At 65.4% G+C, this 178,323-nt stretch carries 168 protein-coding genes, 2 tRNA genes and 1 pseudogene; 101 read left to right on the top strand and 70 right to left on the bottom strand.

The annotated features are described in order from the left end of the window. Positions 1-65 precede the first annotated feature (65 nt). Both IIB36_06140 and IIB36_06135 read left to right on the top strand, forming a co-directional pair. On the top strand, positions 66-1,055 hold the full coding sequence (locus IIB36_06140) for a hypothetical protein (protein MCH7531332.1): 990 nt from the start codon (positions 66-68) through the stop codon (positions 1,053-1,055). 19 nt (positions 1,056-1,074) lie between these two features. Further along, on the top strand, positions 1,075-1,605 hold the full coding sequence (locus tag IIB36_06135) for a nuclear transport factor 2 family protein (protein MCH7531331.1): 531 nt from the start codon (positions 1,075-1,077) through the stop codon (positions 1,603-1,605). Between the two features lie 7 nt (positions 1,606-1,612). Here the strand turns inward: IIB36_06135 and IIB36_06130 are convergent, their stop codons facing one another. Then, on the bottom strand, positions 1,613-2,464 hold the full coding sequence (locus IIB36_06130; protein ID MCH7531330.1) for a DUF1080 domain-containing protein: 852 nt from the start codon (positions 2,462-2,464) through the stop codon (positions 1,613-1,615). Between the two features lie 129 nt (positions 2,465-2,593). Between IIB36_06130 and IIB36_06125 the strand changes: the two genes are divergently transcribed. From IIB36_06125 to IIB36_06100, 6 genes are all read left to right on the top strand, one after another. Next, a complete protein-coding gene (locus tag IIB36_06125; protein ID MCH7531329.1) occupies positions 2,594-3,403 on the top strand; it encodes a hypothetical protein in 810 nt (269 codons plus the stop codon). 46 nt (positions 3,404-3,449) lie between these two features. Next, entirely contained in the window at positions 3,450-3,857 is a 408-nt protein-coding gene (locus tag IIB36_06120; GenBank protein MCH7531328.1) for a response regulator, read from the top strand. Positions 3,858-4,119: 262 nt separating this feature from the next. Continuing rightward, on the top strand, positions 4,120-5,211 hold the full coding sequence (locus IIB36_06115; protein MCH7531327.1) for an ATP-dependent 6-phosphofructokinase: 1,092 nt from the start codon (positions 4,120-4,122) through the stop codon (positions 5,209-5,211). A gap of 17 nt (positions 5,212-5,228) precedes the next feature. Next, positions 5,229-7,310 carry a DPP IV N-terminal domain-containing protein gene (locus IIB36_06110; protein MCH7531326.1) on the top strand — a complete coding sequence of 694 codons (2,082 nt, stop codon included), beginning with the start codon at positions 5,229-5,231 and terminating at the stop codon, positions 7,308-7,310. Then, the gene (locus IIB36_06105) at positions 7,253-7,693 is read left to right on the top strand and encodes a prolyl oligopeptidase family serine peptidase (GenBank protein MCH7531325.1); all 441 of its coding nucleotides are present in this window, start codon (positions 7,253-7,255) and stop codon (positions 7,691-7,693) included. The genes IIB36_06110 and IIB36_06105 overlap by 58 nt, the downstream gene beginning before the upstream one ends. Positions 7,694-7,770: 77 nt before the next feature. After that, a complete protein-coding gene (locus IIB36_06100; protein MCH7531324.1) occupies positions 7,771-9,549 on the top strand; it encodes a tetratricopeptide repeat protein in 1,779 nt (592 codons plus the stop codon). 12 nt (positions 9,550-9,561) lie between these two features. On the opposite strand, the gene IIB36_06095 is transcribed toward IIB36_06100, so the two are convergent. The 3 genes from IIB36_06095 to IIB36_06085 all read right to left on the bottom strand — a co-directional run bounded on the left by IIB36_06095 (position 9,562) and on the right by IIB36_06085 (position 12,878). Beyond that, positions 9,562-12,126 carry an ABC transporter permease gene (locus tag IIB36_06095; GenBank protein MCH7531323.1) on the bottom strand — a complete coding sequence of 855 codons (2,565 nt, stop codon included), beginning with the start codon at positions 12,124-12,126 and terminating at the stop codon, positions 9,562-9,564. Between the two features lie 86 nt (positions 12,127-12,212). Beyond that, a complete protein-coding gene (locus tag IIB36_06090) occupies positions 12,213-12,515 on the bottom strand; it encodes a helix-turn-helix transcriptional regulator (protein MCH7531322.1) in 303 nt (100 codons plus the stop codon). A gap of 141 nt (positions 12,516-12,656) precedes the next feature. Continuing rightward, the gene (locus IIB36_06085) at positions 12,657-12,878 is read right to left on the bottom strand and encodes a hypothetical protein (GenBank protein MCH7531321.1); all 222 of its coding nucleotides are present in this window, start codon (positions 12,876-12,878) and stop codon (positions 12,657-12,659) included. A gap of 184 nt (positions 12,879-13,062) precedes the next feature. Here IIB36_06085 and IIB36_06080 point away from each other — a divergent pair, with 184 nt between their 5' ends. Beyond that, a complete protein-coding gene (locus IIB36_06080) occupies positions 13,063-14,751 on the top strand; it encodes a sodium:solute symporter (GenBank protein ID MCH7531320.1) in 1,689 nt (562 codons plus the stop codon). Positions 14,752-14,788: 37 nt separating this feature from the next. Here the strand turns inward: IIB36_06080 and IIB36_06075 are convergent, their stop codons facing one another. Next, the gene (locus tag IIB36_06075; protein ID MCH7531319.1) at positions 14,789-17,467 is read right to left on the bottom strand and encodes a PIG-L family deacetylase; all 2,679 of its coding nucleotides are present in this window, start codon (positions 17,465-17,467) and stop codon (positions 14,789-14,791) included. Positions 17,468-17,534: 67 nt separating this feature from the next. Between IIB36_06075 and IIB36_06070 the strand changes: the two genes are divergently transcribed. Together IIB36_06070 and IIB36_06065 are read left to right on the top strand one after the other, a co-directional pair. Next, positions 17,535-19,721 (top strand): protein kinase, encoded by a 2,187-nt coding sequence (locus tag IIB36_06070; protein ID MCH7531318.1) that lies wholly within the window; start codon positions 17,535-17,537, stop codon positions 19,719-19,721. Positions 19,722-19,726: 5 nt separating this feature from the next. Beyond that, entirely contained in the window at positions 19,727-19,948 is a 222-nt protein-coding gene (locus IIB36_06065) for a hypothetical protein (protein ID MCH7531317.1), read from the top strand. 37 nt (positions 19,949-19,985) lie between these two features. Here the strand turns inward: IIB36_06065 and IIB36_06060 are convergent, their stop codons facing one another. Genes IIB36_06060 through IIB36_06045 form a run of 4 tightly spaced genes read right to left on the bottom strand, consistent with a single transcriptional unit; the run spans position 19,986 to position 24,465 of the window. Then, the gene (locus IIB36_06060; protein MCH7531316.1) at positions 19,986-20,915 is read right to left on the bottom strand and encodes an ABC transporter permease; all 930 of its coding nucleotides are present in this window, start codon (positions 20,913-20,915) and stop codon (positions 19,986-19,988) included. Then, positions 20,908-21,930 (bottom strand): ABC transporter permease, encoded by a 1,023-nt coding sequence (locus IIB36_06055; GenBank protein MCH7531315.1) that lies wholly within the window; start codon positions 21,928-21,930, stop codon positions 20,908-20,910. Before IIB36_06055 ends, IIB36_06060 begins: the two co-directional genes overlap by 8 nt. A 1-nt stretch (position 21,931) precedes the next feature. After that, complete coding sequence (locus tag IIB36_06050; protein ID MCH7531314.1) at positions 21,932-23,434, bottom strand: ABC transporter ATP-binding protein; 1,503 nt, start codon at positions 23,432-23,434, stop codon at positions 21,932-21,934. Next, on the bottom strand, positions 23,431-24,465 hold the full coding sequence (locus tag IIB36_06045; GenBank protein ID MCH7531313.1) for a BMP family protein: 1,035 nt from the start codon (positions 24,463-24,465) through the stop codon (positions 23,431-23,433). The genes IIB36_06050 and IIB36_06045 overlap by 4 nt, the downstream gene beginning before the upstream one ends. A gap of 195 nt (positions 24,466-24,660) precedes the next feature. Here IIB36_06045 and IIB36_06040 point away from each other — a divergent pair, with 195 nt between their 5' ends. The 6 genes from IIB36_06040 (at position 24,661) to IIB36_06015 (ending at position 31,913) form a co-directional block, all read left to right on the top strand. Next, positions 24,661-26,076, top strand: a complete 1,416-nt coding sequence (locus IIB36_06040; protein ID MCH7531312.1) for a sodium-dependent transporter — start codon at positions 24,661-24,663, stop codon at positions 26,074-26,076. 153 nt (positions 26,077-26,229) lie between these two features. Further along, a complete protein-coding gene (locus IIB36_06035) occupies positions 26,230-28,323 on the top strand; it encodes a 3-isopropylmalate dehydratase (GenBank protein ID MCH7531311.1) in 2,094 nt (697 codons plus the stop codon). 129 nt (positions 28,324-28,452) lie between these two features. Then, entirely contained in the window at positions 28,453-28,968 is a 516-nt protein-coding gene (locus IIB36_06030) for a prepilin-type N-terminal cleavage/methylation domain-containing protein (protein MCH7531310.1), read from the top strand. Next, positions 28,969-31,086: an HD domain-containing protein gene (locus IIB36_06025; protein MCH7531309.1), complete on the top strand. Its 2,118-nt coding sequence runs from the start codon at positions 28,969-28,971 to the stop codon at positions 31,084-31,086. It abuts the gene before it with no gap. After that, entirely contained in the window at positions 31,079-31,522 is a 444-nt protein-coding gene (locus tag IIB36_06020) for a hypothetical protein (protein MCH7531308.1), read from the top strand. Before IIB36_06025 ends, IIB36_06020 begins: the two co-directional genes overlap by 8 nt. A gap of 25 nt (positions 31,523-31,547) precedes the next feature. After that, positions 31,548-31,913 carry a hypothetical protein gene (locus tag IIB36_06015; protein ID MCH7531307.1) on the top strand — a complete coding sequence of 122 codons (366 nt, stop codon included), beginning with the start codon at positions 31,548-31,550 and terminating at the stop codon, positions 31,911-31,913. Positions 31,914-31,960: 47 nt separating this feature from the next. On the opposite strand, the gene IIB36_06010 is transcribed toward IIB36_06015, so the two are convergent. Next, positions 31,961-33,268 carry an MFS transporter gene (locus IIB36_06010; protein ID MCH7531306.1) on the bottom strand — a complete coding sequence of 436 codons (1,308 nt, stop codon included), beginning with the start codon at positions 33,266-33,268 and terminating at the stop codon, positions 31,961-31,963. Next, positions 33,268-34,470 carry a BamA/TamA family outer membrane protein gene (locus IIB36_06005; protein ID MCH7531305.1) on the bottom strand — a complete coding sequence of 401 codons (1,203 nt, stop codon included), beginning with the start codon at positions 34,468-34,470 and terminating at the stop codon, positions 33,268-33,270. The genes IIB36_06010 and IIB36_06005 overlap by 1 nt, the downstream gene beginning before the upstream one ends. Positions 34,471-34,649: 179 nt before the next feature. Here IIB36_06005 and IIB36_06000 point away from each other — a divergent pair, with 179 nt between their 5' ends. After that, a complete protein-coding gene (locus IIB36_06000; GenBank protein MCH7531304.1) occupies positions 34,650-35,543 on the top strand; it encodes an alpha/beta fold hydrolase in 894 nt (297 codons plus the stop codon). 27 nt (positions 35,544-35,570) lie between these two features. On the opposite strand, the gene IIB36_05995 is transcribed toward IIB36_06000, so the two are convergent. Beyond that, positions 35,571-35,643, bottom strand: a tRNA-Val gene (locus tag IIB36_05995). An 8-nt stretch (positions 35,644-35,651) separates the two neighbouring features. After that, positions 35,652-35,724, bottom strand: a tRNA-Glu gene (locus IIB36_05990). A gap of 195 nt (positions 35,725-35,919) precedes the next feature. On the opposite strand from IIB36_05990, the gene IIB36_05985 reads away from it, so the two are divergent. Further along, on the top strand, positions 35,920-36,210 hold the full coding sequence (locus tag IIB36_05985) for a 4a-hydroxytetrahydrobiopterin dehydratase (protein MCH7531303.1): 291 nt from the start codon (positions 35,920-35,922) through the stop codon (positions 36,208-36,210). Between the two features lie 30 nt (positions 36,211-36,240). Here IIB36_05985 and IIB36_05980 read toward each other — a convergent pair whose 3' ends face one another. From IIB36_05980 to ligA, 6 genes are all read right to left on the bottom strand, one after another. Next, positions 36,241-36,906: an HAD-IA family hydrolase gene (locus IIB36_05980; GenBank protein MCH7531302.1), complete on the bottom strand. Its 666-nt coding sequence runs from the start codon at positions 36,904-36,906 to the stop codon at positions 36,241-36,243. 16 nt (positions 36,907-36,922) lie between these two features. Further along, the gene (locus IIB36_05975) at positions 36,923-38,266 is read right to left on the bottom strand and encodes an aspartate aminotransferase family protein (protein ID MCH7531301.1); all 1,344 of its coding nucleotides are present in this window, start codon (positions 38,264-38,266) and stop codon (positions 36,923-36,925) included. 15 nt (positions 38,267-38,281) lie between these two features. Further along, positions 38,282-39,181: an enoyl-[acyl-carrier-protein] reductase gene (locus IIB36_05970; GenBank protein MCH7531300.1), complete on the bottom strand. Its 900-nt coding sequence runs from the start codon at positions 39,179-39,181 to the stop codon at positions 38,282-38,284. Between the two features lie 132 nt (positions 39,182-39,313). Next, complete coding sequence (locus IIB36_05965) at positions 39,314-40,267, bottom strand: calcium/sodium antiporter (GenBank protein MCH7531299.1); 954 nt, start codon at positions 40,265-40,267, stop codon at positions 39,314-39,316. A 19-nt stretch (positions 40,268-40,286) separates the two neighbouring features. After that, the gene (gene polX, locus IIB36_05960) at positions 40,287-42,050 is read right to left on the bottom strand and encodes a DNA polymerase/3'-5' exonuclease PolX (protein ID MCH7531298.1); all 1,764 of its coding nucleotides are present in this window, start codon (positions 42,048-42,050) and stop codon (positions 40,287-40,289) included. Between the two features lie 31 nt (positions 42,051-42,081). Continuing rightward, positions 42,082-44,142, bottom strand: coding sequence for an NAD-dependent DNA ligase LigA (gene ligA / locus IIB36_05955; GenBank protein ID MCH7531297.1), 2,061 nt, complete (start codon positions 44,140-44,142; stop codon positions 42,082-42,084). A gap of 299 nt (positions 44,143-44,441) precedes the next feature. Between ligA and IIB36_05950 the strand changes: the two genes are divergently transcribed. The 9 genes from IIB36_05950 to IIB36_05910 all read left to right on the top strand — a co-directional run bounded on the left by IIB36_05950 (position 44,442) and on the right by IIB36_05910 (position 55,698). Then, positions 44,442-46,076, top strand: a complete 1,635-nt coding sequence (locus tag IIB36_05950; GenBank protein ID MCH7531296.1) for an amidohydrolase family protein — start codon at positions 44,442-44,444, stop codon at positions 46,074-46,076. Positions 46,077-46,204: 128 nt separating this feature from the next. Next, positions 46,205-47,311, top strand: a complete 1,107-nt coding sequence (locus IIB36_05945; protein MCH7531295.1) for an aminotransferase class V-fold PLP-dependent enzyme — start codon at positions 46,205-46,207, stop codon at positions 47,309-47,311. A gap of 87 nt (positions 47,312-47,398) precedes the next feature. Beyond that, positions 47,399-47,965 carry a sigma-70 family RNA polymerase sigma factor gene (locus IIB36_05940; GenBank protein MCH7531294.1) on the top strand — a complete coding sequence of 189 codons (567 nt, stop codon included), beginning with the start codon at positions 47,399-47,401 and terminating at the stop codon, positions 47,963-47,965. Between the two features lie 5 nt (positions 47,966-47,970). Next, positions 47,971-48,396, top strand: coding sequence for a hypothetical protein (locus tag IIB36_05935; GenBank protein ID MCH7531293.1), 426 nt, complete (start codon positions 47,971-47,973; stop codon positions 48,394-48,396). Further along, positions 48,393-48,716, top strand: a complete 324-nt coding sequence (locus IIB36_05930; protein ID MCH7531292.1) for a YbjQ family protein — start codon at positions 48,393-48,395, stop codon at positions 48,714-48,716. The genes IIB36_05935 and IIB36_05930 overlap by 4 nt, the downstream gene beginning before the upstream one ends. 160 nt (positions 48,717-48,876) lie before the next feature. After that, positions 48,877-51,093, top strand: a complete 2,217-nt coding sequence (gene dacB / locus IIB36_05925; protein ID MCH7531291.1) for a D-alanyl-D-alanine carboxypeptidase/D-alanyl-D-alanine-endopeptidase — start codon at positions 48,877-48,879, stop codon at positions 51,091-51,093. Positions 51,094-51,100: 7 nt separating this feature from the next. Further along, on the top strand, positions 51,101-54,007 hold the full coding sequence (locus IIB36_05920) for a M20/M25/M40 family metallo-hydrolase (protein ID MCH7531290.1): 2,907 nt from the start codon (positions 51,101-51,103) through the stop codon (positions 54,005-54,007). Next, the gene (locus IIB36_05915) at positions 54,004-55,020 is read left to right on the top strand and encodes a PHP domain-containing protein (GenBank protein ID MCH7531289.1); all 1,017 of its coding nucleotides are present in this window, start codon (positions 54,004-54,006) and stop codon (positions 55,018-55,020) included. Before IIB36_05920 ends, IIB36_05915 begins: the two co-directional genes overlap by 4 nt. 3 nt (positions 55,021-55,023) lie before the next feature. Further along, the gene (locus tag IIB36_05910; GenBank protein MCH7531288.1) at positions 55,024-55,698 is read left to right on the top strand and encodes a hypothetical protein; all 675 of its coding nucleotides are present in this window, start codon (positions 55,024-55,026) and stop codon (positions 55,696-55,698) included. Between the two features lie 534 nt (positions 55,699-56,232). Here the strand turns inward: IIB36_05910 and amt are convergent. After that, positions 56,233-57,855, bottom strand: a complete 1,623-nt coding sequence (gene amt / locus IIB36_05905; GenBank protein MCH7531287.1) for an ammonium transporter — start codon at positions 57,853-57,855, stop codon at positions 56,233-56,235. 82 nt (positions 57,856-57,937) lie between these two features. Further along, the gene (locus IIB36_05900; protein ID MCH7531286.1) at positions 57,938-59,938 is read right to left on the bottom strand and encodes a glutamine synthetase III; all 2,001 of its coding nucleotides are present in this window, start codon (positions 59,936-59,938) and stop codon (positions 57,938-57,940) included. A 154-nt stretch (positions 59,939-60,092) separates the two neighbouring features. On the opposite strand from IIB36_05900, the gene IIB36_05895 reads away from it, so the two are divergent. The 9 genes from IIB36_05895 to IIB36_05855 all read left to right on the top strand — a co-directional run bounded on the left by IIB36_05895 (position 60,093) and on the right by IIB36_05855 (position 68,594). Beyond that, complete coding sequence (locus IIB36_05895) at positions 60,093-60,734, top strand: hypothetical protein (protein MCH7531285.1); 642 nt, start codon at positions 60,093-60,095, stop codon at positions 60,732-60,734. Further along, positions 60,731-61,003, top strand: coding sequence for a hypothetical protein (locus IIB36_05890; GenBank protein ID MCH7531284.1), 273 nt, complete (start codon positions 60,731-60,733; stop codon positions 61,001-61,003). Before IIB36_05895 ends, IIB36_05890 begins: the two co-directional genes overlap by 4 nt. Continuing rightward, positions 60,888-61,160, top strand: a complete 273-nt coding sequence (locus tag IIB36_05885) for an ATP-binding protein (protein ID MCH7531283.1) — start codon at positions 60,888-60,890, stop codon at positions 61,158-61,160. Before IIB36_05890 ends, IIB36_05885 begins: the two co-directional genes overlap by 116 nt. After that, positions 61,124-61,507 (top strand): ATP-binding protein, encoded by a 384-nt coding sequence (locus IIB36_05880; protein MCH7531282.1) that lies wholly within the window; start codon positions 61,124-61,126, stop codon positions 61,505-61,507. The genes IIB36_05885 and IIB36_05880 overlap by 37 nt, the downstream gene beginning before the upstream one ends. A 209-nt stretch (positions 61,508-61,716) precedes the next feature. Further along, positions 61,717-63,519, top strand: a complete 1,803-nt coding sequence (locus tag IIB36_05875) for a M28 family peptidase (protein ID MCH7531281.1) — start codon at positions 61,717-61,719, stop codon at positions 63,517-63,519. Continuing rightward, complete coding sequence (locus tag IIB36_05870) at positions 63,516-65,450, top strand: pyrroloquinoline quinone-dependent dehydrogenase (GenBank protein MCH7531280.1); 1,935 nt, start codon at positions 63,516-63,518, stop codon at positions 65,448-65,450. The genes IIB36_05875 and IIB36_05870 overlap by 4 nt, the downstream gene beginning before the upstream one ends. 34 nt (positions 65,451-65,484) lie before the next feature. Beyond that, on the top strand, positions 65,485-66,066 hold the full coding sequence (locus tag IIB36_05865; GenBank protein MCH7531279.1) for a twin-arginine translocation signal domain-containing protein: 582 nt from the start codon (positions 65,485-65,487) through the stop codon (positions 66,064-66,066). Then, positions 66,063-67,679, top strand: coding sequence for a GMC family oxidoreductase (locus tag IIB36_05860; GenBank protein MCH7531278.1), 1,617 nt, complete (start codon positions 66,063-66,065; stop codon positions 67,677-67,679). The genes IIB36_05865 and IIB36_05860 overlap by 4 nt, the downstream gene beginning before the upstream one ends. A gap of 114 nt (positions 67,680-67,793) precedes the next feature. Then, on the top strand, positions 67,794-68,594 hold the full coding sequence (locus IIB36_05855; GenBank protein MCH7531277.1) for a hypothetical protein: 801 nt from the start codon (positions 67,794-67,796) through the stop codon (positions 68,592-68,594). 98 nt (positions 68,595-68,692) lie between these two features. Here IIB36_05855 and IIB36_05850 read toward each other — a convergent pair whose 3' ends face one another. From IIB36_05850 to IIB36_05840, 3 genes are all read right to left on the bottom strand, one after another. After that, the gene (locus IIB36_05850) at positions 68,693-69,886 is read right to left on the bottom strand and encodes an Ig-like domain-containing protein (protein MCH7531276.1); all 1,194 of its coding nucleotides are present in this window, start codon (positions 69,884-69,886) and stop codon (positions 68,693-68,695) included. Positions 69,887-69,988: 102 nt separating this feature from the next. Then, positions 69,989-70,399, bottom strand: a complete 411-nt coding sequence (locus IIB36_05845; protein ID MCH7531275.1) for a type II toxin-antitoxin system HicB family antitoxin — start codon at positions 70,397-70,399, stop codon at positions 69,989-69,991. Next, a complete protein-coding gene (locus IIB36_05840) occupies positions 70,396-70,650 on the bottom strand; it encodes a type II toxin-antitoxin system HicA family toxin (protein MCH7531274.1) in 255 nt (84 codons plus the stop codon). Before IIB36_05840 ends, IIB36_05845 begins: the two co-directional genes overlap by 4 nt. Positions 70,651-70,924: 274 nt before the next feature. On the opposite strand from IIB36_05840, the gene IIB36_05835 reads away from it, so the two are divergent. The 15 genes from IIB36_05835 to IIB36_05765 all read left to right on the top strand — a co-directional run bounded on the left by IIB36_05835 (position 70,925) and on the right by IIB36_05765 (position 86,940). After that, the gene (locus IIB36_05835) at positions 70,925-71,827 is read left to right on the top strand and encodes a carboxypeptidase regulatory-like domain-containing protein (GenBank protein MCH7531273.1); all 903 of its coding nucleotides are present in this window, start codon (positions 70,925-70,927) and stop codon (positions 71,825-71,827) included. Positions 71,828-72,248: 421 nt separating this feature from the next. After that, on the top strand, positions 72,249-72,827 hold the full coding sequence (locus IIB36_05830) for a hypothetical protein (GenBank protein ID MCH7531272.1): 579 nt from the start codon (positions 72,249-72,251) through the stop codon (positions 72,825-72,827). A 403-nt stretch (positions 72,828-73,230) separates the two neighbouring features. Beyond that, positions 73,231-74,907 carry a dihydroxy-acid dehydratase gene (gene ilvD, locus IIB36_05825; protein MCH7531271.1) on the top strand — a complete coding sequence of 559 codons (1,677 nt, stop codon included), beginning with the start codon at positions 73,231-73,233 and terminating at the stop codon, positions 74,905-74,907. A 2-nt stretch (positions 74,908-74,909) separates the two neighbouring features. Then, complete coding sequence (locus IIB36_05820; protein ID MCH7531270.1) at positions 74,910-76,082, top strand: hypothetical protein; 1,173 nt, start codon at positions 74,910-74,912, stop codon at positions 76,080-76,082. A gap of 46 nt (positions 76,083-76,128) precedes the next feature. After that, complete coding sequence (locus tag IIB36_05815; protein ID MCH7531269.1) at positions 76,129-78,654, top strand: zinc-dependent metalloprotease; 2,526 nt, start codon at positions 76,129-76,131, stop codon at positions 78,652-78,654. A gap of 272 nt (positions 78,655-78,926) precedes the next feature. Then, entirely contained in the window at positions 78,927-79,814 is an 888-nt protein-coding gene (locus tag IIB36_05810; GenBank protein MCH7531268.1) for a fatty acid desaturase, read from the top strand. A gap of 40 nt (positions 79,815-79,854) precedes the next feature. After that, entirely contained in the window at positions 79,855-80,247 is a 393-nt protein-coding gene (locus tag IIB36_05805) for a VOC family protein (GenBank protein MCH7531267.1), read from the top strand. A 49-nt stretch (positions 80,248-80,296) separates the two neighbouring features. Then, complete coding sequence (locus IIB36_05800; protein MCH7531266.1) at positions 80,297-81,010, top strand: (Fe-S)-binding protein; 714 nt, start codon at positions 80,297-80,299, stop codon at positions 81,008-81,010. Next, a complete protein-coding gene (locus tag IIB36_05795) occupies positions 81,007-82,401 on the top strand; it encodes an iron-sulfur cluster-binding protein (protein ID MCH7531265.1) in 1,395 nt (464 codons plus the stop codon). Before IIB36_05800 ends, IIB36_05795 begins: the two co-directional genes overlap by 4 nt. Further along, entirely contained in the window at positions 82,398-82,985 is a 588-nt protein-coding gene (locus IIB36_05790; GenBank protein ID MCH7531264.1) for an LUD domain-containing protein, read from the top strand. The genes IIB36_05795 and IIB36_05790 overlap by 4 nt, the downstream gene beginning before the upstream one ends. A gap of 64 nt (positions 82,986-83,049) precedes the next feature. Next, entirely contained in the window at positions 83,050-83,664 is a 615-nt protein-coding gene (locus IIB36_05785; protein ID MCH7531263.1) for a peptidylprolyl isomerase, read from the top strand. Between the two features lie 98 nt (positions 83,665-83,762). Beyond that, positions 83,763-85,115: an amino acid permease gene (locus tag IIB36_05780; protein MCH7531262.1), complete on the top strand. Its 1,353-nt coding sequence runs from the start codon at positions 83,763-83,765 to the stop codon at positions 85,113-85,115. Between the two features lie 2 nt (positions 85,116-85,117). Continuing rightward, the gene (locus tag IIB36_05775; GenBank protein ID MCH7531261.1) at positions 85,118-85,657 is read left to right on the top strand and encodes a hypothetical protein; all 540 of its coding nucleotides are present in this window, start codon (positions 85,118-85,120) and stop codon (positions 85,655-85,657) included. 30 nt (positions 85,658-85,687) lie between these two features. Then, on the top strand, positions 85,688-86,287 hold the full coding sequence (locus IIB36_05770; GenBank protein MCH7531260.1) for a thiamine pyrophosphate-binding protein: 600 nt from the start codon (positions 85,688-85,690) through the stop codon (positions 86,285-86,287). A gap of 101 nt (positions 86,288-86,388) precedes the next feature. Next, complete coding sequence (locus IIB36_05765) at positions 86,389-86,940, top strand: Spy/CpxP family protein refolding chaperone (protein ID MCH7531259.1); 552 nt, start codon at positions 86,389-86,391, stop codon at positions 86,938-86,940. An 88-nt stretch (positions 86,941-87,028) separates the two neighbouring features. Here the strand turns inward: IIB36_05765 and IIB36_05760 are convergent, their stop codons facing one another. The 4 genes from IIB36_05760 to IIB36_05745 all read right to left on the bottom strand — a co-directional run bounded on the left by IIB36_05760 (position 87,029) and on the right by IIB36_05745 (position 92,286). Next, on the bottom strand, positions 87,029-88,696 hold the full coding sequence (locus tag IIB36_05760) for an immune inhibitor A (protein MCH7531258.1): 1,668 nt from the start codon (positions 88,694-88,696) through the stop codon (positions 87,029-87,031). Then, positions 88,693-89,064, bottom strand: a complete 372-nt coding sequence (locus IIB36_05755; GenBank protein MCH7531257.1) for a hypothetical protein — start codon at positions 89,062-89,064, stop codon at positions 88,693-88,695. Before IIB36_05755 ends, IIB36_05760 begins: the two co-directional genes overlap by 4 nt. 145 nt (positions 89,065-89,209) lie before the next feature. Next, the gene (locus IIB36_05750) at positions 89,210-91,228 is read right to left on the bottom strand and encodes an Ig-like domain-containing protein (protein ID MCH7531256.1); all 2,019 of its coding nucleotides are present in this window, start codon (positions 91,226-91,228) and stop codon (positions 89,210-89,212) included. Between the two features lie 188 nt (positions 91,229-91,416). Next, complete coding sequence (locus tag IIB36_05745) at positions 91,417-92,286, bottom strand: patatin-like phospholipase family protein (GenBank protein MCH7531255.1); 870 nt, start codon at positions 92,284-92,286, stop codon at positions 91,417-91,419. Between the two features lie 97 nt (positions 92,287-92,383). On the opposite strand from IIB36_05745, the gene sufC reads away from it, so the two are divergent. The 8 genes from sufC to IIB36_05705 all read left to right on the top strand — a co-directional run bounded on the left by sufC (position 92,384) and on the right by IIB36_05705 (position 99,355). Continuing rightward, positions 92,384-93,169 carry a Fe-S cluster assembly ATPase SufC gene (gene sufC, locus IIB36_05740; GenBank protein ID MCH7531254.1) on the top strand — a complete coding sequence of 262 codons (786 nt, stop codon included), beginning with the start codon at positions 92,384-92,386 and terminating at the stop codon, positions 93,167-93,169. 19 nt (positions 93,170-93,188) lie between these two features. After that, positions 93,189-94,604, top strand: coding sequence for a Fe-S cluster assembly protein SufB (sufB, locus tag IIB36_05735; GenBank protein ID MCH7531253.1), 1,416 nt, complete (start codon positions 93,189-93,191; stop codon positions 94,602-94,604). Further along, positions 94,601-95,944, top strand: coding sequence for a Fe-S cluster assembly protein SufD (sufD, locus tag IIB36_05730; GenBank protein MCH7531252.1), 1,344 nt, complete (start codon positions 94,601-94,603; stop codon positions 95,942-95,944). Before sufB ends, sufD begins: the two co-directional genes overlap by 4 nt. Before the next feature lie 29 nt (positions 95,945-95,973). Further along, on the top strand, positions 95,974-96,285 hold the full coding sequence (locus IIB36_05725) for a non-heme iron oxygenase ferredoxin subunit (GenBank protein ID MCH7531251.1): 312 nt from the start codon (positions 95,974-95,976) through the stop codon (positions 96,283-96,285). Between the two features lie 21 nt (positions 96,286-96,306). Further along, a complete protein-coding gene (locus IIB36_05720) occupies positions 96,307-97,536 on the top strand; it encodes a cysteine desulfurase (GenBank protein MCH7531250.1) in 1,230 nt (409 codons plus the stop codon). 92 nt (positions 97,537-97,628) lie between these two features. Continuing rightward, a complete protein-coding gene (locus tag IIB36_05715; protein ID MCH7531249.1) occupies positions 97,629-98,081 on the top strand; it encodes an SUF system NifU family Fe-S cluster assembly protein in 453 nt (150 codons plus the stop codon). 56 nt (positions 98,082-98,137) lie between these two features. Further along, positions 98,138-98,626: a methylated-DNA--[protein]-cysteine S-methyltransferase gene (locus tag IIB36_05710; protein MCH7531248.1), complete on the top strand. Its 489-nt coding sequence runs from the start codon at positions 98,138-98,140 to the stop codon at positions 98,624-98,626. 51 nt (positions 98,627-98,677) lie between these two features. Continuing rightward, the gene (locus tag IIB36_05705) at positions 98,678-99,355 is read left to right on the top strand and encodes a hypothetical protein (protein MCH7531247.1); all 678 of its coding nucleotides are present in this window, start codon (positions 98,678-98,680) and stop codon (positions 99,353-99,355) included. 40 nt (positions 99,356-99,395) lie between these two features. On the opposite strand, the gene IIB36_05700 is transcribed toward IIB36_05705, so the two are convergent. The 4 genes from IIB36_05700 to IIB36_05685 all read right to left on the bottom strand — a co-directional run bounded on the left by IIB36_05700 (position 99,396) and on the right by IIB36_05685 (position 103,609). Further along, positions 99,396-100,733, bottom strand: a complete 1,338-nt coding sequence (locus IIB36_05700; protein MCH7531246.1) for an adenylate/guanylate cyclase domain-containing protein — start codon at positions 100,731-100,733, stop codon at positions 99,396-99,398. Positions 100,734-100,847: 114 nt separating this feature from the next. Next, on the bottom strand, positions 100,848-102,101 hold the full coding sequence (locus tag IIB36_05695; GenBank protein ID MCH7531245.1) for an FAD-dependent oxidoreductase: 1,254 nt from the start codon (positions 102,099-102,101) through the stop codon (positions 100,848-100,850). After that, entirely contained in the window at positions 102,098-103,354 is a 1,257-nt protein-coding gene (locus IIB36_05690) for an alcohol dehydrogenase catalytic domain-containing protein (protein ID MCH7531244.1), read from the bottom strand. Before IIB36_05690 ends, IIB36_05695 begins: the two co-directional genes overlap by 4 nt. 3 nt (positions 103,355-103,357) lie before the next feature. Then, positions 103,358-103,609 (bottom strand): DUF2007 domain-containing protein, encoded by a 252-nt coding sequence (locus tag IIB36_05685; GenBank protein MCH7531243.1) that lies wholly within the window; start codon positions 103,607-103,609, stop codon positions 103,358-103,360. Positions 103,610-103,809: 200 nt separating this feature from the next. Here IIB36_05685 and IIB36_05680 point away from each other — a divergent pair, with 200 nt between their 5' ends. Then, positions 103,810-105,018: a serine hydrolase gene (locus IIB36_05680; protein MCH7531242.1), complete on the top strand. Its 1,209-nt coding sequence runs from the start codon at positions 103,810-103,812 to the stop codon at positions 105,016-105,018. A gap of 36 nt (positions 105,019-105,054) precedes the next feature. Next, positions 105,055-106,329: an acetyl-CoA C-acyltransferase FadI gene (gene fadI, locus IIB36_05675; GenBank protein ID MCH7531241.1), complete on the top strand. Its 1,275-nt coding sequence runs from the start codon at positions 105,055-105,057 to the stop codon at positions 106,327-106,329. A 12-nt stretch (positions 106,330-106,341) separates the two neighbouring features. Here fadI and IIB36_05670 read toward each other — a convergent pair whose 3' ends face one another. Next, positions 106,342-106,776 (bottom strand): acyl-CoA thioesterase, encoded by a 435-nt coding sequence (locus tag IIB36_05670; GenBank protein MCH7531240.1) that lies wholly within the window; start codon positions 106,774-106,776, stop codon positions 106,342-106,344. 61 nt (positions 106,777-106,837) lie between these two features. Between IIB36_05670 and IIB36_05665 the strand changes: the two genes are divergently transcribed. The 6 genes from IIB36_05665 to IIB36_05640 all read left to right on the top strand — a co-directional run bounded on the left by IIB36_05665 (position 106,838) and on the right by IIB36_05640 (position 113,499). Beyond that, a complete protein-coding gene (locus IIB36_05665) occupies positions 106,838-108,439 on the top strand; it encodes a DASS family sodium-coupled anion symporter (GenBank protein MCH7531239.1) in 1,602 nt (533 codons plus the stop codon). Between the two features lie 68 nt (positions 108,440-108,507). Beyond that, positions 108,508-108,987, top strand: a complete 480-nt coding sequence (locus IIB36_05660) for a nuclear transport factor 2 family protein (GenBank protein ID MCH7531238.1) — start codon at positions 108,508-108,510, stop codon at positions 108,985-108,987. Positions 108,988-109,327: 340 nt separating this feature from the next. Then, positions 109,328-109,576: a transposase gene (locus IIB36_05655; GenBank protein ID MCH7531237.1), complete on the top strand. Its 249-nt coding sequence runs from the start codon at positions 109,328-109,330 to the stop codon at positions 109,574-109,576. Between the two features lie 73 nt (positions 109,577-109,649). Next, a complete protein-coding gene (locus IIB36_05650) occupies positions 109,650-110,174 on the top strand; it encodes an ankyrin repeat domain-containing protein (GenBank protein ID MCH7531236.1) in 525 nt (174 codons plus the stop codon). A gap of 168 nt (positions 110,175-110,342) precedes the next feature. Beyond that, positions 110,343-112,343 carry a hypothetical protein gene (locus tag IIB36_05645; protein MCH7531235.1) on the top strand — a complete coding sequence of 667 codons (2,001 nt, stop codon included), beginning with the start codon at positions 110,343-110,345 and terminating at the stop codon, positions 112,341-112,343. A gap of 979 nt (positions 112,344-113,322) precedes the next feature. Continuing rightward, positions 113,323-113,499 carry a squalene--hopene cyclase gene (locus IIB36_05640; protein MCH7531234.1) on the top strand — a complete coding sequence of 59 codons (177 nt, stop codon included), beginning with the start codon at positions 113,323-113,325 and terminating at the stop codon, positions 113,497-113,499. Positions 113,500-113,513: 14 nt separating this feature from the next. Here the strand turns inward: IIB36_05640 and IIB36_05635 are convergent, their stop codons facing one another. Further along, complete coding sequence (locus tag IIB36_05635; protein ID MCH7531233.1) at positions 113,514-114,275, bottom strand: CDP-alcohol phosphatidyltransferase family protein; 762 nt, start codon at positions 114,273-114,275, stop codon at positions 113,514-113,516. 49 nt (positions 114,276-114,324) lie between these two features. Between IIB36_05635 and IIB36_05630 the strand changes: the two genes are divergently transcribed. The 5 genes from IIB36_05630 to IIB36_05610 are packed head-to-tail and all read left to right on the top strand — an operon-like array spanning position 114,325 to position 118,600. Then, positions 114,325-115,317: a zinc-binding alcohol dehydrogenase gene (locus IIB36_05630; protein MCH7531232.1), complete on the top strand. Its 993-nt coding sequence runs from the start codon at positions 114,325-114,327 to the stop codon at positions 115,315-115,317. Positions 115,318-115,349: 32 nt separating this feature from the next. Continuing rightward, the gene (locus IIB36_05625) at positions 115,350-115,748 is read left to right on the top strand and encodes a 6-carboxytetrahydropterin synthase (protein MCH7531231.1); all 399 of its coding nucleotides are present in this window, start codon (positions 115,350-115,352) and stop codon (positions 115,746-115,748) included. Beyond that, positions 115,745-116,818, top strand: a complete 1,074-nt coding sequence (locus IIB36_05620; GenBank protein MCH7531230.1) for a glycosyltransferase family 4 protein — start codon at positions 115,745-115,747, stop codon at positions 116,816-116,818. The genes IIB36_05625 and IIB36_05620 overlap by 4 nt, the downstream gene beginning before the upstream one ends. Beyond that, a complete protein-coding gene (locus IIB36_05615) occupies positions 116,811-117,629 on the top strand; it encodes a class I SAM-dependent methyltransferase (protein ID MCH7531229.1) in 819 nt (272 codons plus the stop codon). The genes IIB36_05620 and IIB36_05615 overlap by 8 nt, the downstream gene beginning before the upstream one ends. Next, positions 117,626-118,600 (top strand): flippase-like domain-containing protein, encoded by a 975-nt coding sequence (locus tag IIB36_05610; protein MCH7531228.1) that lies wholly within the window; start codon positions 117,626-117,628, stop codon positions 118,598-118,600. Before IIB36_05615 ends, IIB36_05610 begins: the two co-directional genes overlap by 4 nt. Here IIB36_05610 and IIB36_05605 read toward each other — a convergent pair. The 4 genes from IIB36_05605 to IIB36_05590 form a co-directional block, all read right to left on the bottom strand. Continuing rightward, the gene (locus IIB36_05605; GenBank protein ID MCH7531227.1) at positions 118,500-119,327 is read right to left on the bottom strand and encodes a dihydrofolate reductase family protein; all 828 of its coding nucleotides are present in this window, start codon (positions 119,325-119,327) and stop codon (positions 118,500-118,502) included. The two genes, IIB36_05610 and IIB36_05605, sit on opposite strands and share 101 nt — an antisense overlap. A 123-nt stretch (positions 119,328-119,450) precedes the next feature. Continuing rightward, positions 119,451-120,287 (bottom strand): creatininase family protein, encoded by an 837-nt coding sequence (locus IIB36_05600; protein MCH7531226.1) that lies wholly within the window; start codon positions 120,285-120,287, stop codon positions 119,451-119,453. Continuing rightward, on the bottom strand, positions 120,280-121,068 hold the full coding sequence (locus tag IIB36_05595; GenBank protein MCH7531225.1) for an FkbM family methyltransferase: 789 nt from the start codon (positions 121,066-121,068) through the stop codon (positions 120,280-120,282). The genes IIB36_05600 and IIB36_05595 overlap by 8 nt, the downstream gene beginning before the upstream one ends. A gap of 28 nt (positions 121,069-121,096) precedes the next feature. After that, complete coding sequence (locus tag IIB36_05590) at positions 121,097-121,684, bottom strand: cytochrome b/b6 domain-containing protein (protein ID MCH7531224.1); 588 nt, start codon at positions 121,682-121,684, stop codon at positions 121,097-121,099. Between the two features lie 186 nt (positions 121,685-121,870). Between IIB36_05590 and IIB36_05585 the strand changes: the two genes are divergently transcribed. After that, positions 121,871-122,998, top strand: coding sequence for a GTP cyclohydrolase II (locus tag IIB36_05585; GenBank protein MCH7531223.1), 1,128 nt, complete (start codon positions 121,871-121,873; stop codon positions 122,996-122,998). A 261-nt stretch (positions 122,999-123,259) separates the two neighbouring features. Here IIB36_05585 and IIB36_05580 read toward each other — a convergent pair whose 3' ends face one another. Continuing rightward, the gene (locus IIB36_05580) at positions 123,260-124,897 is read right to left on the bottom strand and encodes a hypothetical protein (protein MCH7531222.1); all 1,638 of its coding nucleotides are present in this window, start codon (positions 124,895-124,897) and stop codon (positions 123,260-123,262) included. Positions 124,898-125,008: 111 nt separating this feature from the next. Here IIB36_05580 and IIB36_05575 point away from each other — a divergent pair, with 111 nt between their 5' ends. Beyond that, positions 125,009-126,655, top strand: a complete 1,647-nt coding sequence (locus tag IIB36_05575) for a glucan biosynthesis protein (protein ID MCH7531221.1) — start codon at positions 125,009-125,011, stop codon at positions 126,653-126,655. Further along, positions 126,645-128,582 carry a glucans biosynthesis glucosyltransferase MdoH gene (mdoH, locus tag IIB36_05570; GenBank protein ID MCH7531220.1) on the top strand — a complete coding sequence of 646 codons (1,938 nt, stop codon included), beginning with the start codon at positions 126,645-126,647 and terminating at the stop codon, positions 128,580-128,582. The genes IIB36_05575 and mdoH overlap by 11 nt, the downstream gene beginning before the upstream one ends. A 34-nt stretch (positions 128,583-128,616) precedes the next feature. On the opposite strand, the gene IIB36_05565 is transcribed toward mdoH, so the two are convergent. Further along, complete coding sequence (locus IIB36_05565; protein ID MCH7531219.1) at positions 128,617-128,814, bottom strand: hypothetical protein; 198 nt, start codon at positions 128,812-128,814, stop codon at positions 128,617-128,619. A 333-nt stretch (positions 128,815-129,147) separates the two neighbouring features. On the opposite strand from IIB36_05565, the gene IIB36_05560 reads away from it, so the two are divergent. Continuing rightward, positions 129,148-130,182, top strand: coding sequence for an IS21 family transposase (locus tag IIB36_05560; GenBank protein MCH7531218.1), 1,035 nt, complete (start codon positions 129,148-129,150; stop codon positions 130,180-130,182). Between the two features lie 169 nt (positions 130,183-130,351). Here the strand turns inward: IIB36_05560 and IIB36_05555 are convergent, their stop codons facing one another. Genes IIB36_05555 through IIB36_05540 form a run of 4 tightly spaced genes read right to left on the bottom strand, consistent with a single transcriptional unit; the run spans position 130,352 to position 135,315 of the window. Further along, entirely contained in the window at positions 130,352-131,338 is a 987-nt protein-coding gene (locus IIB36_05555; GenBank protein MCH7531217.1) for an FAD binding domain-containing protein, read from the bottom strand. 1 nt (position 131,339) lies between these two features. Then, the gene (locus tag IIB36_05550; protein MCH7531216.1) at positions 131,340-132,338 is read right to left on the bottom strand and encodes a DUF1460 domain-containing protein; all 999 of its coding nucleotides are present in this window, start codon (positions 132,336-132,338) and stop codon (positions 131,340-131,342) included. A gap of 20 nt (positions 132,339-132,358) precedes the next feature. Beyond that, complete coding sequence (locus IIB36_05545) at positions 132,359-134,806, bottom strand: molybdopterin-dependent oxidoreductase (GenBank protein MCH7531215.1); 2,448 nt, start codon at positions 134,804-134,806, stop codon at positions 132,359-132,361. Positions 134,807-134,808: 2 nt separating this feature from the next. After that, positions 134,809-135,315, bottom strand: a complete 507-nt coding sequence (locus IIB36_05540) for a (2Fe-2S)-binding protein (protein MCH7531214.1) — start codon at positions 135,313-135,315, stop codon at positions 134,809-134,811. A gap of 150 nt (positions 135,316-135,465) precedes the next feature. On the opposite strand from IIB36_05540, the gene IIB36_05535 reads away from it, so the two are divergent. Then, on the top strand, positions 135,466-135,882 hold the full coding sequence (locus tag IIB36_05535; GenBank protein ID MCH7531213.1) for a BrxA/BrxB family bacilliredoxin: 417 nt from the start codon (positions 135,466-135,468) through the stop codon (positions 135,880-135,882). A gap of 869 nt (positions 135,883-136,751) precedes the next feature. Here IIB36_05535 and IIB36_05530 read toward each other — a convergent pair. Next, complete coding sequence (locus tag IIB36_05530; protein ID MCH7531212.1) at positions 136,752-137,078, bottom strand: cupin domain-containing protein; 327 nt, start codon at positions 137,076-137,078, stop codon at positions 136,752-136,754. Beyond that, positions 137,078-138,520 (bottom strand): M20/M25/M40 family metallo-hydrolase, encoded by a 1,443-nt coding sequence (locus IIB36_05525; GenBank protein MCH7531211.1) that lies wholly within the window; start codon positions 138,518-138,520, stop codon positions 137,078-137,080. The genes IIB36_05530 and IIB36_05525 overlap by 1 nt, the downstream gene beginning before the upstream one ends. A gap of 201 nt (positions 138,521-138,721) precedes the next feature. On the opposite strand from IIB36_05525, the gene IIB36_05520 reads away from it, so the two are divergent. The 3 genes from IIB36_05520 to IIB36_05510 are packed head-to-tail and all read left to right on the top strand — an operon-like array spanning position 138,722 to position 141,475. After that, the gene (locus IIB36_05520) at positions 138,722-140,086 is read left to right on the top strand and encodes a Gfo/Idh/MocA family oxidoreductase (GenBank protein MCH7531210.1); all 1,365 of its coding nucleotides are present in this window, start codon (positions 138,722-138,724) and stop codon (positions 140,084-140,086) included. Continuing rightward, complete coding sequence (locus IIB36_05515) at positions 140,083-140,859, top strand: DUF1080 domain-containing protein (GenBank protein MCH7531209.1); 777 nt, start codon at positions 140,083-140,085, stop codon at positions 140,857-140,859. The genes IIB36_05520 and IIB36_05515 overlap by 4 nt, the downstream gene beginning before the upstream one ends. Position 140,860: 1 nt before the next feature. Then, on the top strand, positions 140,861-141,475 hold the full coding sequence (locus IIB36_05510; protein MCH7531208.1) for a DUF1080 domain-containing protein: 615 nt from the start codon (positions 140,861-140,863) through the stop codon (positions 141,473-141,475). Between the two features lie 34 nt (positions 141,476-141,509). Here the strand turns inward: IIB36_05510 and IIB36_05505 are convergent. Further along, positions 141,510-142,648 (bottom strand): annotated as a pseudogene (locus IIB36_05505) (amidohydrolase family protein). Between the two features lie 58 nt (positions 142,649-142,706). Further along, positions 142,707-144,350, bottom strand: a complete 1,644-nt coding sequence (locus tag IIB36_05500) for a M1 family metallopeptidase (protein MCH7531207.1) — start codon at positions 144,348-144,350, stop codon at positions 142,707-142,709. 200 nt (positions 144,351-144,550) lie between these two features. Between IIB36_05500 and IIB36_05495 the strand changes: the two genes are divergently transcribed. Both IIB36_05495 and IIB36_05490 read left to right on the top strand, forming a co-directional pair. Then, positions 144,551-146,977, top strand: a complete 2,427-nt coding sequence (locus tag IIB36_05495; GenBank protein MCH7531206.1) for an ABC transporter permease — start codon at positions 144,551-144,553, stop codon at positions 146,975-146,977. 530 nt (positions 146,978-147,507) lie between these two features. Further along, a complete protein-coding gene (locus tag IIB36_05490; protein MCH7531205.1) occupies positions 147,508-148,170 on the top strand; it encodes a sugar transferase in 663 nt (220 codons plus the stop codon). Here the strand turns inward: IIB36_05490 and IIB36_05485 are convergent. Continuing rightward, positions 148,083-148,433, bottom strand: a complete 351-nt coding sequence (locus IIB36_05485; GenBank protein MCH7531204.1) for an NmrA family NAD(P)-binding protein — start codon at positions 148,431-148,433, stop codon at positions 148,083-148,085. The genes IIB36_05490 and IIB36_05485 overlap by 88 nt on opposite strands. Before the next feature lie 27 nt (positions 148,434-148,460). Here IIB36_05485 and IIB36_05480 point away from each other — a divergent pair, with 27 nt between their 5' ends. Next, positions 148,461-149,336: a dienelactone hydrolase family protein gene (locus IIB36_05480; protein ID MCH7531203.1), complete on the top strand. Its 876-nt coding sequence runs from the start codon at positions 148,461-148,463 to the stop codon at positions 149,334-149,336. Between the two features lie 43 nt (positions 149,337-149,379). Here the strand turns inward: IIB36_05480 and IIB36_05475 are convergent, their stop codons facing one another. Genes IIB36_05475 through IIB36_05465 form a run of 3 tightly spaced genes read right to left on the bottom strand, consistent with a single transcriptional unit; the run spans position 149,380 to position 151,430 of the window. Then, positions 149,380-149,793: a DoxX family protein gene (locus IIB36_05475; GenBank protein MCH7531202.1), complete on the bottom strand. Its 414-nt coding sequence runs from the start codon at positions 149,791-149,793 to the stop codon at positions 149,380-149,382. Continuing rightward, positions 149,783-150,742 carry an arginase gene (gene rocF / locus IIB36_05470; GenBank protein MCH7531201.1) on the bottom strand — a complete coding sequence of 320 codons (960 nt, stop codon included), beginning with the start codon at positions 150,740-150,742 and terminating at the stop codon, positions 149,783-149,785. The genes IIB36_05475 and rocF overlap by 11 nt, the downstream gene beginning before the upstream one ends. Further along, complete coding sequence (locus IIB36_05465; protein MCH7531200.1) at positions 150,735-151,430, bottom strand: DUF1707 and DUF2154 domain-containing protein; 696 nt, start codon at positions 151,428-151,430, stop codon at positions 150,735-150,737. The genes rocF and IIB36_05465 overlap by 8 nt, the downstream gene beginning before the upstream one ends. A 223-nt stretch (positions 151,431-151,653) precedes the next feature. Between IIB36_05465 and IIB36_05460 the strand changes: the two genes are divergently transcribed. Beyond that, positions 151,654-152,055, top strand: a complete 402-nt coding sequence (locus IIB36_05460) for a hypothetical protein (GenBank protein ID MCH7531199.1) — start codon at positions 151,654-151,656, stop codon at positions 152,053-152,055. Positions 152,056-152,060: 5 nt separating this feature from the next. On the opposite strand, the gene IIB36_05455 is transcribed toward IIB36_05460, so the two are convergent. Then, positions 152,061-153,236: a M20/M25/M40 family metallo-hydrolase gene (locus tag IIB36_05455; protein ID MCH7531198.1), complete on the bottom strand. Its 1,176-nt coding sequence runs from the start codon at positions 153,234-153,236 to the stop codon at positions 152,061-152,063. Positions 153,237-153,425: 189 nt separating this feature from the next. On the opposite strand from IIB36_05455, the gene IIB36_05450 reads away from it, so the two are divergent. Then, complete coding sequence (locus tag IIB36_05450; GenBank protein ID MCH7531197.1) at positions 153,426-153,593, top strand: hypothetical protein; 168 nt, start codon at positions 153,426-153,428, stop codon at positions 153,591-153,593. A gap of 81 nt (positions 153,594-153,674) precedes the next feature. Here IIB36_05450 and IIB36_05445 read toward each other — a convergent pair whose 3' ends face one another. The 6 genes from IIB36_05445 to IIB36_05420 form a co-directional block, all read right to left on the bottom strand. Then, positions 153,675-153,929 (bottom strand): ferredoxin family protein, encoded by a 255-nt coding sequence (locus IIB36_05445; protein MCH7531196.1) that lies wholly within the window; start codon positions 153,927-153,929, stop codon positions 153,675-153,677. Positions 153,930-154,009: 80 nt separating this feature from the next. Further along, a complete protein-coding gene (locus IIB36_05440; protein ID MCH7531195.1) occupies positions 154,010-154,558 on the bottom strand; it encodes a hypothetical protein in 549 nt (182 codons plus the stop codon). A gap of 61 nt (positions 154,559-154,619) precedes the next feature. Then, positions 154,620-155,459 (bottom strand): alpha/beta fold hydrolase, encoded by an 840-nt coding sequence (locus IIB36_05435; GenBank protein ID MCH7531194.1) that lies wholly within the window; start codon positions 155,457-155,459, stop codon positions 154,620-154,622. After that, entirely contained in the window at positions 155,456-156,034 is a 579-nt protein-coding gene (locus IIB36_05430) for a cob(I)yrinic acid a,c-diamide adenosyltransferase (protein MCH7531193.1), read from the bottom strand. Before IIB36_05430 ends, IIB36_05435 begins: the two co-directional genes overlap by 4 nt. Further along, entirely contained in the window at positions 156,031-156,273 is a 243-nt protein-coding gene (locus IIB36_05425; protein ID MCH7531192.1) for a hypothetical protein, read from the bottom strand. The genes IIB36_05430 and IIB36_05425 overlap by 4 nt, the downstream gene beginning before the upstream one ends. Positions 156,274-156,300: 27 nt before the next feature. Continuing rightward, positions 156,301-156,942, bottom strand: a complete 642-nt coding sequence (locus tag IIB36_05420; GenBank protein ID MCH7531191.1) for an alpha/beta hydrolase — start codon at positions 156,940-156,942, stop codon at positions 156,301-156,303. Between the two features lie 127 nt (positions 156,943-157,069). Between IIB36_05420 and IIB36_05415 the strand changes: the two genes are divergently transcribed. The 8 genes from IIB36_05415 to IIB36_05380 all read left to right on the top strand — a co-directional run bounded on the left by IIB36_05415 (position 157,070) and on the right by IIB36_05380 (position 164,100). Then, entirely contained in the window at positions 157,070-157,513 is a 444-nt protein-coding gene (locus IIB36_05415; GenBank protein MCH7531190.1) for a hypothetical protein, read from the top strand. Continuing rightward, a complete protein-coding gene (locus IIB36_05410; protein MCH7531189.1) occupies positions 157,452-157,805 on the top strand; it encodes a hypothetical protein in 354 nt (117 codons plus the stop codon). The genes IIB36_05415 and IIB36_05410 overlap by 62 nt, the downstream gene beginning before the upstream one ends. 86 nt (positions 157,806-157,891) lie before the next feature. Further along, positions 157,892-158,656 carry an HD domain-containing protein gene (locus tag IIB36_05405; protein ID MCH7531188.1) on the top strand — a complete coding sequence of 255 codons (765 nt, stop codon included), beginning with the start codon at positions 157,892-157,894 and terminating at the stop codon, positions 158,654-158,656. A 24-nt stretch (positions 158,657-158,680) separates the two neighbouring features. After that, positions 158,681-159,424 (top strand): sulfite exporter TauE/SafE family protein, encoded by a 744-nt coding sequence (locus IIB36_05400; protein ID MCH7531187.1) that lies wholly within the window; start codon positions 158,681-158,683, stop codon positions 159,422-159,424. After that, positions 159,421-160,167 carry a thioredoxin domain-containing protein gene (locus IIB36_05395; protein MCH7531186.1) on the top strand — a complete coding sequence of 249 codons (747 nt, stop codon included), beginning with the start codon at positions 159,421-159,423 and terminating at the stop codon, positions 160,165-160,167. The genes IIB36_05400 and IIB36_05395 overlap by 4 nt, the downstream gene beginning before the upstream one ends. Before the next feature lie 98 nt (positions 160,168-160,265). Then, positions 160,266-161,075 carry a hypothetical protein gene (locus tag IIB36_05390; protein MCH7531185.1) on the top strand — a complete coding sequence of 270 codons (810 nt, stop codon included), beginning with the start codon at positions 160,266-160,268 and terminating at the stop codon, positions 161,073-161,075. Beyond that, positions 161,054-161,293, top strand: a complete 240-nt coding sequence (locus tag IIB36_05385; protein ID MCH7531184.1) for a type II toxin-antitoxin system prevent-host-death family antitoxin — start codon at positions 161,054-161,056, stop codon at positions 161,291-161,293. The genes IIB36_05390 and IIB36_05385 overlap by 22 nt, the downstream gene beginning before the upstream one ends. Positions 161,294-161,325: 32 nt before the next feature. Further along, positions 161,326-164,100 carry an ABC transporter permease gene (locus IIB36_05380; GenBank protein ID MCH7531183.1) on the top strand — a complete coding sequence of 925 codons (2,775 nt, stop codon included), beginning with the start codon at positions 161,326-161,328 and terminating at the stop codon, positions 164,098-164,100. A 16-nt stretch (positions 164,101-164,116) separates the two neighbouring features. On the opposite strand, the gene IIB36_05375 is transcribed toward IIB36_05380, so the two are convergent. The 4 genes from IIB36_05375 to IIB36_05360 are packed head-to-tail and all read right to left on the bottom strand — an operon-like array spanning position 164,117 to position 169,369. After that, positions 164,117-166,054, bottom strand: a complete 1,938-nt coding sequence (locus IIB36_05375; protein ID MCH7531182.1) for a tripartite tricarboxylate transporter permease — start codon at positions 166,052-166,054, stop codon at positions 164,117-164,119. Then, on the bottom strand, positions 166,051-166,638 hold the full coding sequence (locus IIB36_05370) for a tripartite tricarboxylate transporter TctB family protein (GenBank protein ID MCH7531181.1): 588 nt from the start codon (positions 166,636-166,638) through the stop codon (positions 166,051-166,053). The genes IIB36_05375 and IIB36_05370 overlap by 4 nt, the downstream gene beginning before the upstream one ends. After that, a complete protein-coding gene (locus IIB36_05365) occupies positions 166,635-168,326 on the bottom strand; it encodes a thiamine pyrophosphate-binding protein (GenBank protein ID MCH7531180.1) in 1,692 nt (563 codons plus the stop codon). Before IIB36_05365 ends, IIB36_05370 begins: the two co-directional genes overlap by 4 nt. Then, the gene (locus tag IIB36_05360; protein ID MCH7531179.1) at positions 168,323-169,369 is read right to left on the bottom strand and encodes a tripartite tricarboxylate transporter substrate binding protein; all 1,047 of its coding nucleotides are present in this window, start codon (positions 169,367-169,369) and stop codon (positions 168,323-168,325) included. Before IIB36_05360 ends, IIB36_05365 begins: the two co-directional genes overlap by 4 nt. Positions 169,370-169,489: 120 nt before the next feature. Between IIB36_05360 and IIB36_05355 the strand changes: the two genes are divergently transcribed. Beyond that, entirely contained in the window at positions 169,490-170,362 is an 873-nt protein-coding gene (locus tag IIB36_05355; GenBank protein MCH7531178.1) for an SDR family oxidoreductase, read from the top strand. Between the two features lie 12 nt (positions 170,363-170,374). On the opposite strand, the gene IIB36_05350 is transcribed toward IIB36_05355, so the two are convergent. Then, a complete protein-coding gene (locus tag IIB36_05350; GenBank protein MCH7531177.1) occupies positions 170,375-170,806 on the bottom strand; it encodes a PIN domain-containing protein in 432 nt (143 codons plus the stop codon). A 255-nt stretch (positions 170,807-171,061) separates the two neighbouring features. Here IIB36_05350 and rfaD point away from each other — a divergent pair, with 255 nt between their 5' ends. Beyond that, positions 171,062-172,048, top strand: coding sequence for an ADP-glyceromanno-heptose 6-epimerase (gene rfaD / locus IIB36_05345; protein ID MCH7531176.1), 987 nt, complete (start codon positions 171,062-171,064; stop codon positions 172,046-172,048). 42 nt (positions 172,049-172,090) lie between these two features. Here the strand turns inward: rfaD and mazF are convergent, their stop codons facing one another. From mazF to IIB36_05325, 4 genes are all read right to left on the bottom strand, one after another. Further along, complete coding sequence (mazF, locus tag IIB36_05340; protein MCH7531175.1) at positions 172,091-172,432, bottom strand: endoribonuclease MazF; 342 nt, start codon at positions 172,430-172,432, stop codon at positions 172,091-172,093. After that, on the bottom strand, positions 172,426-172,668 hold the full coding sequence (locus IIB36_05335) for an AbrB/MazE/SpoVT family DNA-binding domain-containing protein (protein ID MCH7531174.1): 243 nt from the start codon (positions 172,666-172,668) through the stop codon (positions 172,426-172,428). The genes mazF and IIB36_05335 overlap by 7 nt, the downstream gene beginning before the upstream one ends. Positions 172,669-172,819: 151 nt before the next feature. Continuing rightward, positions 172,820-173,215 carry a type II toxin-antitoxin system VapC family toxin gene (locus tag IIB36_05330; GenBank protein MCH7531173.1) on the bottom strand — a complete coding sequence of 132 codons (396 nt, stop codon included), beginning with the start codon at positions 173,213-173,215 and terminating at the stop codon, positions 172,820-172,822. Continuing rightward, positions 173,212-173,496, bottom strand: a complete 285-nt coding sequence (locus IIB36_05325; GenBank protein MCH7531172.1) for a ribbon-helix-helix protein, CopG family — start codon at positions 173,494-173,496, stop codon at positions 173,212-173,214. The genes IIB36_05330 and IIB36_05325 overlap by 4 nt, the downstream gene beginning before the upstream one ends. Positions 173,497-173,662: 166 nt before the next feature. Here IIB36_05325 and IIB36_05320 point away from each other — a divergent pair, with 166 nt between their 5' ends. From IIB36_05320 to IIB36_05300, 5 genes are all read left to right on the top strand, one after another. Next, positions 173,663-173,854: a hypothetical protein gene (locus IIB36_05320; protein ID MCH7531171.1), complete on the top strand. Its 192-nt coding sequence runs from the start codon at positions 173,663-173,665 to the stop codon at positions 173,852-173,854. Then, positions 173,851-174,360: a sulfopyruvate decarboxylase gene (locus IIB36_05315; protein ID MCH7531170.1), complete on the top strand. Its 510-nt coding sequence runs from the start codon at positions 173,851-173,853 to the stop codon at positions 174,358-174,360. The genes IIB36_05320 and IIB36_05315 overlap by 4 nt, the downstream gene beginning before the upstream one ends. Then, positions 174,360-174,938, top strand: coding sequence for a thiamine pyrophosphate-binding protein (locus IIB36_05310; protein MCH7531169.1), 579 nt, complete (start codon positions 174,360-174,362; stop codon positions 174,936-174,938). The genes IIB36_05315 and IIB36_05310 overlap by 1 nt, the downstream gene beginning before the upstream one ends. Positions 174,939-174,969: 31 nt before the next feature. After that, positions 174,970-175,509 (top strand): MarR family transcriptional regulator, encoded by a 540-nt coding sequence (locus tag IIB36_05305; protein MCH7531168.1) that lies wholly within the window; start codon positions 174,970-174,972, stop codon positions 175,507-175,509. A 258-nt stretch (positions 175,510-175,767) separates the two neighbouring features. Continuing rightward, positions 175,768-176,604, top strand: a complete 837-nt coding sequence (locus IIB36_05300; GenBank protein ID MCH7531167.1) for a site-specific integrase — start codon at positions 175,768-175,770, stop codon at positions 176,602-176,604. Here the strand turns inward: IIB36_05300 and IIB36_05295 are convergent. Both IIB36_05295 and IIB36_05290 read right to left on the bottom strand, forming a co-directional pair. Further along, positions 176,531-177,526: a tyrosine-type recombinase/integrase gene (locus tag IIB36_05295; GenBank protein ID MCH7531166.1), complete on the bottom strand. Its 996-nt coding sequence runs from the start codon at positions 177,524-177,526 to the stop codon at positions 176,531-176,533. The two genes, IIB36_05300 and IIB36_05295, sit on opposite strands and share 74 nt — an antisense overlap. Continuing rightward, on the bottom strand, positions 177,523-178,323 hold an 801-nt coding region (locus tag IIB36_05290), incomplete at its 5' end, for a tyrosine-type recombinase/integrase (protein ID MCH7531165.1). The genes IIB36_05295 and IIB36_05290, both read right to left, overlap by 4 nt.

Below are 178,323 nucleotides of genomic sequence, written 5' to 3'. Positions count from 1 at the left end.
TCGCGGCGATGGGCCCAGCTCTCGCCGCCTACGTCCCCCAGCTCCGGCAGCTCGAGACCTGGCCGATGAGCGCTCCCGCGCTTCACACGCAGGCCGAAAGAATCCGGACGCAGGGCGACTCCGCGCACCGGCAGCTCGCCCGACTGGCGAAGCTGGTCGACACCGTGGACAGTCGGCGCAACCTCATTTATGTGGGTCTCGCGCCCATCCTGCTCCTGGACGTTCATCTGGGAGTGCGCCTGGACCGTTGGCGGCGTTCGAGCGGCGCCGTCGCCCACGGCTGGATCGAAGCGCTGGGCGAGATCGAGGCGCTGAGTGGACTGGGGAGCCTGGCACACGACCACCCGGACTGGGTGTTCCCGACGTGGCACGAGTCCGACACGGTGACGGGCATCAACGCGCCCGGAGTGGGGCACCCGCTGCTAACCGACGACGAGTGCATTCGCAACGACGTAGAGGTCGGCCCGCCCGGGTCCTTCCTCCTCGTGACCGGATCGAACATGTCGGGGAAGAGCACGTTGCTTCGCGCGATAGGCGCGAACTGCATTCTCGCCGGAGTCGGAGCGCCAGTGTGCGCGGCCAAGCTCGAGATGCCCCGTGTACGCATTTTCACCAGCATGAGCATCGAGGACTCGCTCTCGCAGGGCGTCTCGCTCTTCATGGCGCAGCTGCTTCGCGTTCGTAGCATCGTCGAGGCCGCCCGAATGCAGGCGGGAGACGAGGGGCCAGTCCTATACCTGCTCGACGAGATGTTGCACGGGACGAACAGCTCCGAGCGGCAGATCGCGGCGCGCGCGGTCCTCAGGCACCTGCTTGAACAGGTCGCGATCGGTGTGGTCAGCACGCACGACCTCGCGCTCGCCGACGCGCCCGATCTCGCCGAAGTGGCAACCTGCGTCCACTTCCGTGAGACCGTGCATCGTGAAGGAGGGACGACGCGACTCGAGTTCGACTACCTGATGCGGCCCGGGCTCGCACAGACGAGCAACGCTCTCGCACTACTCGAGGCCGTGGGATTAGACTCCCTGGTCGACGAGGCCGATCACCCAAAGTGAGAAGCTCATGAAATGCGCCGTGTCCCTGATAGCGACTCTTCTGATTTGCACCGCCTGCGGCTCGACCGATGGGGGCGACGACGCCCCGAGCACACGCATCCAGGCCGCGGAAATGGCAGCACACATGCCGACCGTCGCAGAGCGCGCCGACATCCTCGCGGTTCTCCAGGCGTTCTTCGACGGTCTGGCCGGCGATCCCGACCTCATTGCGAACGCCGTGGATCCGAACATCACGATGGAATCCACGGACGCTCGGAGCGGCACCACCGTCTTCGGCCGCTCGACGCTCGCCGGTCTTCTTCAACGCGTCGAGACCGGCGAAGAGGTGATGACCGAGCGGATGTGGGACGCTGAGGTGCGCGTGGCCGGCGCCATCGCGACCATCTGGACCCCCTACGACTTCTATATCGGCTCGGAATTCAGCCACTGCGGCATCGACGTCGCCACGCTGATGCGGCGCGACGGCGGATGGAAGATCATCAACCTCAACTGGACCCGGGACGTACCGCCCAACTGCGCGCTGCACCCTGACGGTCCACCGAGCAGCTAGGTCGTCCTCAACGCCCTCCTGCCAACGGCCGCAGAAGCACCTGCCGGAACTGGACGGGGTGACTCTCGCTCTGTAGCGCGATGTAGCCCCCCGTGAGCAACTCACCATCATGCTTGGCGGCCTCGTCGTAGCCGTTCACCACCCCACCGCCAACGACGGGCCGTTCGTACGCCAGCACGGTATCGCCACCGATCACGTGCGCAATCGAGGTACCTCCGCGCACGACGAGATCGACCGTCACCCACTCTTCCCCGTGATAGGTGGGTGCCCGCGCGCTCGTGCAGTGTCGCTCGATGAGCTCGCCCTCCATGACGACGTGAGTGCCGGGCGTGCACAAGTTGGCGGTGGGACGCTCATCGAATCCGTTACCGCCGAGCAACTGAGCCTCCAGCGAGATCGGGAAGTCCTGATCGCGGGCCATGGATTCCGGGCTTTGGGAATGGAACATCACGCCGCTGTTCTTGACGGCCCAGTCGGGCCCTCCCTCGACCTGCTCTCCGATGAATCGATACTCGATGCGCAGCACGTAGCTGGAGAACGGCTCGTCGTAGAAGAGGTGTGCGAACCGTTCGCCGAAGACGTCGTATCGCTCATAGCCCACCGTGAGCAGTCCGTCTTCGACGCGGAACGTGCCCAAGGGATCTTCACCGAGATCGTACCCGGTGACCTTCACGGTCCAACCGGAGAGGTCTTCTCCGTTGAAGAGCGGTCGCCACTCTTGCTCCTGTGGCGCCGTCGAGCCGAGCAGGAGTGACAGGATTCCAACGGCGGAAGCCTTTAGACGTCTGCCGAGCAGGTCGTCCGATACATCGTGAGTGTCCATCCTGGCAGTGTAGGCGCGAGGCGACCGAAGAGCCATCCCAGAGCTCCGATGAATTCGCGGCAGGTCCGACAGACTCGCTGTCCCGATCAGACGCCGGTGCGTACGATTAGGTGCAGCCCGTGCCGTGACACGCGCGGAACCACGTTTCCACCCCGAACCAGAACCGTGACTCGACCTGTCCAGCGTGGACGCCGAGGTCTGCTCACACTCGCGATCCTGACGGTAGCCGTTTTGGCGGACGCGACAGTGGCCGCCTCGACGACGGCCGCTCAGCAAAGACGGGTAGAGCCCCCACCCCCAACTCTCCGGGCCAAGCCCCATCAGACGAGCTACTGGGGCGTGCTCGAAGTCGTAGGGGCCGTGGACGGTCGCGAGCAGTACCGCATAGGGCCGGACACGATTCTGCTCGGCATCGACGTATACGAAGACGATGACGGCAACATGATCGCGGAATACACGCTCGACGTGGGCGAAGGAGACCCTTCGGTCGGGACGATGCCATTCTCGGAACTAGGGCTAGAAGCGGATCAGTGGCGCCCCACGCTCGAGGCGCTGACGCTCGTCTCCTTTCTACCGCTTCCCGTCGAGCCCCAAGAGGTGGGCGGGGAGTGGGCGAAGATATCCGGCTACACCCTCCCGGACCTCGACCTCGACTTTGCGGAAGCGACGAGGTTCTCGATCGAGTCGATCGAAGGTGAGGAGGTCACGATCAGCTACAGTGCCAAGGGCGGTGGTAGCACGGTGATCGATCAGCCGCATCTCGGGCCCGACGCCAAAATGCAAGTCACGCGAGAGAGCGCGCGGGAGGGCACGTTCGTCTTCCACGTCGGGGAGGGTCGGGTGCTCTCGGCGGAGCGGCTTGAAAGGATCGTGACGACTTCGGTCTTCTATCTCGGCGACGAAGAGCCGCGAACTGGGCCGGAGGAGTCTCAAACTGTGACCTTCCAACTTCTCCCGTCGAACGGCTCGCGCTAGAGAAACAAGACCCTTGCTCCCAGGGCACTTTGGTTCCATCAATTGAGTGCGAATCGAGGTCGGCGGATCTCTGCCCACACAGGACATGGCCCGAGTACTCATCGTTGATGACGACGAACAAGATCTCCTTCTGCAGCGCCACATTCTGCAGTCGGCCGGGCACGAGCTGTACTACGCGAAGAACGGCGCAGAGGCGATGCGTCTCTTCATTCAGAAGAACCCCGAAGTCGTCGTCACCGACCTCAAGATGCCAGGGGGCGATGGGATCGAGCTCATCGAAGCTTTGATTGGAATATTCGCCGACGTGCAAATCATCGCGTTAACGGGGACGACGACCGAGCTCCTCAGCACGGCAAAGAAGATGGGGGCGAGGACGACGCTGATGAAGCCCGTCAGTCGGCAGGCGCTGCTCGACGCTGTGGCTGAGGCGTCGGCAGCACACAACGCGTCCTAGCAACGCTGTCCCGGCGTAGCGGTGACCGATTCTACTCCCTAAATTTACTCAGGCCCCGGCGGCGACGCCGAAGATTTCTCTCCGCACCCCCCTTGTTTCGTATCGAGGCAGCCTGCTCCAGAGGAGCCTTGTATGAGCTTCCTGTACGGATCGATCTTCAACGGGGCCGGATACGGTATCCGCGTGATCTGGAGCTGAGTTCACCGGAACCGTACGGGAGGTGTTCTGACGATGCGGTAGGCTCGCCGTCCTCGGTCCCCCCATGAGCACTGATATTCGCCGCATCGCCGTGAACACGGGCGGCGGAGATGCCCCTGGCCTGAACGCCGTCATTCGAGCGGTGGTGCTGTCCGCCGAGCGGCTCGGATGGGAGGTGTTCGGCATTCGGGAAAGCTACGACGGGCTGTTCGACGGAGACGGCGTCGTCCCTCTCGACCGAGCTGCGGTGCGCGGTATCACCCATCAGGGCGGGACGATTCTGGGCACGACGAATCGGGGGAATCCCCTGCGATGGCCGGTAGAGGCAGAGGACGGCTCGGTGACCTACGTCGACCGATCACAAGACGTCATTGACGCGTTGGCGGAGCGGGGGATCGACGCGCTGATCGCGATCGGAGGCGATGGCTCACTCAAGATCGCGCACACGCTCTTCCAGAAGGGTCTCAAGGTGGTGGGCGTGCCCAAGACGATCGACAACGATCTCGCCGCCACCAACCTCACGTTCGGCTTCCTGACCGCAGTCGAGACCGCGACGGACGCCATCGATAAGCTCCATTCCACGGCAGAGGCGCACCAGCGGGTCATGGTCGTCGAGGTGATGGGGCGCCACGCGGGGTGGATCGCGCTCTTCTCCGGGGTCGCCGGTAGCGCCGATGTCATCTTGATCCCGGAAATCCCCTATGATCTCGACCGCGTCTGTGACAAGATCGAAGAACGCTACGTCGTCGAGCGCCGCGAGTTCGCGATCGTGGTGGTCGCCGAGGGTGCGTTCCCGGTGGGCGGCAAGCCGCTCTTCCAGCAGGCCGGCCGCGGCCAGGAGCGGTTGGGGGGCATGGCTCATAGAGTCGCGATGGACATCGAGGACCGTACGGGCCGCGAGAACCGCCACCTGGTGCTCGGCCACCTACAGCGGGGGGGTGGCCCGAATTCATACGACCGACTGCTGGCGCTTCGCTTCGGCGCCGCCGCCGTCAAACTGGTGCGAGACGGGCGCTTCGGATGTATGGTCGCGCTCGATCCACCTGATGTGCTGGCTGTCCCGCTCGGTCAGGCGATCGCAACAATCAAGACCGTGCCCTTGGACGGCGACATCATTCAGACCGCCAGGGCCTTGGGAACCTGCATGGGAGACTGACGGTGCCGCGGAGTGACATGATGAAGAGGCTGCCCTCGTTGGCCGCTTCGCTGATCGTTGGAGTGTTCGCTGGGGTGACCACCGCGACGGCACAGACCGTTGCCGATCACGTGCCCGAGCCCGTGCGTGGCCAACAATTCGAACTCTCGATCCGCAGCATCATGCGAGCGGAATCGAACGTGGGCGTGGCACCTAGAGAGATCCGGTGGACGGATGACTCCGAGTGGGTCTACTTCAGCTGGAGGCCTGGTGGACTAGACTGGGACGCCTCACGGTCTTCGTACCGTGTGTCGGCGCGCGGCGGCACGCCCGAAATGGTCGATGACGATACGATGCGACAGATGGCACCGCTTCTCGCCAACGGTGACCTCTCCGCCGACCGTCGCTGGAGGATCTCGTCCGTCCGGGGCGACCTCTACCTCGTCGACCGCCGCTCAATGCGCGTGCGGCGACTCACGCACACACAGGACGGCGAGGGGCAGCCGCTCTTCGGCTCCGATGGGGAGTCGATCCTGTTCCAGCGAGACGGCAATCTCTTCAGGCTGACGATCGAATCGGGCGAACTCACGCAGCTGACACGTATGGCCTCGGAACCCGAGCCGAGCGACCCCCCGGAAGCCGAGGGTCAGAGGGGCTTCCTCGAGAACCAGCAGCTCGAGCTGTTCGCGCACATCCGGCGCGACGTGGCGCAGAGCGAGCGTCGAGACTCTGTCCGGGAGGCAAATACCGCGCGTCTCCTGCCACAGATCCGGCTCGCGCCGGAGGAGCGCCTCCGGGCGCTCACGCCGACTCGCTCGGGCGAGTACGCTCTGATCCACGCGGGTCGGCCGTCGGAGGGCTCCAAGGAGACGATCGTACCCGACTGGATCACCGCGGATGGCTACACACGGGATCTGACGGTTCGCTCCAAGGTCGGGGACGCGCAGAGCAGCCGGCGCGTCGGCATCCTTACCACCGCGACCGGCGCAGTCAGTTGGATCGACCTCGTGCCTGAGGACTACGAGGGAGAGGGATCAGTGCGGGTCGGGCGGGGGTCCGGGCCCCCGGGCTCTTCGGTCTCCGGCGCAAACTGGAACGATGCCGGAACCAAGGCCTTCGTCTTCGCCGTGTCGTTCGACGACAAGGACCGATGGCTCTGGTCCGTCGACGCGGCAACTGGCGAGCGCACACTCGTCGACCACCTGCACGACGACGCTTGGGTCGCCGGGCCCTGCTTCACCGAATGCGTCGGCTTCGTTCCGGGGACCGACCGTATCTACTTCGTGAGCGAGGAGACGGGGTACGCGCATCTCTACTCCGTGAACGCTGACGGTTCAGACCGCCGAGCCCTCACGAGTGGCGAGTGGGAGGTGCTCTCGGTCAGCATGCCCGAAGACCGCTCCAGGTTTTTCCTGCGCACGAATGAGGGCTCGCCGTTCAGCGAGCACCTCTTCTGGATGGACTTCGACGGCTCCCACCGCGAGCGAATAACAGAGGGTGAAGGCCGCTTCAACGGTACGCTGTCACCCGACGGCAAGCGCCTCGCGATCGTGCACGACGTCGCCGACCGTCCCCTGGAGCTCTTCGTAGCGGATTCCGACGACGCAGCGGAGATGAGCCAGGTCACAGACTCGCCCACGGAGGAGTGGAAGTCTTTCCCCTGGATCAAGCCCGAGATCCTTCGTTTCGAGGCCGAAGACGGCACCATGGTCCCGGCGCGCATCTACCGGCCGGAGGACCTGGGCGCCGAGCCACACGGGGAGCGGTCATCTTCGTGCACGGAGCGGGATACCTGCACAACGTTCACAACTACTGGTCGTCGTACTACCGGGAGTACCAGTTCAACCAGTTCCTCGCGGCGAGCGGGTACACCGTACTCGACATCGACTATCGCGGCTCGGCCGGGTACGGCTCCGAGTGGCGCACCGGCATCTACCATTGGATGGGAGGCAAGGACCTGTCCGACCAGGTGGATGGCGCGCGCTACCTGGCGGCGAACGAGGGTATCGATGCGGAACGCATCGGGTTGTACGGCGGCTCATACGGTGGCTTCATCACGCTCATGGGGCTCTTCACAGCGGGGGAAACCTTCAAGTCCGGCGCGGCGCTCAGCTCCGTAACGGACTGGGCGCACTACAACCACGGCTATACGAGCTCCATTCTGAACCTCCCGCAGGATGACGAGCAGGCGTATGAGCAGTCCTCGCCGATTTACTTCGCCGAGAACTTCGGTCCGGATCAGCACCTCGTGATGCTGCACGGAATGGTGGACACCAACGTGCACTTTGCCGACGTGGTCCGTCTCGCCCAGCGGCTCATCGAGCTGGGTAAGGAGAATTGGGAACTGGCCGTCTACCCAGTCGAGAACCACGGATTCGTCGAGCCCGCCTCCTGGACCGACGAATACCGGAGGATCTACGAGATCTTCGAACGCACGCTACGGAAACCTGGCTGCACGGACGGCGGTGGCTTCTGCGCGGTGCGCGGGAGTGGGCCGTCCTGACGGGATTCGAGCACATACTCGAGCCGCGGCGGGCAGCTCTGCTCGCCGCCGCACTCGGCGTCGTAATCCATCTGGGTGTGCTGTTCAACGGCCTCGCCGGTGACAGCGTCTTCATCGTCGAGATCGACGAGGGCATCCATTCCCTCTCGAATCTGCCGACGCGCCTTCTCGAACCTTCGTGGCCAGGCCCCGCGGGTCGGGAGATGGGGGCCTGGCGTCCGATGCACACGGCCCTCGTCGCGCTGACCTGGGCCGCAGGGAGTGGACGCCCGGTAGCGTTCCACATCGTGAACCTCATGCTTCACGCAGCGGTGATCGTGCTCGTGCTATTCGTTCTCTTCGAGCTGCTCCCGCCCACGGCTGCCGCGGCCGGCGGCCTCATTTTCGCGATTCACCCCGTGCACATCGAGGTCGTCGTGGACGTCCCGGGCGCAGCAGAGATGCTCGCCGCCATTTTTGCCCTGTCGGCGGCCCTCCTGCACCTCAGAGCTCCCGAGCGGTATGGCCTTGGGCGGGCGCTCGGCGTGACCGGCCTCTACGTCTTCGCCGTGCTGTCGAAAGAGAGCGGCGCGGCGCTCCCACTTCTGCTCTTTCTGCTCGACGCCGCGCGGACGGACATGACGCCACGCCGCACGCTCGCTTACGCGCGCTCTCATGGTCCGCTATACGTACTGATGGCGGCTGCGCTGGCCACGGCTCTCCTGGTCCGCATGAACGTGCTCGGAGCCGTGGCATCGACACCGACGCCCTTCGGCATGCAGGCGCTCGAAGACATGCCGCGGGTGTGGACGGTGATGCAGGCCTGGGCACACTACGTTCGCCTGCTCATCTTCCCGCTCGATCTGTCCATCGATAATACCCCGCGAATACTTCCCGTCGCGTTCGGCTGGACTCCGCTCGCGATCACCGGCGTGTCGATGGTGCTGATGGCCTTCGCCGCGGCCTTGTGGAGCTGGCGGGTCGGCGATGTTCTCGATCCACGCCGTAGCTCCATTCGAGTCATTGGATTTGGTGTGCTCTGGGTGGCCGCAGCCCTGCTTCCGGTCGCCAACGTCTTCTACCTGGGCCCGGTCCTGGTGGCAGAGCGACACCTGTACCTGCCGTCGTTGGGCTTTGTCGCGATCATCGGGTGGCTCGTGACCCGTCTCGAAGCCCGGCGGACCCACGCGGGCATGGCAGTCGTCGCGGTCCTGATCCTCGCCGGTACGGTCCGCACCGTGACGCGGGTCCCCGATTGGCGCGACAACGACACGCTTTGGGGGGAATTGCTCGAGTCACACCCCGAATCCGGATCCGCGTGGGTCGCGTTCGCTGAACGCCTGTACAGGGAAGGGCGGCCGAGGGAGGGGCTCCGTGCGTACGGGGTTGCCGCCGGCCTCGTGGGGATCGGGCAAGGCCAAGCGGTGGTCTTGAGCGCTCACCTGTTGGAGATGAACCGGCCAGAGTCCGCGCGCTTCTTCCTACGGCGGGCGTGGCGCCAGCGGCCTGATTTGTACAACGCGCCCGCGCTTCTCTCGGAAGTCTCCCGCCGGCTGGGTCGCCTCGAAGAAGCTGCGGCGGCTGGGCGTGCTGCGACCATCCTCACTCCGTCGAACCCGTCGAACCATCACCTCCTGGGGCAGGCTCTCACCGCGCTGGGGCGCAACGCCGAGGCAATCGACGCGCGGGAGATGGCGCTGCGCAAGGGCTTTCCCAACGTCGCCCTCGAGTGGCTCTATATCTCCATCGACTACGCAGTCCTAACCGATACGACCGCGGCGCTCGCCGCACTCGACTCCGCATCCGTCCATGCGGTGACGGACGAGGTGCGCAGCGCTCTGGCGGCGGCGCGGGAGGCGCTCATCGCTGGGCGCTGATCGCGGTACTGGTCAGTGGTACCGAAGCGCCTCCACCGGATCCACGCTCGTGGCGCGGCGCGCCGGAAAAACCGCTGCGGCCATGCCAACGACGATGATCGCGCCGAACACGAGGCCGAAGACCAGCGGGTCTTGTGGATCGACGTTGAACATCAGGATCGTGATCAGGCGCGTCACGCCGAAGGCGAGCGCAAGCCCGATGCCGAGACCCACGGCGAGCTGGGCGGCGCCCTGACGGGCGACCAGTCGCACGACGTCCCCGGAACCCGCGCCGAGCGCCATGCGAATTCCCATCTCCTGGGTACGTCGGCTCACCGCGAACGAAAGCACGCCATACAGGCCCACCGACGCCATGAACAGCGCCGCGAGCCCGAATACGATGAAGACCGTCCCAAACACGCTGAAGAACCAGACCCCGCGATCGATGACCTCGGCCTCGGTCCTCACGTTGTAGATCGGCAGGTCGGCGTCCAGTCGGCGCACCGCGGAACGCACGTCCCCAGTGATGGACATGGCCGCGCCGGCGCGCGGCATGGCCGCAATGCTCATGAACGAAACGTCGTTTTGCCGAAGCGGGACGTAATACCCGGCCGGCTCGAATCCGGGGAAACCCGGGGGCAACGAACCCTGCACTTGAAGGTCCGGGACGACCCCGATGATGGTGAGCGCCGGAAGTGTGTCGGAGGCACCCTGGCGGAACTGCCGCCCGATCGGACTCTGCCCGTCGAAGTAGCGGTCGACCATCGGCTGGTTTACGATCGCCACGAGGTCGGAATCCAGGTCGTCCTGTAGAACGAAGTCCCGTCCGGTCGGTGCGATGCCCAAGGTCTCGAAGAAACCCGTCGAGGTGACGACGCGGTTCGGGGAAGGCATGTCCTGCGGATCGGCGTATTCAACCCCCTCGATCGCGATGCGACGCGTGCCCGCACCGCCGTGCGGCAGGGCGGTCGTAAGTGACGCCGAGGCGATCTGGGGCAGCGCGTTCAGCTCCGCCCGCAGATCCTCCCAAAGGCGTTGACGCGAGTCGCGATCCGGGTAGTCCGCATTGAAGAGTCCGACCCGAGCGGTGAACATCTCGTCGGTCGGATAGGCATACTCCTCCTGCCCGATGTTCACGATGCTCTTGGTCATGAGCCCAGCACCGACCAGGAGCGCGCAGGACAACGCCACCTCAGCGGTCACCAGGACACGAGTCAGCCTGCCCATGTGCAGGCTGGACGAGCCCCGGCCTTCGTCTTTCAGCACGGTGTTGACGTCGGTGCGGGACATCTGGAATGCGGGCGCGATGCCTGCGGCGAGCGCCGTCAGCACGGTCACGCCGATGACGAAGAGTAGAACCGGGCCGTCCACCATGAACTGCATGAAGTACGGACGACCTGTGCGCGACGGATCGGTAACGGTGTCGAACCATTCGACGCCTATGTAGGCGATGCCGATGCCGAGCACCGCCCCCACCGCAGAGAGCACGAGCGCTTCCGCGAAGAAGGGCAGCATGACCCGGAGGCGGCTGCCGCCCAGCGCCACGCGGATGCCCGCCTCGCGCGTGCGCATCGCGGCGCGTGCCAGGAGGAGGTTGGCGACGTTGGCACACGCGACCAACAGCACGCCGATCACGGCGACCATCATCGCGCCGAAGATGAGGTTCAGCTGCGGGTTCATGTTCGACTCCACGGGAGTCTCGACCCTGGCGCCGATCCCTTCGCTGATGTCCGGATACTCCTGCTCGAGCTGCCGTGCGATCGAGGCCACGTCGAGTTCCGCCTGCTCGCGGGTCGCCCCATCCTTGAGGCGACCGTACACGGTGGCGAAGCGACCCTGCCCGCGAGCCGTAGCGAGCGGATCGTCGCGGAACGGCACCCAGACCTCTTGGTTCTGGGGCCACTTGAATCCCTCCGGCATGACTCCGATGATCGTGCCGGGCTCCCCGTTCACCCGAACGTCCCGCCCGATCACGCTGCGGTCCAGGCCGTAGTCGTCCCTGAACGCCTCCCATCCGAGCACGACGTTCAGTGGGGCTCCCGGCGCATCCTCACCCTCCACGAAGCTCCGCTCGATCAGCGGGTGGACACCGAGGATGTCGAAGGTGTTCGAGGTCACGAATGCACCCTGGTAGCGAACCGGAGCCTCGCTCCCGGCGACGTTCACGGTGCCCGAGTAGAAGCCGAGCAGACCCTCGAACGACGTCTGGCGTTCACGGAAGTCCGCGAAATCCTGGATCGAGAGGCTCCGCTGGGTCTGGTTGAGCTCGACATTGGTCTCCCAGATGACCAGAAGTCGGTCCTCCTCGGGAAAGCCGAGCCCACGGAAGTAAAGCCCGTAGATGAGGCTGAACATGAACGAGCACAGCCCGATCCCCAGCGCCAGCACGGCAACCGAGATCGCGGCCGATCCCGGCATGCGTGTCAGTGAGCGGGCTCCGTATTTGAGATCCTTGAACATCGCTCCCATATCCCCAACCCCTCCCCCTTGGATCACATAACCACCCGCCAAACGCAGCGCGTGGAGCCAGTACCACAGTCCCGGGACCATCCCGCCTCCGCGCACGTACTCTGCGTACTCCTCACGTGCATCGCCCACGATGCTGTCGCCGACCACCCCTCTCGGCAGGATTCCGCGTAGGAGCCGCTCAGTGAGACGAGGTGGCACTGGAGCAGGCCCGGGAGTCACGCCGGACGTTCGCCCAGGACCGAATCGAGCCCGTCCCAGAGACGGAAGAGCGCCACGCGCGCCGCCTGCAGCACTTGGACGCCGACGGGCGTGACCGTGAAGAGCCGCCTCGGATGTCCACCCCGGTCCGGTGTGGACTCCTCCGTCGACCAACTCACGTACTCCTTGCCCTCGAGCCTGTCCAGCGTCTTGTAGAGCGCACCACGCGAGACCCTACGGCCCACTTCGCGATCGAGCTCCCGGATGATCGCGAGCGCGTACGCGCCGTCACCCAGGCGCAGGACCGACAGCAGCACCATCTGCTCGAATTCGCCTGGAAAGTCTCGACTCACTGTCTTCTCCGGTTCAATGCCTACAATGTCGACACCGATGTCGACATTCTACACACCGGTGCCGTACGGGGTCGGTTCGCTAGAGGTTTCGAACCTCGTCGCTACGCGCTACTCGCTTCGCAGGACGTGCGCGGGCCAGATGTCGTATCCGAGAAGCACCGTCTGCCCCACTTCATCGGCTCCGGGCACGCGGCCGAGCAAGGGCTCCACGCACAGCATCGGCAAGACCTCGGGCGTCAACGCAGCAGCCGAGACACGCGTCGCCGCGGTGCCCGCGTCTACCATCGTGCTGGAAAAGACACGACCGGCTTGCGTCGGCGGAGCGGGCACTCGAAGCTTGCGCGGTCAACCTCCTCTCCGAGAGAGATCACCCATGCCGAAGGAAGACCCCGCGACCTCTGAGCCACGCTCGACCTTCAAGACCACGCTGATCCGCGTGCTGGTCGTGCAGGTCGTTGCGCTCGCTCTGCTCGCCCTGCTCCAGCTCCGCTACCCCGGATAGGAGCGCGACCGCGTGCATTGGATCAACTGGCTGATCGTCGTCGTGTATCTGGCGTACGTGCTCATCGACGGGATCCGGAAGTCCAAGGACACCGACTCGGTCGAAGGGTACTTCCTAGCCAACAAGAGCCTGCCGTGGTGGGTGGTCGGGCTCTCCGTGATGGCGACACAGCTCTCCGCGATCACGATGATCGGCACCACGGGTCAGGGGGCCACCGACGGCCTCCGTTTCGTACAGCTCTACTTCGGGCTACCGCTCGCGATGGTGATCCTCGGCGTCACGCTCGTGCCGTTGCTGCACGGCTCCGGTGTCTTCACCGCATACGAGTACCTGGAGCGCCGCTTCGACGCGAGGACGCGCTCGTTCACGGCCTTCCTCTTTCTGCTGTCCCGGGGCATGTCCGTGGGTGTGATCATGGCCGCGCCCGGCGTGGTGCTCAGCGCGATCTTCGGCATCCCGCTCGTGTGGAGCGTCGCGCTCATCGGCGTTCCCACGGTGATCTACACGATGGTCGGCGGGGTTCAGGCGGTCGCCTGGGCCGACGTGAAGCAAATGGTGCTCATCGTCGTGGCGCTGCTGGCGATCGTCGTCGTGCTGCTTCTCAAGATGCCGGTGAGCCCCGACGACGCACTGCGTATCGCGGGGGCTACAGGCCGGCTCAAGACGTTCGACTTCAGCTTCGACCTGAATGAGACGTACACGTTCTGGTCGGGCATGATCGGCGGCACATTCTTGATGCTGTCGTACTTCGGGACCGACCAGAGCCAGGTTCAACGCTACCTCGCGGCCGAGTCGGTCGACGCCGCGCGCTCCTCCCTGCTCATGAGCGCGTACTGGAAAATCCCGCTGCAGGCACTCGTTCTGCTGGTCGGCGTGCTCGTCTTCATCTACTACCAGTTCACGACTCCCCCGTTACTCTTCAATCCGACGCACGAGTCCGCGGTGGTCGCCGAGCGCGGGGCCGCGTACGACGCGCTGCAACAAGAGTACGAGTCGATGTTCACGCTGCGTGAGCAGGCCGCTCGGGCCACCGCCGACGCGAGCGACGAGACCGGTGCCGCCGCGGCAATGGCGACGTTCCTCGCGCGTGAGGCCGACATCCAGGCGATCCGTGGCCGGGCGCTCACGATGGCCGAGGAGGTGACCGGCACGGAATCGGAGGACACGAACTACATCATCCCACGCTTCGTGCTCTCCGAGCTTCCCATCGGACTGGCCGGCCTCTTCATCGCGGGCGTTCTCGCAGCTGCCATGTCGAGCATCGCGGCCGAGCTCAACTCGCTTTCGACAACGAGCGTCATCGACTTCTACCGGCGCTGGGTGAAGGACGACGGAGACGACGCGCACTACCTGAAGGTCTCGAAGGGCGCGACCGCATTTTGGGGCGTATTCGCCTGCGTTGTCGCCACGTATGCGGCGACGCTGGGATCTCTCATCGAGGTAGTGAACCGCTTCGGATCGTTCTTCTACGGATCGATCCTGGGCGTCTTCCTACTCGCGATGATCCCGCGCGCCAACGGCCTCGGAGCGTTCGTCGGACTGCTCGCCGGCATGGGCGTGGTCGCGGCCGTCACGTTCGGGGCCCCCGACGTCTCGTTCCTCTGGCACAACGTGATCGGGGCCCTGACGGTCCTGGCAGTGGGCATGGCTCTCAGCCGATTCGGAGGCCACGAGGGCAAGCTCGAGCAGTATGGCGAATAGGCTATGTGTTGCGGTTGCTGCTGCTCATCCTGTGTGCTCATCGTCCTGCCGCGAAGGCGGCCCAGTCGCTCGCCTCCAGCGAGACCAGGTTGGCAAAGAGCCGGTATGCGCCGGGCACCCTGCCCGCCCACTGCCGGAAGAACGACAAGCCGGTATAGACGTACACGCCGTCCCCGACGGACGCGACCAGTAGCGACCCATGCCGAGGAGGCTCGCCCGGATCGTTCAGCTCGAGCATGGGCACGTATTCGTCACCCCACTCGCTCGCGAAGTAGAGGCCTCGCTCCTGCACCCATCCGTCGAAGTCGTCTTGGGTGATGCGATTCGGGGTCGTGAAGATCGGCGCGTCGGGCTCGAGAATCGTGATCGGCGCGGTCTCATCCGCCACCCGGGGGGCGGGCCGCCCGATCGTCAGATCGTAAGGAGCGTACCGACCGTTCGAGAACTGGTACTGGTTGTATTGATTGATGACCGTGCCCCCGGAGCGGGCGAAGTCGAGTATCTGAGCGTTCGAAGCTCGAACGTCGGGACGTATCTCGTAGGCGCGCACCCCCAACACGATGACGTCGTAGCCGGAGAACGCACCGTCTCGCACCTGCGCCTCGGTGAGCAGATCGACCGAGGCACCCATCTGACGAATCGCCGTTGGACCGTCGTCGCCGGTGCCCATGATGTACGCGACCCGTAGCCCGTCCCGGACCGCAACCGACACGACCGTGACCCGTGCCTCGGCGTCGGAGAACATGACCGAGCGCTCGATGTGCTCGTAGTCGATGAGCGCGAAGGCCTCACCGAACGCTTCGCCGTCCGCATGCGCGACCGCCTGGAAAACGTGCTCGCCATCGGTGACAGACGGTCCAGCCTGGATCTCGAACGCTACCGAGCGCTCGGCCCCTGCGGCAGTCAGCTCGAAGGGCTGCGACAGGGGAGAAACGGTCCACCCGTCCGGAGCCCGGAGTACCACATCGCCCGACACACGCACCTCGGCTTCCGAACGCAGGGAGACGGTGATCGTCCGAGCGTCGGACTGACCCTGAGGCCAAACCACTCCACCCGGCGTCACGGCAACCGAGACCGCCGGCACGATTAGGACCGGCTTCTCGAACCGGCCCTTGGCCTGATCGACTCCGACGTAGCGCATGGGCGCCGAACTCTCCGTGCGGGCGCCGATCGCGACGCCCTCGTGATACGGAATGAAGCGCAGGCCCGCTCGAGCGATTGGACCATCGCGGGGAAGCCCCCACAACCGGGACGCATCCGGCCATTCGTACATCGCCCCCCGCCGGGCCTCTCGCAGGAAATAGAGCCGCGAGAACTCTGCGCCTTCCGGAATCTTCAGCTCGTAGGTCCATGCAACGAGGCTCTCCGGAGCCACGCTCCCGTCATCGGCCAGCCCCTGGACGGAAAGCTGCGTGACCGGCCAGTCTGAATCCGCGCCGCCGAACAACTCGACTTCCGGGCTCCTCAGCCTGGCCTGACCACCGTTCCACAACTGCACTCGCACCTGAACGGTCTGCCCAGGCACGACGAGGTCGTCGGACGCACGGACATCGAAGTCGATGCCCGCCGCAGCCATGAAGGCGCGGGTCGCGACGAGCTTCTTCTGTTCGAGTGCTTCTCGGAACTCCGTGCCGCCACCGCGCACCCCCATGGCTCGGTCGAGATGGCCAAGCGCCTCGGCCAAGTCGCTTGCGATCGCAAACAGGTCGAGTCCAAACTCGTCCCGCGCGTGCGCAAGCGAGCTTCGGTAGGCCTCGAGGTGCGCTGTGGCCTCGGCGGCATTCGCGTCGCTCATGCCAGTGGTGAGTCCCACGAGCGTCGTGTCGATGCCCGAGAACATCTCGTTCTCGGCGCCCTCGACATGCGAGGCCACGAAAACGACTCCGGTCGTCCTCGGACCGGCCGGCTGCGGCGCGCCCATGTCCTGCGACCGATGCTGGCTGCGACTCTCCATGGAGAGTTGGAAGTGCGATCGCCCGATCAGCGGATCGTACGCCCCCGTCTCCACTACGATGTCGGGAGCATCACCCGGGGGTCTCGACCCACCGAAACGCAGGCGCGCCGACTGGTACAGCTTGGCCGGCGTCCATGCCTCGACACCCCTCTCGAGCTGCTCGGGGAACTGGTTGGGGTCGCCCGCCGCCTCGAAGACCTCACGAGCCATGATACCGGCGGCCTGATGCTGTCCGTGGCCGTCGCGAGGCGTGCCGCTGAACACGGAAACGATCACGTGTGGCCGGAAGGTGCGCACTACCCAGACCACGTCGTGCAGCAACTGCTCGCGAGGCCACAGAGTGAGGGCTTCATCCGCGCTCTTCGAGTACCCGAAGTCGAAGGCTCGGGTGAAGAACTGCCGACCGCCATCGAGCGCGCGAGCTGCCTCGAGCTCACCGGTGCGGATGACCCCGAGCCCCTCCCACAGCTCCGGACCGATGAGGTTCTGACCCCCGTCCCCCCGCGTGAGCGAGAGATACGCAGTCTGGGCGCCCCAACCCCGTGCGAGTGAGGTGAGAAGGCTCGTGTCCTCATCATCCGGGTGTGCCCCGATCATGAGGACGCGCTTCACGCCCTCCATCTGACGGAGGAGAAGTCCTGTCGGGACGAGGCCTGTGCCCTCCATCGACTGCGCTGCCAGACCACTCGAACCCATCGTCAGAAGCGTGGCCGCCTGGAGCGCACACCTGGTCCACACAAAACTGAATGATCCCATCGTCACACCGACCTCGGGCAGAGCGCATCGAACTACGACGACTCAACGAAAGATAGGGCGGAGTCTCGTTCCCATGACACCCGCACGAGGAAGTGTGCTCGCTCAAAAGTCGCTCTGGCCGAGGCTCGTAGCGCCCTACATCTTTTCGATCATGTCTGACGTCATCGACCGCCTAGCACGCGAACTGGAGGGTCGATACCGCGTCATACGGGAGCTCGGACGCGGTGGTATGGCCGTCGTCGCCCTCGCCGAGGACTTGAAACACCACCGCCGGGTCGCCATCAAGGTCCTGAAGCCCGATGTCGCCCATTCGCTGGGAGCGAAGCGATTCCTGCGCGAGATCGAGATCGCGGCGAACCTCTCGCATCCCAACATCCTCCCTCTGCACGATTCCGGTGAGGCCAATGGGCTTCTCTATTTCGTGATGCCGTACGTCGATGGGGATACGCTCCGCGATAGACTTGAGCGCGAGGGGCTAATGCCGCTCAAAGAGGCGGTCCGCATCACGTGCGAGGTTGGCGACGCGCTCGACTACGCGCACGCACAGGGGCTCATGCACCGCGACATCAAGCCTGAGAACATCCTGTTCCAGGCGGGTCACGCGGTCGTTGCCGACTTCGGGATCGCTCGGGCGATCACCAAGGCCGGCGGTACTTCGCTGACAGAGACGGGCCTGGCCGTCGGAACACTCACCTACATGAGCCCGGAGCAAGCCTCAGGAGACAGCGAGATCGACGCGCGTACCGACATCTACAGTCTCGGCTGCGTTCTCTTTGAGATGCTCGCCGGGAGGCCTCCGCATTGGGGCTCCAGCCCGCAGGCTATCCTTGCGCAGAAACTCGTCGGATCGGTCCCCGATTTCCGCTCGGTGCCAGCGGACGTGCCGGCCACGGTAAAGCACGTTGTCGGCACGGCTTTGGCCGTTGAACCGGCGGGCCGGTTCGACACACCGGCCCAACTCACGCAGGCACTCGAGGTGGCTGTCACTGCCCGGGCCATCGAGGAGGAGCTCGGGCAGCGACGCCGGGCTCAACGCGTGCGATTGATCGCGGGAGCAGCGGGAGTAACGCTGGTGGCGGGTCTCGCATGGACGCTGTCGAACATGCTGGGCGGCCCGGCGATGGAGCGGCTCGCGGTATTACCACTGTTTTCTACGAACGACTCGACCCAGGACTTCTTCGTCGCCGGCCTCCACCTCGACCTCATTCAGGAGCTGTCGCGGGCCGGCGTGCGGGTCATCGGCCCGACGTCCGTGCGGCAGTACCGGAACAGCAACAAGTCCGCCCGGGAGATCGCCGGAGAGCTGGGTGTCGACGGATTGATCGAGGGAACCCTGTTGCTGACCGGAGACCACGTCGAGATCGACTTGCGGCTCACCGACGGTGCCACGGAAGAGCTACTCTGGTTCGGCTCGTACCGCGCGGAACTGAGAAGCGTGCTGTCGCTGATCAACGACGTAACCCGGGCGATCGTCAACGAGATCGACCTGGATCTGAGCCCTGCATCCGAGGCTCGCCTGGCCGCTGCCCCCGACGTCGATCCTCAGGTGTTCGAAGCGCTTCTTCAGGCCCGCTTTCACGAGCAGAAACTCTCTCGCGAGGGACTGCAAACCGCTCTCGACTATTACGAGCTGGTCCTGGACAGGGACCCCGACAACGCCGAGGCGCATGCCGGGATCGCGAGCGTCTGGGGCGGGCGGGCGCAAATGGGCTTCGTTTCCGCCGCGGAGGCCGCACCTCGGCGGGCGGCGGCCATGGCCCGAGCGATGGAGATCGATAGTACGCTGGCGGCGGTGCAAAGCATGCTCTGGGGAAGTCGAGTCTGGGGGGATTGGGACTGGGTCGGGGGAGAGGCTGCCTTCCGCCGGGTGCTCGCGGCCAACCCCACTGATTCGCAATCGCGGGCGTACTACTCCCATCTCCTGCTGTACCTCGGGCGCGATGATGAAGCGGCGGCAGAGATCGCCCGCGCAGCGGAGGGAGATCCATTCAACCCCCAGATCCAGACGATCTACGGCATGACCCTCAACTCCATGCGCCGGTGGGGCGAAGCCGAAAGTGTGCTGCTCGAGACGTTGTCTCGGACGCCGGACTATGGCATGGCGCTCACGTCGTTGCGCACGACGTACCATCTGATGGGTCGGCACGATGAGGCCTTGGACATCTGGAGGGCCTCAAATGCGGGGGACGCGGAGATCCTCGCGGCACTCGACGACGGGAATGCGGCGGGGGGGGCTACTCCGGGGCGCTTCGGGCCGTAGCTGAGTTGTTCGTCGCGCGTTCGGACACGATGCACGTCACTCCGTGGCAGATCGGAACGCTCTATACGAGGGCGGGCGACAGAGAAGAGGCGCTCGAGTACCTGAAACTGGCCTACGAGGCGCACGACCAGAACATCCCTTACCTCAGCGTGGATCCGATCTTCGACTTCTTGCGCGACGATCCCCGTTTTCAGGAGTTCTTGCTCGCGTTGGGTTTGCCCGGTTGAGGCGGGTTCGTCTTTCGAGCCCTGTGCACTGCGACCACTACTCCTGCTTCGGCCAGGGCAGCGCGAGCGCCGCCGGCGCCCGAGACCGCCCGACGCCAAGCGCGAGCGCCGCGAGGGTCAGCAGGTACGGAAACGCCAGGAAGAGCTGGTACGGCACGTCGAGTCCAAACGCCTGGCCTTGGAACTGCAGTGCGTTCGCCGCCCCGAAGAAGAGTGCCGCCAACAGCACCAGAAGGGGATTCCACCGCCCGAGCACCACCACGGCGATCGCGATGAAGCCCCGGCCGGCACTCATGTTTTCGGCGAACGTGCCGGCGTGCGCGAGTACCAGGTGGGCACCCGCGATGCCCGCCATCGTCCCCCCGAATATGGTCGCCCAGAAGCGGGTCCACAGCACGCGCACCCCCGCAGCCTCCGCGGAGTCGGGGTCCTCGCCGACCGCTCGAAGCTCGAGGCCCCACTCGGTCCGGTAGAGGAAATACCAAAGCGCAGGCGCAAGCAGGTACGCTAGGTACGCCGTCGGTGCCTGAGCGAAGAGCGCCGTGCCGACCAGCGGAATATCGGAAAGCACGGGGATCGGTGTGGGAGCCAGCGTGGGTATCGAAAGCACCGCACCGGTCGCACCGAATCGCGCCTGGTAGATCGCACCGGTGAATCCGAGCCCTCCGAGCGTGATCGCGGTGCCGGTGATGATCTGGTCGGTGCCGAGGCCGATCGAGAACGCCGCGAATACGAACGCGCCGAAGGCCCCCGCGGCCGCGCCGACCAGGAGACCGCCGCCCGCCCCGCCGAAGGCCATCGCCCCCATCGCGCCCCCTAACGCACCGGCAATGAGCGAGCCCTCCAGTCCAATGTTGATCACGCCGCTGCGCTCGGTGATGGCCTCACCCATTGCCGCAAGCGCGAGCGGTACACCGAGGCGCACCGAAGCCTCGAGGAACGCGATGAACACCACGGCCTCAGGCATGCGAACGCCTCCTGACCTGGTCCACGGCGAGCACGCTGAGTATCACGAGCGCTTCGACCGCGGTGACCCACGACAAGGGGATCCCGGCCGAACGTTGCATCTCGGCGCCGCCGGCTTCGAGGGCACCGAAGAGCATACCGGTGCCGATGACCGCGATCGGGTGAAGACCGCCGAGCAGAGCGACCGCGATCGCCGTGTAGCCCCAACCGGGAGACAGCCCCTCGTAGAGCGCGAAGGTAACGCCTGCCACCTGCACGCCACCCGCGAGTCCCGCGATCGCCCCGGAGGCCAAGAAACTGATCAGCACGACCCGATCGACGCTGATCATCCCAGCGACTCGAGCCGCATTCGGTGCCGCCCCGACCGCCCGGATCTCGAAGCCGATGCGGGTCCATCGGAACGTTGCCCACATCGCCACTCCGAGCAGGAGCGCCAGCAGAAAGCCAACGTGCAGTCGGGTCCCCTCCACGAGCAGAGGCAGCCGAGCCGCTTCCGCGATCGCGTCCGTCTGATTGAAGACGCCGCGCGCCTCCTGCAGCGGGCCCACGACCATGAACGCCGCCAAGTAGATGCCGACGAAATTCATGAGGATGGTCGTGATGACTTCGCCGATCCCGAGCCGCACTCGCATGAGCGCGGGGAGCGCCGACCAGAGCGCACCGGCGACGCCCGAGGACGCGAGCACGAGAGGCACGAGAACGAACCAAGGCAGCCCGCCGCCGACGAGCCCCACCCATACCGCCGCGACGGCCCCTGCGTAGAGCTGCCCCTCCGCGCCGATGTTCCAGACACCCGCACGGAACGCCAGCGCCACGGCGAGACCGGTGAGGATGAGCGGCACGGCACGTACCATCGTGATCGACAGGATCGCGCTCGAGCTGCCGAACGCGCCTCGCATCATCGCGGCACCAGCCGAGAGCGGGTTGAAGCCGCCAAGCCAGAGGGAGCCCGCGGCGAGCGCCAGCGTGAGCAGCAGCGCCGCGGCAGCCGTCCAGACGGGACTGAGGCGCCTCATCTCACGCGCCGTGCCCGGAAGCGTCGAGCGCCGCAAGCATCAGGGCACCGACCCCGGCTCTCGTCCGCTGATCGGGAGGGACCTCGGTGAGGCGACCGCGCACCATCACGAGGAGCCTATCTGAGAGCGCGAGGACCTCGTCGAGATCCGTGGAGATTAGGACGACTGCCGCTCCGGGTCGCGCCGTCACCGCTTCGCGGATCTGTCGGCGCACAAAATCGGTGGCGACGACGTCGAGGCCACGAGTTGGGTTCTCGGCCACCAGCAGATCCGTGCACGCCGAGAGCTCCCGTCCCACTACGAGCCGTTGCTGGTTGCCGCCTGAGAGCGTTCCCGCGCGTACCGCGGTGTCCGCTGCCTGCACAGCGAACTCCGTGCGCAGCCGCTCAGCCCGCATCCTGATCTCACCCCACTTCAGCAAGAAGCCTGAACGGAAGTGCCCGTCACGATGGGCCGCCAGAGCGACGTTCTCGGCCAGGTCAAAGTCGAGCGCGAGCCCCTCGGACGTCCGGTCCTGCGGAATGAATCCCGTGCCGCTCGGGATCTGGACGTCTCCCGACGCCGGCTCGGCACGCCCCGCGAGCACGAGCGCCAACTCACGCTGGCCGTTGCCCTCCACTCCGGCGACACCGACGATCTCGCCGCGACGAAGCTCGAGGGAGACACCTCGCAGCGCAGCCAGACCCCGCGGCCCCGTTGCACTCACGTCGCGGAGGCGTGCGACGACCTCGCCGCCACCCGTGGCCGACCGTGGTGCTCGCCGCGAGTCGCTTGGCGGCTCGGCCCCGACCATGGCCCGTGTGAGCACCGCCGCGTCGACCTCGGAGCGTCCTGTGCTCAAGACCGTGCGGCCCTCGCGCAGCACAGTCACGTGATCAGAAACCGAGAGCGCCTCGTCGAGCTTGTGCGTCACGAGCACCACGGCCCGCCCGTCAGCCGCGAGACCTCTCAGCAGAGCCAAGAGCTTTTCGACCTCCGGCGGGCTGAGCACCGCGGTGGGCTCGTCGAGAATCAATAGCCTCGGCTCCCTGAGCAGCGCCTTCAGGATCTCGACGCGCTGCCGGTCGCCCACACCGAGCTCCTCGACCACGGCGTGCAAAGAGACGGTGAGACCCACCTGCGCCATCAGCTCATCCGCGCGTGCTCCGACCTCTCGCAATGGTAGTCGCCAGCCATGTGACGCAGTACGACGACCCAGAGCGAGGTTCTCGAGAACAGTGAGCCGCTGAACCAACTTGAAGTGCTGGTGCACTAGCCCGATACCGTTCGCCCAGGCATCCCGGGGGCTGCGCAGCGTCACGGGCGCCCCGCCCAACGTCAGCGTCCCGGCATCCGCGCGCAGCATTCCGCCGAGAATGCTCAGCAGAGTGGACTTCCCCGCTCCGTTCTCACCCAGGACCCCGTGCACTTCACCAGCGCGCAACTCGAGATTTGCGCCGTCGAGCGCGGTGACGCGCCCGAAGCGGCGGACGATGCCGTCGAGCCGGGCGAGTACCTCGCTCACGGCGCCCCGGGCTCGTCCTCGACGTAGGCCACGCGTGGCACCTGGAGCGCCCCTGAACGAATCAGGGCTCGTGCCCGATCGACGCGCGCAATGAGGTCGTCCGGCACACGGTCGGCGAGTCGCGGGTTGAGCACGAAGTCGACTACTTGCTCGTCGGAGCCGGCGTACAACGGCCCCCCACCGAGATCACCGGATTTCCAGGCCATCGCCGTCTGAAGGAACGCCTTCGGAATACGGATCACCGCGCTGCCCAGAATGATCTGGGGAGCGATGTCGTTCTGGTCCCCGTTCATGCCCAGCGCCCAAGCCGTCCTGCCCGCGTCGACGGCCTCCCGCACGGCCTGGAAGACCCCGAAGGACGCCCCATCCAGGTTGTGGATGATCACGTCCGCACCGCGTCGGAGCTGTGCCACGGCGGCCTCCTTCGCCGCCGCGACGTCATACCAGTTTCCGATGAACGCCTCGAGGACCTGAACGTCCGGGTCGACAGCTCTCGCGCCGGCCGCGAAGGCCACGAACGTTCCCTTCGCCGGAGGGATCTCGACTCCGCCCACCATACCCACCGTACCTGACTCGCTCATGCCCGCCGCGATCATTCCGGCCAGGTAGCTGGCTTCCTCCAACCGGAAGATCAGCGGCACCACGTTGCTGGAGTACCGGCCCCCTCCGCTGACGATGAACGTCGTGCCTGGAAACTGTTCGCCAGCCCGCATGGCCGCGTCCGTGTACTCGGAGCCGTGTGCAAAAATCAAGTCGTAACCCGTCGAAGCATAAGAGAGGAAGGCTTCGTCGAATTCGGCGGGGGTGCGGGTCTGTTGGTGGCTGACGTGGGCTCCGAGTGAGTCCCGCAACAGCATGAGCCCTTCGTACGCGCCCGCGTACCAACCGGCGTCGCTGACCGGACCCGCCGTGAGCAGCGCGGCGCGAATGTCCACCGAGGCTTCGCCTTGCGTGTCGCGCTGCTCACCGGCGCACGCCGAGACCGCTGCGGCCACGGCCAGCAGAGGAAGTCCGACGAATCGACGCATCATCGCGTCTCTCTGAATGAGGGTCACGGCCTGATCCGGCCTCACGCCGGCGCCCAGGCACAGTGTAAACCACTGCCTGTTGGGAGTTCAAAGCTGCCGGTATGTTGTCGCCCGTCCCAGACCCAGCAAGCGGCGACATGTCGCCGGACGGCTCTCCCAGAGGCCGAACGGCTCTACCAAAAGCCGGAGCGCACACGAATGGAAGAGCAGCAACGCGGTAATTGGAGCTCGAACATGGGCTTCGTGCTCGCGGCCACGGGCTCCGCCATCGGTCTCGGCAACCTGTGGAAATTCCCCTTCATCACGTGGGAGAATAACGGCGGCGCGTTCGTGCTGGTGTACCTCTTGTGCATCGCCGCGGTCGGACTCCCGATCATGATGGCAGAGCTGCTGATCGGACGCTCAACGCAAAAGAGTGCGGTCGGTGCACTGAAGGAAGCTGTCGGACCGGCCTGGGGTCTCGTGGGCCTGTGGGGTGTGCTGTGCGGCTTCATCCTGCTCAGCTACTACACGGTCATCGCTGGCTGGTCGCTCTTTTACTTCGCGAAGACGGTCGGATGGACCCTGAGCGGCTTTCCTACTGGGCTCGCCATGGGTGATCTCTTCGGCGAGCAGGCCGGGAACGGGGGGTTGCAGCTGATGCTCTCCCTGGGGTTCAGCGCAGCGACTGTCGGGGTCGTCTACTTCGGTGTCCAGAGGGGTATCGAGCGGATCGCGCGCCTCTTCCTCCCGGTCCTCTTCGGGATCCTGGTCCTGTTGCTCATCAGCGCACTCGGCATGAGTGGATCGGGCGAAGCTCTGGCGTTCATCTTCCGACCGAACTTCGCCGAGCTCGAGCCCACGGCCCTGCTGGAAGCGCTGGGCCACTCGTTCTTCACGCTGTCGCTCGGCATGGGCGCGATGATCACGTACGGCTCGTATATCTCGCGCGGCCAGTCGATTGTGAGAGCGTCCGCCGTCATAGTGGTGCTCGACACCCTGATCGCGCTGATCGCGACGGTCATCATGTTCTCGGTGATCTTCAGCGTCGAGGGCATGGCGGAGCAGGTGGGCGGATCGACGGTCGGAATGCTCTTCATCTCGCTGCCCGAGCTGTTCTACACCGAGATGCCGTTCGGAACGATCCTCGGCCCGCTCTTCTACGTGCTCGTGGCGCTCGCGGCGCTGACATCGACGATATCACTGCTCGAGGTCGTCGCGAGCTTCGTCATCGACGAGCACGGAGTGGCCCGTCACAAGGCGACGCTCATGTGCGGCGGCGCGGTCTTCCTCTTCACGGTCCTGGCGGCCGTCTCCTTCGGCGCCGTCCCGTTCGTGACCGACCTCGAGTTCGGAGGCTGGCTGGGACAAAAAGTGTTCGGAGGGAAGGTTGGTTGGTTCTCGATGGCCGATCACTTCGTCTCCAACTGGATGCTGCCCACGGGCGGTCTCGCCGTGACGCTGGCCGCCGGATGGTTCATGACCCGGGATGCCACCGAAGGGGAGCTCGCCGACGGTACCGAGCCGGCCTGGTTCCGGTACGGCGCGTGGCGCTTCTTCATCCGCTTCGTGGCGCCGGTCGCGGTGGCGTCGATCATCATCGCGGTGCTCTTCTTCGGCGTGGATTTCAGCTGATGTCGCCGTAGGATTCTCCCTCTCACGGTCGCTGCGACCGCGGGACGCACCGGAAAGCCCCTAGTTGACCACCGGCGGCAGTCTCCGCGTCCTGGCCGGGACACCTTTCGAGTCCCCCGAGTGTACCACGGGCCCAACCTCAACCCTCGGCGAATGATCAAGGACTTGCTGGATCGACCGATCGAGAAGCGTTCGACGACGCTGACGTTCGAGGGCCGCATCCTGTACTTGCTGGACGATGCAGAGCTCTTGAAGGCCCAGCTTTACGAGGGCACGGACATCGAACTCACGGACGCACTCGAGCAGCGACTGCGTGACCAGATTTCCACCGACGAGATCACGCCCGCATACATCTGCTTCTTCTATGACGAGACCCTGGGGGACTTTCCCTACCTGGGCCTCCGTGCGACGAACCAGACCACGGGTGAGACCGAATATCCCGTCGAGCGCAACGCCGTCCGCGACGGGGGCTTCGTATGCTCCGTGGCCGGGAAGCGCCGCGGCAAGGGCAGCAGTCGAGAAGCGAGCCCGTACGCCGAGCTGCACGCGGGCATCAAGGTCGTCGTCGCGGAGAGCATCGAGCGGATCTACAACGAAAACTGCCAGAACCTGGGAGTTCTGACGACGAGCGACTTCGACATCATCGACCGAATCAAGGCGGGAGAGGAGATTCAGCTCGCGGAGTTCACAGCCGGTAAGGACGAGATCACCCGTCAGATCATCGAGTACGGTGGACTCTTCGAGTTCAATGTGGCGCGGCTGCAAAACAAGGTGACGATCCCCGTCGCAGCCGCGCTCGAGGTCGGCGCGGCAAGCGAGCGCCCGATGACAGTCGCCGAAAAGATCCTCGCCAGGCACATGGTCACCGACGCGAGCAAGGGGGTGGCCGGCGTCCCGTGGGTGCAGCCGGGCGACGCGGGTTTCTTCCGGGCTGATATCCGCTTCAGCCACGAATACGTCACCCCTATGGCGTCGATCTTCTTCGAGGAAAAAGTCGGGAAAGACGCCAAGGTCGTGGATCCCGACTCGATCCTGTTCTTCCGCGACCACCTGACCTTCCTGTCCCAGGTGATGAGCCAGGAGCGCATCGAAGATGGGTTGCTCGACGCCGCCAACGAGCTCGAAGTGAAGCAGCGCGAGTTCAGCGAGAGGCAGGGCGTGAAGCTGTATGGCGAACAGATGGGCCAGCAGTTGGGCTCGCAAGCGATCTGCCACTCGAAGATCCTGGAGGAATATGCCGAGCCGGGCATGCTCATCATCGGCACGGACTCGCACACACCTCATGCGGGCGCGATCGGGGCGGTCGCTTTCGGCGTCGGCACGACCGCGATCTTCAACTCGTGGATCACGAAGGACGTGCGCGTGAGCGTGCCGCAGTCCTTCAAGGTCGTGATCTCGGGCGAACCGGCAGCGAACGTGACGGCGAAGGACTACATGCTCGAGATCCTCCGGCACCCGTACGTCCGGGACGGTCACGCGATCGGGCAGATCATCGAGTACGCCGGCCCGGCGATCGAGGCGCTGAGCGTCGACGAGCGCGCGACGATGACCAACATGGCTGCCGAAGTCGGCGCCTTCACCGGCATCATCGGCGCCGACGACAGGTCAGTGGAGTTCATGGTGAACGAGCGAGGCATGGACCCCGAGCGGGCGCTCGCGCTCACCGAGGGCATGCAGAGCGACGCCGGAGCCGAATACGTGAAGGTGATCGAGATCGACGCCTCCACGATCCGTCCGATGGCGGCGCTACCGAACGACCCCGGGAACGGCGTCTGCATTGACGAGCTCGGCGACGACCCGATCCGCATCGACATCGCGTACGCCGGTTCGTGCACCGCGGGAAAAAAGGAAGACATGGACATGTACGCAGCCGTCTTCGCCGAAGCGGACGCGCAGGGGCTCGCGGTGCACCCCGACGTGAAAGTCTTCATCCAGTGCGGTTCGACCGACGTGCGGGAGTACTGCCGTGAGAAGGGCTACCTCGACCTGTTCGAGCGCATGGGCGCCGAGTTCATCGAGCCGGGGTGCGGCGCGTGCATCGCTGCCGGACCGGGCGTGACCAGCTCACCCGACGAGGTTTCGATGTCGTCGCAGAATCGCAACTTCCCGGGCCGCTCCGGTCCCGGGCAGCTCTATCTGGGCTCGCCGTACTCGGTGGCCGCGAGCGCGGTCGCCGGCCACATCACGAGTTGGTCGCCGAACCAGAAGTTCAAACCCGTGCGCTCGAGGAAGCTGGAGATGGTCTGAGACGGGAGGGGTACTCTACCTGGGACTCGTGCGAGGGAAGGGGGACGGGGTGGCTCAAAAGCTTTGATCGACCGTTCGCCCCCTCCTACACTTGAATGGCAGGTAACCCGTTTTCGGGACGCAGCCGCGATGTCATCTGTCTCCCTGGTCGTGGAAAGTCTGAAGTCGGTGTTTCTAGCCCGTCGCTTCGCTACGGAGGAGCGGAGGGGCTTTACACTGATCGAGCTGTTGATCGTCACGGTCATCATCGGCAGCCTCGCATCTCTGGCGATGCCCAACTTCGCCCGCGTGGTGGAGAGGGCGCGCATCGTGCGGGCGATCGGGGACATCAAAGTGATCCAGCAGAGCATCACCGAGTTCGAGATCATCGAGAACCGCTACCCGGTCACGCTCAACGAGCTCGGTCTCGGTCCAAAGTTCGACCCCTGGGGCAACGCTTACGTGTACCTGTTACACGATCCGCCGCCGAAGAAGACGCCGGGCTCTCGCAAGGACCGCTTCCTCGTCCCTGTGAACTCGGACTACGATCTCTACAGCGTCGGAATAGATGGAGAAAGCGTGGCCGCGTTCACTGCGAAGGCCAGCTGGGATGACGTCGTACGGGCCAACGATGGCGGATTCGTGGGCCTCGCGGAGGATTTCTAGTTGAAGGGGATCCGGGTCGAGTTCCTGCGGACAAAGGTCGCTCGCCGGCTGTTTGGGCTCTTCGTCGCTGTCACCGTCATCCCGGTCACGGTCGTGGCGGTCGGGTCCTGGGTGTATCTGCTGTCCGAGCTCCGCACCCAGGCTCTAGACACGATGGCCGAGCAGAACGCGATCGCGGAGCAGATGATCATCGATCGCCTCCGGCGCTCGGAGCAGGACCTATTCACCGTGCGACGCTTGTGGAGTACGAGTGTCTCCCTCGACGCCCTGCCTCCGAGCATCGAGGGCGTGGCGATCGTGACCGCTGAGGGTGTGCAAGAGCAGAGAGGCCGCACGCTGAGCCCTCCCCCTCTCGACGCGATGCAAGAGCAGAGCCTCCGGAGCGGCAAGCCGGTCTTGATCGCGGAGGCGAGCACATCCGGCGGGAGGGTGTTGATGGCCATCCCCGCGGACAGCACCAACCCGGCTCGCGGCGTCCTTTGGAGTAGGCTGACCGTGGACTCATTGTTGGCTACCGCGATCGTCGCGGTGGACGGCTACAACACCGCGAACTTCTGCATCCTCGATTCCGAGTCTCGCCCGTTCGTCTGCACGTCGGAAAACGCGTCCGCGCTTCCGGCGATGGTTCCGCCGCACGGACACAGCCTCCGACGCCACACCGACGATATCGAGCTCGACTTCGGTGGGGAGGAGTACCTGGGCATGTATCGGGAGGTCTACCTCTCCACCATTTTCGCGGCGGACCCCTGGGCGGTCGCCATAAGCGAATCGACAGCGTCGATTTACGCGTCGCTCGAAATCTTCCGGACCAACTTTCCCTTTGGAATCTTGTTCGGACTGACGACCGCGGTCCTTCTGACGGTGGCCATGGTTCGGCGTACGATGGACCCGCTGGAGCAGTTGATCGACGGAACGCGGCGGATCTCAAGGCGTGACCACACCGTACGCGTGAGCGTCGAGTCGAACAACGAATTCGGTGAGCTCGCGGCGTCGTTCAACGAGATGGCGTCACGCATCGGCCGCCAATTCGATCAGCTCGAGGCCGGCCGTGAGATCGACCAGGCGGCGCTCAACGCACCGGACCAAGCCGACGCGGTGGGAGCGCTCCTCAAGGGTGTCGGCCAAGTTCTGTCGAGCAGCCGGAGGAGCGTGCTCATCCTCGAGCCCGGCGGTCACGACGCCCCGGAGATCTACTGGGCGGAGGGTGCTCCCGACGCGCCGATGCAGAGCTCGGTGCTCGTGGACGGGGGTACCGTCTGGCCGACAGGTGCAGCTTCGCACATCCTCGTCCAGGAGTGGGAAGATCTCCCGCAGGTCTTCCGGTCGAGCGGGTTTACTCGCGAGAGCCTGCCCGTTCTCGTGCTCCCCCTCGTCGTCCATGGAGAGCGCGTCGGTGAGGTCGCCGCAGGCGGCGACGCGGGCCGCGTGTTCACCGACGAGGACGTGGACCGCGCTCGCCAACTCGTTGACCAAGCGGCGGTCGCGCTCAACGACGTACGCCTCAGACGCGAGCTCGATGAGATGAGCTGGGAGGCGCTGCGCGCCCTGGCGAATACGATCGACGCCAAGTCACGTTGGACGTCGGGTCACTCACAGCGCGTAACCGACTTGGCGGTTCTTCTGGGCCAGGAGCTCGACCTCTCCGCGAAGGATCTCGACACCCTACATCGGGGGGGTCTGCTGCACGACATTGGCAAGATCGGCATTCCCGCGACCATCCTGGATTGGCCCGAAGCGCTCAGCGCCGAGCAGCGCGCCGTCGTGCAGTCCCACACGGTCATCGGCGCGCGCATCCTCGAGCCGGTCCGGGCCTTCCAGCCCATGATTCCGATCGTCCTGTACCACCACGAGCATTGGGACGGGAACGGCTACCCCGACGGCCTCGTCGGCGACGAGATTCACGAGCTGGCCCGGGTGTTGTCGGTGGCCGACGTGTTCGACGCGATGGTATCGGCGCGGCCGTATCGCCCTGCGATGGATCCCGACGAGGTTCATGACATCATCGTCGCCGAGTCCGGTACGCAGTTCGAGCCCAGGGTCGTGGAAGCGCTCCAGCGGCTGATAGCGGAAGGGTTCACGCCGAGTGAGAGTCAGGAGGCGTTGCTCGTCGATGTCTAGCTTCCGGGGAGAGGATCGGCGTAAACGCAAGGAGCGTCGAATCGACATCATCCGACGCGAGCGCCGGAGACGTTTCCTGAAACGGGCTGGAATCGCCCTAGTGGCACTCCTTGGGCTGCGCGCTTGGGTGAGCCGGCCTCCTCCCGCGATCGACGTGGCGCCGCCATCTCTGATCGGAACCTGGGTGACCGAGAACGAGCGCTACGCCGATCGGGCGTTCGTGATCAGCCAGGACGATATCGAGTTCCACGTTGGAGACGGCGCCGTTACGTATCATCCGATCCTGTCCGTCCAGGAGGTCGAGACGGCGGATCACTGGGCGTACCAGATCAGTTACGCGTCCCCGGACGGTGTGGCCGTGCTGGAGGTCTTTCTTCATGCCGACGGAATCCTTCGCATGAAGAATCCGAACTACGTGGTGTGGACCTTGCGGTGAGCCCCGTTCCTACCTGGAGGTCCGATTGAGACGGTATCGAAGGATGCTGGACGGAGCGCTCTCCGTGCTCGGCGTAGTCACGATCTTTACAGGCCTCCTGCTCGTCCCCCCCGACAGTGTGCAACTTCAGATCATGGTCGTTCTGGCCGGCATCATGGTCTTGGAGGCCGGGGTGTGGGGTCTGTCCCAACAGCTGCTGCCCAATGATCGACAGTTCCTGGATCTGAGGGTGGAGGGCGAGCACTTCATCGACCTCGTCCGCGATCTCAACGAGGCGGCAATCGCGGCGAATCGCGGCGGCGCCGACGCTGACACGCAGTTCAAGGAGGTCCTGGCGCTCATGCACGAGTCCGTCGACCGCTTGGGGGAAGTCGCCGGAAAGGAGGGCTGAGGACCGGTACCACGCCACCCAAGTTCGAAACCGAGCCCGAGGACGAGCTAGGAAGCTGTGGCCTGGGGCGCCACCCGATCCTCCGGCCCCCACTCACGCTCCTCATCGGACACGCCCCTTAGGATCAGCCACGAGATCACGATCCACAGCAAGAGGCTCCCCATCGCCGCAGGTCTGCCCCAGCCCAGCGTGACCGAGACCAGCGCGAACATCGCGGGGCCGAGGATCGCAGCGAAGCGGCCGACCATGCTGTAGAGGCCGTAGAACTCCCCGAGTCTCCGGGGTGGTGCCAGGATGAGCATGTAGGGACGGTCGGCGGTCCAGGTGCCGCCCAGCGCGATGCCGGCGACGCATGCGACCGGCCAGAACCAAACGGTCGGCAGTCCCAGCACGGGGACGGCGACCGCCCCAGAGAGGCTCACGACCCACAGGCCCAGCACGAAGTCGAGGGTTCGCTTGGGCCCGATGCGGTCCACGACGGAGCCGAGAGTCAAGCCTCCTACGACCGCGAACGCGATGGCAACCAGCATGAGGAGTTGGGCGCCCCTGACGTCGAAGCCGATTTCCTCGGTCGTATATATGCCAAGGAAGATGATCACGGTGTTCGCCGCGTCGGTATAGAACATGCGCCCGACCAGAAACCGTCCGAGCCCCCGGTACCGTGGAAGGTGCCGGAACGTGTCCCTGACCTGACCGAACGCACTGCGCACCGCCCTGAAATCGATCCTCACTTTGGCGCGGAGCTGCGGTTCCTTGACGAAGAGGAAGATCGGGACCGCGAAGATCGCGAAGATCAGAGCGGTCACCCGGAAGATGCCGACGTGCCCGATCCGGTCGAGGAGCAGCAACCCGCTCATGATTCCCAGGAAAGAGCCGAGGTACCCGACACCGATGCCGAAGCCCCCGATCACGCCCCTCGTGCGCTTCGTGCTCACGACCGACAGCGTCGCGTCGTAGAAGATCAGGCCCGACTGAAAGAAGTAGTTGGCGACGACGAAGACTCCGAGGGTGACCCACAGTCTTCCCAGGCCCAAGGCGGCGGTGCACACCACGCATACGATCGTACACGCCATCAGGAACGGGAGGCGGCGGCCCGCCTGGTCGGAGAGAGCACCGAGGATGGGAGCGCTTACGAAGACGAGCGCCATCGTCAGGCTGTTGGTGTAGCCCCAGGTCGCGTCCGTCCCACCCATGTCGATGACCCAGAGCCCCAGGTAGAACGACACGATGTTCATCGAGAAGACCGTGTTCGCCAGGTCGTACAGCGACCACGACAAGACCGGCCGGGTCAGGACGGTGCCCCAGTAGCCCCCGCTCGAGGGCGTCTTGGCCGGGATCTTCGCTTCCGGCGCCATCAGTAGAGATACCCGAGCCCGATGTATATCGGCATTCCAGCTTCCTCCGAGCGGCCCATGTCGACCGCGACGATGAAGTTCTCCCCCATGCCAAACCGAGCACCGCCCCCAAAGCCGCGGTGAAGGTCGGTCATCAGTTCGCCGAGCCGGATATTACCGTCCCACACCCGGCCCTGATCGAGGAAGGCCGAAAGCACCACGTGGAAGGACGTACCGAATAGGAGGAAGTCGGCGGCGCGCCATCGCAACTCGGCATTCCAAACGAGCATGCCCCGCCCTACGAACCGGTTCTTGAGGACGCCTCTTACGGTCTTGGCACCCCCGAGCCCCTCCTGCTGCTTGAACGACGTCTGCACCTGAAAGAGGTCGTGAACGGGCGCGCCCGCGCCGACGCCCTGAAGCAGGTAGCGGTGCGCGAAGACAATGCGCTCGCCGAGGGAGAAATAGCGGCGATCCGTAAACGTCCACCGCGTATAGCCCGCGTCCGCGCCGAAGCTCTCGTCTACACGTTGAATGAGTAGCTCGGTCCACACACCGCTGCGAGGTCCCGTCTCGCGGTCGCGGGAGTCCCACACGAGCCCAGTCCGTACGTAGTTGGACCAGGTCGTCTGGTCTGTCGAACTCACGTCCATCTCGTATAGTGTGCCTCCGTCGTTCTCGGGAACGGGAAGAACTGAGGTGCGCACCAGTCCGGCGCCGATGAGCCACCGAAGGGGGGTCTCGGCGACGTTCCGCTGCAGGTTGAACGTCGCGCTGCGCCGTGTGCGACCGAAGCGGTAGTAGAACGGGTCGGGGCCGTCGTCATCGTCGAGGGCCTCGTCGTAGGGCTTTGCGTTTCCGACGCCGTAGTACGGCGTGGCGATCTGCTTCTCGCTGCCGAGGTAGGCGTCCAGCCGCCACCCGGCCGCAAGCACATGCGGGGCATCGAAGAAGACCGTGAAGTCACGCCGCCCCCTGCTGGTCAGAAACACAGTGGGCCTTAAAGACCAGACATAGGGGAGTAGTCCACCTTGCCCGTACTGGTACAGTTCTACCAACGCACCGTACCCGACGCCTTCATCGGAGTCGAAGTTCAGCGCCGGCAAACCGCCGATTTCGAGGCCTGTCGGCCCTTGTTGGGCATCCCCCGTACTGGGGTAGGCGACTCCGACAGATACCGAGAGGGCGACGGCACACAACCAGCGGCTGTGAGGAGTGGTCATCGGAACTCCGTGCGGAAGTTGACCTCGGGCTCGAGACGCAAGCTGTGGGTCCAGTGTCGCCGCACCCATACGTATACCGACGTAGACCGATACGCACCCCCCCAGCCTCTTTCGTCACTTCTGGCGTTTCGGCATCGTAGGGCCGCCGAGCCCGACCTACTTCCGATGGAGCAGCCCCGTTGAGCCACGTACCACCGTTCACGCCCGACCGGAGACTCTTTCCGTTCGAGTCCAAGTGGTTCGACAGTAGTGCCGGGACGGTCCATTTCATCGACGAGGGGGTCGGCGATCCGATCCTGTTCTTGCATGGAAACCCCACGTGGAGCTTCCTCTATAGGGGCATCATAATTCGGCTGAAGAAGCGATTCCGCTGCATCGCCGTCGACTACCCCGGCTTCGGCCTGTCGGAGGCTCCGGACGACTACGGGTATACCCCGGCCGATCAGGCTGGCGTGGTGCGCGAGTTGGTCCAGCATCTTGGCTTGCAGCACCTCACGATCATGGGCCAAGACTGGGGCGGCCCGATCGGTCTGCGGGTGGCGCTGGACGAGATGCCCCGGTTGCGCGCACTGGTCATGGGAAACACGTGGTACTGGCCCATCACCTCGCTTACGGCGAAGGCCTTCGCGTACGTCATGTCGTCCGCCCCCATGCAGTCACAGATCCTCAGGAAGAACCTGCTCGTCGAGAAGATCATGCCGATGATGGTGAAGTATCCGCTCGCCGAGGAGGTCATGCACCACTACCGGGAGGCGCTCTCGACCCCGAAGCGGCGCGTGGGTGCAGCCGAGTTTCCGCGTCAGCTCATCGAGTCGAGCCTCTGGCTCGGTGACCTCGCGGACGAAGTGCAGGAGAGGCTCTCCAACGTGCCTGTCCTGCTCACTTGGGGTCTGCACGACCTCGCGTTCCCCCGGCCGTACATGGAGCGCTTCCGCGAGGACTTCAAGGTTAGCCAGGTCCAGCGGCTCGACGCGAAGCACTACATCCAAGAAGACGCGCCCGGTGAGATCGCTGAGGCGATCGAGGGTTTCCTGGACGCGCTGCCCCCCACGGGTGCTACGCCGTCGGCATGACTTTGCTCATCGTGGCAGCCGGGGGAATGGTCGCTGCAGGACTCGAACCTGCGACATCCACGATGTGAACGTGGCGCTCTACCAACTGAGCTAAGCGACCGGCGTCAGTACCCCCACGGGGAGTCGAACCCCGGTCTCCGCCGTGAGAGGGCGATATCCTAGGCCACTAGACGATGAGGGCATCGTTACTTCAGATACTTCCGAAGGGCTCAAAATTTCGAACGGGCCGCTCCAAGCGTCAACCCCTCAACGCCCAACCGCTCTCCAGTGTCATGGCTGATGGTGCGTGTGGGATTCCAGCGCGTTGCGGGAACTTCCTGCACATGACGGTAAGTTACTCTTCCACAAGGGATTAGGTGGCATGCGCGGGGCAACAATGGTGAGCAGGCTGGACCCCGAGTCGCTTCGTGGCTGGTTGAGGAGTCGACGGGGATGGAAGCGCCGCTCCAACAAGCTGGTCAAGGACTTCTCGTTCGGTTCCTTTCGGGATTCGATCGTTTTCGTGAACCGGGTCGCCACGTTGGCTGACGCTCACGATCACCATCCTGACATCGAAGTTCGCTACTGCACGGTAACCCTGACGCTGTCGACGCACGACGCACGGGGGATCACCGACAAGGATCTAGAGCTGGCCGAGCAGATCGACTTTGCAACGTCGTCGCACTAAGATGGCTGCCCGGAAAGGGCGGTGGCCCTTCTAGGGCCGCGACAGCGAGGTGTGGAGTACGCCTTCTAGACCAGTCAGGTAGAAGTCCGGTTCCTCTGCCGCGAGTACTTCGCGGCTGAACGGTCCCCAGAGCGCCGCGGCCGTGTGCGTGCCGGCCGCCCTGCCCGCGCGAAGATCGAACGGCGAGTCTCCGACGAACACTACCTCGTTCGCCTCGTCCGCGAGGCCGAGCCGTTTCAGCGCCAGCTGCACCGGTTCCGGGTCCGGCTTCGGGCGCTCGACTTCATCGGCGCACACGACTGCGTCGAGGCTTTCCCATAGTCCGCAGCACTCGAGAGTGCGGCGAGCCAGTCCGCTGTGCTTGCTCGTCACGACCGCCAGCCTAGTCCCGTTCTCCCGCAGCGTCGACAAGACGGAGGCCGCGCCCGGGAACGGCTCCACGAGGTCATCGTGGATCTCGCGTTGGTAGGCGACATAGGTAGAACGCATGCGCTCGGCCTCGGCAGCGTCACGGGCAAAGTCCCCGAGCTGCTTCGGCAATGGAATCCCGATGGTCGCGAGGAAGCGCTCGTCGGGCGGCGCTTCCCCGAGATGCGTCCGCATGGTGTGTCGATAGCTGCGCAAGATCAGCTCGATCGTGTCGGCGAGCGTACCGTCGAGGTCGAAGAGGACGCCCTTCCAGGCTCGGCTCGTCATAGTTCGGCCGTCACCGTCACACCGCCTTTCGAATCAAGCCACATAGCACGCCACATGCGTGTTTCGCCTGCATGTCACTCAGGCTTGCCGGGGGCGTCAGTTGGATCACCTGACCGCGGTCGCCGGCAGGCAGCAGGATCAGCCCCTCCCGAAGAGCCGCCTCCGCGACCCTGACGGCCTGTCCATCGCCGGCCAACTCGACGCCTATCAGCAGCCCGAGCCCACGGACGTCGACCACCCCCGGCACGGAGGCCAACTCGGGCTCCAGAAGCTCCAGGAGCCGAGCGCCGAGCACGCGGGCTCTGTCGGTGACGTGCTCGCGCTCGAGCGTCTCCAGGACCGCAAGCGCCGCGGCACACGCGAGGGGGTGTCCGAGAAACGTACTCGTATGGATCGCCTCCCCGCGGCTTTCGGGCCAAGCGTCCATCACCTCGCGGCGCGCGAGACAGGCCGAGATCGGGACCCCGCCGCCGAGGGCCTTTCCCAGGCACACGATGTCGGGCTCGAGGCCGACCCGGTGCGAGGCGAGCAGCGCGCCGCATCGGCCCAGACCCGTGAAAACCTCGTCCGCGATCACGAGCGCCCCCGACTCGGCCGCAACCTGCGACAAGGAAGACATGAATCCGTCCGGCGCGAGCCTCGCCCCCGCCCTGCCCTGCACGGGCTCCACGATCACCGCTCCGATGGGGTCGCCATTCGGCGCGCCGTTCTCGAGCGCGAGGCGAACCTCGGTGAGCGCGAGTTCGGCCGTGCCGTCCCCATCCAGCGCGACGTCGGGAAACGCGGCGAAGGCGACGCCCCCGTACAGCCTCGCCGAGAAGGGCGCCCGAAAGTGCTCGCGCTCCGTGGCGGCAAGCGAACCGAGCGTGAGTCCATGATAGCCCCCTCGGAAGGCGAGCACGCCCGGCCGGCCCGTCGCGAGCTGTGCGGTCTTCAGCGCGATTTCGACGGCCTCCGAGCCGGTAGACGCCAGCACGGCACGCGCCTCGTTCCACGGAGTCAGAGCACAGAGGCGCTCGAGCAGGTCCAGTTTCAGCCCGGAGGGGTGCACGTCGCCCATGCCGTGCAGGAGGGTCCCGGACTGTTCGCGCACGGCGGAGACAACCGCAGGGTGCGCGTGGCCCAACAGCGCCACACCGAACGCACTGCTCAGGTCGATGTACACGTTCCCGTCCACGTCGCGCACGTTGGCGCCACGGGCCTCCTTCCAGAAAATCGGCCAACCGTCGTCGATGTAGGTGATGTTGCGTGATTCCACCGCACGCAGACGCTCTGCCATCGCGCGGGATACCGTCGCAGGAGGCTGGACGCGAATGTCGGGGAGCAGCGCTCCGAAGCCGTCTTCGCTTCGGTCGTTCAAGGACCCTCCGAATGTCTATTCTGCGCTGAGCCGTGTGCCAGCCGGCATGCCCATCGCGTGATACCCCTTGTCCACATGCAGCGTCTCACCGGTGATCCCGGCCGCGAGTGGGGAACACAGGAAGGCGGCCGCGTTCCCAACGTCGTCCGGCTTGGTGGCCTCGGGCAGTGGAGCGTTGGCGGCACAATAGTCGACCATGAGCTCGATCGTACCGATCGCCTTCGCCGCTCGACTTGCCAGCGGTCCCGCGCTGATGGTGTTCACACGAATGCCGAACTTGCGGCCCGCCTCGAACGCCAAAGTACGCGTATCGCTCTCCAGTGCGGCCTTTGCCGAGCTCATGCCGCCACCATAGCCCGGGATGACGCGCTCGGCCGCCAGGTACGAGAGAGATACGAGGGCGCCTCTCTCGTTCATGAGCGGACCAAAACGCTGGATCATGCTCACCATGGAGTAGGCGCTCGTGCTCAGCGCTGCGAGGTACCCGTGCCGGCTCGTCTCGATGAGCGGGCTCCGCACCTCGGGACCATTGGCGAGCGAGTGCACGACGACGTCCAGGCACCGGTCCCCGAAGTCGGCGCACATCTTGTCGGCAACGCCCTGGATGGTGTAGCCCTCGAGCTCGGCATAGCGCTTGGACGAGCTCACATGCTCAGGCACGTCCTCGGGCGTGTCGTAGGCAGCGTCGAGCGGGTAGATCCTCTCGAACTCGATCTCACCGCCACCGGGAAGCGAGAGATCCAGCTTCCCACGCTCCAGGCTCTTCGTGAAAATCCTCAGGGTGGGGGGCCACGTGCCAACGCATACCGACGCGCCGGCCGCGGCGAGCGCGCGCGCGATGGCCCAGCCATATCCCCTATCGTCAGCGACACCAGCCACGAGCGCTCGTTTTCCGGACAGATCAATCGGAAGCATCGCGCGCAGCTCCTAGTGGACTTTGATGCCGTGAAGGCCCCGGAGGGAGGCTCCAAAGCTACCCGGGGCCGCGCCGACCGCCTACCCCGCCGGAACTTCACACGCCTCGGCTGGACCCCGAACCAGGAGGCACTACACGAGCCAGACGAGCGCGCCGACGTAGGATGTGAGCAACAGGGCCCCCTCCCAGCGTCGGATACGCCAACGGGAGCGCAGCACGGGAAAGAGCAACAGGGACATCGCTACGACCACCGGGAGCTCTCGCGTGAGCACATCCGGGGGGATGGCCAGCGGCCGCACGACCGACGCCGTGCCCAGGATCGCGGCTACGTTGAAGATGTTGGAGCCAATCACGTTACCGACAGCGATGTCCGCTTCGGAGCGTAGGGCCGCCACGAGCGAGGTCGCCAACTCGGGCAGGGACGTGCCCACCGCCACGACCGTCAGGCCGATGACCACCTCGGAGATGCCGAGCTCACCTGCGATCTGAACTGCTCCCTCGACGATGCAGATGCCACCCAGGACCAGGCATGCCGACCCTGCGATCACCCAGAGCACGTCGCTGCCCGAAACGAGCGATGTCGTGCGTTTGGACGCCTTCATGAACTCCTCGTACTCGCCGAGGATCTCGGGAGCCTCATCCTCTACGGAGTGGAACACGAAGATCAGGTACGCGACCAATGCGAACAGCAAGAGCACACCGTCACCCCGGCTCAATACGCCGTCCCACGCCAGCGGATAGAGCGAGAGCGTGACCAGTAGCATGAGCGGCATCTCGCGCCAGACGACGCGAGCGCGCACGTCGAGGGGACGCACGAGCGCGGTGAGCCCGAGGATCAAGCCGATGTTGGCCAAGTTCGATCCCATGACGTTCCCGATCGCGAGGTCGGGATTTCCTCCGAGCGCTGCGACTGTGCACACGACGAGCTCGGGGGCAGAAGTACCGAACGAGACGACGGTGAGTCCCACCACGATGGGGCTGACACCGAGCGAAGCTGCCAGGCGTGCTGCCCCGCGCACGAGCCACTCCGCCCCGTAGTAGAGAACCCCGATCCCGCACACGAGCAATACGACGTCGCCGATCATCCCCGGCACCCGCTTTCCGTCACGTCCCGCGTCTTCTCAGCCAGCCCGTTATCTCCTCCACGGAGCGCGTGTTCAACACGTCCCCGGCCTCCAGCCATCCCCGTCGTGCCTGGTCCACGCCGAAGCGCATGTCGGCAAGGCCCCGTGGCGAGTGCGCGTCCGTGCTGATCACTACAGGTACTGCGAGCTCTTTGGCTCGGCGCACGTGAACGTCACTGAGGTCCAGTCGGTTGGGGTTCGCATTGAGTTCGACCGCCAAACACAAATCCGCCGCGGCCTCGAGCACGGCCTCTATGTCGAGCTCGAAGGGTTCGCGGCGGCTGATTCTTCGTCCTGTTGGATGGGCCAATATATCAACAGAAGGGTGCTGCATGGCCCGGAGTACCCGTTCGGTCATCGTCTTCCTGTTCTGATCCATGAAGGAGTGGACGGAGATGACGACCAGGTCGAGCTGCTCCAGAACGTCGTCTGGCATGTCTAGAGAGCCATCCCGGAGGATGTCGACCTCGACACTCTTGAGAATCCGGATGCCTGGCACGAGTTCCTGAACTTCCTCGATCTCGGACCACTGCTCTCGCGCGCGCGCCGGGGTGAGTCCCTGAACCATCGCCATAGCCTGGCTGTGGTCCGTGAGCGCGAAGTACTCGTAGCCGCGCTCGAGGCACGCCCTCGCCATCTCCTCCACCGACGCCTTCCCGTCGCTCCACGTGGAGTGCATCTGGAGATCACCCCGCATGTCCGCCAGTGACACGAGCTCCGGCAACTCACCTCCGCATGCAGCCTCAACCTCACCGCGGTCCTCCCGGAGCTCCGGCGGAACCCACGACATGCCGAGCACCTCGTACACGCCCTGCTCGGTGTCTCCGGCGAGCCGCTCTCCGTCTTCCTTGCCGAGGGGCTCGTCGTCCTCGCTCTCCGGCACGCGGAAGACACCCCATTCGTTCACGCGCAGCCCTTGGCGGACCGCGCGCGCGCGCACTGCGACGTTGTGCTCCTTGGAGCCGGAGAAGTACTGGAGCGCCGCCCCGAATGATCTCGACGGGATGACACGCAGATCGACCTGCAATCCTGAGTGAAGGACGATACTGCCCTTGGTGTTCCCTGCGCCTTCCACGCGCTCGGCGCCGGAGAACGACACGAAGTGGTCCACGACGGGAGTGCCATCACCCTCGAGCTCGGCCAGGATATCGACGTCCCCGATCGTCTCTTTCCGGCGGCGAAGGCTTCCCGCAACCTCGATTCGTCCCACGCCTGGCGCTGCCTGCATGTGTTCGAGCACTCCGGCGATGAGCCTCTCCGTCTCGTGGATCTGGAAGCGCCCCGTGTGTTTCCTATGGTCTTCGATCGCGCGCACGATCTTGCCGGCGCTCTTCACACCGAAGCCGTCGATCTCCTGGACCCGTCCGATCTCGAGCGCGGCCGCGAGATCATCCACGGTCCGCACGTCGAGCTGCTCGAAGAGCTTCCTGGCCTTCTTGGGTCCCACGCCGTCGAGGCGCATCAGCTCGACGAGCGAGCGCGGAAACTCGGCGGCGACCTCCTCGAGCCGACTGATCGAGCCGGTATCGAGGAACTCGCCGATGTACTTGGCGACACTCTTGCCGATACTTGGCAGCTCGGTCAGATCCTCACCGGCCTCCACCATGTCCTTGAGTGGCCGGCTGAGACTGTTGATCGTGTTGACGGCGTTGCGGTACGCACGGATGCGGAAGGGTGAAGCGCCCTGGATTTCCAATAGGTCCGCGAGCTCAGTCAGCGTCCGGGCGACGTCGAGGTTCTCCATCAGACGCGGAAGGGCGTCGAACAATCGCAGATCAAGGGAGGTCGACCCCTCCACCGAGCGTTCTGACCATCTCCACGAAGGCATCGAAGTCGAGCACGGTTACGCCGAGTCGCTCGGCCTTCTCGAGCTTCGAGCCTGCGTTGTCACCCGCCACCACGTAGTCGGTTTTCTTGGAGACCGAGGAGGCGGTCCTCCCACCCACCGATCGCCAGGCGGCCTCGGCTGCTGCCCGTGGAATCGGGATCGTACCGGTGAAGACCGCGGCGCCCGCGTCCGGTAGCTCGTCCGGCAGCGGTTCGGGACCCACGGGCACGACACCTCGGTCCAAGATCGCGTCGATCGCCGCAACGTTGCGGCCATCCTCGAGAAACGTCGTGATCGTCTCGCTCATCTTCGGGCCGATCCCGTCGACCGCCTCGAGTTGCTCGGCAGTCGCGCCACGGATCGCTTCGATCGTGCCGAAGTGTTGCGCGAGGTCTCGGGCCACGGTGACTCCGACCTCTGGGATGCCTAGCGCGATGAGGAAGCGCGCGAGCTCCGGCTTCTTCTTCGACTGGATCGCTTCGATCAGCGCATTCGCGGACTTCTCCGCGAAGCCCTCGTGCTCCACCAGCTGTTCGGGGCGGAGGTCGAAGAGCTCGGCGAGACTTCCGACCAGGCCCTCTCGCACGAAGAGCGCGGCGGTCTCCTCACCAAGGCCCTCTATGTCGAGCGAGGACCGAGCACCGAAGTGCTCGATCCGACGCTGGAGCTGCGCCGGGCAAGCGAAGCGGTTCGGGCACTTGGTGCGCGGACCCTCCTCGAAGACCAGAGTGCCGCAGGCGGGGCACTCCGCAGGCATCTCGAAGGGGGGCCGGCGGTTCTCCTCGTGCTCGACCACCTCGACGACCTGGGGGATCACGTCCCCAGCGCGCTGGATCCGCACCGTGTCGCCCTCTCGCAAGTCCTTGCGCTTGAGCTCCTCCCGGTTGTGCAGGGAGGCGCGGGACACCGTGACGCCGCCCACGACGACCGGACGAAGGATCGCAACCGGTGTCAGCACCCCGGTGCGACCCACGTTGATGTCGATCTTGTCGATACGCGTGATGCCCTGGCGCGGCTCGAACTTGAGCGCGAGCGCCCAGCGCGGGTGATGCGACGTGGCGCCGACCGCCGAGCGCATGGAGGAGTCGTCCAGCTTGATGACGATCCCGTCGATCTCGAAGTCGAGCTGGTCACGATCCGCACCGAATGCCGCGTGGTAGTCGAGGATCTCTTCGACTGAGCCAGCCAACTCGATACGTTCGGGTAGCTTGAAGCCCCACTGACGGATCGCTTCGACCCCCTCGGTGTCACTCCGAAACGTCTGTCCTTCCACGACCAGCAGGTCGTACACCAACACATCGAGCTTCCTGGATGCGGTCACCTGCGGGTCGAGCTGTCGAACCGAGCCCGCCGCCGAGTTGCGTGGGGACGCGTACGGGTCGAGGCCCGCCTCGACGAGACCCGCGTTGAAGTCCTGGAAGTCGGAGATGTACATCAGGACCTCCCCGCGCAGCGCCACGAGCGCCGGTGCTGGACGGTCGTCCGTGCGCAGGCGCAGCGGCACCGACGGAATGGTCCGAATGTTCGCCGTAACCTGCTCCCCCTCGCGGCCGTTGCCGCGTGTAACCGCCCGGGTGAGCACGCCCTGCTCGTAGACGAGCTCGATGGAGGCACCATCGAGCTTCGGCTCGAGCACATAGACAGGTTCGTGGCCCTCGCCGAGCGCCTTGCGCATGCGCTCGTCGAAGCGACGTACCTCATCCGGGTCCTGCGTCGAGTCGAGCGAGAGCATCGGCGCAGTATGCGCCACCGTCTCGAACTTGTCCTGCGGCTCCGCTCCGACTCTTTGCGTCGGAGAGTCGAGAGCGCACAACTCCGGATACGAGGCCTCGATAGCTTGCAGTCGCTTGAACATCGAGTCGTACTCATCGTCCCCGATCTCGGGGCGAGCCTCGGCGTGATAGAGGTAGGAGTGACGCCGGAGCTCGTCGCCCAGCCTCTCGGCTTCAACACGGGCCTCGTCGAGGGTCATCGTGTTCGGATCGACTGCGCGCGACTCGTGGCTCACAGGAAGTGGCGGCTCCTCCGGGCATGGCCCCGGGTCCGGGTATGGCTCTGGGTCAAAGGGACGCCAATAATACCGTCTAGTCTCCCTATGGGGACACGCTGCCCGGCCGACCTCGAAGGCTGGCCGTTGGTCATCGCCGCGCTTCGAGACACGTTCGCGGAGCTCGAGTCCGGCAACTGAAGTGGTCGTCGTGTCGCGGGAGGGTCCGAGGTATCGTGGCGCGATCAAGGTCCGACATCGATACTTTACGCCCCCGCACGCCCTCGCGTCGGGCCGGGCAATATGAGTTCGGAGGAAGAATGAAAACGGATCAGCCACTTCTGCGTGTAGCGTTCGCCGTCGCGACCCTCTTTGCGATGGCCGGCAGCGCCGCCGCCCAGATGGAAGACACCAACCCCAGGCGCGCGGATGAAGGAGATGGCCCTCACGAGCGGCTGATTCTCAGGGGCGCGACGTACATCGACGGCGCCGGCGGACCGCCAATCGGCCCGGTGGATATCGTCATCGAAAACGACCGTATTGCAGAAATCCGCTCGGTCGGCTTCCCGATGGCACCGATCGACGAGAACCGTCGGCCACAGGGCGCCACGCGTGAAATCGACATCTCGGGCATGTACGTGCTGCCGGGCCTCATCGACATGCATGCACATACGGGCGGCGCCGGGAAGGCGCCACAAGCCGAGTACGTCTACAAGCTTTGGATGGGCAACGGCATCACGACGTCACGCGGCGTGGGCCACGGCTCGATGATGTGGGGACTGCAACAGAAAGCGCTCTCCGAGCGAAACGAGATCGTCGCACCCCGCATGTTCACATACGCCCGGCCGGGCGAAGGCTGGGACCAAGGCCCCGTGAACAGCCCCGAAAGTGCGCGCGATTGGGTGCGATGGGCCGCGGCCGTCGAGGTGGACGGCGCGAAAATCGATGGCCTCAAGCTGACTTCGTTCCCGCCGGCGATCATGGAGGCGCTCAACGACGAGGCGCATAAGCACGGCCTAGGCACCGTGGCCCACCTGGCACAGACCGGGGTGTCGCGCATGAATGCGCTGGACGCGGCACGCTCCGGCCTCGACATGATCACTCACTACTACGGGCTCTTCGAGGCCCTGTTCGACGACCGGACCATCCAGGACTTCCCGCACGACTACAACTACAACAACGAGCAGGACCGCTTCGGCCAGGTCGGGCGGCTGTGGTACCAGTCCGCGGAGCGGGGATCAGAGAAGTGGAATGCGCTGATCGACGAGTTCCTGGAGCTCGATCTCGGACTCGATCCGACCATGACGATCTACGAGGCCAACCGGGACGTCATGCGCGCCCGTGAGGCCGAATGGCACGAGGAGTACACACTTCCGAGTCAGTGGGACTTCTATCAGCCCAGTCGTCAGGCTCACGGCTCGTACTGGTACTACTGGACCACCGAGGACGAGTACCACTGGGGCAAGTTCTACGACAAGTGGATGCAGTTCCTCAACGACTACAAGAACGCCGGCGGCATCGTCACGACCGGCTCGGACTCGGGCTTCATCTACAAGCTGTACGGTTTCGACTACATACGTGAGCTGGAGCTTCTACGGGAGGCCGGCTTCAGCCCCCTGGAGGTAATCCGGGCCGCCACGTACCACGGGGCGCTCCAGCTCCACAAGCCGAAAGGCATGGAGAACGACCTCCAGTTCGGCGTGCTCGAGGTTGGCATGAAGGCCGACATGATCGTGGTCGACCGCAACCCGCTCGCGAACCTCAAAGTGCTCTACGGGACCGGCGCTCCGATGCTCAACGACGAGACCGGCGAGCTCGAGCGAGTGGGCGGCATCACGTACACCATCAAGGACGGCATCGTCTACGACGCGAAACAACTGCTCGCGGACGTGCGCGAGATGGTACGCCAGCAGAAGCGGGAGCGCGGCATCATCAGCGAGCAGGGCGGGAGCTAAAAGCCCGTGGTATTTGTCGCCCAATCCACGCACCAAGATTTGGGCGAACCGTGAACGTCGCCAAACTCAGGGCGGACACCCCCGGGTGCGCGAACCGCGTGCACCTCAACAACGCGGGGGCGTCGCTGATGCCAGGCCCGGTCCTGGACGCGATCACGGCGCACCTGGACCTCGAAGCTAGTATCGGCGGGTACGAGGCAGAGTCTGAGGCCTCGGCAGAAATCGCCGCCGCGTACGAGGACGTCGCGAACCTGTTGAGCACCTCTGCGGCGAACATCGCGTTCAGCGGACACGCCACGGCTTCGTTCGTCGCAGCACTGTCCGCGGTCCGCTTCTCGCCAGGAGACGTGGTACTCACGACACGCAACGACTACGTCTCCAACCAGATCCAGTACCTGGCCCTCGCCGACCGCTTCGGGGTGGAAGTGGTGCGCGCGCCGGATGCCCCCGAAGGGGGCGTCGACCTCGGCGCAATCGAGGGGCTCATCCATCGTCGTCGGCCTCGCCTCGTCGCGGTCACGCAGATCCCCTCGAGCTCCGGTCTCGTTCAGGACGTGACGGCGATCGGAGCGATGTGCCGGGCCAGAGAGATCGTCTACCTCGTCGATGGCTGCCAGTCGGTCGGTCAGATGCCCGTGGACGTCGAGGCGATGGGATGCGACTTCTTCTCCGCTACCGCGCGGAAGTACCTGCGTGGCCCTCGCGGCGCGGGCTTCCTCTACGTATCCGACCGTGCCCTCGACGCAGGTCTGGAACCGCTCTTCCCAGACCTCAGGGGGGCGGACTGGGTCGCTCCCGACCTCTACCAACCCGCACCCGACGCGAAGCGGTTCGAGACCTGGGAGTTCTTCTGGGGACTCGTGCGCGCGACCGGTGTGGCGGCGAGATACGCGACCGACCTGGGCCTGGACGTGATCCGCGAACGCTCGTGGGGCCTCGCCGATCGGCTGCGCACCATGCTGCGGGGGATCGACGGGGTCCGTACGCTCGACCGGGGGCCGACGCTCTGCGCTACGGTCACGGCGTCGGTCGAGGGGTGGCGTCCGCCAGACCTCGTTCGCGAACTCCGTGAGCGTGGCATCAATACCTCCGGCCAAGAGAGCACAGACGCCGTCATCGATTACGAAGAGAAGCGCGTGAATGGCTCACTACGCATCTCACCGCACTATTTCAATACCGAGGAGGAGCTCGCGACGCTGATCGAGGCACTCGAGGAGCTCGTGGCCGAGGCTTGAGCGAGTCGTTGTTTTGTAGACGTTCGTCGCCGCGATGAAGAAATTGCGCCAGCCCCGCGTAGGACCAGTCACGTAAGAGGAGCCACATTGCAGCCTGAGCTGGAGCGGGAACTGATACGCAAGTGCCAAACCGGTGACACTCGGTTCTACGAGCCCCTCGTCCGAGCCTACGAGCCGTCGGGTCTGCGACTCGCCGTGGCGATGATGAGCAATACGGAAGACGCTCAGGACGCGCTTCAAGAGGCGTTCGTGAAGACGTTCAGGTCGCTGCACCGCTTCGATGTGCGACGGCCCTTCGGTCCGTGGTTCTTCCAGATTCTGAGGAACCAGTGCAGGGACATGCTTCGCAGCCGACAGGCGCGGTTCAAGGTGGAAACGCTGGATGAGCGACTGGAGGCCCGCCCAGCGAGCAGTGAAAAGGGTCCCGAGCGGGCCCATCAACGCAGCGCCGTACGTGAGATACTCTGGATGGGTCTTGAGCGGATCGGTGATGAACACCGTGAAATCCTCGTCCTCAAGGAGCTCGAAGGGTTCAGATATTCGGAGATAGCCCAGATCCTGGAAATACCGGAAGGGACGGTGGCGAGCCGCCTCTATCACGCGCGACACGCGCTTAAAGAGGCGCTCGTCGATCAGGGCGTCGAGTACCCCTAGGAACAATGGCCGACCGAGTCTCCAAGGAAGACCTGATGCGCTACATGGACGGCGAAATGCCGCCCGAGGAGCGCGTTCGCGTGGACGCTGAGCTCGAGCGTTCGACGGAGTTGAAGCGAGAGTTGGCGATTTTCCTTGCGATGAGGACGGATTTCCAGGGACTGAGCTTCGACCCCGGTACCTACCACAGCTCCGTTTGGGACAAGGTGAACGCCAGCGTGACCAGACCCATCGGTTGGATCCTAGTCGTCGTCGGGGCCATCGTTTGGACGGCCTACGGCTCATACGTATTCACGACTTCGCCCGCGAATGCGTGGGAAAAGCTTGCCACAGGCGCGATCGTGATCGGTATTCTCACTCTCCTGGCTTCCGTGATCTGGGAGCGTTACAAGGAGTGGGGTGCGGACCCGTATAAGGACGTCCATCGATGATCATCGTCACCACGCTCGAGGTGCAGGGCAAGCAAATCAAGCGCACCTTGGGCATGGTCCGTGGCAGCTCGATCCGTTCGCGGCACATCGGTCAGGACATCATAGCTGTGCTGCGGAACATCGCCGGCGGCGAAGTCCGTGAGTACACCAAGATGCTCGCGGAAGCCCGTGAGCAGGCCCTCGACCGCATGGTCGAAGAAGCCCGGACGCTCAAAGCCGACGCAGTCGTGTGTGTTCGCTTCCAGACCTCGATGGTCATGGCCGGCGCGGCAGAGATGCTCTGCTACGGGACCGCCGTGACGTTCGAGCCGAGCAGCTAGCCTATCTCCGCCGCTCGCCCGGGAGCCTCCGGCACAAATTTCTTGCTGATCCCGCGCAAGGCCGGCACTTTCGCGATGCCCTTCCCAGAGGCGGATCCTGTGAGGACCACTCTTGGCGTCACTAGCCATCCTCCAACCAGACGCTCGAGCCGCGGCACGAATGAGCACCGCCCTCGGGGGAACGCACGAGGTCGTCGTGCGTTCTTCGTGGCGTGCCCTGAACGAGGCGCTGAGCGGAGAATCGATCGATGCATGTGTCGTTGACGCGGACCACCCCGGCCGAGACGTGGCACGCGCCGAAATCGAAGCGATTCGCGAGAAGTACCCTAGCCTCGCGATCATCGCCTACGCCGACGTCACGGGGGAGCTCGAGTACTACGATCTGGGTGAGCTGGGCGTCGATGGCGTTCTTCTCGCCGGCCGGCACGACGCGGCCAAGATCAGAGATGTGGTGGACCAGGCGATGGCGGCGAACAGCGCCATCCGGATCGCTCACGAGCTCGAAGGACGGTTCGGCACGCTCGGCTCACGGGCCATTGCGTGGTCCATCGAACACGCCACGTCCGAGCCCTCCGTTGAGCAATTCGCAGCCGCGATGGGCCGCGCGCCGCGTTTGTTGGTGTCCGCGCTGCACCGGGACGGGCTGCCGTCCCCGAAGACGCTCTTGCTCTGGGGACGACTCCTTCGGGCTGGAGCGTATCTGGGCCGCGACCGCCGCACGGTCGAGGAGACAGCGTTTCTGCTCGGCTACTCGACGGCGAGTTCTCTCGCTCGGGCCATGAAGAAGAACACGGGACTCACCGCCAGCGGAGTCGCGGCACGCGGCGGACTCGCGTGTGTGCAGGCGGCACTCTTCGCCCGGCCGCGGCACGCGGCGAAGAGGGAGCGCGCGCTCAAGGGCCTGTCGGTCGTGCTCGCCGTCTCGCTCCAGGTCGGGTGTGCCTCGGTGGGAGGAGGCGTCGGTGCCGGAGACGTCGATCGCGAAGCGATCGACGAGACCCTGGACTCGGCACCCTTCGACCAGGTGCATTTCGGCGTTCTGGCAATCGACGCTCGAACCGGCCGCATCCTGTTTTCGCGCAACGCTCACCGGAAGTTCGTTCCGGCGTCCAATCAGAAGATTCTCGTCACCGCCACTGCGCTGTCCCTGCTGGGACCGGACTACCGGTACCGGACCGAAGTATGGGCGACCGGCTCTGTCCTCGGATCGCTGCTCGACGGCGACCTGGTCGTCATCGCTTCCGGAGACCCCTCTCTCTCCGACCGATATTGGGACTCGGGCGAGGCGGCGCTGTCCGCGATCGCGGACTCACTGAGACGGCGGGGGCTCGAGCACGTAGCCGGATCGGTGTTCGTGGACGTGTCGGCGTGGGACTCGGCCACCGTGGGGCCGACGTGGCAGGTGGCGGACCTTCGGGGCCGATCCGCGGCCACTGGTGGGGCGTTCGCGATCGACGAGGGAGAAATCGAACTCATCATTCGTGCCGGCGCGGCGGTAGGAGCACCCGCATCCGTCGAATGGTCTCCGCTGGGTAGCGACGACTTTGTGACCTCTCGGCTCAGGACCTCCCCACCCGACAGCACCACCCGGGTCCGCCCGAGCTACCTCCCGGAGTCCCGGAGGTTGGTTCTGGAGGGACGCGCCGAGCTCGGCACGGTGGACACGCTGTCATTCGCGATCCGAGACCCCGTTCGCCAGGCAACGGCGGCGCTCGGCAGGGCGATCGCAGATGCAGGCATCGTTGTCGAAGACCAGGCGCGGGTCGTGTGGGTCGACAGCGTCCGAGTCGGTCGGGGATGCTTGTCGGGCTCGGTGCGGGAATGTGCCAACGCAGGGCTCATCTTTTCGCTCGAGTCGCCTCCGCTCTCGGAGTTGGTGGCCGGCATTCTCGGGCCGAGTCAGAACTGGATGACCGAACAGCTCATTCGCACGCTCGGAGCCGACCGGGGTGAGAACGGTAGTTGGTCCGAGGGCGTCGAAGTGATTCGAACCTTCCTCACCGAGCAGGTCGGGGTCGACAGCCTGGACATAGCGCCGAGGGATGGATCAGGGCTCTCGGCCTACAACCTAGTGACGCCCCGAGCGCTGGTCCGCATTCTGCAGTACATGCGGCGCGGTTCAAACGCTGCGACCTATCGTGCGGCGCTGGCTGAACCCGGCGAGGAGGATTCGACGCTCGAGCGGCGTCTAACGGATCTGGAGGGGCGGCTCTTCGCCAAGACAGGAACGATCTCCAACGTGAACTCTCTCTCAGGATATCTCGTACGGGACGACGGCACAGAGGTGATCTTCTCCATTCTTTCGAATGGCTCCGGACTCCCGGCGTCACGCGTGCGCGCAGCGATCGACGACGTCGTGAGGGCCCTGGCGAGATAGGTAGCAGATGAGCGACTACGATCTTCCCGATCTCCCGTCCGACAAGGACCTGGGGCTCACCGAGGACGAGATCAAGGAACTCGAGGCCGAGTTCTCCGACGACCGTCCAGAGATGACCGCGGAGGAGATGGCGGCCTTGTTGGGGGAGGAGCCACCCGCGCCAGCCGCCTCGGCTGCAGGGACCGGCACGGAGCAACCGTCGAAGAAAGAGCAGCGGGCGGCCGACCGCGCGCGCAAGAAGGCGGAGAAGGAGGCCGCGCGGGAGAAGGCCAAACAGGAGAAGAAGGCGAAGCGCGCTCAGCCAAAGGCAGAGAAGGCTTCGGCGGAGGAGGCGCCCGGAGAGTCCGAGCAGGCAGCCCCCGAGCCCGCGGAAGAGGGCCCGCGCAGCAAGTGGCGGGGGCCTGCCACCGCGGCACTACTGCTCGCGGCGTGCGTCTTCGCGAGTAGCCGGACCGGTCAGCTACGCCCCGTGCCCGCGAATGCGGGGGAAGCAGAGTTCTCCTCCGCACGCGCCATGGCGACGCTGGTGGAAATCGCTCGCGCTCCACACCCGACCGGCTCACCTGAACACGCACGGGTGCGCGAGTACCTCGTGGATCGCCTCACCCTCATGGGCCTGGAGCCCGAGGTGCAAACCGCTACGAGCCTGATCCAGGACGGGTCGATAGTGCGGTCCGCGACGGTGCGCAACGTGGTGGCCCGGATCGCTGGCACGGCTTCGACGGGAGCGGTGTTGGTCACCGCGCACTACGACAGCCGTGAGCTCGCGCTGGGCGCGGCCGATGACGGTTCCGGGATCGTGTCGATCCTCGAGGCGTTGCGGGCGATCCAGGCGAGCGGACCGCTTCAGAACGACCTCATCGTGCTCTTCACCGATGCGGAAGAGCTGGGCCTGCTCGGCGCCCGCGCCTTCGTAGACGAGCACCCTTGGATAGACGACGTGCGCCTCGTGCTCTCCCTCGAGATGAGAGGCAGCGGCGGACCGTCCATCATGTTCGAGACCGGCCAGGAAAACGGCTGGATCGTTCGTGCGTTCCGGGCGGCAGACCCGACCGCCTACGGCAATTCAATGTCCTACGAGGTCTACGAGAGGTTGCCGCGGGACACCGACTACACGCCGTTCAAGGAAGCCGGCATCCAGGGGCTGAACTTCGCGGCCATCGACAACGCGCACGTATATCACCAGGTGTACGACTCACCCGAGAACATGTCCGAGTCGACGCTGCAGCATCACGGCACGCATGTGCTCAACGCGTTGCGATATCTGGGAGACCAGGACCTGGCCGAGGTCGACGCGCCGAACGTGACGTTCTTCAACGTGCCCGGTTTCGGCTTCTTCGTCTACGATGCCAAGTGGGTTCTGCCGATCTCGGGAGGCCTGCTCGTGCTCTTCTTGCTCGCGCTACTCGTGACACGAGTCGTCACCGGCAGCTTCGTCGGGATCGTCGTCGGCGCGGGCATCTCGACGGTCGGTGTTGCACTCTCGTACGGGGCCGCCAGAGTGCTCGCTGCGTGGCTGCCCGGCTTCCATCCAGAGCTCGGCAGTCTGCACGGCTCGGCGTACCACAGCGAAGGCTGGTACGTGCTCGCCTTGGCTTGTGCCGTGCTCGCGATCGTCACTGCGCTGCATGGTGTCGCACGCCGGTGGGTCCACCTGAATTCACTGGCGTTGGGCGCCACCATCGCTCCACTGGGGGCGGCAGCGTGGTTGAGTTATTCGATGCCTCTCGCGGCGATGAACGTCCAGTGGCCCCTCGCCGCGGCTCTCTCAGCGATCGTATTGCTGGGCATCCTCCGCAGGAACACTCCGGGCGTCGTCGGATGGACTCTGGCCCTGCTGCTGGCTCTGCCGGTGCTCGCCTTTCTGGAGCCGGTCACGGAGCTGTTTTGGATCGCCATGTCTTTCCAGCTCGCGGGAGCGTTGGCGGTGCTGATGGCGGTCACAGCGTACTTGTGTCTGCCCGCGATCGATGGGCTGAGGCATCCCAACTCCTGGTGGGCACCGGTGACGAGCCTCGTCGTCGGTGGTGCGGCGCTCGGCATCGGGATACTGACTGCGAGAGCTACATCGGAGCGTCCATCGCCTTCGACGCTACTCTACGCACTCGACCATGGGGCCCGGGAGGCGCTGTGGGTCACCGGCCCTCTCTCGGACTCGGCCAACACGGCCGCTCGGGAATGGGCGGTCGCGCGGGCGGGCTCTGAGTTCGACGCCGTGCGGGACCTGAGCAACTTCGCATACACCGATCTCGGAGAAACCTTCGGCGATGTGCCGGTGGCCGATGCGGAGCTCGTCGACGCGCCGGAGCCGGAGATCTATACCGACTACAGTGACCCGGTCGGTGGCAAGCGCCGGGTGCTGATGAGCGTCCGCTCCCGGATCGAAGCCGAGGTGCTGGGCTTCCAATACGCGGAGGGTTCCGGCACGCGCTTGCTCTCGATCAACGGCAAGGCGGTGCCCGACCCCAGTTCGATGCGGTGGGCATTCCACTCCGGTGAGCCGGACCCGGTCGTGCTCTTGGAGCTCGAGGTGCCGGAGGACGAGCTGCTCGAGTTGAACATCGTCGAACACACACTCCGCCCTCAGGAGATCCTGGGCGCCGACGTGTTCGAGCGCCCCGAGGAGCTCGCCCCGGACATCACGCGCTTGAGCGACCGCGCGATGCTGCTGACGCGATTCGCGGCCAGACGCTTCGACGAGGGCGATGCGGCTCCCTTCGACCTTCAGCAGTTGCTCGACTCGATCACCGCGGGGAACGGCACGGGGAACGAGGCCGAGGCGAGCCCCGGAGTTGGCGGCACGGAGGCCAAGGAGCCCGCGGGCGCGTCCGACACGGCGGCCGTGGCTGATACCGTGGCGGCGGTGGCCGATACCGCGGCAGCGGCGGGGCGAGACCGCGGTCGCCGCCCATGAAGCGCCTCTCGCTGGGTCTCGCTTTCGTGCTCGCGTGGCTCGCCTCAACGGCCTGCGCCGAGCAGGCAATCTACGAGTTCGAGGTTCCGGAAGACGTAGGCGATCGCTGGTACAAGGGGAACACGCACGCGCACACGACGATGAGTGACGGAGATTCGTCGCCCGAGTATGTAGCGCAGTGGTACAAGGACCACGGCTACGATTTTCTGGTGCTCACTGATCACAACGTCTTTACCGATCCCGCCGCGCTCAGTCACCTGGTCGACTCTACGTTCCTGCTGATCCCCGGCGAGGAAGTCACGTCCAGCTTCGAGGACGCGTCGATTCACGTGAACGGCCTGAACATTCCCGGGCTCATCGAAGCGCGGCAGGCCGAGACGCTCGTCGCCACCATCCAGGCGAACGTGGACGCGATTCGCGACGTCGAGGGCGTCCCGCACATCAATCATCCGAACTTCCGCTGGTCCTTCGGAGCCGACGAGCTGAGGCAAATCGAGCGCGACAGACTGCTCGAGATCTGGAACGGGCATCCGACGGTCCACAACGAAGGCGGCGGCGGCAGCCCGGGTCTCGAAGAGATCTGGGACATTTTGCTCACGGAGGGCAAGGTCCTCTACGGAATCGCGGTCGACGACGCGCATCACTTCCAGGGAGAGTTCGCGCCCGGCCGCGTGAATCCAGGCCGAGGGTGGGTCGCGGTGAACGCCTCGTCGCTGGATGCCCTGGAGCTCATGGCGTCGCTCGAGGCGGGTCGATTCTACGCAAGTACGGGTGTCGCGCTCTCGGACATAGTGATTACGCCCGACCGCATCGAGATCCACATCTCAGAGTTGGACGACTTCAGGTTCAGCACGGTCTTCTCGGGTCCTTCGGGGGTGATCTTGGCAGAGACCGACGAGAACCCTGCGGCGTTCGATCTCGGAGGCAACGACGTAGCTTATGTTCGAGCGAAGGTGACCGACTCGGGAGGTCGAGTCGCCTGGACCCAACCCGTCTTCGTAACCCGGAGATAGCTGATGCTCCGATGGATCGTCACCGCCGCGTGCCTCGGTACCGCGGCCCTGATCCTCGTCTGGTCCTTCCTCATCGGTGTGAACACACCCACGGGCACGATCCTGACCAACTTGGGGACCGAGCTTGTCGGTATCGTGGTCACGGTCGCGGTCGTGGAGTGGTTCTTCGAGCGCCGGCGACACCACACGAGGGGCCGTCAGCTCGCGTGGGATACGCTGCACGCGGTCGAGCACGTCGTGTGGGTATGGCAGGGCGGACCCCGGGAAATGGACACCGACGAGGTGCTCGGCATCCTGAATGCCGTGGGAGCTGACGATCCGCTGCCGGACTTCACCGAGGGACTATTCTTGAACATCGGGACGCGCAGCCGCCGCCTCCTCAATGACGACCCGGAGGCGGTCGGTGCCGTGCGCGGCTTCATGGACAGTCTCGAACACCTCGCGCGGCTCAGCGCGATCCGGGACGGAAAAGTGCCGATGCCCGCGCGAAAGGTCGGCGACATCCTCGAGCAGGGAACGACCGCACTCGCCAGGGCCCTCGGCAAGACGACCGAACGCCACTTGGCGAGCCTCATCCGGTATCGGGATCCCTCCGTCGAGAGCCAGGAGCGCCGGCACTTCGGCGGGCGTGGCACGCTGACATGGCCGGTCAGCGAGCAGGCTGGGAGCTTGGATTGAGACTCGCCGGCTCTCTTAGGATTCTTGTCGCAGTGCTGGTGGCCGGGTGCGCAGCGGAAGCGGGCGACCCGGATGCGGCATCTCGAAGCGACGCAGCCACCCGGAGCCCCGGCGTCGAGATTGAATACATCGCGCACGCTTCGTTTCTCCTCCGTGCGGAGGACGGCACGGAGCGGCGCTGGCACTTCTTCAGCAGTTCGACGGAAGCCAGGGACCGGCCAGCTACCACGCTGCGGCGATGGTAGCCACCGGTCTGGGTGACCTGGACCGGGCGCTCGACCACCTCGAAGAGGCCTATGCCATCCGATCGGCTCATCTGTCAGGGAGGTCGCGGTCAGACCCGAGTTCACGATCCTCCGTGCACACACACGGTTCCAGGCACTTCTGCGGCGCATGGGTCTGGAAGGCGTGACCAGCCCCAATCCGACCTGCTCGAGCCAGATCACCTGACCCAGTCCTGTTGCAGCACCCAGCCGATCGTTAAACAGTGAGTTTACAGGGGGTTAGGTTGGTCTCCGACACGTTATCAAAGATCTACCTGACTGGGTTGTCGATCGTGATCTTGAATTCGACAGAGACCCCCTGATTTCCGGCGGCATCCCAAGCGATAGCCTTGAGGACATGCGCCCCGTTGCTGGCCGTCGTCGTGTCCCAAACCATGACATAGGGTGGAGCTTCAATGCCCTCACCGAGGTCATTCCCGTCAAGAGTGAACCGTACGCCGCTCACGCCTCGATTGTCCATTGCGTTGGCCAAGACGTCGATTCGTCCGGAAACCGTGGATCCATAGGCCGGTGAGAGGATCATGACCGTCGGAGGGTTGGTGTCCCGTTCCCCCCGATAGGCGGAGACGCCGTGCTCGTGCATATCCAGTCCAGCAAGCTCCACCTCTTCTTCCACCCTCAGCCAGTTGGCCTTCTTCATGGTAAAGAACACCACAAAGGAGAAGGCTGCGCAGAAGCCACCGATGCTCACGATCCCGATCACCTGGCTCAGGAGTTGAGAGGGCGAGGCCAGGTTGCCTAGGAGGCCCACCGCCAGGGTACCCCAGATGCCACAGACGAGGTGAACGGAGATGGCGCCGACCGGATCGTCGATCTTGAGCTTTCGATCAAGGAACAGGACCACGGCGACCACGAGGACGCCAGCGATAAACCCGGTGGCCACTGCATCCAGGATACCCAGCTGGTCTGCACCGGCGGTAACGCCCACCAGCCCCGCGAGGGCGCCGTTGAGGACCATGGCGAGGTCCAGATGCTTGATCAACACCACCGTGCCCAGCATGGCTCCCATGACGCCTGCGGCACCGCCCAGGTACGTAGTGACGAAGACATAGGACACGGCGCCGGGATCGGCCGACAGAACCGAGCCGCCGTTGAATCCAAACCACCCGAACCACAGCAGAAAGACACCCACCGTGGCTAGGGGCAGGCTCCCTGGCTGCAAGGTATTTACCTTGTCGCCGTCGTACTTCCCGAGCCTCGGACCCAGAACGATGCAACCCATGAGCGCAGCCCAACCGCCCACACCGTGGACGAGCGTCGAGCCGGCAAAGTCGTAGAACGGCGTCTGCATAGCGTCGAGGAACCCGCCACCCCACTTCCACATACCGACTATCGGGTAGCACAAAGCCAGATAGAGGAACGCAAAGACCATGAAAGGCAGAATCCGCACCCGCTCTGCCACGGCACCCGAGACGATGGTGACCGCCGTGGCGGCGAACATGGCCTGGAAGATGAAGTCGGCCCAGTAGGTGTAGTTCTCGTTGTATGCACTGGTGATTCCACTTGCGTCGGTGCCAATCCCAAATCCTGCGAAGCCGAAGAAGGCTCCGGCAAACTCTTCACCGGGATACATCAGGCCGAACCCGATCAGCGCGTAGATGAGAACGCCCATCGACACGATGGTGACATTCTTGAAGAGGATGTTGACCGTGTTCTTCTCCTGGACGAGACCCGCCTCGAGAGTCGCAAAGCCGAGGTGCATCATGAACACCATGGCTGAAGCCAGGAGTATCCAGAGGGTCCCGACAACGAATGCGACGCTTTGCGGCTCCGCATTCTCTTGTGCCAGGGCGGTCTCGGGGAAACCAAAAACCAGAAGGCAGAGCAGCCCCGCGAGTAGCAACCCGGGAGTGAGTGTCTTCAACCGATGCATGTGTCGGCTACGTCTCTATATGGGTTGTTGGACGGCGCCGTCGCCGGGCGTCGTGATTAGATCGGATCATCGTTTGAGATGGCTACAGATGGCTGTGCAACAGCTCATCGTAGGTGGGGACCGGCCAGAGGCGCGAGTCCACCATGCCCTCCAGCGGATCGATCACCTCGCGGGCCGCCAGCAGCCTCGTCTTGAGGACATCCTCGGCATACCGCGCGGCCTCCATCGGATCGTCAATGGCAGCCCCGTCGAACGCCTCAATCAGGCTATCCAGCTCGGTGAACAAGCTCTGCGCGAGCTCGCGCCGCATCGTGAGCGCTCGGGAGGTAAAGCCGGACGCTGCGATGTTCTGGAGATCCTGGAGAACAGCAGGCACAATGAGGGTTTGCATCATGTGGATCAGCGTCCTCGCCTCGATCTGGAGATCGGTGGCGTAGGCCTCAAGGAGCACATTCTGCCGAGCTCGCGCTTCTTTCTCGCTGAAGACCCCGAGCTCTGAGAACAGCTTGAGGTTTTTAGTGGAGGTCAGACATTCATAGGCGTCCGGGCTGTTCTTGAGGTGGAACAGATTGTGCTCCTCCGCGTGCTCGTAGAGCGCGCTTGAGTAGCCGTCACCCGAGAAGAGCACCCCCTGGTTAGCCTTGATGGTCTCCCGGATCACCTGGTCGACGTCGGCGCCCGCGTCCATCTGATCGCACATGTGCTTGAGGCCCTCGGCCACGACGGTGTTCACCAGAGCGAGGGGGAAAGCGATGTGCTGATTTCCCCCGATAGAGCGGAACTCGAAGCGATTTCCGCACCAGGGAAACGGCGCAGTTCGGTTCCGGTCCTCGAGGTTGGCTTCGATATCCACCACGCTGGTGGCCACTTGAATCAACTTGTCGTGCAGGCCATACCCCGATAGCTCGCCGCCAGCCGCTATCCCTTTGAGGTGTTTCTCGAGGGACTTCCCGAGGTGGACGGTGATGATGGGAGGGGGCGCCTCCTGGGCACCGAGCCGGTGGTCATTCCCCGAGGTGGACACCCCGCAGCGCAGCAGGTCACCGTGCTTGTTCACCCCGCGCAGCACGGCAGCGAGGAAGGCGACAAAGCGCCGGTTTTCGGCGGGGGTCTCGCCCGGAACAAACAGGTTGTCCCGGGTATCGGTGTTCAAGCCCCAGTTGTTGTGTTTGCCGGTGCCGTTTATGCCTGCGAACGGCTTCTCGTGGAAGAGCACCATCAGATCGTGCTCATAGGCCAGGTCGCGGAGCACATCCATGGCCAGAACGTTGGTGTCCGCGGCTAGGTTGACCAGGCTGAAGATGGGCGAGATCTCGTACTGTGCCGGGGCTACCTCGTTGTGGATGCAGTCGATGGAGATCCCCATGGACCACATAACGTCCCTGGCCTCGTCTAGATACGCTCGAATCGCAACCGGCATCCGGCCGAAGTAGTTGGTGGACTGCTCCTGACCACGGAGTGGCTTCTGACCAAAGAGCGTCCGCCCGGTGGCTACGAGGTCGGGTCGCGCCAGATAATGCTCGCGTGGGACGACGAAGAATTCCTGCTCCCAGCCCACATTGCTGAATACCTTGTTTGCTTGCGTGTCGCCCAGATGGCGCAACATCCGTAGCGCGTGTTTGTTCACCGCATCGCTGGAGCGCAGGAGCGGGGTCTTCTGATCCAGCGCCGCGCCGGTCCACGTTACGAAGGCGGCAGGGATGTAGAGCGTCTGGCCGTACACGAACGGCGGCGATTGCATGTCCCAGCCGATATAGGCGGCCGCCTCGTGGGTCGTCCGAAGACCGCCGTTGGGGAACGAGGAGCCATCTGTCTCGGTCTGAAAGAGCTCCGAGCCCGACAGGTTTACGATCAGGTCGCCGGTCTCAAAGTCCATTCCCATGAAGGTCTCGAGCTTCTCGCCGTGCAGGGCTCCCCGCATGGGGGAGAACAAGTGGGAGTACCCGACACACCCCCTGGATTGCGCCCACTCGCGGACGGACTGCGCCAGTTCGTTCGCGGCTCCCTTGGACATTCGCTGTCCGCTGGCTCGGCATTCGGCGAAAGCTGTGAAGATCTCCGGATTCAGGATCCTCTTCAGCATTCGATCATCAAGGACCCTCGAGTTGATGTTGGCGAGGGCCTCTGGCATGGGAGCAGGCTGTTCGGGCTGAGCGTAGGTGCGCATATTTCGAAACTCGATTGGTTTGAGATCCATACTTAGTACTTAGCGCAACTGGCGTTCGCCAGAGGCGTTGGTGCATGGTGTCGACGACCACCCATGCCCCGGCGACGTACGTAAACACGCCGGGGCGAGAGCAAGTCGGCGGTGGCCGTGCAAGGTCCACCCGGACCATCACATCAACTTCGGCAAGGCCCTGTACTCGGTCCCCACGCGCTACATCCGCCAACAGGTCTGGGTCCGTGCCGACACAGGGCTGGTGCACATCTACGACGGTGGCTCCCTCATCAAGACCCATCCCCGTCAGGACCCAGGCGGCCGATCCACGGACTACAACGACTATCCCGCCGAACTGACGCCCTACGCGCTCCGGGACCCCCAGCGCATCATCCGCCAGGCCATGGCCCTCAGCTCCGACATCGGTCGCTTCATGGAGCAACTCCTCTCCGGAACGCTGCCCTGGACCAAGATCCGTCAGGCCCAGAAGCTGCTCCCCCTCACCAAGAAGTACGGTGAGCATCGCGTCGCGTCGGCCTGCCGGCGTGCCCTGGCCTTCGAGCTCATCAACGTCCGCCGCGTGGAGTCTATCCTCCTCAAGGATCTCGATCAGCTCGAACTGCCCATCGCCCAGGATGCCGCCGTGATCCCCATCGAGACCCGCTTCCTGCGCTCCCCAGGGAGCTTCTCACACGCACCCACCCAGGAGTCCGACTCATGAATGACGTCAAACCCTCGCTCCAGGCCGTGCTCAAGCGGCTCAAGCTCAGTGGCCTCGTGCCCACGCTGCCCGACCGCGCCGCCCACGCCCAGAAGAGTGGCCGCGCACCGCTCGACTTCCTCGAGCTCGCCCTCACCGACGAGATCGGACGTCGTGACCATAAGAACCTCTCCAACCGCCTCGATCGTGCGGGCTTCGACGAACTCCACACCTTCGAGGACTTCGACCTGGGACGCGCCAGTCACCTTCGACCGCGACCGCGTACGTGATCTCTTCGGCCTCGGCTTCCTCGACCGCCACGAAGACATCCTCTTCCTCGGGCCCGTTGGTGTCGGCAAGACCTTCCTCGCTGCGCCCTCGGCCACGCTGCCTGCCGCGCAGGGCACCGCGTGCTCTTCCTCCGATCCGACCACCTGCTCAAGATGATCCACCAGTCCAGGGCCGATAACTCCACCGAGAAGGTCATCCGCTCTCTGCTCGCGCCTGATCTGCTCGTCATTGACGATTTTGGACTCCGGCGCCTCAATGCCCAGCAGTCCAGCGACTTCTACGAGATCATCATCGAGCGCCACCGACGCACATCCGCCATCGTCACTTCCAACCGCAGTATCGACGAATGGATCCCCCTCTTCGATGACCCCATCCTCGCTCAGAGCGCCCTCGACCGCCTCGCGCACAACGCCTATCAGATCGTCCTCGAGGGCGACAGCTACCGCACTCGGCAGCGGCCAGGGATCGCCACCTCAACCCCACCCCGAAGAAGGAGGAATTAGCCAAACCCAAACCCAGAAACTACTAATCCCAAGAAGTCACGACCCCGAAAACCGGGAAGTCACGAGGGGGTGGGTCATGCTCGTGAGAATAGGTGGGTCATCCTGGTGAGAAGTGACAATAAAGTGACCAGGCCGTATCGAACTGAGTGGCGTGGTAACACAGCCCACTGTACTCCTACGACCGGCCACTAACAGACCAGGAGGAATCCATGAGGTCGCTCGTCGTCGGGACCATCGCCTCTTTCGCCCTCACCCTCGCCGACGCGACGCGCGTCGCTGGGCAGCAGCCGGACCTCACAGCTCGGGTGCTGGCCGCGGTCACGACCGACCGCCTCGACGCGCATGCCCGCGAGATCACCAGGTACGAGCGGCCCTCGGGAAGCCCGGGCGAGAACGCGGCGATCGACTACATCGTGGCGACGTTGGCGGCGGCGGGGGTCCCGGTCGAAGTCCACGAGTTCATGGGCTACACGAGCAACCCCATCTCGGCATCCGTGACCGTGCCCGGCACGGATTTCGACCCGCAGGCGATCACGATGGCATTCTCCGGCGCCACCGAGGGAGTCGAAGGTGTCGCGATCGATTTGGGGGACCTGGGGGACCTCCCGGAGCTTGAGCTCGGAACGGGTGAACGGCTCGTCGTTCGCGACCCCAGCGGCTTCGAGCACGTACGCGGGAAGGTCGCGATCGTAACGGGCCAGCCGCGAAACATCTCGACGCGGGTGCTCGAGGAACTGGGTGCCGTCGCGGCGATCTTCGTGAATCCCGAAGAGCGCGTGAACGATCTCATCGTCACGTCGACCTGGGGCACACCCTCGCTGAGGAGCCAGCACCGTCTACCGAAGCTACCGGTCGCGCACATCAAGAGGAGCGACGGAGACCGTCTGCGCGCGATGATGGCGAGCGCTGACGTCACCGTGCGCGTGCGCACGGAGGTCGACACGGGCTGGAAGCCGCTCCGCCTCTGCGTCGCTCGCATCATGCCTGACGGTGCTGACGACACGACGCCGTACGTGCTCCTCGGCGGGCACATCGACGGGTGGTACCACGGGGGCACCGACGAGGGTGCGTCCAACGCGGCGATGCTGCAGATGGCCATCTCCTACCACCAGAACCGGGACAAAATGCGGCACGGTCTGTTGGTCGCCTGGTGGCCCGGCCACTCGAACGGTCGTTACGCCGGCTCGACCTGGTTCGCCGATACCTTCTTCGACGATCTGCGAAGGCGCGGGCTCGCCTACCTGAACATCGACGGCGTTGGGCAGATGGGCGCCCGACGCTTCGGCGCATCCACGTCTCCGGCGCTCGCCCCCCTCGCGATCGACATCGTCGGTAGCCTGACCGGCCAGGCCATTCGCCCCGGGCGCCCCGGACGCAACTCGGACCAGGCCTTCAACGGGATCGGGCTTCCTCTGCTGCAGTTCAACCATTCGCGATCGGCGGAAGACGGGGGCTACTGGTGGTGGCACACACCGGACGACACCTACGACAAGATCGACTTCGACGTCCTCAGGACCGACACCGAGCTGTACGTCACCGCGATCTCGGAGCTCGTGGCAGCGCCCGTGTACCCTGTGAGCATCCAGCTCGAGCTGGATGCGTTGATGGACGCGTTGATGGAGCGGGAGGCGGAGTCCGAGCGGGCGCTCGACCTGTCTCAGGCGCGCGCCCGAGTGGATCGGCTGCTCGAGATGTGGACGGAGGCCTTCGCTCGTGCCCCGGTGCCGCAGGACTCGACGAGGGCGCTGGACAGCGCCATCCTCCGCGTCCTCCGCCCGCTCCACCGGATCATGTTCGTGCCGGGAAGTGACCATCACCCCGACCCGGGTATCTACAGCCGTCCGCTGCCCGGCCTAGAGCCCGCTCGCATCCTCGCGGAGGAAGACCCCTCGTCGGACCGGTACCGCTTCGCGATGGCACAACTACTCCGGGAGCGAAACCGCATTCTCGAGGCGATCGACGAGGCGACGCGCGCAGCCACGGATCTGATCGAGCGCGGGGCGGGCTCGTGAAAGGGATCGTATTCGTTGGCTTCGTCCTCGCGTTGATGGCGATCGCCGGTTGCAGCGCCCCCGACGTCTCGCGGACCACGAAAACGTTCACTGACGCCGACTGGCCCTTCTACGGCCGCGACCAGGCCGGCACGAAGTTCTCGCCGTTGGCCACCATCGACCGTAGCAACGTCGCGGCCCTCGAAGTCGCCTGGACCTGGGAAACGGGTGAACGACCGCTCGACGGACCCGCACGTCCGGTGCGCAACCAGACGGTGCGACCCGGCGACTTCGAGGTCACGCCGATCGTGATCTCGGACACCATGTACCTGTCGACCCCATACAACCGTGTCGTCGCGCTGGACGCCGGGACGGGCGAGCAGCTCTGGGCATACGACCCGCGCACAACCGACTTCGGGCAGCCACCGAACGGAACCGGCTTCGTGCACCGCGGCATCGCGATGTGGTCGGGTGAAGGCGAGCGGCGGATCTTCCTGAATACGCGCTGGCGGTTGATCGCCATCGACGCCGCTACGGGGGCGAAGATCGAGTCGTTCGGCCAGCGCGGCGAAATCGACCTGACCCGGGACCTGCTGTGGCCGACCAACCCGCTGCACTATACGCAGACGTCTCCGCCACTGGTCTTCGAGGATCTCGTCATCCTCGGCAACGGCGTATGGGACGGGTTCGTCTACCCGAACGATCCGCCCGGCAACCTTCAGGCGTTCGACGTGCGCACGGGGGAGAGAGTCTGGAACCTCAACCTGATCCCGCAGGAGGGGGAGCCCGGGAACGAGACATGGGAGGACGGCTCCGAAAAAGTGACAGGACACACCAATGCGTGGGCGCCCATGGTCGTCGACGAGGAGCGAGGCGTGCTCTACTTCGGCGTCGGCACTCCCAGCAACGACTACTACGGAGGGCACAGGCTCGGCGACAACCTCTACGCCGAGTCGTTGCTCGCGGTGGACGCGCGCACGGGAGCGCTTCTCTGGCACTTCCAGACGGTTCACCACGGCCTCTGGGACTACGACCTGCCGGCACCCCCGGTTCTCTACACGGCTGAGGTCGATGGTCGCAGTGTGGACGCGGTCGCCATTGTCGGCAAGACCGGCTTCGTGTACGCGTTCGACCGTGAGAGCGGGGAGCCCGTGTGGCCGATCGAGGAACGTGAGGTTCTCGCGAGTAGCGTGCCCGGCGAGGTAGCCGCGGCCATGCAGCCGTTCCCGACGAAGCCGCCTCCGTTCGCCAAGCAGAGTTTCACCGAAGACGACCTGATCAGCCTGACACCCGCGCTGCGCGCCGAGGCGATCGAGCTCACGCGTGGCTATCGGTTCGGGAACCTGTATACACCACCGTCGCTCGAGGGCACGTTGGCGATGCCCGGCATCATCGGGGGCGGGAACTGGGGCGGCGCGGCGATCGACCCGACCACGGGCTACCTGTTCGTGAAGTCGACCGAAGAACCGAGCCTTCTTCGCATCGCCGCGGCAAATCCCGAGACCACGGTCGCGGACTACGCGATCGATCGCACGTCGTCGCGCACGCTGCGAGTACAGGGCCTCCCCATCTCCGATCCTCCGTACGGCACGCTGACCGCCATCGACATGAACGCCGGGGAGATCGTGTGGCAGAAGGCGGTGGGCGACCGGCGGGACGTTCGCGAGCACCCCGCGCTGGCGAGCGTCGAGCTGCCCGAGCGCCTCGGCGTCACCGGAGCGGCCGGCCCAGTCGCTACGGCGGGTGGGCTCGTCTTCCTCACAGGCGGAGGCGATGTGCTCTACGCGTTCGACTCTGCAACGGGCGCGGAGCTGTGGAGCGCTCCGCTGCCCGGGCGTGGATACGCGAATCCGATGAGCTACGCGACGTCGGACGCGAGACAATTCGTCGTGATCGCCACTGGTGGTGGCGGCACGGCCGGAACACTCGTGGCGTACGCGCTGGCGAGATAGATTGGCACGCCGCAGCCAAGTGAGGACCCGAACTATGCCCCAAGACCGTCGCACGTTTCTGAAGCGCTCCGGCGCCGCGCTTTCCGCGGCAGCGGTCTCCGGCTGCGCGCCGGGCAGCGCCGAACGCCAGGGGGACTCGGCAGCCCCACTGCACGCGGCGGTGCTGCGCGCCGTCGCGGAGGTCGTCCTGCCTTCCGACCTGGAAGACGCGTCTCGTGAAGACGCCGTGCAAGCCTTCGAGCAATGGGCGTCCGAGTACGAGCCCGTTGCGGAGTTGAACCACGGGTACGGCACGTCGGAGATCCGCTACGGGCCACCCGACCCCGTCCCTGCCTGGCAGGCTCAGCTCGAAGCGCTCGAGATCGAGGCGAGCAGGCGAACCGGCTCGTCCTTCGCCGAGCTCGACATCCCCCAACGACGCGATCTGATCACGCGGCAGGGGCTGGACGGGGGCTCCGGACTTCCGAACCCGCTGCGGGCACGGCACGTCGCGGTCGCGCTCATGGCGCACTGGTTCGGCTCGAGCGAGGCGGTCGATCGCTGCTACGGGCGACGCATCGCGGAGCGATCCTGCCGAGGGATCGACACGGCGCCGTCCGAGCCGGAGGCGGTGTGATGCGGCAGGTGGAGACCGACGTCCTGATCATCGGAGGCGGCATCAGCGCGGCGATGGTCGCCGAGAAGCTCACCGAAGAGCGCGACGTAGACGTGCTCGTCGTGGAGGCTGGCGGGCACTCGGCCCCACTCGCAGACCGTCAACAGCGACGCCACCGATTCGTCGCCTACGGTGAGAATCCGTGGACCAACGACCACATCGACGATCAGTCGGCTGAGGGCATAATGTCCCGCTCGATGGTTGTCGGCGGCCAGGCGCTGCACTGGGGTGGGGTCGTTCCGCGCTTCTCACCCGAGGACTTCCGTCTGCAATCGCTGTTCGGCGTGCATACGGACTGGCCGATCGACTACGACACGCTGGACCCGTACTACCAGGAAGCCGAAGAACGGATCGGTGTCGCCGGGGAGCAGGGCCCGGAACCACTGGATCCCCGTGCATCGCCGTACCCGATGCGTGCGGTGCCACTCACGTGGACGCTTAAGCGGCTGCGCGAGTGGATCGAGAGTGCAGACCTTCCAATCTGGACGAACCCGGTCGCAAAGAACACCGAGCCGTGGAGGGGGCGCAACGTCTGCCAGCGGTGCGACACCTGCAACATCTGCCCGACCGGCGCCAAGTACTCACCGGACTTCACGTTCGCGCAGCTGCTCGATGCCGGTCGGATTCGGCTGCAGACGCGCACGCTGGTACGACGGCTCGAACTCGAAGCCGGGTCGGACGGCATCCACGCGGCGATCGGGCGCAGCTACGACGATCCCGACACGGACATCGTCTTCCGGGCCCGGACGTTCGTACTCGCCGGCGGCTATACGTGGAGTCCACACCTGTTGATGCTGTCGGCTAGCGATCGCTTCCCGGACGGCATGGCCAACTCCTCGGGCACACTCGGCCGCTACATGACCGGCCATCGAAACGTCAACGCGTTCGTCGAGCTCCCGATGCGGCTGCTCCCCGGCATGTACTACAGCCACAGCCTGCTCTCGAAGCACTTCCAGCGCCCTCAGCTCCCGGGCGGGCCGGGGCTCTCCAACGGGCGATACGTGCGGCACGACTTCCGCGTTTGGGAGTCCACGGTATCGAGGGGACCCCGGCTGAGAGACGACTCCGGAAGCGTTCTGCTCGGGGACGAGGTGATGGCCGACTGGAGAGCTCGCAGCGCGACGGGAACGACGCGCCTTCGCTCCTACTACGACGTGATCCCCGACCGGGAGAGTCGCCTCACGCTGGACCGGGCGACCACCAACCGCTTCGGGGACCCGATGCCGAGGCTCGAGTTTCGAGACGCACTAGTGTCGCGCGACGTCCGTGGCCACACGGAGGACCGGATTCGCGAGAACTTCGACCGCGTGGCGCGAGCAGGAGGGGGGCGTGTGCTACGCACCTCCGTGGACAGCACACAGGACCACCCAGGCGGCGGTTGCCGCATGGGCGACGATGCCAACACCAGCGTCGTCGACTCCTGGGGGCGGACTCACGATCACGAAAACCTCTTCGTGGTTGGCGCGCCGACACTCGTGTCAGCCGGATGCAACAACGGGACGCTCACGTTCTCGGCACTGTCACTTCGTTCCGCGGAAGAGATCGGCCGCTCATTTCCAGAGGCGAGCTCGTAGCCGTAGGCTGCCTCGGGGGTGTGTGGTTCGCGGGCCTCTTAACGTCCTTCACATCAGAAACATCACAACTGTTGTATGGGGAGGTGCGACCCCAACTGGTAGAGGACGAGAATCATGAGACAAAGACGGATCGTAGTGAGGGGCACGCTCGCGTTGGCCGCCGGCCTCGCGGTCGCGGCCTGCGAGGATTCGACCGGACTCGATTCGATCGACGACGGCCTGCTCCTGGACATGGCGATCGTCGCGGCCGACGCGGCTCTCGAGGATGTCGGGACGTGGAGCATGCCGTTTGCATTCCGTGGACCAGGCGGCACCGGCGATTCGGGCGGGCACGGTCAACCAGGCGGCCGACACGGCATCGGTGATCTGCTCTCCGGTACTCGCACAGAGACCTTCTATGACGCGGCCGGTGCCGAGCAAGAGAGCTACGACGAGGAAACCACGGCGAGCATCCACTACCAGAGCGAGGTCAGTGGTGACGTCGCGCGCGACGATTGGACCGCAACCATCTATCGCCTGCGCGACATGACCGTCTCGGGTATGGCGGGTGCAGAGACTCACCGTACCTGGAACGGAAGCGGCGAGGAGGAAATCACCCGCAGCCGGAATATCGCTGAGGACGGGACAGTCCGTACGTCACAGATGTCGGGCACGTTCACGTACAGCAATGTCGTCGTGCCCGTACCGGGATCAGAGACACGATACCCGATTTCCGGTACGATCACCCGCTCCATGACCGGGTCGGTCGTAAACGGCCCGAACGGTGACGAGACACGCGTCGCGAATATCACGATCACGTTCGATGGCGACGAGACAGCGACCATCGTGGTGAACGGCGAAGAAATGGAGATCGACCTGACAACGCGCGAGGGCCGATCGCCTCTGAGGGGGCTCGGACGAAACCGAGGACGCTGAGCGCGATCCAAGCTCGACGCCTCACTGGGGGGTGGTGGACCGGAGGTCCACCACCCCTTCTGCCATAGCCGGGTCTCCACCCGTGCGCTACGTGAGGATCAAGGGGAGAAGAAGCCGTAGTGCTGCAACATGAAGAGCCGGATCGACCGCGCGAGCCGTGCCGCATACGTGCGCCGGTTGGCATCGGTGTCCCGGAGGCCCGGGAAGTGATGCTCGATCTGGACCCCGCTGATGACTTCACCGTCCGAAACGGCGCCATGCCGGCGGGTGTTGTACCCACCCGTGAAGTAGGCATCGCTGCCAGGCGAGGGATCGCCCGGGCTGGGCAGAGCGCGCACACCCTCGGCCTGCAGATAGCCGCCCAGGGAGGTAGGTCCACGCAGAAGTTGTGAAAACGGGAGCGGCGAATCCCGGCCGAGGTCGCGAATGCTGCTGCGGGCGACGACTGCCAGCGCGTTGAGCGGCGTGTCAGACTGGTTGAGGTCGCTCGCGCTCAGCAGGTAGCCGAGCTCGAGCCGGTCGATGTCGTGACCGTGACCGTGCAAGTCGAAATACATGCCCCGACCGAAGTCCTGATCAATCGTCACCCGCGCCATCCCGATCCAGTCCTGGAATTCCTCCCAAGCCTGCTCCGCGAACGGATCGCTCTGGGCAGCCTCGACGATCTCGCGGTTTGCATCGAACTTGCTACGTGCGAGGTGGGAGATGATGACGTGTGGCGCTCGGCCTGTCTGCTCGAGGAACGACTCGCGTACGGCGAGAATGAGCTCGACGGTATTGCGATCGGTGGCCGTCGTGCCAAAGGTGCGATCCGGGATCTCGTTGGGCGTGAACGCCCCGCCGTGAGGTGCCGACAGCACGACCGGCAGCTCCCCTGGCATGTACTCGACGTATCCGTTGCGCCCGAGGTAGCTCGTGCCGACCTCGTACGCGGCGACCGCGTCGGGCACGAAGACTTCTAGATGAGCCGTGCCGGTTGCGCCCCGGATCGTGGCGGAGATCGTTGTGACACCGGCCGCCACACCCGTCGCCACACCATTCGGGCCGATCTCGGCGATCGCGGGATCCGACGCCCATCGCGTCTCCCCAGTGACGAGAGTGCCATCGGTGTCGCGCGCCACCGCGCCGAAGTCCACGCTCTCGCCGACACCTACGATGAGCGCCCGGCTCGGCTCGATGGAGACCGCGAGCGCGCGTACGTCGGTCGCGTCGTCACCACCGCATGCCGTCAACGCGAGCGCTCCGAGCAGCCTCGCCGCAGCCCGGACGCGGTCCCCTGCCCGAATTGCCAATATCGTTCCCCTCATCCTATGAATTTGTTGGGCGTCAAGCTAAACCGATGCCGTCAATCACGCGTCTTAGCATCGCGAGACGTTCGATGGCAACACTGGTTCTCACTTGCGCCGCTCAGCTGTCGCCCTCTTCGTCTTCTTGGCCGCCCTTTTGGAGACCCCTGTTCGCGGTATTGGGGCAACACGACGCTGGTCGGCAATCGCGGAGATGGTCGTCTCGACCCAAGCGTTCAGACTTAGTCCGGCGGCCTCCGCTGCGGTCGCGACCGCCCTATGTACCTCTGGCGTCGTGCGAACCAAGAACTCCCCGCGGTAGGGTCGCTCTGGTTCCTTGCCAACCTCCGCGCAAAGCGAGAGGTAATCCTCGACAGACTCTTCCATCTCGCTCCGAAGCTCCTCAACAGAGCGCCCCTCGAACGTCACGACATCCTGAAGTCCGATCACACGTCCGTGAAACGCATCGATGGACGGGTCAAACTCGAAGACCCCGGTGTACCCCTTGTACTCGATCATGGCCGGACTCCCGCATTCTCCAAGAAACGTCTGACGTCCTCGAGAGTCGCTTTCCCGGTGACCCGCTTAGGGTGTGGTCCGTGGAAAGTCGCCACGCGGTCTCCGAGTCGGAATCGGACCCGAGAACCACGACCCTCGGTGACTTCGCCCCCCAACGCCCTGACCAGTCCCTCGATGCTGGACCAGCGAACGTCAGCCCGTGTGGGCCTTCCGAAGATGCACTGGAATGTCTTGCGCTGAGTTGCGTTCACTTCATAACGATATCACATTACGATATCATAGCCAAGTTGCTCTCTAACAGGGGTGAACATGGACTGCGTCGTATGATGAGCATGGAGTCTTGGCAGATCGACCCGCAGCGAGTGCAGCGATCCGTCGTGTGCATCATCATGCTGAGTCTGGCCCGACTGTCGCCTTGCCCAGTGTCCGCCCAAGTCGTCCGAGGATTGGTGTTCGACAGCCAGTCCCGCGGCCCCATAGAGGGCGCCATTGTCTCGTTGCTCAGTGCAGAGATGACGGTGCTCGATGAAGTACGGAGCGGAAGAGACGGGAGGTTCGAGCTCCGGCTTCGCGGCGACGGCACTGCTACCCTCCTTGCTCGAGCCTCGGGCTATTTCCTCCTCCCCGGTCGCCGTGGCTTTGCGCGAGTCTCAGGACGAGTCCGCCCTCCTCGAGCTGGTGCCAGCTTCCCGCGCCGCTGACGTGCCCGATCCCGCTGGATCGACGAGTCCCGTTTTCGGTCGAGTTCTCGATGACCTGAGCGGCGCGCCGATCCCAGGGACGAGGATCATCCTAGACGGGACCGATGTTGCCGTGGCGGGCTCCACCGGCGTCTTCGAGTTCTCGTCTGTGCCTGTCGGTCGGCACTCCATCCGGGTGGAGCAGCTTGGATACGAGGTCCTCGACACCGACATCACGTTGGTAGAGGGTCCGGGAATCTTCTTGGATGTCACCTTGGGTGTACGCCCGATCGAGTTGGATCCGATCGTGGTATTCGCCCTTCCCAGAAGGGGTCTAATCGATCTCTACGACCTCCGACATCGAGTTCGCCTCGGCTTCGGGTCCTTTGTCACGGCAGAAGAGATCTCCGTTCGTGGATCACCGCCTATGTCGTCGCTCGTGCGCACTCTACCCAGTATTCGAATGATCGGTGGAACGCAGCCCGTCTTCAGAGATGCGTTTAGCTTCGGACAGGGCTGGTGCTCGCCGACGTTCTACCTCGACGGGATGAAAGTTGGATCGTTCGACGGCATCAAGCGGGTCGAAACGATGGACGTCGCGTTGATCGAGGGGTATGCGGGAGCTGCTTCTGTTCCGGGGGAATTCAGTGGCTCTGACGCGCGGTGCGGCGTGATCGCGGTGTGGACAGACCGTGGTGCGGGGCTCCCTCTGTCGTCCTTGATCGAGGCCTGGAAGAAGGGTGGGTAGAGATCAGCATTGCGATCCAGATCACTCGCCTTGCAGCTCGCGATCTTGGGTGGGCAGGCTGGTCCGGCAGCAGAATTCCAAAGTCGTTAGACGGCCTAGCGCCGATATAATCAGGCAGGCAAGGCAAACATACTGTCGTCACCAACTCCGGTGGGACCTCTTTCGCGCGCAGCGGGAGACAAGGGTGGACCTGAAGAGGATCAAGCCGCTCCGCAGGAAGGACTTGGCCACAAAGGGGCTGGCGGGGGCGCACCCATATGACAGGCGATGCTGCGGTCGCGAGTCGGCATAAGGGTCGCGCGCTACGCGCGTGGTCACCATTCTTGTCCCCCAGAATCGCGAGACGTCATGTGTCCTCTGAAGTGGCGGTGTGGTGGGAGCTCAAAGAGGTGGCCTTGTCGGGCTGCTAGCGATTGCGTGGGTGAGCGGCCTCGCGGCACAGACGCCCGTTCCAAATACCGCATCGGTGGCGACCGAAGTGGAAGTGAGAGAAGTGACTGCCTTCTTCTTGGGAGTGCGGTCCCAGGCGATAGCCTCGGTCGGAGAGGAGCTCTTCGAGGGACTCGCGAATGGGGTGGCGTTGGGGCTTGAAGCGGGGGTGGAGTTCGATAACCGATACGTCTTCAGCATTGTTCTACTCCGCGGGCATCATGCGGACGAGTTGGCAGAGACTTCGGCCAAGACATGGGACCTCATTCTGGATATGTCTCGAGCATGGGCGAGGGGGAAGTGGCACCTCGGCGTGGGTCCTGTCGCCGGGTACACATGGGTCCATCGAGGCATCTACCAAGAGCCTGCGAGTGGCTTTCTGGCCGGGGGCTCCGCCGTACTCTCGCGGGAGGTGGCCCGATCACTGCAGATCGGACTTGGTGCCTCGGCGACTTGGTCCCTGGTGGTCAGTCCGCCATTCAATGACGGTAGTCGGGACACGGATGAACGCGCCGTCGGACGGCGGCTCCGAGTCGGTGTAGGGATAACTTACTGGTGGTCGGACACCTAACACGTATCAGGCCCTCGGAGTCAAGAGCGCGCAGCTCCCCCTACCCGCCGCAGCGCGGCGGTCGAAGGTAAGGCGACGATCGTCGTGGTCTCTGACTTCGTTTCAGCCGCGTGGGCTCCTGCGACCTAGAAATTCATCTGTGCCCTCGTACCGTCCGACTACGATTCAAGGCGCGCAGGCTCAGGGCCGTGAGGCCGGTGGCCAGTTAGCTCCGGGTTCGGGTGAGGGGCAGAGACCAAGTTGGACCGATTGTTATGTAAGTAGGGAGCGGGAGGCGGCGTCCAATCAAGCGAAGCGGCTGCCGGGCGTTGTCCGGTGTGCGCCAGCTCGAGTTCGAGACCGAGCGGTTCGCGCCGAGCGGTCCCCGAGCCCACACTGAAGCTTCAGAACAAGGGAGGAAACGATGAAGCTCCCCCTGCTGAGGAGCCGACAGCTGCTCGAAGGACCCGCGCGGGCCCCGGCGCGGGCGATGCTGCGTGCCGTGGGTCTGGATGACGAGGACTTCGAGCGTCCGCTCATCGGGATCGCGAATACCTGGACCGATGCGATGCCCTGCAACATCCACCTCCGCGGACTGGCGGACGGGGTCCGCGAGGGTATCCGCGAGGCCGGCGGGACGCCGCTCGAATTCAATACGATCGCGGTCTCGGATGGGATCACGATGGGCACGTCCGGCATGCGGGCCTCGCTCGTGAGCCGTGAGGTCATCGCCGACTCCATCGAGCTCATGAGCCGCGGCTACCTGTTCGACGGCGTCGTCGCGCTCTCGGGGTGCGACAAGACGATCCCAGGCACGGTGATGGCATTGGCACGCCTGGACCAGCCGAGCCTCATGCTGTATGGGGGATCGATCCAGCCCGGGATGCACAATGGCCGCCCCGTGACGATTCAGGACGTCTTCGAGGCCGTCGGCGCGCATGCGGCGGGGCGCATCGATGAAGAAGAGCTGAAGGCGATCGAGAAGGCCGCCTGCCCCGGAGCCGGAGCCTGCGGCGGGCAGTTCACCGCCAACACGATGGCAACCGTCTTCGAGGCGATGGGGATCTCGCCCATGGGGAGCGGATCGGTTCCGGCGACAGACCCGGCGAAGATGGACGTCGCGCGCGAGTGCGGGCGTCTGGTGGTCGATCTGGTGGAGACGGGCCTCACGGCCCGGCAATTCCTCACGCGGACCGCACTGGAGAATGGCGTCGCGCTTGCCGTGGCCACCGGCGGGTCCACGAACTCGGTCCTCCACTTGCTGGCGATCGCCCGCGAGGCCGGCGTGGAATTCTCGCTCGAGGACTTCGCTCGGATCAGCGCGAGAACTCCGGTCCTCGCGGACATGAAGCCATGGGGCCGATTCAACGCGCCGGATCTGCACGCCGCGGGCGGCGTGGCGCTCGTCACTCGGCGGCTACTCGACGCAGGGTGCGTCGCTGGTGAGGCACCTACCGTCACTGGGCGTACCCTCGCCGAAGAGGTCGCCAGAGCCCGAGAGACGCCTGGCCAGGAGGTCGTGCGCCCATTCGAGAACCCGCTGAAAGCCCGGGGTGGCCTTTACATTCTGCGCGGCAACCTGGCCCCTGACGGGTGCGTGCTGAAGGCCGCCGGTCACGAGCGTGGGTTCCACCGAGGTCCTGCTCGGGTGTTCGACAGCGAAGAGGACGCCTTCAAGGCGTTTCAGGAGGGTGGCTTCAAGGAAGGGGACGTCGTCGTCATCCGATGCGAAGGGCCACGCGGTGGGCCGGGCATGCGTGAGATGCTGGCGGTGACCGCCGCGCTCGCGGGTGCAGGACTCGGCTCCTCCGTCGCGCTACTGACGGACGGCCGCTTCTCGGGCGCCACGCACGGCCTCATGGCCGGACATGTCTCGCCCGAGGCCGTGGACGGTGGTCCCATCGCCGCGGTGCGCGACGGCGACATGATCACGCTCGATCTTGCCGAAGGCACCGTTTCTCTGGACTTGAACGCCGATGAGATCCGCACTCGCATCTCGGAGTGGCAGGCCCCCATCAAGCCTCTGCCGGACGGAGTGCTGTCCAAGTATGCACGGCTCGTCACGTCGGCTTCCGAAGGCGCGGTCACCATCGGCACGTGACGATGGGAGCGACGCGCGCCGGACTCGCGCTGGCCGGACTCGTCCGCCTACTCGAGTACAGCGGCGAGGGCCGCTGGCTCCTATGGGCTCGCGGGCACCTCGAGAACGCGCAGACCGGCCCCATCGACCCCACCTTGCTGGATGCCTACGGCGGCATCGGCTCATTCAACGATCTGGTTCTCGACCCCGTCAACGGCCACGCGCTCGAACGCATGCAGGTACCGTGGGCGAACCGATTGCTCGCCGTCCTCGGTGAGCGCGTCTATCAGCTCGCATGCGAACGGACCGACGAGCGCTTCGAGGCGGCGTGGGTCCATCCCCCCGACCCTCCGATCGAGGGGTGGCGATGCCTCGTGTGCGGACACGGCGAGATCACCGACTACGACGTCGAGTGGTGGATCGCACGCGTTCTCGTCCCCGCGCACGTGGCGGACTCCACGCTCGAAGACGCCCCGGGCTTGGTCGACGTGATCCTGTCGGGCCAGGTGATCGGCGCGACGGAGTCGCGCGCCGACGTGATGGCCCGGGCGAGCGTGAGCGGGCTCCATGTCGCGTACCGAGACGATGCGATGCGCCCATGTCCGGCGTGCGGCAGCGCCGACACGGCGGCGTACCGGTGGATCTTCGCGGGCGGGGGCCTGCACCCCGCCGAGGACAATCTGGAGATCCGAGCGCCCGGGCATCGGTATCGGTCCGATTGCTCGCCCGCAGCCGTCGCTGGCGTAATCGAATCCGTCGGGAGTGCGCGCGTCGCTCCAGGACTCTGGGAGCTCGCCGACAAGCCCCCTGAGGAGTTGCTTCATGCCCAGACCGACGTCATGGAGGCGCTACGGGGCCTGGAGGGGTCCACGTACCTGACGGGCCGTGAGGATCGTGAGGATCGTGAGGATATGGAGCAGATCGCGGATCGAGACGGTTGGCAACAGGCCGCTGATGATACCTGGCTGATCCCCGAGAGCGCGCCCACGCACGTCATGTTGCAGGCGTATCTCGACGAGGGAGCCTGGCAGATGTACGTCGCGCCGAGTCCCGCCGGAGCGGGCGACCTGCCCGACCTCTTCAAGGGAGACCCTGCTTCACACGCGGGCGCGATTGCCCGTCTTGGGATCGTCGCGCTCATCGATGCGTACGACAGCACCGAGTGGAGGGTGGCTGTCGTATTGTCGCGCGACTAGCAGCCACCTACCCTGCGTAGCTCGCCGTCTTCCGACCAGGCCTAGCATGAAACGACTGACCGGTTTTCTTACGATCGCGCTCGTAGCACTCTTCCCGATGTTGATCCCTCAGGCGGTATCGGCGTTCGCGGCTCCCGTGCTGGCCCCCCAGCAGCGTGGGGGCGGTCCCGGCGGCCGAGGCGGTGGTGACAGCGACGACGAAGATGACTCCGGCGGTCCGAAGGAGTATTCGGAAGTCATCACCGAGGATGCCGTTACGAAGCCCGGCATGTTCGACGTGCACGAAGTGGACGGCGACCTCTTCTTCGAGATTCCGGCCGTGGAGCTCGGCAAGGAGATGTTGCTGATTCAGCGCACCATAGAGTCGACGCTGCAGAGTCCGAGCTCGTTCTTCGGCGGTGGCCCGAGGCTCATCGTTCAGTGGGAGAGGAACAAGGATCGGGTCATCCTGCGCGAGAAGGAGTACGACGTCATCGCCGACGAGAGTGCTGCGGTCTGGGGCGCCGTTTCCGGTTTTCGGAAGGGTCCGGTGCTCGCGACCTTCGACGTTGAAGCGTACGGAGCAGACAGCGCAGCCGTCATCGACGTCTCCGACCTCTTCCTGTCCAGCATCCCCGAGTTCGGGCCGATCGACGGACTGAACCGTGGGCGCAGTTGGGTCGAGGATTCCTGGTCGTTCGACGACGCCGTGAACGTCCAGGTCACCCAAAGCGGTTCGGGCACTGCCGGCGGAGCGCGCGGTCGTGGTGGCCCCCCCGGCGGCGGCCGCGGGGGGCGGGGCGGGAACGAGAGCCGGTCTCAGACCGTGAAGAAGTTGTTCAGCATGGCCCGCCTGCCCGACGAGCCGATGATGCCGCGCTGGCACGACGACCGCGTGGGCTTCAACTCGAGCCGTTCCTACGACTTCACGCGGCCGGACAACCGGCTTGAGCAGGTACGGTTCATCCACCGCTTCAGGCTGGAGAAGCAGAACCCGAACGCGGCGATTTCGGACCCGGTGCAACCGATCACATACTGGATCGATCCCGCGACGCCGGACTGGCTCAAGCCGTGGATCGTTTCCGGAGTCGAGGCGTGGCAACCTGTGTTCGAGGCGGCGGGCTTCAGCAACGCGATCTTCGGCCGCATCGCGCCGACGCCCGAGGAGGACCCGAGCTTCTCACTGTACGACGCGCGCAACTCGGCGATCTACTGGCGTCCCTCGACGGTCGCGAACGCGACCGGCGGACAGGTCGTCGACCCCCGTTCAGGGCAGATCCTGAAGGGGGAGGTCAACATGTACCACAACATCATGGAGCTGCAGAAGAACTGGTACTTCATCCAGGTGGGTCCGCTGGATGAGCGGGCCCAGTCGCTGCCCCTGCCGGACTCCTTGATGGGCAGGCTCGTCGAGTACGTGGTCTCGCACGAGATCGGTCACTCGATCGGCTTCCCGCACAACATGAAAGCGTCGGCGATGTACCCCGCCGACTCCGTACGCAGCGTGTCCTTCCTCGAACGCATGGGAGGCAGCCACGTCGCTACGCTCATGGACTACTCCCGCTTCAACTACGTCGCGCAACCAGAGGACAACATCCCGCTCGAATACCTCATCCCGAAAGTGGGGCCGTACGACCAGTTCGCGCTGCATTGGGGCTACGCACCGATTCCGGGAGCGGAGACGCCGGACGAGGAGCTTGCAACGCTCGACGAGTGGGCCCGCGAGCAGGACAAGTTCCCGTGGCTCCGCTTCACTACCTCGGATGCGGCCGGCTCCGACCCGGAGGCGTTGACCGAAGCGGTCGGCGACGCCGACGCCGTGAAGTCCACCACATACGGCATGTTGAACCTCGGGCGCGTCATGGACATGATGCTCGAGGTCACCGAGAAGCCTGGAGAGAGCTACGCCGAGCTCGAGACGCTCTACGGGCAGGCAGTGAGTCAGTGGGGTCGTTACATGGGCCACGTCACCGCGATCGTCGGTGGCGCCCAAAGCCAGGAGAAATACGGGACCGGGCCCCGCTTCGAGCCGGTCGCGAAGTCGCGGCAGCGTGAGGCGGTCGACTACCTCAACAGCACGGCGTTCCACGTCCCTGAGATGTTCCTCGATGAGGACATCCTGCGCAGGATCGAGCCGACGGGAGTGGTGGCGCGCTTTCGCACGCAGCAGAACCGTGTTCTGAACAGCCTTCTGGGTCAGTCCAAGCTGGAGAGGTTGATCGAATTCGAGGCGATGGCTGACCGCGCGGATGAGCAGTATTCGATCGCCGACCTGATGAGCGATCTCGTGGACGGCATCTGGTCGGAGCTGGACGACCGGTCCGTGCGCATCAATACGTACCGACGAAACGTGCAGCGTGCGTTCCTGGAGTCCGTCGACAACCGCCTCAACCCGACGGAAGCCGAGCTGACCCGGTCGAACAACCCAGTGCCGGCGACATGGACATCGGACATCCGAGCTGTCATGCGGGCCACGCTCGAGGACCTCGACGGCGCGATCGGCGACGCTATGCCGAACGCCGGCGATGGCATGACGCGCATCCACCTGCGAGACGTGCGGACAGAAGTCGCGAACATCCTGGAGGGGAATTGAGCGAGCCCGAGTCGGACGCTCGTGACCCATCGGCCTTGTTCAAACGAGGAGAAATGAACAGCGTAGCAGTCCATCTGTGAGAAAAAGGCAGGAGTGACCGTCTGAAGATCTCGTCTGAGAAGCGCAGTTCCGCGATTCATCATGCCAAGCCCGATCGTGCAAAGATCGAGCAATGGAATCGCATCCTGAAGCCGTATTGGGGCGCGGACACCAAGCGGAGCGTCACACAACTGCTCACCTCCGCGATCCCGTTCGTGATTTTGTGGTACTCGATGCTGCGCAGCCTCGAGTACAGCTATTGGCTGACGCTCGCGCTCGCGGTTCCGACCGCAGGCTTTCTGATCCGCCTCTTCATCATCCAGCACGACTGCGGACACGGAAACTTCTTCAAGTCCCGGCGGGTGAGGGATTGGCTCGGGCGCGTGATCGGGACACTGCTGCTGACGCCCTACGACTACTGGCGAAAGACGCACGCGTACCACCACGCTCATTCGGGCGATCTGGACTTCCGCGGCTTCGGGGACGTCGACACGCTCACCGTGCGCGAGTACTACGAGCTGACCCGGCTGCAGAGACTCCAGTACCGAATCTATCGGCACCCTGTCGTGCTCTTTGGCCTAGGGCCCGCGTACCAGTTCCTGCTCAAGCACCGCTACCCGACGGACGCACCGAAGGAGTGGAAGCAGGCGTGGCGAAGCGTTTGGTGGACCAACGTCGCGATCGTGATGGTCGTCGCCGTGATGTGGCTCACCATCGGGATCGTAAATTTCCTGATGGTTCAACTTCCGGTGACGCTGATCGCCTCCACGCTGGGCGTCTGGATGTTCTACGTGCAGCACCAGTTCGAAGAGACGTACTGGCACTGGCATGAGGGCTGGGACTACTACGACGCTTCGCTGCTCGGGAGCTCGTACCTCGTGCTGCCCGCACCTCTGCAGTGGATTACGGGGAACATCGGCGTGCACCATGTGCACCACATGAGCGCGCGGATTCCGAACTACAAGCTACAGCAAGCGCACGACGAGAACGAAGAGTTCCACGTCGTGACCAAGGTGCGCTTTCGCGATACGCTGAAGCTGATCAACCTCTCCTTGTGGGACGAGGACAATCAGCGATTGATCCGGTTCAGGGACCTCAAGAAGCTCCGGAAGGCCGCATAGGCCTGGGCGCACCGCTTAAGCAGCGGGAGAGGAGGCAGGCATGGAGCTCGGCGCGTTTTCGATCAGCCTGACCGTCAAGGACCTGGGGGTCTCGATCGCGTTCTACGAGAAGCTCGGCTTCGAGGTCAGCGGCGGGGACCGTGAGCACTACGTCATCATGGTGAATGGCGGCGCCGTGATCGGTCTCTTCCAGGGGATGTTCGAAAAGAACATCCTGACCTTCAATCCCGGGCTGTCGCAGGACAAGGAGCAACTCTCCGAATTCACCGACGTGCGTGAGATCCGCCAGCGGCTGCTCGACGCGGGCATCGAGTTGACCACGGATACAGAGCCCGACGGCACGGCACCGGCCCACGTCGCGTTCGACGATCCGGACGGCAACCCCGTGCTGATCGATCAGTTCTTCCCTAAACCGGGCACTTCCGACGGCTAGGCTGCCACGCATGACCTTAGTCGCCACTCCCCTTCCCATCGGGTAGCGGATGCGCGTCTCTCTGTTTGCCACCTGTCTGTGCGATCAGTTCTACGCCGAGGCCTGCGCAGACGCCGTGCGGCTGCTCCGCCACCTCGGTGTCGACGTCGACGTGCCGGAAGGGCAGACGTGCTGCGGACAGCCCGCCTACAACGCCGGTAGGCCCGAGGAAGCCCGAAGCATGGCCGCGCATACGATGGACGTCTTTGCAGATTCCGAGTACGTGGTGCTCCCTTCGGGGAGCTGCGCGGGCATGATTCGATGCTTCTATCGCGGGCTGACCGGCGCGGACCCGGGACGCGCAGAATCACTCGCCAGCCGGACGTACGAGCTGTCGCAGTTCCTGCGGCAGGTGCTGAAAGTCGACACGCTCGGTCCGGGCCTCGAGGGACGTCGCGTCGCTTATCATCACGGCTGTCATGCGCTCCGCGAGCTCGGGGTGAAGGATGAGCCACTCGCGCTGCTCGCTGGCTGTGGCGCTGAGGTGGTCGAGTGGGAGGCCGACCAGGAGTGCTGCGGCTTCGGCGGGCTCTTCAGCGCGAAGCTTCCCGAGGTGTCCGCCGCGATGGCCGACCGGAAGATCGACACACTCCCTGACGTCGACTTCGTGACCTCGTCCGACGGAGGTTGCTTGCTCCAGCTCTCAGGGCGAGCGACGAAGCGCCGCACCGGCCCTCCGTTCGTGCACCTCGCGAGCGCGCTCTGGCAGGGCGTGGCCCGGTGAGCTTCACGGGACCCGCGAGGTATCGAGAGGAGGCCGCCAAGACGATTCGCGAGAAGCCCGAGGTACGCACGTCGATTACCGCGGCCACGCGCACGTTCGACGCGCATCGTGTTCACGCCTGGGAGCAGATCGACGCGGACCGATGGCGTGACTGGGCTCGGGACGTGAAGTCGCACGTGCTGGGGAAGCTGGATGAGTATCTGGAGCAGGCCGAAGAACGGCTCACAGCGAACGGAGCCCGTGTACACTGGGCGGAGACCGCGGCGGACGCGCTCGCGGTACTCGGCGAGATCGTGCGCGAGCACGGCGTTGAGAGCGTCGTGAAGGCCAAGAGCATGCTCAGCGAGGAGCTGGGTGTGAATCAGCACCTCGAAGGCCTCGGGGTGCACGTGCGTGAGACCGACCTCGGCGAGTACATCATCCAACTGCTGGGTGAAACGCCGAGCCACATCGTGGGGCCCGCGATTCACCTCAGCGTCGACGACTGCCGGAGGCTCTTCCACGAACGGCTGGGCACGCCACTCGACGCAGAACCGGACGAGCTCGCGGGGGCGGCTCGGGAAGCGCTTCGCGCTGAGTTCCTCGCCGCGGATCTTGGGATATCGGGCGCCAACTTCCTGGCGGCGGACACCGGTACGGTCGCGCTCATCGAGAACGAGGGGAATATCCGACTTGCGACGTCGCTGCCCCGCGTGCACGTCGCGTTCGTGGGCATCGAGAAGCTGGTGCCGAGACTCGAGGACGTGTCCGGGCTTCTTCAGCTCACGGCGCGTGCCGCGACCGGGCAGCCGATGGGAAACTTCGTCTCGCTCATTCAGGGACCGAGGAAGAACGACGAGGTCGACGGTCCCGACGAGGTGCACGTCGTGCTCGTGGACAACGGGCGCACGAAGTTGCTCGCAGACGACGCAGCTTGGGAGGCACTCAGGTGCGTGCGCTGCGGAGCGTGTCTCAACATCTGTCCGGTCTATCGGCAGACGGGGGGCCACGCGTACGGCTGGACGTACTCCGGCCCCATCGGAGCGATCATCGCTCCGGGCATGCTCGGCCTCGAGGAGGCGATGCCTCTCCCTTATGCGTCCACCCTGTGCGGAGCCTGCACCGACGTCTGCCCGGTACGCATCCCGATCCCCGAGTTGCTCGTGCACTGGAGGGAGAAGGCCGCCGAACAGGGTCTCACGCCTGCAGTGGAGACCATCGGCCTCAAGGCATACGCGAAGCTCGCGCAGAGCCCCGAGCTCTTCAGCGCCGCCGGTTCGGTGCTGCGTCACCTGCCGCTCGAGCTCGGGGGTCGCGCGCTGCCGGTCGTGGGCGGGTGGCTGCAGGAGCGGTCGGCACCGAAGTCGAGCAAGAAGAGCTTCCTGCAAATGTGGAGGGAGGGCATCGAGTGAGCGCGCGGGATCGGATTCTCGAGCGAGTGCGGGAGGCGCTGAGCGACCGAGATGCCGTGGAGCACCCCGGAACGTTCGGGGGGTGGCGGCCAGCCGCCGCGTCGCATCCCGTAGACGGACTGGTCCAGCTCCTGGAAGCAGCGGGAGGTGAGGTCGTGCGCCAGCCGAACGTCGACGCTGCCGCCGCGTGGCTCGCGTCCTTTTGCGCTGATTTCGAGAGCAGCGCGGTGGGCGAAACCGTCCCCGATGCTCTGCGGCCTCCGCTTCCCTCCGGCGCCGCGGACACCGCGCCGCTCGGAGTGTCCCTAGCCAGAGGCGGCGTCGCCGAGACGGGCTCGCTCATCATGGATGCCAGAGATGGACGGCGTGTCCAACTGCTCGTGCCGACGCACGTCGTGTTCGTTCACACCGGGGACATACACGCGACGCTGCGTGAGGCGCTCATCGACCTGGCTGACGACCTACCTTCCGCGATCGGCTTCCACTCGGGGCCGTCCAAGTCCGCCGACATCGGGCAGATCCTGGTGAAGGGCGTGCACGGGCCTGGCCGGCTCGTGGCAGTCTTGATCGAGAGTCAGGACTAGCGGAGAAGGTGCCGTGATTCTCAGCCGTACGTACCTGCAAGGCCTCGTGCTCGCGACGCTCTCGATGGTCGCGTGCTCCACCGTCGACACACGAGCGATCCTGCTCGACCCTACCGACCCCGCCTGGTCCGAGAACGCCCCGGATACCTTTCGCGCCCGCTTCGAGACCACCCGGGGCGCGTTCGTCGTCGAGGTCGTGCGTGCTTGGGCGCCCATCGGTGCCGACCGGTTCTACAACCTGATCCGCCACGGCTACTACGACGACGTGCGCTTTCACCGTACCGTACCGGGCTTCATCACCCAGTGGGGTGTCTCAGGTGATCCGGAGGTGAGCGCCGTGTGGTACGAGCGAGGCATGGCGGACGACACGGTGGTCGCGAGCAACGCGCGCGGCACGATGGCCTTCGCGTTCACCGACCCCGGTACACGCTCCACGCAGGTGTTCATCAGCATGGTCGACAACTCTCGTCTCGACCAGCAGGGCTTCGCCCCATTCGCGCGGGTCGTCGAAGGCATGGACAGCGTGGTCGACTCGATCTACTCGGGGTACGGCGAGAACTCGGGCGGCGGCGTGCGCCGCGGAGACCAGAGCCGGATCGTCTCGGGGGGAAACGCATATCTCGACGCCGAGTTCCCGGAGCTGGACCGGCTCATGCGCGTGACGATCGAGCGCCGCTAGGCGCCGACCATGCTCCCGCCCCAGCTCTTCCTTGTGGGGCGAAGCGTTGGTGACGCATGTTGCGCGCGGAACCAGACGCCGTCCTTCCCTAAAGCCGCGTGACCGACTCCGGATCGAAATACGAGCTGCACCGAGTCCTGGGAGTCCGGGACGGCATGGCGGTCACCGTCGGTATCGTGATCGGTGCGGGCATTTTGCGCACGCCCGGCCTCATCGCGGGGCACCTCGGCAACCCGTGGCTCATCCTCGCGGCGTGGTTCTTCGGCGGTGTGGTGGTGGCGCTCTCCACGCTCGTGCTCGCGGAGATGGCTGCGGCGCTGCCCGAAGCCGGAGGCAAGTACGTCTATGCCCGCCACGCGTGGGGCGACAGCATGGGCTTCCTCGCCGGCTGGTCCGAGCTACTCGTGACCCGCGGCTTCTCGGGCGCCGTCAAGGCAATCGCGATCGCCGAATACCTCCGGATCCTGACGGGGGGACGGGGCTCGGTCCCGCTGCTCGCGTTCGCCGTGTGCGTCGCCTTCTTCTTCCTGCACACGCGTGGGCTCGAAGCGAGCACGAGGTTTCAGAACGTCACCACCGCGATCAAGGTCCTCGTGGTGATCGCGATCGCGGGCGCCGGTCTGTGGGCCGGGGACCTCGTCGGCTTCCAACCTTCGGTCACCAGCACGTCCGGTCCAACCGCAGGCCTGCTCGGCTTTGCGCTCGCCTACCAGTCGATCTCGTTCGCCTACTACGGTTGGGAAGACGCTGCCAAGATGGCCGCGGAGGTCAAGGATCCGGGCAGGGCTCTGCCCAAGATTCTGGTTGGCGGCTCGCTCGCGGTGATGGTGCTCTACCTTCTGATGAACGTCGCCTTCCTCTCCGCGCTCACACCGGAGGAAATGGCCGGCTCCGTGCTGGTCGCGCAGGACGCGATCGCTGCGGTGTTCGGCGGTACCGCAGGCACGGTGGTCGTCGTTGCGAGCCTTCTCATCCTCGTGAGCAGCCTCAACGTGAACTTCCTGGGCCTCCCGCGCGTGGCGTATGGTCTGTCGCAGCACGGGCTCGCGCCCAAGGCGTTCTCGCGAGTGGACAGCCGCGGGACGCCGAGGAACGCTCTCTATTTCATCTCGGCGTGGATCGGACTGCTCGCGCTGTCCGGCGCTTTCGAGCTGCTGATCCGGTTCATGATGACCGTCGCGATCACCGTCGACACTATGGTGCTCATGGGCTACTTCAAGCTGCGCAGCTCCCAGCCAGCTCTCGAGAGACCCTTCACCATGCCGGGCCACCCGGTGCTTCCGGCGATTACGATCGCTCTCTACGTCGGGATCCTCACGATCATCGTCTGGACCCAGTGGCAATTGGCGACCGGCGCCGGCGCCATGATCGGCGCCATTCTGCTGGCGGGTTGGATCACCAAGCGACAGACTTCAGTCCCCGTTTCAACTGATCCGACTGGCGGACGGTAACTCTGGCCACACTGAACGAGACGCTTCGAACACTCGCGGCGGCGCGTATCACGCACGTCGTCGGCCTGCCGGACGATACGTCCGCGCCGCTCTTCGACGCGCTCCGGAATCATACTTCGGTGCGACTCATCACCGTCACCCGAGAGGGCGAGGCGTTCGCGATCGCCTCTGGGTTGTGGCTCGGGGGGGCACGGCCGCTCGTCGTCATTCAGAACACCGGGCTGCTCGAGTCGGGTGACAGCCTCCGCGGCACAGCGGTGCGCATGGCAGCGCCCATCCCGATCCTGATAACAGGTCGAGGCTACGGGAAGATGGCCAGCGCCGGCCTCACGCCGGACGAGCCACGTACGAGCGAGCTCCTGACCCGCGCGGACGTCGACTCCGCCGCACTGCTCACCGAGCCTACGCTCGATGCCTGGGGCATACCGTTCGAGCGGTGCCAGGGTGACCAGGATCCGGCCGCCGCGCTTGCCCGAACCATCGGGGCGGCTCGATCGGAACAACGGCCGAGGGCCGTCATCGTGGCACGAGCGCTCAACTGATGCCGGTCCTCTGATGCCCGATCCGCGCTCATGCTGACACGGGCACAACTCCTCGAGCCGCTCGCGCGCCACCGAACGAACGAGGTCGTCGTCACGACCATGAGCGTCACTCGCGCCTGGGGGCGACTCTCTGATCACGACCTCGACTTCGCCTCTGCCGACAGCGCGATGGGACATGCGGCCGACCTCGCGTTGGGGATCGCGCTCGCGCGTCCAAGTCGAACAGTGGTTTGCCTGAACGGGGACGGCAGCATGCTCATGACCCTGGGCACGTTGGCGACAGTGGTCGGGGCCGCGGCGACCAACCTCGTGCTCATCGTGGTCGACAACGGTACCTACGAGATCACCGACAGCCAGCCGGTTCCGGCTGCCGGCTCCGTCGACTACGCGGCGATGGCAGAAGCAGCAGGATTTCCCCGGGTCTTCCGTTTCGACGACCCCAGGGAATACGTCGAGGCCGTTCCGGACATCCTCACCACACCCGGCCCGACGCTGGTGCACGTGAGCGTCGAGCCCGGGTCTGAGGGTCCGATCGGCCGAAGCATCGAGGAGCCCGCGCGTTACCTGCGCGTCTCTCTAGCTGAGTGGTCCCGAACCCTCCGCGACGCTCTCGCCACCGATCCCGGCTAGCACGGTCTTTAACGAAGCCCCTCCCGGCTGCCTCTATCGCTTCACAGACGTACGAGCAGCGCTCGCTTCCACGAGCGGGCGATGGAGTGAAGGAGCATGTGATGAAGATGATGACGGGTGGCTTTCTAGTCCTCGCGACGCTTTTCGCGACCGGGATGACAGACCTCACGGCCCAACAGGCCCGACGCGGCTCTCAGGTGAGAGGCACGCAGGGTCGGCAGCAGGGCGGCGTAGAGTCGATCATGCGCCTGCGCGAGCGCCTGGAGTTGACCGAAGATCAGGTAGACCAGCTCGACGCGATCCGACGTGAGAACGTCCAGCGGCGCACCGCCGAAATGGTGGCAATGACCGAGGTACAGTCCCAATACGCCGCAGGTCTCATCCGGCGCAGCGACGTCATGGCGGCGATGGAAGAGCGAGAGGAGGCGAAGCGCGGACGGGACGGACAGCAACGCGACAGACTCGAGTCGATCCTGACCGAAGGACAGCAAGAGTCCCTCAATCGAATCAGACGTCGGGACCGGGCTTCCGCCGGTGGAAGGGCACGTGGAATGCGCGGGCGAGGAGGCCCTAGTGGATTCCGTAGCGACCGCGGGGGTTGGCAGGGGCGTGACTATTTCCGTCGTGACCGCCGAGGACGACGAGGTGGATGAAGGAGATATCGGGTCCCGCTAATTCACACGCACCTCACCAGCGGGCTCGATGCGAGTCCCGTCCAGTTACGGCTGGGCGGGGCTCGTTTTAGTTCCCATGCTCCCTCATCCACCGGCGCAGGTCCCCCACGTCCAGCCGACCGTTACGGTTGCCCTCGCTGTCCACGTAGGCAATCTCGAGCTCGGACAGCGGATCGGAGTTCGGCTCCAGGAAGAACTGCACAATCCGCTGCTCCTCGACGACCAGTTGCGTCGACAGCGTGATACGGGCTTGCCCGTTCTTCACGACGATCGAGTGGAAGACCACCTGCGTGGCACTGCCGTCGTTCAGGCGCGTACTCGGAGAGGTGATGCTGCTGAGCTCGTTCGACACCCCGCCGACACCCCAAGCGTCACCGGCTTCCCCGCGATTACCTCCCTCGAAGCTGTTCCTGATCAACCCGTCGTTGTCATCCTGCTCGAGCAACGCTAGGAAGTACGGATTGCCACTGCTGGGGTTCGGTCTCAGCGCGGCACCCAGCTCCTGGTGGTAGATGAGCACGCCGTCGGCCGGGATCCCGTGGTCGAATCCGACTTGGGCTCGATACTCCACCAACAGGTACTCACTACCGCCCTGGTCGAGATGAATGCGTAGCGCATCGCCTGAAGTCTGCACCGGATCGAGCACGTACTCCCGACTGCTGACCGGCTCGAGGCCGACCTCCGTGAAATCCAGCCAACCGAGCACGTTCTTTGAGCGCGCACTCATGTGCGAAGGACCATAGGGAACGCGATCCTCGACCGGGCCGCATCCCCACGAGCCCGCCGCCATGAGCGCCCAGCAGCCGAGGATCCATCGCCGCCCGACGGGTCCCCCGGCCGCGGTCGGATGGTAGTAATCCGGCAGGCCCAGCACGTGTCCGTACTCGTGAGATATGGTGTTGGCGATCTGGACGTCGAGGCCCTCGCAGTCGGTCGCACTCTGTACGATGTAGCCATTGACCTGGACGAAGCCGCCGTCCGGGCGAGCATCGTTGGTGGTATACGGCTCCCCATTGTTCCGAGGTGCGAGCCCTGAACGATGTGGCCAGATCGACGGACCGCCACAAGAACCCGCGATCTCGATGAACTCGAACGTCATCGCGTCGACGAAGCCGTCGTCATCGCCGCTGTTGGGCACGTTGTCCGGGCCGTCGTTGTCGTAGAGGCCGAAGTCGGTCGTCGCGTCGGCGAGCTGCAGCGCCTCCAGGAAGTATGGTCCTAGGTCGGCGTCGCTACCGAGTCCGTTGTCCTCGCCCACGACGACCTCCATCGGTCGCGAGGTGCGGACCCAAGGAAGCACGTCACCCAGCAGCGTGAACTGACCGCGTGACATCTCCGCGTACGCTTCGGTAATGGTCCCGTACGGCGCCGGCCCGTCGAAGAGCGAAGCCTGGATCATCTCCCGCGTGATGTGCGGCTCCTCCGAATCGGAGAAGAGAGCGGGCAGAACCACGAGGCGGTGGATCCCGCCGATGTCGCGCACCGGCTCCACCTGACCCTGGGCATTCACGCGAAAGAGTCCGTTCGGTAGTTCGAACGCGCCCCGGTCCTGGGCGACGCGATCGTAGTAGCTCTGTGGGAGCGTCAGCCCGCGGAGCTCGGCGAGCGCCTCGATGTCCTGGGCCCAGAGAGACCCGGTCGACCACGCCGGCGTCTGGCAGACAAGCAACAGGGCGATCGACAGTCGGCCGATGGCCGCTTGCGCCCACAGACGCCTGCCGCACCGCGCTGTCATCGCCGTATCTCCACGTGGTACTCGGCGAGGATGTTACGCAGCGCGTCATGCGGCGCGGCCACCTGGAGCACGTGTGCCTCGAACGAAGCGAGCGTGTCGAGCACCTGTAGCCCAAAGGACAGCTCCGCCGACGGCTCCGCGACCACGACCACGATGAACGAGTCGGCGTGGTGCTTGCCGAAAACCCGACTGTTGATCTGAGTCACGCCGGTGATGCCGGCGCCGAATATCGAGATGAGCGCCGCGCCCTCGGTCACGAACGGACCCTCGAGGGTCACGGTCATCGTGCCGGGACCCGGAATCGAGTCAGCGCACGCGGCAAGCGCGAGCGTGATACTGAGGACAGGAACGAGCCGTGGGAGTCTCATGCCGTGCGCGCTGAGGGTTGGTCCGAAGTCGAAATCACATACGCTCTGTGAAAGGGACGGATTTCGCAGGAGCCATCACACATGAAGCAATCCGACGCCTCTCCCTCCGCCAGACGAGTTGGGGGCCAGCAGGCGGCGGCGCACCCTACGAGATCGGCCGGTCCGCAGGCTGCATCTTCACCGCCCACATGCCGGAGTTGATGTCGCTGAAGAAGATATTGCCCTTCCACGGCATCACGCTCCAAACCCCTGGCGAATTGGGGATGTAGCCGAGAGGATCGTGTGCCTTGAACACCGCCATCTCGCGGCCCTGGGTGTAGAGATTGCCCATGAGGTCACCCGAGATGTCGACCATGCGCACGCCGCCCTCGTAGTACGCCTGGTAGAGGATGTCGTCCTCGACCCACATGTTGTGCGTGCCGTATTCGCTGGCCTCGTAGCGCGCGAGTTGCACCGGGTTCATCGGATCAGTGAAGTCGAAAATCTGGGTGTAGCCGGACGTCGCGCGAGGATAACCACCCTTGCCCGTGACCGGGTCGTACTGCTGTCGGTGATCGGGCCCGGTGCCCTCCCACGCGAGACCACGACGTTGCACGCGCTCGTCACCCACGATGAGCAAGAGGCGTCCTGTCGACTCCTGGTAGTAGGGGAAGATCGCGTGCGTGGAGCCCGTCGTGGTCGGAAAGACCGTCACGAGCTGCGGGTTCTCGATCGAACCGCCCCATTTCCCGTTTCCGACGTCCACCACGACTACGCCGGTCTCCCACTCCGCCGAGTAAACGAGCCCGTCGTGTACCCAAATGTCGTGGACGCGCGAGTCGGGGTGGTTGTACTCGCTGACGTACTCCGGATTCTCGAGGTCGCGCATGTCGATGATGACGTATTTGTCCCCGTTCGCCAGGGAGAACAGGTAGTCGTTCGTCGCGAACATGTTGTGCACGCCGCCGGTCACTCCGTGGCTTTCGAAGGTCGACGCGATCCTGGGGTGGGCCGGCTCTGCAAGGTCGAGAATCACGAGACCGTTCCGCCGGTTCGACGCGCCCTCCCTGGAAATGACCCCGTAACGCCCGTCCGGCGAGACCTTCATATCGTTGGTCGTGCGCGCGTCGAGGGGAATCGAATCGGTCTTGAAGATGTTCGTCGGGTCCGTTACGTCCCAGACCATAGAAATACCGTCCCCGTACTTGGAACCCGTCAGAGCGTAGTCGCGACCGTCGAGTCCCTCCCAGATCCAGAAGTCGGTCGTGAAGATGCGCGCCTCGCTGCCGTGGCCCACCACTTCGATCTTGCGAATCACGTTCCGGGGGACGACCCGGAACGAGTATTCCACGGACGCACCGGCGCTCGAAGCCATCGCGGTGTACACGCCTGGCACGTCCGCGACCATGCGCCCGTCGAGAATCTGCGCCGGACCCGCCGGCGCCTTGATCGAGTCGTCTGGCTGGTAGACGAAACTCCACGTGATCGGTGCGTCGTCCACCGCCGAGCCGCCTTCGTCGAAGGCCGTGGCGGTGAAGCTCTGCACGTCGCCGGTGCGTACCTGCTGTCGGCCGCCTTCGAGCGTCATCGACACGATGGGCGACGCCACCACCGAATGGGTCACGTCGCCGCGTACACCTTCCACGGTGGCGGAGATGGTCACGGTGCCGGTGCCGACGGCACGCACGTTTCCGAACGCGTCGACGGTGGCAACGTCTTCGTCTGAGCTGGCCCACGCGACCTCGGAGAACGGCCGCTGAGAGCCGTCACTGTGGGACGCGACGACCCCGTGCAAGACACGAGCGCCTTGGTACAGCCGGCCGCCGTCTGTTTCGATCCGCACTTCGCTGATCGCCGGCCAAACGACGTGCACGGGGACGCGCAACGTCACGGGCTCAGCTCCGCCAATCGCCACGCTCGTTATTACGACTTCGTATTCACCCACGATGAGTCCCCTCACGGACGTCCCGTCCACAGCCAGCCCCCTCCGGGGGCCCGACACCCGGAGCGCGCCGTCCGTGGGTCGCCCCGCGGCATCGAACGCGGAGATCACCAGAGGGGCGGTGGCACCTCGCTCAATTCGGATCACCTCAGTCTGGGACTCGAGGCGTGCAATGTTCTGGGACGTTGCAGGCGAAGTGGCGGCCAGGACGAGGAAGGTCGACGTGACGACGATACGCTTCATGTGTGGGACTCCGAAGACGGATACAGGACGACTCCATCTTCATAATGAGCCAGGCGATGCCGAGCAAGGAACGAGCCGCCTACCACACTCCTGCCGAAGTGTGATCGTGGGATCGGTCCGGGTCGCCCTCGCGGCCGGGATGACCGTGGCGGCCAGAGCGGTGCCGAGGCGCCGCGCCATCCAGTGCGCTATCCCTCCAGCGCTTCCTTCATCGCTCGATACCCTTCGTCGACGAAGTACTCGACGTTGTCGAAGTCGAATGTCTCGAAGCCGTCGAGGCGGGGCCGCACGTACATGAGCGGCGGGCCGTCCCATTGGGCGAGCAGGTCACGGCGACGACGCCACGTCATGATGGAGAAGATGCGTTGGTGCACGCCGAGGATGCCCTGCGCGAGGATCTTCTCACAATCGCCAGTCTCCCCGGAGCCGACGTCGACCCCCACGATGCCAGTCGCCCCCTGTTGCTCCGCACGGTCGAGCGCGAGCGGATGCGCGGTCCCGCCGTCCACGAAGGCACGCCCCCCCTGCTCGAAGGGCGGGTAGAAAACCGGAAGCGCCGACGACGCGTACACGGCCTCCACCAGTGAAATATCCGTCCTAGCATCCGTGCCGAACCACTCGGTCGAGCCATCGGTGAGATCCACGGCGTTGAGAAGGAAGGGTACTTCCATCGCGTCCCAGCCCCGGTCCGGGAGCAGCTTCGCGTAGTATTCCATGAGCGCATCGCCCAGGAACACGCTCGGTTGACGGATCCCGTTGATCCACGCCACACGCCGGTTCAGGCGCACGATGTCCGGTTTCTCGAGCGCGAGAGCGTGCTTCCGCATCTCCTGCCACGTCATGCCACTCGCCGCCAGCGCTCCGACCAAAGCGCCAATGCTGGTTCCGACGATACCGGTGGGACGCACCCCTGCTTCCGTAAGGGCCTGCCACACACCAACGTGTGCGAGACCCTTCAGACCTCCACCGCCGAGCACCAGCCAGGCGCCATCACCGAGCTCCTGCAGACCCGCGGAATCGACCGTATGATGCGGAGAATCGGCACTGTCTACCCCCACTTGACCCCCCTAATCGACCCGTCTAGCTTTCTGGACCTGAAACATAGAATCATTCTTGATAAGCGGCCAAGGGCTCCGCACCTTGTCTGAGGAACGAATGAGTGACGCTCCCATTCTGAAGATAGAGGGCCTCGAAGCCAAGGTCACCGACGAAGAGATCCCGATCCTCAATGGGATCGATCTCGAGATCGGTAAAGGCGAGATCCACGCGATTATGGGTCCGAACGGCTCGGGAAAGAGCACCCTAGCCAAGGTTCTCGCCGGCCACCCTGGCTACGAAGTGACGTCCGGCTCGGTCATGTTCCAGGGCAGTGATCTGTTCGAGCTCGAGGCCGACGAGCGCTCGCAGGCGGGAATCTTCCTCGCCTTCCAGTATCCTGTAGAGATCCCCGGCGTCTCCATTGCGAACTTCCTTCGCACGGCGGTGCAAGCCCACCTGGCAGATGGTGAGGAGCTCGACATCTTCGACTTCTCGGACATCCTGACCGAGCGCATGGAGCTGCTCGATATGGACGTCTCGTTCGCCGAGCGTAACGTAAACGACGGCTTCAGCGGCGGTGAGAAGAAGCGGAACGAGATCCTCCAGATGGCTATGCTGAGGCCCAAGCTCGCCGTGCTGGACGAGACCGACTCAGGCCTCGATATCGACGCGCTCAAGGTCGTCGCAAACGGGGTGAACAAGTTGACTGAGGAAGATCCCGAGATGTCGATCCTCCTCATCACGCACTACCAGAGACTTCTGGACCACATCGAGCCCGACCGCGTTCACGTCATGGTCGACGGTCGTATCGTCCGCTCCGGTGGGCCGGAAGTCGCGCTCGCGCTCGAGGCCCAAGGCTACAAGGGCTGGCGCGACGCGGACTCAGTAACGAACGGCGTCTGAAGACGCCAAGGAGACCTTCATGCCACAGAACGAAACCATCCAAGACCTCGGACTCGACGAATACAAGTACGACTTCGTCACCGACACTGAGCCGGTCTTCCGTGCCGAGAAGGGCCTGAACGAGAAAGTGGTCCGGCAGATCTCCGCGCACAAGGAAGAGCCGGAGTGGATGCTCGAGTACCGCCTCAAGGCCCTCAAAGTCTACAACTCGAAGCCGATGCCCAAGTGGGGCGGCGACCTCTCCAGTCTCGAAGCGGTGCTCGATGAGATCTACTTCTATGTGCGGCCTCAGGACCAGATGGAGCGCTCCTGGGACGACGTGCCCGACGAGATCAAGGACACGTTCGAGAAGCTCGGCATCCCCGAGGCCGAACGTAAGGTCCTCGCCGGCGTGGGCGCACAGTACGAGTCCGAAATGGTGTACCACTCGTTGCGCGAGGAGTGGGCGGATCAGGGCGTCATCTTCGATTCCATCGAAGACGGTCTGAAGAACCACCCCGAGCTCTTCCGCGAGCACTTCGGCACCATCATCCCGATGCACGACAACAAGTTCGCTGCGATGAACGCGGCGGTCTGGTCCGGCGGCTCGTTCGTATACATCCCGAAGGGCGTCTCGATCGACACACCCCTGCAGGCGTACTTCCGGGTGAACCAGGAGCGAATGGGTCAGTTCGAGCGCACGCTCATCATCATCGACGAGGGCGCGCAAGCGCACTACATCGAAGGGTGCACCGCGCCGGTCTACACGACCGAATCGTTCCACTCGGGCGTCATCGAGATCGTCGTCAAGAAGAACGCTCGGTTCCGGTACACGACCATCCAGAACTGGTCGAACAACATGTACAACCTCGTCACCCAACGGTCGATCGTGCACGAGAACGCCACCATGGAGTGGCTGGACGGCAACCTCGGCTCGAAGCTCACCATGAAGTACCCGTCCTGCTACCTGGTCGGCGAAGGCGCGCATGGCGAGATCATGTCGATCGCGTACGCGGGCGACGGCCAGCACCAGGACACCGGCGGCAAAGTGATCCACGTGGCGCCGCATACGACCTCCTCGATCACCTCCAAGTCGATCTCGAAGGGGACCGGACGCTCGACGTACCGCGGCCTGTGCAAGGTGCACAAGGGTGCGCACCACGCACGCTCCAACGTCGAGTGCGACGCGCTGCTGATCAACGACACCTCGCGGACGGACACGTATCCGTACATCGAGATCGAAGAGAACGACGCGAACATCGGTCACGAAGCTTCGGTCTCGAAGATCGGTGAGGAACAGCTCTTCTACCTGGCGAGTCGCGGAATCGCCAAGGATGAAGCGATGGCGATGATCGTGCGCGGCTTCATCGAGCCGATCGCCAAGAAGCTACCGCTCGAGTACGCGGTGGAGCTCAACAGGCTGATCGAAATGGAAATGGAAGGCTCTGTGGGATGACGGGGGATACCCTCACAGAGCGGGTAAGGGCCGCCCTCGATTCCGAGGCGGTCGAGCGGATCGGCATGGGCGAGCCCGTGTGGCTGCGCGAGCGCCGGGAGCATGCTTGGGACGTGTACGAGCGCACTCCGATGCCGACGACGCGACTCGAAGAGTGGCGCTACACGGACCTCAAGAAGAAGCTCGATCTCGACGCGCTTCGGCTCAGCGATGCCGACACGCTCTCGGCTGATCCGGCCACGTGGCCCGAGCGACTGCGCGAGGCCATGGACGAGGACCGGGAAGCCTCGGGTCGCATCGTCATTATCGACGGTCACGTCGTTCATGCCGACGTCGACGAGAAGCTCGCGGCGCGGGGCGTGATCTTCGAGTCGCTGCACGAAGCGATCACGAACCACGAACAGCTCGTGCGGGAGCACCTCGCCACCGAGGCGGTTCCTGCCGAAGAAGGCAAGTTCGCGGCGCTCAACGCGGCGCTCTGGATCGACGGCATCTTCCTGTACGTGCCCAAGGGCGTGCGACTCGAGCGGCCCGTCTGTGTCACGCGGTGGCTGAGCGAGGCTGGCACCGCGTATTTCAGCCGCGTACTCATCGTGGCCGAACCCGAAAGTCAGATCTCCTATGTCGACGAAGTCCTGTCCGACGACTTCGAGTCGCAGACGTATACGTCCACGGTGGTAGAGCTGATCGCGCGCGACGGCGCACAGGTACAGTACGTGGCCGTGCAGCGGCTAGGTCGCGGGGCGTTCTACCAGTCGGTGCAACGCACGCTCGCGCAGCGCGACGCGAAGCTCGATACGCTCAACGTGGCGCTCGGCGCGTCGGTGACACGTGTCGACCTGAACGCTCGCCTGCTCGGTCCCGGTGCGAATTCGGACATGCTGGGTCTCTACTTCGGGGACGGTGACCAGCATTTCGACTTCAACACCAGCCAGGACCACGTCGCGCCGAACACTTCGAGCGACCTGCTCTACAAGGGTGCGCTCGACGGTGCCAGCCGCGCGGCCTTTCGCGGCATCATCCGAGTGCTGCCCGGTGCCCAAGGCACCGACGCGTATCAGACCAACCGGAATCTCTTGCTCTCCCCGGAGTCTCGCGCCGACTCGTTGCCGAATCTCGAAATCGAGGCCGACGACGTGAAGTGCTCCCACGCCGCCACCGTCGGCCAACTCGACGCCGAAGCGAGGTTCTACCTGATGAGCCGCGGCCTGAGCCTCATCCAAGCCGAGCGCCTCGTGGTTCTCGGCTTCCTAGGAGAGGTCCTGGCGAAGCTCCCGCTGGGTAGTGTCGTGGATAAGGTGACGCGAGTCATCGAACAGAAGCTCGCACAGCACGACTAGCGAGCCCGTCGTGACCCGGAGCACGCCGCATGGCTAGTTGGATCCAGGTGGCCGCCGCGGCTGACTGCCCGGTCGGCCAACTCAAGGGCGTGACCGCCGGCAGCACCGAAATCGTGCTCGCCAACTTCGAAGGAACTGTCTACGCGCTCGAAGACGAGTGCTCCCACGAGGCGTTTCCACTCTCCGACGGAGAGCTGGAGGGTAACGAGATCCTCTGTATCTACCACGGTGCCCGCTTCGACTGTAGGACCGGCAAGAACATATGCATTCCAGCCACTCGACCGGTGAAGTCGTTCCCGGTGGAAGTTCGCGCTGGACAGATCTACATCGACGTGAGCTGAGACTCACCGAGGCTACGACCGATGACCGCACTCGACCCGATCAAGATCCGGCGGGAGTTCCCTGCGCTGGATCAGACGGTCAACGGCAAGCCGCTCGTGTATCTCGACAACGCGGCCACGTCCCAGAAGCCCAAAGCCGTGCTGGGGGCGCTCGAAGAGTACTACCGGCGCGACAACGCCAACGTGCACCGCGGCATCCACGAGCTGTCGCGGCGAGCGACCATCGCCTTCGAGGACGCCCGCGCCAAGGTCGCCCGATGGATCAACGCGCCCGAGGCTGACGAGCTCGTTTGGACGCGGGGCACGACGGAGGCGATCAACCTCATCGCTACCGCTTGGGGATTGGACAACGTCGGCGAAGGCGACGAGATCCTGATCTCGACCATGGAGCACCACTCGAACATCATCCCGTGGCAGCTGCTCGCTCGTCGCACGGGCGCCAAGCTCCGCTACATCGAGATCGACGACCAGGGTCGACTCGTTCTCGACGAGCTCCCTTCCTTGCTCTCGAGTCGCACGAAGGTCCTCGCGGTCGCGCATGTCTCGAACGCGCTCGGCACCGTGAACCCCATCAAGGAGATCGCGGCCGCGGCCCATGAGGTCGGGGCGCTCGTGGTGATCGACGGTGCCCAAGGGGCGGTGCATACCAAGGTCGACGTACAGGATCTCGGCGTGGATTGCTATGCGTTCAGCGGTCACAAGATGTGCGGCCCTACCGGCATCGGGGCGCTTTGGGCGCGAAAGGACCTGCTCGAATCGATGTCGCCGTATCAAGGCGGCGGCGAAATGATCCACTTCGTCGGCCGTGACGAAAGCACCTGGGCGAAGGTGCCCCACAAGTTCGAGGCAGGCACCCCCAACATCGCCGGCGCGATCGGGATGGGCGCCGCGGTAGACTTCCTAACCGGCGTCGGCATGGACGCCATCGCGGCCCACGGGCGCGAGCTTCTGGCGTACGCCATCGAGCAGGTCGGCTCGATCAAGGGCATTCGCATCTACGGACCGGAGTCGCTCGACGAACACTCCGCCGTCGTCTCGTTCACGCTCGGTGACGCGCATCCGCACGACATCTCGACGATCCTGGACGCGGAAGGCATCGCGGTACGTGCCGGACATCACTGCGCGCAACTCGTGATGAAGCACTTCGGCGTTGCCGCCACGGCACGGGCGTCGTTCTACCTGTACAATACGAAGGATGAAGTGGATCGACTCGTCGAAGGCCTGGACATCGTGCGCGGCATCTTCGGCTGAGAAGCATCTGCGCCCGGTGGGGGTCTGCCGGAGCGAGCGCGCGCGTACTGCGACACGTACATTGGTACCCCGATCAACAGACGTAGCGAACGATGGAAACACCCCCACTCAGCTCGCTCTACCAGCAGCTTATCCTCGAGCACTACCGCAACCCTCGCAATAAAGCGGAGCTGGAGGAGAAGACCGTAGAGATCCACATGGCCAACCCGGTCTGTGGAGACGAGATCCGCCTACAACTGCGCATCGAGGGCGATCATATCGCGGCAGCCAAGTTCATCGGGCAGGGCTGCTCGATCTCCCAGGCGTCGATCAGCATGATGACCGCGAAAATCCAGGGTGCCTCCCTGAGCGACGCAGACGCGCTCGCCGACCTCTTCACCGCTCTCATGCACGGAGACGCAGAAGCGGCCAAGGACAAGAGCCTCGGAGACCTGCGGGCGCTTGAGGGGGTGAGCAAGTTTCCGGTGCGCATCAAGTGCGCGCTGATCGGATTCGACGCTCTCCAGGAAGCCCTCAAGAAGCATGCGTCGGAGAAAGCACACTGACACCCGTTGAGATCCATTCGGCCCACCTGTCAGACACTCGGGCGGGCCCTATCACTATGTGGGTGTCACCGACCGGGGTCCGCAGGATCGAGTTCGGACCCCTGCCACGCGGGCACCACACGGACCCCCTAGAGGCGTGGCCCGACCACTTGCGGGGGGCCGTGGAGCAGCTCCAGGCCTATCTGGCCAAGAAACGAAAGACGTTCGATCTCTCGCTCGACTTCGCCGCTTCGACGACCAGCTTCCAGCACGACGTCTATCGCAGACTGCTCGACATCGAGTACGGGCGCGTCGCTTCCTACGGTCAGGTCGCGCGGGACGTGGGCAAGCCCGACATGGCGCGCGCGGTCGGACAAGCCGTCGGCGCCAATCCCATCCCTATCGTGGTGCCGTGCCACCGCGTCGTCGCTTCGGACGGGCGCCTGACCGGCTTCGGCGGCGGCTTACCAGCGAAGGTCGCGCTGCTCAAGCTCGAGGGAATCGATGTGGACGGCGACAAGCCGAACAGTAAGGTGTACCCAGAGGTTATCCCTCTAGAGCTCTAGCCGTCCCAACATCGACATTGTCCTGACAGCCCACTTGACCTCGCCACTCCGATGACACGAAAACGCAGTTGCATATTCTTCCTGCTGCTCGCTCTCCCCGCGTGTGGGAGCGAGCCGGAAGCATCCACCGCCCAGGCCGGGCTGGTGGTGGATACGGCGATCAGACCGCTGGAGCGCGAGGCGCTCACTGAGGCCGATCTCGTGGGTCTGGAGATGGCCAACCTCTCGGTCGAGCTGCCGTGGACGACGAACGCCATCAATCGCAGCCCCAGACCCGCGGCACCGCGCTCCATGGTCGAGAGCGTCGAGGTCACGGGTCACGAGGGCTTCGACCGCATGACGTTCACCTTCAGTTCAGACGCGCCAGCCCCGGGATACGAAATTCGAGTCGTACCCCCTGGCGTGGGGGTGCAATGCGGAGAAGGAACGGAGGGAGTTGGGGCCGATGCCGGCGAGGACGAAGATGCACCGCCGGAGGTCGAGCACACACCTGAACTCGCCGGAAACCAGTTCCTGGTGCTACGCCTCCGGCCAGCCCGCATCGTCGATCAGGGTCGCCGCACGATGTCCATCGGGACCGAGAGCTACGAGCTCACGCGGGTGCACGAGGGCGGCATATCCTGTGACGCGGACGACGTCGTCACTTGGATCGTCGGCCTCAGTGAAGCCAGAAGCGTGCGGGTGCTCGAGATGAGGTCTCCGCAACGCCTCGTGGTCGACATCCGCTGAGACGTCTGGGGAGGCCCGCGGCCCGCAGGCCCCGGCAACCTCATTTCGCGGCGCCGTCGGACGCCGCGAAGAGACGCCACTCACCGGGGATTCCCTTCAATGCATGAAGTCCGCGGTCGACGAATCCGAGGCCGGAACCGGCAACGAGGTCCTTGACGGTCGTGGAGACGAGAACCTCGTTCGGCTCCGCACGGCCCAGGACGCGGGCTCCGAGATGTACTGCGATTCCCAGGATCTTGTCACCCGCCACCTCGCATTCCCCGGTGTGCAAGCCGGCCCGAATCGAGATCCCCAGGTCAGCGACGGCGTCACGGATCGCACACGCACAGCGGATCCCCCGGGCCGGGCCGTCGAAGGTGGCGAAGAATCCGTCCCCAGCGGTGTCCACTTCCCGACCTCGGAAGATCCTCACGAATTTTCGTGTCTCGTCGTGGTAGCGGTCGAGGACGCCTCGCCAACGGCGATCCCCCATTGCCGCGGCGTGCTCCGTCGAGCCGACGATGTCGGTGAACATCACAGTGGCGAGTACGCGATCGGGCTCCGGTCCGTGGCGCACGCCGGTGAGGAACTCCTCGACCTCATCCAGGATCGCGTCCGAGTCGCCGACCCAGGGGAAGTGGTCGATGCCGGGGAGCTCGACGTACTTCGCCCCCGGAATCTGTCCCGCGATGTAGCGGCCTCCGCCCACTGACACGGCGCGATCACCGACTCGGTGCACTACGAGAGTGGGGATCCGGATCGTGGGCAGCACGCTCCTGACGTCGGTATCCAGCAACATCCTGATCAGGATCCGAGCCGCCCCGGGGCTCACCGCCAGGCGCTCGAACTGCGCCCAGGCTCGAACCTGCCGCTCATCCTGAGCGATGCTCGGGGCGAAAACCTTCGCGGTCATACCCTTGCCCCACTCGCGCTCGATTCTGTCGAGGAACTGGATGGCCTGCTCGTCGCTCATTGCCCATGGGTAGTCGGCATCCCTCGTGCCCCTGGCTATCGTGCCGTACAGCACCAGCGCGGTCGTTCTCTCCGGGTACGTGGCAGCGAACAACGAGCACATCGGACCGCCCTCGGAGATGCCGAAGAGAGCCGCACGCTCCGAGCCGGCGGCGTCCATCACAGCGCGGACGTCGTCCATCCGCTCCTCCAGCGTCGGCAGGCCGGCCACCGGATCGGAGAGGCCCGTCCCCCGCCGGTCCAGGAAGATCAGACGCGAGAACGATGCCACGCGGTGGAGAAAGCCCGCGAAGGAGGGTTCCTCCCAGGCGTGCTCCACGTGGGACACCCAACCGGGCACCAGCACCAGGTCGAGGGAGCCTCCTCCGGTGACCTGGTACGCGATGTTGACGTCTCCGCTCTTGGCGTAGTGCGTCTCAGGCGGCATGAGGATCCTCCCAGCACGGACCGATCGGACGAGGGCCTAGCAATATGGGCAGGCCGGGACAGATCGCGAGAACGGGGCCCGCAATCGCAACGCCCCCCAAGGCTGACAGGGCAGTCATGCGAATCGCTCCGGAGCCAGCGGTCGGTGCTTCGCTTCAGTCAGCCCGACCGCCTGCTTCGCGATGATCCGTCCGGTCACGGGGCCGAGCGTGAGCCCCAGCATCCCGTGACCCGTGGCGATACTGAGTCCGTCGATGCCTGCCAACGGCCCGACGATCGGCAGCCCATCCGCTGACATGGGCCGGAGCCCGCACCATTCGGAGATCGGCTCCGCGTCACCCAGGCGGGGAAAGCATGTGCGTCCGGCTTCAGTGAGCTGCCGGAGCCGAGCACGCCGCAATACGTTGTTCAGCCCGGAAAACTCCATGGTGCCGGCGAAGCGCACGAACCCCTCCATCGGCGTGCAGAACACTGAGGTCTCGTTGAGCACGCACGCAGTCCGCAGTGGCGGTGCTCCGCCGGGGCCTACGGCGACATCTCGGTGATACCCCTTTCCGGGCTGTACGGGGAGCCGAACCCCGAGCCGGCGCGACAACTCGAGACTGAACGGCCCGGTCGCGAGCACAACGTGATCCGCTCCGACGAAGTCGCCCGACTGCGTGCGCACGCCCGCCACACGCCCGCCCTCGGTCGCGACGCTGCCCACGCACGCTCCCTCACGAACCTCGACGCCCCGCTCCTTCGCGCGTGCCATGACTGCGGTCACGAATCGGTAAGGGTCGAGCGTGCGAGCCTCGGGGTAGTGCACGCCCCCGATCACCTCGTTTCCGAACTCAGGTTCCCTCCTCCGCAGCTCGTCGCCATCGACGACCTCGGGGTGGTAGCCGCTCCGCTCGATGATCGACGCCTCATGTCGAGCTCTGGCCATACCCTTCTCGGTCGTGCAGACCTCGAAGTACCCGTCGGCTCGGTATCCGCAGTCGATGTTCTCTTCCTCGATGAGCAGATCGAAGCTCTCGAGGGCATCGATACCGAGTGGCGCCATTATGCGCATGCACTCCTCGACGTGCGCGTCGGTACAGTGGCGCGCGAACGTGACAAACCAGCGCCACAAGTCGGGGTCCCAACGAGGGGGCACGTAGAGCGGGCTCTTCGGGTCGAGCATCTGCGAGATGGCCTGCTTGATCCGTCCCGGTCTGTTCAGGGGAGGATGGCCCGCTGATACGGTGCCCGCACTGCCGCGGGAAGCTCCGGCGGCAATCTCGTCACGCTCGAGAAGCACCACGTCGAGGCCCTCCCGCGCGAGTGCATAGGCGCAACTCACACCGATTACGCCTCCGCCCACCACGACGACGCGAGCCGCGCTCACCCCGCCGTGGGATCCAGCAGCACCTTGATCGAAAGCGTGCGCCTCCGGTTTGCAGCGGTCGATAGGGCGTCGCGGTACTGCTCGAGCGGGTACACGTGGGTCACCATCGGTTCCACCGGTGCCCCTGTCTCGAGCAGCATGTCGTGTGTGATCTGGAAGGTGTGTACGCGCTCACCGCGCCAGTCCTCGATGCCGTAACCGACGTACCCCTTCACGTCGAGCTCTCGCGCCCAGACAAAGGTGAGATCCAGCTTGGAGATCTCCGCGGCACAGCCCAGCATCACGATCCGGCCGCGGGGGGACGCGTAGCGCAGACACTGCTTGACAGTGTGTCTACTGCCGACGCAGTCGAAGATGAGCGGGAAACCGCCGCCGGCGTACACTTCGTCGCCTATGATCGGCATGTAGGCGTTGGCACCAGTGTTCACGAGGGCTTGGCGCGCTTCGTCACCCGGGGAAACTACCGTGCTCGCGCCAAGGCCGCGGGCGATCTCGGCTTCGTGCTCGCGTTTGATCTGCGCGACCAGCTCGCCCTCGTACCCGGCCGTACGCAGGGCCCAGATCGTGCCGAGTGCGATCGGGCCGCTCCCGATCACCAGCACGGGACCGTCCCCGAACGGCCGCGAGCCGAGCACCGCGTGCATGCCCACCGCGAGCGGTTCGATCAGCGCCGCGGTACGGTCCGTCATGCCGTCGTCTACCACGAACAGTTGGCTCTCGTGGGCGATCATGCGCTCCGCCCAACCGCCCGGCAACGACGCATGGTATCCGATCGTGGCACCACGCTTGAGCGCGGCACCGTCAACCGTCAACGCACCTTCTTCTCCGCTGCGCTCGCACGTGCAGTGAAGCCCTGCCGAGCAGGAGCGGCACCGAGCGTCGCCCCCGAAGCCGCGCATCGTGCACGAGATCATCGGGTCGACCGCAACGCGCTGGCCCGGCTCGACAGAACGCACCGCTGGCCCGACCTCGAGGACCCGAGCCAGGATCTCGTGCCCGAGCACGGCGGGGAACGATGCGAAGGGCTCCATGGCGGGGCTCGCCTTGAACGTCAGCGTGCCGATGTCGGTACCGCAGATTCCAGCCTTCAGGATCTCGAGCTGCACCCAGTCCTCCGCAGGCAAGGGCGGCTCGGACACGGCGCCGAAACGGACGCCGCTAAGGGCGCCGAACACGGCGGACTCCGTGAGTCCACCTAGCCCCTTCCCGATCAGGAAGCTCGGGACCGTGACGTTGAACGAGATGGCACGCATCTGCTATTCCGACGCTCTCCGGTGTCCCCGTTCGTCGATCTCGAGGACATCACGCGCCTTGTCGACGTCCTCGGCCCGAACCCACAGGCGCGCCGGACGAGCGCTGGTCATGAAGGCACCTGCCCCACCGGCATCGTCGGTCTGGAGGCGAAACGGGATTCCGGCGTCCTCCAGGAAGCCCGCGGCAAACTCGGCCTCATGGCGGTAGAGGTATTCCCCGATAGGCACATCGCGGTGGATCGGATAGAACGCCAACTAGACCTCCCTCTCGGCTATGCATCCGGTGGCAGCAACGTGTCTGAACATGGTCGGCACGATATCATCTGCCTATGCGTGCGCTCCCGCTCCTATCGGTCCTCGGTCTCTTCGCCATGTTATCCCTGGTGGCGGCACAAGGTCCCCAATGGACATCGGCAGGCGCGCCAGACAGGGGATCTCCGTCCGAGTGGAACCTCGTGGCAGCCGACTCCGTGGTCGCGGACTGGGTCGACTCCGGCCGGATCCCGGGAGCCGTGCTGCTCGTGGCGCAAAACGGCGCGGTCGTTCTCGAGCGGGCGTACGGGTGGAGCCAACTCTACGACTACGGAACCGGACAGTACGGAGCGTGGACGGGCGACGGCACGAAGGCACTCGAGATCCAGCGCCGGGCGGACCCGGTTCGCATGACGCCATCGACCCTCTTTGACCTGGCCTCGGTCACCAAGGTCATGGCGACCACGCTGGCCGTCATGCTCATGGTGGACGGTGGCGACATGGACGTCGATGCACCTCTGTCCCGCTACCTCCCGGACTTCCGCGGGGGCGGGAAGGAGAACGTCACGCTTCGGCACCTGCTCACGCACCGCGCCGGGCTCTACCAGTGGTTGCCCACCTACTATCACACGAGCACCCGCGACGAGGCATCCGAGTACATCCGGGCACGACCCTTGGCGTGGGAAGTGGGAGAGGGGCGCCACTACTCCGACCTCGGTTTCATGTTGCTCGGGCTTGCCGTGGAACGGGTGGCTGGCACGTCCCTCGACGCCTTCCTACGCGAGCGAATATACGAACCGCTCGGACTGGACCGGACGGGGTTTCGCCCGCTGGACAGTGCCGGGCGCGACGGCGCCGGCTCACGCTTCGCCTCCACGTCACACGGGAACCCCTACGAGCACCGAATGGTGCACGACTCCACGTTCGGATATCGCATCGCGGGCGACGCCGATGCTTGGGACGGTTGGAGGCGGTATACGCTCAACGGAGAGGTCAACGACGCAAACGCGTTTTACGCTTTCGGAGGGACCGCGGGGCATGCAGGGCTCTTCTCGACGGCGAGCGAGCTGAGAGTGCTCCTGCAACTGCTGATCAACCGAGGCGAATACGGTGGCCGACGATACCTGAGCCCCCAAGTCGTCGACACATTCCTCACATCGACCGGTCAAGGACAGGCGCTCGGCTGGCAGCTCCGGGCCTACGTGGGGCCGTCGAGCTTCAGCCACACAGGCTTCACCGGCACGCTGGTGCTGGCTGTGCCTGAGCACGACCTCGCGCTTGTGCTCCTGACGAACCGGCAGAACCGCGGGGTCGACGAGGATGGTCTCTATCCCGATGTGGACCCGCTACAGCGAGCCGTGGTTTCCGCGGTGATGCGTGGTTTCCGCGGTGATGCGTGGTTTCCGCGGTGATGGAGGGAGTGCAGAACGCCCCATGAGGAGCCACCCATGAAGACCGCGATCATCGCCGGATGCCGCACCCCCTTCGCCCGCTCGGGCAGCGTTTTCGCCGACCTCACCGCCATCGAGCTCGGCAAGGTCACGGTGCGAGACGTGCTCGGCCGCAGCGGGTTGAGAGGCGAGCGCGTCGACCAACTCGTTTACGGCACAGTCGTGCACGACACGCAGGCGCCGAACATCGCGCGCGAAGTCGGCCTCGCCGTCCTCCCCAAGACCGTGCCCGCTGTGACGGTCTCCCGGGCCTGCTCCTCTGCAAACCAAGCGATCACTGATGCGACTCAACTGATCGAAGTCGGTCAGGCCGAGGTGGTCGTCGCCGGCGGGGCGGAGTCGCTGTCGCACATCCCGATCACGGTGAGTGACAAGCTCTCGAAGGCGCTCGTCGTCGCTGCCAAGGGGAAGACGCTCGGGCAGCGCCTTTCTCCGTTCTCGTCCGTGCGACCCAAGGACCTCATCCCGGTGACGCCTGCGATCGCGGAGCCGACCACGGGCGAAACGATGGGAGAGTCCGCCGAACGCATGGCGAAAGAGAACGGGATCTCACGGGAGGACCAGGACGCATGGGCACTGCGCTCACATGAGCTAGCCGCCGCCGGGACACAGGACGGACGGCTCAAGGCCGAGATCACGCCGGTGTATGTGCCACCCGAGTACGAGAAGGTCATCGACCGGGACAATGGGGTCCGCACCGACTCTTCGCTCCAGAAGCTCGCCAAGCTTCGACCCGCTTTCGACCGGAGGTACGGCTCCGTGACCGCGGGCAATTCGTCACCGCTCACCGACGGGGCATCGGCGGTGGTACTGATGAACGCGGAGCTCGCAACAGCCGAGGGCATCGAACCGATGGGGTACGTGCGCAGTTGGGCGTGGACAGCCTTGGATCCCGCGGGCCAGCTACTGCAAGGACCCGCATACGCGGCCCCGCTCGCGCTCGACCGCGCGGGCCTCACCATGAAAGACATCGGCCTCATGGAGATGCACGAGGCGTTCGCCGCCCAGGTGCTGTCCAACCTTCAGGCTCTCTCCTCGAAGCAGTTCGCTCAGGACGAGCTCGGCCGAAGCGACGCCGTGGGGCACCCGGACGTCGACGTGATCAACGTGATGGGAGGCTCGCTAGCGATCGGGCACCCCTTCGGGGCGACCGGAGGCCGACTCACCGTGACGATCCTGAACGAAATGGCACGGCGCGACGTTGAGTTCGGGCTGATCACCGTGTGCGCAGCCGGGGGCATGGGCTTCGCAATGGTCGTGGAGCGGCGGTAGTCTCGGCGCGCCCTACCTCTCCGCTTCGAGTTCTCGATCCAACTGCTCGCGAACCTCGCGGCGCCTCTGTCCCTCCCGGTACCGCCGGCCGTCCTCGGGATCCGAGGTGTCGAGCGGTGGCACGCGACATGGACGGTGGTCGTCGTCGATCGCCACGAAGGTGAGCAGGCAGCTAGTCGTATGCCGCTTCACGCGGGAGAGAAGGTTCTCGGCTTCGACTCGAACACCAATCTCCATCGAAGTGCGTCCGACGAAGTTCACCTGCGCCGTGCACGTTACCAGTTCGCCGGCGTGGATCGGCTCCTTGAAGTCGACACGGTCGATCGAGACGGTGACGGAGGGTTGCCCAGAATGACGCATCGCGGCGACAGCGGCGGCGCGGTCGACCATGGAGAGAACCACGCCACCGAAGACGTGTCCCAGATTGTTCACCTGGTGGGGCATCATCAGCTCGGAGACGACCGAAACCGAGTCGGCGGGCGTTCGGGGGGTCAGCTCGGGGTCGTTCATGGCCGTTGGTCGCTCGTTGGACTCCACATGCGGTATACGGTTGCTTCCGCCGGCCTCTTCCGCCAGACTCGGCGCCGAGTACGTGGAGCGCCTCACGACCTCCTTTGACGGACACATCTTGGACGACACCACCGGCTCCGACAGCTACCGGCAGGCTCAGCGCCTCGGGCTGATCGGCGGTGGTCTGGTATTCCTCATCCTCTTGTTGCTGCCCGCGCCCGCCTCGCTGAGCGTGGAAGGCTGGCGCACCGCGGCGGTCGCGATCCTGATGGCGATCTGGTGGATGACCGAGGCTATTCCGATTCCGGCCACCGCGATCTTGCCACTCGCGCTCTTCCCGATACTCGGAGTTCTCGACGCGTCGAACGCGAGCACCCCCTACGCGAACGAGCTCATCTTCCTGTTCATGGGCGGCTTCTTCCTCGCGGTCACCATGGAGAAGTGGGGGCTCCACAAGCGCATCGCGCTCCGAATCATGGCGTTCGTGGGGACCAGCCCGAACCGCCTGGTGCTCGGCTTCATGCTCGCGACCGCGTTTCTCTCCATGTGGATCAGCAATACCGCCACGACCGCGATGATGCTACCCATAGCGCTCGCGGTCGGTGAAATGTTCCGGCCACAAGACCAGGAGGGCCCCTACCAGTTCGGAATCGCGCTCATGCTGGGAGTCGCGTACGCCGCATCGATCGGCGGCGTCTCGACGCTCATCGGCACACCGCCGAACGCGGTGCTCGCGGGAGCGGCGAACGAGATCCTCGGCATAGAAATCGGCTTCGTCGAGTGGATGGGGGTCGGGCTCCCTTTGACCGCGGTGATGCTCCCGCTGACCTGGATCTTGCTCACTCGCTTCCTGTATCCGCCGGGTGAGCTTTCGGGCGACGCGGCGGCGATCATCGATAACGAACGCAAGGGACTCGGCTCGATGAGCCGCGGCGAGAAGATGACCGGGGTCGTCTTTGTTCTGACTGCCCTCGCCTGGGTCATGCGCTCCGAAAAGACGATCGGCGGTGTGACGATCCCAGGGCTCCAGACGATCTCGCCGAACATCCGCGACTCGACGATCGCCATGACCGCCGCCGCGGTGCTCTTCTTACTCCCCGTGAACTGGCGGAAGGGCGAGTTCACGCTGGACTGGCGTACCGCCCAACGCATCCCCTGGGGTGTGCTGGTGCTGTTCGGTGGCGGACTCTCCTTGGCACGCGCGATGGATCAGTCGGGCCTCGCGGCCTGGATCGGTGGTGTCGTCGGATCGCTGGACACGGTACCTACAGTCGTGATCATCGCGGTCGTTGCGACGCTGGTCGTCTTCCTCACGGAAGTCACGTCGAACACGGCGACCGTGACTATGGCGATGCCGATCATGGCCGGTGCCGCGATGGGACTGGGAATGGAGCCTCTTCTCGTCATGACGACCGCCGCGCTCGCCGCGTCGATGGCATTCATGCTACCAGTCGCGACTCCCCCGAACGCGATCGTCTTCGCGTCAGGCTACATCACGATTCCGCAGATGAGCCGCGCCGGCATAGTGCTCAACATCTTGGCGATCGTGCTCATCACGACGCTCGCCACACTGCTGATCCCGATCATGCTGATCGGGTAGCAGCGCATGACGGCTGTGGGGCCACGAGGGCCGACTCGGCTTCAGACGATACAAGAGGGGGTGGCGATATGAGCAAGGGCCCGACATTCGCCGCCATTGTGCTCGCGGCGGCCATCGGATTCGCGCCGGGGCTGGGCGCCCAGGACGGCGAGGCGGCAGTAGAGGAGGCGATCATGCGGCTGTTCGCGGGCATGCACACCGCGAACCCCGAGATGGTGCGCGCGGTCTTCGCCCCGGACGCGCGCTTCGCGGTGATCTCGACCGGGAACGGACCGGCTGCCATCGCTTCCCAATCCGTCGACGGCTGGATCGAGGCGATCGGCGACTCGGAGGGCCGCTGGGACGAGCAGGTGTACGACGTCGACATCGATGTGGACGGCGACATGGCTTCCGCATGGGTGCCCTACACCTTCTACCTGGACGGCGTCGTTCGGCACTGTGGCATCAACTCCATCGAGCTGCTCCGCGACGCCGACGGCTGGAAGGTCACGCAACTCTCCGACACTCGCCGGACTGAGAACTGTCCGGACCCGCACGGCTGGCGGTAGTAGAGCCAGGCGCTCGCGACGCGGAGACGAGCATGCTGACGGCCAGGCGCTCCCTGTGCGGAGCCCAGCATTCTGTATACGTATGAATATGTCACGATCGTACGTATGGTGGGCGCAGCGTCCCGAGGGGGCTGCGTCCGTGATTTATGGTAGGCGTTGGTGCATGGCTCCCGCTTGTAGCTTCAAAGTGACGTGACGCCCTCGCCCCCGGAGCCGCCAACGATGAAGTATCCGAAGCGAAGCCAGTACAAGCATGCGAAGTCTCAGTATCGCGTCCGGAATTGGCCCGAGTACGAGGATGGCCTGCGGAAGCGTGGCGACCTCACGGTCTGGCTTTCGGATGAAGCGCTCGAGGCCTGGCGCGAGACACCCAGCGGCAAAACCAGGCGGCCAGCGTACCTATGCGGACATCGCGATCGAGGCCGCGTTGACGATCCGCATGGTTTTCCATCTTCCGCTTCGCCAGACCGAGGGCTTCCTACGTTGTCTGGCAGAGATGCTCGAGGTCGATCTCCCAGTCCCCGATCACACCACGCTGTCTCGGCGTTTGAAGAGGCTCACGGCTTTGGTGCATGGCTCCGAACTGTAGGCAGATCCCCCGTCCCCCGAGCCGGGATCACGCCACTCGGTAGCTGTCCGGCATCCCGAGGTGGGTCATCGCGTTGTTCAGCGCGGACTACAGCATCCGCCATCAGCTGATCGGCACGACCGCGTTCTGGCTGGCCGCGAAATACGGCGAGCCCGAGATTGTCCGCACGCTCGCCCGACAGGGAGCCGATCCGCTGGTGGTATCGCAAAACGGCACGTCGACGCTCCAGGCGGCGATGGGCATGCCGGGCTCGTCCCTGGAGGGCCGACGCGACCGCATCGGGAATTCGCCTCCGGATGCGGCCGACGAGGAGCGCGTGACGCTCAAGCTGGCGCGCATCATCCTCGACCTCGGCGTTGACGTCAACGCGGCCGACCGGAGGGGCAACACCGCGCTCCACGACGCGGTGCGCAAGAACTTCCCTTCGGTGGTGGCGTTCCTGGCCGCGCGCGGCGCCGATATCAACGCGGAGAACCAACGCGGCCAGACGCCCTTGGTGTTGGCCGAGACTCCTCAGACGATCCAAGGCACGAACGGGCTCAGGGGCACCCGCCCCGAGATCGCTACGGTCCTGCGTCGACTCGGCGCGAGCGACTAGGATAGGGCTAAGGACTAGGGCGCCGGCTGTAGCGCGCGACTTGGCGGTCCGAGGACACCAATATGGTTTGCTCCGCTTGAGCGTAAGCCCCCTGCCTTTACGTTGCGCCCCCCATCGAAGACAACCAGGCTGCCGAATAGCGGAATTCCCTCCCGCCCTGGAGGACCCATGGCCATCTTTCGCCTTACAGCTCTTCTCGCTGTCCTCGCCACCGTCCCATCCGTCGGTGCCCAGGTGCCGATGACCGAGCCGCTGCATCCGCTGGACCACCTGACTCCGGCCGAGCACTGGACCGCCTACGAGATCCTCGCGGCGTCGCCGCGCACGGATTCCACGATGGTGATCGCTTACGTGGGGCTGCACGAGCCGCCCAAGTCGGAGGTGCTGAGCTGGCGGCCGGGACAGTCCTTCAGACGGGAAGCCTCGGTACACCTGATCCAGAGCGGCGCGGGCTACGACGCCGTGCTCGATCTACAGGCGCGCCGCATCCTGGACTGGAGTGATGCGCCCGGTCAGAACTACATGTGGCACTCCGGTGATGATGACGCGGTCGCCGAGCTCATGCTCGGTCACCCTGACGTGCGAGCAGCGCTTCAGCGTCGCGGCGTGACCGACTTCCGGCACATCGAGTGCTGGGGAGCCAATGAGGGGTACTTCGATCTTCCCGAGGAGCGCGGGAACCGCGTGGTTCGCGCGCAGTGTTCGGAAGGTCGGGGTCGCTTCAGTTCGGGCGGCTCCACGTTTGAGGGCCTGGTCGGTGTCGTCGACCTCACGAACAAGAGGGTCCTCCGCGTGATCGACGGGGATGCGATCCCGCTCGCCCGGGACGCTGGCGAGTACGGGCAAGACGTGATCGGACCCGTCCGCGACATTGGGCCGCCCATCGAGGTCGTGCAGCCCGGGGGCCCGTCCTTCAAGCTGCACGGTCAGTCGGTTAGCTGGCAGAACTGGCGCTTCCACTTCAGGATCGATCCGCGGCGCGGCCTCATCCCGTCGCTCGTGCGCTGGGTCGAAGACGGCACCGAGCGCATGGTGCTTTACCAGGCGTCGATCTCCGAGCTCTTCGTCCCCTACTCGAGTCCCCAGGAGCGCTGGAACTACCAGGCCTACTTCGATCTCGGGAGCTACGCGAACGTCTTCGGCGGAGTGGCGAGCACGCTCGAGCCGGGTGGGGACTGCCCGGACTACGCCACCTACTTCGATGCGGTTGTGAGCTCGGAATCCGGGCAACCGATCCAACGTGCGCGGGCCGCTTGCCTCTTCGAACGCGTGACTGGTGATCCGGCTTGGCGCCACTCCCGTGAAGAGAACAGGGTAGTCGATTCGCGTCCCCGTCGAGATCTGGTCCTGCGCATGTTCATGACGGCGGGCAACTACGACTACCTCTTCGACTACGTCTTCATGCAGGACGGGACGCTGCAGATTCGCGTCGGTGCTACGGGCATGGATCAGACGCGTGCAGTGCGCGCGGCTGACGCGACGGAAGCGCGCGCCAACGCGGAGCGGACGGGCGCTCCCCGCGAAGATCTGCACGGTCGCTTCATCGCGCCGAATCTGGTGGGCGTCAACCACAGCCACTTCTTCTCCTTCCGCCTCGACCTCGACGTCGACGGCCAGAGCAATGCGCTGGCGGTCGATCGGCTAGTCACGGAGCGCATGCCCCACGGCAGCCCGCGAACGAGCTTGTGGAACTACGAGACCGAGATCGCGCCCACCGAGGCCAAAGCGAAGCGAAGGAGCACGATCGACGAGCCCGAGGTGTGGCGGATCGTGAATCTCGATCAGCCCGGCCCATACGGTGACCCGGTAGGGTACGAGATTACAGGGGGCCACCAGGCCGTGACGTTGCTTTCGGAAGACGACTTCATTCGGCGACGGGCCGGGTTCACCGAGCACACCCTTTGGGTTACTCCGTTTGAGCCCGACGAGCTTTTCGCGGCCGGAGACTATCCGACGGCACACACACCCGGCCAAGGCCTACCATCGTGGACGAAGCAGGATCGGCCGATCGTGAACACGGATCTCGTCGCATGGTACACCGTTGGCTTCCACCACATCCCCAGGCCGGAGGACTGGCCGATCATGCCCGTCGTCTGGCACACTTTCGAACTGAAGCCCGTCGGGTTCTTCGAGAGGAACCCGGCGCTCGATCTCCCGAAGGGACGGTGACGGAGCTATGGTGACCAACTGCCGGTCCGTCGCCGGACCGCCGCCAGCCGTTGCGTGGGTGGTGGGACTGTGCCTCATGCTCGGACCTTCCCCGGCCGAGTCGCAGACAGCGCCCGCTCGGTCGACTGAGTGGGGTCGGGCGGCAGCCGCCGAATACTTGGACGGACGACAGGCCTGGTGGATGAGTTGGCCGCGCGCGGCGCGCGACCACGGTACGTCCTGCGTCTCGTGTCATACGACGCTCCCCTACGCGCTGGCTCGCCCCGCGCTGCGCAAAGCGTTGGGGGAGACCGCTCCGACTATTCCCGAGGCCCACCTTCTGGAGGGCGTCAGGAAGCGGGTGGCGTTGTGGAACGAAGTAGAAGCGTTCTACCCGGATCAGACAGCGGGCCTTCCCAAGACCAGTGAGTCGAGAGGGACCGAAGCCATCCTGAACGCGATCATTCTGGCCAGCCATGACGCGTACGACGGACACCTGAGCAACGACACACGACAGGCGTTCGAGAATCTTTGGAAGCTTCAGTTCACTCGAGGAGAGGGGGCCGGGGCCTGGGCTTGGCTGTACTTCAATCTAGCTCCCTGGGAATCGGACGGAGCGGCCTACTACGGAGCCGCGCTCGCAGCCGTCGCGGTCGGAGTCGCACCGGACAACTACGCGACCTCGACCGAAATCCAGGAGCGATTGGCGTTGCTCGTGGCGTATCTCCGGCAGGATGCCGAAAGCCGCCCACCGTTTGATCGAGTCATGCTCTTGTGGGCTTCGACCGAACTCTCGGGGCTACTCACCTCAGATGAACAGCAGTCCATCATCCGTGACGTCATGAGCCTGCAGACGAGCGACGGGGGCTGGAGCCTCACTTCCCTCGGGCAGTGGGGAGGGCGGGATGGCTTCTCGGCCGATCCCGGGAGCGATGGATATGCGACTGGCCTCATCGCCTTCGTCCTCCAACAGGCGGGCGTGTCGCCCGCTCAGGAAGACATGAGCGCGGCCCTCGCCTGGTTGGTCCAACACCAGGACCCGATCAGCGGCCGGTGGCCCGCTTCCTCCCTCAACAAAGAGAGAGATCCGGAATCTGACGGGGGGCGCTTCATGGCCGACGCGGCCACGGGGTTCGCTGTTCTGGCGCTGACGCAGGCGGATCGGTCCAACGAGTGACCCCACGGCGGAGCCTATCCCTCCGCGGACCCGGCGCTCCGCGCCAGCCACCAGGTGTCGACCACGAACGAGTAGAGGAGGAGGAGCAGCGCCGAGGCCGCGAGCGCCGTGGCCGGCACCGGCCGGGTCACCGGGGCCAGGCAGATCACCAGCACGATCCCCTGGACTGCGCAAACCACCTTCCCCCGCCGGCTGGGCGGCAGCGCCCCACGGAGTGGCGGCCACAGCAGCCCCCCGAGCACGAAAAAGTACCGCAGCCCACCGACGAGCAGGACCCAGGATCCCACCGTCCCGCTCCGCCAGAGCAACACGGACAGCGCCAGGAGCAGAAATGCGTCCAGCTCCATGTCGAAGCGGGCCCCGAACGCGCTCTCCGTGCCGGTTCGCCGCGCGAGGGGTCCGTCGAGCGCGTCCAGCACCAGTGCGATAGTGGACAGCCCCACGATCCACCAGTAGCCCTCTCCCGTGAACACGCCTGGCGAGAGAGCCAGCGCCACAACAGGCAGCACGAGCGTGGCGCGGGCCAGCGTCAACCGGTTGCCGGGCCCGAGGCCGGGGCCGGGGTGGGAGGGTGGCAGCTTCGCGAGCAGTAGGGCGCCCAGCGCGGCGTACGGTGCGACGGCCAGAAGCACGTGGCTGGTCGGAAGGTCGAGCATCCGGCAAGTTGCGAGGGATACGGCCAGGAGGGGTAGCAGCCCCAACGCCACATCGCCCAACGGCGACGAGGGTCTCTCCCTGGAAGCGGGAGGTGGACGTGTCCGAGTGGTCCGACTCATGGGACCGACATTAACTAAATTGGCTATCTGGGGAGGAACCAGAACGCTCGTGCCGAGAACCGCTCGCCAGTTCTGGATCCGCACTCCGGGCCACGGAGAGATCGTCACGTCGCCGCTCGGGCCCCGGGAGCCGGACCAGGTGCTCGTGCGCGCCCTCTACTCCGGCATCAGCCGAGGCACGGAAGCGCTGGTCTTTCGGGGCGAGGTGCCGCCGTCCCAGCACCAGGTGATGCGAGCGCCGTTCCAGGAGGGCGACTTCCCCGGACCCGTAAAATACGGGTACAGCAGCGTGGGCGAGGTACTGGAGGCGCCGGACCAGCCCGAGCCCTCGCTCGTCGGGCGGCACGTCTTCTGCCTCCACCCCCACCAGGACCTCTACCTGGTGCCGGCCCGGGCCGTGCGCGTCCTGCCCGACGGCCTGCCCCCCGAGCGCGCCGTGCTCGGCGCGAACATGGAAACCGCCCTCAACGCGGTGTGGGACGCGCGACCGTCGGCTGGCGACCGGATCGTCGTGATCGGCGGCGGGGTCGTGGGGCTCCTCGTCGCGTGGCTGTGCCGGCAGATACCCGCGACTCACGTGAGCCTGGTGGATATCGACCCGTCTCGAGAGGGCGTGGCCCGGGGTCTGGGGCTGGAATTCGCCGATGTCGCCCCGGCCGGAGTGGACGCCGATTTCGTCTTCCACGCGAGCGGAAGCCCGCAGGGGCTCGCAACCGCCCTGTCGGCGGCGGGCGTCGAGGCCATGGTGGTCGAGCTGAGCTGGTACGGCACCCGGTCCGTTCCGCTCCCCCTGGGAGAGGCTTTCCACTCCCGCCGGCTCACCCTCCGGAGCAGCCAGGTGGGCCGCATCCCCGCGGACCGGGCTCCGCGCTGGGACCACTCCCGCCGGCTCGGCGTCGCGCTCGACCTGCTCGGCGACGAGCGGCTCGACCTCCTCATCTCGGGAGAGAGCGATTTCGAGACGCTCCCGGAGGTGATGGGCCGCCTCGCCGCGGACGGGCAGGGGGCCCTGTGTCACCGCATCCGCTACCCCCGACCCTGACTACGGCCTTGGAGCCGCTTGGAGACAGCACTATCTACAGCCTGAACGTTCGCGATCACTTCATGATCGCCCACAGCTTCCAGGGCGAGGTATTCGGGCCGGCCCAGCGGCTCCACGGAGCCACCTACGTGGTCGACGCCACCTTCCGGCGCGAGGAGCTCGACGCCGACGGCCTGGTCGTCGACATCGGGCTCGCCACCACGACCCTGAAGGCGGTCCTCGGGGAGCTCGACTTCCGGAACCTGGACGAAGAGGCCGCATTCACGGGGCAGAACACGACGACCGAGTTCCTGGCGCGCACCATCTTCGACCGGCTCGTGGTAGCGATCCGGGGCGGCCGCCTCGGGGATGGAGCGCGGGGCCTCCAGCGACTGACCGTGACGCTTCACGAGTCGCACGTGGCCTGGGCGTCCTTCGAAGGGTCGGTTTGACCCCGCGGGAGCTCCATCTGATCGCGCCGGGGCCGCTGGACCAGCGGACCGGCGGCTACCTCTACGACGCGCGCATCGTCGAGGGCCTGATTGCGCTGGGCTGGAGGGTGATCGCGCACGCCCTCGAGGGCAGATTTCCCGAAGGCGACGCGGTCGCGGAGGCCAGCCTCGCCCGCACGCTCGAGGGGATCCCCCAAGGCGCCAGGGTGGTCCTGGACGGTCTCGCCATGAGCCCACTTCCCGAGCCTCTCCGGGCGCACCGAGACCGCCTGCGGCTGACCGCCCTCATTCACCTTCCCCTTGCCGACGAGACGGGGTTGGAGGAGGCCGAGCGCGCGCGCCTCGCCCGCTTGGAGCGCGAGTCTCTGGCGCAGTGCGCCGGGGCCGTCGTGACGAGCGCCTTCACCGCGCGACGGCTCGGGGCGTACGGCGTCACGGCTTCCCGCGTCCGCGTCGTACTGCCCGGGACGGACCCGGCTCCGGCTGCCGTGGGCCCGGGGCCCGGCGAGCCTCCCCGCCTGCTGTGCGTGGGCTCGGTGAGCCCCGGAAAGGGGCAGGACGTGCTGGTTCGCGCGCTCGCCCGCATCCGCGCCCTCCCCTGGAGCTGTCTGTGCGCGGGGAGCCTGACGAACACGCCCGAATTCGCCGACTCGGTGATGGAGCTGGCGCGAACGCTGGGTGTGGAGGACCGGATCGACTTCCTCGGCGAGCTCGGCTCCCCAGAGCTCGACACGCACTATCACTCCGCTTCGCTCTTTGTGCTTGCCACCCACTTCGAGAGCTACGGCATGGCGCTGGCCGAGGCCCTCGCCCGCGGGCTCCCGGTCTTGAGCACACGCGGAGGAGCGGTTCCGGACACCGTGCCAAGCGAGGCCGGCGTGCTCGTGCCCCCCGGGGACGAGCGGGCCCTGGCGGCCGCGCTGCAAGAGTTGCTTTCGGGTCCGGAGGGGGCCGCACGGCGGGCCGGGCTCGCGGAGGGATCGCTCCGCCACGGCCGCTCCCTCCCCACCTGGGGCGACGCGGCACTGGCCTTCGAGCGCGCCGTTCGGGAGCTCTCTCCGGGTGGGTGAGGCCACCCTCGACTGGCTGGCCCTGCGCGAGCCGGTGGATCACCGCTCCCGCGCCGCCGATCTCGTGACCTCCCTCGCCGAGTGGTTTGGGTCCCGTCCGAGCCAGCGTGTGCTCGATCTGGGCAGCGGCACCGCGTCCAACCTCCGCTACCTCGCGCCCCGGCTTCCGGGTGAGCAGGAGTGGACTTTGGTGGACAGGGACGCCGCTGCGCTGGACGGGGCGACCGGCGCGGCCGTCGCCGTCCCCGGGGTGGCTCGGGTGGAGCGCGTCCTCGGCGAGCTGGACCGAGAAGGCTTGGAGCTCGTCGCCAGGGCCGACCTCGTGACGGCATCCGCGTTGCTGGACCTGGTGACCCACGAGTGGCTGGAGCGGCTCGCCGCGACGTGCCGGGCGGCTGGGAACGCAGCGCTGCTTACACTCACATGGGACGGCACGATGACCTGGGGTGGTGACCCCGACCCCGACGACGCTCTCGTCGCCGACGCGATGCGGAGCCATCAGCTCCGAGACAAAGGGATGGGGCCGGCGCTCGGACCGGCGGCCGGGCCGGCGGCGGAGCTCGCGTTTCGCTCGGCCGGATACGACACTCGGCTCCGCCCGAGCCCCTGGCACCTGGGCCCCGCCGACGCTTCGCTGGCGCGCGCGCTGATCGACGGGTGGGTGGCCGCCGCGGCCGAGCAGCGCCCTGCGGACGCGCCGCTTATCCGGGATTGGGCCGCGCGCCGCCGCGCCACAGCCGCCCAGCGGTTCCGCCTCGAGGTAGGACACGTTGACCTGTTGGCTCTCCCCCCGAGGCCAGACGCTCCGTGATCCCCGGTCTCGTCCGCACGGGGGTGAGCCTCGCCCTTCTGGCCCTGCTGGCCTGGTGGCTGGACGCAGGAGCGCTCCTCGACCGCCTCGCCGGGTTCGATCCGCGCTGGGCGCTCGTGGCTGTCGCGATCTCCTTGCCGCAGATCGTGCTCCTCGCCTTCCGGTGGCGATTCACGGCGCGCCGGCTCGGGCTGGACCTTCCCTTCGGCGCCGCGTTGCGGGAGTACTACCTCGCGACCTTCCTCAATCAGGTTCTTCCCGGCGGCGTCATGGGGGATGTCTCGCGCGCGTGGCGCCACGGACGCTCGGGACCGGAGCGCCGCATCGGGCCCGCAGCCCTGGCCGTGATCCTGGAGCGCACTTCGGGGCAGGTGGTGATGGGCGGGATCGCCGCGCTCTCCCTGGCGAGCCTGCCGTTTGCGTTCAGCGCGGTGCCCCTGACACTGACGCTCGCCGTCTGCGGAGTAGGCTTCGCCGCGCTGGCGGCTTTTCTCGCCCTCCGCCGGCGACCACGCGCCGGTCCCCTGGCCACCCTCGGGCGCGACGTCCACATCGCGCTTCTCGCGCGCGATGCCCTACCCGCGCAGCTCCTCAGCTCCACCCTGATCGTGGGCACCTTTCTCGCGACCTACGTCGTGGCCGCACGCGCGGTGGGGGTGAGCACCCCGCTGTGGACGCTCCTGCCCCTGGTCGCTCCCGTGTTGCTCAGCATGCTGATCCCTGTGACGGTCGCGGGGTGGGGGGTGCGCGAGGCCACCGCCGCGGCCCTCTGGGGTGCTGTGGGGCTCACGCCGGTGGACGGCGTGGCGATCTCGGCCGCGTACGGGATCCTGGTGCTGCTCTCGAGCCTTCCGGGAGCGCTCGTCCTGCTTAGCTCAGGTCGAGATCGAAGAGGAGGTCGTCTCCCAGGGGTACGTGACGGCACCGAGGCCGCACCGCCTGGTCCAGGGTCTCAATCGGCGGTAGGGTGATCCCCGGACGGCCCGAGCCGATCAAGATAGGCGCGACGGTCACGTGGAGTCGGTCGAGGAGCCCGGCCTCGAGGAACCTCGACACGGTGACCCCTCCTCCCTCCACCAGCACCCGCCGAAGCCCTCGGGCACGGAGCGCTTCCAGCACGGCCCCCGGCTCGAAGCCCCCCCTGTCGAAGCCCATGGGGCCGGAGGCGGGAAGGGTGAGGACTTCCGGGGATCGGGGACCATCCCCCGGCGGCACCTCGCCCGCTGTGGACGCACCAACCCCCGGCGTGCGGGCGGCGCTCGTAGGAGCCGTGGCGCGCCGCACCACGAGCGTCCGGGCCGCCCGGTCCGAAAAGACCCGGCAGTCCTGTGCGAGGCGACCGTCCGGATCGAGTATCACCCGGGCCGGATTCTCGCCCTCCACCTCCCGCACCGTGAGCTGCGGATCATCCTGCGCCACGGTTTCGGCCCCCAGAATCACGGCGTCGACCAGAGCACGAAGTCGGTGGAGGCGGCGGATGTCCTCCGGACCGGTGATGTAGTGGGACCTCCCGCTCACCGTCGCGATGCGGCCGTCGAGGCTCTGGCCGAGCTGCCCGATGACGAGGTCGGGCCCGCGGGTGAGCGGCAGATAGAGGTCGAGCAGATCTCGAGCAGCCGGCGTGGGTGGGACCGACGCCTCCCAGCCTCCGGAGTCGCCCAGCTCCAGCCAGAGCCCCGGGCGCGTGGGATGGGCCACGCGACGAGGCCCGGGATCGAGGACCGCGCGCGGAACGGCGGCGCGCACCAGCGCCCAGGCGGCGTCTTCGTCAAGCGAGGCGGCGACCTCAGCCAAACCGACCCACCGCCTTCAGGGATCCGCTCACGGGGCGTCCTCCACCGGCCGGTCCTCCAGCCGGTCGCCAAGCCGATCCAGGGGGAATGCCCTGGCGTCTTCGATCACCTCCGCCAGGACTGCCCCGTAGTGCGACACGAAGCGCGCCCCCAGATCGGCGTCGGCCAGGGTCGCGTCCCCGACCGCACCGTCGGGGTGGAGATCGCCGGCGAGCCAGGAGAACGAGGCCGCACCCTCCGGAGACACCCGGCGTAGCGTCTGCCCCAGCTCCTCGCCGAGGGAGCGGGCCCGAGCAGCTTGGGAGGTGCGCACCAGATCCGGCCGGAGATGCATCATCATCGCCGTCTCCACCGCCCCGCCGTGGATGCCATGAAGCCACTCCTCCTCCGGGAGGTCCACGTCATCCGGCCTGGGAAAACGGAACCAGCTCGCATGCACGACCAGCATCCCCAGCTCGTCGCGAAGTCGGAGCCCGGCTGTCTCCAGCGCGCGCCGGTTCCCGCCGTGGCTGTTGCTCAGCACGAGCCGCCGGACCCCCGTCCGGGCGAGCGCCTCGCCGGTCCCCTCGATCAGAGCGGAGAGCTGCTCAGGCTCGAGGGAGAGCGTGCCCGGAAAGTGGGCGTGCTCCCGGCTGCAGCCGATCGCTTGCGGCGGCAGAGCCCAGGCTGGAAAGTCGTCTGGCAGCCGCCCGAAGGCCTGAGAGAGCAAGCCGAGACCGATCTCGAGATCAGTGGAGAGGGGCAGGTGAGGTCCATGCTGCTCGATCGCGGCGACGGGCAGGACGACGACCGGATCGCTCAGCTCGATCGCCCCGGCGTCCACCGTCGTCAGCGTCTGCCACCACCGGACTGCCCCGTCAGCCATCGATCGAGCGTTCGTTCGAGCCTTCGTTCGAGCCCGCAGCGCCCCCCTCGGACTCACCGTCCCCCGCGGCGTCTTCGTCGGACCCTAGACGGGCGTAGACGTCTCCCGAAGATCTACTTCCCGCGCCGTCTCTAAGCCAGGCGACCATCTCATCGGCCGTGAGCCACCGCTTCGACACGAAATTCCTCTCCTCTCCTTCGACCACGTTGAACTCGTACGCACCTAGCGCTTCGAGCCTGCGCACGCACGCCTCGGCGACGTCCAGAGCGCCTACCACGAACTCGACCGAGAGCGCCGGGATACGGTGACTCAGGCCCGCCAGCACCTCGGCTTCGTACCCCTCCACGTCGATCTTGCAGAAGCGAGGGAGGCCATACTGCTCGATCAACGCGTCCAGCGTCGTTACCGGCACCGTAATCGAGTCGTCCCAGCGCACGCCGCCGAAGACGGGATTTCGTTCGGCCAAGGCGTTAGGCCAGTCCTCGGCCAGGGAGGACATGGTCGGCGTGCGGTGGCTCAGGGCCAAGCGGGCGGTGCCGACCGCGCGCCCCACCGCCTCCGCCCGAACCGAGACGTCCCGGCTGCGCCCCACCAGCAGCACGAGCCAACGGCGCACCGCGGGCTGGGGCTCCAGAGCCACCACCCGCGCGCCCAGCTTCCGGAACGCCGCCGTGCGGTCGCCCAGGTGCGCTCCCACGTCGAAGGCCAAATCCCCCTCCCCGACGAAGGGGCGGTATAGCCGCCGAAGCCCGCGCTGCCGGCCCGGCCGCCAGTAGATGATCAGCGAGCGGACAAGGCCGAGCCACCGGTCAATGCGGCGCCGCACTATCGGTCTCTCCTTGGGGCTTGGTTTCGATGTCGAGTTGGTGCTTCCGCCCTCCCAGCGGCGGCCACATCCGCGCCAGCGTTCCGTCCGGAACCACGAGGTGGTGGCGCAGCACCTGTGCCACGTGAATCGCCACGAGGGCCACCAGCAAAAAGGTCGAGAACCGATGCACGAGGGACGCCAGCGACGCGACCTCGGGCATCAGAGGAAGCATCGTCGGCAGCCGGAGCGCGTCCATCAGCTCGATGGGGAAGCCCTCCCCGACGACGCGCACGTACCCGCGCCCCGCGACCACGACCAGGCCCGCATAGGTGGCGCCATGCGCCACGGCCGCGATGCGTCGCTCCATCTCCGGGATGGCCTCCGACATCGGTGGCGGCCGGTGGGTCAGCCGCCACAGCACTCGAACCACCGCGACCACGAGCAGCACCACGCCGAGCCCCTTGTGCAGGACGAAGAGCCGGTCGATCGACCCCTGCCCGAGGCCGGGCGCGATCATCGCCATCCCCCCCGGGATCTGCACCAGCAGGAGGAGCACGACCGACCAGTGGAAAAGATGGGAGCAGCCCATTGACAAGCACCCACCCAGAGACCAGCCTGATCATCTTAATGAACACCCTCAGCAGCCGGAGACCCACAGGCGCATCATTCGGTCGACGGCCTCGGAGCAGGCTTTCGGGGCGAACCGTGGAGCGGCTCGCCCACCCACGAGGCTCGTTTCGGAGCACACGCTGGCCCAACGATACCACCTGACCGAATGGCGCACAAAGCGGAAAGAGGACTCTTCGAGCTCAAGCAGGGGCGAGCTCTTCGTGTGACCGATAAGGCCCGGAGTGCGTGCGCCCTGGTCGCCGCGGTCGAGGGTCTCGCCCCGGACCGGCTGGAGCAGCTCCGTGCCCTGGGCACGCCGCTTCGGCTGGTGGTTACACATCATCGTGGTCGAGCGATGGGCATTGACGCGCACGAGGGCGAGTCGAACCTCAGCATTGGACTCGGCCGGGGCGAGACGCCCCAGACGATCATGAGACTCGCGACGGAGCCGATAGCCGATCAGTCGGAGCCCCTGCGCCGCTTCGACGCACGTCCGGCGACCCCTACCGAATCGGCAGGATTGGCGCTCACCCGATTCGGACGTCTCCTTCCGGCCGTCGTGAGCGTGGAGGTGGATCCCGGCTCCCCGGCGCTCATGCGCTGGATCGAGGACGGGACGATTCTGGACGTCTCGAATGAGGAGGTCGAGGGCGCCGTGGCCCGGTCCGGGATCGAGGTCACCAGCGTGGCTGCGGCACTGGTTCCGTTGGCCGACGCCGAGGACTCCCGCTTCGTATTCTTTCGCGAAGGCGGGGGTTTCCTGGAGCACGTGGCGGTTCTGATCGGCCCTCGAACAGACTGGCCCGATCCGGTGCCGGTGCGTGTCCACTCGGCCTGCATCACAGGCGACTTGTTCGGCAGCCTGCGCTGTGACTGCGGTGAGCAGCTCCGCGGGAGCCTCCGCCACTTCAAGAATCGGGGCGGAGGCGTGCTGGTGTACCTAGCGCAGGAGGGCCGCGGCATCGGACTGGGCAACAAGATCCGCGCCTACAACCTCCAGGATAATGGTTTGGACACCGTCGACGCCGACGGCGTGCTCGGCTTCGGCGCCGACGAGCGGCACTACGACGCGGCAGTGGCGATTCTGCGCCACCTCGAGATCACGCGTGTCGAGCTCCTCACCAACAACCCCGACAAGGTGAAGGCGTTGGAGGAGAGCGGCATCGAAGTCGCCGAGCGCACTCCCCTCTACGGCGAAATCAACCGGCACAACCTGCGTTACGTACAGGCCAAGGCAGACCGCTCGGGCCACTGGCTGATGGACATGATCTCGCAGCGCGTCTCGGCGGATTAGGCACCCGGCCATGCCGGCGGAAGTGCGTAGTGAGTTGAGTCCCTCCGCCGGCCGCCCTCATGTGGACGGCAAGTTCCTAGGATCAAGATGACCCTTTCCCTCCACGGGTCAGCGAATCGGCTGATTCGAATCGAAGCAAGAAGAATCCGATGGTGGCGACCGCCGGCGAGGGACGCAGGCACGCGTCACGTTGGAGAGCCCCGTAACGTGCGGCAAACAGGCCAGTCGCTCCGATCGTTCCTTGGTCGATACCTTGCAAATCTACGACCCGGCGGCGGTCGAGCGCCTGCTCTCCTCGGTTTCAGGAACACTGAACGCTCCGACGAACCAGCTCCGAAAGGCGTCCATGCCTCGTGACGGCACGCCTGGATCCGGTAAGACCCCAGGCTTGAACCCCCAGTCGACGAACGGCCTGACCAGTGTCTCATCTCCACTGATCACATGGACCGGGACCGCCCGGCTCACATCTTCCCCGGTGATGAGCGGAGCCGGCTGGTGATCGCCGAGCACGATGAGCAGGGTCCGGTCGTCTACGTAACGCTCTGCATAGGCTCCCATCACCTCCAGCGCGTAGCCGAGGGAAAGCGCGTACTGCTCCCGGACGCGGTCGTAGTCCTGCCACAGCTCTGCGGGGCTCTCGCCGGTGTTCTCGAAGCGCGCGAAGACCGATCCATCCCCAATAGCCTCCCAATCTTCCAGGACGGGCAGGATCGGTGTCCAGGGCGCGTGACTGCTGATCAATCCAACTTCGGCGAATAGGGCCCGAGGGTCGCCCGAACGGCGAACGTGCTCCTCCAAAAAAGACCAAGTGAACTGGTCCGGCATGGTGACCCAGTTCAAAGGCGGGCCCCCATAGTTCATGTCGTCGAACGCGAAGATCTGGTCGTAGCCGAAGCGTTCCCCCTCAGGCCACGCCATCGTGGTGGCCGGCATGAGCGTGACCGTGCGGTGGCCGGCACGTCGAAAGTCGTCGATCAGCGTCTCTCGGCCGCTGGCCAATAGCACGTCGTACCGAAGCTGGTTGTCCACCCATAGACCGCTCAGCACGGTCATGTGGCCAAGCCACGATTGCCCGCCCTGGCTGGGCGCGACCAGTGTGCCCGTCGCGATGTGCAGGCCCGCCCGAGTCACCCGCTCGTGCAACCGCTGCAAGCCCGGTAGAACCACCGAGGAATAGCGCGGGTCATCCAACGCCGAGACTCCATAAGACTCGAGAAAGGCCAGTATGACGTCACGCCCCTCGAGCGCCGCCAGTAGGCCTGGTCGCTCCGAATAGCTTGCTGGCGCGGCCTCCATCTCGGTCTCGAACCGATCTCGTTCGCCGAGCATCCTGACGAAGTGGCGCACCTGATCGCGTGCCACCCAGATCCCCGGCATCGACGTCCTCGAGGAGTGCGCCGGGAACCCCACGCCCACGATTCCCAGGCTCGCGAACGCGACGAGCACCAACCCCGCGATCTTCCGCGGCCTTCGGCCCTTCTGAATGTCGATCGGTGACAGAAGCGTCGTCAGCAACCAAATGACCAGCGCGGCACCAACCAGCCCGCCGAGGAAGATGAGCGCCGCCGTCAGCCCACCTAGCGCTCCCTCGAGCAGGTTGACCACTGCACCCGACAGCCTCACATCCAAGTAGAGGTTAAGGGGCCGTCCAAGGATCTGACGGGCCGCTTCGTCGGCAAAGACCAGCAAGCTCAGGGCGACCGTCAGCACGGCAACAAGGCCCGCGATCGCCGTGCTCCAGCGCGCGCGGGGCAGCAAGGCGAACACACCCACGGCCAGTGACGCCTCCAACGCAATCCAAGAGGCGGCCGCATTACCGGTCAGTACCCAGTACGGTCCCAGGAACAGCGCGTCGATGATTAGCAGGGCGCCGATCAGCCGAAGGAACGGTCTGGTCATCGTGGTCCGGCTGCGCGCTCGACCGCGCCCAGATCTTGGCCGAGCGTGACACGGCGGCCATACTGTCGCTTCATCTTGTCTCCGTTCCCGTTTTCGGAGTTGCAATAAGCCATGGCGGTTCGTCGCTCGCTCGTTCTTCTCGCCGTCACGCTTCCCCTCACCGTCAGCTGCCGAAGTGAGGCGGCTTCCACCCCGTCCGCCGAAGAGCTGGCAGGCGATGCGGCCGTAGCCCCACCCCACTGGTTTACTCTGGAGCCATCTCCCCCCGTACCCCAGCGGGTGACCACAGAGACGCTGTTCGAGCATGTCGTCGACCGCGCTCGCAGCTCGGCCCTGACGGGGCACCTGCCGCAGGGAGGGTTCCTACCGAAGGCCCTGGCAAGCTTGAGCTACGAGCAGTATCGGGTAATCAACTTCCGTCCCGAGGCCTCCCTTTGGCAAGACGACGCCCGTTTCGCGGTGCAGCTTCTTCATCCAGGCTTTCTCTACCAGGAGCCGGTCCGCATCCACGTACTGAAGGACGGAAACGTGGTCACGCTTCCCTTCGACCGTAGCCTCTACCGATACGACAGCATCGCGGCGGGGGCTGCCGAGGCAGCGGGGCCCCAGCTGGGCTATGCCGGATTCAGGGTCTACTACCCCGTGAAGGGGCCCGACTATCGCGAAGAGATCGTCGTGTTTCTCGGGGCCTCTTACTTCCGTCTCCTAGGCTCCGATCACGTTCACGGCCTCTCGTCTCGAGGCCTGGCCGTAGATGTCGCTCAGCCCAGTGGGGAGGAATTTCCGGCATTCCGAGAGTTCTGGCTCGTCCAGCCGACTCCGGAGGCTCGCTCGCTGACTTTTTTTGCGCTGCTCGAGGGCCCGTCGGTGACGGGCGCCTATCGCTTCGAGCTAGAGCCGGGCTTCCAGACGGCTCTGGAGGTGGAAGCCAGACTGTTCGCTCGTCGGGACGTGGCCAAGCTCGGAGTGGCTCCGCTGACCAGCATGTTCCTGTACGGCCCCAACGGGGCACGGCGCTTCGACGACTTCCGCCCCCAGGTTCACGACTCGGACGGCCTCATGATGCATACGGGCGGTGACGAGTGGATCTGGCGCCCGCTCAGCAACGGGCTGGCCCTCCGGGTCACCTCGCTTCGCGACGATGGCCCAAGGGGGTTCGGCCTCCTTCAACGCGACCGCGACTTCGGGAGCTACCTCGACCTTGAGGCCCAGTATCATCGGCGCCCCAGCGAATGGGTGGCGTTGGGAGACGGCGATTGGGGCCGCGGGGGGGTCGAGCTGGTGGAGATTCCGACCGATTCGGAGTTCAAAGACAACATCGTGGCCTACTGGGCGCCCGATCAGCCGTTTCGGGCCGGCGAGGAGAGGGTCTACCGCTACCGGCTCGTCACCCTCGACCGCAGGCTCGACTCGCAAACGCTTGCCCAGGTGGAGCGCACGCGTATCGGGTGGGTGGCTCTGCCTGGGGAGACGGATCCGCCGCCACGGACCCAGCGGCGGTTTGTCGTGGACTTCGTGGTGGAGGATGCCCTGTCTCCTATGGGGTTGGGCAAGCCCGAGGCCGTCCTGGAGACCACCGCGGGGAGCGTGTCCAATCTGGTCGTACAACCGCTCCCTGACCGCCGTGGTTGGCGCGCGACCTTCGAGCTGGTGCCCGATGGGAATCGCCCGTCCGACATGCGGCTGTTCCTCGAGACGGAAGGCGAGCGCCTGACGGAAACGTGGTCGTACGTCTGGTATCCCGACGATGTCGGCTGACGGAATCGTGTCACCTGGACCGGTCCCACGGGACCACACCATCTATCTGCCTCTCAAGCGGCTGCGCCGCTGGTTGTTCTTGGGTCTGGTTGTCGGCACGACCGTGACCGGCGTGCTGGTGATGCTCGACATCGTGCGGTCGAACGGCATCAGCGCTCTCGAGATCGCGATCCTCCTGCCGTTCGCCGGGACTTTTGGATGGATCGCCATCTCGTTCTGGAACGGCATCATCGGATTCGTTCTTCAACTCCTCCGGCGGGATCCCCTGTCACTCGATCGGGTCGCGGACAGGGTCGTGGCATATGCTCCTCTAAGGGGGCGCACAGCCGTGGTCATGCCCGTCTGTAACGAAGACCCGGCCCGGATCATGAGCGGCTTGACCGCCACCATTCAGTCGCTGGCGCGCACGGGTCACGGTGATCGCTTCGATGTCTATCTGCTCAGCGATACCACCGACCCCTCCATTGCCCTGGCGGAGGAGACGGCCTGGAGGACGCTGCGCGAGAAGGGGGACCATCCCCCCCAGCTCTACTACCGTCGTCGGCTTGCCAACACCGGTCGTAAGGCCGGAAACATAGCCGACTTCTGCCAACGGTGGGGCGGGCGTTACGACTTTATGGTCGTGTTGGATGCAGATAGCATCATGAGCGGGGCCACGCTCGTCGAGCTCGTTCAGAAGATGGAGGCGAATCCGGCCGCCGGGCTCATTCAGACCGTTCCCATACCTGGGCAAGAGGTCACGCTCTTCGGCCGTTTGGTGCAGTTCGCCGCCCGGCTGTATAGCACGATGCTGGCGACGGGTCAGAGCTTCTGGCAGACCGACTCAGCCAACTACTGGGGCCACAATGCCATCGTGCGAATACGGGCCTTCACCGACAATTGTGGCCTTCCCGTGTTGCCCGGTCGTCCCCCGTTCGGGGGTGACATCCTCAGCCACGATTTCGTGGAGGCAGCGCTCCTTCGTCGGGCTGGCTGGCAGGTCTATCTCTTGCCCACTTTGGACGGCAGCTATGAGGAGGTGCCCGGCAACCTGCTGGACTACGCCAAGCGTGATCGGCGTTGGAGCCAGGGGAGTCTCCAGCATCTCCGACTGATGCCGGCCTACGGCCTGCACTCCATGAACCGGCTGCACTTCCTGCTCGGGGCCATGGGCTACGTTGCGTCCCTGCTCTGGCTACTCATCTTGATCGGCAGCACGGTGTACGTCGTGCTTCCAGAAATCAGCAGTTCGCTCATCGGTGTCGGCTCGGCCCTCTTCGCCGACTGGGCACCCCCACGAGCCCGCCCCACCATCTCGTTCCTCGCCGTGACGGGCGTCATGCTCTTGCTTCCCAAGTTCCTGGGGATGTTTCTGGCCGTGATCCGCCACCGGCGGTCGTTCGGTGGAGTCGGCCGGCTGCTCCTGAGTGGCGTGCTGGAAATCGGCTTTTCCGTGGTGGTCGCACCACTCTTGATGATGTATCACACCCGCTTCGTTGTCAGTGTCCTGATCGGTCATGACATCCGGTGGGACCCCCAGACTCGGGGGGACCGTGCCGTCAGTTGGCGAGAGGCTGCACACAAGACGGTGGGAATCACGGGCGTCGGGCTGGCTTGGGCCGCCGTGACTCTCTATTTCAGCCCGGCCTTCTTCCTCTGGCTGAGCCCGATATTCGTGGGGTTGCTTCTGGCCGCTCCTTTGGTGCGCTGGACGAGCAGCCCGGGCCTGGGTCGATGGGCCCGTCGACGTGGCTTGTTTCTTGTGCCCACCGAGGTCAACCCGCCGCCCGAGCTGCGAGTGGTGACGTGGCCGCTCCCCGAGCCGACCGAACCGACCGCCGAGCGACACCGGAACCAGCCGCCTGCCGTCCCCCCGGAGCAGCGCTACCTCATGCCACGTCAGGTCTTGAAGCGGCGCCGGGGACTGGTGGACGTAAAGCGGTCGTGAGCTGGACTGCTAGCGGATCGTCGAGGACACGCCGCTAGCGGATCTCGAGGCGCGCCGCCACCGGGTTATGATCGGACGGGGAGCGGCCTCGGTCGCAGTGCAGGACCGTCTCGACAGAGCGGGACCCAATCGGACCTCCGACCAAAATCCAGTCGACCCGCTCGGTCCGGCTGTCATCCGGCGGACCGGAGTCGCTCAGAGTCAACGCCGGACCCTGCCGGTCGTCGGACACGACCCAGGCGTCATGGAGTCATGGCCCATGGCGATATGCCAGAGCTCGCTATGCTCGGCGACGTTGTTGAAGTCGCTCAGCACGATGCCGGCGCTACTCTCATCACCGGTTTGATCTTGTACAAACCCAACGGTTAAGAATTTGACACTCCTCCCCTAGCCGATGGAGCCGTGGGCCCCGAGCGCCGCAGGCGCGAGGAAAAGGCCCCGGAACCTTCGAACGCAGGGTAAAAGCAGAAGCCCGCCGGCGCAGTAGTTTGGGGCGGCCCGTTGGAAAGGATTGACCCCAACACGCTGGAGGGCTTCCACACCGATGATGCTACGGGAGACAGCGATGCAGATCAAATATCTCGCCCGCCAGGGCATGCAGAAGACGAAGATCGCCGACTGGCTCGGGATCAGCCGCCAGACGGTCTACAACCACTTGGACTGGGTCGAGCCCTACCCGAAGCCGCGCAAGGAACGGCCCTCGAAGCTCGATCCGTTCCGGGACTACATCCGGGCGCGGCTCGAGAAATTCGACCTACCTTCCACGACGCTCCTGCGGGAGTTGCGCACGCGGGGCTACGAGGGCGGTCTGACGATTTTGCGAGACTTCGTGAGCCCGCTGAAGGCCGAGTTCGTGCGCCGCGTCACCGAGCGCTTCGAGACGCTTCCGGGCCAGCAGGCCCAGATCGATTGGGGCGAGTGCGGCACGATCATCGTGGATGGCGAGCGACGGAAGCTCTACGCCTTCGTCATGGTCTTGGGCTACAGCCGGATGATGTATGCTCGCTTCACCACTTCGACCCGTCTGCCGGTGCTCCTGGGCTGCGTGAGCCGGGCCTTTGAGGCTCTGGGCATGCCCGCCGAGCTCTTGGTCGACAACATGAAGCAGGCCGTCGATCAGCAGGACGTGAGCACCGGCACCGTGCGCTGGAACTCTCAGTTCCTGGATTTCGTCGAGCACTTCGGCGTGCTCCCGGTGGCCAGTCCTCCGTACTGGCCTCGGGTGAAGGGAAAAGTCGAGCGAGGTCCAGAGAAGGGCGCAACAGCATACGTATATGGCGGTAGCGAGTATACGTATGGCTGCCGGAAGCTGCTCATGAAGCCTGGCTGGGTCCCCCGCCTTGAGGGTCTACATCGACGGACGTTGGAGAAGTCGGCTGGGTTATCACCACTCAAGAGCGCCCTGTGGCACGCATACAGACGGAAGTGGGCGAACGAACGGAAGCACCTGCCACCAGCGGACGTCGCGGAGATGGGTGGGTGGTCCTGCACGACGCGCTGCGCGACTAGGGCAAAGACGTCCGGTTCCTGTGTGAGAGCGGGTACACGGGCCCCGAGATCGAGAAGACGCTTCCCTTCCTGCAGAAGCCGTGGACGGTGACCGCGCGCCCTCGTCACCGCAGAGAGAGGAGCCGTTCCCCGCCCCCCTCTCCGGTACTCACCGGGACTCCACGTCCCTGTGTCCGCCTATCCCGGCAGCGCAGGTTTCGTCCGTACCTGCGTCAGCGGCACCTGCCTCGGCCGCTACCAGCTGCCTGACTGCGGGCGCATCACGCGGTGCTCAGCTTCTCCAGCGCGCGACGGACGTAGACCGGCACCATCGCGCGCCGCCACTCAGGATCCACGGTCATGTTCTCCAGCGGATGACACTGCTTGTGCGCAAGTTGAGCGAGCTCGTCGATCACATCGGCGTCCAGCGCACGCCCCACAGCCACGTCCCCCCAGCCCGAGAGCACGCGCGGTCGCGCACCGAGTGCGGTGACCACGCCTTCGATCGACCGCACGGTGCCATCTCCTTCGAGGTCAGCGGCAATCGCTATCGTCAGCAGCGGGAAGTCGATCGACTTCCGCTGCCGCAACTTGGCGTACGCCTGCTTACGCTCGGCCGAGGCGAGAGGAATGCGCACCTCGGTCACGATCTCTACCGGCGCCCGACATGAGTTGACGATGCCATCGGCGACGAAGAAGTCGCGGATTGGTACTTCCCGTTGACCCTCCGGTCCGACGAGCGTTGCCACGGCGTCGAGAGTCATCAGCACGGGCGGTGTGTCCGCCGAATGAGCGGCGACGCACTTGTTCCCGACCTTCGTCACGTGGCAAACCGTACCGTCCTTCTTGAGACAGTACCCGAGCGCCTCTCTCCAGAACGCGGTCTGGTTGTAGTACGTGCAGCGGGTCTCGAGGCACAGGTTCCCGCCGATGGTGCCCGAGTTCCGCAGTTGCGGTCCGGCCACATGCCCGGCGGCGTCGGCGAGCGCCGGGAATCGGGTGAGCACGTCTGGGTTCGTCGCAACGCTCGAGAGCGTCTCAGCGGCCCCGATGCGCAGCTGTCCGTCATCGACACGGATGCCACCCAGCTCCTCGATTCGCTTGAGCGCGACGAGATGGGCCGGCTCGAAGAGACGGTGCTTCATGTTCGGAATCAGGTCGGTGCCACCGGCCACGTACATCGCCTCACCGGCATGTTCCCCCATGACTTCGACCGCCCGCGCGACGCTGTCTGGTCGGTGATAGCGGAATGGTGGCAGCCTCAGCACCTCATAGCTCCATTCCCCCAATGGTCTCGGGGTCGGTCCGCGGACGAGCCACGATGATTCCGTCCTGCCCGCCGATGCGCCGGATGCGATCCGCGAGCGACAGCGCGCTGATCTGTACCTCTTCCCCTACGAGCGGAGCGTGCAGCATGTGAAGCGTGCCGTCGACCCAGAGCGCGAGCCCCGTATGCGCCACATCGAGACCGCGCACGGTGCTCGTCGCGGCGATGATGTCCCCGTCCTGGATCCTCTCCGCCACTTCCTCGATGCGGTCCTGGGGCACGAAGTACCGTCCGCCGTCGGTGAGTCGCTGCTCGGTCTGCTTCAGCAGCACTACGAACGACGGGTCCGCGAGCTGCCGATAGGCGTCTACGTGCGCGGTCATGAAGTCGATCGGCTCGGTGTCGAGCGTGCCGCCCAACTCCCGACTGATGTCGCGCACGAGCCCACGCTTCGCATTGTCGCCCACCCAGTCGGTGAAGTAGTGCAGACGACTCGGGTATCCGTCGATGTGGCCGTCCCGGTACCGCACGCTCCTCAGCAGCGACTCGTACCGCTGCTCGGTGAGCGCGCGATCGGCAAGGGTCCTCACCGCATCGAGCCCGAGCGCCCCACCGATCACGCGGACGAAGCTGGAGAGCGCCCACGTGTTCTCCACGAATGTCACGCAGTCGAGACCCCGGAAGTTGATGACGAGCCGTTCAGGTCCCTCGACCTCGAGCGTGCCCGGCACGTATGCGGCACCCACGAACGAACGACCCATCTCCGCCATGGCACTGCCCAGCGGGAGCGTGTCGAGTCGCTGTTCGAGCGCCCACCGGATCTTGGACTCGAAAATCGCCCAGTCCTCGTCGGCCCACGTAGGTGCAGCGGTCACGGTCGTCTGCTCACCTGGCGCAGCCACCACCGGCGGGCGGTGCGGTTCGAACGGTGACCAACGAACCGCAACGAAGAAGATCGCCACGAACACCACCGGCCCGAGCAACGCACGATACTTGATCATCGCGCCAATCGTCCCTCGCATCAGTCCCCCGGCACCGGCTCAGGAGCAGGCGCGAACGGAACGCCAGGCATCACGGGCACGGCCGGCTTGCACAGCGTACCCGCCTCGCGGGCCGCCTCGACTTCGCGCCACACGTTGGGCGGTGAGAAGGGCAGCCGATCCATGCGCACGCCCACGGCGTCGTAGATCGCGTTGGCGATCGCCGGGATCGACGGGTGCAGCGGACCCTCGCCCGCCTCCTTGGCGCCGTACGGACCCTCCGGATCGATCGATTCGACGATCAGCGACTCGAACTCCGGAGTGTCGAGGCTCGTCGGAATCCGGTAGTCGAGCAAGGACGGTCCATCGTGGAGCCCGGCTCTACCGTGCTCGGCGTCCTTGAAGACGTGCTCTTCCATGAGCGCCTCGCCGAACCCCATGTACGCGGAACCCTCCATCTGTCCCTCGACCAGAACCGGATTGAGCGCCCGGCCGCAGTCGTGCGCGACCCATATCTTCTTCACCTCGACGATGCCTGTCTCGACGTCGACCTCGACTTCGGCGACGTGCGCGGTGAACGAGAAGGCGGGCGACGCCCCGATCGTCCCGCCACGGTAGTCGCCGTGAACGTCCTTGGGGGTGTTGTACCAACCCGTTGAGCCGAGCGTCCCGAACTTGGCTTCGGCGAGGTTGAACGCCTCCTTGACGTGCATCTGTCGTTCGGTGTCGGGCGCCCATAGCGCGAGGCCGCCCGCGAGCAGCACCTCACCGGGTTTCACGTTCCACTCTTCCGCGACGGCTTCCTGCACCATGCCACGCAGCTTGCGCGCAGCATCGATCGCGGCGTTGCCGACCATGAACGTCACGCGGCTGGAATAGGCACCCAAGTCGACCGGCGTGAAATCCGTGTCACCGCGCAGGACACGCACGTAGTCGAGGGGCACGCCCAACTCCTCCGCTGCGATGTACGCCACCATGGAGTCGCAGCCCTGGCCGATCTCGCTCGCGCCGCTGAACACCGCGACGCGCCCTGAACGGTCGACTTGCATCTGCACGCCGGACTGCGGCATCTCGTTCGGGTAGATCGGATAGTTCGTGCCCGTGATGTACGTCGACCCTGCGACGCCGAGGCCACGGCCGAAGGGCAGCTTGCGAAAGCGGTCCTTCCAGCCGCTCGCGCGCTCCACCGACTCGAGGCATTCCAGGAAGCCGTTCGACGTCACGCGCAGCTCGTTGATGGTGCGCGTATTGGAGCCGATGAAGTTGCGCCGGCGAAACTCGATCGGGTCGAGGCCGACCTTTTGTGACAATTTGTCGATCTGCACCTCGAAGGCGAAGCGTGGCTGCACCGAGCCATGCCCGCGCTTGGGGCCGCAGGCGGGCTTGTTGGTATACACGCGAGTCGAATCGAATCGGTACGCCTGCATCTTATAGGGCGCGCACAGCAACTGGCCCGCGTAGTAGGTCGTGATGAGGCCGAACGACGCGTACGCGCCTCCGTCGAGCACGATCGTCGCGTCGACCGACGTCAGCTTGCCGTCCGCGGTGGCACCGGTGCGGTACTTCATGTGGAAGGGGTGCCTTCCGCGGTGCGCGTAGAAGACCTCTTCCCGGGTGTACAGGATCTTCACCGGGCGGCCCGTGACCATCGACAGCTTGGCGACGCAGAACTCGAGATCGAACGGCTCGCTCTTCCCGCCGAATGCCCCGCCCACGAGGGGCTGGAGCACGCGGACGTGAGCCTGGTCGACTCCGAGGACCCGGGCGAGCTCTCGGTGCAAGTAGTGCGGCACCTGGGTCGCGGACCAAACGGTGAGCTTGCCGGAAGACTCGCCGGCCGGCCCCTCGAAGCCACCGCCCGCTTGCCACAGCCCGATCGCGCAGTGTGGCTCGATGGGCGTGTGGGTCGTCCCCTCGAAGAAGTACTCACCCTCCACGACGACGTCGGAGCCGTCCATCAACTGGTCGACCTCACCGAATTCCAGGTGGACCTTCTTGGTGATGTTGCCGTTCCAGCCTTCCTTCTTCGCATCGTGCACGTACGGCGTCGAGCCATCCGCCTCGAGCGCCTCGTACGGATCGAGGAAGGGCGGCAGCTCCTCGTACTCGACCTCAATGAGCTCGAGCGCGCCAAGCGCGGTATCCTCATCGACCGCCGCGACCGCCGCCACGCCGTCTCCGACGTATCGGACTCGGTCTACGCACAGCGGGTACTCGTCGGGCGTCCAGGGGATGATGCCATACTTGGTCGGCATGTCCTGCCCCGTGATCACCCCGTGCACTCCGTCCAGCGCCTCGGCCGCGGTGGTGTCGATCGACACGATGCGCGCGTGAGGGTGCGGGCTCCGCAGGATCTTGCCGTGCAGCATGCCCGGGAAGACGAGATCGTCGGTGTAGAGCGCCCGGCCAGTGGACATGTCCAGACCTTCCACCTTGCGCATCGGTGTGCCGATTAACCGCAAGTCGGACTTGGTCTTACGGCCGTTCATACTCATCCCACGGGATCCGCGACGCCTGACCCATTCCGGAGCACGGCGGCAGCGGCCTCCACGGCGTCATAGATCTTGGTATACCCCGTGCAGCGACAGAGATTTCCAGCCAAGGCCTCCTTGATCTCCTCCCGTGTGGGGCTAGGTGACCGGTCGAGGAGCACGGCGGCGGAGCACAGGATTCCAGGGGTGCAGAAGCCGCACTGGGCGGCACCGTTCAGGTCGAAAGCGTCCTGTAGCGGGTGCGGGGCTTCGGCGGAGGCCAAGCCCTCTACAGTCGTGACCTCACGCCCCTCGGCCTCCCACACGGGAGTGATGCAAGACAGCGTCGCCTCTCCGTCCAGAATGACCGTGCACGCGCCGCAGTCGCCTTTGTCGCATCCCTGCTTCGAGCCCGTGAGGCCCATCGCGTATCTGAGGGTCTCCAGGAGCGTAAAGTGCGTCGGCACGCCTACTTCGCGGCGGTCGCCGTTGACCGTGAGGCAGACGATCTCGGTACTCGTGCACATGAAGAAAAGGTCGCCGGACGGGAAGCGGCCTGCAACACGACCCCTCCCGAACAACCCCCGTGGAACACTGCTTCAGGTTGGGGTAACCTTCTGTCCCCCAGGTATGAAAGAATCCGGTCGACCCCCCGGTGGAAGCACAGGAGAGCAAGGATGCCCTATCCAGAGATGATGATCGCCCCGATGCGCGACGATCTCGTTCGTGTCGGGTTCGCGGAGATGCGGACGCCAGAGGAGGTAGACTCGATCCTCGGCAAAGAGAAGCGCACTACCCTCGTCGCGGTGAATTCCGTGTGCGGTTGCGCCGCAGCGATGATGCGCCCCGCAGTTTACATGTCGCTGCAGGGAGAGAAGAAGCCCGAAGTCCTGACGACGGTGTTTGCCGGTCAGGACATGGAGGCCACGGACCGAACGCGGGACTACATCACCGGCTACCCACCTTCGTCCCCGTCGATCGCGCTCTTCAAGGACGGCGAGCTCGCGTACTTCATGGAACGCCACCAGATCGAGGGACGCCAGCCGGAAGACATCGCAGCCGACCTGCAGGCTGCCTACGAGCTGCACTGCTGACGAGGTGAGCTCGCGGGCCTTGCCCGGCAAGTCGCGACCACGAAAGGGCTCCGGTGAGAGGCCGGGGCCCAGAAGGCCTCGAATTCTCTCCCGCTGACGACCGGCGATCTCGACCAGTCGGCGTAGCTCCGCGACCGGATTCTCCGCATCGTCGACCTGGAGACGCAGTACGACGTCGTTGTTGAGCCAGACGCCGCCGTCTTCCCCCACGATGATCATCGCCGCGGACTGCATGCCCCGCCTATCACCTCCCGCGGCCTGACCCGCCTCCAGCGCAGCCATCAGCTTGAAGGAGAGGTGACCCTCGGTCGCCTCGAACGCCTCCACCATGTCGTTCACGACGTCCGGACCCGCCAGGATGTTGCCTTGAGCCGAGACGTGCGTGCCGATCCGGTGACCGGCCCACTCCGACGCCTGCGGACCGGTGTGCGTCGCCACGTTGCCCTCAGCGTCGATCACGGAGAACTGTCGGCCCAGCTTCGTCCACCGGTCCGGGCGGGGGTCCGGATCGTTCTCGAGAATTGTCTGCACGACCTCCTGAGCCGAAAGCCCCTGCCGTAGTAGCTCGAGACCCTGAGGCCCATAGCTCACGTCGACGATCGCCTGCGTGGCGACGACTCCCACGTTGGCTTCGGCCCAAAGCACGCCGTTGCCCACCGAGAAGACGCGTGACTGGACAGCCCCGCCGACCTCACCGGTCTCGGGATCGAAGCCGACGATCGAGAACGTCGCGACCGGGGGCCAGCGTTCGACCTCGTGCAGCGAGGCGCCGCGCGCCTCGCCCGGTGGCGGCGGCTCCTGCGCGCCAGCGGCCACAGCCATCAATACCGATAGCGTCAGCGCTAGCCCGCCGCATCGCAGGCGGACCCTCATCGGTACTCCTCACGCACGGGTGAGAAGACGTCCAGAATCTTGCACGCGGTGCGTGCGATGCCGCCGTGTACCTGCCCGCCTTCGATCACGAGCACATCCCCTGCGCTCAACACATGCTTCGTTCCGTCCACCACGAGCTCGATCGTGCCCTCGAGCATGCTGACGATCTGCTCGTGCGGATGGCTGTGGTCGGGCACGCTCGCGCCCTCGTCCGCATCCCAGTAGACATGCGTAGTGTGCTCGGAATGCACGAAGTGCCCACGGAATCCCGGCATGATCTCACGGGCCTCGGTCGACCAGACGTCCTTCACATATTCAGCCATCACTCCTCCTCCATGATCGGTCGCATCGCCGCGAAGCGTTCCAGAATCCTCAGTGTCATTTCCACGCCCCGGCGCACGTTCTCCTCGGTCACACGCTCGTCGTTTCCGTGCACCCCCCCTTGGTCCTCGACTGGCGTCGCGGTCGCGCTGTACCCGTAGCTCACGATGCCGAGGTCACGGAAGAAGTGGCTGTCGGTAAAGCCGCCCAGAACCTGGGGGACGAAACTCGCTTCCGGAAACGTCTCGAGCGTGACCTCCCGCACGGTCCGGTACAGGTCTGTATCGATCGACGACACAGCGGGGGTGAAGCCCATCAGGACTTCGATCTCGATTTCAGGCCCGAGTACTTCCTGCACTTCAGCGAGCCACGGCTCCGGATCTTGATCCGGAAGCAGCCGGCAGTCGATCTCTGCCCAGACCTCCGGCGATACCACGTTGATCTTCTCACTGCCACCGAACCGCGTAATCGAGCAGGTGTTGCGCACGAGCGTATGGAGGCCAGGCGCATACTCCTGCAGCTCGAGGAGAACGCCGGGTTCCCGGATCGCCGACGCCAGATCCTGGAAGTGACTCCGCCACGGCTCCGGGTGGCGCTCGGCCATGCCCTTGAAGTGGCGGTCGACCGCCGGGATCACCCGCGCCTCGAACTCGTAGCGGCGCAAGCGGTCTAACGCCTCGACCATCTCCAGGGACGCATACGACACCAGCGGCCTCGAACCGTGTCCTGGCTCGCCCGTCGCGGTGAGCCGCAGCCAGTACGGCACCTTCTGCGTGACTTCAAGTCCGAACTGAGTCTTCCCTTCCACAACGGACCCACCGCCCCCTTCGGTGAGAAGGAAGCCGATGTTTTCGAAAAGCTCGCGTCGGTTCTCCACCAGCCAGCCGGCTCCGAAAAAACCACCTGCCTCTTCGTCGGCCGTAGCCATGAAGACGACGTCGCGATTGAGCGGTGTCCCTGTGCGGTGCAGCGCCAGGAAGGTCGCGAGATGCAGAATCCCGCTCGTCTTCGTATCGAGTGCCCCTCGTCCGTAGATGTATCCGTCGCGCAACTCGCCCGAGAGCGGATCGGTGGTCCAGAACCGTTCATCGGCCGGCACGACGTCCATGTGGTGCAGCAGCAGGAGCCCAGGCTCGTCCCCGCCTTCGATGCGCGCCCAGATGTTGCCACGGCCCGGAGCCGATTCGACCATCTCGTACTCGATGCCTTCGGCCTCGAAGATCTCCGCGAAGAACTCGGCGCCGCGGGTCTCGTTCCCGGGCGGGTTGACGGTGTTGATACGGATGTACTGCTGTACCCACTCGACAGCCTCGTCCTGCAGCGCCGCGAGGTCGATTTGGGCGGAGGCGTGCGATGGACTCGCGGCAGCGAGCAGTACGCTGGCGGTGAGCCAGGTGATGGGTCCGCGCTTCGCCGGCCCGAACGTGGTCGACGCCGGATTCATCCGATTGAGCATCATGCATCCTTTGAGCGAAGTGACACGCCGAGCAGGTTATCACCGACACGATCCTCTAGCCACAGAAGGCATGGAACGTCGTTCTCGTCCACGGTTCGCCTGAAGCGTGACCTCCACAAGGCAACTGGCAATCGGCCGGCGGCCGGCGCATTCTTCCAGACCAGCCACCGGCCACCTGAGAGCCGAACCATGACCGATCCCGGACCGCCTCAATCGCGCCGCCGTTTCCTGAGCGAGCTCGCCGCGGGGGCACTCGCCGCCGGCGCGACACCGCTCCTGCTCTCCGCCGCCGAGAGACGCCACGCATACACGATGGCGGCGCGCACCTACCAATCCGCCAACGATCGAATCAACCTGGCCGTGATCGGGGCAGGCGGCATGGGTATGGCGGACGTGGACACGGCGCTGCGCGTGCCAGGCGTGAAGCTCGTGGCCGCCGCTGACTGCTTCGACGGCAGGCTGACTGCCGCGAAGGAGCGCCACGGGAGCGACATCTTCACCACGCGGGATTACCGGGAGGTTCTCGCGCGCGACGACATCGACGCCGTCATCGTCGGAACGCCCGACCACTGGCATCAGAAGATCTCCCTAGATGCTCTTCGCGCGGGCAAGGCGGTCTACTGCGAGAAGCCGATGGTGCACAAGATCGAGCAGGGCGCCGAACTTATCCGCGCACAGCGAGAATCGGGAAAGACGTTCCAGGTCGGCAGCCAGGGCATGAGCTCGCTCGGCAACGAGAAAGCGAAGGAGCTACTCGAGGAGGGCGCGATCGGTGAGCTCAACTACGCTGAAGGGTTCTGGGCGAGGAACGACCCGATCGGTGCCTGGCAGTACGCGATTCCCGAAGGCGCGTCGGAGGAGACCGTCGATTGGGACATGTTCCTGGGGGATGCGCCACGCAGGCCGTACGACCCGCTGCGCATCTTCCGCTGGCGCAACTACCGAGACTACGGCACCGGCGTGTCGGGTGACCTCTTCGTGCACCTCTTCTCGAGCCTGCACTTCGTTACGTCATCGCACGGGCCCCGGAAGGTCATGGCCCAGGGCGGGCTGCGCTATTGGAAGGATGGCCGCGAGGTGCCCGACATCCTGCTCGGCATGTTCGACTACCCGCAGACCGCCGCGCATCCGCCGTTCAACCTCTCGCTGAGGGTGAATTTCGTGGACGGCACTTCCGGCACGACGTTCCTCCGGCTGGTAGGAAACGAAGGCGCGATGGACGTCACTTGGACCGACGTCGTGCTGCGCCGAAACAAGTCGGTCAGCGCCACCGACGTCTTCAGTCAGATGAAGGCGGACGAGATGGACCAGGGGATCGAAGCCCGCAAGCAGATGCTGCCGCCGGCCGAGAGCGTATACTCGGTCGAGAACGGATACATGGGCGCTCACTTCGACCACTTCATGAACTTCTTCCGCGGCGTGCGCAACGGGACACCGGTTCACGAGGACGCGGTCTTCGGCTTGCGTGCCGCGGCGCCGGCGCTCGCGTGCAACAACAGCTACTTCGAAGAGAAGGTGGTTTCCTGGGATCCCGAGGAGATGAGAGTGCTGTGAGAATCCCGGAATGGCCGAGTGCGCTTCTGCTGTGCGGGTTCGTAGCGGTGTGCGGCGGTGACGGCACAGACGGAACTGCGTCCGCGGATGACGTAAGCACGGCGACGGCCCACAACACGTTGACTGCCGACGAGGAATCCGCGGGCTGGATCCTGCTCTTCGATGGACAGAGCTCCGAAGGATGGCGTGGTTATGGCCGCGACGATATTCCGGCAGACAGCTGGAAGGCCGTAGACGGCGAGCTCGCAGGTCAGTCGTCGAGCGGGAACATGGACGGCGGAGACGTGATCACCGTCGCGGAGTTCACGGACTTCGATCTCGTGTTCGACTTCAAGGTGGGTCCCGAAGGCAACAGCGGGATCTTCTATCGAGTGAAAGAAGCGCCGGGCAAGGAACTGTGGCAGGTCGCCGCGGAGTACCAAGTGCTCGACGACCCCGCGTATATCGCGATGGGCACGATGGACATGAACACCCACCTCACCGGTGACAACTACGACCTGCATTCAGCGGCCGAGAGGACCATGAATCCGACCGGCGAGTGGAACACGGGCCGAATCGTCGTAGACGGCAACCATGTCACACACTGGCTGAACGGTCACATAACCGTCGAGTTCGAGCTGTACTCGGACGAGTGGGAGGAGTTGGTCGCCAAGAGCAAGTTCGGAGTGGAGGAGCTCTACTCCCGCGCGCGCTCCGGTTCGATCGGACTGCAGGACCACGGTACGCCCGTATGGTACCGGAACATAAAGATCCGTCCGTTGAACGAGAGCTGAGGTGCGCAAGACATCCAACGTCGCAGCTACAGCGTCGGCGCTTTCCCTGCTGCTCGCGAGCGTCGTCGCGGCCCAGGAGCCGGTCTCGATCTTCAATGGCCGGGACCTCGACGGGTGGGCCGTTCACGGCACCGAGTTGTGGTACGTCGAAGACGGCGAGCTCGTCTGCGAGAGTGGTCCCGACGCGCAATACGGCTACCTGCGAACCGAAGCCATCTACACCGACTTCGAGCTCACTCTCGAGTTCAGGCAGGAGGCCAACGGCAACAGCGGTGTCTTCTTCCGCTCGACGCTCGATGGCGTAATCATCACCGGCTGGCAGGTGGAGGTCGCGCCGCCCGGACTCTTTTCAGGGGGCATCTACGAGTCGTACGGGCGGGGCTGGCTCATCCAGCCCGAGCCGGAGAAGGACGCCGCGCTCCGTATGGGTGAGTGGAACGAGATGCGCATAAGGGTCGTCGGTGGGCGCGTGACCACGTGGCTCAACGGCACCGAGATGATCGACCTCATCGACGAGAAGATCGGTGAGGCCACCGGTCACATCGCGCTTCAGATTCATGACGGCGGCGGCATCAAGGTGCGCTGGAGGAACCTGCGCGTGCAGGAGCTCTCCTAGCCCGGGCGTCCCCTCCCGCCGGCTTCTTGCAAGCTCACCGGATCCGCGCGCGAGTCGCCCGCCCCGGCCGCGCATCGGTCACCTTGCCACCGTCCACCACGACCTCACCGGCGATGATCACGTAAGGAATCCCCTCGGCCGGAATCGTCGCATCCTCGTAGGTCGAGCGATCGATTATGGTCTCGGGGTCGAAGATCGTGATGTCGGCATGCGCACCTATCGCGATCCGGCCTTTCAGCGCCATCGACGGCACCCGGGTCTGCAAGCGAAGCGCGGGCTCGATGGTCATCCGCCGGATCGCGTCAGTGAGCGAGAGCAGCCCCTCGTCGCGTACGTAGCGCCCAAGCACCTTGGAGTAGGTCCCCGACGTCCGTGGGTGCCCTCGCCCCTGGTCGATGAAGCCGTCGCTCGCGATCATCGCGAGCGGACTCGCGATGGCGGCGCGCGTCAGCTCCGCGCTCCGGCCTCTCGAGCGGCTGTGATCGTCGAGTCGAGCCCGGCCAGGCCGCCCCGCATGTGAATGTGGGACACGGCTCCATACTCCGCGGCCACACCGAACAATCGGGCGATCTCGGACATCTCGGCGCCGGGCGTGTAGGCGGAACCGAAGCCGACGGCGACGGCGCCCTGATCGAGCCCCTCGCGGACACGGCGTTCCATGTCCTCGATCTGCTGCCCTGAGGCGCTGCCGAAGCCTCCGATGCCCGCGGGCAGGAGCGCTTGGCTCGGGTCCCCGAGCACGGCCATGCGCGTCGGCACGTGTTCGATGCTCACGCCGTAGTTCACGATCTGTCCACCTTCGCGCTCGGCGTACCACGCATCGACATCCGCGGTACCGATCTCGAGCTCGAAAGCGCTCGTTACCCCGTCCCGCACCATGAGCGCGTACGACTCCTCTTCCTGGCCGTGCTCGTGCAGGTCGATGAAGCCGGGCACGACCACGAGGCCGCTCGCATCGATCGTGCGGTCCCCGTGAACGTCCCCGTCGTGGATGAGAACGACGCGCCCGCCACGGATCGCGACAGTGCGAACGGCATCCAGCCCCGACTCGGGGTCGATGACCCGACCGTTGGCGATCACGAGATCGTACGGGGTGTCGGCTGATTCACCTCCACCACAGGCCGCTACCGGGAGCAGCACCAACACGAGCACGCTCCAACAGACTCGTCTCATCGTTCTGGCCTCTTATAGATCTCGCCGTCCTTCATGACCAACAGCGCCACGTTCATCCTCATCGGCGCCCGAAGTCCGCTGTGAACAGCGCCCAACTGTCCGGATCGAGCCGCACGTCCTCTGGCTCACCTGGCACCGGGATAACGAAGCGATGAAAGCCGCTGGTGACATGGACGGTGTGAATGGCGGTCGGGCGCTCGCTGGCACCCATGTAAATCCCCACCTCCAGCGGAAGATCGAACGGGCCCACGTTCGTCTGGGTCTGTCTGATCTCGATGCTCACCGCCTGAGCCGTCGGGTCGTACCGCCACCAGCCCGCCAGATGCGGATTGCCGCCCTCGTACAGCCACTGGCGGAAAAATGCCTCGAGGTTCTCTCCCGCGGCCTGCTCCATCGCGCGGCGGAAGTCGTCGGTGGTCGCGATCCCGTTCAGGTGAGCCGCATAGTACGCCTGGATCCCCGCCCAGAAAGCCTCGTCGCCCATGCGCTTCCTGAGCATGTGCAGCACCCAGGCACCCTTCTGGTACGTCGCGCCACTCGTGACCCGGCTCATGTCGTCGAGGTTGTCGTGCACGATCCGGTAGTCGGGATCCTGATCGTACTGTGCGAAGACACGCTCGGCCGCGCTCTTCAGTCCGTCGACGAAGTCGTCCCGGCCGTAAGCGTGCTCCCGGAAGAGAAGCGTGAAGTACGTCGCGAAACCCTCACTCAGCCACACGTCGTCCCAGTCGGCCTCCGTGACCGCATTGCCGAACCACTGATGCGCGACCTCGTGGATAATCACGTTGCGCCATCGCACACTCCGGTCGCCCGTTACGGAGTCCTCTCCGTACATGATCGCCGTAGCGGCTTCCATGCCCCCGCCAATCGCCGGGGAGGTCACGTTCGCGAGCTTCTCGTATGCGAACGGTCCGACGTACTCGTCGAAGAACTCCATCACCTGTTTCGTCGGCACTGCGAAGTCGTAGAAGCCGGCGTCCCGATCCTGCGCGTAGACCCAGGTCTGGATCGGCCTTCCCTGGAAGTCGTCGACGTTCTGCACGGCGAAGCGCGCCACCCCCAGCACGTACAGCCACGGGGAAATCGGGACAGACTGCTTCCAGTGGGTAAGACGTGCGCCGTCTTCGAGATCCGTTTCCTCGACCATGACGCCGTTCGAAACGACCTGATAGTGACTCGGTGCGGTGACGACGAACTCGCTCGTCGCCTTCTCGTACACGTGATCGATCGTCGGCAGCCAGTTCCTGGCCCGATTCGGCCAGTTGTCGCTGAAGAAAGTCCTGTCGCCGTATTTGTTCGGCCCGATGCGCAGACCATCCGCGGGAGCGCCGCGGTATTCGACCGTCAGGTCGATGCGATGCCCCGCGCGGCCGGGCTCGGCCAACCGGATCGTGAGCAGATCGTTTTCGTGCGTGTAGTCGAGAGCGGCGCCGGATCTCGTAACCGACGACACCCGCATCCCCCGTCCCGAGCCGTCCACGCTGGTCAGGTCGAGCGGAACCGCCACCACGCCATTGGCCCGAAAGCGAATCGAGACCGTAGCCCGACCCACAATTTCGTCTGTGTCATCGCTGAGCGTCAGCTCGAAGCGGTAGTTCTCGACATCGATCCCCGTGCGGCGCGGGTACGTGTCCGGCCCCGTGTCTGCACCCAAGGTCGGCACGACCATGAGCGCCAGCACCAACGGACGGGCTCGACGCATTCGATACTCCAATGTCGCGAGGGACTGAGGGTCGCCAAGATGCCGCCGTCTGCTAGCCCACAGCAAGCCGCTCGGCCAACGCATCGCGCGGCACCGTCCCACGCACGAACCACCCAAGTCGTTGCGCCGGACCGGTCGTAGAGCCAAGGTAGTCCTGCGCGTTCGAATCTTTAATGGTGCATCCTTGAGGGAGTGATTCGTTGAAAGACGTCCGCTACGCCGTTCGCAGCCTCACCAAGCACCCCACCTTCGCGGCGGTAGCTGTACTCACCATCGCCCTGGGGATCGGCTCGGTCACGGCGATCTTCAGCGTCGTCGACGCCGTACTGCTCCAGGAGCTGCCGTACGAGGCGCCGAACGAGTTGATCCGCGTGTGGTCCACGAACAGCGAGCGCGGCGTCGAACGAGGCTTCATGTCTCCCCCGGACATCGCGGACTTTCAGAGCCGGAATCGTACCCTCGACGACCTCGCGGCCTTTTCGGAAGCGGAGCTCGCGCTCATCGACCTCGACGGGGCCGCCGTCAAGGTTATCGGCACCTGGGCGGGCGGGAACCTCTTCAGCGTTCTCGGCGCTTCAGCGGTGCTCGGCCGGGCGCTCACCGAGAGCGACGGGGAGCCAGGCGCCAGCAAGGTCATGGTACTCGGCCACGAGTTCTGGAGGAGCCGTTTCGGCGCCGACCCCGACGTTCTGGGTCGATCCCTGACCGTCGAAGAAGATCAGTACACAGTCATCGGGGTGATGCCGCCTGGCTTCGACTTCCCGGGCAGCTCCAGCTTCTGGCTGAACCGGCACCTGCTCGCGTATCCGGGCCGCTACGCACGTTGGATGGACGTCGTGGGTCGTCTGGGAACCGACGTCGTGTTGGCCACCGCCCGCCAGGACATCGCGGGCATCGCCCGCCAACTCGAGCAGGAGTACCCCGGCACGAACCGAGCCTATGCGACGACCGTGCTCCCACTTCACGACGCAGTGGTCGGCGACACGCGCACCACCCTGTGGGTCCTTCTCGGAGCGACCGGCCTGCTCCTGCTCGTGGCGTGCGTAAACGTCATCAACCTTCTTCTCTCGCGGATGGCGGACCGGGGGCAGGAGATTGCGGTGCGCACCGCGTTGGGGGCGGGTCGAGCCCGCCTCAGCCGCCAGCTACTGACGGAGAGCCTGGTGCTGGCAGGGGCGGGAGGCGTGTTGGGGGTCTTCTTCGCATCTGTGGGCATGGATCTGCTCGTGGCTTTCGGACCCGATGACCTACCGCGGCTGGACGAGGTCTCGATGGACGGACGGGTTCTCTTCGTAACGTTCGTCGCCACATGCCTCACAGGTCTGCTATTCGGCCTCGCACCGGTACTCCGTCTCGCGAGCATGGATGTGCGCGCGTCGCTTCAAGAGGGCTCACGCGGCTCGACCGGTGGAAGAGGACGGGAGCGGATCAGAAGCCTGCTGGTCGTGGCGCAAGTCGCGGTCGCGGTCGTGCTCGTCGTCGGCGCGGGGCTCATGTCTCGCAGCTTCATCGCGCTACTCGACACAGAACCAGGCTTCGACACCACGAACCTGCTGACGTTGCGAGTGGACCTTCCGAGCGGAGCGTACAGCGACTTGGAGCGTGTCTCTGACTTCCACGCGGATCTGGTGGCACGGATGCAGAGCTTGCCGGGCGTGCAGTCGGTCGCGGCGACCGCAGCGCTACCCTTCGACCGCGAGATCCCGTTCCTCGGCAATTTTCTCGTCCGGGACCGAGTCGCGCCCGAGCAAGGCGAAGAGCCCCGGGCTCACTACCGCCAGATATCGCCGGGGTACTTCGGCACGATGGGGATCGACGTTGTCAGTGGGCGCGAGTTCGACGTCTTGGACGACCGAGCTTCGCGAGGTGTCGCCGTCGTGAACGAGTCCCTCGCGCTTCGATACTTCCCCGATGAGGATCCCATCGGGAGGGTGATCGACGGACTTCCGCCGCACGTCGCGCTCGGCGGCTTCCTTGTGGAGAGTTTCGAGATCGTGGGCGTGGTCCAGGACGTGAAGTACTTCGGACTCGCCGCGCCGTCCGAACCGTCGTTATACCTGCCGGTCGCTCAGGCGCCCTTTCGCAGAATGAGCTTCACGCTGCGGACGAGCACCGATCCGGAGTCGCTCATGGCCAGCGTGCGACAAGTCGTTCGCTCGGCCGACCCGATGGTGCCCGTCTCACGCATCTCGACGCTGGAGGGCATCCTCTCCACGTCGGTGGCCAGGGAGCGGTTCAGCATGTTGCTGCTCGTCCTGTTTGCGGGTGTCGCACTGGTGCTCTCGGCGATCGGAGTCTATGGGGTGGTCTCGTACGGAGTGTCTCAGCGCACGAGTGAGCTGGGCATCCGCATCGCCGTCGGCGCCGAGCCGGAGGACATCGTTCGCCTCGTACTCATCGACGGAGTGCGTCTGTCCCTGGCGGGAGTCGGCCTGGGGCTCGTGGCCGCATTCCTACTCAGTCGCGTCATGGCCAGCCAGTTGTACGGCGTAAGCGCGACGGACCCGGTCACGTACGCAGGCGTGGCCGTCGTTCTCACACTCGTCGCGCTCACCGCGGCGTATCTGCCAGCTCGGCGCACGTCGAAGATGGATCCGGTTCTCGCGTTGCAAGGCGAGGTTGGCTGAGCCCCGCAATCCGGCGCTAGACGAAAATCGGAAGTCGACTCCTCCCCCGCTAACTCAGAAGCCCAGTCCGAACATGTCGAGACAGACGTTCCGGCGGGGCTGAGTTTTGGAACAGGACACCCCAGGGAAGCTCTCTTGACCTCGATCGCCCACGGGGAGGCGGCTCGACTTGGACCGCCAAAAGCCGTTGAACTCTTGGTCGAGGGCACGCCGGACGTCGTTGCAGGCGTGTGACAGAAGCGTAGAGATGCCACGACTATCCGCCCAGGTGTCGTCCGCCAGGCGTGCCGCAGCGCCGACGTAAGCCGTTGTGTGGCAAGGACATGCCACATATCCGAGCCAAGTTGGCCATTCAGAGAACGGGCCTTGCACTCACCACGCTCTCGAACCAGTCAGCTGCCCCCCCCCAGGAGCGCTACTTGATCTCGATAAAGCGTACTCCAAGAATTCGACAGCGGGCGACATCCTCCCAAGCGCCCCCCACTCTAGACTCGAATCCGCTCTCACGGCGTTATGCGGCGAGGGGGTCCGTGCTGCCCCCGCCATCGGGCCCACCCAACTGGGAGGCTCGCGCTCTCAACGTCGGCGTCGCCCTCGTGGCGATCCTGCTGACGGCGCCGCTCATGCTCATGATCGCGCTGTTGATCAAGCTCGGCTCCCCGGGACCCGTCATCTTCCGCCAGGACCGTGTCGGCGTAGACCGCCGGAGGAATCGGGGGCCCCAGTCGCTCCCGAGCCGTCGGTCGGACGATCGTGGTGGAAACGTCTTCATGATTTACAAGTTCCGGACGATGCGAGCCGACAGCGGAGGAGCGAAGCAAGTCTGGGCGTCGAAGGACGACCCCCGGATCACCCCCTTCGGACGGATTCTGCGGGCGATGCGACTGGATGAGTTGCCCCAGCTCGTCAACGTCCTCAACGGGGACATGAACATCGTGGGGCCGAGACCGGAGCAGCCTCGCATCTTCGCCGAGCTGAGTGAGGAGATCGAAGAGTACCGTGACCGTCAACGGGTACTGCCGGGGATCACCGGACTCGCCCAGGTCAACCATGGGTACGACACCGATCTCGAAGGAGTCCGAAAGAAGGTCGAGCTGGACCTGACCTACATCCGCCACCGGTCCGCGATCCACGATCTTTCCATCATGGCAAGAACGCTTCCGGTCATCCTGCTTCGCCGGGTCTGGATGTAGCGCACCGGGGTGTTGCGACAGTAATGGTCGAGGATTCCTCTTCCAGAACGCGAACGGCGCGTTCTCCAGAGACGCGTATCTCGGCAGAAAACTCCCGATCCCATGGTGGAACGCACGTGACGTTCACCCAGGTGCGCCTTCTCCGAGGACGGATTCCGCGTCATGGCGACCACCTTGTGTCCCTCCTCGGCCGGCAGCGCCCGCGCGGTCGCAACTCCTTGCTGACCTGTTGCACCCGTGCTCGGAATGGCATCCTTCTCGATTCAACTCCTCTTCAGGAAACTCGAACCATGTTCCGATTCCGTTCGCTGCCCCTAGCCGTTTTTGTCGCTGCCACGACCGCGTGCGCCGCATCAGATTCCGAAGACACTTCGATGACCGAGTCGGCGGCCGTGCCGTCGGGACCCCGGGTCGCCCTCGCCCCGACCGCCGACGGAGAGCTGCCCCCGGCGATCATCGGTGAGGGCGGTGATCTCCGGGGCGAGGGCCTCGGCTATCTAGAGGGTGACGCGGCCACCATGGGATATCTCGCGGTCCCGGAGGGCGACGGGCCTTTCCCGGCTCTGGTGATCATTCATGAGTGGAACGGGCTCGTCGACCGGGTCCGGCAGGTCGCCGACGACTTCGCCGCCGAAGGGTACGTGACCCTGGCCGCCGACCTCTACCAGGGCCGGACAGGCTCGAACTCGGAGGAGAACAGCGCGCTGATGCAGGAGGCGATGGCCAACCTGCCCGTGGCCGTGGCCAATTTGAACGCGGCGGTCGCATACTTGAAGGCCCGGCCCGACGTTACGGGTCGCGTCGGAGCCATGGGCTGGTGCTTCGGAGGCGGCATCGCGCTCTCCTTTGGGCTGGACGGCGACCACCACGAGGCCACGGCGATCTTCTACGGCCGCCTCATCGATGATCCTGAAGTCCTCGCGGCGATGGATCACGAAGTCTACGGCACGTTCGCACGGGAAGACGGTGGCATCCCCCCGGAGCAAGTGATGGCATTCGAAAGCGCGTTACGCGCAGCGGGCATCGAGAATGACGTGCACATCTACGACGACGTAAACCACGGGTTTTGGCTGCGGGTCGACGGAAACCCGGAGCTGCGAACCGGTCCCGCGTTGGACGCCTGGCAGCGCCTCAAGGCGTACTTGGACCGGTCGTTGGGCGACTGAGGCTTAGCAGCCACGGCCTGCTCGGTGCTGAGGGCGGCGCCCCTCAAAGGCTGGACTTCGCACGTCTTCGAGCCAATAGACCGTCCACGCTGAACGAACCACCGCCGTTCGCGGCGATGAACAGGTAAATCCAGCAGAACAGGACCGGGAGCTCTCCCCGGTTCATGATCGGGATCCAGCCGCTGGGAAAGTGCGCCTGGAAGTAGGCGACGGCCATCTCACCGGCGAGCAGGAAGGCCACCGGTCGGGTCCACAGACCCAAGAGGATAAGGCCGCCGCCGTAGAACTCGAGCACGCCGGCAAACCAGAACTGGGTCATGAACTCGGCCGCGGAGTCAGCGCCGAAGACCGCGAACAGCTTCTGCGCCCCGTGCTGCATGAACATCAGCGCTACGACGATGCGCAGCGTGTTCAGGAAGAAGTGCGAAATGCCGGAGCGCGTGCCTTCACTGGTCATAGGTCGCTGCGTGGAGGGTCCATGGAGTTCCTAGAATCGACTTGCCCAACGCGGACGCCACAAGACCCACAGCGAGGTGCGCCGTGTGGTTCCTGTCGTCCAAGACCGGGTTCAGTTCCACGATTTCGAGGCTGAGCAGCCTGCCCGACCGCGCGGCCTTTTCGCACACGAGGTGCCCCTCCCGGTAGGTCAGACCGCCCTGCACCGGTGTGCCGACACCCGGAGCGACCCGGGGGTCGAGCACGTCGAGATCGAACGAGAGGTGAAAGCCACTCGTGCCGTCGCACGCGCGTTTCAGCGCCTCTTCCATGCACACCGCCACCCCTCGTTCGTCGATCTCCGACATGGTGAAAACGCGTACGCCCAATTCGGAGATCAGTGCGGTCTCGCCGGCATCGAGCTCGCGCGCGCCCAGGACGCTCACGTTCTCAGCGCGAACCCCGGGTGTGGCGCCGAAGAGCTCGACCAGCCTTGCATGACCGTGACCCAGCAGCACTGCCAGGCTCATGCCATGGACGTTACCGCTCGGCGTGGTCTCGGGACGGTTCATGTCCGCGTGAGCATCGACCCATATCAGGCCGATCGACTCGCCGCGTGCTCGAAAGTGTTGCGCGACAGCGCCGACGGAGCCGACGGAGAGGGAGTGGTCGCCCCCTAAAATGAGGGGAAGGCAGCCCTCGGCCATCCCCTCGCTGACCATCGCGCCCACCCGGCGCGCCACCTCGACGATCTCCTCGAGGAATCGCGTCCTCGTCTCGCCTTGATCCGTGGTCTCGAATCCACCCGCGGTCACGGTGCCGATCTCGCTCACGGTGTAGCCGAGCGATTCGATGGTCTCGGTGATGCCTGCGATCCGGAGGGCCGAGGGGCCCATGTCGACGCCTCGACGACCTGCGCCGAGGTCGATCGAAACAGTTACGAGTGCGACGTCTCGCGAGCTCTCAGCCACCCTTCATCAGCCGACGACGCTCCTTTCGCTCCAACTTGCGACGCCTGCGGGCGTCACGGGCGGTCTCACCGGGATGGCGAACCGTGACTTCCACGCCACCCATGACGGCGACGCCCGTGATCCTGAGCGTGGGAGCGTGCGGGTCCGGATCGTGATACTCATCAGCTATGTGTTCGAATCCGCCCATGATGGCGATGCCGTGGCTCTCGACGTTGAGCCCGGGAGGGACGATGACTTCGACGCCGCCGCAGACCGTGAAGACTCGCAGCTCGGTAAGCCCCGGACCCATCAGCGCGTCGCGAAAGTCGAGCTCGGACCCGCCCATCACGGCGATGGAGTAGTTCTTCCTTGCCGGCCTCCAGCGACCCTTACGGGCGCTGCCGCCCAAAATGGCGACGATGAAGCCTTTCTCTTTCACCTGCCCAGCCGACGTGACAGTGTACTGGGGGCTCGGCGCGGGCGTTGGAGTCGTCTGAGGCTCAACGACGGCGGGGAGGCCACCGCCGGGTAGATCGTGGAGCAGTTTCTTGAGGGCGTCGACGGATGTAGCGGCATGCGCCGCGTCCACGCGACGCTCGAACTCCTCGACGCTCATGATGTCGTTGGCGAAGTGCTCACACAACGTGTCGATCGTCACTTCGCGCGTATTGGCAACGGGCTCCAGGCCCGGGTTGCTCTCGTTTGCCATCGCTCGGTCGCCACCCCCCGCTCTCGGGACGCTCCTGAAACCGCCATCCACTCACGAACAGTGACGCCTATGCCGACGCTTCCCAAATCCTTCGGGTTCAAGCGGACGTTGAGCTTATGGGGGGCATTCCTGCCCGGCAAGAAACCGCGGAGTGTGAAGCGGTGGCGAAATACGGGCCCGCCCGGCATTATGCTTTGGTCGAACCTCAGAAAAGGAGCCAGCGATGCGTGTTATTTCATCCCAGCGTTTGATGTTGGCCGCGTTCGCGCTGATGATCGGTCTCGCCGGCTGTGCCAGTGGCAGTGGCGGCAGTGGCAGCAGCGGCAGCAGCGGCAGCAGCAGCGGCCCGAACCGACTCACGGCAGCCGACTTGGTCAACCAGCAGGAATTGGACCTGTACGACGCCATCCGCCAGCTTCGGGGGCGGTGGCTCACCTCTCGCGGCCGCGGAACACCCCGGGTGGTCGTGGACGGCTCTCCGCGTCAGAGCGGCATCGACGAACTCCGGAGCCTTCGGGTCTCGGATGTGCAAGAGATCGAGTTCTTGAGCGCCTCCAACGCGACGACGCGCTTCGGCACTGGTTATGACGCCGGGGCGATCCTCGTCACGACCCGAAGACGATAGCCGTCTCAGACGGCCAGTCCCCGCGCGAAAGTCTCCAGCACCTCCGCGCAGGTGCGGATCTCGCGGACGTCGATCCACTCGTCCTCGGTGTGTGCCTGAGCGATATCGCCAGGACCAAAACAGACCGTCGGAACCCTCGCCTCGTTGAGAAACGCAGCGTCGACCCATGCGCTCATGCCCTCAACTCCGGACTCCACACCTCGTGCCCGGGCCGCGGCTACCAACCCCTGAACCAGCTCGGAGGACTCGGGCACCTCCGTGCCCGGACGTGCGAGCGTCATCTCGAGAGACGCATCCATGTCGGTGTGACGCTCGAGCAGGGCGTCGAGCACGGCCTGAAACTCGAGTACCACCGCCTCCGGTTCCTCCCCGGGCATGGTCCGCCGCTCGAGCGACAGCACGCACGACTCCGGATACACCGATTCGGCCGTGCCGCCTTCGATCGTGCCCGCGTGGAACGATCCATACTCGAGCAGCGCATGAGCCGGGCGGGTACGCAGCTCCTCCGAGTATCCGTCGAGCGCGGCGAGGTAGAGTCCCGCGTGTCGGATGGCATCGATCCCGATTTCCGGTCGTGATCCGTGTGCCGCGCGACCCCTGAACAGCGCCCGGAGCCACACGAACCCTTTGTGCGCAGGCATTACCGCTAGACTCGTCGGTTCACAGACCACCGCGAGATCGGCATGGATGCCTGACTCCACCAGGTGAGCCATCCCCAGACTGGCGTGCTCCTCATCCGCCGTGAACGCGACGACGAGACGCGGTCTGGGCCCCCCTTCCGCGAGCCGGGCAGCCGCGGCGAGAATCGCGGCGTCGCCACCCTTCATGTCGCACGAGCCCCGGCCCAACAGTCGGTCACCCTCCAGCGTCGCCGCAAACGGAGGGATGGTCATGCCCTCCACCCCAACGGTGTCCAGGTGGCCGTTCAGCAACAGGGTCGGCCCCTCCCCCTCTAGCTTTCCCACGACATTGAAACGGCCCGGTGCGACTTCGATCATCTCTGGGTTGAGACCCCACGCATCGAGCCACCCTGCAACCAGCTCGGCCAGGGCGCGTTCACCCCTCCCCCCGGGCGCCAAAACCGGGTTCACCGAGTCCGTCGTGACCATCGCTCGGCAGAGCGCGACCGGGTCTCCGCGACGGGCTCGTTCGAGTATCTCGACGCTCAAGGGATCGTGCATGTCGTCCTACCGGAACAAATTTCCGAGGGTTGTCTCCCGAATCTGACGGTTTCGACTGTAAGGCCGGAAGGGGTGACAGCGTAAAGTGGTGTGAACAGTACGGATGCGGCTGTCCGTCCCGAACGGTTGGCGCGGCACGGTTCCTGCTACAGTGGTGACAGGGTCGGTACTAAACCAGAGAGGTGAGCGATGAGGAAGTTGATGGTCGGTCTGCTCAGCGCGGCAGCGCTCGCGACGACGATCCTCCTGGTGCGCCAGCAGAAGCAGGTGGAGACGCGGACGGTTCAGGCCATCCCGGCCGGAGAGAGGCAACCGGCGACCATTTCACTCAAGCGCATCCGGGAGCTCGGTCTGTAGGAACGAACCGATACGGCTGCGCTCCGGCTTCGGGCGCGGACATGAAGAGGCGGCGGGGACCTTCGAGGCCCCCGCCGCTTCTTATTCGTGGGCCGGTACGGCGCAGTCGAAGTGCGTGTAGTTCTTGTCGATGTACTGTTTCCATTCGGCGGGCACGTCGGTATCCGGGAAAATCGCCTGAACGGGACACTCCGGTTCACAGGCACCGCAATCGATGCACTCGTCGGGATGTATGTAGTACTGATCCTCGGACTCATAGATGCAATCGACCGGACACACCTCGACGCAGCTGGCGTCTTTGGTCTCGAGGCAAGGCTCGGTGATGATGTAGGTCATGGTACAACGCGTCCTCTCATGTCATGCTGCGCACGACGGAGCCCAAGGTCTAATCAAAGCCACTGGCGGAGGCAAGCAGCCTACAGCCTCCTCGCGAATGTCCGGTGCCAGTGCCTGTACCGTTGCGCCACGCGCTCGTGCGTGCGTTCGGCGACCGGGAGCCAAGCGCGCGTAGTCTCCTCATGGATCGCGGCCCACCACGCCCGATCCGGGTGCAGGTGCGCGTGGCGCAGCTGATCCAGGCGCTCGGAGAGCGCAGCGAGCCGCGAGGTCACGGGAAGCATAATGAGCCGCTCTACGAGCCGTTCGTCTCCCGGGGCAGGGATCTCCGCGAGCACTTGGGCGACGTGCTCGCCGATCTCCGATTCGACCTGGCGCGTGGACACACGCAGCGACTCGGACTCAGACTCCAGCAACGCGCTGGCGGCGAGAGACGCGGCGTCCGAGTGCCCGACATCACGTAGGAGGATCAGCACGGACCGCCCCGGATGCAGATAGGCCGAGTCATGGTCGCTTTCGAGCTGATCGACCCTTGGTCTCATGGCCAGATCGTGGGCACGCCGGACCAAGTCTAGCGCATCGTCCTCGAGCCCGATCGCCCGCAACGCGTTCACCACGGACGTGGACATCGCGACCGCGCGGTCCACGCCGTTCAGTGGACGCGATCCACCATATCAGGCGTCCTTCATATCAGGTGTCCTTCGGAATCAGGTGGCGCTCGAAGTGCTGGATGGTGCGTCGCACCGCTTCGTCGAGCTCGGGCGGCGACGATTCGAAGGGATGCCGGGCCTGAAACGTATGACCTGCGTCGTTGACGAGCACCATACGTGCGTGCGCGGCCTCTTTGGCCAGAGCTCTTGCCTCGTCCGGCGGCACCGTCTCGTCTTCGAGTCCGTGGAGAATCAGCCATGGCGACGCGATGCGGCCCGCTGCCGATGGGATATCCAGGCGCGCGCTGTTCGTCTCGTAGTCCTCGAGCAACGACACGTCCAGCGGCATCCGCTGACCGGTGCGCGTGTTCATGGCCCAGAGCCGACCAAGCTCCCGCCACTCCTCCTTGGTCTCGTCCGACCAACGGTCGAAGTGGGAGACGGCCGCCCAGGTGACGAGCGCGTCGACTCGAGGCTCCTCCGCAGCCGCCAGAATCGCCTGTCCTCCGCCCCGGCTGTGACCGAGCAATCCCACCTTCCTCGGTGCGCGGGGCAGCAGATTTCCGTCGAAGACCTCGTCGAGGATCAGACGCACCTCGTCCAACTCGATGCTGAAGGTGTTGGTGCCGAAGCTGTCGAGCTCCGTGAACTCCAGAGGGTCTGAGCCGATGCCGTTCCGAGTGAAGTTGAACGAGACCACAGCGTGTCCAGCCGCGGCGAGCTGCCGGCATAGGTGGGGGAAGAAGCCCCAGTCCTTGAAGCCCTTGAAGCCGTGCACGACGACGACGGCGGATGTCGGTGGCGGCCCCTCGGGAATACGGACTTCCCCACGGATCGTCTCTCCTGGGCGCGGATCGCGAGTGAACGGGACGTGGATCATGCCTCGTCGTGCTCCTTCTTCCATTCGACCTTCCATTCGACGTCCGGCGTGTTCGATCGATGATTCTCGAGACGTGCGAACGTAAAGAGCAGATCGGAGAGGCGATTCAGGTACCTGACCAACTCTTCGTTCAGCGGCTCGGCTTCGGCGAGCCGTACCACCGAGCGCTCGGCGCGGCGGCACACCGTGCGACTCAGATGCAAGGCGGCCGCGCCCCGCGTGCCACCAGGAAGCACGAACGCCCGAAGCTCGGGCAGCTCGCCGTCCGCCTCGTCCATCCACGATTCCATCTCCGATATACGAGCGACCGGGAGGCTCGGCGTGTCCGGGCGCCGGCGCCCGTCAGTCGGCGGCGGCGACGCCAGTTCGGCCCCGAGTGCAAAGAGATCGTGTTGTATCGCCCCGAGTCGTTGCCCGATTCCGGCGTCTGTCACATGAGCCACAGCCCACCCGAGCGTCGCATTCAGTTCGTCGACCGAGCCGCACGCCTCGATGCGCGCATCCGCTTTGGAGACGCGACCCGCTCCGAAGAGAGACGTCTCACCCCCGTCGCCGGTCTTCGTGTAGATCTTCACCGAAGCTTCGTGAGCTTGCGGATCTGTTGGGCCTTCTCCAGCAGGGAGGTAGTCATGTCCTTCTCTTCCGACATCAGCAGATCACGGATGTCGAGCAGCAACTCCAACTCGAGCTGATCCCGCTGATACCCGATATCGAGGCGGGCCATCGTCTCGGCGTCACCGGCTTCCTCGGCGGCACTGAAGGCACTCCGATAGACCTTCTCGAGGCTCTGGAGCACTCGGTCGCGACTGCGCATTGCTTCCCCCTCGCTAGTGTCCTGTCACTAGACGATCGCAAGAAATTGGGAGCCCGGGCCCGATTCGTAGTAACCGCGAACGGTGGCACGGAGCTCGTCCAGACGATCCGTGAAGTAATGGTCCGCTCCCGGTATGCGCACCAGCGTGATGTGCGTGCCCAACGCAGCGAGCAGCTTCGAGACCCTATCCCCGGGACCGAACTCGTCGTTCTCGCCCTGCACGACGAGGATCGGCTTATCGGTCTCTGCTAGGAAGGAGTAGTCGTAGAGATCCATGTCGACCGGCAGGCCGAGGCCAAAAAGCGCGACCACGCGCTCGTCGTCCGCTCCGACGGAGAGTCCGACCACTGATCCGAAGGAAAAGCCGCCCGCGAATAGCGGCAGCTCGGGGTACTCCGCCTCGAGCCAGTCGAGCGCCGCCTCGAGGTCGTTTCGCTCTCCGATCCCTTCATCGTAGCTCCCCGTGCTCGCGCCCACGCCACGGAAGTTGAACCGCAGCGCCACGAGCCCCGCGTCGTTGAACGCCTGGGCGGCCCGGTACACGGCCTTGGTATGCATCGTGCCGCCGTGAATCGGATGCGGGTGACATACGACCGCCGCACCGCGGGCGGGACCCGCCGGCGCTTTCACCAGCGCTTCGAGTCGACCGTGTGAAACTGGGATGTACATGCGCGAGGGACCGCTCCATGAATGCGGCGCAGGCCGGTCGGTCAGCGGATTTCGCCGTGCAGTACCGGCAGGGCGAAGCTATCTTCATCGCACTGCCCGAAACGGTCAAGACAACACCGGACACCACATGACGGACACTTCTGAACGCAGGCAGGAAGCGGCCGCGGCTGCGAACGAGCTGTATTGGGGCTCCGAGCGCAGCGTAAATCAGATCGCCGAGCAGCTCGACCTCTCGAAGGGTGCGCTGTACGGGATGATTCAGCCGCTACCGGGAGGGCTCGGCTGCCCCGTCTGTGGTGAAGAGGTCGTCTTCGCCAACCGTACGGCACGCGAACGGGGCGTGCTCTCGTGCGCGCAGTGTGCATGGAAAGGAGACGAAGATGAGACCGTCGCTCTTGGCGAAGACGGAGCTGTGACGCTTCCGTTCTACACGGAGGAGGACGAGGTCGTGGTGCCGACACCGGTCGACCGCAGCCGCGCACGCACCATCGCGGGCGGCGCCCTACTCGGTGCCGCGGTGGGGCTCGCGCTGGTCCTGTGGACGAGGAGAGGTAGTCGCGAGCCTAGATGACCACGGGCTGCTAGATGACCACGGGCTCAACGCGCCGCGCGACCCCTGCAACATCATCACTCCGGACGCGTTCGAGGTTGCGGAGGAGCTGCTCGGTACGCCGCTGGCGCTTCCGAGCAGGCGGCTATTCGCGTTGCTGATCGATCTCGTATTGGTCGGGTTCCTTACGCTCGTGACGAGCAGTTTCGCGATGGTGTTGGGCGTCGTCTTCGGGATCCACGACCGCATCGTCGGCACAGTGGTCATCGTGGACGGAGCGCAGAAGGTCGCCGACTGGGAGTCCGCTTTGTGAGCAAGGAATACTTCGATACCGAGGCCATTCCGGACCCAGGCGACCTGGTCCGGAGTGTGGACGGCCGTTTCGAGCAGCGCATCGTCATGGCGGTGCCCAACCGCCGAAACGCCAAGCTCCGCAAGGTGATGGAGCTCGTGAACGCGGACGACGACCTCTATGGACTCTGGATTGCGGCCAACGTGAACGCGGTCGAGAGGCTGGGCATGACGGACCACGGTCCGGTGCACGTGAAGATCGTCATGAACATTGCGGTGCGGATGTTGCGCCTGCTCGTGGACGCGGGTGTCGAGCCGGGAATCGTCCGCAACTACGAGATGAAAGCGACCGACGCTGAAGTCGTCGTTGCGCTCGCTGCGCTATTGCACGACGTCGGCATGTCGATCCACCGCGCGGACCACGAAGCGTTCAGCCTCTTCGTCGCGCAGGACAAGCTCGCGCGGCTCTTGCCGGAGATCTACGACGTGCGCCACGCGACGATCGTCCGAGCGGAGATCCTCCACGCGATCATCTCTCACCGGTCGGGCGGCACGCCGCTGACGCTCGAAGCGGGCATAGTTCGCACCGCGGACGCGCTCGACATGGCAAAGGGGCGCTCGCGGATTCCCTTCGCGTCCGGCTCTCTTTCGATCCACTCGGTGTCGGCCGCCGCTGTGGAGAGCGTGAAGATCGAACGCGGAGGCGACAAGCCGATCCGCGTGACGGTGGAGCTCTCGAACTCGGCGGGCCTCTTCCAGTTGGACCAACTTCTCCGCAACAAGCTCAATGGTAGCGGGCTGGAGGAGTACTTGGAGATCCAGGCCACGGTGGGCGAAACGGAGAAGCGGTTGCTCACGGACTTCAGCCTCTGACGGCCGGTCCGTCCGCTCACCGACATGTCCCTCGAGGTCCAGATATCGCTGCCGCTCGCATTCGTCGCGGGCCTCGCTTCGTTCTTGTCTCCGTGCATCTTGCCGGTAGTGCCGAGCTACCTGGCGTTCATCTCCGGGCTGACCCTCGAGGACCTTCGCGAGAGCTCGGCCGCGCAGGCGCGCAGGGCGGCGCTGATCAATTCGGTGCTCTTCGTCCTGGGCTTCTCGGCGGTCTTCATGACCATGGGGTGGGTGGCCACGTCGTTCGGTCAGGCGGTGACCCGCACGCTTCCGTGGCTCAACCGCGCCGGAGGGATCGTGATGATCGTCTTCGGGCTCTATATGGTGGGAGCACTGCGTATTCCGGCACTCGCCCGCGAACGGCGTGTACATCTCTCGTCGCGACCGGCCGGGCCCTTGGGCTCACTCGTGGTGGGAGTCGCGTTCGGCGCCGGGTGGACGCCCTGCATCGGGCCGATTCTCGCTTCGATTCTGCTCTACGCGAGTCTCGAAGCCACGATGGCACACGGGTCGGTGCTGCTCGCGACCTATGCTCTGGGGCTCGGGATCCCTTTCGTGGTCGCGTCGGTGGCGTTCAACTGGTTCCTGGCAGGGACGGAGCGTCTGAAACGGTGGATGGTGCCGCTCGGGCGCGTGGCCGGAACTCTGCTCGTCGCGATCGGTCTTCTGATGGTTACAGGTCGGTTCGCGACCATGACGGCGTTTCTGGCCGGGTTGGGCCAGCTCATCAATCTGGAGATGCCATGAGGCTGTTGTTCGTTCGGACGGTTGCCGTCGCGGCCGCGCTCACGGTCGGCGCGTGCGCTTCCGAGGGCTCGGACGCCCCCGACACGAGCGCGACGGCGGCGGGTCTTCTCAGCGGTGCGCCGAGGGGCTCCTCGAGTCCGATGGGAAACGCCGACCTTCCTTCGGGCTCGAGCCAGACCATCGACGTCGCGACACTCGGCTACAACCGTGGAGACCCGGAGTCGCCCGTCCGCGTGCTGGAGCTGTCCGACTACGGCTGCGGCTACTGCCGCCAGTTCCATATCGAGACTTTCCCCACGCTGCTCTCGGAGTTCATCGAGTCAGGCATGGTAGAGTGGAAATTCATGCCCTTTATCACAGGCATGTTCGAGAACTCTCTGGCGGCAACCGAGGCCGCCGAGTGCGCACTCCTTCAAAGCCCCGAAGTGTTCGACCAGCTCAATAAGCGCCTCTGGACGGATCAGGCGGCCTGGAAACGCAGCGGTGAACCCGAGGCCGTGGTGCGGGCCATGGCCGGCGACGCCGGCGCCGATCTCGGTGAGCTCGACGCTTGCCTGGCCGACGACCGCCAAATGGATCGCATCGCGGCGGCGACGAGCTTCGCTAAGCAGGCCGGCGTTCGTGGAACGCCCACATTCTTCATCTTCGGCTATCCGCCACTCCAGGGAGCGCTGCCTACCGAAGCCTTCCGCGAGATCCTGACCGCCGTGCACACCGAGGCCACTCAGGGAGGCGCTAGCTGAGCAGGCCGCCGACAAAGCACCACGCGATCCTGCTCGCCGGTGCGCTGTGGACGATGGGATGTGGGCCCGTTGCGACGGCAGGTCCGGGGTGTCGCCCCGTGTCGTCCGGCATCGTGTTTCCGGACGAGCTCCGCGAGTCGAGCGGTGTCGCCGTCAGCCTCCGTCACCCCGGTACTTTCTGGACGCACAACGATGACGGCTCGGTGCTGTACGCGGTGGACCGCGAGGGATCGATCACGGCTCGCTTCCCGCTCGCCGATGACCTACGCGATTGGGAGGACCTCGCGGTTTCCACATGCCCGGAAGATGGCTCGTGCCTTTATCTGGCCGACCTGGGCGACAACGACGAGCAGCGGCCCGCCGGGGGAATTCTGCTCCGCCGCATCCCGGAACCGGACCCGACAGGTTCGGGGGCCGAAGTCGACGCTGACGGTCGGCTACGGACCGAGTCATTCCCCCTCCGCCTGCCCGACGGCCCCCGAGATATCGAAGCGTTGTTGGTCTTGCCGGGCGAGCGCGTGTATGTGGTCACGAAGGGCCGCAATCACCCAGTCACTGTGTACCGCTATCCACCACCGCTGCGCCCCGATACAGTCACGCTCGAGGAGGTCCAGCGGCTGACCAGCCGTGCCCAGATCCTCCCGCGCCAGGTGACCGGCGGTGCGGTCGACCCGCGGGGAGCGGTGCTCGCGCTGCGGACCTATGAGTCACTCCAGTTCTACCGCATGGACGGCGACACGCTCGCCGCGATCGACGGAGCACTCGTCAACCTCCGCACCCTGCAGGAGGGCCAGGGCGAGGCGGTCGGTATCGGGCTCGACGGACTCGTCGTGCTTACGTCGGAAGGTGGGCCCGTGGGTGGGCCGGCTTCGATGACGGTCATGCGCTGCGACCTCGAGCGGCTCTAGCTCCTCAGCTCCTCAACCGCGCGGCATACGGCAAGGAACGGTTCGTCGTGACACGCCACGGGAAGGGGCTGGTCGCCATCGTTCCGCTCGAGGAGGTCACGCTCCTAGATCGGCTACGCGAGCTGCTGTCAAAGAGGGACCTCGAGGCCGCGCTCGCCGCCATGAACGAGTCCGGCACGCGCTCGTGGGACGAGGTCCGCAGAGACCTGGACCTCTAAGAGACTGATGAAACGGATAGGGATCTAGCCATATGGCGGAGCGCTGGCACGTCGAGCTCACGAGTGCGGTGGTCGCCGCCCTGCGAGCTCTCCCCCGCGAAGACCGAACGAGGGTCGCGGAGCGCATCGACCACCTCGCCGCAAACGGGCTGCCACCGGGTCTGCAAGGCGAGCTCGACGAAACCGGCGCAGTCGCGCTTCCAGCGGGCGATCAGATCCTGCTATGCGTAGAAGATCCCGCAGAGCGTCGTATCCTCGTCGTGCTTCTCCGCACGGAGCAAGACGCGATGCGACCGACGCTGCGTCGAATGATGCGCCATACGCTGCCGCGGTGGCTGACCGAATTGACGGGAGGGGAAGGGATGACTTCGATACTGCAGGATCTCAAGTTCGCCACGCGTTCGCTGCGCAGAAACCCGGGCTTTTCGTTTGCGGCGGTGCTTACGCTCGCGCTCGGCATCGGCGCCACCGCCGCGATCTTCAGCGTGGCGAACGGGGTGCTGTTCAGCCCGCTGCCGTACGCGGACGCCGACGAGGTCGTCACGATTTGGTCGTCGTGGGACAATTTCCCGGACAAAACCTGGGTCTCCACGCAGGAGTATACGTACTGGTATCAGCAGAACCGGACGCTCGAAGACGTGGCGCTGTACCAGACCGGCTCGGTGAGCTTCACATCGGCCGAGAATCCCGAGCGGGTTGGGTCCGCAACGGTGACGTGGAACACGTTCTCGGTGCTGGGCGTGGAGCCGGTCACGGGCCGTGTGCATCGCCCGCTCGCCGGCCAGGATTCGATTCCCAACGTCCTCATCGGCCACGATCTGTGGCAACGCAGATTCGGTGGCGACCCGACGATCGTCGGTCGGAGCGTCGAGATGGACGGGATGATGTTCCCTATCGTCGGCGTCCTACCGGAAGGATTCATGCTGCCGATCGACTACGGCTCGGCGAGTGTCTCAGAGGTCTTCTTCCCGATGTACGTGGACGTGGAGACACCGCTCGCGCTCCAGGAGGGCGGTAACCACGGCAGCTTCGTAGTCGCGAGGCTGAGGGAAGGGCAGACGGTAGAGACAGCGCGGGCTGACCTGGTCGGTCTCGTCGACCAACTCAGGGCCGAGGGCGTCTTCAGCGTCGAAAAGAACTTCCAGCCGCGCGTCTACGGTGTGAAAGAGGACATCGTCGGCGCCGCCGGCAATACGATCCTCGTGCTGTTGGGCGCAGTCGCTTTCCTGCTGCTCATCGCGTGCGCCAACGTCGCCAACTTGCTGCTGTCGCGCAGCGAGGCTCGGACGCGCGAGGTCGCCGTGCGCACCGCGCTCGGCGCGGGACGGGCGAGGATTCTCCGTCAACTGCTCACCGAGAGCGCCGTGCTCGCCGCTGCCGGCGGCGCCCTTGGACTCGTATTCGCGGTGCTCGGGGTAGACGCGCTACTCGCGATCGACCCGACCGCCGTGCCCCGCTCGGACGCGGTGTCCCTCGACGCGACCGTCGTGCTCTTCACGATCGGCCTCTCGGCGTTCACGGCGCTGCTCTTCGGCGTGGTGCCCGCCGTACGCGTGAGTCGCAGTGGCATCGGCGCGGCACTGCACGAGGGTGGACGCGGCGGGCGCAGGGGCGTGAGCTCAAACCGTATGCAGGGGCTACTCGTTGCGGCCCAGATGGCGATGGCGGTGATCCTACTGACGGGATCCGGCCTCATGATGAAGACCTTCGTCTCGTTGCTCAGCGTCGACCCTGGCTTCCGTGCCGAGAACGTGCTCACGCTACGCATCTCAGCGCCGGCGGGCGCCTACCCGGACGCGCCTGCCGTAGTCGGCTTTTACGACGAGCTCCTGCGCCGGATCCGCGAGCTACCAGGCGTTGAGAACGCGGGCGCCGTCAGGATTCTGCCGTTGGCGACCACCATGGGGGACGGAGGTTTCTCACCGGTAGGCTACGTCCCCCAGCCCAACGAGTGGACGCAGGCGGACTGGCAGTTCGCCACACCTGGGTACCTTGAGACGATGGGTATCCCGCTCATCGAGGGACGCACGCTCGAGATCGGTGACAACTCGGATGGTCAGGCGGTCGTGGTCATCAACCAGACGCTGGCGAATCGGTACTGGCCCAATGGAAGTCCGCTCGGCGCGGAAGTCCGCGCGATGGGTGGCGACACCGCGATCGTTGTCGGCGTCGTCGGCGACGTGGCCCACAACGGCATCACCGGAGAGGTGAACGAGCGGTTCTATCGGCCACAGGCCCAGGCCCAGGTCTCCTTCGTCGGAACGATCCGGGGCATGACGCTCACGATCGCCACGCGCGGAGACCCCAAGGCGCTCATCGGTCCCGTGCGCCGTGAGATTCGGTCGGCCGATCCGACTCTTCCGGTCTCCAACATCCGGACATTCGATGAGGTGCTGTCCTCGGCGGTCGCCCAACCTCGCTTCGCCATGATGCTGCTCAGCGCCTTCGGCTCGCTTGCGATCATCCTTGCGACCATCGGCATCTACGGCGTGCTCGCGTACTCGGTGAGCCAACGCACACAGGAGATCGGCGTGCGCATGGCGCTCGGGGCCGAATCGGGACAGGTCATTGCATTGCTCGTGCGTCAGGGCATGATCATGGCGCTCGCCGGGGTCGCCGTTGGTACGGGCGTCGCCTGGTTCGTCACGGATCTGATGAGCGGCATGCTCTACGGAGTGGAACCCCAGGATCTACAGACGTTCATATCCGTTCCGGCGCTCTTCGCGGCCGTGGCGTTGCTGGCCTGCTGGATCCCGGCGGGGCGGGCGGCGCGCGTGGGCCCATCGAGCGCATTGCGATACGAGTAGGGCCGAGCAGGCGGTGCTATCGCTTCCGGAATTCGAGATCACCATCCACCAGGATCTGGACGGGAACACCCGGGGGCGGAGCCGTCTCGTGACGAAGCTTCACGGTGAGCACGTTGGCGATCTGCCCGCCAGCGGAGAACCTGTTGATGGTCAGGGACCGGACGACCCCCTCTTCCTCGTAGGCCAGCGCAGCCTCCGATCCCGACGCAATCTCCAAGTTCCCCTTCGCGAACCACGGGTCCAGGATGACGGTCACGCAGGCCGGGCACGACGCACTCGCGACCGAGTCCGTGTCCAGCGCGATCCGAAGGATGAGGTCGGTCGCTTCCTGACGGTCAGCGCCCACCGTGATTATGCCGAAGCCGTCGTACAACCCGACCCATCCGCGAGCGATTGCCAGCGGCCCCTCCGGTTCCTGACCCTCCCCTGGATTGGAAGGAGCGGCCGAATCGGTCGCGCAGCCCGCCAACAGCAGCGCCACAGACAGTGAGGCCCCGTAGGGTAGAGAATTCAACCTGGACTCCTCCGTCGCCGTAGCACCCAAAGCGGGAACGCCGCCGCCCCCAGCAGCAATACAGCCGCGACGGGGGAACGCAGGAAGACCGTGGGGTCCCCCTGCGAGCAGAACCGGGATCAGCGGATAGCCGTACCGCCTGAGCACGAAGCCGAGCACACCCACCCCGGCCGTCAAGTACATCGCGAAGGTGGTCCCCTCGGAGGTGAACGCCGCGGTGAGCGCCAACGAACCGATGAGTGGAAAAAGGACCCCTCTCGGGATCCGTGTGATGCGCACGAAGACCGGGATCAACGCGAGGCCGAAGACCAGGATGAGCACGTAGCTCCAGAAGTACGCCCCGAACAGTGGACCCAGCAGCTCGGATGACCCCCCGAAGAGCTGAGGGCCCGGCGTGATGCCGTGCACGACCAGACCGCCGAGGATGACGGCCGTGACAGCGTCACCCGGGATGCCGAGAGCGAGCATGGGGATGAACGCCCCGCCCGTCATCGCGTTGTTGGCCGCCTCTGGCGCGACGATTCCCTCCGGGACACCGGAACCGAACCGCTCCGGCTCGGCTGAAGAGCGCTTCGCCTCCGAGTAGGAGAGGAAGGCGGCCATCGCGGCCCCAGCTCCCGGCAGCGCGCCCACGAGCGTCCCGATGACCGGGCTCTTCACCCACACTCCGATTCCCACCGAGCGCACGTCGCTCCACAGCGCTGCCAGGCGAGGGAATCCGATCTCGGGCGCGGCTTCGGCTCGGCGTGCCGACTCGCCGGACCGGCTGGACTGGTCGGATTGGTCGGATTGCTCGGATTGATGTAGCAGCTCGGTCACGGCAAAGAGACCGATGACGACCGGGATGAGGGGGACCCCGACAAGGAGGTCCACCGATCCGAACGTGTAGCGCGGCACCGGCACGAGCCGGTCGATGCCTACGGTCGCGAGCATCAGACCGATGACCGTCGCGGTCATGCTCTTCAGCAACGACTCAGGGGAAACGGTCGCCACGGCGACCAGCGCCAGCAAGACCAGAGCGAACATCTCCGGGGACTGGAACGTGAGAGCAATGCGCGCGAGCTGTGGCGCGAAGAGCACGAGCACGACACCCCCGAAGATGCCTCCCACGAACGAAGAGAACGTCGCCAAGGCGATCGCCGATCCTGCCCTTCCCTGCTGTGCCATCGCGTGGCCGTCGAGCATGGTCATCGCGCTCGCCGGCGCCCCAGGAATCCGCAGGGTGATCGCCGCAATGGATCCACCGTAGATCCCGCCTGTGAAGATCCCGGTCATCATGACGATCGCCGGGAGCGTCGCGAGCTGGAACGTGAGTGGAAGCAGCAGCGAGATCGCGAGCGTAGCGGTGAGTCCAGGCACCGCACCCACGATGATGCCCAACAGGACGCCACCCACCAGGAACGGGAGTAGCCCTGGCGCGAGCAGCAGATCGGGCGTCACGGCCCCAGCAGCCCCGTCGGTAGCCGCACACCCAGAGCGAGACGGAAGAAGATGAAGAGCGCCAAGGTCACGAAGGCCGGGACGGCCGCACGTAGCTTGCGATCTTCGCTGAAAAGGCTGGTCAGGTAGCCGCTGTAGGCGAGAGTGCTCAGAACGAAGCCGAGTGGCTGGAACAGAGCGGCATAGGCGATCGTGGCGAGCGCCGCGAGCGAGGGCATGGTTACCCCCCGGCTGCGCCCTCCGCCGGATTGCGGGACTCTTCGCGCCGCGTCGGCCGGCTCGTCCTCGGCCCCTTCGGCTCTATCGGCCCCTTCGGCTCTATCGGCTCCATCGGCCCCATCGGCCCCATGGGCCCCGCCGGTGTCGGCGCTCCGCTGGAGCCCCCCCACGACAATCGCCACCGACAAGGCCGCCAACATCACGGACAGGGCCAGCGGTATGAAGCCCGGGCCGGGCTCACCGGCCTGGCTCGGGATCCGCATTGCGCCCGCTCCGTAGGCGGCCGCGACCAGCAGGAGCACGCCTCCGGAGACGACATCGTCTCGAAGGAGCCGTGAGCCTCCGCCCGAAGGAGTCTCGGTCAAGCGATCCACTTGGAAACTGGAGCGTTCGCCTCCTCGAGCGGCTGGGTCACCACGTCGAGCAGGTAGGGACCTGGTGCCCTCAGCGCGTCGTGCATCGCAGCTGACAGGTCGGCGGGGTCCTCCACACGCGAGGCGCTCATGCCGTAGGCCCGCGCGATCGCGGCATGGTCCGACCGCCCGAAGTCGACCGAGTAGTAGGCGTCGCCCCGGCTTTTTTGGCCCGCCTTGATCCAACCGTAGCTGGCGTTGTTGCATACGATGAGCGTGACGGGAAGCTGAAGCCGCACGAGCGTCTCCAACTCGCCGGCTGAGATACCGAACGATCCATCGCCCATGATGCCGACGACCCGGCCGGCCTCTGGCTTCGCGTAGTGCGCCCCGACCACTCCAGGCAGCGAGTAGCCGAGCGCTCCGAAGGCACGGGGGCTCACGAACCACCGGCCAGCGCTCTCGAGACGCCAGTACGCGGACACGTACGGGCACGGAGTTCCGGGATCCGCGACGATGACGGAATCATTGGGTAGCGCGGCGAAGAGCTCTCCTATCATTCGCTCGGGGCGAATCGGAGACTCGTCCGACGCGAACAGATGCGCGACCCGCTCCATGTGCGCCCGGTGACCCTCTGCGATCTCGGCCGGGTCGACGCGGTCTCCGACGCCGTCGGCTCCGAGTGCCGCGACCTCCTCCAGCAGCGCGGCCAGGCCCAAGCTCGCGTCCGAGTGGATGCCAACCGCCACGTCGTATACGCGGCCGATCACGGCCTGATCGGCGTCGAGCTGTAGCACGGTCGTCGAGCCCGGAGTGGGTAGCGTCCACTTCTCCGTCGTGACCGAACCGGCGCCGCTACCGATGTAGAACACCAGGTCTGCCCGGCGCACGAGGTCGTGCCTCCACGGAAGTCCTCCGTTGCTGCCGATCACGCCGAGCGAGAGCACATCGGTCTCGGCGATGGCGCCCTTCCCGCAGATCGACGTCGCTACTGGAGCGCCCAGCGCTCGAGAGAGAGCGGCCACCTCGTGCCAGGCGCCGGAACGCAGCGTGCCGGCTCCGGCCACCAGCAAGGGACGTCGGCTTTCGACCAAGAGCCGCGCAGCGGCCTTCACCTGATCGCCCCTCGGCGCGAGCCGCTCGTTCGGATAACGGCCAAAGCGGTCATCGGCACCCATGTCGGACGCAGCGACCGGCTGGTTCTGCACGTCGAGCGGCAGCGACACATGACAGGCACCGAGGCTCCCGGTGGTGGCCTCCCGAAAGGCATCACGTAGCAGGTGCGGCAACTCCGCGCCCGAGGTCGGAGAGAACACCTTCTTGCTGACCGGGGCGAACAGGGCGGCCTGGTCCAACTCGGTGAGCGTCCCCTTCCCGCGATCCTCCAGCCCGATATCCGACGTCAGGCAGACGAGCGGCACTGAGGACTCGTTAGCCTCCGCCACACCGGGCAGGATGTACGTCGCGCCACCCCCGCTCGGGCCTTCGCACACGCCGACCCGACCGCTCAGACGCGCGTAGGCATCGGCCATGAACGACGCGCAGCGCTCGTCCCGCGTCAGCACGTGGTGGACCCGTTCGGACTTCGCGAGCGCGGCATAGAACGGCAGAGAGGTGTCGCCGCACAAGCCGAAAACCACGTCGACGCCGAGGCCTTCGAGGATCCGGACAATGGCGTCGGCGCCGCGAAGATCACTCATCGTTCGCTCAGCCGCGCCATGAGGGCCTCGACCTTCGGCGCGAGACCTTCGAGATGCTCGATCGTGCCGACGCGGTCCTTCCACGACGCGCCGATGCCCGCCTCCGCGGCCCACGCCCGGTATTCGGGATCTTCGGCGGTCTCCCGGCACGCCAGAGCGAGCACAGCGATCACCTCCGGGGGCGTCTCGCCGGGCACCACCAGGATGCGGAAGCCGCTGTAGTCGAGCTCGTAACCGTACTCGAGGAACCTCGGCACTTCAGGCACGAGCTCACTGCGCTCCTGGGCCATGATCGCGAGCACCTTGAGCGAACCGTCTTCGACGTACGGCATCGCAGCCGGGAGGCTCGATACGATGGCGTCGACTTCCCCGCCCAGGATCGCCGCAAGCTGCGGTCCGGAGCCGCCCTCGTAGGGAACGTGCAGCAGCTCGATCCCCATCGCTTGCTCCATCGCGGCGGCATGCTGATGCCAGATACCCCTCATGCCTACGTTCCCCACCGTGACCTCACCAGGGGCAGCAGCCGCGGCCGCGCGGAACGCCTCCGGGTCCTCCCACGATGCGCCCGGCACGATCAGAGCGCTCGGGTGGTCCGTGACCATGCAAACCGGCTCGAAGGAGCGCCACGACACCGGCGCCAATCCGAGGATTTCGACCGAGAGCGCATCGTAAGTCATCGTGCCGATGGTGTACCCGTCAGGCCGCGCGTTTTGCACCCTCGTCAGGCCGACCGAGCTGAGGCCACCGGGCAGGTTCTCCGTCACTACGCGCACGCCCAGGTGCCGCTCGAAGTGGCTCATGAAGCCGCGCATCGCCGCGTCCGTGCCACCACCGGCTCGCCACGGAATGACGTGGCGGACTTCGCGAGACGGGTCGGGGTAGCGCACGGCCTCGTCGGAGCGTCGTCCGACATAGAGCGCGATCGCGACGACGACGGCCGTGGCAGCGAGCAGTACACGCTTATCCATGGTCTCCGTTATCGCGGTGCGGAGCGAGGGACGCAACCGAATAACGATGAGCTCGAGCAGGCGTTGCGCTTCCATGGCGGCTTGCACCGCCCCAGCGCGTGGGCATCTTGGGACCGCAGCGAGCCCATTCACCTGCACGGAGACATACGCTATGACAGAAGGCCTCGTCCCACTCGTCAACGCTCGGGCCAGCTAATGTCGGGCCGGGTCGTTTTCGTCACCGGATCGAGCACGGGCATCGGCGAGGCCACCGCGCTGCACTTCGCGCACCTGGGCGACACCGTCTACGCGACCATGCGCGCGCCCGACAGATCGGGGGGTGAGCTGCGCGTCGCCGCCCGGGGCGAAGAGCTGGACGTCACGCTGCTCGCGCTCGACGTCGACGACGACCACTCGGTCGCGCGCGCCATCGGCGCCGCAATGGAACGGTCCGGTCACATCGACGTGCTCGTGAACAATGCGGGGATAGGAAAGCTCACGAGCGTCGAGGAGGTCTCGATGGAGGACGCGAAGGCGGTCTTCGAGACCAACGTGCTGGGTCCGCTGCGCACCATGCAGGCCGTGTTGCCGAGCATGCGCGAGCGCAGGAGCGGGGCGATCGTCAACATCACTTCGATTTCGGGGCGACTCGTCAGTGGTGGCCACGGGATCTATTCCTCGAGCAAGTACGCGCTCGAGGCGATGAGCGAGGCCCTCGCCATCGAAACCCGCAAGTATGGCCTCCGCGTCATCATCATCGAGCCGGGTTTCATCTCCACGCCGATCCTCGACAAGGCCTCGAAGCCGCTCGACGCTGACGGCCCATACGCCGAGGTGCTCTCGCGCATGCAGGCGATGTATACGCACGCACGCGCCCAGGCGGATCCGCCGAGCGTGGTCGCCGAAGCCATCGCGCACGCGCTGGACGACCCGGAGCCGAAGCTACGCTACGTGGTGGGGGCGGGTGCCGAGCAAACCGTGCTCGCGCGTGACTCGGCGAGCGACGAGCTGTGGATCGAGCAAGGCGGGGCGCTGACAAAAGAGGCACTCCAGGAGTGGGAAGCGAAGGTCTTCCCTCCCCGGGAGTAGGCGGGCGCCGGCCTAGCCGGCCAACGGATTCTCCCAGACAAGCCCCGGAAAGCGGGCGAAATCCCCGTCCGTCGAGCAGAGCTTCAAGCCATTCTCGATAGCGAGCGCGGCCAGATGCACATCCAGAACCAGGTTCGGGCGATTCCCGATGCTCCGTACCAAGGAGCTCATGACCTCTCGGTGACGCTCCGTGGGGACCGGCGTCCACACCGGCTCGCAATCCAGCCAGTGCTCGACCTGGTGCCAAGCTTCCTGCGTACTGAGCGGGCGCTCGAAGACCCGGCGGTTCGAGATCAGTCGGACGAACGCGAGTAGTGTCGGCCACGGTATGCCAACGCCGGTGATCCCGTTCAGTTGCTCATCCAGCCATTCGCTGGCGATGGTGTGTTGCTCGAAGGACTGGACGCGTGCGTACAACAAGATGTTCGCGTCGAGCAGGATCACCGAAAGCCTTCACCCTCGGCCGCCGCGAGCGCTTCGGCTACGTCGTCGAGGCCTCCGATGAGGCACCGGCCCAGGTCGGACGCCGGGGTGTCGTAGCGCGGCCGTTCGGGAGCGGGAGCGTTCATGGCCTGGAGGCCGCGTCGAAGCGCATCGTGACATCAAGTATATGATGTGTCGATGTCAAGCGAGCGATCCCCTCAGCGGGGTCATGGGAACATGCTGTCGCGCTGAGCCCAAGACTGGCAACTTGAACCGATGATCGTCGTTACCGGAGGAGCCGGCTTCATCGGCTCGAATATCGTGGCCGGGCTGGAGGAAGCCGGTGCCGGGCCGATCTGCGTCGTGGACCACCTTGGGACCGGCGACAAGTGGAAGAACTTGCGCCGCCGGGAGCTCGACGAGCTCGTCGATCCCGCGGGGCTCGACGACTTCCTCCACTCACGGGGCCATGAGATCGCCTACGTCGTCCACATGGGCGCGATCTCTGCGACCACTGAGAGCGACGCCGACCTCATCGTCGACAACAACCTGCGGCTCTCACAGAGGATTTGGCGGTGGTGCGCGCAACATGACGTGCCCCTCATCTACGCGTCGTCCGCGGCGACGTATGGCGATGGCGTCCGGGGATTCGACGACGATGGGTCACCGGACGGCTTGGCGAAGCTCGTGCCCATGAACCCGTACGGCTGGAGCAAACACCTCTTCGACCGGTGGGTCGCGCGCTCGGTCGCGAACTCCGGTCCGAAGCCACCGCAGTGGGTTGGCCTCAAGTTCTTCAACGTTTACGGCCCGAACGAGCACCACAAGGGCGACATGCGCAGCGTGGTGCTGAAGAACCACCGCTCAGCCGCTCGGGGCGAGGCCGTCACGCTCTTCCGCTCGCACCATCCCGACTACGAGGACGGCGGACAGATGCGCGACTTCGTTTACGTGAAGGACTGTGAAGACGTGGTGCTCTGGCTGATGGAGAACCGTGACGTCAGCGGCCTCTTCAATCTCGGCACCGGTCGAGCGCAGACGTGGCTCGAGTTGATGGCTGCCCTGTACGCCGCGGTCGGTCAGGAGCTACAGGTCAACTGGGTGGATACTCCCGAGGAGATCCGCGACCGGTACCAGTACTTCACTCAGGCCGACATGGGGCGCGTGCGCGCTGCCGGATACGACCGCCCGTTGAGGTCCGTCGAGGAAGGCGTGGCGGACTATGTCGAGCAGCACCTCTCGCAAGCCGATCCGTATCGGTAGGTCGCCTACGTGTCGTCCTGGCCACTGCATTGGGCGCTCTCCTCATCCTAGGAGCGTCGTCAGCTTCTGGAGCACCTCCTCGGTGACGCGCGGGGGCACGCGGCCGATCGGCTCGGCCCGGTGCGCACGCCAGTCAAGGCTCTTCACCTGATCCGAGAGGACTACGCCAGCGACGCCCTGCCCCTCGGGCAGGGCGACCTCGAAGGGGTAGCCCTTCGCGTGCCGGGTGATCGGGCAGAGGATCGCGAGCCCCACCTTGCCGTTGTAGCTGGCCGGAGAGAGGACGAGCGCGGGCCGTCGCCCGGCCTGCTCGTGCCCGGTCCGCGGATCCAAGTGGAGCCAGACAGCGTCCCCACGGTCGGGGACGTAACCACCTCCTACCACGCCTCCCCGCCCCGCGGCGCTCCGGCGTCGACCTGGGCGTGCAGGTTCTTCTCGGTGACTCCCTCGAGGAGTTCGTCGAGCGAGTAGGAGGGGCGCGCTGGCGGCTTGATCACCAGCCGTCTGTCCTTGAGCGCGAGGTCAACCTCCGCCCCCGATTCGATTCCGATCTCCCTGGCGAAGGCCGCGGGAATCCTGAGCGCCAGCGAGTTCCCCCACCTCTGAATCCGCACTAACATCGTATCTGCGGCATCGTATCTGCGGCATCGCATCTTCTGGATGTAGCTACAATGACGGTACATACCGCTCCGAGAGTGAGCAATCAGTGGGTCGGATGATGGCACTCACGTGTGGGCAGGCCGATGGCCGACCGGGACGCACCGACTCGCGTCACCCCGCGAGCTTCAGTCCGCATTCCTCGAAACGGACGAAGTCGGACCTGTCGGCCGTAGCGAGCTCGGCAACTGCGGTGAGGGCGGTTGCGGCTACGAGACAGTCCTGAAAGCTGCTGCGCCTACGGCCCGTTTCATTGAAGAGCCGCGCGGCCTCGGTGGCCTCCTCCGTCCCCAACGGGACCTGGGCCCGGACGATCCGGAGCGCCAGCGCGGCATCCTCTTCCGAGAGCGGTCCGCAAAGGAACTCCCCCCAAGCGAGTGTCGAGATCGCGACGGTGAGACCCTGCCGGAGCCAAGTGCGCAGCGCGAGCGCTTCGTTGGAGCCGTCCACCAGAGCTCGGATCAAGAAGCTCGTGTCGAGATGGACCGCAGCCCTGGCCTCTAACCTCACACCCTCCCCGCTTCGCGTTCGGCTCGGACCGAGCGCGCCCACTTCTCGGCCTTTTCGACGTCCAGGCCCAGCCGTTCTTGCAGCTCGGAGAGGGCGTTGAGCGAATCGGAGGCGGCGTCGGCTTCCTCTACCGTGGCGGCAGCAGCCACTGCCCTGCGTAGAGCCTCGGACTTCGAGACCTGCCAGCGCTTGGCAAGCCGGTCCAGGGAGTCGGCGGTTTCCGGGTCGAGCGCAAACGTGGAGCGAACGGTCATGCGTGCCATGAGGTATGGTATGACCATATCTCTGTCGGGACAATGGCTCTGGCCCACTCGGCTGATGGTGGTGCTCGGAACGTCTCGGCTGGCGCGGGACGCCCCAATGGCCGAACGGGGCACGGGGAGGTCTCGACGTCCGCACGCTGCCCGCCGCTCGCGCAATCCCACACCCGCCGCGTAGGTTGCAAACATGAACGAAGGCCATACCGATCGCCTGGACGCCGCGCTGGACGGCCGGTACCGCATCGAGAGCAAGCTCGGTGAGGGCGGTATGGCGTCGGTCTACCTGGCGGAGGACATCAAGCATAGCCGGCAAGGTCGCCCCGTCGTACCAGATCGTCCTGAACGCCACGACGCGGCCTGGGGGAAGGTGACCCCATGACCGTCTCCTACGACAACTCGAAGGCCGTCTTCGAGGGCATCAAGGCCGCCGGCATCACGAGCATCTCCGCGCTGCCGGAGACGTGGCTTGGCCTGCTGCTCCAGCGCGCTGAGGACGACCCGGACATCCAGCTCATCCAGGTCGCGAAGGAAGAGGAGGCGGTGGGCATCGCCGCTGGCGCGTACTTCGCGGGAGAGCCGCACATCCTGCTCATGCAGAATCACGGCCTGTTAGGGGCGATCAACGGCATCGTGTCCCTCGCGCAGCTCTACGGGATCCCGCTGTGCATGCTCATCGCGCTGCGTGGGCACTGGGGGGAGCCGTACCCGTGGCACACTCGGGGCGGCATCGTCACGGAAGGCGTTCTGCGGGCGTTGAGCATCCCGTTCGAGTACGCCCGCGACCCGGAGAAAGTCGGCAAGCAGATCCAGGAGGCGTGGACCTTCTCCCAGAGCTCACTTTCTCCTGTGGCGCTCCTGCTCACGCGGGATCTGATGGAGGAGTGATGGAACGAGCCCAGTGCATTGCGATGCTCTACCCCGAGCTCCAGGACAAGCTGGTCGTGACCATCATGGGCGCGAGCGCGCAGGAGCTCTACGACCTCGGTCACCGGGAGAACTTCTTCTACCTGCAGCACGCGATGGGCCTCGCCTCCTCGATCGCTTTGGGCCTCGCGCTGCACCGACCCGAGGAGCAGGTCGTAGTGCTCGACGGTGACGGCTCGGTGCTGATGAATCTGGGTGGACTCGCGACGCTGGCCCGATATCGGCCTAAGAACCTCCTGCACATCATTTTCGACAACGGCAGCCTGCTCTCTACGGGCGGCTTCGAGTCGCACACGACCGCGGGCATCACAGATCTCGCGGCAATCGCACGCGGGGCGGGCATCGAGCACGTCGCGTCCGTCAACTCCCCGATGGCCTTCGGCGAGGCTGTCGTCGAGGCGCTCGAGCGCGACGACCTGGGCGTGATCGTCGCCAAGGTGAAGGCCGTTGGGCCGGACAACTACGGGATGGACTTCGCACTGCCCGAGAACGCATTCCGGTTCAAGCGGTGGATTCGTGAGAGGAGCTCGGCTCGTTGACCTGCGATCCACATTCGATTAATAGTTGCATATGCCAACTACTATCGACCACCCGAGACGCAGCTCCCTCGCGCTGCCGATCGCGGATCCCACGGCAGACGCCAGCTTGCGCGCTGACGCCGAGCAGCTGTCCGATGCGCTGAGCGAGCTCATTCGAGTCATCCAGTTCCGAGACCGCGACCGGGCGTGCTGTTACGACATCAGCGTGAGCCAGTGCTACGCGCTCAAGGGAGTCGTCGATGCGGGCGCACTGACCATCAACGACCTCGCGGCCCACCTGTACCTGGACAAGAGTACCGCCAGCCGAGTCGCGAACGGCCTGGTGGACAAAGGCCTCTTGGTTCGAGAACGGGTCCCGGTGGACGGTCGGGTAGTGCGGTTGGTGGCGACACCAGAGGGCGCGTCCATCTGTTCGACGATCGAGTCGGACCTCACCCGCGAATACGTCGAGATGCTGTCCGACTTCGATCCCGAGATCCGGGCCGAGATCACGCGGTTGGTGGCGCGGCTGGGGCGGTCGTTCACGGCACGCGTACAGGCGTCGGGTGGTAGCTGCTGCGTAGTGAGCTGACGAGCGACCCCAGTGAGTCGCCCCGGATTCATTTGACCAACAAGTTGTATTCCACAACTAATGTATTCCATAACTAAAGCCAAAAAACGATTGAACTAAACCGCTGCGCGGTGGAGCCTGCGGGTCCCTTCCTGGGATGCGTCTGACGGACCAACCGATCCTGCGCGCCTTCCCCTCGTTTGCCGTCCCCCGAGATGATGGGCCATGGGGCGTCGTTGTGACGCCCATTTCATTGGCCCCTTTCGACGGGAGGATCCCATGGGCAGGCTCCACGATCGCATGGACCGCGAGCTACGCATCCGCGGCTACGCCGAGAACACGAGGAAGTGCTATATCGAGAAGATGAAGTGCTTCGTGCGCTTCTTCATGCGGCCGCCTGACGAGCTGACGGCGGAGGACGTGAAGCAGTACCAGCTCTTCCTGACCAAGGACAAACGCGTGTCGTGGAGCACGTTCAACGTGCACGTCTGCGCGATCCGCTTCTTCTACCGGGAGGTGCTCCGGGTCGACTGGAACGTCGAGCACATCCCCTACCAGCGGTCTGGCAGGAAGCTGCCGGTTGTGCTGAGCTGTGAGGAGGTGCGGGCGCTGTTCGACGTCACGACCAACCTCAAGCACCGCGCCCTCCTCATGACCCTCTACTCGGCCGGCCTTCGCATCGGCGAGGTCGTACACTTGAAGTTGTCCGACATCGACAGCGGGCGGATGATGATCCGGGTCGATCAGGGCAAGGGCCGAAAGGACCGTTACGTCATGCTGTCACAGAGGCTGCTGCTGACCCTGCGCCGCTACTGGCGAGAGTACCAGCCCGCCCTCTGGCTCTTTCCCGGGCGAGATCCCTCACGCCCACTCACTCGCGGGTCCGTTGACAAGCTCTTCGCCCGTGCGAAGGAGAGAGCCGGCATCCGGAAGCGCGTCTCCCCACATTCGCTTCGGCATAATGCCGAGTTCGGGATTATGCGGAGAAGCGATCTCAGATCGGGGCGAAGGCTGGGCCCCGGCGCCTATGGACACGGCATAATCAGAGGCTGTCCAAGAAGGCGAGGAGTTGATCGTTGGGCCGGTATCGGCCGGGCTTGGTGTCGATCGGCGTAGTGCGGGCGAGCGCTCGTTCCTTGAGGCGCATATCGGCGTGGAGATAGATGTGGGTGGTCTCGATGGACTCGTGTCCGAGCCAGAGTGCGATGACGGAGCAATCGACGCCGTGGTGGAGCAGCTCCATGGCCGCGGTGTGACGAAGCACATGTGGCGTGACTCGTTTGCGTTTCAGCGACGGGCAGTGCTTCTGGGCGGTTATGGTGTGTTTGGTGACGAGCCACGCGATGGCGTCTCGGCTGAGGGCTCCGCCACGGATACTGGGAAAGACGTGATCTTCCGGTTCGGCATGTTGGCGGCGGAGCCATGCACGGAGCAGGGTCTGGGCGTCGCGACGCAGAGGCGTGGAGCGATGCTTCCTGCCTTTTCCGACGCAGCGCACATGGGCGCCTTTGTCGAGAGCGATGTCCTTCCAGCGCAGGCCGATGAGTTCAGAGACTCTGAGACCGGTCTGGATCGCGAGCAACAAGAGGGTTCGGTCTCGACGCCCGGTCCAGGTCGAAAGATCGGGCGCGGCGAGCAAGGCCTCGATCTCCGCCCGGTCGAGGAACACGAGAGGCCTCTTCTCGAAGCGCTTGCTGGGCATCGCCAGGACGCGCTGGCAGATGAGGGCGTATGCCGGTTCGGTCAAGGCCACGTATCGGAAGAAGGAATGGATGGCGGCCAGGCGAGTGTTACGGGTGCGAGCACTGTTGCCTCGGTCGATCTCGAGGTGTTGCAGGAACTCGCCGATGAAGGGTGCGCCGAGATCTTCGATGAGCAGCTCGGAGGGAGGCTTGCCGAGACGTTGGGCAGCGAAGTTCAGCAGCAGCCGGAACGAGTCGCGATATGCGGCGATGGTGTGGGGGCTCGCGTGCCGCTGCCGAAGCAGGCGGTCGGTGAAGAAGGACTGCAGGAGAGCCTGAAGGCTGGCAAAGATCATGATCTGCCCTCCTCGTGTTGGTCGAGCAGTCGCTCGGCGGCCAGAGCGAGGAGCTCGGGCACGCCCTCCAGATACCAGTAGGTGTCGTGGACGTGCACGTGGCCGAGATAGGTGGCCAGCTTGGGGATCTCAACCTCGATGTCGAGCCCAGCCCGGTACCAGTCGATCAACGTCTTCACGGCGAATCGATGCCGCATATCGTGCAGCCGCGGACCGTGTCCGCGACGCTGGCCTTGGGCAGGAGCCCGGAGTCCGATCTCACGGGAGACCTTGGCGAAGGTGGAGCGCGCCGCACATCCCGAGATGCGGGTGCCGCGCTCGGAAACGAAAAAGCCAGCGGTGAACGACACACGAACGATCTGGTCGCGGTCGTGGCCGTACGCTCTGAGCTCATCACAGGTGGACGGATGCACGGGCACGAGTCGGGTCTTGCCGAACTTCGTCCGCCGGACCGTGAGTACCCGAGCTTCGAGATCAACATCCGTGCGGTTGAGACACAAGGCTTCGCTGACGCGCATCCCGGTCACAGCGAGCAGACCAAAAAGCGTCGAGTAGGTGCGGGCTCTGAGCCCCTTCGCCGAAGCGAGTTCGCCGGCTGTGAGAACGATCCCGCTGATCTCGTCATCGCTATAGATGTAGGGGCGCGTGCGGCGGTAGCGGTGGGGAAGGAGTCCTTGGGGCGGGACCTCGGTCCGAGGATCTGTAGCGCTATGCCAAGCGGCGAACCGCCGCACCGAGGCGAGTCGTGCCGCCCGGGTCGCGGGCTGAACGTGGGTGGCGAGCTGGACCCAGCGAAG

The organism is Gemmatimonadota bacterium (assembly GCA_022560615.1).
In the GTDB taxonomy this organism is placed as follows: Bacteria; Gemmatimonadota; Gemmatimonadetes; order Longimicrobiales; family Gaopeijiaceae; genus UBA1138.
This window is presented reverse-complemented; position numbering and strand designations above follow the sequence as displayed.

Bases quoted from the DNA above. Each gene is read 5' to 3' on its own strand.
- IIB36_06140 (MCH7531332.1), top strand. From the start codon at position 66: ATGAGCGCTCCCGCGCTTCACACGCAGGCCGAAAGAATCCGGACGCAG.
- IIB36_06130 (MCH7531330.1), bottom strand. From the start codon at position 2,464: ATGGCTCTTCGGTCGCCTCGCGCCTACACTGCCAGGATGGACACTCAC.
- IIB36_06115 (MCH7531327.1), top strand. From the start codon at position 4,120: ATGAGCACTGATATTCGCCGCATCGCCGTGAACACGGGCGGCGGAGAT.
- IIB36_06110 (MCH7531326.1), top strand. From the start codon at position 5,229: ATGATGAAGAGGCTGCCCTCGTTGGCCGCTTCGCTGATCGTTGGAGTG.
- IIB36_06105 (MCH7531325.1), top strand. From the start codon at position 7,253: ATGGGGCTCTTCACAGCGGGGGAAACCTTCAAGTCCGGCGCGGCGCTC.
- IIB36_06090 (MCH7531322.1), bottom strand. From the start codon at position 12,515: ATGGTGCTGCTGTCGGTCCTGCGCCTGGGTGACGGCGCGTACGCGCTC.
- IIB36_06070 (MCH7531318.1), top strand. From the start codon at position 17,535: ATGACACCCGCACGAGGAAGTGTGCTCGCTCAAAAGTCGCTCTGGCCG.
- IIB36_06060 (MCH7531316.1), bottom strand. From the start codon at position 20,915: ATGCCTGAGGCCGTGGTGTTCATCGCGTTCCTCGAGGCTTCGGTGCGC.
- IIB36_06055 (MCH7531315.1), bottom strand. From the start codon at position 21,930: ATGAGGCGCCTCAGTCCCGTCTGGACGGCTGCCGCGGCGCTGCTGCTC.
- IIB36_06045 (MCH7531313.1), bottom strand. From the start codon at position 24,465: ATGATGCGTCGATTCGTCGGACTTCCTCTGCTGGCCGTGGCCGCAGCG.
- IIB36_06040 (MCH7531312.1), top strand. From the start codon at position 24,661: ATGGAAGAGCAGCAACGCGGTAATTGGAGCTCGAACATGGGCTTCGTG.
- IIB36_06035 (MCH7531311.1), top strand. From the start codon at position 26,230: ATGATCAAGGACTTGCTGGATCGACCGATCGAGAAGCGTTCGACGACG.
- IIB36_06030 (MCH7531310.1), top strand. From the start codon at position 28,453: ATGTCATCTGTCTCCCTGGTCGTGGAAAGTCTGAAGTCGGTGTTTCTA.
- IIB36_06020 (MCH7531308.1), top strand. From the start codon at position 31,079: ATGTCTAGCTTCCGGGGAGAGGATCGGCGTAAACGCAAGGAGCGTCGA.
- IIB36_06010 (MCH7531306.1), bottom strand. From the start codon at position 33,268: ATGGCGCCGGAAGCGAAGATCCCGGCCAAGACGCCCTCGAGCGGGGGC.
- IIB36_06005 (MCH7531305.1), bottom strand. From the start codon at position 34,470: ATGACCACTCCTCACAGCCGCTGGTTGTGTGCCGTCGCCCTCTCGGTA.
- IIB36_05985 (MCH7531303.1), top strand. From the start codon at position 35,920: ATGGTGAGCAGGCTGGACCCCGAGTCGCTTCGTGGCTGGTTGAGGAGT.
- IIB36_05980 (MCH7531302.1), bottom strand. From the start codon at position 36,906: ATGACGAGCCGAGCCTGGAAGGGCGTCCTCTTCGACCTCGACGGTACG.
- IIB36_05970 (MCH7531300.1), bottom strand. From the start codon at position 39,181: ATGCTTCCGATTGATCTGTCCGGAAAACGAGCGCTCGTGGCTGGTGTC.
- IIB36_05965 (MCH7531299.1), bottom strand. From the start codon at position 40,267: ATGATCGGCGACGTCGTATTGCTCGTGTGCGGGATCGGGGTTCTCTAC.
- polX (MCH7531298.1), bottom strand. From the start codon at position 42,050: ATGGAGAACCTCGACGTCGCCCGGACGCTGACTGAGCTCGCGGACCTA.
- IIB36_05950 (MCH7531296.1), top strand. From the start codon at position 44,442: ATGAAAACGGATCAGCCACTTCTGCGTGTAGCGTTCGCCGTCGCGACC.
- IIB36_05945 (MCH7531295.1), top strand. From the start codon at position 46,205: ATGCCAGGCCCGGTCCTGGACGCGATCACGGCGCACCTGGACCTCGAA.
- IIB36_05935 (MCH7531293.1), top strand. From the start codon at position 47,971: ATGGCCGACCGAGTCTCCAAGGAAGACCTGATGCGCTACATGGACGGC.
- IIB36_05930 (MCH7531292.1), top strand. From the start codon at position 48,393: ATGATCATCGTCACCACGCTCGAGGTGCAGGGCAAGCAAATCAAGCGC.
- dacB (MCH7531291.1), top strand. From the start codon at position 48,877: ATGAGCACCGCCCTCGGGGGAACGCACGAGGTCGTCGTGCGTTCTTCG.
- IIB36_05920 (MCH7531290.1), top strand. From the start codon at position 51,101: ATGAGCGACTACGATCTTCCCGATCTCCCGTCCGACAAGGACCTGGGG.
- IIB36_05915 (MCH7531289.1), top strand. From the start codon at position 54,004: ATGAAGCGCCTCTCGCTGGGTCTCGCTTTCGTGCTCGCGTGGCTCGCC.
- IIB36_05910 (MCH7531288.1), top strand. From the start codon at position 55,024: ATGCTCCGATGGATCGTCACCGCCGCGTGCCTCGGTACCGCGGCCCTG.
- amt (MCH7531287.1), bottom strand. From the start codon at position 57,855: ATGCATCGGTTGAAGACACTCACTCCCGGGTTGCTACTCGCGGGGCTG.
- IIB36_05900 (MCH7531286.1), bottom strand. From the start codon at position 59,938: ATGCTGAAGAGGATCCTGAATCCGGAGATCTTCACAGCTTTCGCCGAA.
- IIB36_05890 (MCH7531284.1), top strand. From the start codon at position 60,731: ATGAATGACGTCAAACCCTCGCTCCAGGCCGTGCTCAAGCGGCTCAAG.
- IIB36_05875 (MCH7531281.1), top strand. From the start codon at position 61,717: ATGAGGTCGCTCGTCGTCGGGACCATCGCCTCTTTCGCCCTCACCCTC.
- IIB36_05865 (MCH7531279.1), top strand. From the start codon at position 65,485: ATGCCCCAAGACCGTCGCACGTTTCTGAAGCGCTCCGGCGCCGCGCTT.
- IIB36_05855 (MCH7531277.1), top strand. From the start codon at position 67,794: ATGAGACAAAGACGGATCGTAGTGAGGGGCACGCTCGCGTTGGCCGCC.
- IIB36_05845 (MCH7531275.1), bottom strand. From the start codon at position 70,399: ATGATCGAGTACAAGGGGTACACCGGGGTCTTCGAGTTTGACCCGTCC.
- IIB36_05835 (MCH7531273.1), top strand. From the start codon at position 70,925: ATGAAGTACGGAGCGGAAGAGACGGGAGGTTCGAGCTCCGGCTTCGCG.
- ilvD (MCH7531271.1), top strand. From the start codon at position 73,231: ATGAAGCTCCCCCTGCTGAGGAGCCGACAGCTGCTCGAAGGACCCGCG.
- IIB36_05820 (MCH7531270.1), top strand. From the start codon at position 74,910: ATGGGAGCGACGCGCGCCGGACTCGCGCTGGCCGGACTCGTCCGCCTA.
- IIB36_05815 (MCH7531269.1), top strand. From the start codon at position 76,129: ATGAAACGACTGACCGGTTTTCTTACGATCGCGCTCGTAGCACTCTTC.
- IIB36_05810 (MCH7531268.1), top strand. From the start codon at position 78,927: ATGCTGCGCAGCCTCGAGTACAGCTATTGGCTGACGCTCGCGCTCGCG.
- IIB36_05805 (MCH7531267.1), top strand. From the start codon at position 79,855: ATGGAGCTCGGCGCGTTTTCGATCAGCCTGACCGTCAAGGACCTGGGG.
- IIB36_05800 (MCH7531266.1), top strand. From the start codon at position 80,297: ATGCGCGTCTCTCTGTTTGCCACCTGTCTGTGCGATCAGTTCTACGCC.
- IIB36_05785 (MCH7531263.1), top strand. From the start codon at position 83,050: ATGGTCGCGTGCTCCACCGTCGACACACGAGCGATCCTGCTCGACCCT.
- IIB36_05770 (MCH7531260.1), top strand. From the start codon at position 85,688: ATGCTGACACGGGCACAACTCCTCGAGCCGCTCGCGCGCCACCGAACG.
- IIB36_05765 (MCH7531259.1), top strand. From the start codon at position 86,389: ATGAAGATGATGACGGGTGGCTTTCTAGTCCTCGCGACGCTTTTCGCG.
- IIB36_05760 (MCH7531258.1), bottom strand. From the start codon at position 88,696: ATGACAGCGCGGTGCGGCAGGCGTCTGTGGGCGCAAGCGGCCATCGGC.
- IIB36_05755 (MCH7531257.1), bottom strand. From the start codon at position 89,064: ATGAGACTCCCACGGCTCGTTCCTGTCCTCAGTATCACGCTCGCGCTT.
- IIB36_05750 (MCH7531256.1), bottom strand. From the start codon at position 91,228: ATGAAGCGTATCGTCGTCACGTCGACCTTCCTCGTCCTGGCCGCCACT.
- sufC (MCH7531254.1), top strand. From the start codon at position 92,384: ATGAGTGACGCTCCCATTCTGAAGATAGAGGGCCTCGAAGCCAAGGTC.
- sufB (MCH7531253.1), top strand. From the start codon at position 93,189: ATGCCACAGAACGAAACCATCCAAGACCTCGGACTCGACGAATACAAG.
- sufD (MCH7531252.1), top strand. From the start codon at position 94,601: ATGACGGGGGATACCCTCACAGAGCGGGTAAGGGCCGCCCTCGATTCC.
- IIB36_05725 (MCH7531251.1), top strand. From the start codon at position 95,974: ATGGCTAGTTGGATCCAGGTGGCCGCCGCGGCTGACTGCCCGGTCGGC.
- IIB36_05720 (MCH7531250.1), top strand. From the start codon at position 96,307: ATGACCGCACTCGACCCGATCAAGATCCGGCGGGAGTTCCCTGCGCTG.
- IIB36_05715 (MCH7531249.1), top strand. From the start codon at position 97,629: ATGGAAACACCCCCACTCAGCTCGCTCTACCAGCAGCTTATCCTCGAG.
- IIB36_05710 (MCH7531248.1), top strand. From the start codon at position 98,138: ATGTGGGTGTCACCGACCGGGGTCCGCAGGATCGAGTTCGGACCCCTG.
- IIB36_05705 (MCH7531247.1), top strand. From the start codon at position 98,678: ATGACACGAAAACGCAGTTGCATATTCTTCCTGCTGCTCGCTCTCCCC.
- IIB36_05700 (MCH7531246.1), bottom strand. From the start codon at position 100,733: ATGCCGCCTGAGACGCACTACGCCAAGAGCGGAGACGTCAACATCGCG.
- IIB36_05690 (MCH7531244.1), bottom strand. From the start codon at position 103,354: ATGCGTGCCATCTCGTTCAACGTCACGGTCCCGAGCTTCCTGATCGGG.
- fadI (MCH7531241.1), top strand. From the start codon at position 105,055: ATGAAGACCGCGATCATCGCCGGATGCCGCACCCCCTTCGCCCGCTCG.
- IIB36_05670 (MCH7531240.1), bottom strand. From the start codon at position 106,776: ATGATGCCCCACCAGGTGAACAATCTGGGACACGTCTTCGGTGGCGTG.
- IIB36_05665 (MCH7531239.1), top strand. From the start codon at position 106,838: ATGGCCGTTGGTCGCTCGTTGGACTCCACATGCGGTATACGGTTGCTT.
- IIB36_05660 (MCH7531238.1), top strand. From the start codon at position 108,508: ATGAGCAAGGGCCCGACATTCGCCGCCATTGTGCTCGCGGCGGCCATC.
- IIB36_05655 (MCH7531237.1), top strand. From the start codon at position 109,328: ATGAAGCGCTCGAGGCCTGGCGCGAGACACCCAGCGGCAAAACCAGGC.
- IIB36_05645 (MCH7531235.1), top strand. From the start codon at position 110,343: ATGGCCATCTTTCGCCTTACAGCTCTTCTCGCTGTCCTCGCCACCGTC.
- IIB36_05640 (MCH7531234.1), top strand. From the start codon at position 113,323: ATGAGCGCGGCCCTCGCCTGGTTGGTCCAACACCAGGACCCGATCAGC.
- IIB36_05635 (MCH7531233.1), bottom strand. From the start codon at position 114,275: ATGAGTCGGACCACTCGGACACGTCCACCTCCCGCTTCCAGGGAGAGA.
- IIB36_05600 (MCH7531226.1), bottom strand. From the start codon at position 120,287: ATGGCTGACGGGGCAGTCCGGTGGTGGCAGACGCTGACGACGGTGGAC.
- IIB36_05590 (MCH7531224.1), bottom strand. From the start codon at position 121,684: ATGGGCTGCTCCCATCTTTTCCACTGGTCGGTCGTGCTCCTCCTGCTG.
- IIB36_05585 (MCH7531223.1), top strand. From the start codon at position 121,871: ATGGCGCACAAAGCGGAAAGAGGACTCTTCGAGCTCAAGCAGGGGCGA.
- IIB36_05580 (MCH7531222.1), bottom strand. From the start codon at position 124,897: ATGACCAGACCGTTCCTTCGGCTGATCGGCGCCCTGCTAATCATCGAC.
- IIB36_05575 (MCH7531221.1), top strand. From the start codon at position 125,009: ATGGCGGTTCGTCGCTCGCTCGTTCTTCTCGCCGTCACGCTTCCCCTC.
- mdoH (MCH7531220.1), top strand. From the start codon at position 126,645: ATGTCGGCTGACGGAATCGTGTCACCTGGACCGGTCCCACGGGACCAC.
- IIB36_05560 (MCH7531218.1), top strand. From the start codon at position 129,148: ATGCAGATCAAATATCTCGCCCGCCAGGGCATGCAGAAGACGAAGATC.
- IIB36_05550 (MCH7531216.1), bottom strand. From the start codon at position 132,338: ATGATCAAGTATCGTGCGTTGCTCGGGCCGGTGGTGTTCGTGGCGATC.
- IIB36_05545 (MCH7531215.1), bottom strand. From the start codon at position 134,806: ATGAACGGCCGTAAGACCAAGTCCGACTTGCGGTTAATCGGCACACCG.
- IIB36_05540 (MCH7531214.1), bottom strand. From the start codon at position 135,315: ATGTGCACGAGTACCGAGATCGTCTGCCTCACGGTCAACGGCGACCGC.
- IIB36_05535 (MCH7531213.1), top strand. From the start codon at position 135,466: ATGCCCTATCCAGAGATGATGATCGCCCCGATGCGCGACGATCTCGTT.
- IIB36_05530 (MCH7531212.1), bottom strand. From the start codon at position 137,078: ATGGCTGAATATGTGAAGGACGTCTGGTCGACCGAGGCCCGTGAGATC.
- IIB36_05525 (MCH7531211.1), bottom strand. From the start codon at position 138,520: ATGAATCCGGCGTCGACCACGTTCGGGCCGGCGAAGCGCGGACCCATC.
- IIB36_05520 (MCH7531210.1), top strand. From the start codon at position 138,722: ATGACCGATCCCGGACCGCCTCAATCGCGCCGCCGTTTCCTGAGCGAG.
- IIB36_05500 (MCH7531207.1), bottom strand. From the start codon at position 144,350: ATGCGTCGAGCCCGTCCGTTGGTGCTGGCGCTCATGGTCGTGCCGACC.
- IIB36_05480 (MCH7531203.1), top strand. From the start codon at position 148,461: ATGTTCCGATTCCGTTCGCTGCCCCTAGCCGTTTTTGTCGCTGCCACG.
- IIB36_05475 (MCH7531202.1), bottom strand. From the start codon at position 149,793: ATGACCAGTGAAGGCACGCGCTCCGGCATTTCGCACTTCTTCCTGAAC.
- IIB36_05465 (MCH7531200.1), bottom strand. From the start codon at position 151,430: ATGGCAAACGAGAGCAACCCGGGCCTGGAGCCCGTTGCCAATACGCGC.
- IIB36_05460 (MCH7531199.1), top strand. From the start codon at position 151,654: ATGCGTGTTATTTCATCCCAGCGTTTGATGTTGGCCGCGTTCGCGCTG.
- IIB36_05455 (MCH7531198.1), bottom strand. From the start codon at position 153,236: ATGCACGATCCCTTGAGCGTCGAGATACTCGAACGAGCCCGTCGCGGA.
- IIB36_05450 (MCH7531197.1), top strand. From the start codon at position 153,426: ATGAGGAAGTTGATGGTCGGTCTGCTCAGCGCGGCAGCGCTCGCGACG.
- IIB36_05445 (MCH7531196.1), bottom strand. From the start codon at position 153,929: ATGACCTACATCATCACCGAGCCTTGCCTCGAGACCAAAGACGCCAGC.
- IIB36_05440 (MCH7531195.1), bottom strand. From the start codon at position 154,558: ATGTCCACGTCCGTGGTGAACGCGTTGCGGGCGATCGGGCTCGAGGAC.
- IIB36_05435 (MCH7531194.1), bottom strand. From the start codon at position 155,459: ATGATCCACGTCCCGTTCACTCGCGATCCGCGCCCAGGAGAGACGATC.
- IIB36_05425 (MCH7531192.1), bottom strand. From the start codon at position 156,273: ATGCGCAGTCGCGACCGAGTGCTCCAGAGCCTCGAGAAGGTCTATCGG.
- IIB36_05420 (MCH7531191.1), bottom strand. From the start codon at position 156,942: ATGTACATCCCAGTTTCACACGGTCGACTCGAAGCGCTGGTGAAAGCG.
- IIB36_05415 (MCH7531190.1), top strand. From the start codon at position 157,070: ATGACGGACACTTCTGAACGCAGGCAGGAAGCGGCCGCGGCTGCGAAC.
- IIB36_05405 (MCH7531188.1), top strand. From the start codon at position 157,892: ATGGCGGTGCCCAACCGCCGAAACGCCAAGCTCCGCAAGGTGATGGAG.
- IIB36_05400 (MCH7531187.1), top strand. From the start codon at position 158,681: ATGTCCCTCGAGGTCCAGATATCGCTGCCGCTCGCATTCGTCGCGGGC.
- IIB36_05395 (MCH7531186.1), top strand. From the start codon at position 159,421: ATGAGGCTGTTGTTCGTTCGGACGGTTGCCGTCGCGGCCGCGCTCACG.
- IIB36_05380 (MCH7531183.1), top strand. From the start codon at position 161,326: ATGGCGGAGCGCTGGCACGTCGAGCTCACGAGTGCGGTGGTCGCCGCC.
- IIB36_05365 (MCH7531180.1), bottom strand. From the start codon at position 168,326: ATGAGTGATCTTCGCGGCGCCGACGCCATTGTCCGGATCCTCGAAGGC.
- IIB36_05360 (MCH7531179.1), bottom strand. From the start codon at position 169,369: ATGGAAGCGCAACGCCTGCTCGAGCTCATCGTTATTCGGTTGCGTCCC.
- IIB36_05355 (MCH7531178.1), top strand. From the start codon at position 169,490: ATGTCGGGCCGGGTCGTTTTCGTCACCGGATCGAGCACGGGCATCGGC.
- rfaD (MCH7531176.1), top strand. From the start codon at position 171,062: ATGATCGTCGTTACCGGAGGAGCCGGCTTCATCGGCTCGAATATCGTG.
- IIB36_05335 (MCH7531174.1), bottom strand. From the start codon at position 172,668: ATGTTAGTGCGGATTCAGAGGTGGGGGAACTCGCTGGCGCTCAGGATT.
- IIB36_05325 (MCH7531172.1), bottom strand. From the start codon at position 173,496: ATGGTCATACCATACCTCATGGCACGCATGACCGTTCGCTCCACGTTT.
- IIB36_05320 (MCH7531171.1), top strand. From the start codon at position 173,663: ATGAACGAAGGCCATACCGATCGCCTGGACGCCGCGCTGGACGGCCGG.
- IIB36_05315 (MCH7531170.1), top strand. From the start codon at position 173,851: ATGACCGTCTCCTACGACAACTCGAAGGCCGTCTTCGAGGGCATCAAG.
- IIB36_05310 (MCH7531169.1), top strand. From the start codon at position 174,360: ATGGAACGAGCCCAGTGCATTGCGATGCTCTACCCCGAGCTCCAGGAC.
- IIB36_05305 (MCH7531168.1), top strand. From the start codon at position 174,970: ATGCCAACTACTATCGACCACCCGAGACGCAGCTCCCTCGCGCTGCCG.
- IIB36_05300 (MCH7531167.1), top strand. From the start codon at position 175,768: ATGGGCAGGCTCCACGATCGCATGGACCGCGAGCTACGCATCCGCGGC.
- IIB36_05295 (MCH7531166.1), bottom strand. From the start codon at position 177,526: ATGATCTTTGCCAGCCTTCAGGCTCTCCTGCAGTCCTTCTTCACCGAC.